Origin of the sequence: Thioalkalivibrio sp. ALE10 (assembly GCF_000381385.1) — a bacterium.
GTDB lineage: Bacteria > Pseudomonadota > Gammaproteobacteria > Ectothiorhodospirales > Ectothiorhodospiraceae > Thioalkalivibrio.
The window spans coordinates 1-224003 of record NZ_KB906452.1; the positions used below are offsets into that span (position 1 = coordinate 1).

A 224003-nucleotide genomic window follows, 5' to 3' on the forward strand; every position below is an offset into this window, starting at 1 on the left:
CGTCGTGTGCATCGTCTTCGGACGATGGGTCCGGTCTTCCACCTCGGTGCGCCGGCGGCGCCACTTGCGCACCGTCATGCGACTGATGCCGTAGCGCCGGGCCAGTTCCGGGTCGCTGACGCCGGCCGGCGCCTCCTGCAGTTCCTGCCGGATCCGGGGTGTGGTGCGGGCGTTGGAATGGATCGTACTCGCCATGCGGTCAGCCTCCCGTTCGCTCATCGGGCACAATACTCATCCACTCCCGGGCATGAAACAGGGGTGCCTTCTCTCGCGGTATGCAATCAGACGAGACCTGACATTTAGGTCAGATGTGCGATGGGTGCTGCGTTAAATTCGATTTCCCCAGTCGGATTTGCACGCGCCATGTCCATCGCCAAATACGAAATGAATCGACATCGTTTAGATCGCGCATAACGCAGCCAGCACGCGCGACTGCGGAATGGAGGCGAAGCCGCAACGTAGTAGGCGTCGCCGTGCCTGGCCTTGTTAAAAATTATCAGGAGTAAAAGCTTGCCAACTTCTTGATTGGATTAAAACGGCAGCCCTATTTGAGCGCCCCCAAATAGCACTATCTTTACCCCAATAGAAAAAGTGTGTTTTGCTTCCATTTTTATTTTCTCGAGTTTTATCACGACCACGTTTAGTGTAAAGAACAACTAGATCACCTTCAGATACATCTTTGTCAGGAAACCAATACGCGTCTTCTACCTCATTTGTGACCGACTCGTCCGCGTATCCCGTAGAAAGCAGGACGTAAGCTCCAATATCTATATTGCCTTTAACCCTAGCAACAACCCTTTCATTGGAAATCTCACCTAGCTCCTTTATTGCGATAATTTTTGCACTCATAAACGAACCACCTTAGCCCAAATTCCTGCAACGACTAAAATTCCGCCAAAAACTGCGACAATGGCTGCGGTGGTGACATCCTTTGATAAAGAAGGGACGTATCCTAATGCCGCCGCCCCGACAACAAGGCAACTATTAGAAATAATTTCTTGAGAGAGAACTCTTCTGTGGCGCTCCTCAAAGATTGATGCTTTTTTGTCAGCTTCGTGAAACTGCTCCCTGTAATAATCGAGATCTTGATTCTCGTCCTCTAATCTCTCCACTTCGTCGATGAGCAGTTTTTGAACCGCTGATGAGCCTAGCTCTTCGTCACTCAGCTCTCTCCTAGCTGCAGAAAGTGACCTTCGCAACCTCTTTTTCTTTGAAGTCGTCGGTACCGGTACGTCTTCGTTACCAACCAAATCTGAATCTACATCCTGAGTGTCATCTGTTGCCATATTAAATCCTGATTAGTGGCGGCCAGCATTGGATCCTATATTTTTAACAGTAGATTAGACAGAATCTGTCATATTGGTGATATGCAGAATCTGTATAGCACCTGATTCTCGCAGCGCCGGCCCTTGCTCTGGCAGCCGCTGTTCCTGCAGCATACCCCTGAGCGAATCATGGATAAACAAGGAGGTCGGCGGATGGCGACAGGAAGTCGTGCCGAAAGGGAGCGCCGTTTCTGGGAGCGATACCGGAATGTGGCGATTTCTCAAGGGGTTAAGCCAAAGGCGGTACGCTGGTACGTAGTCCGGGCGGAACGGTTTATCGCGGCGTATCCCGGTCGTCGCCTGGCGGAACTCGGGGCGGAGGACATCGCTCAGTATCTGACCAGCGAGGAGCAGAAAGCGTCGGTGCAGGGCTGGCAGTTCCGACAGACCGTCGATGCTATACGGATTCTGTATAGCATCGTGAAGCCAGAATGGACGACACCGCCGGACTGGGACTTCTGGCTGGATTCGGCGCGCACGCTGGAGGCGCAACATGCCACGACGGCACGGGAGTTTGCGCCGGTTTCGCCGGAAGATTACGCACAACGAGTTGGCGAGACGCGCTTTACTCCGCTCATCCGCAAGCATCTTGATCTCTTTGCACGGCTGGCCTCGGCCATTCGTACACGGGGTATGGCGTTCCGCACGGAGAAGGCCTATCTCGGCTGGGCCTGTCGCTTTCTTTGGCATTTCGAGGAGCGGTCCCCGGATGAGCTTGGCGGTGCGGAAGTGGCTGCGTTTCTGGAACATTTGGTAGTGGAACGGAATGTCGCGGCCAGCACCCAGAACCAGGCGCTCAATGCGCTGGTGTTCCTTTACGAGAAGGTGCTGGAGAAACCCCTGGGTGATCTGGGAGCGTTCAGGCGGTCTCGTCGGCCAAAACGGTTGCCGGTGGTTCTTTCGCGCGACGAGGTCAACCGTCTGCTGGCGGAGCTCGATGGCATGCACTGGCTCATCGCCTCCCTGCTCTACGGTTCGGGCATGCGGCTGATGGAGGCGCTTCGTCTGCGCGTCCAGGATGTGGAGTTCGATCAGGGGCTGATCGTGGTGCGGCGAGGCAAGGGCGACAAGGATCGTATCGTCCCGTTGCCGCAATCGCTGCTCGATCCACTTTCGAGGCATCTCGAGGAGGCCCGGGCACTGCATCAACGAGACCTGGATGCCGGTTTCGGGGAGGCCCTGCTTCCGGACGCCCTGGCCCGCAAGTACCCCGCGGCAGCGCGGGAGTGGCGCTGGCAGTTCGTGTTTCCGAGCGGACGGCTTTCCGTGGACCCGCGAAGCGGTGCAACGCGTCGGCATCACCTGCACGAGACGGCCGTGCAAAAGGCGGTGACGTCTGCGGCCCGACGGGCGGGTATCGCAAAGAAGGCGAGCTGCCACACCTTGCGCCACAGTTTTGCCACACATCTGCTTGAGGGCGGTTACGACATCCGCACGGTGCAGGAATTGCTGGGCCACAGCGATGTGTCCACGACCCAGATTTACACGCACGTGCTGAACCGGGGCGGCCTGGCGGTGCGCAGCCCGCTGGACCTGGCGTAACGTTCCACAAAAAAGGGCGCCGACTTTCGGCGCCCTCTTCTGTTGCTGCATGGCCATTTCCCTGGCTCCGCTTCTGTGGGTCTCGGCCTCGCCGGGTCAGTCCCAGCTCAGCGCGCCCCCGGTCTGGTATTCCGTTACCCGGGTCTCGAAGAAGTTCTTCTCCTTCTTCAGGTCGAGCACTTCGCTCATCCAGGGGAACGGGTTGTCGGCGCCGGGGTACAGTTCGGCCAGGCCGATCTGGGCGCAGCGGCGGTTGGCGATGAAGTGCAGGTACTCCTCGAACATGGGCGCGTTCATGCCGAGCACGCCGCGGGGCATGGTGTCGCGGGCGTACTGGGCTTCCAGTTCCACCGCGTCGGCGATCATGTTGCGCATTTCGTTCTTGAAGTCTTCGGTCCACAGGTGCGGGTTCTCGACCTTGATCTGGTTGATCACGTCGATGCCGAAGTTCATGTGCATGGATTCGTCGCGCAGGATGTACTGGAACTGCTCGGCCACGCCGGTCATCTTGTTGCGCCGGCCCATGGAGAGGATCTGCACGAAGCCCACGTAGAAGAAGATGCCCTCGAAGATCACGTAGAAGGCGATCAGTTCGCGCAGCAGCTTCTGGTCGTTCTCGGGGGTGCCGGTGCGGAAGTTCGGGTCGGCCAGGTGCTTGGTGAACGGCAGGGCCCACTCCGCCTTGGTAGCCACCGAGGGGACCTCGCGGTACATGTTGAAGATCTCGCCTTCATCCAGGCCCAGGCTTTCCACGCAGTACTGGTAGGCGTGGGTGTGCAGCGCTTCCTCGAAGGCCTGGCGCAGCAGGTACTGGCGGCACTCGGGGTTGGTGATGTGGCGGTACACGGCCAGCACCAGGTTGTTGGCCACCAGCGAGTCGGCGGTGGAGAAGAAGCCGAGGTTGCGCTTGACGATGGTGCGCTCGTCCTCAGTTAATCCATTCGGGTCCTTCCACAGGGCGATGTCCGCGTTCATGTTGATTTCCTGCGGCATCCAGTGGTTGGCGCAGCCGTCCAGGTACTTCTGCCACGCCCACTGATACTTGAACGGCACCAGCTGGTTGAGGTCGGCGTTGCAGTTGATGATCTGCTTGTCGTCCACGCGGATGCGGTCGGCACCCATCTCGATGTCTTCGAGGCCGGTGCCGGTCAGGGCTTCTTCATCGTAATCGGGCGCGGGGCCGCCGGCGTTCTCCGGTTCGGGCGAGACGCTGGGGGCGGCCCCGGCGGTGGTCATCAGGTCTTCGTTTTCCTGGAAGCCCATGCCCGGACGGACCTTGGGTTCCTGCTGGTTTTCGCCCTTGATGGCGGCGATCGGATCGTCCCAGGACAGCATGTGCGTTCTCCTTGTCGATTCGGTGTTACGTGTTCGGTGTTCGGTTGAGGTCGGAGGCCTGCCTTACTGGCAGGCCTCGCAGTCGGGGTCGAGTACGGAGCAGGCGGCCGGGGCATCGGAGCCCGCGGCGCTGTCACCGGGGCCGCCGCTCACGGCGTTGAGCTTGTTGGCGCGCGAGGAGTCGGCGACGGTGCTCTTCTCCACGTGGGTCGCACCCATGGAGCGCAGGTAGTAGGTGGTCTTGAGACCGCGCACCCAGGCCAGCTTGTACAGGGCGTCCAGCTTGGGCCCGGAGGGCTCGGCCATGTACAGGTTCAGGCTCTGCGCCTGGTCGATCCACTTCTGCCGGCGCGAGGCGGCCTCGACCAGCCAGCGGGTGTCCAGCTCGAAGGCGGTGGCGTACAGCGCCTTGAGGTCTTCGGGCACGCGGTCCAGCGGCTGCACCGAGCCGTCGTAGTACTTGAGGTCGTTGACCATCACCTCGTCCCACAGGCCGCGGTCCTTCAGGTCGTGGACCAGGTAGGGGTTGATGACGGTGAACTCGCCCGACAGGTTCGATTTGACGAACAGGTTCTGGTAGGTCGGCTCGATCGACTGGCTGACCCCGCAGATGTTGGAGATGGTCGCGGTGGGCGCGATGGCCATGGTGTTGGAGTTGCGCATGCCCATGGTCTTCACGCGCTCGCGCAGGCTCTCCCAGTCCATGCGCTGGGTGCGGTCCATCTGCAGGTAGTCACCGCGCGACTCGGCCAGCTTGTCGATCGAGTCGATCGGCAGGATGCCCTGGCTCCACAGGCTGCCGGGGAAGCTCTCGTAGCGGCCGCGTTCCTCGGCCAGGTCGGTGGAGGCCTTGATGGAGTACCAGGAGATGGCCTCCATGGACGTGTCGGCGAACTCCACGGCTTCTTCCGAGGCGTACGGGATGCGCTGCAGGTACAGGGCGTCCTGGAAGCCCATCACGCCCAGACCCACCGGGCGATGGCGCAGGTTGGAGCGCCGCGCCTGGGGCACGGAGTAGTAGTTGTAGTCGATCACGTTGTCGAGCATGCGCATGGCCGTGTTCACGGTCTTCTCGAGCTTGGCGTGATCGAACTGGCCGTTCTCGTCCACGTGCGCGGCCAGGTTGACCGAGCCCAGGTTGCACACCGCGATCTCGTCGTCCGAGGTGTTCAGGGTGATCTCGGTGCACAGGTTGGAGCTGTGGACCACGCCGGCGTGCTGCTGCGGGCTGCGCAGGTTGCACGGGTCCTTGAAGGTCATCCACGGATGGCCGGTCTCGAACAGCATGCCGAGCATCTTGCGCCACAGGTCGACCGCGTTGAGGGTCTTGTACACCTTGATCTCGCCGCGCGCGGCCTTCTCTTCGTACTCGCAGTAGCGCTTCTCGAACTCCTCGCCCACCAGGTCGTGCAGGTCGGGGGTCTCGTTGGGCGAGAACAGGGTCCACTGGCCCTCCTCGGCCACGCGCTTCATGAACAGGTCCGGGATCCAGTTGGCGCTGTTCATGTCGTGGGTGCGGCGGCGGTCGTCGCCGGTGTTCTTGCGCAGCTCGATGAACTCCTCGACATCGATGTGCCAGGTCTCGAGGTAGGCGCACACCGCGCCCTTGCGCTTGCCGCCCTGGTTCACGGCCACGGCGGTGTCGTTGGCCACCTTGAGGAACGGGACCACGCCCTGGGACTTGCCGTTGGTGCCCTTGATATGGGCGCCCATGCCGCGCACGCGGGTCCAGTCGTTGCCCAGCCCGCCGGCAAACTTGGACAGCAGCGCGTTGTCGCGGACGGCGCTGTAGATGCCGTCGAGGTCGTCCGGCACGCTGGTCAGGTAGCAGCTGGAGAGCTGCGGGCGCAGGGTGCCGGAGTTGAACAGCGTCGGCGTGGAGCTCATGAAGTCGAAGCTGGACAGCAGCTCGTAGAACTCGATGGCGCGCGCCTCGCGATCGATCTCGTTGATCGCCAGACCCATGGCCACGCGCATGAAGAACGCCTGCGGCAGTTCGAAGCGCACCTCGTCGCTGTGGATGAAGTAGCGGTCATACAGGGTCTGCAGGCCGAGATAGGTGAACTGCAGGTCGCGCTCGGGCTTGAGCGCGGCGCCCAGCTTGTCGAGGTCGTAGCGGGTCAGCTCGTCGTCCACCAGCTCGAGCTCGGCGGCGCGGCGGATATAGGCGCCGAAGTACTCCGGATAGCGCTCGGCGAGCTGCGCCTGGGTGGCCTCCTCGCGGCGGCCGGAGACAAAGCTCAGGGCCTCGCGCCGCAGGTTGTCCAGCAGCAGGCGGGCGGTAACCTCGGAGTAGTTGGGCTCCTGTTCGATCATTACGCGCGCGGCCATCACCAGCGCGGTGCCCACGTCCTTCTCGTGCACGCCGTCGAACAGGTTGCGGCGCGCTTCCTTGAGGATGCGCTCGCCTTCCACCTGGTCGATGCCGTCGCAGGCCTCGTCGACCACCGCCTTGAGGCGCTGCTCGTCCAGCGGCGAGCGGGTGCCGTCGGCGCGGGTCACGTGGACCACCGGCGCCTCGGCCTCCTCCGCCGGACCCTGCTCGGCGGCCTCGGCGGCGCGCTTCTGCGCCTGCTGCTCGCGGTACAGCACGTAGGCGCGGGCCACCTTGTGATGGCCGCCGCGCATCAGCGCCAGTTCCACCTGATCCTGGATGTCCTCGATGTGGACGGTGGTGCCCTGGGTGCCGGCGCGGCGGAACAGGTTGTCGCTCACCTGCGCGGACAGCTCCTTGACGATGTCGTGGATGCGCCGGCTGGCCGCGGCGTTGCCGCCTTCCACCGCGAGGAAGGCCTTGGTGATGGCGACCTCGATCTTGGCCGGGTCAAAGCTGGTGACCTTGCCGTTGCGGCGGATCACCTGATGCTGGCCGGGGCTGGTGGCCATCACTTCCGCCGAGGGCTCGGACTGCGGCGGATAGGTCGTGTCCTGTGCGGATTCGGCAGTCTGGGTGTCGCTGTACATGGGGGCAGGCCTCGCGCGAAACGGTCATCTGGAAAAATCTGGGGTCATCGCCCGGCGATGACGTGGAATACTATAGATCGGGGATCGAGCTCTTGCCAGCCACTACATATAGTACTCGGCGAAATAACAAGCGGGGAACAACCTGTGGACAACTTAGGGGATTCGGCGTCCTGCCGCGGCTGGCGCGAGGGCCGCGGTTGTCCACCGGCGGCCCCATGTAGTGATGGCCCGGGGTCACGATCGGGGCGGAACGGGTTCATGAAATTCGCTTATCGCAACGGGTGTTGGACAAGCCTGCCCCGCGCCCCAATAATCCCGCCCATACAACCGATTTCATGGAGCGAGCAAAATGAGTGACGAGAAGCAGCCCGCGGGCATCATGGCCGCCACCGGGGCGGTGCAGGTTTCCTCCGAGAGCGACGAAGCCGCCAGCAAGTCCGGCGGGAACGAGCGCCATTGCCCGCTGCTGATCCTGGGCTCCGGCCCGGCCGGCTGGACCGCCGCGGTGTACGCCGCCCGCGCCAACCTCAACCCGGTCGTCGTCACCGGTCTGGAACAGGGCGGCCAGCTGATGACCACCACCGACGTGGACAACTGGCCGGGCGACGACGCCGGCGTGCAGGGCCCCGAGCTGATGGAGCGCATGAAGAAGCACGCCGAACGCTTCGACACCACGGTGATCAACGATCACATCCATACCGTGGACGTGAACCAGCGCCCGTTCCGCCTGACCGGCGACCAGGCCACCTACACCGCCGATGCCCTGATCATCTCCACCGGCGCCTCGGCGCAGTACCTGGGTCTGGAGTCGGAAACGACCTTCGCCGGCAAGGGCGTGTCCGCCTGCGCGACCTGCGACGGCTTCTTCTACCGCAACCAGAAGGTGGCGGTCATCGGCGGCGGCAACACCGCCGTGGAAGAGGCGCTGTACCTGTCCAACATCGCCTCCGAGGTGACCCTGGTGCACCGGCGCGATGCCCTGCGCGCGGAGAAGATCCTGCAGGACAAGCTGTTCGAGAAGGAAAAGAACGGCAACGTGAACATCGAGTGGAACCACAACCTCGACGAGATCCTCGGCGACCAGACCGGCGTGACCGGCGCGCGCCTGAAGCACGCGCAAAGCGGCGAGACCAAGGAGCTCGACGTGATGGGCGTGTTCATCGCCATCGGCCACAAGCCCAACACCGACATCTTCCAGGGCCAGCTGGACATGGAGAACGGCTACATCAAGGTGAAGGGCGGCCAGGACGGTGGCGCCACCGCCACCATCGTGCCGGGCGTGTTCGCCGCGGGCGACGTGATGGACCACATCTACCGCCAGGCCGTGACCTCCGCGGGCACCGGCTGCATGGCCGCCCTGGACGCGGAGAAATACCTCGACGAGCAGCTGTGACGCGGACACGGCGGTGAGCGAGGAGCACTCGTCCGACGATCCCGGGACCCCGGGCGCGGAAGCCCGTGCAGCGACCGGTGAAGACGGCCCGCCCGCCGGGGTGGACGAGCGCATCGAGCTGCGCGACGGGCTGGGCGAGCTCGACCCCGCCGCGTGGGATGCCCTCACCGGCGGACGCGAGCCGTTTCTGCGCCATGCCTTCCTCGAGGGGCTGGAACGCCACGAGTGCCTGGGACGGGCCTATGGCTGGTTCCCCCAGCACGTGCTGATCTTCCACGACGACGCGCTGGTGGCCGCCGCCCCCGCCTACGCCAAGACCAACAACTACGGCGAGTTCGTCTTCGACTTCGCCTGGGAAGGGGCCTGGCAGCGCCAGGGCCTGCAGTATTACCCCAAGCTGGTGGTCGCGGTGCCCTACACCCCGGCCACCGGTCCCCGTCTGCTGGTACACCCCGAGGCCCCCGACCCGGACCGCCTGCGCCGTCAGCTGCTGCGCGCGCTGGTCTCGCGCGGGCGCGAACTGGAGGCCTCCGGGGTCCACGTGCTGTTCCCCGAGTCCGCCGACCGCGAAGCGCTGGCCCCGCTGGGGCTGCCCGAGCGCATGGGCTGCCAGTACCACTGGACCAACGCCGCGGACGGCGGCTATGCCGATTTCGATGCCTTTCTCGCCGCGCTGTCGTCGAAAAAGCGCAAGAACATCAAGCGCGAACGCCGGCGCGTCGCGGAAGCCGGCATCACCTTCCGTACCGTCACCGGAGCCACCGGCTCGCCGGAGGACTGGGCGCGCTTCCATCGCTTCTACGTGGACACCTTCGAGAAGCACATGGGCATCCCCACGCTCACCGAGGCGTTCTTCGTGGAGACGGCCGCCGCACTGGGCGATCAGGTGGTGCTGTTCGAGGCCCGCCGCCCGGAGAATGGCGATGGTGAGGATGGCGACGGCGAGACCATCGCCGCCGCGCTGTGCTACCGCAGCCACGACACCCTGTACGGGCGCTTCTGGGGCGCCACCGAGGAGCTGGACGCCCTGCATTTCGAGACCTGCTACTACCAGGGCATCGAGTTCTGCATCCGCGAAGGGCTCACGCGCTTCGAGCCCGGCGCCCAGGGCGAGCACAAGATCCCGCGCGGCTTCCTGCCCACGCCCACCTGGTCGATCCACGCGATCCTGACCCCGGGCTTCGACGGGCCGGTGCGCGATTTCTGCGAACGCGAGGCGGACCTGATGCGCAGCCACTGCGAGCGCCTGCACGAGCATTCGCCCTATCGCCAGGGAGAATCCGGCCATGCCCCCGGTTAACCCCGCGATCCATCCCGTATCCGCAGGAGGCCAGCCCCTGGCCGACCCGGCGCAGGAGATTGCCCGAACGCACAATCGGCCGGAGGGCCGGCCTCCTACCGGCGGCAGGGTTCGCCCCGCCGTAGGAGGCCAGCCCCTGGCCGATCCGGCGCAAGAGATTGCCCGAACGCACAATCGGCCGGAGGGCCGGCCTCCCACCGGGGGCAGGGTTCGCCCCGTCGTAGGAGGCCAGCCCCTGGCCGATCCGGCGCAGGAGACAGCCCGAACGCACAATCGGCCGGAGGGCCGGCCTCCCACCGGGGGCAGGGTTCGCCCCGTCGTAGGAGGCCAGCCCCTGGCCGATCCGGCGCAAGAGATTGCCCGAACGCACAATCGGCCGGAGGGCCGGCCTCCCACCGTCGTAGGAGGCCAGCCCTCTGGCCGATCCGGCGCTGGCCGATCCGGCACCGACCAACCAGGCGCCGCATGAGCCCCCGCAGCCCCATCACCCTCCCTTGGCTGGACCCGGATCACCCGGAGGCGCCGTTCCCGCCGGCGGAGACCGCGCTGGACGAGCCCAACGGCCTGCTCGCCGCCGGCGGCGATCTCTCCGTGCCGCGCCTGGTCAACGCCTACCGCAGCGGGATCTTCCCCTGGTTCGAGGCCGGCCAGCCGATCCTGTGGTGGAGCCCCGACCCGCGCGCGGTGCTGGAACCCGGCGCCTTCCGCATCCGGCGCTCGCTGCGCAAGACCCTGCGCAACGCCGGCTACACCGTCACCTTCGACCGCGCCTTCGAGCGCGTGATCGCCGGCTGTGCCGGGCCGCGCGCCCGCTCCGCCGGCACCTGGATCACCCAGAGCATGCAGGAGGCCTATACCGCGCTGCATCGCGTGGGCCATGCGCATTCGGTGGAGGTGTGGGACGGCCCGCGGCTGATCGGCGGGCTCTACGGGATGGCCGCGGGCCGGCTGTTCTGCGGCGAGTCCATGTTCAGCCTCGAGCGCGACGCCTCGAAGATTGCCCTCGCCTGGCTGTGCCGCCACATGGTGGCCCGGGACTGGCCGCTGATCGACACCCAGATGGCCACCGAACACCTGGTGAACCTGGGCGCGATCGAACTCCCGCGCGACACGTTCCTGCGCCGGATCCGCCCCCTGGTCGCCGACCGGACCGTGCCGCCGCCGGGCCCCTGGACGCTCGACCCGGACCTGCATCCGCTGGACCCGGAGTGGTAGACCCCGGGCAGACCGTCACTGGCGACAAAACGGCCCCACCTGCCAGAACCGCCGGCAGCGGAACTCGGACTCGCAGCTCTCCAGCTGGCTCGCATAGCGACTGGCGCGGTCACGCACCTGACGCGCGGCGCGCTGCACCCCGGGCTTGCCGCGATAGCTGCCGCGGTTATAGCCGCCCTGCCCCTCGTGGTAGGCGAGATACAGGTGCTCCGGGTTATGCAGGGAAACCCCGGTCATGCGCCGGGTGCGCTCGTTGTACCAGCCGATGAAGTCGGTCGCGTGCTTCATGTGCGTGCGCCGGGCGAAGCGGCTGCCGGCGTCCTCGCGGTATTCGCCCCAGACGGGGTCCTGGGCCTGGGCATAGCCATAGGCCGAGGACGGCCGGCGCCACGGGATGATCCCCAGCAGGCGCTCGCGCGGCGGGCGCACGTGGCTGCGGAACGAGGACTCCTGCTGGATGATCGCCATCTGCGTGGCAATGGGAGTGCCCCATTGCTCCTGGGAGTCCAGGGCGTAGTCGTACCAGCGCGGTTCCTCGCGGAAGATCTCGCAGATGTTGCTCTGATCCTGCGGCGGCGAGGGCGAGAGCATCGCGCAGCCGCTGGCCGTCAGCACCAGGGCCAGCAGGGCCAGGGCCCGCATTGCCAGTCGTGAGTTCACCCCGATCTCCGTATTCTTCCCTTGCGATCCGCGCAGTATAGGACAGCACGCACGGGCCGGGCAGTTGCGGGAGACGCCGGGGGCGTGTTCCATTCTCCCGACCCATCCCATTCGGCCGAACAAAGGATCCGCACATGAGCGACAACCCCACCGCAGGCTTCCGCTTCAACCACACCATGCTGCGCGTGAAGGACCCCGACGCGTCGCTGGATTTCTACCGCCGCGTGTTCGGCATGGAGCTGGTGAAGACCCTGGACTTCCCGGAATTCGAGTTCACGCTGTATTTCCTCGCGCGTCAGGACGACGACGAACCCGCGCCGCCGCAGGACGAGGGCGAACGCACCCGCTGGATGTTCAGCCAGCGCGGCATCCTCGAGCTGACCTACAACTACGGCACCGAGAAGGATCCGGACTTCCACTACCACGACGGCAACGCCGAACCGCAGGGCTTCGGCCACATCTGCTTCTCGGTGCCCGACCTGGACGCCGCCGTGCGCTGGTTCGACCAGAACGACGTGGAGTTCGTGAAGCGCCCCGACGAGGGCGGACTGAAGGACATCGCCTTCGTGAAGGACCTCGACGGCTACTGGATCGAGATCCTGGAGCCCGCGCGCCTCACCGGCCTGGGGCGCTGATCCCCCGCCCCATTTCCGAAGCCCCCTGACAGCCCTCGCCGTCCCCCGGATTCCGGGGGGCGGCTTGCTTCGCCCATGATACTGTACAAATATACAGTATATGGACGAACGCGCACCCGAAGCCGACACCGCCCCGGCCTTTGCCGAGCTGACGGCGCTGAGCAACTTCTCGTTCCTGCGCGGGGCCTCGCACCCGGAGGAGCTGGTGGAGCGCGCGGCGGCGCTGGGCTATCGCGCGCTGGCGCTGACCGACATCGCCTCGCTGGCGGGCCTGGTGCGCGCGCACGAGGCGGCGCAGCGCACCGGCGTGCACCTGATCGCCGGCGCCCGCCTGCGGCTGGCCGACGGCCCCGAACTGACCGTTCTGGTGCGCGAGCGCACGGGCTATGCCGCGCTGTGCCGGGTTATCAGCACCGCCCGCCGGGCCGCGGACAAGGGCGAGCATCACCTGACCCGGGCGGATCTGGAGGCGGTCCCGGAAGCCGAGCGCGCCGGCTGGCACGTGCTGCTGCATCTGTGGCCGGAATCCGGCACGGCCGATCCCGACGACGCAGCGGCCTGGCTGCGGGCATGGGCCCCGCCCGGGCAGGGGCATCTGGCGGTCGCGCTGCTGCGCACGCCCGGGGATCCGGCGCAGATCGCCCGGGCACGGCAGCTCGCGCAGGCACACGACCTGCCGGTGACGGCCTGCGGCGACGTGCACATGCATGCGCGCGGACGGCGCGCGCTGCAGGACGTGCTGACCGCGCTGCGCCACCGCTGTACCGTGGCACAGGCAGCCGACCGCCTGTTCCCCAACGGCGAACGCTGCCTGCGCCCGCGCGCGGATCTGGCCACGCTGTATCCGGCCGCCTGGCTGCATCATGCGGTCGCCATCGCGACCGACTGCCGCTTCTCCCTGGACGAACTCGAATACCACTACCCCACCGACCCGCTGCCACCCGGGCGCACGGCCACCGAGTACCTGCGCGAGGAGAGCCTGCGCGGGGCCCGCAAGCGCTGGCCCGACGGCATCCCGGAGCCGGTGCAGGCACAGATCGAGCGCGAGCTGGGCATCATCGCCGAACTGGGCTACGAGCCGTATTTCCTCACCGTGTACGACATCGTGCGCTTCGCGCGCAGCCGCGGGATCCTGTGCCAGGGCCGGGGTTCGGCGGCCAACTCGGCGGTGTGCTACGCGCTGGGCATCACCGCGGTGGATCCGTCGCGCTCGAGCATGCTGTTCGAGCGCTTCATCTCCGCCGAGCGCGGCGAGCCACCGGATATCGACGTCGACTTCGAGCACGAGCGCCGCGAGGAGGTGATCCAGTACATCTACCGGCGCTACGGCCGCGACCGCGCGGCACTGGCCTGCACCGTGATCCGCTACCGCCGCCGCAGCGCCCTGCGCGACGTGGGCCGGGCGCTGGGGCTCTCGCGCGCGCGACTGGACGCGCTGACGGCCAACCTCGCCTGGTGGGACGAGGGCATCCCGGCCGAACGCCTGCGCGAGGTCGGCCTGGAACCCGACGGCGCCCTGGCCCGCCAGTGGCAGGCCCTGACCGCCGAGCTGGTCGGCTTCCCGCGCCATCTGTCGCAGCACACCGGGGGCTTCGTGATCGCCGCCGGGCGGCTCGACGAGCTGGTGCCGATCGAGAACGCGGCGATGCCCGAACGCAGCGTGATCCAGTGGGACAAGGACGACCTCGACGCCGCCGGCCTGCTGAAGATCGACGTGCTGTCGCTGGGGATGCTCTCCTGCGTGCGCCGCGCGCTGGAGCTGATGCACCGGCACCGCGGCCGCGACTGGGGCCTGGCCGACATCCCGGCCGAGGACCCGGCGGTCTACGCGATGCTGCAGAAGGCCGACAGCCTGGGGGTGTTCCAGATCGAGTCGCGCGCGCAGATGAGCATGCTGCCGCGGCTGAAGCCGAAGAACTTCTACGACCTGGTGATCGAGATCGCCATCGTGCGTCCCGGCCCGATCCAGGGCGAGATGGTGCATCCCTATCTCAAGCGCCGGGCACACCCCGAGCGGGTGCGCTTCCCCAACGCGGAGATCGAACGGGTGCTGGGGCGCACCCTGGGCGTGCCCATCTTTCAGGAACAGGTGATCGAGCTGGCGATGGTGGCGGCCGGGTTCTCCGCCGGCGAGGCCGACGGGCTGCGCCGCTCCATCGGCGCCTGGCGCCGCCGCGGGGATCTCGGGCGCTGGCGCGAGCGGCTGCTGGAGGGGATGCGCGAGCGCGGCTATTCCGCCGAGTTCGCCGAGCGGCTGTATCGCCAGATCCTCGGCTTCGGCGAGTACGGCTTCCCCGAATCGCACTCCGCCAGCTTCGCGCTGATCACCTGGGTCTCGGCCTGGCTCAAGTGCTTCGAGCCGGCGATCTTCGCCTGTGCCCTGCTCAACAGCCAGCCGATGGGCTTCTACGGCCCGGCGCAGATCGTGGCCGATGCCCGCCGTCACGGCGTGGAGGTGCGCCCGGTGGACGTGAACCACAGCCAGCCGGAATGCAGCCTCGAGGCCGCCGGCGACTCACCGGATACGCCGGACGCGCCGGACGTGCCGGATGCCCCGCTGGCCCTGCGCCTGGGCTTCAACCGCGTCCAGGGCCTGCGTCGGGAGGTCGCCGAACGCATCCACGCGGCCCGCGCCGAGGGCCCGTTCAGCGACGTGCCCGAGCTGGTCGCACGCGCCCGGCTGAGCCGCGCCGAGGCCAGCCGGCTGGCACGCGCCGGGGCCCTGGCCGGGCTGGCCGGCAACCGCCACCAGGCGCGCTGGGCCGCCGATGCGGTGGAGGCCCCGCTGCCGCTGTTCGAGGGCCTGCCGCAACACGCCGAGCCCGCCGACGCCCCGCACGAGCCACGCGAGCCGCGCGAGCCGGGGCAGGCCGGGGACGACGCCCGCATGCCCCTGCTGCCGGTGCCCGACGCGGTGGACGACCTGGTCCAGGACTACGCCACCACCGGCCTCACGCTGGGGCCGCACCCGCTGGCCCTGCTGCGCCCGCAGCTCGAACGCCGGCGCCTGCCGGACTCCGCGACGCTTTCCGCGCGCCGGCGCCCCGGCCCGGCGCGCTACGCGGGTCTGGTGATCACCCGCCAGCGCCCGGGCTCGGCCAACGGCACGGTATTCCTGACCCTGGAGGACGAACACGGCACGCTGAACGTGATCGTCTGGCCCGACCGCGTGGAACGCTTCCGCCCCGAGGTCCTGCGCGGCCAGCTGCTGGAGATCGACGGCGAATGGCAATGGGCCGACGGCGTCGGCCACCTGGTCGCCCGCCGCCTCACCGACCGCAGCACCTGGCTGGGCGAGCTGGTCACCCGCTCCCGCGACTTCGGCTAACGGCCAGATCAGGAAGCGGCGGTATCCACGGAGAAACTCTCGCCACAGCCGCATTCGGCGGTGACGTTCGGGTTGTGGAAGACGATTTGCCGGGTCAGCCCCTCCGCCTGGAAGTCGATCTCCGTTCCGCGGATGAATTCGAAGCTCTTCGGGTCGACATGGACGTCGAGGCGTTCATCCACGCGGAACACCAGATCATCGGGTCGCGGCTCGCGGACCAGGTCCACCGAATACATCCACCCGGAGCACCCGGTGCGTTTCACTTCAACACGAAATCCGATGGCCTCGGGGTCACTCTCCATCTGCGCGAGGATGTGCCGGACCGCATCGTCGGTCGCGCGAATCCGGTCGCTCTCCGGAATGCGGGCGGTCTCGGCGGTCGCGTCGGCGATGTTCGAATTCATGGCTACACCTCTCTGGCGTGAAACGGGTCAATCCCAGCGGTCGTCACGGACCTCGACGCGCCCGTCGCGGACGCGCACCGGGAAACAGGTAAGTGGCTCCACCGCCGGGGCGGTGAGTGCACTGCCGTCGCGCAGACAGAACTCGGCACCGTGGTGCGGACACACCAGTCGGTCATCACGCAACTCACCCTCGGCGATCGGATATTCCTCGTGCGAGCACAGGTCCTCGATGGCGTAGAAGGACCCCTCCAGATTGAAGACCGCGATCGGGACATCGTCGACCTCCACCACCCGGCGCTCGCCCGGGGGGATGTCGTCCACGGCGGCTACATCGGCCCAGTCTTCCATCAGAACATCCCCGTTTCGAGACGCGCGGCCTCGCTCATCCGCGAGGCATCCCACGGTGGATCAAACACCATCTCGACCCCCGCCTGCTCGACGGTGGGAACCTCCATGATCCGCTGCCATACATCGTTGGCCAGCGTGTCCCCCATCCCGCAGCCGGGTGCGGTCAGCGTCATCTCGACCCACACGGAGCGCGAGCCGTCCTCCTCTTTCTCCACCGTGCAGGAGTAGATCAGCCCCAGTTCCACGATGTTGATGGGGATCTCCGGGTCGTAGCAGGTCCTCATCTGCTCCCACACCAGCTGCTCGACATCTTCGTCCGAGGCGTTTTCGGGCAGTTGCGGCGGCGGTGGCGGCGTTTTGCCCAGTGCATCCGCGTCTTCACCACTGATGCGAAACATCCGCCCCTGCGCGGTCACGGTGAAGGAGCCGCCGAGCGCCTGCATCAGGGCCACCTGGCTGCCTTCTCCGATCATCACCTTCTGGCCCGATGGCACCGCAACCGCCAGCGTGTCCCGCTCCAGTTTCACGATTTCCTGAGACGCCATCGTCATTCCTCCGAATGTTCGGGTGTCATCACGCTTGTGCAAGAGTGGCGGGCACGGCCTCCGGGAGACGCTGCGCGAGCCGGTTCTCCACCACCGCCCGGACCGGATCCAGTTTCATCGGCTCCAGCACTTCTTCGGCAAAGGCGTAGACCAGCATGCCCCGGGCGATCTCCGGCCCGATGCCACGACTGGCGAGGTAATACAGCGCATCGGCATCCAGCTGGCCGACGGTGGCGCCGTGCGCCGCCTTCACGTCGTCCGCGTAGATCTCCAGCTCCGGCTTGGCGTCGATCTCCGCCTTGGGCGACAGCAGGAGATTGGCGCTGTGCTGCTCCGCGGCGGTCTTCTGGGCCCCTTCACGGATCAGGACACGCCCCTTGAATACCCCGCGGCCCCGGCCCTGCGCGATACCCCGGTACTGCTCGCGGCTGGTGGTATGCGGGACCGAGTGGTGGACCCGCGTGTGGGTATCCACATGCTGCCGGTCACCGACCAGGAACAGGCCGTTGAGATGGGTCTCGGCGCCGGGCTCCACCAGGTCCACGTTCAGGTCGTGCCGCACCAGGCGCCCGCCCAGATTCACGTTGTGCGAGGTCACCACACTGTCGCGCCGCTGGCGGACGAAGACATTGCCGACGTGATAGGCGGTATCCGCATGCTCCTGCACCAGATAGTGGTGCAGGTGAGCCCCGGCATGGGCCTCGATCTCGGTAACCGTGTTGGTGAAACTGCGCGCCCCTTCCCCGTCCACGTAGTGCTCGATGATGGTGGCCTCACAACCGGACTCGCCCACAACGAGAACCCGGGGGTGGCACCAGACATTCTCACTGGACGGGGTTCCGTAGAACACCAGGTGGATCGGGCGCTCCAGCACCACACCGGGCTCCAGGTGGATCACGGCCCCGTCGGTCAGGAACGCGGTATTCAGCGTCGCAAACGACGAGTACTGGTCGTGGGCAAGCCCGTCCAGACACTGTTCCGGGATGGTCGCCCCCTCCCGGATCGCCGTATTCAGGCCGTCGATGCGGACCCCTCGAGCCAGTCCGTCGAGTCGCGACAGGTCGTCGCGCAGGAACCCGTTCTCGAACACCAGGCGCCAGGGCTCGAGCTCGCCGAAGACATGCTCCTCGAGCGTCGCGGCCTCAAGCAGCCCGCATTCGCTGGCAACCGAGAACGGCTTGTTGGCGATCGGGCGAACGTTGGTGTATTTCCATTCCTCGGCACGCGGGTCGGGGAAGCCGGACTCCGCAAACCGCTCGGCCGCCGCCCGCCGTCGTTGCGCGAGCCACGGCGGCAGGTCCGCACTCAACGTTCCCTGCAGCTGCTCGAGCTGCCCGATGTAATGGGTATCCAGTGCGTTCGCGCTCATGCGGCCTCCTTGATGATCCCCTGGTAGCCTTCGCGCTCGAGCTCCTGGGCCAGCGTCTTGTCACCGGACTTGATGATCCGGCCGCCGGACAGCACATGGACGTAGTCCGGCTCGATGTGGCTCAGCAGGCGCTGGTAATGGGTCACCAGCACGATCGCCCGGTCCGCCGAACGCAGGTGGTTCACCCCTTCCGCCACGATCTTCAGGGCGTCGATGTCCAGCCCGGAGTCGGTCTCGTCCAGCAGGGCCAGGTGCGGCTCCAGCACCAGCATCTGGAGGATCTCGTTGCGTTTCTTCTCGCCCCCGGAGAATCCGGAATTGATCGCGCGATGCAGGAAGCTTTCGTCCATCTGCATCATCTGCATCTTTTCCCGCACCAGGGTCAGGAACTGGAAGGTGTCCGCCTCGGGTTCGCCGCGGTGCTTGCGCTGGGCGTTGTAGGCTTCCTTGAGCAGATAGATGTTCTTGACGCCGGGGATCTCCACCGGGTACTGAAAGCCCAGCAGCATCCCTTCGCGGGCGCGGATCTCGGGTTCCATCGCCAGCAGGTCCTGATCCTGATAGGTGACCGACCCCGACGTGGCTTCATAACCGTCGCGGCCGCCCAGCACCTGGCACAGGGTGCTCTTGCCGGAGCCGTTGGGTCCCATGATGGCGTGGACCTCGCCCGGTTTTACCTCGAGGTCGATCCCCCTGAGGATCTCCTTGTCGTCAATCGATGCATGCAGGTCGTTGATCTTCAGCATGTGCGTTGTCCTCCGGGTACCTGGAAATTCAGTGTCGGTTTGGCGCGCCCTAGGGAAACACGGATCAATGTACACACTCGCGTTGTCACGCCAGGTTTTCCGAGACAAGGCGCGGTGCGCAGCCGGTAGTGGTTCTACCGGCAAGGGCCGCAACGCAGGATCGGGGAACCTGGCGTGACAACCCCCCACAAGTTATTGAATGCAGGGGCTCGGCCGCTTTTGCGCGCGCACGGCGTTGCGGCTCCCTTGTGCAGAATGACTGCACGGCGGTCACCGCGCCTTGTTCGCACGCAAAAGCGACTCGAGCGCGAGCGTGTACATGGATCAGTGTTTCCCTAGGCATTCGTCCGGGCATGCTCGAGGGCCAGCTCCTTGACCCGGAGCATGAGCGCCTCCATGCCGGCGCGCCGGGTCGGGCTGAGGGCTTCGTCCATGCCGACCTCGCCCAGCAGTTCATACGGGTCGGTGTTCAGGACTTCCTCCGGCGTCTTGTCCCGGAACGGCAGCAGCATCAGGGCCATCAGGCCCCGCACCATGGACGTCTCCGCGTCCGCCTCCAGCACCAGCCGCGGGGGCTCCTGGTCGTCCAGATGGGCGATCAGCCACGCCTGCGTGTTGCAGTCCTTGACGCGGTTCTCCTCCGTGAGCGCCTCCTCCGGCAGGGTCGGCATCTGGCGTCCCAGATCCTCGATCATGCGGAAGCGGTCATCCCAGTCCGGCATCATCTCGAATGCGCTTAACAGTTCTTGCTTGTTCATATCGGACCCCTCTTGTCGGACGCGTGTGCGAACGGGCTGCCGGGACAGCGGCTAGCCGACCGCCCCTTCCAGAGAAACACTCAGCAGGGCCTCGGCCTCGGTGGCGAATTCCATGGGCAGCTCGCCGAAGACCTCCTTGCAGAAACCGTTCACGATCATGTTGACGGCATCCTCCTCGGACAGACCGCGCTGCTTGAGGTAGAAGATCTGATCGTCACTGACCGTGGAGGTCGTCGCCTCGTGTTCGATGTTCGAGCTCGGGTTTTTGGCCTCGATGTACGGATAGGTGTGCGCGCCGCAGGTCTCCCCGAGCAGCAAGGAGTCGCACTGGGTGTAGTTGCGGGCGTTCTCGGCCCCGGGGGTCATGCGGACCAGGCCGCGGTAGGCGTTGTTGGCGCGGCCGGCGGAAATGCCCTTGGAAATGATCGTGCTGCGGGTATTGCGCCCCACGTGGATCATCTTCGTGCCGCTGTCGATCTGCTGGAAATTGTTGCCCACGGCCACCGAGTAGAACTCGCCGACCGAGTTGTCGCCCTTGAGCACGCAGCTCGGATACTTCCAGGTGATGGCGGACCCCGCCTCGACCTGCGTCCAGGCGATCTTGCTGTTGTCACCGCGGCACTCGCCGCGCTTGGTGACGAAGTTGTAGATGCCGCCCTTGCCTTCTTCGTCGCCCGGGAACCAGTTCTGCACGGTGGAGTACTTGATCTCCGCATCCGCCTCGGCGACCAGCTCGACCACTGCGGCGTGCAGCTGGTTCTCGTCCCGCTGGGGCGCCGTGCAGCCCTCGAGGTAGCTCACGTGCGAACCCTCCTCGGCGATGATGAGGGTGCGCTCGAACTGGCCCGTGTCCATCGCATTGATGCGGAAATAGGTCGACAGCTCCATCGGGCAGCGCACGCCCTTCGGCACGTATACGAACGAGCCGTCGGAGAACACCGCCGAGTTCAGGGCGGCGAAATAGTTGTCATTGCGCGGCACCACGGAGCCGAGGTAACGCTCGACCAGTTCCGGGTATTCCTGCAGCGCCTCGGAGAAGGAACAGAAGATCACGCCGGCATCCGCCAGTTTTTCCTTGAACGTGGTGGTCACCGACACGCTGTCGAACACCGCATCCACCGCGACGCCGGCCAGGCGCGCCCGTTCGTCCAGCGGGATGCCGAGCTTCTCGTAGGTTTCCAGCAGCTTGGGGTCGACCTCGTCCAGACTCTGCGGTGCATCGTCCTTCGACTTCGGCGCCGCGAAATAGGAAATCGCCTGGAAATCGATCTTCGGATAATGCACATGCGCCCAGGTCGGTTCGCGCATCTGGAGCCAGTCGCGGTAGGCCGCAAGCCGCCATTCGAGCATGAACTCGGGTTCCTGCTTCTTGCGCGAGATCGCCCGAATGACGTCTTCGTTCAATCCCGGGGGCAGGATGTCCTGCTCGATATCGGTGGAGAAGCCCCACTTGTACTCGCCCTTGACGAGTTGCTCGATGTCCTTCGGCTGGGTCGACATAAGCCTTGCCTCGGTTGTGCGGTTGAACTCACGCGAGGGCAGAGCAGGATCCGGTTGCAGCCCGCGGCTCCCGAGACGCCGACCGGGATTGGCGTTACATCCCGTCGTCGCCTGAATCAGGCGGTCGCCTCCGCCCTCTGTCTTCGGTTCCGACGATAAGAGAATTCCTGAGTAATTCAATAAGGATTACACCGAGCATTGATACAAGCCCCGCGGGAAGTCATGTGCTTGTGGGGCGGAAGGGGAAGTGCCGGGGGGAGAGAGGCTGCGTCGCCGACCTGACGGCGCACTGCGGCATGGGGCCGGACGCATGCCGGGCGAGCGCCGATGACCCGACCGGGCAGGTCACCAGCTCCCGCGACTTCGGCTAATGGCTCCGTGCTCCGCGGCGGTATTCCTGCAGATAGGGGAGGACGTCGAAATAGGCGTTGCGCGCCGCCACCTCGAACGCGGCGCGGCGGTCCGGGGCGCGGTCCAGCAGCAGATGGCCGTCGCGCAGGATCCGGTGCACGAGATCCGGCGGAGCGGAATGCAGGTCGACCAGATCGACCCGGCGGCCCAGCGTGTCCGACAGATCCATTTCCAGGCGCGCCAGTGGATCGAGCAGCGAGCGGGACATCGGCTCCGGCGTGAGAACCGCGAGGTCGATGTCGCTGTCGGGGCCGGCCTCCCCCCGCGCATGGCTGCCAAACAGATAGGCCGCAATCACTGCGTCCTGCTCCGCAAGCCGGGTGCGCAGGAGTGTCGCCAGCGGACTGTCGCTCATCTCGAGAATCATGCCTCGAGTATCCGGCTCCACGCAGGAGCGTGCAACGCCGGGCAGGCTCAGGCGCGTTCGATGATGACGAAGGCCTGGGCGTAGTCGCGTTCGTCGGAGATGCTGAGGTGGACGGGGCCGGCGCCGAGGCGTTCGGCGGTGGCGCGGGCGCGGCCTTCCAGCACGAATTCCGGGCGGCCGCGGGCATCGTGGGTGACGCCGGCGTCGACCAGGGCCATGCCGGCGCCGACGCCGCAGCCAAGCGCCTTGGACAGGGCCTCCTTGGCGGCGAAGCGCCGCGCGAGGAAGCCGGCCGGGTCCTGCGCGGGGAGATCGGCGCGTTCCACCGGATGCAGGATACGTTCGGCGAAACGTTCGCCGTGGCGCGTCCACAGCGCCTGCATGCGCGCCACCTGCACCAGGTCGGTGCCGAGCCCGAGGATCACGCCGAAGCCCTCGCCCGGGTCACACCGGGTACTGGCCGACCGGGGCGCCCTCGCGCGCGGCGTCCATCAGGCCACGCATGTGGCTGACCGCCTCCGGCAGCCCGGTGAACAGCGCGCGGGCCACGATCGAGTGGCCGATGTTGAGTTCGTTGAACACCGGGTTGGCGGCGATCGCGCGCACGTTGTCGTAGTCCAGGCCGTGGCCGGCGTTGATCACCAGCCCCATCTGCCGCCCGGCCTCGGCCGCCTCGTTGATCTGCGTCAGCAGCCGCTCGCGTTCACCGGCATCGGTGGCGTTGGCATAGGCCCCGGTGTGCAGTTCCACCACCGGGGCGCCAATGGCAACCGCGGCCTCCAGCTGCCGCACGTCGGGCTCGACGAACAGCGACACGGCGATGCCGGCCTCGCGCAGCGGGCCGACGAAGGCGGTCAGCCGTTCGCGCTGGCCGACGGCATCCAGTCCGCCCTCGGTGGTCAGTTCCTCGCGGCGCTCGGGGACGATGCAGCAGTATTCCGGCCGCAGGTCCAGGGCGATCGTCTGCATCCCGTCGGTGGCGGCCATCTCCAGGTTCATGGGCACGGTCAGGCGCGGCTTGATGCCGAACACGTCGTCGTCCTGGATGTGCCGGCGGTCCTCGCGCAGATGCAGGGTAATGGAGTCGGCCCCGCTGGCCTCGGCCAGGCGCACCGCCTGCATCAGGTCCGGGTACGGCGTGTGCCGCGCCTGGCGGATGGTCGCGATGTGGTCGAGGTTGACCCCCAGCTTGAGCGCGGGAACGGATGCGGCGTCGGTCATGGTATCGGTTTCCTGTTCAGAGCAGACCGCGGGTTTGCAGCGGCCGGCCGTCGAGATGGGCGTCGATCAGCGCGCGCATGAAGTCGCGGCTGGCCCGGGCGAGATTATCCGGGACGTCCCGGCCGCTGGCCAGTGCCTGCAGCGCGGCGCCGGGCACGGCGCCGGCGGTGCGGGCAGGCACGTCGTGCAGGCCGTGTTCCGGTTCGTAGCGATACCAGGCTTCCGGCTCGAGATCATCCGGGTCGATGAACGCGAGACCGGAATCCAGCCCCCCCAGCAGCTGCCACTCGGCGCGGCGCAGAATGCGGTCCGCGGGCCGCTCGCCGGCAAGCTCGGTGTAGGCCCCGGTCAGGGTCTGCAGGGTGTCCTCCAGCGGGGCGTCGCGCGGGAACAGGCGCAGCACCAGTTCATTCAGATACAGGCCGCAGACCAGCCGGCGACCGGTCAGCGGGTATACCCGGCGTTCCTCGGCCACGCTGAGCGAGGGCAGTTCCCCGCGCCCGCGCCAGGCGAGATCCAGCAGGACGAACGGGCGCACGCTGCCGGCGCGCCCGCGCGCCACCGCGGCAACGCGCCCCGCCCGCTCGGTGACCAGCTCCACCACGCGGCTGTTCTCGCGCAGCGGGCGCGCATGCAGGACCACGCCCGGGGTGACCTCGCTGGCGGCGCTGCTCATGTACGGAATCCGGTGGCTACCGCGGTTCCTCGATCCCGAGCTCGCGCAGCGCCCGCGGGCTGCGCGACCAGTCCGCCTCGACGCGCACGGTGAGGTTGAGCATGACCTTGCGCTCCAGCAGCGATTCGAGCTGATGGCGCGAGGCCTGACCGATCTGCTTGAGCCGGCGCCCGCCCTTACCGATGACGATGCCCTTCTGGCTGTCGCGCTCGACCAGGATCACCGCGTCGATATGCGCGGTGTGCGGGGCGTCTTCCCAGTTCTCGACGCGCACGGCGACCGAGTAGGGCACCTCCTCGCCCAGCTGTTCCAGCATCGCCTCGCGGATCATCTCCTCGGCGCGAAAACGCTCCGGGCGGTCGGACAGCTGATCGGGGTCGTACAGGAACGGGCCCTCGGGCAGGCGGTTGCGGATCTCCTCGATCAGCCCCGGCACGTTGGTTCCACGGCGCGCGCCGATGGGTACCACGCCGGCATACGGAAACGCGGCCATGCGCTCCTCGATGAACGGCAGCAGCTCTTCCTTGTTCTTCTGCCGGTCGACCTTGTTGATCACCAGCAGGGCCGGGCGCCCGGAGCTGCGTATCGCCGCCTCGATGCGCTCGTCGCCCTCGCCGAAACGGCCCGCTTCGGTCAGGAAACAGATCAGGTCGGCATCCGCCAGCGCCTGGCTGGCGGTGCGGTTGAGCACCTGGTTCACCAGTTTGGTGCGCTGCTGATCGATCCCGGGGGTATCCATCAGCACGATCTGGTCGTCACCTTCGGTGACGATGCCGAGGATGCGGTTGCGCGTGGTGTGCGGCCGGCGGGTGGTGGCCGCCAGCTTCTCGCCCACCAGGCGATTCATCAGGGTGGTCTTGCCGACGTTCGGACGGCCGATCAGGGCGACCAGCCCGCAGCGCGTGCCGTCGCCTGCCTCGTTCTCGGGTGTGTTCATTGTTCCTGGGTCTGCTGGAGCCGGTGGAGGGCCGCTTCGGCCGCGGCCTGTTCGGCCCGGCGGCGGCTGGAACCGCGTCCGTGCTGTCCCCAGCCCTGAGTGGGCAGGTGCACGGCCACGGTGAAATGGCGCTGATGGTCGGGTCCGGAGACCTCCAGCACCTCGTAGACCGGAAGCTCCGCGTTGCGACCCTGCAGTTTCTCCTGCAGCCGGGTCTTCGGGTCCTTCAGGGTCTCCGCTGCGGGGAGGTTTTCCAGACGCTCGGCATAGAGCGCGAGCGTGAAGTCGCGCGCGGCGTCGAAGCCCGCCTCGCGATAGGTGAGCCCGATCAGGGCCTCGACCGCATCGGCAAGAATGGAGTCGCGCCGCTGGCCGCCGCTCTTGCGCTCGCCCTGGCCCAGATTGAGCATGCCTTCCAGACCGGTCTCGCGCGCCAGGGCCGCCAGCGATTCGCGATTCACCAGCGCGGCCCGCAGCCGGGTCAGGTCTCCCTCGGGCGAGTCCGGCAGCCGCTCGTACAGGGCATCGGCAACCACCAGGCCGAGTACCGCGTCACCGAGGAATTCCAGGCGCTCGTTGTTGCGCCCGCCGGCACTGCGATGGGTCAGCGCCTGGCGCATGCCTTCGCCGTCCCGCACCGCCTCGGGCAGCAAGGTTCGAAAATCCCGTTCAGCCATGCACGTCTGGATCCTTCCGTTCGCGTCCCGATCTCATGTCGTCAGTCCGCCAGGGTCGCGGAATAGGAGAACTGCGCAACGATGTCGATGTTGCCCAGAAAGCCGCGCCGGATCTCGTAGTCGATGTTCATCGCCGGACCCTCGTCACCTTCGCCGACCGAGAAGTGCTCTTCCTCGATCTCGTCCGGCACCGTGTTCAGCTGAAAGCGCCGGCGGACCTCGCTCCACAGTTCGTCTTCGCTCTTGTCCGCCGCGCCCGGCTGCTCCGCCACGTCCTGCATGATCGAGCGCACCGTCAGATACTGGGTGTACTGCGTACCCATCTGGATCACGAAGGTGAGCACGATCAGGGCCAGGAAGATCATGGCCATGATGGTGGTGGCCCCGGCGCCCTTCATTCTGGTCTTCGATTGCATGGTTACCCCCGTCCCTGTCATGTATCAGCGTATGGCCTGCCCGATGCGGGAAAAGTCCATATGACTACCATTGTAATCCCAGTGCAGCCAGATGAAGAGCGCACGCCCCACCAGCAGCTCCTCGGACACGAAGCCCCACGACCGGCTGTCGTTGGAGTTGTCGCGATTGTCCCCGACCATGAAGTAATGCCCGTCCGGCACGACCACCCGCCCTTCCGCGGCCGGGCGGTCCTCGCGCATCAGGGTGTTGTACGTCCGGTCGCCCATGGTCTCCTCGAACAGCGTGGCACCGGACATCACCGCACCGGAGCCCTCGCCGTCGAAGGTACCGACCTCTTCGGCCGGCTGCGGCTCGCCGTTGACGTACAGCACGCGGTCGCGGAACTCGATCTCGTCACCGGGAAGCCCCACGACGCGCTTGATGTAGTCCTCGGCCGGATTGCGCGGATACTTGAATACCGCGACCTCGCCGCGTTCCGGGGCCCCGGTGTCGAGGATCCTGGTGCGCGTGACCGGCAGGCGTACGGCATAGGAAAACTTGTTCACCATGATGAAATCGCCCACCAGCAGGGTCGGCATCATGGAGCCCGAGGGGATGCGGAACGGTTCGGCAACGAACGAGCGCAGGACCAGCACGATCAGCAGGATCGGGAAGAACGAGCGCGAGTAGTCCACATACCAGGGCATCTTCGCCCGGCGCTCGGGGCTCAGCCGTCGGCGCAGCACCGCCCATACCAGCCAGATCAGGCCGGTTACCGCGGTCGCCACGACCAGGATCAGTTCCAGATTCGCCATGCTGTTTCCCTGCCCCCGCTACCGGCCCGACGGCCCGGTGGTTCCCGTCATTTCTCGTCCACCGAGAGTACCGCGAGAAAGGCCTCCTGCGGAACGTCCACCTTGCCGATGGACTTCATCCGCTTCTTGCCTTCCTTCTGTTTCTCCAGCAGCTTGCGTTTGCGGCTCACGTCCCCGCCGTAGCACTTGGCGAGCACGTTCTTGCGCATCGCCTTGACCGTCGAACGCGCGATGATCTTGGAGCCGATCGCCGCCTGGATGGCCACCTCGTACATCTGCCGCGGGATGATCTTCGCCATGCGCTCGGTGATCTCGCGTCCACGCGATTCGGCTTGGTCGCGATGCACGATCGCCGAAAGCGCATCCACCCGGTCGCCGTTGATCAGGATGTCGACCCGCACCAGCGGGGCTGCCTGGAAACGCAGCGGGTGGTAGTCGAACGAGGCATAGCCGCGGGTCGCGGACTTGAGCCGGTCGAAGAAGTCCAGCATGACCTCGGCCATCGGCAGTTCGTAGGACAGCTGCACCTGACGCCCGTGATAGGCCATGCGGGTCTGCACCCCGCGCTTTTCGACGCACAGGGTCATGACCGCGCCGACGTACTCCTGCGGCACGAGGATATTCGCCTCGATGACCGGCTCGCGGATCTCGGCGACCTCGTTGTTCGGCGGCAGCTCCGAAGGGTTGTGCACGGGCACCACGCTGCCGTCGTTCTTTTCCACCTCGTAGACCACGGTGGGCGCGGTATTGATCAGGTCCAGGCCGTATTCACGCTCCAGGCGTTCCTGCACGATCTCCATGTGCAGCATGCCGAGGAAGCCGCAGCGAAAGCCGAAGCCCAGGGCCGCCGAGGTCTCCGGCTCGAATGACAGCGCGGCATCGTTCAGGCGCAGCTTGTCGAGCGCGTCGCGCAGGTCGTTGAAGTCGTCCGCGGAGACCGGGAACAGACCGGCGAATACCCGCGGCTGGATTTCCTGGAACCCTGGGATCGGCTCGTCCGCCGGGTTGTTGAAGTCGGTGATCGTGTCACCGACCTTGGCCCCGGAGATGTCCTTGATGGTGGCGATCATGTAGCCCACCTCGCCGACGTCCAGATACTCGCGATCCACCGGCTTGGGCGTGAACACCCCCACACGATTGACCTCGTGCGGGCGTTCCACCGCCATCGCCTTGATCTTCTGGCCGGCATGCAGGCGCCCGGCCTTGACCCGCACCAGGGCCACCACGCCCAGGTAGTTGTCGTACCACGAGTCGATGATCAGGGCCTTCAGCGGAGCTTCCGAATCGCCCTGCGGCGGGGGGATGCGCCGCACCAGCTCCTCCAGCAGCTCGCTGATGCCCTCGCCGGTCTTGGCCGACACCCGCAGGGCATCGGTGGCCTCGATCCCGATCACGTCCTCGATCTCGTCGGCCACGCGGTCGGGTTCGGCCGCGGGCAGGTCGATCTTGTTGAGCACCGGCACGACTTCCAGCCCCTGGTCGATGGCGGTGTAGCAGTTGGCCACGCTCTGCGCCTCCACGCCCTGGGAGGCATCCACCACCAGCAGCGCACCCTCGCAGGCGTACAGCGAGCGCGAGACCTCGTAGGAGAAATCCACGTGGCCCGGGGTATCGATGAAGTTCAGCTGGTAGCGCTGGCCGTCGTTGGCGTCGTAGTACAGCGACACGCTCTGCGCCTTGATGGTGATCCCGCGCTCGCGTTCAAGATCCATGGAGTCCAGCACCTGCTCCGACATCTCGCGCTCGGTCAGCCCGCGGCAGCCCTGGATCAGGCGGTCCGCAAGGGTCGACTTGCCGTGGTCGATGTGGGCGATGATGGAAAAGTTACGGGTCAGACGGGTATCACTCATGCGGGCCCCAGCAGGTCCAGCAGTGCCTCTCGGTCAAGAAAGTGGCAGCAGAGAATGTCGCCGTCGACGGCAAGAACCGGCACCTTGGTGTTGTAGCGTTCCCGCAGGTCCGGGTCCTCGTCGATGTCGACGACGTCGAGCGTAAAAGTATAACGGCTTTGCAAAGCAAAAAGCTCTGCGAGCATATGCTCGCAGAGCCCGCAGCCTTCGCGATGGTACACCGTCAGTTGCGTCATGTGCGATGCACCGGCCCCGAAACCCGGCCCCGACACCCGGGGCCGGCCGGCGGCCCCGTCAGTCCTGCGGAATGCGCAGGGCAATGAAGGTGGGGTTGCCACCGCGCTGGATCAGCACCGGGACGGTCGTGCCGGGGCCGGCCTGCTCGATGCGTTCTTCCAGCTCTTCCAGCGAACCCACCGGCTGCCGCGCGAACTGCACGATCACGTCGCCCGGCCGCACGCCGGCGCTGCGCGCGGGATTGTCCTCGACCTCCAGCACCACCAGGCCGTTGTCGACGCCAAGCTCCTCGCGGGTTTCGGCGTCCAGCGGCTCGAGGCGCATGCCCAGCAGGCTCTGCGGCTCGGGCCGGGCCTCCTCCGGCTGCGCCGGGGCCGACCGGCGTTCGGCGACGTCCTCGGGCAGCGCCTCGATGGTGACCTCGAGGGTCTTGTCCTCGGAGCCGCGACGGATGTCCACCTCGACCTCGCTGCCCACCGGCGTGCGACCGACGATCGGCGGCAGCGCGCTGGAATTCGGCACGTCCAGGCCATTGAAGCGCAGGATCACGTCACCGGCCTCGAACCCCGCCTTCTCCGCGGGACTGTCCGCCTGCACTCGGGCGACCAGGGCACCGGAGGGCTTGTCCATGTCGAACGACTCGGCCAGATCCCGGGTAACCTCCTGGATCAGCACACCCAGCCATCCGCGGGTCACTTCGCCGTGTTCACGCAGCTGGGTCACCACGTCGCCCACCACTTCGATGGGGACCGCAAACGACAGGCCCATGAACCCGCCGGTACGGCTGTAGATCTGGGCATTGATCCCGATCACCTTGCCGTCGAGATTCATCAGCGGACCACCGGAGTTGCCCGGGTTGATGGCCACGTCGGTCTGGATGAAGGGTACGTAGTTCTCGCTCGGCAGGCTGCGCCCCTTGGCGCTGACGATCCCGGCGGTGACCGAGTGGTCAAAGCCGAACGGCGAGCCGATCGCCAGGACCCATTCCCCGACCCGGAGCTCCTCGGAGGAACCCAGCTCCAGCGTGGGCAGGTCCTCGGCGTCGATCTTCAGCAGGGCCACGTCGCTCTGCGGGTCGGTACCGACGACCTCGGCATTGAACACGCGCCGGTCGGACAGGTGGACCACGATCTCCGAGGCACCCTCGACCACGTGGTTGGCGGTCACGATGTAGCCGTCTTCGCTGTAGATGAAGCCGGAGCCGAGCGAATCACGCTCGCGCTGGCGCGGGTCGCCACCGGAACCCGGGGGCTCGCCGAAGAAACGCTCGAACAGGTCCTCGAACGGAGTCCCTTCGAACTGACGCATGCCGCCGTGTTCGGGCACCTCGCTGGTGCGGGTGGCCGAGATGTTCACCACCGCCGGGCTGTGTTCTTCCGCCAGCGGCACGAAATCGGGCAGATGCCGCGCCGAAGCGGGCAGGGACAGGGCCAGAAAGACCAGGGCGACCAGCGCCCATTGCATCGGTTTCAGCATCATTGAATCCCTCTCCGGGAAGCTTGAACGGACATGCCTCTGGACGTCGCGAAGGCGCGCAAGTTCCCCGCGGGCCGCGACAGGTTCAGCCGGCGCGGGTGGCGACCGGCCGCACGATGCCGCTGCCCGGCTGGCGCGCGAGCACCACCGGACGGAACGCGGCATCGCGCTGGCGCATCCAGCGACGTACCCCCAGCAACCCCGCCCCGAGGCCACCGAGGCCCGCCAGCAGCAGCACGCCCTCGCCGGCACCGGGGAACAGGGCCATGCCCAGCGCGGGCACGCCGATCAGGCCGGCCAGCGGCAGCAGGTACATCATCAGCGCACCCGCGACCAGCGCGGTGTCGCGTACGCCGAGGGTGACGGTATCGCCGGCCTGCAGGTCGCCGGAATGGCCAACCCGGACTTCGATGGGCTTGCGCCCGAGGACGTCCGACAGGACCCCGCTGCCGCAACCGCTGCGCGCGGAGCAGCTGCCACAGGTGGACCGGCGCTGGATGCGCACGCGGGCGGTGTGCCCGTCCACGTCGAGAACTTCACCCTGTTCCTCGATCCAGTCACTCATGCCAGTCACTCACGCCGGTCCCCGTCGGGCTGCGGCGGATGCATGGCCGCGGCGAGGCGCTCCACGGTCTCGCGGGGCACGTCGCCGACGGCGGTGATCTGATAATCGCCCTCGACCCGGGCCACCGCGTGCGTGGCACCGGCGCGGGTCGCGCCCTCGAACCGGCGCTCGCCTTCCACCGGCTCGACGTACACCGAGACCGAAGCCAGGCCATCGCTGACCACGAAATAGCGGCCGGGCTGTTCCGGATCATCGCTGCTGCGTTCGCGCGCCACCACCAGGCGGAAACCCGACGGCAGTTCACTGAAGCCCCAGTCCCGGCCGTCGGGGTCCGGGCGCAGGTGTCCGCGCTCGGCGCGCACCTCGATGCGGTCGGCGTCTTCACTGACCGGCTCGAGGGCGGCGTCCGGCACGCGGTCCAGCAGTTCGAGATCGGTAAACGCCAGCCGTTCGAGCAGCTGGCCGCTCCCGGAATAGAGCTCGCTGAGCAGCGGCAGGCCGGTGTCTTCGTGCAGGCAGTAGCGGTGGCTGTAGCGCAGCAGGTCACTGGCGCGGGCCAGCAGCATGCGGCAGGCATGTCCGGCCACGCGGCTGCGACCCTGATCCTTGAGGGAATAGCCGTCGTGTTCCGCCAGCAGGTGAACCGGGGAACTCACCGGCCAGCGCGGGGCCGATCCGGCTTCGGCGGCCTGCCCGCCGGAGGCGGCCCCGGTCCCGGACTGGGCACTGAGGCGATCCACCGAGCGCACGACCTCGCGCTCGCGGCCGCTGAGGGTATGCAGCCGTTCGCGATAACCTCCGTCCTCGATGGCGTGGATCACGCGCACCGTATCGAGGCGATCCTTGCGCTGCAGGACGAATGTCCCGCGGTAACTTTCCGAGTGCACGCTCGCGGACATGCGTTCCAGCCACTCGGCGGGGCCGGGATCACTGGCGATCACCGGCAGCGGGAGCAGGGCGACGGAAGCCGCCAGCACCCAGGGCAGACCTCCGCGCATCATGGTTTACTCTTCGCCAACCGAATAACGTACCCGCCCGAAAGCAGCGGAGCCGGGACCGGTCAGGTCGGCGTGGTTCTCGAAATAACGCACGAAGCGCGGGTCCAGCTCCTCGCCCGGCTCGTCCGCGTCGGGCATGCCGGCGCCGCTGGCCGCCTCCTCGGTGCCCGCGGGCGTGCGCGCCGTCTGCACTTCGGCCGGTGCGGGCTCGCCCGCGGCCATGCCGGGCGTCGCGTCGCCACCGGGCTGACCGGTGCCCATCATCTGCATGCCTACCAGGGTCACCACCGCCACGGCCGCCGCTACTCCGGTACCGGCCACCGGCCGGAACCAGCGCGAACGGGTGGCCCGATCGACCCCGGAGTGCTCCGGTTCGACATGCAGCGGCTCTTCTTCGGCCAGTTGTTCGCGCACACCCTCAAGCAGATCCGGTGGCGCGGTCATGCGCATCCCGCCGCGCAGCGAGTCTCCGATCAGGTGATAGCGTTCCCATTGCTTGCGATCTTCTTCCGACTGCAGCAGTTCGTCCACCAGGCGACGCGTCTCGAACGCCTCGGTCTCGTCGTCCACCAGGGCCGAAAGACGCTCCGTCTTGCTGACTTGTTCACTCATACGATCATGCTCATTCAGTCGTTCAACAATGGTCGCAAGGTCTCGTCGATGGCCTCGCGCGCCCGGAAGATGCGCGACCGGACCGTGCCGATCGGACATCCCATGGTCTGCGCGATTTCCTCGTAGCTCAGACCTTCGATCTCGCGCAGAGTGATCGCGGTCCGCAGATCGTCCGGCAGCTCGTCGATCGTGCGCTGGACGGCCGCCTCTATCTCCTGCGACAGCGCTTCCCCCTCGGGGGTTGCATTGTCCTTGAGAGCGGAATCGCCCCCCATTTGTTCGGCATCCTGCGCATCGACCTCGGATTCGGGCCGGCGCCGCCCCTGGGAGACGAGATGATTCTTGGCGGTGTTGATGGCGATCCGGTACAGCCAGGTGTAGAACGCACTTTCGCCGCGAAAGTTCGCGAGTCCGCGATAGGCCTTGATAAAGGCTTCCTGGGCGATGTCCAGGGCCGTGGCGTGGTCGTGCACATAGCGGCCGACAAGATTCACGATCTTGTGCTGATACTTCAGGACCAGGATGTCGAAGGCCTCTTTCTCGCCATTCTGGACACGCCGAACCAGGGCCTCGTCGGAAGCCTTCTCGCTCATCCGGGGACTCCCGTTCGGCGACTCGTCTCCAGTATTCTAGGGTTCATGGACCGCCTGACCTGCATGAAGTTCGAAACCCGCTCGCCGGGGATTGCTCCCGGCTTCCCGGCCATTGCGCAACAAGCGCAAAACGTTACCTGACGCATGGATACAGCACAACAAGCCCGCAAAGCCGACGTGCTGGTAATCGGCAGCGGTGCGGCCGGACTGAGCGCGGCCCTGCATCTCGCCCCGCATCGCCGAGTCGTGGTCCTCAGCAAGGGCCCGGTGGACGAGGGCTCGACCCGCTATGCCCAGGGCGGCATCTCGGCAGTGCTCGACCGCCAGGATTCCTTCGACGCCCACATCGACGACACCATCGACGCCGGTGCCGGGCTGTGCGATGCGGACGCGGTGCGCCGCACCGTCGCGGCCGGGCCCGAGGCGATCCAGTGGCTGCTCAACCTCGGGGTGCCGTTCACGCGCGAATCCTTCGAGGGCCGCAGCCGGCTGCATCTGACGCGCGAGGGCGGGCACAGCGCCCGCCGCGTGGCACATGCCGCCGATGCCACCGGCCGCGCGATCGAGGACGCGCTGGTGCGCAGCACCGGCGACACCGCCAGCATCGACGTACTCGAACGCCATGTGGCGGTGGATCTGATCACCTCGCGGGTGGACGGCGTGCGCCGCGTGGTCGGGGCCTATGTCCAGGACACCGCGACCCGCGAGGTACAGACGATCATGGCCCCCACGGTGATCATGGCCACCGGAGGCGCCAGCCGGGTCTATCTGTACAGCTCCAATCCCGACGGCGCCACCGGCGACGGGATTGCGATGGCCTGGCGGGCGGGGTGCCGGGTCGCGAACATGGAATTCATGCAGTTCCATCCGACCTGCCTGTACCACCCGCAGGCCAAGTCGTTCCTGATCTCCGAGGCGGTGCGCGGCGAAGGCGGACTGCTCAAGCTGCCCGACGGCGAACGCTTCATGCCGCGCTTCGACGAGCGTGGCGAGCTGGCCCCGCGCGACATCGTGGCGCGCGCGGTGGACCACGAGATGAAGCGTCTCGGGATCGACCATGTGTATCTCGACATCAGCCACAAGCCGGCGGATTTCATCCGCGAACACTTCCCCACCATTCACGAACGCTGCCTGGAATACGGCTTCGACATGACGCGCGAGCCGTTGCCGGTGGTGCCGGCCGCGCACTACACCTGCGGCGGGGTGGTGGTGAACCCGTTCGGGCAGACCGACCTGCCGGGGCTTTACGCCGCCGGCGAGGTCTCCTGCACCGGGCTGCACGGGGCCAACCGCATGGCCAGCAACTCGCTGCTGGAATGCCTGGTCTACGCCCGCGCCGCAGCCGAGCACATCCTGTCGCAGACCGATCTGCCCGCCCCCGAGGCCCTGCCGGTCCCGGCGGCCTGGGACGAATCCCGGGTGACCGAGTCGGAAGAGGAAGTGGTGGTGGCGCACGACTGGGACGAACTGCGCCGGCTGATGTGGGACTACGTCGGGATCGTGCGCACCCGCAGCCGGTTGCAGCGCGCGCAGCGGCGCATCCGCATCCTGCAGGAAGAAATCCACGAATATTACAGCCACTACCGGATCTCGCCCGACCTGATCGAGCTGCGCAACCTGGGCATGGTGGCGGAGATCATCGTGCAGAGCGCGCTGGCCCGACGCGAGAGCCGCGGCCTGCATTACCTGCTGGATTACCCCGAACGCGATCCGGAACTGGACGGCACCCCCACCGTGCTGGTGCCGCCCTCGCCCGCCGGTCAGCTGGCGGGGCGCGCCGCCGGCGGGAGCTGAATGAACTTTTCGCGATAGTGCCGCAATTCGTCGATCGAGTCGCGGATGTCCTGCAGGGCCTGATGCGAGGCGTTCTTCGACAGCCCCTGGAGCACGTCCGGCGCCCAGCGCCGCGCCAGTTCCTTGAGCGTGGACACGTCGAGATTGCGGTAGTGGAACCAGGCCTCCAGCTCCGGCATGTTGCGCGCCAGGAAACGGCGATCCTGACAGATGGAATTGCCGCACATCGGCGACTGCCCCTTCGGCACCCACTTCTCCAGAAACGCCAGCGTCTCGCGCTCCGCGGCGGCCTCGTCGTGGTCGCTGTGGCGCACGCGATCCAGCAGGCCGGATTCGCCGTGCGTGCGCTGGTTCCAGGCGTCCAGCCCGTCCAGCACCGCCGGCGACTGGAACACCGCGACCACCGGGCCCTCGGCCAGGATCTCGAGGTGCTTGTCGGTTACGATGGTCGCCACTTCGATGATCCGGTCGGTTTCCGGCTCCAGGCCGGTCATTTCCAGGTCGATCCAGATCAGATTTTCCGCACTCGCCGTCATTGTCTCTCCTCTGCGGCACCCGGTCGTGCCCTATGATGGCGCGATGCAGTCTATCATCATGGGGACGGGCCCCGGGGGCCCGTCGCATCGAGCAACGAACAAGACCGGCATCCACGAAAAAGGAGGGCCCCATGCGACACCTCACCACCTCTCTGGCCGCCCTGGCGCTGGCCGGCGGCATGACCGCCACCGCGCAGGCGAACGACGAAATCCGGATGGGCCAGGATCTGCACGAGAACAACTGCGTCAGCTGCCACGCCGACATGCACGGCGGCGACGGCTCCGGGATGTACACCCGTGACGACCGCATGGTCGGCGATCATGATGAACTCGTATCGATGGTCCGGCGCTGCGACGCCAACATCGGCACCGCCTTCTTCGATGACGAGATCGAAGCCATCGTGGCCTACCTCAACGACGAATACTACGGATTCGACTGAACCCCCATGAGCGATCTGAAGACGCGTCACTGCCAGGCCTGCGAAGGCTTTACCGACCCGATGCCGGCCGAGGAGGCGACCCGGGCCCTGGGCCAGCTGCACGAATCCTGGGAACTGGGCGGCGACACGAAGGACATCCGGCGCGAGTTCCGCTTCCGCAACTTCCACGAGACCATGGCCTTCGTGAACGCGGTGGCCTGGATCGCCCATGTCGAGGATCACCATCCCGACATGGAAGTCGGCTTCAACCGTTGCCGGGTCCAGTTCTCCACCCACGCGGTGGGCGGACTGACCGAAAACGATTTCATCTGCGCCGCGCGCGTGGATGCGCTGTTCGACTGACCCGTCGATGCAGCCTGCATGAGCCGGTCCGCCCGGAACCCGGGATCCGCGGTCCACACGACCGCGGATCCCCTGCCCGTCCGCGCGCGGGTTGCCGCCCGCCTCAACCAGAGGGCCGACCTCCTCGACGAGGACGGCCATCTGCATCGCGTGCAGCTGCAGCGCCGCACGGGGGATCTGGTCTGCGGGGACCGCGTGGAAACCGACGGCCACCGCATCCGGCGCCGCGAACCGCGCCGCAATGCACTGGTGCGGCGCGACGGTTACGGCCGCCGCAAGACCATCGCCGCCGAAGTGGACCGGGTCTGGATCGTGGTGGCGGCCGAGCCGGCACCGGCGCGTTTCCTGATCGACCGCTTCCTGGTGGCGATCCACAACCTGCCGGCCGAACCCCGGCTGCTGTTCAACAAATGCGAACTGGATCCCGACGGCGCGCAGCGCCTGGACCGGCAGTACGGCCATCTGGGCCTGCACGCCCTGCCGGTCAGCGTGCACGAAGGCACCGGGCTGGACGCCCTGGCGGCGGCCGCCGAGGGGGGCAGCAACATCCTCGTCGGCCAGTCCGGCACCGGCAAGTCCTCGCTGATCGATGCGCTGCTGCGCCACGCCGGCAACGCGCCGGAACAGGCCCTGCAAACCGCGACCCTGGGGCAGACCGGCGAAGGGCGCCACACCACCACCACGGCGCGCTGGTATCCGCTGGCGGGCGATGGCGCGTGGATCGATTCGCCCGGGGTGCGCGACTTCACGCCGGAGCTGGACGACGCTGACGCGCTCGAGCGCGGTTTCCCGGACATCGCCGAACGGGCCCGGGAATGCCGCTTTCGCGACTGCCGGCACGCGGCCGAACCGGGGTGTGCGGTGGGAGCGGCGGTCGCCGCCGGTGAGCTGCCGCGGGAACGGCTGGAGGCCTGGCAGGAACTGCGGGCGGAGACCCGGCGCCGGGACTGAGCCCGGCAGCGGCCCCGCGTCACGATTCAGAACGAATCAGAAGGTCAGGCCCATCTCCACGCCGAACACCGACGAGGAACCGCCGGATTCGGGACGCATGCCGTCGAATTCCAGCCGGTCTTCCATCCAGCCTTCGGAGGATTCCAGCGAATAGTCGTCGTAGAACAGGCTCATCGACAGCTCGCTGTCGTTGCGCAGGCGGAGGCTGCCGTCGAGGCTCAGATAGCTGGCGCCACGCGTGTGATCGCGCGGTTGCAGGCCACCTCCCGCAGCGACCGTTTCGCGCGAATCGCCCGCCAGCGGCTGGCGCACGCCAACCCGCAGCTGGCTGTCGAAACCGCCCGACTCGAAGGTAGGGCCGAAGCTGAAGTCGGTAAAATAGGAAGTGGTACCCGCATCCTCGCGCAGGTGTCCCGGCGCAGAGCGCGACTCCATACCGAAGCCCAGATCGATCCCGTACCCCAGGCCACTGGACCCCAGGCGCTGGCGGAAAGCGCCGGTCGCCTCGAAACGATCGCCCACACCGGTGATGTCGTCCGCCGGACGCGACACCGCGTCGGCATCCAGCATCAGGCGATAACGCGGATCGGGACGGGTCTCTCCGCCCGCACCCGCCGCACCGGAGAAGGAGGACAGGTCGCCCACCCCCGCAACCGGATCGCCGCCGTCGAGATTCAGGGTCCGGGTCACGGAGAAGCGAGTGGTGTCGTCTTCGACCACTTCGGCCGCCGCAACCATCGGCGTCGCGCACGTCGCGACCAGCATCAGCGGCACCGCCAGCCGGGCAACAACGCGCGCACGGCCCGGCGAATTCCCCGCCCCGGCCATGGCCGTTGTGCCGTCATGATTTCCGCGTCGCTTCACGCCCGTTCTTCCGTTTGTCACGGCGCCGGCCTCCCCGGCCCGTCGTGTTCGCTAGCCCGGGGGCCAGCCGAGAGGCCGACCACCGAGCAGGTGCATATGTATATGGTAGACCGTCTGACCGCCCTGCTGGTTGCAGTTCATCACGGTACGATAGCCGTCCTCGGCATAGCCCCGTTCGGCGGCGATGCCGGCCGCCACCCGGGCCATGTTGCCGACGGTTTCCGCGTCCTCGGCGGTGAGGTCGTTCAGGGTCGCGATGTGCCGCCGCGGAATCACCAGGACATGCAGCGGCGCCTGGGGATGCAGGTCCTCGAAGGCGATCACGTCATCGGTCTCGCGGACGATGGTCGCGGGGATCTCCCCGGCCACGATCTTGCAAAAGATGCAGTCTTCCATGGTGCCTCCACCGCGCCCGGCCAGCGCGATTTATATCAGTAATCGCGGCGCCCCGACAAGGCGTGCGCCAGGGTCCCCGCATCGGTGTATTCCAGCTCCCCGCCACTGGGGATCCCCTGCGCGATGCGCGTGGCGCGGATTCCCAGGCGCCCGGCCATCTCGGCCAGGTAGTGGGCGGTGACCTCGCCCTCCACGGAGGTGTTCGTGGCGAGTATCAGCTCCTCGGTGCCCTGCTGGCGCAGGCGTTCCTCGAGCCGGTCCAGCCCCAGTTCTTCGGGGCCGATGCCGTCCAGCGGCGACAGCCGCCCCAGAAGCACGTGGAAGCGACCGTTGAAGTCGGTCGCCGCCTCGATGGCCATCACGTCGCCGGGGCTCTCGACCACGCACAGGACGTGGTCGTCGCGATCGGGATCCAGACAGCGATCGCAGGTCTCCGCCGAAGTCAGCGTCCGGCACACCGAACAGTGGCCGATGTTCTCCACCGCGGCGTCCACCGCCCGTGCCAGGCGCCGTGCGCCCTCGCGGTCGCGTTCCAGCAGGTGCAGCGCCATGCGCCGGGCCGACTTGCCACCCACTCCCGGCAGGCAGCGCAGTGCCTGGACCAGGTCGTCGAGTTCGGTATCCACCGCGGTCCGGCTCAGAACGGCAGTTTCATGCCCGCCGGCAGGCCCATGCCGCTGGTCAGTTCACTCATGCGTTCCTGACTGGTGGTATCCACCTTGTGCACGGCATCGTTGATGGCCGCCGCCACCAGATCCTCGATCATATCGGGATCGTCCTGGAACAGGCTGGGGTCGATCCGCACCTTGCGTGCTTCGTGCTTGCCGGTCAGGGTCACGCTGACCAGCCCGCCGCCGGCCTGGCCCTCGACCTCCATCTCGGCCAGCTCGGCCTGCACGCGCTGCATTTCTTCCTGCATTTTCTGGGCCTGCTTCATCATGTTGCCCATGCCGCCTTTCATCATTTTCGGTTCTCCTGTCCCGCTGTTCCGGGGTCCTGATTAAGTGTCGGGTCGTCGTCGCGCAGGCGCACCGGGCCGAGTTCGGCCCCGAAGCGTTCGTGCAGCGCCTGCACCACCGGGTCCTGCCGCATGGCGGATTCAGCCTCAGCCTGACGCGCCTCGGCATCCGCCGCAAGACGCGCGGCCGGCGTGTCACCACCGGCTCCTTCCTGATCCACGATCTCCAGACGCACGCCGCGGCCGAGATGCGCCTCCAGGGACCTGGACAAGCGTTCCCGGGCCCGTTCCGTGCACAGCATGCGGTAGTCGGTCGGCAGCGCGAGCGTCAGCCGCTCCGCATCCAGCGAACGAAATTCGGCCTGCAGCGCGATTTCCCGCGCGGTACCCGCGGGAAGACCTGCGGCAAATGCATGCCAGTCGAATTCGCCCTCGGCCACCGGAGCGGCGGGCACCGGGTCCGGGGCCGGACGGGGATCGTCCGCCGCATCGGGTCCGGCGGTCTTCTCCGGGGGCGCGGAGGCCGGGGCCGCATGCGGCTCGCGTACCGCGCCGGCCTCCCCGGCATCCGGCCCGCGCGTGGAAGGCGGGCTTGCCCGCGCCGGCTCCGGGGCCTCGGCCGCGGCACGGGACGCGGGCTCGGCCTGCACCGCCGGGCCCCGGTTCGCGGGGTTCCCGGGCCGGCCAGCCGCGCCGCTCCCGCCGGTTGTGGTACCGGACGCGGGCTCCGGCGAGCCCTCCGGACGGAAGGCCAGCAGCCGCAGCAGGGTCATTTCGACCCCCATGCGCGGTTCCGGTGCATACGGCAGGTCGCGTACGCCATGGATCAGGATCTGATAGGCGAGCTGGATCGCCTCGGGGTCTTCGCGGCCGGCGGCCTCGCGCGCCCAGTCCAGGCCCGCTTCGCCGCCATCGGCCACCTCGCCCGCCACCTGCAGCACCGCCACCCGGTGCAGCAATGAGGCCAGTTCATCCAGAAGCCGCGACCAGTCCGGCCCCAGGGCATCCAGCTCGGCGAGACCGTGGACCAGCGCCGCACCGTCCCCGGCGAACACTGCATCCAGCAGCCCGGTCAGCCGGGTGCGTGGCAGCAGCCCCAGCATGTCGCAGGTCGCCCCCTCGCTCAGCTGATCGCCGGCGTAGGCGATGGCCTGGTCGGTGAGACTGAGCGCATCGCGCATCGAGCCCTCGGCCGCCTCGGCCAGACGCAGCAGCGCACCGGGTTCGGCACCCACGCCCTCGGTCTCGAGCACCCCGGTCAGATAATCGGCGATCAGCGGCGCCGGCATCGGCTTGAGGTTGAACTGGAGACAGCGCGACAGCACCGTCACCGGCAGCTTCTGCGGGTCGGTGGTCGCCAGCAGGAACTTCACGTGTTCCGGCGGTTCTTCCAGGGTCTTGAGCAGCGCGTTGAAGCTCTTCTCCGACAGCATGTGCACCTCGTCGATGAGGTACACCTTGAAGCGGCCGGTGGTGGGGGCGTAGGACACGTTGTCCAGCAGCTCGCGGGTGTCGTCCACCCGGGTGCGCGAGGCGGCGTCGACCTCGATCAGGTCAAGGTGCCGCCCCTCGGCGATCTCCACGCAGGAACGGCACTGGCCGCAGGGTTCGGCGGTCACCCCCGTCTCGCAGTTGAGACAGCGCGCCAGAATGCGCGCCACGGTGGTCTTGCCCACGCCGCGGGTGCCGGCGAACAGATAGGCATGATGCAGCCGCTCGCCGGACAGCGCATTGGAGAGCGCGCGCACCACGTGCGGCTGACCGACGAGATCCTCGAAACGTGAGGGCCGCCACTTGCGGGCCAGAACCTGGTGACTCATGCCTCTCCCATGGACGGAGCGGTCGCCGTGGCCTCCGGGCACTCGGCCCCACCGGAAAGCGAAACTGGAAGGGAGGTGGCCCGCACCCGCCACACCCCGGCGCCCGACGCAGTTGCTACCGTTGCTCCCTTCCGGGCCTGGCGGGGTTCACAACCTGTCGTCGCGAGGGGACTGATACGGACCACCATAACGCTGTTGGCCGCACGGATCACCGCCGCCCGACCGAACCCGAAAGCATCAGGGTTTCGGCCACGCACGTCAACCTCGATTCGGCGCCCGCGCTCGCAACCCCGCGTCGGCCGGGGTAAAATGCCGGCCCCAGTCGCTTCAGCCGGGATCCCCATGGCCGCTTCAGCCGCGTCGTTCTTTCACGGCCTCCCGGACGCCGTCTACATCATCGATCCGGAGACCTCGCGGATCATCGACGGCAACGAAAAGGCGCATGCCAGCCTCGGGCTCAGCCGTGACCAGCTCCTGCACGAATCGGTGATGTCGCTCCAGACCGGCGTACAGGGCATGCCGGCCTGGAGCGAGATCGCCGAGGTCATCCGCAACCAGGCGCCCTATCGCTTCCTCGGCGAGCACCGCCACGCGGACGGTTCGGCCATCCCGGTGGAGATCCTGACGTCGGTGCAGCATGTCGACGGGCGCGAGTATTTCGTGTCGGTCGCCCGCGAGATCCCCGAACGCGGGTCGTCGCCGGACGAGGACGCCGGCCGCGAACACTGGCAGGTCCTGTACGACATCGCCGAGGGGGTCTGGGACTGGTATCCGCAGCAGGAACGTCTGGTGTTCAGCCCGAACCTGAAGTCCCTGCTGGGGTACGGTCCCGACGAGATGGAAGAGGTCATCGACACCTGGAAGGACAACGTGCACCCCGAGGACCGGCCGCTGGTCCTGACCAAACTGGAGGATCATCTGGCCGGCCGCCGGCCCGCCTTTCACGCCGAATACCGGCTGCGCAACCGCAACGGGCACTATCTGTGGGTCTCCGACCGCGGACGCATCGTGCTGCGGGACGACCACGGAAAGCCACTGCGGGTCTGCGGCATGATCCACGACGTGACCGACGCCAAGACCCTCGAACTGTCCCTTCAGCAAAGGGCGGATTACTGCTCGCTCACCAGCCTTTACAACCGCCGGCGGGGACAGGAACTGTTCGAGAAGGCCTTCACCGCCTGCGAGCACGAGGATCGGCCCCTGGCGCTGCTGGCGCTGGATCTCGACGAATTCAAGACCATCAACGATCGTCACGGCCATCAGGCTGGAGACACGGTACTGGAACGTTTCGGCGAGCGCATCCGCGAATCGCTGCCGGAACACGCCATCGCCATGCGCTGGGGTGGCGAGGAATTCATGATCGCCCTGCCGGGTGCGGACCCGGTCCGGGCCGAGGACTTCGCCGAGACCCTGCGAGCCGCCGTGGCCGGGGCCCGCTGGCCCGAACCGCTGAACCGCTCACGCGTCACCGTCAGCATCGGGGCGGCGCTGTTCCCCCGCGATGCCGGTGCCCCCGGCCAGCTGATCTCCGTTGCGGACCAGGCCCTCTACCGCGCCAAGCACGACGGCCGCAACCGCGTGATCCTGGCGCGTCCGGCATGAAGGTCCATGGCGAGGCCCTTCCCCCGGCGACCTCGATCATAGCCTTGGGCTAATATCATTTTAATTATAAAAGATTAGATTTATCGAAGAGCGTCCCTTAATCTTGCACCTGTCGTCGGCCACGGGCCGGCACATGACTTTTCACCCGTTTCCGAAACCGCAATCTGCAACAGGAGAGAGAGAACATGGAACTGGAAAATCGCGAAGGTCAGCGCGTCCCGGAAGTCACCTTCCGCTGCCGCAAGGACAACGACTGGAACGACGTCCGCAGCGCGGACATCTTCAGCGGCCGCAACGTGGTGGTGTTCGCCCTGCCGGGCGCCTTCACCCCGACCTGCTCCTCGGCCCACGTGCCGCGCTACAACGAGCTGGCGCCGGTTCTGAAGAAGCACGGCATCGACGAGGTCGTGTGCATCTCGGTCAATGACGGCTTCGTGATGGAGGCCTGGCAGGCCGACCAGGAGGCCGACCGCATCACCTTCCTGGCGGACGGCAACGGCGAGTTCACCGAGAAGATGGGCATGCTGGTCGACAAGAGCGACCTCGGCTTCGGCGAGCGTTCCTGGCGCTATTCCATGCTGGTGCGCGACGGCGTGATCGAGAAGCAGTTCATCGAGCCGGACGAGCCGGGCGACCCCTTCGTGGTCTCCGACGCCGACACCATGCTGTCGTACGTGGCGCCGGATGCGGCCTGCCCCGAGGACGTGGTGGTATTCACCAAACCGGGCTGCCCGTACTGCGCCAGCGCGAAGCAGATGCTGGAGGACGCGGACCTGGACTTCGAGGAGATCGTGCTCGGCCGTGACGCCAGCCTGCGCAGCCTGCGCGCCGCCACCGGCGCGATGACCGTGCCCCAGGTGTTCGTCGGCGGCCACCGCATCGGCGGCTCCGAAGAACTGGAGCAGTGGATCCACCGCGAGCGCCAGGCGGCGTGATCCCGGATCCGGGGCGGGACCGGCCCGCCCCGGCCACCACGGGTGGCCATCCGTGTCCGCAGGCCGCCCCCCTCGGACCTGCGGACACGGATGGCGGACCCCGGCGACCGCTCCTTGAGCGCTCGCCGTGGCAGACTTCGATTCAGACCGACAATGAACAGGGAACAGAGCATGGAACACTACGACATCATCGTGATCGGCGGCGGCAGCGGCGGCCTGGCGGTGGCCGAACGCACCGCGCCCCATGGCGCCCGCGTCGCCGTGTTCGACCCGAAGCCGCTGGGCGGGACCTGCGTGAACGAGGGCTGCGTGCCCAAAAAGCTCACCTGGTACGCCGCGGAACACATGAGCCAGGCCCGCCAGGCCGGCGAATTCGCCGTGGACGTGGACATCCGCGGCATTCGCTACGGCGAGCTGGCCGAGCAACGGCAAAAGCTGCTCGGCAACCTGAACGAGTTCTGGTCCGGGCACCTGGAAAAGCTGGGCGTGACCCACATCGCCGAGCGCGCCCGGCTGAACGGAAGCGACAGCGTGATCAGCGAAAGCGGCACCGAATACCGCGCCGATCGCATTGTGCTGGCCATGGGCGGGGCGCCGGTGGTGCCGCCGCTGGAAGGGGCCGAACTGGGCGCGACCTCGGACGACTTCTTCCAGTGGACCGAACTGCCGCAGTCCATCGCCGTGATCGGGGCTGGCTACATCGGCCTGGAGATGGCCGGGATGCTGCGCTCCATGGGCGTGCAGACCGACGTAGTCGCGATGGAAGATCGCGTGCTGGAGATGTTCGATCCCGCCATCAGCGACGCCCTGGACCAGCACATGGAGCACCAGGGCATCGGCCGTCACCTCGGGGTGAAGGTGGCCGGGCTGGGCGGCGAACCGGGCGCGGTCACCGTGCAGCTGGAAGGCGGTGAAGAACTCGGCCCCTACCAGCAGGTACTGTGGGCCGTCGGCCGCAAGCCGGCGACCGCGGACATGGGGCTGGAAGAGGCCGGCGTGGAAATCGGTCCCGGCGGCACCATCCCGGTGGACGAATGGCAGGCAACCAATGTCGAGGGGATCTACGCCCTGGGGGACATCATCGGCAAGGGCCCGCTGACCCCGGTGGCGATCGCTGCCGGCCGGCGTCTGGCCGAGCACTGGTATGCCCCCGAAAACAACCCGGTGCCGGTGGACTACGAACAGATCCCCACGGTGACCTTCACCCATCCCACCGCCGGCATGGTCGGACTGACCGAGCCGCAGGCGGTGGAACGCCACGGCGATTCGGTGCGGGTCTACGAGACCCGCTTCGGTGGCCTCGACCGGGCCTTTGCGGAAGGCGAGGTCCCGCCGGTGGTGATGAAGCTGGTGTGCGCCGGGGATGACGAAAAGGTGGTCGGCATCCACATGATCGGCCCCCACGTCGACGAGATGCTGCAGGGCTTCGCGGTGGCGGTGCGCATGGGTGCGACCAAGCGCGACCTCGACCTGACCATCCCGCTGCATCCCACCAGCGCCGAGGAACTGGTGACCCTCAAGCAGGGCCGCCCCGGCCGCGCGGAGGGCCTCGCCGAAGCCGCCTGACCTGCGCTACGGCACCCCGCCGCGCAGGCGCGTGCTACGGGGTTGCGGGCCACCATCCGGGCGACGGCCCATGGGACCTGCAACCCCGAAAGCCGGTGGCTGTGGCATACTTCACGCCACAGAAACGCCGCACGGAGTGCATCTTTTGGCTACCCGCACGGATGTCGAAAACTTCCTCGAGAAACTGCGAAGCGACCTCGACCGGCAGCTGGTGGACATCCCCACCCTGCCGGACATCTCCGTGCAGGCGCTGTTCATCGTGCAGGACGACAACAGCACGATCGCCGACCTGGTCAACCTGATCTCGCGCGACACCGCCCTGGCCTCGCGTCTGGTACGCCAGGCCAACAGCCCCGCCTATCGCGGGCTGCATCGCTGCTCCACCATCCACTCGGCCGTGACCCGACTGGGCATGGAACGAGTGCGCCAGGTCGTGCTGACCCATTCGATGAAGGAAGTCTTCCAGACCGGCAACGAGGCCATCCGCGAGCGCATGGAACAGCTCTGGGCCCACAGCCTGGAGGTCGCGGTCCTCAGCTACCTGCTGGCCCGCCGGCAGCGCCATCTGGACGCGGACATCGCGCTGCTGGCCGGACTGGTCCACGACATCGGCGCCGTGCCCATTCTGCGTCGCGCCGAGAAGGTGGAAGAGATCTACGAGGATCCGCGCGCGATCCAGGCCGCGATCGACGCGGCCCACGTGGCGATGGGCCGGGCGATGCTCAAGAGCTGGAACTTCGACCCGGAGATCGTGCGCGCGGTGGGCGATCACGAAAAGATCCGCCAGGATCCGGGCGCCCACGAGCCGGTCTCCTACACCGACATCCTGCAGGCCGCCAACATCGAGTCCTACGGTGGCACCCGCCACCGCCTCGCCACCGTGGACCGGAGCGAGGTCCCGGCCTTTCGCCGCCTCACCGGCGACCCCGACCGGCTGACCCTGGACTGGGACACCGACGAGACCGGCCTGAACCACGTCAACCAGATCTTCGAGTAGGAGCGCCCCTCGAGCAGGGGGCGGGACTCACTCCCACTCGATGGTGGCGGGGGGCTTGCCGGAGATGTCGTAGGTCACGCGCGAGATGCCGGGGATCTCGTTGATGATGCGGCGCGAGACGTGGTCGAGGAAGTCGTACGGCAGATGCGCCCAGCGGGCGGTCATGAAGTCGATGGTCTCCACCGCGCGCAGCGCGACCACGTAGTCGTAGCGCCGGCCGTCGCCCATCACCCCCACCGACTTGACCGGCAGGAACACCGCGAACGCCTGCGAGGTCCGGTCGTACAGATCGGCCTTGCGCAGTTCCTCGATGAAGATCGCATCCGCCCGACGCAGCAGATCGGCGTATTCCTTCTTCACCTCACCGAGGATGCGCACGCCCAGGCCGGGCCCCGGGAACGGGTGGCGGTAGACCATTTCGGTGGGCAGGCCCAGTTCGACACCGATCTTGCGCACCTCGTCCTTGAACAGCTCGCGCAGCGGCTCGACCAGACCGAGTTTCATGTTCTCCGGCAGGCCGCCCACGTTGTGGTGCGACTTGATCACATGGGCCTTGCCGGTCTTGGAGTCGGCCGACTCGATCACGTCGGGGTAGATCGTGCCCTGGGCCAGCCACTTCACGTTTTCCAGCTTGCCGGCCTCCTCGTCGAACACGTCGATGAACAGCCCGCCGATCACCTTGCGCTTGGCCTCGGGGTCCTCGATGCCGGCCAGCGCGCTCATGAAGCGGTCTTCGGCATCCACCCGGATCACGTTCACGCCCAGATGGCGGGCGAAGGTCGCCATCACCTGGTCGCCCTCGCCCTCGCGCAGCAGGCCGGTGTCCACGAACACGCAGGTGAGCTGGTCGCCGATCGCCTTGTGCAGCAGCGCGCCCACCACCGAGGAATCCACCCCGCCGGACAGGCCCAGCACCACGCGCTGGTCGCCGACCTGCTCGCGAACCCGCGCGGCCATGTCCTCGATGATGTTGTCGGCGGTCCACAGCGCCTCGCAGCCGCAGATCTCGTAGATGAAACGTTCGAGGATCCGCTGCCCCTGGGTGGTATGCGTGACCTCGGGGTGGAACTGCACGCCGTAGAAGCCGCGGTCCGGGTCGGCCATGCCGGCGATCGGCGCGGAGTCGGTGGAGGCCATCAGACGAAAGCCCTCCGGCAGCTCGGTCACGTGGTCGCCGTGCGACATCCACACGTCGAGCATCCCGTAGCCCTCGGGCGTGGTGTGGTCCTCGATATTGCGGAGCAGCGGGGTATGGCCGCGGGCGCGCACCTGGGCATAGCCGAACTCGCGGCGTTCGGAGGGTTCGACGCGTCCGCCCAGCTGTGCGGCCATGGTCTGCATGCCGTAGCAGATGCCCAGCACCGGCGCGCCCAGCTCGAACACCACGTCCTCGGCACGCGGTGGTGCCTCGACGTTCACCGACTCCGGTCCGCCCGAAAGGATGATGCCGGTGGGCGCGAACGCACGGATGTCCTCCGCCGGCATGTCCCAGGCATGGACCTCGGAATAGACTCCGGCCTCGCGGACGCGGCGGGCGATCAGCTGGGTGTACTGGGAACCGAAGTCCAGTACCAGAATGCGGTGGGCGTGCAGATCCTGGGTCATGAGGTCATCCACTGCCCCGGCCGGGCGGCCGGGGTCTGTGTCGGGGATCCGGCCGGCGGGCCGAATCAGTCCATGCGATAGTTCGGGGCTTCCTTGGTGATCGCCACGTCGTGCACGTGGCTCTCGCGCATGCCGGCGGCCGTCACGCGCACGAACTGTGGCTTGCTGCGCATTTCGGCGATGTTCTGCGCGCCCACGTAGCCCATCGAGGAGCGCAGGCCGCCCATCAGCTGATAGATGATGGCGACGATCGAGCCCTTGTACGGCACGCGGCCCTCGATACCCTCGGGCACGAACTTGTCGGCCGGGGCGTTCGGGTCCTGGAAGTAGCGGTCGGAGGAGCCCTGCTGCATCGCACCCAGCGAGCCCATGCCGCGGTAGATCTTGTAGGAGCGCCCCTGGTAGAGCTCGACCTCGCCCGGCGCCTCCTCGGTGCCGGCGAACATCGAGCCCAGCATCACGCAATGGGCACCGGCGGCCACCGCCTTGGCAAGATCGCCGGAGAAGCGCACGCCGCCATCGGCGATCAGCGGCACGTCGGTCCCTTCCAGGGCCCCGGCCACCTCGGAGATCGCGGTGATCTGCGGCACGCCGACCCCGGCCACCACGCGGGTGGTGCAGATCGAGCCCGGGCCGATACCGACCTTCACCCCGTCGGCGCCGGCGGCCACCAGGTCCTTCGCTGCATCGGCGGTCGCGATGTTGCCGCCCACCACCTGCACGTCCGGGTAGTGCTTCTTCACCCAGGCGACGCGATCCAGCACCCCCTGCGAGTGACCGTGAGCGGTATCCACCACGATCAGGTCCACGCCGGCCTCGACCAGCGCGGCGACGCGCTCGTCGGTGCCCTCGCCCACGCCCACCGCAGCGCCCACGCGCAGGCGGCCGCGCTCGTCCTTGCTGGCATACGGGTGTTCGGTGGACTTCTGGATATCCTTCACGGTGATCATGCCGCGCAGCTCGAAGGCGTCGTTGACCACCAGCACCTTCTCGATGCGGTGCTTGTGCAGCAGACCGAGGATTTCTTCGCGCCCGGCACCCTCGCGCACGGTGACCAGCCGGTCGCGCGGGGTCATGATCTCGGAGACCGGGGCCTCCATGCGGGTCTCGAAGCGCAGATCGCGCGAGGTCACGATGCCGCGCAGATCGTTGCCGTCCACCACCGGCACGCCGGAGATGTGGCTGTCCCGGGTCAGCCGCACCACGTCGCCAATGGAAGCGTCGGGCCCCACGGTGATCGGCTCGCTGATCACCCCGCTTTCGTATTTCTTGACCTGCCAGACCTCGCGGGCCTGGGCCTCGGCCGGCATGTTCTTGTGGACAATGCCGATGCCGCCCTCCTGCGCCATGGCGATCGCCAGGCTGGCCTCGGTCACCGTATCCATGGCCGCGGAGACCAGCGGCGCGCTGAGCGTGATCCCGCGGCTGATCCGGGTGGAGATGTCGACGTCGCGCGGGATGACGTTCGAGTGCCCGGGAATCAGCAGAACGTCATCGAAGGTCAGGGCTTCACCGAGTATCCGCATGCACCACTCCAGACAGGGCCCGGGGACCGGGAGGAAAGAGCCGGACAGTATAGAATCCGGGGCTTGACGGGTAAAGGCGGATCGGGCACGTGCGTCGCATCCGCGGCGCTGCGAAGTTACCCTTGTATCTCCGCATTCCGAAGGGTCCAGACATGTCATCGACATCCCGTCTTGCCGGCCGCCGCCGGTTCTTGTTCCGCCTCCTGCCGGCAACCGCCCTGCTGGCCGCCGCACCCGCCGGCGCCGACTGGTGGGAACGCGGCCGCGAGGCCCTGGGAAGCCTGACCGGGGGCGACAATGGCAGCGCTCTCAGCCAGGACGAGCGCATCGACGCCCTGCGCGAGGCGCTGTCCATCGCCACCCGCAACGCCACCGGCCAACTGGCGCGCCACAACGGCTTCTGGGGGAACCCGGAGGTGCGCATCCCGCTGCCCGGACTGGTGCAGTCCACGCGCGACACCCTCGACCGCTTCGGTGCGGCGGGCCCGGTCGACGACCTGCACGAACGCATGAACCGGGCCGCCGAGGATGCCGCCCCGCAGGCCCGCGAGCTGTTCCTGGACGCCATCGAGGACCTGACCCTGGACGAGGCCCGCGAGATCATCCAGGGCCCCGACGATGCCGCCACCCGCCACTTCGAGACCCGCATGAGCGACCCGCTGGCCGCGCGCATGGAGCCGGTCATCGACGAGGCCCTGCGCGAATCCGGTGCCATCAGTGCCTACAACGACCTGCTGTCCGAGGTCGAGGACATCCCGTTCGTCGCCGACATCGCCTTCGATCCGGTGGACCACGTACTGGGCTACGCGATGTCCGGTCTGTTCGACACTTTGGCGAAGGAAGAGGCGGCGCTGCGCGCCGACCCGGTCGGCCGCGGCACCGAACTTCTGGAACGCGTGTTCGGAGGCGGCGAATGAATGATTCCGCCGCGGTCCTGACCGTGGCCCAGCTGAACCAGTGCGCGGACGGACTGCTGCGCGACGGGCTGGGCTCGGTGCGGGTCGAGGGCGAGGTCTCCAACCTGCGCCGCTACCCGTCGGGCCACCAGTACTTCTCGCTGAAGGACGAGAACGCCAGCGTCAACTGCGTGCTGTTTCGCGGCAACGCCCGGCGCGCGGCGCCCTTCGCGGACGGCGACGCGGTGCAGGTGGGCGGGCGCGCGGGCATCTACCCCGCCCGCGGGCAGTTCCAGATCGTGGTCGAGCGGCTGGAGCCGGCCGGCGAGGGCCGGCTGCTGGCCGCCTTCCAGCGGCTGAAGAAGCAGCTCGAAGCCGAGGGCCTGTTCGACCCCGCGCGCAAGCGGCCGCTGCCGGCGCGGACCCATCGCCTGGGCGTAATCACCTCGGCCCAGGGCGATGTCCGCCACGACATCGAACGCACCCTGGCGCGGCGCTTCCCGCTGCTGCTGCCGGTCACGCTGTATCCCGTTGCGGTCCAGGGCGCCGCGGCGGCCGAACAGATCGTCGCCGCACTGCAGCGTGCCGGCGAGGAACGCGCGGTGGACGTGCTCCTGCTGGCACGCGGCGGCGGTTCGCTGGAGGACCTGCAGGCCTTCAACGAGGAGAGCGTGGCGCGCGCGATCGCGGACTGTCCGATCCCCGTAGTGACCGGCGTGGGCCACGAAAGCGACGTCACCATCGCCGATTTCGTCGCCGACCTGCGCGCCTCCACCCCCACCGCGGCGGCCGAGGCGGTCAGCCCCGACGGCCCCGCCCTGCGCCAGCAGCTCAACCAACTGCGCGCACGCCTGGAACAGCGGCTGGCGCGTCGCATCCACGAGGATCGCGCACGCCTGGAAGGGCTCGCCGGCCGCCTGCAGCGGCGCCATCCGCGGCAGATCCTGGAACGCAACCTCCAGCGCCTGGACGAGCAGCGCGAACGCCTGCAACGCGCCGGGCGGCTGCGTCTGGAACGCGCGGAACAGCGCCTGCAGCGCGCCCGCCTGCGCCTCGCCGGGGCCTCTCCCGGGGCGCGACTGAACCACGCCCGCCTGCGTCTGGACCACCGGCGCCAGCGGCTGCAGCAGGTACGCCCCGACCGCGATCTGGCGACCCGGCGCGAACGCCTCCACCGCCTGGATCAGCGCCTGCGCAGCGCGGCGCAGCGCCAGCTGGATGCACGCCGGCGCCAGTTCGAGGCGAGCCGGCGCCAGCTGCACTCGCTGGATCCCACCGCGGTACTGCGCCGCGGCTACGCCATCCTGTCCACCGAGGACGGCGGACTGCTGCGGGATGCCGCCGACGTGACCCGCGGAGACGCGGTTTCCGCCCGCCTGGCAAGCGGCCACGTCGATCTGACAGTGGTCCGCAGCCACCCGGCAACGGAAGACCCGCAATGACCCTGCACCTTGAAAAGCCCCGCGACCCGTTCGTCCGCGGCCCCGCCGAACCCGACCCCGCCGCGCTGGAGCGCGAGGTGGCCGCCGCGCTGGAGGAGGACCTCGGGCCCGGCGGCATCGCAGCCGACGTGACCGCGGCGCTGGTCCCGGCCGGGCGGCATGCGCGCGCCTCGCTGTGGCTGCGCGAGGATGCCGTCCTCTGCGGCCAGCCCTGGGCGGAACGCGTGCTCGCCCGGCTGGACCCGAACCTGCGCATCGAATGGGCGGTCGCCGAGGGCGAGGCCTGCGCGGCCGAGACCCGGATCGCCCGCATCGAGGGCCCGGCCCGCGCGCTGCTGGCCGGCGAGCGCGCCGCCCTCAACCTGCTGCAGACCCTGTCCGGCACCGCGACCGAGACCGCCCGCTGGGTGGCGCGCCTGCAGGACCACCATGCGCGCATCCTCGACACCCGCAAGACCCTCCCCGGCCTGCGCCACGCGCAGAAGTACGCGGTGCGCATCGGCGGCGGCCACAACCACCGCCTGGGCCTGTGGGACGCGGTGCTGATCAAGGAAAACCACATCGCCGCCTGCGGCTCCATCGCCGCCGCGGTGCAGCAGGCGCGCACGCTGGGCGCCGGGCGCTGGGTCGAGGTGGAGACCGAAAATCTGGAGGAGGTCGACCAGGCGCTGGCCGCCGGGGCCGACGTGATCATGCTGGACGAGCTGGAATCCGCGGATCGCGCCGAGGCAGTGCGGCGCATCCGCGGGCGTGCGATTTCCGAGGCCTCCGGCGGGGTCTCGGCCGCGACCCTGCTGGAAGTCGCCGACTCGGGGGTGGACTACATCTCGGTGGGGGCGCTGACCAAGCACCTGCGGGCGGTGGACCTGTCGCTGCGTCTCGACAGCGACGCCTGACGCCCTACCACCACTTCTCGTATTTGAGCTGCGCCTCGGGGATGCCCCACTCGCCAAGGAGCGTGGCCATATCCTCGATGAACTCGCGCGAGCCGCAGAAATAGAACAGCGCGGCGCGCGGCAGCTCCAGCGACTCCAGCAACGAATGCGAGATCCGCCCGGTATGCCCCAGCCAGTCCTCCGCCTCGCGGGTTACGGTCAGGGTCACGTCGATGTTGTCGGCCTGCGCCAGGCGCTCCAGCTCCTCGGGGAAGAGCACCTCGTCCTGACGCGCCACGCTGTAGACCAGGTGCGCATTCACATCGGGGGCCGACTGGTGCACATAGCGCAGGATGCTGAACAGCGGGGTCACCCCGATGCCGGCCCCCAGCAGCACCACGTTGTCGGCCATGCCGCGCTCGAAGAAGAAGTCCCCCTGCCCCGGCGTGATGTAGACGGTGTCGCCCTCGCGCGCCGCGGTATGCAGGTGATGGGTGGCCGCATGGTGATCGGCATACTTGATGGCCAGCTCCAGGCGGCCGTCATCGCGCGGCGCGGAGACCACCGAATAGCCGCCGACGAAGGGTTTGGCATCGCCCTGCGGGATCACCAGGTCCAGCCACTGGCCGGCGCGCGACACGAAGCGCTGCGGATCCGCCGCCAGGGTGAAGCTGCGGATCAGCGGGGTCACCTGCTCGATGCGCTCGATGCGCGCGGGCATGAAGTGATCGGGCAATGAATCAAGGCCGTGTTCCATGCGGGTTCCTTTATCTCGGGACGGATGCCCGGCTTTTCAGGGATTATTCGGGGGGGTTGATTCGGGATCGCCGCGGAGCTGGCGACGGGCCTGCTGATACAGGGTCTCCTGCTGGGCGAAATCGAGCGCGGACAGCGACTGCCCGCGGGCTTCGGCCAGGGCCTCCATGCGCCGGTAGCGGGCCTCGAACTTGCGGGTACTGCCGCGCAGCGCGCCCTCGGGGTCCACGCCCAGGTGGCGCGCCCAGTTGGACACCGCGAACAGCACGTCGCCGACCTCCTCGGCCACCGCGTCCGGATCGGCGCCGGCGGCGACGGCCTCGTTCACCTCGGCCATCTCTTCATGGATCTTGTCGACCACCGGTCCGGCATCGTCCCAGTCGAAACCGTCACGCGCGGCCCGCCGCTGGGTCTTGACCGCGCGGGCCAGCGCCGGCAGCGCCAGCGGGATGTCGTCCATCGCGCTGGCATGGCCCCGCTGCTCGCGGGAGGCGGCCTTGTCGGCCTCCCAGGCCGCCTCGCGTTCGGCATCGTCGACGAAGGCGTGGCCGGCGAACACGTGCGGATGGCGCCGCACCAGCTTGTCGGCGATCCCGCGGGCGACATCATCCAGATCGAAGCGCCCGGCTTCCTCGGCGATGCGCGCCTGGAAAACCACCTGAAACAGCAGGTCGCCCAGTTCTTCGCGCAGCTCGGCGGTGGCGGCCGCGTCGCCGGCGTCCCGCGCCACGGCGTCGGCCAGCTCATAGGCCTCTTCGAGGGTATGCGGGACGATGCTGGCGGCGGTCTGCGCACGGTCCCAGGCGCAGCCGTACTCGGGGTCGCGCAGCTGCGCCATGATCGCACGCAGCCGGGCCATCGGATCGGATTCGCTCATGCCGAGGCAGTGTACGGGTGGCCTGCCCCCGGCGCCAACGACTCCGTACGAGCGACCGGGAGAATCGTCGCGAACATCCCTGCGCTCAGGCCGGGTTCAGGCGCGGATGGGTCTCCTCGCCCCACCACCAGACCAGGGCCCCGGACAGGAACATCGCGATCACCACGAACCAGAAGCCCCATTCCACCGAGCCGCCCAGGTGCGCGACGATGCCCAGCCCCAGCGCGCCGATGCCGTAGCCCAGGTCGCGCCAGAAGCGGTAGGTCCCGATCGCCGATCCGCGCCAGTTGGGATGTGCGATGTCCGCGACCGCCGCACTCAGGTTGGGATACAGCAGGGCCATGCCGAAGCCGGTGACCACCGCGGCGAACGACCACCAGATGATCCCGGAACCGAGCAGGGTCAGCCCGACCCCGGCGCCACAGATCCACATGCCCCAGACGATGGGTTTCATGCGACCGATATGATCGGACAGACGGCCGGTAAAGAACTGCGAGCCGCCCCAGACGAAGCCGTAGATGCCGACGATCCAGCCGATCGCCGCCAGACCGAGGCCCTGCTGGTACAGGAACACCGGATAGAAGACCCACACCAGCGCGTCCACGAACTTCTCCACCAGCCCGGCCTGACTGAACGCCGCCATGCGCCGGTCGCGCCAGGACATCAGGGTGAACACCTGCCAGGTCGTGGGGGCGTCGGGGATGTTCTGCGGATAGCGCGCCACCGGCCCGTCGTTGCGACCGGCCGCATGGCGGGCCCCCTCGGCCTTCGCCCAGTCGAGGGTCTCGCGCACCAGCAGGAAGGTCATCACGATCGCCGGCGCGATCACCACCAGGCCGAAGACCAGCAGGCCGACGCGCGGACCGAGGGCGGACGCCATGTACCCGGTGACGATGCCGGCGACGGCCACGCCGACATAGCCGGAGAACTCGTTTATGCCCATGGTGAAGCCGCGCTCGTTCGCCCGGGTGATGTCCATCTTGGCGGTCTGCGTCATCGACCAGGCCAGACCCTGGTTCACGCCCAGCAGCACCGTGGCGGCGACGATCCAGCCCCAGGTCGGGGCGTACAGGATCATGAACGGGATCGGGATGGCGGACAGCCAGCCCAGCAACAGGACATTCTTGCGGCCCATGCGCTCGGACAGCCGGCCGGCGACGAAATTGAGCGCGCCCTTCACGATCCCGAAGGCCACCACGAAAGCCGTCAGCAGCATGAACGAGCCCTCGGCAACGCCGAACTCGTCCTCCGCCAGCGCCGGGATGACCGTGCGCATCATCCCGATGGTCAGGCCGACGAAGAACACCTGGATCAGCTGCTGGCTGAACTGCCCGAGGTTCTCGCGGATCCCGTGCGTGATGTGATCGTAGGCCTCGGCGGCCTTGTGCTTGTCCATGTTCCGGTTTCCTCTGGAAATGCGTTATCTCGCAGCCGGGGCCTCGGCCGAGTCAGTCCGGCTCGTCGGCCAGCGGCAGGCCTGCGTGGCGCCATTCGGCCACGCCCTCCTCCACGCGTTGCGCGGCGATCCCGTGCTCGCGCAGCAGGGCGACGGCCTCTTTCGCCATCAGGCAGTAGGGGCCGCGGCAGTAGGCGACCACCGGGCGGTCGGCCGGCAGTTCCTGCAGGCGCTGATTCAGCTCCTGCAGCGGGATGGAACGCGCACAGGGGAGATGCCCGGCGGCGTACTCGACCCCGGGGCGCACGTCCAGCACCACCACGTCGCCGCGCCGGGCCTGTTCCAGCAGCTCCGGACCGGCGACCGGGGCCAGCTCGTCGGCACACTCGGTCAGCTCGCGGGTGGCCGCCTGCAGCTCCAGCAGGCGCTCCTCCGCGAGGGTGCGCAGCATGACCCAGAAGTCCGCGACGTGGCGGTTGGCGAGACGATAGTGGACATGACGCCCGGCGCGACGGGCCTCCACCAGGCGGGCCTCGCGCAGGGCCTTGAGGTGGGCACTGGCCAGCTTGACGCTGATATCGGTGTCCGCTGCCAGCTGCTCGACGGTCTTCTCGCCCTGCACCAGCACCTCGATCAGCTCCAGGCGCTTGGGGCTGGCCGCGGCGCGCGTGATCCGCGCCACCTGTTCGTACAGCACGTCCTTCAGTTCGCGTTCGTCCATCGCGGGACACTCTACATTCCAATATTCGTTGGAATGCACGATATCTCGGGCCGGACACCCGAGACAACCCCGACCGTCGCATGCCCTTCGGTCCGTGTGCCTTTGTTGCGTAAAGCCATTTCCTGAGTAGATTGGTCAACAATTCATTCAGCACATGCTGATCCGCTGAATGAAGCGACAATGCCCGAGGGCATCTTCCGCAAACTGAGGAGGTCGTTATGAGCAACCTGATCCAGAACTTTCCGCCGGACGGCGTGGTGACCATCAACCGGGTCATCCTGAAGCCGGAATACAGCATCGACGACCTGCAGGAACGCGTGGCCGTGCTGTGCGAGAACGTGAAGACCTATCACTCGGACACCGGCTTCGTCGGCGGCTTCGTGGCCCTGAACTCCGGTGCGGTCTCCAACGAGGGTTCCACCATCGGTCAGGCCGTGGAAAGCCCGATGAAGGACAAGGAAGCGCTGATCATCACCTTCTGGCGCACGATGGAGGAACACGAGGCCTCCCATCGCAGCGAGACCTTCCAGCCCCTGTTCCAGGAAGTGCTGGAGCTGTGCGAGAACGGCAACGAGGAAATCGCCTACGAAATGCTGTGGTCCGGGGCGGCCTACGATCCCGAAGAAGCGAAGGCCGCGCGCGAGGCGAAGGAGACCCACGCGGCCTGATCCCGGGCGTCTCTCCGGACACCCCTTCGTACGTGAAGCGTGAACTTGCCGGGGCCTGCGGGCCCCGGCTTTTTTGTGCGCGCGGCGCGGGGGTACGGGATGGGCCGGTCGTGACCGGACCCCAAGGGATCGGTCAGCCGCGGTCGCGTTCTTCGGCGGGGGCAGAGGATTTCCTGTCCTCCGGCTTGTCCTCCGAAGCGAGGGTGTGGGTCTCGGGATCGTAGCGATCCTTCAGTTCGTCCTTGAGGGTCCCCTCCCAAAGCGGGATGCCGACGAAATAGCCGGCGCGGCCGATCAGGTGCGCGGCCACCGGGGCAGTCAGGATGATGAACACCACGATCGCCAGCGCGCGGGCGGTGACGGCGCCGTCATCGAAGAACACCGCGGCCGCCACCACCATGGTGCCGCCCCCAAGGGCGCCGGCCTTGGTGGTCGCATGCATACGGGTCAGCAGGTCGGGCATGCGCAGCGCGCCCAGCGCCGCCAGCAGCATCAGCAGCGAGCCCAGCAACAAAAGGAAGGCGGTGATCCACTCAATCATCACTGCGGTAACCTCCCTTCTCCAGATACCGCGCGAAGCCCACCGCGGCGAGGAACGCGGTCAGCGCCAGCACCACGGCCACGTCGAGGAAGTTGGCCGCCCCCGTCGCCACCGCATGCGTGGCGATGAACCCCACCGTCAGCGAGGCGATCAGCTCCAGCGCCACGACCCGGTCCGGCAGGCTGGGGCCCTTGATCAGGCGTATGAAGATGATCACCAGCGCCAGGCTGAGGATCACGAAGGTCGCGTTCACGGCCCAGTCGAGAATCGGCATCAGTCGATCAACTCCATCACGCGGCTTTCCATGTCCCGCAGTTCCTGCCGCAGCTTGTCCTCGTCCTGCAGGTACATCGCATGGATATACAGCACCTTGCGATCGGTGGAGACATCCAGACTCAGCGTGCCCGGGGTCACCGAGATCAGGTTGGCCAGCACGGTGATCTGCGCATCGGTATGGGCCCGCAGCGGGAACGCGATCACACCGGGCTTCATCAAATGGGTGGGCGTCAGGACGTCCCAGGCCACCACCAGGTTGGCCTTGATCAGATCATAGATGAAGAACGCGATGAAGGAGATCACCTTCGGCACCTTCCAGAAGAAGCTGCTGTGATCCGCCTTGCGGTTGAACGCGACCCACAGGGCCATGTAGCTGAACACCAGACCGGAGAGCAGGCTGGTCGCGGTGAAGCTGCCCGTGAGCATCATCCAGGCCAGGGCCAGCAGGAGGTTGAGTGCGAGCAGGTTCATTGCGCGTCGCCCCCCAGAATCGCCTCAACATAGGCATCCACGTCCAGCATCTGCTCACCGGCGGCCATGGCCAGCTGCAGGAACGGCTCGGCCGCCACGCCCATCAGCACCGCCAGCCCGGCCAGGGCGGCCACCGGCGCATACAGCAGCCACAGCCCCCCGCGCTCGGGCCAGGCCGGCCCGTTCGCCGGGGCCTGCTCGCCGCGCGGGTCGGCCTTCCAGAACGCCTCGGCCCAGATCTTGACCATGGAGTAGAACGTCAGCAGGCCGGTGATCAGCGCGATCGCCACGATCCAGTAGGCCTCGATCTCCAGACCCGCGCGCACCAGCATCAGCTTGACCAGAAACCCGGACAGCGGCGGCAGCCCGGCCAGCGACAGCGCCGAGATCAGGAACAGCACCGACAGTCCGGGGTGCGTGCGGTACAGCCCGCCAAGATCCTTCAGCTCGTGGGTGCCACGGGCGAAATAGGAGATCCCGCTGATCAGGAACAGGTTGGTCTTGACGATGCTGTGATGGAGGATGAACAGCAGCGAACCGGCCAGCGCCAGCGGGGTATGCAGGGCCAGGCCCATGATGATGTAGCCGATCTGGCTGACGCTGTGGAAGGCCAGGATGCGGCGGAACTCGAACTGCGCCGCCGCGCCCAGCACGCCCACCAGCATGGTGAAGCCGGAGCCCCACAGCAGGATGTTCTGGGTGACCTCCGGGGCCTCGGTGAACATCAGGGTGAAGAAGCGGATCAGCGCGTACACCCCGACCTTGGTCAGCAGCGCGGCGAAGATCGCCGAGATCGCCACCGGCGGGGTGTGGTAGGAGGCCGGCAGCCAGAAGAACAGCGGGAATGCCGCGGCCTTGATCGCGAAGGCGACCATGAACAGCACGCCCACCACGGTCACCAGACCGGTGTTCTCGGCCTCGCCCATGTAGGCCGCCAGCTCCGCCATGTTCAGGGTGCCGAACAGGCCGTAGGTCAGACCCACCGCGGCCAGCAGGATCAGCGACGACACCAGGTTGAGGGTGACGTACTTGATCGCCCCCTCCATCTGCGCGCGCTCGCCGCCGAGGATCAGCAGCGCGAACGACGCGACCAGCAGGACCTCGATCCACACGTACAGGTTGAAGATGTCCCCGGTAAGGAAGGCCCCGGCCACCCCGGCGAGCAGCAGCTGCAGCAGCGGGTGGTAGCCGAAGCGCTCGTGATCCGGGGTCATCGAGACCAGCGAATACAGCGCGACGATCAGCCCCATCACGCCGGTCAGCAGGACCATGGTCGCACTCAGCAGGTCGGCCGCCAGCACGATGCCGAACGGCGCCTGCCAGCTCCCCATGTGCATGGCCAGCACGCCTTCGTTCCACACCGCCACCAGCAACCAGATCCCGGCGGCGGTCAGCGAGAGGCCACCGACCACGCCGACCACGCGCTGCACCCCGCGCCACTGCCAGAAGGCCAGCGCGAGCGCCCCGAAGAACAGGGGGATGATGACCGGAAGGGCGACCTCGATCCTCACGTGTCCGTATCCTTCATTTCGTCCAGGTCATCCGCGCCCACCACCTCGTAGGCGCGATGGATCAGCACCACCGCAAAGGCGAGCACGCCGAAGCTGATGACGATCGCGGTGAGGATCAGGGCCTGCGGCAGCGGGTCGGCCACCGCACCCTCGGGCGTAAGCATGCCTTCGGGGATCAGGGGCGGCGCGCCGCGGGTCAGGCCCGAGGTAGCGAAGATGAGCAGGTTGGCGGCATTGGACAGCAGGATCAGGCCGATCACCAGCTTGACCAGGCTGCGCCGCAGCATCAGGTAGGTGGCCGTGGCGAACAGTACGCCCACCAGGATCGCGAGCAGGGGTTCCGCAGTCATTCTTCCGCCTCCGCCAGGGCCAGGACGATGGTCAGCACGGTGCCGATCACCACGAGGTACACGCCGATGTCGAACACCAGCGGGGTGGAGAGCTTGAGCTCGCCGAACAGCGGGACCTCCACGTCCCACCACAGCGAGGTCAGATAGGCACGCCCCTGCAACAGCGCGGGCACTCCCGACACGGTCGCCAGCAGCAGACCGATCCCCAGCATGTTGCGCGGGTCGATGCGCAGGATGGCGCGCGCCTTGTAGACATCGAAGGCGAACATGTACAGCGCGAAGGCCATCGCCGCCACCAGACCGGCGATGAACCCGCCGCCCGGCTCGTCATGGCCGCGCAGCAGCAGGAACACCGAGAACAGCAGCAGCAGTGGCAGCAGCAGCCGCGTCCCCGTCTGCAGGATGAGCGAGCCGGCCATCATGACTTGCGGTCCTCCGCACGGAACTTGATCATCGCGTACACGCCCACCGCTGCCAGCGCGAGCACGAACAGCTCGCCCAGGGTATCCAGGGCGCGGAAGTCGACCAGGATCACGTTGACGATGTTGCGCCCGTAGGCCGACGGCTCGGACTCGGCGATGTGGTATTCGGAGATCGCCGGGAAGTACTGCACGCCCAGCGTGGCCATCAGCACCGCGGTCATGGTCACGCCCACCGCCAGCGAGGCGATCACGTCACGCACCCGCGTGAGCGGATTGGAAAACTTCAGGAAGCCCGGCAGGCGGAACAGCACCAGCACCAGCAGGATCACGGTCAGGGTCTCGACCAGGACCTGGGTGATCCCCAGATCCGGCGCGCTGAAAAACACGTAGATCAGCGCCACGCCGAAGCCCACGATGCCCAGCGAGGCCACCGCGGCCAGCCGCGAATTCGTGGTGGCCACGAACATCGCCGCCAGAGCCACCAGGGCGACGATCACCCACTCGTGGATCAGGATGTCGTCGAAGCGCACCGAGATCTCGAAGCCGCCCAGGGCCGCAAACGTGCCCACCACCAGCGCCACCGTGGTCAGCATGGTGACCATCACGTAGGTGCGCAGGTAGCCGTTCTGCAGGACCCGGGTCTGGAACGCCGAGAACCACACCAGTCCGTCCATGAAGCGTTCGTATCCGCGCTCCGGCGCGATGCGCCCGGCCGGCACCATGATGCGTCCGATGCCGGCACGCACCGAATCCCAGAAGCGATAGATCACCAGACCCGCGGCCAGACTCAGCAGCGACATGCCCAGCGGCAGATTGATGCCGTGCCACAGCTTGAGCTCCATCCCGGTATCGGCCCCGTGGATGGACATCGCGGTGGCCGCCACCAGCGGCTGCGCCAGCGCCGGGAACAGACCGAGGATCAGCCCCAGCACGGACAGTACCGCCGGCCCGGCCAGCATCGCGCCCGGCGATTCATGCGGGGTGCGCGAATAATCCGGCCGCTTGCCGAAGAACGGCCGCAGCCCGACGATCGCCGCCACCGCCACCACCAGGATGGCCGAGGCCAGCGCCAGCAGCGGCAGGACCACGGCCAGCGCGTCCGGCGCACCCAGGGCCGCCTCCAGCATCAGTTCCTTGCCGACGAAGCCGAACAGTGGCGGCAGCCCGGCCAGCGACAGCGCGGCGATCACCGAGAACGCCGCGGTCAGTGGCATCGCGCGGCGCAGCCCGCCCATGTTCGGGACTTCCTTCTCGCCGGTGCCGTGGTCGATGGAACCGGCGAGCATGAACAGCGCGCCCTTGTACAGCGAATGCGCCAGCAGGAAGGTCGCGCCGGCCATCGCGGCATACGGCGTCCCGATGCCGATCAGCATGGTCAGCGTGCCCAGCGCCATCACCGTGGAATAGGCCAGCAGCTTCTTGATCTCGGTGCTCTGGATGGCCATCCAGGCGCCGGTGAACATGGTCACCGCGCCGAACAGGCCCAGCGTCCAGGTCCACAGTTCGGTGCCGCCCAGCTCCGGGTTCAGGCGCGCCATCAGATAGACCCCCGCCTTCACCATGGTGGCCGAGTGCAGGTAGGCCGAGACCGGCGTGGGCGCGGCCATCGCGTTGGGCAGCCAGAAATGGAACGGGAACTGGGCCGACTTGGTGAAGGTGCCCAGCAGGATCAGGATCACCAGCGGCAGGTACAGCGCATGCTCGTGCAGCGAATCCTCGCCGGCCAGGATCTCCGAGAGCTCCCAGGACCCGGAGGCCACGCCCAGCAGCACCAGACCGGCGAGCAGCGCCAGACCGCCGCCCACCGTCACGATCAGGCCCTGCAGCGCGGCCTTGCGCGCCTTCAGCTGCTCATGGTTGAAGCCGATCAGCAGGTAGGAGGTGATGCTGGTCAGCTCCCAGAAGATGAACATCAGGATGATGTTGTCGGCCAGCACCAGCCCCAGCATGGAGCCCATGAACGACAGGATCAGCACGTAGAAGCGCCCGAGGTCGCGGTGCGCCTCGAGGTAGCGCCCGGCGTAGCTGACCACGAACACGCCGATGCCCGCGATCAGCAGCGCGAACATCAGCGACAGGCCGTCGATCAGGAAGGAGAACTGGACATCCAGCCCGGGCATCCACTGCCAGGCCAGGCGTACGCTCTCGCCCGCCGCAACCGCGGGCAGAAAACTCGCGAAGTAGACGAACAGGGCCGCCGGCAGCAGCGCCAGCACCCAGCCGCTGTGGCGCCCGGTGGCCCGATGCACCACGGGCGCCAGCGCCGCCACCACGAAGATTGAGAGTATCGCGAACAGCATCCAGATGGACGTCCTGACAGGGATCGGGGCAGACGCCCGGCGGGCGCCCGTCACAGAAGGGCGAAGGCTACCGGGTCAACCCGGGGCGCGCAACAGCACGCCCCGGCCGAGGGTCATCAGTTCAGCCAGTCACTGCGCCGACGGCGGGTCGGCAGGCGCGTGAGGATGATCCCCAGGATCGCGCTGCCCACCGCCACCGCAGCCCCGGTCATGAACCAGCGGCGGTCGCTGTCGGCGCGCATGACCTCGACCTGACGCCGGTAGTCCTCGGCGGCTTCGCGGGTCTCCAGGAGTTCCTCTTCCAGGCGCTCGTTGCGCCGCTGGATTTCCTGCGGCCGTTCGGCAATGTCGCGCAGCTCCTCGAGCTCTTCCTGCATGCCGGCCATGCGTTCGGACTGTTCTTCGACCTCGCGCTGCAGTTCATTGCGCTCGTCCAGCAGTTCGGCGATGCGGCCTTCCTGGTCGTCGGCGCCGGAACGGATCTCGGCCAGCTCCTCTTCCACCTCGGCGAGGCGTTCGCGCGCATGCGGCTCGTCCTGCAGGTAGCGGGTCAGGATCCATGCCTCGTTGCCACTGGGCAGACGGATACGGCTGTAGCCGCCGTCGTCCTCCAGCACCTGTACCTGGTCACCGGCATCCACCGAACTGACGATCCGTCCGCCCTGGGGACTGCTGTAAACGGCCGTCTCCAGACTGTCCGAGACGTATCGCGTCTGCGCCGCAGCCGGCGCAGTGCCTGCGACCATCAGGGCCCCCGCCAGCGACAGCACCACCAGCCCGTTTCGGATCTGCAACCTGCGCACCATGCCTTGCCTCGTCATTGGCCGCGCCCGAGCGGAGCGCGGCGATGTTTCGGAAGAGGGATCATTCTAGGGAAACACTGACCAATGTACACGCATCCCTCCGGCTTCCGGTGACACGGTTCACGCCCCGTTGCGGCGCGCGGCCAGCCAGCGCCGGATGGCGGCCGGCACGAAGATGATCAGTTCGAAGGTCGCCGGCAGCAGACGCCGCAGTTGACAGGCCCCTACCGCCGCCAGGTACAGGATGCCCGCGAGCACGCCGAGCCCGGCGCTCAGCACCCCCCCGGCGAGGATGCGGGTCGCCTGCAGAAAGCCCACCACCCACACCGGCACCAGCGCCAGCAGCAGCGGGATCAGCAGCCCCAGCGCCGCCCCCACCAGCTGTTCGGCATGACGGATGCCGGCTGGCAGGGCGCGTTCCTCGCCTTCCAGCAGCAGAGTGACCAGTTCATGCTGGTAGATGAGCCAGTCAAGATGGAACCCGGTGAACGCCGATACCGCCGCCACCAGGACCAGCACCGCGATGGACAGTCCGGCCAGCACCCGCGGCGCCCAGCCGCCGCCCTCCATCAGCGCATGCGGCAGGACCCGGGTCACGCCGCGGGTCTCGGCCAGGATCCATCCGGCCAGGGCGGCGGTCCCCAGCAGCAGGTACAGCATCCATTCCGACCCGGGTGCCATCGCGCCCGGTGCGTTGGCGGTCTCCGGGAACATGCCGGCCAGAGCCGGGCCGAAGACATGCTGATGGACCACTACGGCCAGCGCGGCCAGGGCCAGGCCGGCCGCGCCCATCAGCCACTGGGTCGCCGCCTGGGCATGCGCCGGGAGGGCGCGCCGGACCGGACGGTCGACCTCCTCGCAACGGCCCAGCGCCCGGTCCAGGCGCTCGCCCTGGCGCTCCAGCCGGGCCAGGCGTTCCTGTACCCGCTCCAGATTGCCGACCATCTCGCGCAAAGGGCTGTCCGCGCGTCGCCGGGCCGACAGCAGCGCGCTGGCCGAACGCCGCTGCTCCTCCAGCCCGGAGCGGGCGATGCGCAGTACGGTGTCCTCCATGTCCTGCGCCAGGCGCCGGCTTTCCGGCGTATCACTGGCAGGACCGCGCGCCAGGGCCTCCAGCCGTTCGACCCATTCGGGCTCCTGGATCAGCCGCTGCTCGTCGCGCTGATAGGCCTCGTCCAGCACGCGCAGCGTGTCGCGCGCCTGCTGCCGCAATGCCGGCAACTGGGCGAGGTCATGCCCGACCATCTCGGCATAACGACGCTCCAGCGCCTCTACCGCGGAATGGATGCGTTCGGCCTCCAGGCGTTCCAGATGGCCGCCATGCCAGTCGCGCACCGCATCCCGCAGATGCAGGACCTGACGTCGCAGGGCGCATACCCCCCGTGCGATCGCACCCGCCAGCGCCACGAGAAAACGCCGTAGCGGTTGTCGCGCAAGATCCAGCACACCAATGGCAATCACGATCGCCAGGATCCACAGCAGGACGGTAACCGCCACTCTTCCCCCTTTCGGTCCGCACCCGAAGCGACCGGAAGGCCGGCGTCCCCGGGAACGGTTTCGCGGTCTGTATGATGATCACGATTATGCACGACCCGTACCCGGCTCGCCGCCCGCACCACCGACGCAGGGCGATCGTCCCGGCCTCAAGTTCCGCGGGGCCGCGCCGATACCCCGATTAAATCTTCGGAGGATCCGCGATGCTTGATCTCGATCTCCTGTCCGGCCCGTCGGTGACCACCCGCGAGGAGCCGGAATGGCTGGATACCGGCTTCACCGCGGGCTGGATTCCGGCCTTCCGTCACCGGGGGAACGGCCAGGTCCATGCCAGTCAGCTGGAGGACGGGCGCCTGGCCAGCGCCCACATCCTGGACACCCTGCCCGCCGAGTGGGTGGCCGAACGCGACGCCCGGGGGCGCCCCGGCGCCCTGGTCCCGGAAGTCCAGGCCGGCTATCTGCGCGGGGACCGTTTCTTTACCCTTGCGGAGTTGCTGCGCTACCCGGCCGACGCCTGAACCGGCCTTTTCCCGCCGCCGTGCAGCGCGGCGGGAATTGCTTTTGCCCGCCGGTTTCGGTCCAATACCGGGCTTTTCCCCCGAGCATCTTTCAATGCAGAAGAATCAGTACGATCGCGATGAACTCCTGGCCTGCGGCTACGGCAACATGTTCGGCCCGGGCAATGCTCAGCTGCCGGTGCCCAACATGCTGATGATGGACCGGGTCACGGAGATCAACAGCGACGGCGGGCAGTTCGGCAAGGGCGAGATGGTGGCCGAGCTGGATATCCACCCCGATCAGTGGTTCTTCGCCTGCCACTTTCCGGGCGATCCGGTGATGCCCGGCTGCCTCGGGCTGGACGCGATGTGGCAGCTGGTGGGGTTCTATCTGGCATGGCTGGGCAACCCGGGGCGCGGGCGCGCGCTGGGCGTGGGCGAAGTGAAGTTCACCGGCCAGGTGCTCCCCACCGCGGAGCGGGTCACCTACCATGTGGAGATGAAGCGGGTGATCTCGCGCAAGCTGGTGCTGGGGATCGGCGACGGCACTGTGCAGGTGGACGGCCGCACGATCTACGAGGCCAGTGACCTGCGCGTCGGCCTGTTCACCTCCACCGAGAATTTCTGAGCGGCGTCACCCGGCAGCCGCGCCCGAGCCCCGGCCCGAGGCCGGGGGCAGCCCCAGAACGTCCCGATGCCCGACGCGCAGGCGGCAGCCGTCGCCGATCACTGCAGCCCGGCGCCGCGCGGCCCAGGCCCGAAAGTCCCCGGCCCGTGTCGGCTCCATGGCAGCCGCCGCTTCGGCCCAGCCGTCGATCAGGGCCCGCACCAGCGCCGGCCTGGCCGCATCCAGCTCCCACGGTGAGGCGGCCGCCTCCACGCGATAACCATGACGCTCCAGCGCCCGCTCCAGGTGCATCGCCGCCCCCGGACCCAGCGCCGGCCCGAAACCTTTGTCGGTGCCCTGGTGGCGATTGACCGCCGCCAGCAGGGCCGCATCCTCCGGATCCGGCTGCGACCATTCGATCCGGCCGTCGTAACTCAGCGCGAACAGCACCGCGGCCCCGCGCGCAGCACAGGCAGCGACCAGTGCATCCAGCCATCGGGCCGAAACCAGATCCAGCAGCGCCGCGCCGGTCACCAGCAGCGGGGCGGGCGCCGCGCCCGGCAAGGCCGGAGGCGCGGCAGCGAAGTCCTCGACCCGCAGGTGTTCCACGCGTTCGCCGCCGGCGTCGCGGCGGGCCGCGTCCAGCAGGGAGGCATCATGATCCACCAGGGTCCAGAGCTGCGGGTCCGGCAGCCGCGGAGCGAGCCAGCGCAGATTCGAACCGGTGCCGCCACCCAGATCCAGCACCCGCAGCGGTGCCTCGTTCGCTCCCCGAACCCGCACCACCCACTCCGCGAGCGCGTCGGCCAGGGACGCCGGGCGCGCCGCATGATCCACGGGCTCGCGCAGGCCCAGCCAGTCGCGATCGAAGTGCTCGCTCATGGTGTCAGCTCGCGCAGCGCCCGATCCATCGCGACGACCGCCTGTGGCCAGTCGGGCATCTGCCGCGCGGCCCGTCGGCCGGCGGCCCCGGCGGCAAGCCAGGCCTCCGGGCGCTCCAGATAATCCGTCAGCGCGGCGCGCAACGCCGGGACGTCGCCCGGCGGCAGGCGGGCACCCGCGGCGGCCGGAACGGTGTACGGGATCGCGCCACCGGTGGTCGCGATCACCGGCAGGCCGCGCGCCATGGCCTCGGTATACACCATGCCGAACCCCTCGTATTCGCTGGGCAGGACGAACAGCGACGCGCCATCGAACCAGGCATCGAGATCGGCCTCGTCGCAGGTTCCGGTGACGGTGACCCGGTCCCGCAGACCGCTGTCCTCGATCTGCTGGCGCAGGCGACACACGAATCCCGGGTCGCGATCCGCCGGCCCGGCCAGTACCAGATGCCAGGCGCGATCCGTGAGTCCGGCCAGCGCGGCGATCAGGTGGTGCTGCCCCTTGCGCGGGATCAGGGCCCCCACCGCCAGCAGGCGCGGCGGCTCCCCGGGACCGGGTCCCGATGCCTCCGCCTGACGTTCCACACCGGGCGGGACCACCCGCAGACGCGGACGCTCGATTCCCCATCCGGCCAGCACGTCGGCGGTATACGCGCTGGTGGTGACGATCCCGCGGCTGCTTCTCAACCCGGCCCGCTCCAGCGCGAGGAGCTCGCGGCTGCGCGCGGGTTCCAGGCCGGTCTCCAGCCCGAGCGGGTGATGCACCAGCGCGAGCAGACGCAGCCGCTGGGCATGGCGCTCGAGCACCTCGGGGAAGGCGCCGCCCGCGAGGCCGTCGACCAGCACCCGCTGGCCGTCGGGGGCCGCCGCCAGGGCCGCATCCAGCGCCGCCGCAGCGTCCGCGGAAGGCCCGGGGAAGTCGCCCTGAAGTTCGTCGACCGCCGTCTTCCAGCCGTGCTCGCGCAGGCCCGCCAGCATGCGCGCATCGAACCGGTAGCCACCGGTGGGCTGATCCAGCGCCCCGGGAACCAGCAGGCGCAGATCGGCGGCCTCGCTCAAGGAGCCGCCTCGTAGGCGGCCCAGGCCACGTGGGATTCGTGCAGGGTCACGCAGACCGCGTCCAGGCCCCGTGCGGAAGCGCCCAGACGCTCCTCGTGGATGGCGGTGGCGATGCGTCCGTGAATCGCCCGGGCGAGGAATTCGGTTGTGGTGTTCTGCCCCTCGAACTCGGGTCGGTCGTCCAGGTTCTGGTAGTTCAGTTCCGCGAGGATGCTGCGCAGCACCTCGCCGGCCCGGCCGATGTCGACCACCAGACCGTCGTCATCCAGCTCGGCCCGGCGGAAGGTCACGTCCACCACGTAGGTGGCGCCGTGCAGGTTCTGCGCGGGACCGAACACCTCACCGGCGAAGCTGTGGGCAATCATGAAGTGATCGCGGACGTTCAGGCTGTACATGCGGGAGTCTCTCCTTGGCAATTCGGTCGGACTCGTTCAGACCCACACGGGGTCGGGATCGGGATAACGGATGCGATGGCACAGTGTCGTGGCGGCCTCGGGCCCGGCTACCCGCGGCATCACCCGCGGCAGGTCCTCGAAACGATCCTCGCCGCTGATCAGGACCTCCAGCACCGGATCGGCGAGCAGCTCCAGCGCCAGCGCCAGACGCCGGTGGTAGTCCCAGCGCGCGGCGCGTGCCGGCGGGATACGGCCCACCTGGCTGCTGCGCAGCTCCAGACGCCGCGAATGGAACCCGGCGCCCAGCGGCAGACTCACCGGCGCATCGCCATACCAGCTGGCCTCCACCACCCGGGCCTCGGTGCCCGCCAGCTCCAGCGACTGCACCAGCCCGTCGCCCTGACCGCTGCAATGGATCACCGCATCGCGCGACGCGGGAGGCAGCGCCTCGCGGGCATCCGCCGGCGTATGCAGCGTCAGCCCCAGCGCCCGCGCCGGTTCCGCCCGCGCGGGCTCGGGGTCGATCAGATCCACCTGCGTGCCCGGGATTGCACGGATCAGCCAGGCGCACAGGAACCCGACCACCCCCGCACCGATCACCGCCACCCGGTCGCCGGGACCCGCTCCGGCGTCCCACACGATGTTCACGGCCGTTTCCATGTTCGCCGCCAGTACCGCGCGCGCGTCCGGGACCGCGTCCGGGATCGGCACCAGCATGGAATCCGGCGCGTTGTAACGGTCCTGGTGCGGGTGCAGACAGAACACCCGTTCGCCGGCACGCTTGCCGGACTCGACCACGCCTGCGCTGATGTAGCCGTATTTCACCGGCGCAGGGAAGTCCCCTTCCTGCAGCGGTGCCCGCATCGCGGTGTACTGATCCGGCGGCACCCGCCCGCGGAACACCAGCGACTCGGTGCCGCGCGATATCGCGCCATAGCGGGCCCGCACCCGGCACTCCCCGGAGGCCGGCGGCGGCAATTGCGCATCGCGGATCTCGCCCTCGCCGGGCGCGGTGATCCAGAAGGCTCGTGCGCGGTTCATGCGGGCTTTCGCGACCAGAGGGACACTGCGCCATCCTCCCGGTGAATGAAGCCTGCAGTGTAGCCGAGGAAAGCCCGTCCATGCCCGCCCCCACCGCCCTGCACAGGCCGCTCCGCTCCACCGATCTGGTTCTCGGCGGACTGCTGGCGCTGGGCGTTGCGACGCTGGTTACGACCCTGACCCCGGTCGGCCCCGCTCTGCTGCCCGCAACCGCCCTGCTCTGGGCGCTGCTGTGGGGGCTGCTGGTGACCGGTGCCGGGCACGCCGGCGGCCTGCCCGCGGTCCCCGGGCCCGGCAACCGCGTAACCCTGATGCGCGCGGCCCTCGCGGCCCCGGTCGGGGGCCTGGCGCTCCTCGCACCGATGCCCGCGTTCCCCCTGCCCGATGCCGGACTGGCCTGGGTCGTCGTCCTCGCCCTGCTGGTGCTGTTGCTGGATGGGCTCGACGGCGCCGTGGCACGGCGCAGCGGCACCGCGTCGGCGTTCGGCGCGCGTTTCGACATGGAACTGGACGCGGCACTCATCCTCGCGCTGTCCGTGCTTGCGTGGCAGCCCGGACCCGCTGGCCCCTGGGTGCTGGCAATCGGGGCCATGCGCTATCTGTTCGTGCTGGCCGGGCGCGGACTGCCCTGGCTGCGCGCGGATCTGCCGCCCAGCCGGCGCCGCCAGGCGGTGTGCGTGCTACAGACCCCGGCCCTGCTGATCGCGCTCACCCCTGCCGTTCCAGCGGCGGCGGCCGTCGCCGCAGCGGTCCTGGCGCTGGCCATGCTCACGGTTTCATTCGCCGCGGATATCGTCTATCTGTATCGGAACAGACCCGGTTCACATCCCCAGACCCCGGAGGAAACCCCATGAGCCACCGATTCCGCACCCTGGCCGCGACGGCCCTGCTGAGCCTGGCATCGGTGCTGCCCGGAACCAGCCTGGCAATGGACGAGTGGGAGATCGACACCGAACATTTCGCGGTGGGCTTCCTCGTCGATCATGCCGAGTTCGCCCGGGTCCTGGGCATGTTCCTCGAGGCCGAGGGGTCCTTCATGTTCGATCCCGACACGGGCGAGCTGGGCGAGGGGTATTTCGTCGTACAGACCGACAGCGTGTTCACCAACCACGAGGAACGCGACGACCATCTGCGCAACGAAGACTTCCTCGACGTGGAGAACTACCCCGAGATGCGGTTTACCGCCACCGACTACGAACCCACCGGGGAGGACAGCGGGCAGCTGACGGGGGATCTGGAACTGCTGGGCGAAACCCGGCCGATCACCCTGGACGTCACCATCAACAGGGTCGGACGCTACCCGTTTCCGCTGGGCGGCATCTTCTCCCGCCCCTACGTGCTGGGCGCCTCGATGCGGGGCGAATTCCAGCGCAGCGACTTCGGCATGGATTACGGACTGATCCGCAACATCGTGGGCGACACGGTGGAACTGATCATCGAATTCGAGGCACAGCGGCAGTAACCGCCCGAGCCCCGCAAAAAAAGGCCGGAGACCGTCGATCTCCGGCCCTGCCTCAGGCCGTGGTATTGACCAGCGTCCCGACATTGTCGGGCAGCGCTGCGGCCGCACCGGCCGCTGCTTCCACCCCGGCACTGCCCGAAACGTCGGGCATGCCGTCGATCAGCTGCGCCACCGCGGCTTCTTCGGCCTCCATGGCACGATTCATTACCGCGACATCCTTCTGCTGCATCAGGCTCGCCTGCTGCATCTGCACGGCCTGGGATACCGCTGCGTTGACATCCATGGGTACCTCCCTGGCGTTGACAGGCGTTTGCGAATGGACAGGACGCCTGCACCGACGATAGCGGCGGCTACCGCTCAGACTTGAGGGTTCTCCGCAGCCTTTTTTCCGGATCCGGCGGGACGCGCGGTGAAGCGCCGCATCACGCCCCGGGCCACCCGGTCCTGCGGATCGATCGCAAAACCGGCGGCGGACACAGCGGCTTCGGTATCCCGGTTGGGATGACAGCCACCGGCCACACAGGTCCAGGCCGGCTGCACATGGTCCTGCATCCGCGCCAGCAACGGACGCGTGTGGCGCACATGCTCCAGCATCCGCAGCTCGCCCTCCGCGCCAAGGACCCGCCGCACCTCGTTCAGGGCGGCGGGCGGATCCTGCACCGAACAGAACACCAGCCCGGATACCACCGCGTCGAACTGCCCCTCGACGAACGGCAGGGCCTCGGCGCGGGCCACCACCAGCGGCACCCCGGGAGCGCGACGCCGCGCACTCCGTAGCGCGAGGAAGTCCGGCTCCACGCCAATGACTTCCGCCGTCTGCGGATACAGCGGCAAATTGCGCCCGGTTCCGCAACCGACCTCCAGGATCCGTCCCCGGGCCCCGGATACCAGGCGCATCCGCCAGCGACGCAGGCCCAGCGCATCGGCCAGCACCATGAAGCCATCGTAAAGCCAGGGGATCTGTTCCAGTCCGCGCATGTCCTCGTTCCGTATTGATTCACTGTCGGAGAAACCGTGAACTGTATCGCATGTCGCACCCGCAACCGGAACCTCTCTCCGGTTATCCCGTCACAGCTGATGAGTGGTGACGAAAAACCCTCCACGGGTGTTTCCGTAACCCCGGTCACGATGTGGCCACTGCATGGTGTTGACCCGGTCCCCGACCGGTACACCGAGACAACCGACTCCCTCCGTCACACGGTTGTTTCAGTACCTTGAGCCCGGCTCCCGGCCGGGCTTCTTTTTTATGCCCTTCCCCTCCGTCGCCCTTGTCGCCCTTCCAGTTGACACGGATCAACAAAGAAAGGGATCTTCGGCGGCTGATTCCGGACCAGAACGAAAAAGGCCCGGATCCAGTGCGTCTGGATCCGGGCCCTTGGAATATGGCGTCCCCACGGGGATTCGAACCCCGGTCGCTGCCGTGAAAGGGCAGTGTCCTAGGCCTCTAGACGATGGGGACGCAGAGGCAACGTCATGCTGCAAACTAGTCAGGAGGTCCTTGCGGCCTTTCACTTCCGCGGCTGCCTTTCGGACGATGCAGGATGGTTGTCACCACACCGTTGAAAACCAGCAGGAACCCCAGCGGGACCATTGCGACCAGTGGCTTGGACCATGTCTGCTCACCGGCAAACATCAACCCGAAACCGCCGAACAATCCCACAATCGACAAAACCAGCCCAACGTAGATGGAGATCATTCCAAAACGATGCATCGCTGATCCTGCCATTCGCCGTAATGGTGGAGCCAGGCGGGATCGAACCGCCGACCTCCTGCATGCCATGCAGGCGCTCTCCCAGCTGAGCTATGGCCCCGTAACCGGCGAGGTGCGTAATGTAGCCACACCCCTTATTCGTGTCAACCCGCTTGTGCGGAAATCTTTGCGATGGCCCGCTCGATCCGTTCCAGCGAGCGCTCGCGTCCGATCAGCACCAGCGTGTCGTCGATCGGTGGCGATACAGTACCGCCCGTCAGCGCCACACGCAATGGCTGGGCGACCTTGCCGAGCTTGAGTTCCAGCCGCTCGGCGGTGTGCTGCACCACCTCGTGCAGCGCCTCCTTGTCCCAGGCGCCCAGGGCACTGAAGCCGTCATGCAGAGTCTGCAACACCTCGCGGGCCTCCGGCGTCAGCTGCTTGCGCTCGGCCTTCGGATCGTATTCGTCGAAGTCGCGATAGAAATACACGCTGTTCTCGGCCATCTCGCGCAGCGTCCGCGCCCGTTCCCGCTGCGCCAGCACCACCTGCCGCAGTTCCGGCCCCTCGGCGGGATCCACGCCCAGCTGCCCGAGATGCCAGCCCAGCTCCAGCGCCACATGGTCGGGGTCCAGGGTCTTGATGTAGTGCTGATTCAGCCACAGCAGCTTGTCGGGGTTTATGGCCGAGGCGGACTGATTGACGTCCTCGATATCGAACAGGCGCACCAGCTCGTCCAGCGAGAAGATCTCCTGGTCCCCGTAGGCCCAGCCCAGCCGCACCAGATAGTTCAGCAGCGCCTCGGGCAGGTAGCCCTCCTCGCGGAACTGCATCACCGACACCGCCCCGTGGCGCTTGGACAGCTTCGCGCCGTCCGGCCCCATGATCATCGGCAGGTGCCCGTAACGCGGCGGTTCCACACCCAGGGCCCTGAGGATGTTGATCTGGCGCGGGGTATTGTTCAAATGGTCGTCGCCACGCACCACATGGCTGATGCCCATGTCCATGTCGTCCACCACCACCGTGAGGTTGTAGGTCGGCGAACCGTCGGAGCGGGCGATGATCAGGTCGTCCAGCTCGCTGTTCTGGAACGCCACCTTGCCGCGCACCATGTCATCAACGATGGTGGCGCCCTCGTCCGGGGTGCGGAAACGGATCACCGGATCCACGCCCTCGCGCGGCTCGGTTCGGGCGCGACAGCGGCCGTCGTAGCGCGGCTTCTCCTTGCGCGCCTTCTGCTCCTCGCGCATCACATCCAGCTCTTCCTTCGTGCAATAGCAGCGATAGGCGTGGCCGGAGGCCAGCAGCTGATCGATGACTTCGCGATACCGGTCGAAATGGTCGGTCTGGTAGAACGGACCCTTGTCGTAGGTCAGGCCCAGCCAGTTCATGCCCTCGAGGATCGCATTCACCGACTCGGCGGTACTGCGTTCGAGATCGGTGTCCTCGATACGCAGTACGAACTCGCCACCATGGTGGCGGGCATACAGCCAGGAAAACAACGCGGTGCGGGCACCGCCTATGTGCAGATAGCCGGTCGGACTGGGGGCAAAACGGGTACGAAAGGCCATGCGCGAACACTCGCTTCCGGTAGTCAACAGGGCCACACAGGGTAGCAGACGACCGCGCCCTTGACCCCGCCCCGGACCGTCTACACTTCCTTCAGGGACCCCGAGACCCGGTCCCTGCGCCCTTCACCCGGAAAAGGAGGTTCTCCGATGATCAGAAACCGGATCTTCATGGCCTCGTCCGTGGCCCTTGCCGCCGCGCTTGTCCTGCCCGTATCGGCGCTCGCCGATCGCCCGGCACCCGCCGAGGGGACCGAGGTCTACTTCATCAGCCCGCAGGATGGTGACACCGTCGAGGGCCCGGTACATATACGCATGGGACTGCGCGGCATGGGGGTAGCCCCGGCCGGCGTCGACGCCGACAACACCGGGCACCACCACCTGCTCGTAAACAAGCCTCTGGACGAAGTGGACCTGGATGCCTCCCTGCCCTTCACGGACCACAAACACCACTTCGGAGGTGGCCAGACCGAAGGTGAGGTAGAACTGGAGCCCGGCACCCATACCCTGCAGCTGCTTTTCATGGACTATCGCCACATCAGCTTCGACCCGCCGGTGGTTTCCGAAAAAATCACCATCACGGTGGAATAGCGGCACCCATCAAAAAGGCCCCCTCCAGGACATGGAGGGGGCCTCGAAAGCCTCGACGAAGGGGGCATCAGCGTTCAGCCGCCGAGCCCCCGATGGATCACGGCAGGGCCGGGATGGTGACGTCCGGCATCTCGCCGGTCAGGGCGTGCATGAACGCCTCGATGTCTTCCAGCTCGTCTTCCGTGAAGTCGGTGTCCAGCATCTCCTGACCCATGATTTCAATGGCTTCCTTCAGGGTCTCGGTCTCGCCATTGTTCATGTAGGGGTAGGTCAGGGCCACGTTGCGCAGCGTCGGGGTCTTGAAGGCGTACTTGTCGCGTTCCTCCCCGGTCACCAGATAGCGCCCCTTGTCCTCGGAACCCGGCACCTGGATCTGGTGGAAATTCGAGTCCGTCAGCGCCGGGCCGCGATGGCAGGCCACGCAGCCGTTATCCGCGAACAGGGCCATGCCGCGCTTCTGCTGCTCGCTCATCGCGTCCTCGTCACCCACCAGCCAGCGGTCCAGATCGGAGTTCGGCGTATTCAGGGTACGCTGGAACGAAGCCAGGGCCTTGGCCACGTGATCGGTGTTCACGACGTTGTCGCCGTCATAATCCGGGTACGCCGCGTCGAACATCTCGATGTACTCGGGGAACTCCTCCAGGCGCGCGATCGCCTCCTCCAGCGGCATGGCCATCTCCACTGCATCCTGGATCGGCCCCAGGGCCTGGCCTTCCAGGTCATCCTCGCGGCCGTCCCAGAACTGGGCCTCGAAGAACCCGGAGTTCAGCACCGTCGGACTGTTGCGTTCGCCCACCTGGCCGGCATGCCCGGTCGCGCGCGGGATGCGGTCAGCCCAGCCCAGCGCGGGGTTGTGGCAGGTCGCGCAGGAAATGACGCCCGAGCTGGAGATGCGCGGCTCGAAGAACAGGAACTTGCCCAGCTCCACCTTCTCGTCGGTCAGGGAATTGTCGGCCGGGATCGGCGGCAGGGCCGGCAGCGGCTCGAACATGTCGCGGTATTGATCGTAATCGCCGGCGAACGTCGGGGCGGAGAGGCCCAGGGCCACGGCCGTACAGGCCGAGACGAGCAGCCCCCGGAAAATGCGCTTCTTCTGCATGGTTCGCTCCTTTTTATTGGTCTGGATGCGGCCCGGCTGCAAACCGTCACCACATGGACTCAGTCTAAAAGAAATACCCCCATCACGGGCCGGCCGGGTGGTGCAATCCTGCGTAACCTTGATACAGATCAACCCGGCTCCGCCCTTGCCCGCGTGACGGGACGCGGTTACAGTCCGCCCGCCTTCAGGTGCCCCGGCCCACGACGCCGGGGATAATCGGGAAGCCGGTGCGTGAATCGACGTTCACAATGCCGGCACTGCCCCCGCAACGGTAGGTGAAGACAGGCGGATCCAGTGCCACTGCGGCGCATCCACGGGATGCCCGCGGGAAGGCGATCCGCCCGGGATGTCCTGCATCCCCTTCGCGAGTCCGGAGACCGGCCTGGAGGAAACCCGACGCCGCGGCGGGCGGCCGAGCGGGCCGGGGCCGGCGTGTCCGCCCCTTCCCCCCTGCTCCCTTGCCCGACTGCCGGCGTCGTTTCATCCACGGCGTGCGGGGTCGCACGTCCAGGGGAGCAACACAACAATGAAAAGGACCCAACCTCAGCCGGGGCGGCCTGCCGTGCCGGCCCTGGTTACCCTGTGCCTGGTGACGGCCACGGGCATCGCGCCGGCGCAGGCCGGTTTCGAATTCGGCGACGCGGAAGACGGCCTGCAGGTCACCCTGGATCCGCTGATCCAGGGCCGTTACAGCTACGAGCATGACCCGGACGGCTCCAGCAGCGAATTCGATTTCCGGCGCGCCTGGCTGGACACCTCGGGCACCCTGTTCCACCCCGAACTGAGCTTTCGCCTGCAGCCGGATTTCAGCAGCGGCGAGCTGTCCATGCGCGACATCTGGCTGCAGTACGGCCCGGGCGAACACCTGGGCCTGCGGGCCGGCCAGTTCACCGTCCCCTTCGGTCTGGCGCGGGACATCGGCGGCCCCAACCGCCTGTTCACCGAACTGAGCATCGCCGGCAACCAGTTCGAGATCCCGGCAGGACGCGACACCGGCCTCGCCCTGCTGGGTGGCGCGGGCGACGACCGCGCCTGGGCGGTCGGGATATTCGATGGCCGCGGGCGCCTGGATCAGCGCGACGACCGGCCCTCCACCTCCGGGCACCTGTTCAGCGCCCGTGGCGCCTGGGCCCCGGTGGGCTCGGTCCCGCGCGACAACACCACGGTGGGCCGGGCCGTGGAGCGCACCGTTGCCCTGGGCGCCGGCCTGCAGGCCGCCAGCCGCAACCACCTGCGCGACTGGAGCCGCGGGCAGGAGGACACGGTCGACCGGCAGCGCGCCGACTGGGTCACCGCCACCGCCGATGCGGTGGTCAAGTTCGGCCATACCTCGCTGTCGCTGGCGGCCTACCGCCGCAATGTCTCCCCCGACCGCACCGCGAGCTACCACGACCTGGGCGCCGAGCTGGAACTGGCGCAGTCGCTGCCGCTGGAGGGCCTCGAGCTCGCCGCTCGCCACGCGGTACTGCGCCACGACGCCGGCGACGACCTGGACGGCGACGAGCGCTGGCAGCGCGAATGGGGCGCCGGCCTTAACTGGTACCACCGGGGGCAGCGGCAGAAGACCCAGCTCATGTGGCTGGACCGCGACACCGACACCTCGAACTGGCAGCTGCACCTGCAGCACCAGTTCCGCTTCTGAACGAACAGGGAGAATCGCCATGAAACGGATGCCATCCACGCGCCGGTCGCTGACGGCCGGCCTGTCGCTGGCCCTGCTGCTCGCAGCGGCCGGCACCGCAGGCGCGGAAGACGAGATCAGCGTGCCGATGCCGGGCCCCTGGGGGAACGACTTTGCGGAGACCCTGGACGATCCGGCCGGGGTGGACGCCACCGAGGCCTTCAAGCGCTTTCGCCAGCAGAGCATGCAGGCTACCTCGGCGACCTACCGCAGCATCGAGCAGATCCTGCGCTACGACGCACCGTTCGCCGAACGTCTGCCCGAGCTGGCCGACGAACTCGCGCGCGGGGCCGCCGACATCGACACCTGGTTCGCCCGCGAGACACCGGCGCCCGACGGCGAACCCGGGGCCCTGCCCGCGGTCTGGGAGGCTCCGGAGTTCGCCGACTACAAGGCGGCCTACCGCGAGGCGACCACGGAACTGCAACGCAAGGTCGAGGCGGCCGACGACCTGGAGGACGAGGGCTTTCAGCTACGCGCCACCGAGGCCCTGAACGGCGTGCGCCACCAGTGCCTCGCCTGCCACGACAACTTCCGCCGCCGCTGAACCACGCGGGAAAACGCGGGCCGCCGCCCGGCGGTCCCCTTTCCGTTATCCTGACCAGGGGCGCCCCACCTTCGCCTGCAAGCAGGCTCCTACAAGTTCGCGACGATGTAGGAGCCTGCTTGCAGGCGAAAAGCCCCGTGTCCCACGACACTCACCGGCGTGATCCCTGCCTGCGGAAGATCGGGGGCACCGCCGCTTAGTCCCCGTCCATGCCGCGGTAACGGCGCACGTGCGCCGGGTCATACAGCGCACTGTCGCGGAAATCGCCCGGGTCCAGCGCCGGGCCCACCAGGATCAGCGCCGAGCGCCGCGTGGTCAGGGCCTGCGCCCGTTCCGCGATATTCCCCAGCGTACCGCGCACCACGGTCTCGTCCGGCCAGCTGGCGCGGAAGACGATCGCCACCGGGCAGTCGCAGCCATAGTGCGGCCGCAGGTCCTCGACCACGGTCTCGATATTGTGCAGCGACAGGTGGATCGCGAGGGTCGCCCCGGTGGCGGCAAAGCTCGCCAGCCGTTCGCGCTCCGGCATGGAGGACGCCCGTCCCGGCGTGCGCGTCAGGACTACCGACTGCGCCACCTCCGGCACCGTCAGTTCCCGCCCCAGGGTCGCGGCGGCGGCGGAGAATGCCGGCACGCCGGGCGTGATGCTGTACTCGATCCCGGCCGCCTCCAGCCGGCGGATCTGCTCGCCCAGCGCGCTGTAGACCGACAGGTCGCCGGAGTGCAGGCGCGCCACGTCCTGGCCCGCCGCGTGGGCGCATTCGATCTCCTCCATGATCGCGTCCAGCGTCAGCGGCGCGGTGTTGACCACGCGCGCCCCCTCCGGGGCATGCTCCAGCACCGCCTCCGGCACCAGCGAACCGGCATACAGGCACACCGGGCAGGCCGCGATGCGATCGCGCCCGCGCAAGGTCAGCAGATCGGCCGCACCCGGCCCCGCTCCGACAAAATGAACCGTCATCACCCCTCCTCGAAAAGCTCGTCCGTCCCGTTCACCATGCGCACCGCGACCGCGCAGCTCGCCCGCGCGGAGAGCCGCCGCGGCAGCAGCAGGCGCGCCCCGTCGCCGGCCACCGCCAGCGCCGCCGCCTCCGCCACCGAACCGACCCCGGCGACGGCACGCGAGCGCGCCGAGTCCGTGGACAGGGCCGCGTTGCGCGCGGCCAGCGCGGCCGCCGACGCGAACACCGGCTCCAGCTCCAGGTCGCGCGCGGCCCTCCACAGCACCGGGCTGTCACCCTTGTGCGCCGGGGCCGCCAGCAGCCGGATCTCGATCGCCTCGCCGCCCCCCACCCGCAACCCGGTATGCGCCTCGGCCAGCATCTCGCGGACCAGTGCCTCCAGCTCGCCGGCCGTGCAGGCCGAGGCGAAGCCGACGCCGGGGGTCACCCGGACACGCGCCCCGCTCGGCGTTTCCCTCAGCTCCGGCGCAGCGACCACAGGGTCACCGGCCGCAACGGCTGCCAGCCGGCCATGCCGCCCAGCGGCTCCGCGCGGCTGACGTTGATCCGCGTGAGCTCGCCGCCGTGGCGCTCGTGCGCCGCCGCCAGCACCGCGTCCCCTTCCACGGTCACGCTGCTGGCGACCAGCCGCCCGCCCGGGCGCAGCTGGTCGATGCAGTGCTCCACCAGCCCCGGCGTGGTCAGCCCGCCGCCGATGAAGATCGCATCGGGTGGCGGCAGGTCTCCCAGTGCCTCCGGCGCCCGCCCGTGGATGCACCGCAGCGCCGCCACCCCCAGCGTGCTCGCGTTGCGCGCGATGCGTTCCAGGCGCTCCGCGCGCGGCTCGATGGCCACGGCGGTGTTGGCCGGATCCGCCAGCATCCACTCGATGCCGATGGCACCGGAGCCGGCGCCCACGTCCCACAGCTGCTCGCCGCGTCCGGGCGCCAGCAGGGCCAGCGCCACCGCCCGCACCTCGCGCTTGGTAATCTGCCCGTCCTGCTCGAACTGCGCCTCCGGCCGGCCGGCACTGGCCGCCAGCACCTGCGCCGCCGGATCGGCCCGGCACTCCAGCGCCACGGTGTTCAGCGCCTCGATCGCGACCTCCGGCCAGGCCCCGGCGCGCGCGCGGACGACCGCCTCGCGGTCCGCGCCCAGGGACTGCAGTACGGTCAGGGTGGAATCGCCGAAGCCGAGCCCGGTCAGCCAGTGCGCCAGTTCCGCCGGGGTATCCCCGTCGCGGCTCAGGATCAGCAGTCGCGCGCCGTCATGCAGCCAGGGCCGCAGCACCTCCATCGGCCGGCCGTGCACCGACAGGCAGCGGGTCTGCTGCAGCGGCCAGCCCATGCGCGCGGCGGCCAGACTGAACGCCGAGGGCGCCGGCCAGACGCAGGTCTGCGCGACCGGAAAACGCCGCATCAGGGTCGCACCCACCCCGAACCAGAAGGGGTCGCCGCTGGCGAGCACGCACAGCGGCTGACCGGCGCGCGCCTCGATCCAGTCCAGCGCGGTCTCCAGCGGCGACGGCCACACCAGGCGCTCCTGCCCCGGCCGCTCCGGCAACATCTCCAGATGCCGTGCGCCGCCGATCACCGTCGCCGCCGTGTCCAGCACCATGCGGGCATCCGGGGCCAGCCCGGCGAGCCCCTCCGCGCCCACGCCGACGATGTTCAGCCATGGCGCTCGCTCCTCGTTGGTGGCTAGACTGGTCATCCTCATGAGCTCCCGTTCATCCACCGATACCGGCCCCGGGGCGGCGCGCCCGCGGCAGATCCTGCTGCTGGGCGGCACCACCGAGGCCGCGGCGCTGGAACCGCTGCTGGACGGCCACCCGCGGCTGCACGCCACCGTGTCGCTGGCCGGACGCACGCGCAGGCCCGCACCCTCGCGACTGCCGCGGCGCACGGGCGGGTTCGGCGGCGCCGACGGCCTCGCCGCCTGGCTGCGCGACCACGCGATCGACGCCGTGGTCGACGCCACCCACCCGTTCGCGCGGCAGATCTCGGCCAATGCCGTCACGGCCGCACGCAACACCGGCATCCCGCTGGCCCGGCTGACCCGGCCGCCGTGGGAGGCCGGACCCGAGGACCGCTGGATCCGCGCTCCCGATCTCGCGGCCGCCGCCCGCGCGCTCCCCGGCCTCGGCCGGCGCGTGCTCATCACCACCGGGCGCCAGCACCTGGAGGCCTTCGCGGCCGCGCCCGAGCTGGACTACGTGATCCGCACCATCGACCCGCCGGAACCGCCGCCGGCGCTGCCCCGGGTCACCTGGCTGCGGGCCCGCGGCCCGTTCAGCCTGGCCGACGAGCACCGGCTGCTGGAGACCCACGCCATCGACGTGCTGGTCACCAAGGACAGCGGCGGCGCGGCCACCGCTCCCAAGCTGCAGGCCGCGCGCGAACGCGGCATCCCGGTGGTGATGGTGGACCGGCCGCCGGACGCCCCCGGGGTGCCCCGCTTCCACGCCCCGCAGGCGGCCCTGGAGTGGCTGGAAGGCCTCGCGCGCGTTCACCGCGACTCCGCCGACTCGACATAGCGCGGGGTGTACACGTGGCGCCGGCCGGAGGGGCGCTCCAGCACCCGGGTGGAGGCGGCGCCGACGATCACCAGCGTGCTCATGTTGGCCGCCGCCGGATCCACTTCGCCGAGGGTGGAGACCCGCAGCTCCTCCCGCTCGCCGCGGCCCACCGCGGTGGCCAGCACCACCAGGGTGTCCGGGCCCTGGACCTCGCGCACGATGTCCAGCGCCGCGCCCAGCTGCCACGGTCGCGCGCGCGAGATCGGGTTGTAGAAGGCCATGGCGAAGTCGGCCTCGGCCGCCAGCCGCACCCGGCGCCGGATCAGCGACCACGGCTTGAGATTGTCCGACAGCGAGATCGCGCAGAAATCGTTGCCCAGCGGCGCCCCCAGCCGCGCCGCGGCCGCCTGCATCGCCGACACCCCGGGCAGCACCTCCACCGCCACCGCATCCCAGCGGCCCAGCTCCGCGCCTTCCAGGGCCTCGAACACCGCCGCGGCCATCGCGAACACCCCGGGATCCCCGCCGGAGACCACCGCCACATCGCGCCCCTCGGCGGCCATGTCCAGCGCATGCGCCGCGCGCGCCAGTTCCTCGCGGTTGTCGGAGGCATGCACGCGGTGATGCGCCCCGGCCACGCGCTCCAGATACGGCCCGTAGCCCACCAGATCGGTGGCATCCGCGAGCAGCGCGGTCACCTCCGGCGTGATCCATTCGGGGCCGGCCGGCCCGACCCCGACCACGGTCAGACGCCCGCTCATCGCCGCACCCCCTCGCCGTGGATCACGATCAGGGAGAAATACGGCGCTTCCCCGGACGTCTCCTCGAGCGCCTCGGCCAGCGGCCGCACGCGTTCCTCATCGAAGCTCGCGCGTTCGATGTACCAGGCGCGCGCGGTCAGCCCCAGGCGCTCCAGCACGCGGCGGATCTTCGGCAGCTGCTTGCCGAGCTTCATGATCACCGCAGCCTGCGCGGGCGCGAGCGCCGCCTCCAGTTCCGTCTCCGGCAGCGTCCCCGGTACGACGCTCAGGGTGTCGTCGCGCATCACCAGCGGCGCCGGCAGTTGCGCCGCCGCGGCGATCGGCGAGATCACCCCGGGCACCACCTCGCTGCGAAAGCGCTCGCGCAGGCGCAGGTGCACGTGCATGAACGAACCGTAGAAATACGGATCGCCCTCGTTGAGCACGCAGACCGAACGGCCGGCCTCCAGATGCGCCGCCAGGCGTTCGGCGCACTGGTCGAAGAACGCCTCGATGCGGCTGCGGTAGCTCTCCTCTTCGTGGGCGATCTCGTTGGTCACCGGATACTCCAGCGCCTCCTCGATCTGCCCGGGACCGATGTGCGCATCCGCGATGCGCCGCGCCTGCCCGGTGGTCCCGCGCTTGCAGAAATACGCCACCACCGGCGCCTCGGCGATGCGCCGTGCGGCGCGGAAGGTCATCAGTTCGGGGTCCCCGGGGCCGGTGCCGACCCCGCAGAGCACCCCGGGTTCGATCGTTCCGGGTTCGACCGTTCCGGGCCCGCTCGTGTCCGCCGCACTCATGCCGGCTCCCTCCCCAGACCGTTGACCGCCCCGGCAGTGATCGCGCTGCCGCCGCGGCGCCCGGCCACGGTCAGGTATTCCAGCCCGAACGGGTTGTCCGCCAGCGCCTGCTTGCTCTCCACCGCGCCGACGAAGCCCACCGGGATGCCGATCACCGCCGCCGGATGCGGCGCGCCGTCGCGCAGCATCTCCAGCAGACGGAACAGTGCGGTGGGCGCATTGCCGATGGCCACCACGGCGCCGGCCAGCTCGGGACGCCACAGCTCCATCGCCGCCGCGCTGCGGGTGTTGTCCAGTTCGCGCGCCAGTTCCGGCACACGCGCATCGCGCAGGGTGCAGCGCACCGGGTTGTCTGCCGGCAGGCGCGCGCGGGTGATGCCGTGGGCCACCATCTCGCTGTCGCACAGCACCGGGGCCCCGGCCTCCAGCGCCTGACGGAGCGCGCTGCCGGCACCCGGCGAGAAACGGATGTCCTGCGCCAGGTCGGGCATGCCGCAGCTGTGGATCATGCGTTCCACCGCCGCCACCAGATCCGCCGGGAAGCGCTCCAGGTCCGCCTCGGCGCGGATGATCGCGAACGACTCCGCATAGATCGCCTTCCCGTCGCGCTCGTAGCGCCAGGCCTCAGTCTCCGTCACGTTCGTCCTCCTCGCACAGCGCCGCGTCCACCGCGGCATTCCAGGCCTCGGGCCCGATCCGTTCCAGCATGGTCTGCAACTCCTCTCCAGCATTGCGTTGACGGGCGAACGCCCGATCCAGCGCCGCGATCCGGGCGCGCGCCTGCGCCGGGGCCAGCCCGCTCCATTCAAGGGCGGCACCGGGCCGCGAGCGCAGCACCACGGCATGGCCGTCCGGCCGTGCGATCCACTCGACCACCCCGGCTTCCGTCCGCGGCGGCGCCGCGCAGCGCTTGTCGCAGGCGGATACCTGCAGCCGCACCCCGCTCGCGGCCAGGGCCGGCATGCGCTGCACCAGCGCGGCGGCCTCGCTGCGCGCGGCGATGTGCGCCGAGGCGCAGCCCGGCTGCCCGACACAGGCATCCGCCGCCAGGCGCCGGTCGCCCGGCTCGGTCACCGCGCCCAGTTCCCGCAGCAGGCGCTGCAGCTCCGGGGCGGCCTCCGCGGCCACGCCGGTCACCAGCAGCGCCCGCCACGGCGTCAGGCGCAGGCCGCCGCCGTGCGGCTCCAGCCACGCGGCCAGACTCTCCAGCCGGTCGGCGTCAATCACGCCGAACGGGAAGACTGCCCCCACCCAGGCCCCGCCGGCCGCCACCCCGAGCCAGTCCCCGGCGCGCACCGGCGTGTCGGCGTTGGCAACCGCCCCCGGCGTCTCCCCCTCCGCGCCCGGCAGGCGCAGCGCCTCGCTCCCGGGCATGCCCAGTGCGTCGCGCAACCGCCCCGGCGGCGGATCCAGCGCGGCGCGCTGCTCGAGGAACGCGCGCAGGGCGCGCACCACCGCCGCCGGGGCGTGCTGCGCCGAGACCTCGCCGAGCGGGGTCGCCGTGGCCGCGGTGCCGCCGGCCGCCAGGCGGAAACGAGGCCCCGCGCCGGCGAGCGGGTCCAGACGCAGATCCGCCGGCACCCCGCGCAGCGAGGCACGCCCGCCACCGTCGACCACCACGCCCACCTTGGCCGGCAGACCCCGCAGCGCGGGCTCGTCGACGATCGCGGCGCTCACCGCGCGCGCCAGGGCCAGCACGTCCACCGCCTCCGGGTCGAGGTCCGGCACCGGCGCCGCCAGCACGTTGCGCCGCGCCTCGCGCTCCGCCTGCGCATCCACCAGTCCGGTGGGGGCCAGGGCCGCGCGCGCCGCGTCCAGGTCGCCGGCCGCCACGCCGCGCAGCTGCAGGTTGCCGCGCAGGGTCAGTTCCAGTTCGCCGTTGCCCAAACGCCGCGCGGTGTCCGCCAGCACCCGCGCCGCAGCCGCCCCCAGCCCCCCGATCGGGTGGCGCAGGCGCAGCAGATAGCCGTCCCCGGTGGCCATCGGCGCCGCCACCCCGGGGCAGGCCCCGCGCACTCGCGGCGGCTGCGGCGCCGCCGGACGGTTCATGAGCGCAGCCTCCGGCTGTGGGCCAGCAGATACCAGGCCCCGCCGGCCACGATCACGCAGGCGGCGGCCAGCACCGCGAAGGTCGTGGTCCAGGCGACCGCGCTGACCCCCAGCAGGCCGTGGCGGAAGCCCTCGATCACGTAATAGAGCGGGTTCAGCTGCGCGATCCCCTGCCAGGGATCGGCCAGGCGCTCCACCGGATAGAACAGCCCGCCGAGATAGATCAGCGGGGTCAGCACGAAGGTGCTGATCACCGAGGTATGGTCGAAGCTGCGCGCGTACAGGCCGTTGATCAGGCCCGCCAGCGAGAACAGCACCGCGGTGAGAAGCGCGATCCCCAGCACCGCCCCGGCGTGGTGCAGCTGCAGATCGCTGAACGGCAGCGCCACCGCCAGCACCAGCGCCCCGGCCAGCAGCCCGCGCAGTACCCCGGCGGTGGCAAACCCGGCCACCACCAGCCACGCCGGCATCGGCGCCACCAGGATCTCCTCGATGTGGCGCTGCAGGCGCGCGCCGAACAGCGCGAGGCTGCTGTTGCCGTAGGCGTTGGTGACCACCGCCAGCATCACCAGGCCCGGCAGGATGAAGTCGGCGTAGGACACGCCGCCCAGGGTGCCGATCTCGCGCCCCACCAGATGCCCCAGCACCGCGAGAAACAGCACCGCGGTCACCAGCGACGGCAGCAGGTTCTGCACCCAGCCGCGCAGGAAGCGGCGCACCTGCTTCACCACCAGCCCGCGCCAGGCGTACCAGTACAGCGCGGCGTTGTGCAGCGGGCTCATGCCGCGCCCTCCCCGCCGCGCTCGCGCAGCAGTTCGAGAAAGCGGGTCTCCAGCCGATTGCCCTTCTCGCGCAGCCCGGCGATGCGTACCCCGGCGGCGGTCAGTTCGGCGAACACCGGGTTCAGCTCGGTGCCCCGCGGCACGTCCACCTCCAGGGTGTGCGCATCCACCGGACGCAGGGTGCCGGCGGACAGCGCGAGCTCCCCGGGCCGCACCAGCGGCTCGGCCAGCTCCACCACCAGGGTCTGGAAGCGCAGCCCGCGCAGCAGCTCGCCGGTGCCGCCGCGGGCGATGATGCGTCCGCCATCGATGATCGCCAGCTCGCGGCACAGGCGCTCGGCCTCCTCCAGATAATGCGTGGTCAGCAAGATGGTCACGCCGTCCGCGTTCAGTTCCTGCAGCAGGGTCCAGAGGTCGTGGCGGGCCTCCAGGTCGACGCCGGCGGTGGGTTCGTCCAGCACCAGCAGGCGCGGCTGGTGCACCAGCGCGCGCGCCAGCAGCAGGCGCCGCTTGAAGCCCCCGGACAGCCCCCAGGCGGTCTGCCGGCGGCGGTCGGTCAGCCCCAGGCGCTCGCACAGTTCGTCGGTGCGGCGGCGCGCCCGGCGCGGCGACAGCCCGTAGTAGGCGCCCTGGGTCTCGATGATCTCGCCCACCGGCTCGAAGCTGTTGAAATTGACCTCCTGCGGCACCAGACCGACCAGACGCCGCGCCGCCACCGGCTCGCGCGCGACATCGTGGCCGAAGATCCGCACCGTGCCGCGCTCCAGGCGCAGCAGCGAGGTCAGCAGCCCGATCAGGGTGGTCTTGCCGGCGCCATTCGGCCCCAGCAGGCCGAAGAACGCCCCCGGCTCGACGTGCAGGCTGACCCCGTCCAGGCCGACCCGGCCACCGCGATAGCGCTTGGCGAGGTCGTCGATGGCGATGGCCGGGGCGCTCATGGCGTCACCCCCGGGGCATGGTCGTGGTCGCCGGCCGTCCCCACCACCCGGCCCTGGCGATCCACCGCGACCACCTCCAGCGTGGTGTCGGGCAGCTGATAGCTCCGTGCCTGCTCCAGGGCCAGCGCCGCGATGCGGTCCCCCAGTGCCACGCCGGCCTCCTGACAGGCGGCGAGGGCCTCGATGCTGGTGTTGCAGCCGCGGATCCGCCGCGCCAGCGCGGCATCCGCCCCGGCGGCCGCGGCGGTGGTGGCGATGAAATCCAGGTCGATGGTACTGCTGCGGCTGTGGGTATCCGGATGCCCGGCGGCGAACTTGCCCAGCTTGGCGAAGCCCGCCACCAGCGCGACGCGCGGCAGCGGTCGGCGCCGCAGGTACTTGAGCGCCGCGCCGAAGAAATCGCCCATCTCCACCAGCCCCATCTCGTCCAGCCCGTAGCGCTCGCTCGCGGTGCGTTCGCTGGTGCCGCCGGTGCAGCAGGCGACCTGCGGCAGGCCGTTGGCCCGCGCCACGTCGATGGCCTGGTGGATGGAGGCGATGTAGGCGGAACAGGAGAAGGGCCGCACGATGCCGGTGGTGCCGAGGATGGAGATGCCACCGAGGATGCCGAGGCGCGGATTCATGGTGCGCCGGGCGATGCGTTCGCCGCCATCCACGCCGAGCGTGACCCGGAAGCCGCCCGCATGGTCCAGCTCGCGGGCCAGGCGTTCGAGGTGGTCGGTGATCATCCGCCGCGGCACCGGGTTGATCGCCGGTTCCCCCGGCGGCAGCACCAGACCGCTGCGGGTCACCGTGCCCACCCCGGGTCCGGCGACGAAGGTCACCCCCGCATCCGGCCGCGGCTCCACCCGCGCGCGGATCCAGGCGCCGTGGGTGGCATCGGGATCGTCGCCGGCGTCCTTGATGACCGCCGCCTCGGCACCGCCCGGAACACGCTCCAGCGACGCCAGCGCCAGACTGACCACCCGGCCGCGCGGCAGCACCACCTCCTGGCTCGTGGTCGCGCCGCCGCCCAGCGCCAGCCGCGCCGCCCCCAGGGCCGCCGCGGTCGCGCTGGTGCCGGTGGTCAGGCCGGTGCGCAGCGGCGCCGTGCCGTCGCGGCTCTCCGCGCGCATCGCTCCGGGTTGCGCGCCCGGCTCGGGTACGGGCTCAACCATGGATCCCGTCAACCGCGCCGAGGTCCATCGCGGGCGCCCCGGCAGCATCACCCGTCAGCCGGGCGCGTTCGCCCACCACGTCGCCCACGATCAGCAGGCTGGGCGACTCCAGCGCGAGCGCCGCGGTGCGCCCGGGCAGGTCCCCCAGGGTGCCGGCGACCACGCGCTGCCCCGGCCGGGTCCCGTGCTCGACGATGGCGGCGGGCCGCGTGGCCGGGGCGCCGGCGGCGACCAGCCCGGCACAGATCTCCGCCAGCGGGTTCAGCCCCATGTAGATCACCACCGTCTGCCGCGGGGCGGCCAGCGCCCCCCAGTCCAGCTCGGTACTGCCGTTGCGCCGGTGCGCGGTCACGAACTGGCAGCGATGGGCATGATCGCGGTGGGTCAGCGGGATGCCGGCGAACGCCGCGCAGCCGCCGGCCGCGCTGATGCCGGGGATGACCCGCACCGGGATGCCGGCCGCCGCCAGCGCCGCCGCCTCCTCGCCACCACGGCCGAAGACATACGGGTCCCCACCCTTCAGCCGCACCACGTAACGCCCCTCGCGGGCGCGCTCGATCATCAGCGCGTTCAGCTCCTCCTGGCGCAGGCTGTGGTTGGAGCGCGCCTTGCCCACGTAGCAGCGTTCGGCCTGCGGACTGGCCATCGCGAGGATCGCCTCGGGGATCAGGCGGTCGTGCAGCAACACCTCGGCGTCGCGCAACGCCGCGGCCGCGTCCAGCGTCAGCAGCCCGGGATCACCCGGCCCGGCGCCGACCAGATCCACGCGGCCGGCGGCCGGCGTGCTGTCCGTGAACACCCGGCTCATGACGCGAACAGGGCCGCGGCCGCCTCCGGATTGGAGGGGAACCAGGCGTGCAGATAGGTTGCGGTCAGCCGGCCATCGCGGTAGACCGCCTCGCCGGTGGAACCGGCGCCGCGGGCACGGGTGCAGTGCGCGACAGGTTCCAGCCCGACCTCGGCCCGGGTGTGGTGGAAGGTATGGCCGCGCAGCTCGCCCTCGGGCAGCGGCGCGGCCTGCAGCCCGAGGCCCTGCAGCTTGTCCTCCAGACGCGCATGCCCCGGCAGCAGACCGGCCATCGGCGCGCCGTGGCCGTCGCGGTCCGCCAGCTCTTCCAGCAGGTAGAGGAAGCCGCCGCACTCGGCCAGGATCGGCCGGCCGGCCCCGTGGTGCGCGGCCAGGTCCGCCTTCAGGCCGGTGTTGGCCGCCAGTGCATCGAGGTGCAGCTCGGGATAGCCGCCGGGCAGCCACACCGCATCCACCTCGGGCAGGCGGTCGCCGGCCACCGGGGAGAAGAACTCCAGCCGCGCGCCCTGTGTGCGCAGGAACTCGAGGTTGCCCGGATAGGTGAAGGCGAACGCCGCGTCGCGGGCGATGCCGATGCGCAGCCCGTCCAGCCGCGGGGCCCGCTCGCTCCCGGGGTGCGAGTCGGGCTCCGCACCGGCGTCCGCTTCGGGGGCGAACGCCACCGGGGCCGGCAGCTCGGTCACCCCGGCCTCGGCGATCGCCTGCGCGGCGGCCTCCAGACGGGCGTCCAGGTCCGCGACCTCGCCGGCCTGCACCAGCCCGAGGTGGCGGTCGGGCACACTCAGGGCCTCGTTGCGCTGGATCGCGCCAAAGAAATGCACGCCATCCGGGGTCGCATCGCGCAGCATGCGCCCGTGCCCCGGGCTGCCGGTGCGGTTGGCGATCACCCCGGCCAGCGGCATCTCCGGGCGGTAGGTCGCCAGCCCGTGCACGATGGCGCCGAAGGTCTGGGCCATGCCGCCGGCATCCACCAGCGCCAGCACCGGCAAGCCGAAGGCCACCGCCAGATCGGCACCCGAAGGGTCGCCGTCGAACAGGCCCATGGAGCCCTCGACCAGGATCAGGTCCGCATCCTGCGCGGCGGCATGCAGCTTCGCCCGGCAGGCCGCCTCGCCCACCATCCACAGATGCAGCGGGTCCACCGGATGCCCGGAGGCCTGCTCCAGGATCATCGGATCGAGGAAATCCGGGCCGGTCTTGAACACCCGCACCCGGCGCCCCTGGTTGCGATGGTAACGCGCGATCGCGGCGGTGACCGTGGTCTTGCCCTGCCCCGAGGCCGGCGCCGCCACGAACGCGGCCGGACAGCTCACCGGGGCACTCATGCCGACACCTCCGCCTGCAGGCCGGCCGCCTGCCGGGCCCCGTGCCCGTCCGGCCAAAGACCGCGCGCGGTCAGGCCTCGCCCGCGGGGGACTCCGGCGGTGCGTCCTCGAAGATGCGCCCGCCTTCCAGTGTCAGGCCGACGCTGCGCAACTCCACAGTATCCTCCATGGAATCGCGTGGATCGTGCGTGTACAGCACCCAGTGATCCTCCGGGTCGCGCCGGTAGAGCTCCACCGCGCCACTGGCCGGGTCGATCATCAGGTATTCCTGCAGCGAGGCCAGGGAGCGGTAGGCGGCAAACTTCGCCCCGCGGTCGAAGGCCTCGGTCGACGGCGACAGGACCTCCACCACCAGCAGCGGGGCCTGCTTGTACTGCTCGCGTCCCCGGTCCTGCGGATCGCAGGTGACCATCACGTCCGGATAGAAGCAGGCATCGGCCGCTTCCACCCGCAGCTTCATGTCCGCGATGAAGGTCCGGCAGGGTCCGCCACGCAGGTGTTCGCGCAGGGCTGAAGCCACATTGAGCGAGATCGTCACGTGCCGATCCGAGGCCCCGCCCATCGCCAAGACCTCGCCGGCCACGAACTCGTGCTTCTCCGGCTGTTCGGTCTCCCACGCCAGAAAGGCGTCGGCATCCATCTGCGCGGGTTGCGGGTTGCCCATGCTGGAGTCTCCGGTTCGGGCCGTCGTCCCCCTGATAGTAGCGCAGCGCCATGGCTGCCCGCAGCGTCCGCCGTGTCACAGCTCGATGCCCTTCTGCGCCTTGATGCCGGCCTGGAAGGCGTGCTTGACCACGCCGATCTCGCTGACCGTGTCGGCGGCGTCGATCAGGCCCTGCGGGGCCGCGCGGCCGGTGGTGATCACGTGCTGCATCTCAGGGCGCGCGGTAAGGTCCCGCACCACCTCGTCGACATCCAGATAGCCGTACTTCAGCGCGATGTGCAGCTCGTCCAGCAGCACCAGGTCGATGGCCGGATCGGTCAGCATGTCGCGGGCGTGGGCCCAAGCCTCGCGCGCGGCCTCGCCGTCCTTCTCGCGATCCTGGGTCTCCCAGGTGTAGCCCTCGCCCATCACGTGGTACTGCACGTTGTCCTGGCGCTTGAAGAAGGCCTCCTCGCCGGTGGCGAAACGGCCCTTGATGAACTGCACGATGCCCACCTGCATGTCGTGGCCCAGCGCGCGCGCCGCCATCCCGAAACCGGAGGAGCTCTTGCCCTTGCCGTTGCCGGTCAGCACCAGGAACACGCCGCGTTCCTCCTGCGCCTCGGCGATCTTGCGGTCCACCACTTCCTTCTTGCGCGCCATGCGCTCGGCGTGGCGGCGCGCGCGTTCGTCCTGATCACTCATGGTCCTGTTCCTCGATTGGGTTTGCGGCCATTGGGCGGCCGGCTCGGGTGTACTCAGTCGCCACCCTCGATCAACAGCATGCGGCCGGTCTCCGGGTCGCGGTAGACCTGGCCCATGGATTCGAAACCGGAGCCGGCCTCGCCGGCGCCGTCGGGCAGTTCGGGAACCTCCTCGCCGGCCTTGACGTCCACGCCGCCGGCTTCCTGCTGTTCCAGTCCGTCGTCGGCGGCCACCAGGGCCACGATCAGGCCGACCGCGAACACCAGCATGATGTCCGCGAGGTTAGCCAGCGGCCCCATGGGTTCCTCGTCCGGCGCGTCGAACCGGCTGGCGCGGTAGTGCGGGACCCTCATGCGGCCTCCATGCGTTCCATCGCGCCGTCATACCAGCGCCGGCGCAGGCGGCCGAGCAGGAAGCCGAGGATACCGATCAGCAGCCCCAGGACCGTGGTGTTGAAGGCCACGGTCACCGCCTGCGCCAGTACGTCGAGTTCGCCCCGGCCCATGGCCGCCAGCCCCGGTCCCAGCGGGATCAGCGTCCCCATCAGCCCCAGCATCGGGCCGATACGCGCCAGGAGGTCGGCACGGTCGATGCGCCGCCGCGCCAGAAACGCCAGCCGCTCGGCATTGCCGCTGGCCTCCAGGCGCCGCACTCCGCCGGTACGCTCGCCGATGGCCTGTCCCAGCTCCCAGACGGCCACCGCGACCAGCACCAGCAGGCCGATGATCACCGGCTCCAGCAGCCAGCTCACCACCGTGTCCATCAGTTCCATCGTGATCGAGAACGACATTCGCGTTACCTCATCAATTTTTGTTCAGCGCTTCCTTAACGGCGCCGACCGGCGACGATGCCTCCGAGCAGCAGTACGAACAGGGCCCCGGAGACCAGCCAGGAGAGCCACGGCATGGCGCGCGCCTCGCCCGATTCGCGGCCGTCCTCGGCCTCCGCGGGCTCGACCTCGGCCGGCTCCGGGGCCTCCTGCATCTCGCGGGCATCCGGCTGTTCCAGCGGCTGGATCTCGGCCATGCGCGCCGGGTCGGTCTCGGCGGGCTCGCGTTCGATCTGCGCGGCCTCGCGCACGGCGTCGAAGGCCTCGGCCAGTTCCGCGTCATCCAGGCGTTCGGCGACTTCGTCGAGCACGGGGTGATCCGGCCGCGTATGACCGCTGCCGGGCAGGCCGTGCTCGGCCACCAGTTCGGCGAAGTCCTCGGACAGCGCCTGCAGGACCTCGGGATCGGCGTCCCAGAACTCGCGGCTCGCGGCCACCAGCAGCGTGGCCTGCATGTGCGTCTTCACGTGCACCTTGTGGCCGTCTTCCAGGAACTCGTCGAGCCCCAGGTCGTGCCGGTCCTGCAGGTAGACGTCGTGCACGTGGTCCCAGGCTTCGGAGCCGATCACGTGGGGACTGGTCACCTGCCAGCCCCACAGGTTGTTGACGAAATCGGCGGTGAAGGTCCGCGCCCCGGCATAGCCGTGGTCCATCAGCGGCTCGATCCACTGCGGGTTCAGATTCTGCCCGTGCAGCTCGGTCATCAGCGCACGCTGCAGGCTCTCCACGCGCGGGTTGTCGGGGTCGGCATGCTGCAGGATGCGATTGTCCGGCGGGGTTCCGCGGGCGTGTTCCACCGCGGCCGACAGACCGCCCTGGAAGTCGAAGCCGTCGTCGTTGTCGAGCAGGCCGTAGAGATGGCTGGCGCGGCCCAGATAGGTGCGGCCCACGCCTTCCAGGCGCGCATCGAAGGCCTCGTGGGCGGGCTCGCCGCGGGTCCCGGCGCCATAGGCATGCCCCATGCGCCGGGCATAGGCGTCGGCCAGCTCGGCGCGATCCTCCCAGGCCCCGGAGCGGTCGGCCAGACGGTTCACCCCGGCGCCATAGGCCCCCGGCGCGGTGCCGAACACCCGCAGCGCGGCCTGACGGCCGGCCTCGACCGCCTCCACGCCATCGGATTTCAGCGCCCGGGTATCGGCCACCCACTGGCTCGCCACGTCGTTGCGCTCCAGCGGCTCCCGGCCCGGATCCCTCAGGTCCTCGCCCAGGGGGTTCAGGGCCTCGTCCAGTGCTTCGTCCAGGTGGGGATATTCGGCGCGGATGGCCTTCGACGAGCCGTCCAGGGCCAGGCGCGCGGCCTGGTCCAGCCAGACCAGCTGATCCTCGTAGAGGTCGCGGAACAGGCCCGAGGTGGTGAACAGGGCGTCCCGGCGACGCTCACGATCGGCCTCGTCGAGATCCATCAGCTTCAGGCCCTCGACGATCCCGCGGCTATTCCACTCGGGCTTCACCCCCAGCATGTCGAGTCCGAAGGCCACCATCACGCCTTCGTCGCGCACGGTGTCGGAGGCCCACAGCACCACGGCCTCGCTGCCTTCGGCTTCGGGGTCGCCCTGCTCGCGGGCATCCGCGGCCAGGTCCTGGCCCAGGCTCCAGGCGATGCGAGTGGGCACCAGATCGGAGGAGAGGGCGTGGAAATTGCGCCCGGTGGGCAGCACATCCGGGGTGCGCACCGGATCGTTGCCGCGGCTCGGCGGCACGAAGCGGCCCTCGAGCCCCGCCAGCAGGTTCGCTCCCTCATTGGCGGGCGAACCCTCCAGGGCCTCGCGCATCGCCGCGTCCGGCTCCGCGTCACCGGCCATCGAGTCGAGCATGGTGTCCACGGCCTCGCCATCCCAGTCGCGGGCCAGCACATGCAGTCCGAGGGGCATGTGCTCCTCCTGCATGTCGGTCACCCAGTGACCGATGTCGTGGACCATCAGCTCCTCGTCGAGGTCCGCCAGACCACCCTCGTGAGCCGGATCATGGTCATGTCCGTGGTCATGATCGTGCCCGTGGTCATGATCGTGCCCGTGGTCATGATCGTGCCCGTGGTCATGATCGTGCCCGTGGTCGTGGTCATGCCCGTGATCGTGATCATGGTCATGCCCGTGGTCATGGTCATGCCCGTGGTCATGGTCATGCCCGTGGTCATGGTCATGGCCGTGATCATGGTCATGGCCGTGGTCATGGTCATGGCCGTGGTCGTCACCACCATCATGCGCATGATCGTGATCATGGCTGTGGTCGTGGGCATCCATCGCCTCCTCGATGGTCTCGCTCAGACCAAGCTCCTCGATACGGGCCAGCAGCGTCTCCGCGGCACGGGCCTGAGTCGGCGAATTCGGATCGGTGCTCGCCTCGTAGCTTTCGACCAGCTGGCGCAGTTCCAGCAGGTCGTCGTAGAGCTCGGTGGTCGCCAGCGCCGGCGTCAGATGGCTGATGATCACGCCCTGGGCGCGACGCTTGGCCTGGATGCCCTCGCCCACGCCATCGACGATGTAGGGATACAGCACCGGCAACGGGCCGCCGAGGAGTTCCGGATAGTCGTCCGGGGCCAGCCCGGCGCGGCGCCGCGGCAGGAATTCGCGGGTGGAGTGGCGCCCCATGTAGACCAGCGCATCCGCCTCGAAATGGTCGCGCAGCCAGTGGTAGAAGCCCACGTACTGATGGGTGGGCGGGAACGTGGTGTTGGCGTGCAGCAGGCGCTCGCTGACTTCCCAGCCCCGCGGCGGCTGCGGGCCGATGAACACGTTGCCGTATTCGATCCCGGGGAAATGCATCGCCCCGTCGTGGGTCATGGCCTCGCCCGGGGGTTCGCCCCAGCCGCTCAGGCCCGGGATGCCGGTGCGCGTGAGAGCGTCGCGCAGGGATTCCGCCTGCGCCAGGTCGCCGCCGCCGTCCAGCAGCGCCTCCCACTCGCGCTCCAGCTGGTCGATCAGTGACTGCGCACGCTGCTGCGCGTCATGCGAGTAGTTCTGCACCATGTGGCGCAGATCGCCGATGCCGTTCTCCAGCGCGCGCTCGGCGGCGTCGGTCGCGCCCAGTTCGCGGGCCTTGAGCAGCCGCTCGTGCAGATAGCCCACCGGACCGTGCACCAGTTCGGCCTGTACGGTCTCCGGCAGGGTCTCGAACCAGGAACGATAAGTCTCCGCATCCAGGCTGGCCACGCGGCCGGCGATGTCGGCGGCCGCGTCGGCATGTTCGGGCAGGTTGACGCCGCGATCCTGGATATCGTCCAGCAGGGCCTCGGCATCTTCCGGGTGATCCCCGGTGTCGTAGCCCGCGTCGCGCAGCAGATCCAGGGTCTCCAGCAGCGACTCGGGGACATCCAGCTTGTCGGCGCCGATGTTGTGGCGCCCCGGCGGATGGTTGTAGTAGACGATGGCCACGCGCTTGTCGGCATTGGAGCGCTCGCGCAGGCGCTGCCAGCGGGCCATGCGTTCGGCTACCGCGTCGACCCGTTCCCGGATCGGCTCGGAGAGCATCAGGCGCACGCCGGTGCGGTCGTCGATCTCGGGCTCGCCGGCGGCGGCCAGCACCGTGGGCTGGCTCACGCCCTGCAGTTCGGGCATGGCGACCTGGTAGTGGATGCTGTCCCAGGGGATGCCGTCATGCGCGACCCGCCATTCATCCTCGCTCCGCGAGGCCAGGCGCAGGCCCTTGACCACCGGCACGTCCAGCTCGCCCAGCGCCCCGGCAACCGCCTCGCGATTACCGCCGCCCCCGATCACGAAGTCCTGCAGGGAGACGATGCCGGCGAGATCGGCGGGTGCCGCCGACTGCGCCAGGTCCTCCACCGCCTGCCGGCTGGCGCCGCCCCAGCGCGCCAGCACGCCGAAGCACTGCAGATCGCGCGATTCCAGCGCGTCGCAGGCGGCATCCAGCAGTGCACGGTCCCCCGGCCGGTCGCCGGTGTCCAGGTCCAGCAGGGCGACCGCCGGGCGTTCATCCAGATCCATTGCGGCGGCGTCATCCACCGCGCGGCCGTCGTGGTAGAAACGGATGGTCTCGCGCGGATCCGGCTGCGGCACGTCGATGTCGTGGCCGGCCTCGGCGGCCAGCCAGCGCATCAGGCCCTCCATGCTCTCCGGCGTACGCCCCTGGTAATACGCCCGGCCGGTGAGCCAGCCGGCCTGTTCGGGAAACGCCTGCCGCTGCTCCCGCAGGTGTTCGCGCGGATCCTCGTCGGCATCCGGATTGGTCGCCAGCTCGGTCCGCTCGTCGGCTTCCAGGCCGGCCAGCACGCGCTCGCCCCGCAACCGGGTCAGCGCCGTCAGCTGCCGGTCGCTGTTGATCGCCAGCAGCGGCACTTCGGCATCCGGACCGCGCTCGCGCAGCAGCCGCGTCAGCCGGCCGACCTCGTCGCCCAGCACCGCCGCCACCAGCACGGCGTCCGCGTCCTCCCACAACGCGGTGACCTCGGAGTCATCCTTGTCGGCCAGCTGCTCCGGCGTACGCAGGCGCACGTCGGATTCGGGGAAGGCCTCGAGGAAACGATGCGCCCCGGCCGTGACCTCGGCGGCGGAGCGATCCGAGACGATGCCGAGGATATGCGGGGACGCGTCCGTGTCCGCCGCCGGAACCCCCGGCAGCAGTAGCGCCAGCAACAGGGGGTAGCGTTTTTTCCATGTACTCATCATTCAACACCCGGATACGTGCACACACTGCCGCCGGGACACTCGAGGCGTCCCGACGGAGCGTGAAGAAAAGGAGATCGACCGCGGGTCGCGTCAGCGTCGCGGCACTGTTGTCGATCGGGGCCTTCGCGGATCCGCCGTCACGGCGTCGCGGGCAGAATCAGCCGCCGGAGGCCTCGCGCCGAGCGGCGGGCTGCCACAGGACCTCGGAACCGTTCTCGTGGCGCGCCAGCACCCGGCACAGTACGAACAGCAGATCCGACAGGCGGTTGAGGTAGGCCAGCGAGCTGGGCCGCAGGGCCTCGTGGTGATTGACCGCGACCAGCCGCCGCTCGGCGCGGCGGCAGACGGTGCGGGCAATATGGCAATCCGCGGTGGCCGGGCCGCCCCCCGGGAGGATGAACTCCTCCAGCGGCGGCAGCTCGTCATTGAAGCCCTCGAGCTCGACATCGAGGCGCTCCACCGACGCCTCCGGCAGGGCCTGATGCCCCGGCACCGCCAGCTCCGCGCCCAGGTCGAACAGCTCATGCTGGATCAGCGACAGCGAACGCCGTACGTCCTCGGGCAGCTCGTGCACCAGCACCCGCCCGATGACGCTGTTCAGCTCGTCCACGTCACCAAAGGCTTCGACGCGATGCGAGTCCTTGTCCACGCGCGAGCCGTCACCCAGGCCGGTACGCCCCTCGTCACCCGTGCGGGTCGCGATCTTCGACAGTCGATTGCCCATGACCTTACCTCTGCTGCTGATAACGCAGTTTCACGAACGCGGCGCGGCCGGGGTTGTTGTAATCGGCATCGTTAACCGAGTCACGCGCGACCACGTAGTCGCGATCGAAAAGATTCGACAGCGAAGCCTCGATACTCCATTCCGGATCAAATCGATAGGCCGCACGCAGATTCATGGTGCCGTAGCCCGAGAGCCGCTCGTCATTGTCAGCATCGTTGTAGCTGCGGCTGCGGGCGAGGATCGTACCGCCCACGGAGAAATCACCGATCCGGCGGTCCAGGTCGAAACGGGCTGACGCCGGCGGACGGCGACGCAGTTCATTGCCGGTGTCACGATTTTCCGTATCCAGCAGGGTCAGCGAGACCCGCGAATTCCACGGACCGAGGTCGTGGCCTCCCTCGACTTCCAGTCCGCGAATCCGTGCCTCGTCGACATTTTCGCGCACCGGGAACCCGGTAATGAGGTCGTCCACGCGCGTCTCGAACACCGCGACGTCGACATACGCGAGACTCGCCGAGTACCTCGCCCCGAGCTCAAACGTCTCCGACTCCTCCGGTTCGAGGTCCGGGTTTCCGCGGAATCTCGCCGGGTCGGAAAAGGGCCAGTAAAGGTCATTGAAGGTGGGTGCCTTGAACGCGGTGCCGTAGCTGGCGCGCAGCCGCAGGGCGTCGGTTGCCTGCATGCCCCAGGCGACCTGCCCGGTGGTCTTCTCGCCGAACGCTTCATTGTCGTCGTAGCGCAGCGAGCCTTCCAGATCGTGGTTGCCGAGCTGGGTACGTACGACCGAATAGACCCCTACGTTGTAGCGCGAGTCCTCGTCGTAATCCGTGGTACTCGAGATCCGGTCCTCGTAGGCGTCTACCCCGGCGATCAGGTCGGTGAGTTCACCCAGGCGGACATCGTTGCGCCAGGTCAGCTGATCCCGCTTCGTATCGAATCTCGAAGAGAAAAACCCCCCCGCGAAATTGTCGTTTTCGTCCCGACTATGGGCCACTGCAAGCTCGGTATCCCAGCGACCAAGAACGGGCAATCGGAGACCGGCCTGCATCGCCGCGTGGACGAAATCGGTTTCATCCTCGAAACCATCGAACTCGGTATTGCCTTCGGAATAGAGGACATTGCCGAAAAGTTCGATCCCGTTGTCGAGGCGGTGGGCAACCTTGCCGGCCAGCGAGGTGTTGTCATAGCCATCCGGATCGTCGTCACCCACGTCGTCCTGCACGTCGATGCCCTCGGTATCGAACATACTGACGGACAGGCTGTAATCGGTGCGCCCGGTGCCGCCGGCCACACCGATTCCGGCCTCCCAGGTGCTGAAGCTGCCGGCGCCAAGGAAGGCATTGACCCGCGGCGGACCTTCGCGGCCCGCGCGGCTGAAGACCTGGGTCACCCCGCCGATGGCATCGGAGCCGTAGATGGAGGTGCGCGGCCCGCGCACGATCTCCACGCGGTCGATCTCCTCGGGCGGCAGGAACTGCCAGCTGGCACCGCCGGTGGTGGCCGACCCCATGCGCACGCCGTCGATCAGCATCAGGTGGTGATCGGAGTTCGTTCCCCGAAGGAAGACACTGGACGTCTTGCCGAACGGGCCATTACCCGCCACCGAGACCCCGGCGCGCCCCTCCACCAGATCGGTGAACTGGCGCGGCTGCAGGCGTTCGATCTCTTCGCGGTCGATGACCGTCACCGAGGCCAGGGCCTCGTCCACGGTCTGGCTGAGACGGGTCGCAGTGACCTGAACGGGTTCCAGGGTCGCGGAGTCGGAGTCGGTGCCCGGCGCCTCGTCGGCCACGGCCGGGGACACGGCTGCAACGATGGCTGCGGAAAGGATACTGCGTTTCATGTCTTCGGATCTCCCGGCGAGCCGCCCGCACGCCGCTGGTTCACGGGGATCGCGCCGGCGCGAGGGAGGAAGACGAGGAACGCATTCCCGGCGGGAAACGGGTACGGGGACCCGTGGCGGGAACGGTCATCCGTCTCGCACGCCCTCCGCGTGCCGCACGACCATTCCCCGGCCGGTCTCCGGGCTGACGAGCGGGAGATTCCCGGCGGGCGGCGCCTTCCCGTGTCCATGACACAGTGGCATTCGGCCGCCAGCCTCGAGGATCCACTGCCGAAGGACTCCGGAATGGATCCGCGCTCGATCACCGTTGCGGGGGCAGCGCCGGACTCGCGCCGAAGCGGCGCTCACCGGACTTCCCGTTTAACCCGGCGGCGAAACCGCCAGGGCACCGAGGAACGGGGAGCAGGGTACATGAGCCCCCCCCTGATTTTCCACCCGTGCTCTCCGGCCGACCGCGCGGCGTTCAGGTCTGCCGCGTCTCCTCGGCCTGGCGATAGCGGGCGCCACGACGCAGCAGGCGGCCCCATTCCTTGTCCTGGACCATCGCGTCGAATTCCGGCGAGCGCTCGGCACGCAGGGCCACCGGGTGGGACTCGTCCCCGGTGTTCTGGGCCAGCATCGCCAGGCGCTCGGGGTTGGCCCCGTAGTGGGTCTCGAGAAAGCTGCGCATGCCGTCGGTCAGCGGCAGGTGGTAGACCCGGGTCAGGCGCAGCGCGAGCCACTCCGCCGCACGCCCGAGATCCTGGCGCACCATGCGCACCATGGCGGAGCCCAGCCCGGCCTTGGCGTCGGCGCTCATGCCCACGTACAGCCCGCCGAGATAGGCCGCGGGGCTGGAATAGATCGCCCGCTGGATACTGGGGTTGCTCAGCTCCACCAGCGGGTCGAGCAGCAGCGCCAGCTGGATGCCGATGCGCTTGGCGGTATCGCCGTCCAGCGGCTTCTTGCCGAAGAAGATGAAATCGCCCTCGCGCCGGATCTGCAGCTCCTCGAGATATTCGCACAGACCGTCGGCCAGCCGGATCTTCTGATCATCGTCCAGTTCGATCAGCTCCTCCGACACCCGGATCCGCCGGGCCGAACGCTTCTGCCAGCGCTGATCACCCTTGCGGTCCCGTTCGCGCCGGCGCAGGTTTTCCCAGCGTTCCACCGCATTGGCGTAACGGCTCTGCGCCTGCATCAGGCGGTCCCGGGCTTCACGCAGTTCTTCCACCTGCGACATCGCGGCACCCAGGATACGGCCGTCGGGGCTCTTTACGTCCGGCTCCGCCTCCAGCATGGTCCGCAGGCCGGCCAGCACCTGCTGTCCCATGACCGGCAGGGGTTCGCGCAGATGCTGCTGGGTGATGCCACTGGTCTCGCTCTGCGCCAGCAGCATCCCCAGCGAGCGGAGACGGCTGATCACCCCGGCCTGGGCCACGCGGAAGCGGTTGCTCTGGTATTCCAGCCGGTCCAGCGCCCGGCCCAGCTGCCAGGGCCCCGACCATTCGAAACTCAGGCGCTTGATCTGGCGCCCGTTGACCAGCTCGAAGGCGAGCACGAAGATCGCCTGGACATCATCCAGGGTGCAGCGCGTAAGGTCATCCGCATCCGCCGCGGAGAACAGGCGTTCGAGAAACTGGTCGATGCGGCGCACGCCGTCCTCGCGCGTCGGCGCGACCCCGCGCAGGCGGTCACGCAGCAGCTCGGCGAGATCCGAATCCTCGGCGTGCAGCCGCTCCAGCGCGGCCATGCGCGCGTCGGCGGTGGCCTCCACCAGGTCCGCGACCCGCGCATGCAGCCCCAGACGCCGATAGATCTCGATCTGCTCGGCGGTGGAGGCCAGCGTCGGGTCGCCGGTCATTTCGCGCACCGCGACCGCCACCGCCTCCGGGGAGACCTCCACCTCGTGCAGCAGCACCGCCGCCGACTGGCGCCGCCGCATGTCCGGCGTCATCTCGCCCATGGCCAGGTCACGGGTCGCGAACAGCAGATCCGGCAGCAGATCGATGGTATTGCGCAGCTGGACCTGCGAGCGCTCCTGACGCCGCCCGCGGGTCGCATCGGCGACAAAGCGCGCGATCAGGCCGATCACCCCGAACAGCAGGGTGTAGACCGCGAAGAAGACGAAGTTCTGGGTGGGAGCCGCATGGCCGAACCCGAGGAAATAGCCGCCCTGCATCGCGAGGAAGGTCACGGGGCCGGCCGCCCACAAAAGCTGCAGCAGGTTCAGCGACCACGGGACCTTGCGGGCACTGGTCGCCACCTCGGTGATGCGGCTGCGTCCCGCAGCCTCGATCAGGACCTGGTCCTGATTCGACTCCTGCGTTTCGGGGGCCCCCGATGCCTCGGACTTGCGTTGACGAAAAAGGCGGAACACCCCTACTCCCCGAACACCGGAATCCCCGGTCAGTGTAAAGCTCGAATGCCCCGCACGTCGCCGTCAGAACGGCGGGGACCCACACTGGACCCGTGCCGGAGGCCGGGGTTCACCGCGCGGAAGAAATCAGCTCGTCCGCCGGCGGCACCGAACGCACCCCGGGGTCTTCGCGCCCGCAGAGATAGTCACGGGTGAGCGGAACGGCATCCTGCCGACGCGCCATCTGGATATGGAACACCACCTGCTTCCACCAGCGGAAAGTGCCCTCGCAGCTGGCCAGATAGAACTCCCACATGCGGCAGAAGCGCTCGTCGAAACTGGCCGCCGCCTCTTCACGGACTGCCTGAAAGCGCCGGTACCATTCGGCCAGGGTTTCGGCATAGTGCAGCCGCCAGAATTCGATGTCGGTGGTGTACAGCGGCGTGGGCTCCAGCGCTTCCATCACCTCGGACAGGGCGGGGGTGTAACCGCCGGGGAAGATGTATTTCTTCAGCCAGGGGTTGGCCGTGCCCGGTGGCTCCTGGCGACCGATGGTGTGCAGCACCGCGATCCCGTCGGGCTTGAGCAGGTCGTTGACCCGCTGGAAAAAGGTGCCGTAGTTCGGCTGCCCCACGTGTTCGAACATGCCGACACTGACGATCCGGTCGTACTGATCGTCGTGCTCGCGATAGTCCTGGTACAGGAAGCGCACCTTGTCCTCCAGACCCCGGCGCTTCGCTTCGTCCTGCGCTACCCGCAGCTGCTCGCGCGACAGGGTGATGCCATCGACCCGGACATCCGCGTGCTCGGCCAGATACATCGCCAGCCCGCCCCAGCCGCAGCCGATGTCCAGCACGCGCATGCCCGGCTCCAGGCACAGTTTCTGGCGCAGGACCTCGCACTTGGCCTGCTGCGCCTCCTCCAGGCTCATCCCCGGCTCGGCGAAATAGGCGCAGCTGTAGAACATCCCCTCGTCCAGGAACCGCCGGAACAGCCATTCGTCCACGTCGTAGTGGTGAGAGATGTTCTTGTAGCTGCGCGCCACCCGGTTGCCCTGCTCCACGAGGGCGCGCAGCGAACGCGTCAGGAAACCGACCCGCTTCTGGAACATCGGCGCAAAATTGCGCATGGTCATATCAAGAAAGGCCCGCAGCCCTTCCGGACCGGGCGACCACAGCCCGTCCATGTAGGTCTCGCCCAGCTCGAAACCGGGATCCCGCGCAATGCGCTTCAGGGCGCCGGCATCATGCAGCTGCATGACCACTTCCGGCTCGCCGCTGCCAAAACGCTGCTCGGTGCCATCCGGGTGACGCAGGGTCAGCGTCCCGGAGCGAACATACTGTTCCAGCATCCGTTCAATCATTACTGAGTGCCCCCGATTCCCTGAAATCCGGCACGATTCCGTGTCCGGCTATTTTTATACTGAGTCTAACTCTCACCTCCGGGCCCGTCCAGTGGAGCCGGTCCGCACACCATCCGTTGTACCAACGCATCAAGCGTAGTGCATCCGGGAAACACCGCCACCGCGAGCGCCGGCGTAAAAATCCGCGGCGTCTTTCCACATTGCCGCAAACGGGCTACCCTCCGGACATGACCTTGCGCCCGACTCAAGCCTGCGATCAGTGCACCCTGCGTCAGCTCTGCCTGCCCATGGGTCTGCCGGATACCGAGCTGTGGCAGCTCGACGAGATCGTGCAGCAGCGCCGTCCGATCGAGAAGGGCAGCACGCTGTTCGCCATGGGGTCGCCGTTCGAATACCTGTATGCGGTGCGCACCGGCGCGATGAAAACGGTGCTGATGGGTGACGACGGGACCGAGCAGATCACCGGCTTCGCGCTGGCCGGCGAACTGCTGGGACTGGATGCCATTCACCAGGGGTCCCACCCGGTCACCGCCATCGCGCTGGAGTCCACCAGCGTCTGTGCGGTCCCGTGGTCGCTGGTGGATGACCTGTCCGGCCGCCTGCCCACGTTCCGGCAGCACCTGATGGGGGTGATGAGCCGCGGCCTGGCGAGCGAGGAGAACCTGCACGCCCTGCTCGGCCAGCGCAGCGCGGAGCAGCGTCTGGCCACCTTCCTGCTCTCGCTGTCGCAGCGTCATCAGGCACGCGGGCTGGCAGCCAACCGTTTCATCCTGCCGATGTCGCGCGCGGAGATCGCCAACCACCTGGGCCTGACGCAGGAAACCATCAGCCGGCTGTTCACGCAGATGCGGCGCCAGGGCCTGATCGAGCTGCACACCCGCGATCTGCACATCCCCGACCTGGATGCCCTGCGGACCACGGCCGGCGTCAGTACATCCGCCGCCAGCAGTGCCTGACACCCGGGCCACCGGGGATTTCTGGTCGTTCGCCGAGACCGCCTGGAACGATCCGGCGCTGCACGAGCGGCTGATGGCCTGGCAGGATCACCATGGGGCTGACGTGATTCGGGTGCTGTTCGCCGCCTGGCACCCCGGTCCACTGGCCGCCGACGATCTCGATCGGCTGCACGCCCGGGCACGCGACTGGAGTACCCGCGCCACCCTCCGGATCCGGGCCCTGCGCCGACGCCTGCACACCCCCGAACGACATGCCCTGTACCGCGCCCTGCTGGAACTGGAATTGCGCGCGGAGCACCTGGGGGCGCTGCACCTGCTGCAGGAATGCCCGCCTCCGGCCGCCGCCGCAGCCCCGAACCGGCGCCCGCGCGCGGCCACCATCGAGGAGCGCCTCGCCCGCCTCGAGCCCGGGCTCCCGCCGGCCGAACGCTCCGCAGGCGCCGCTGAACTCGCCTCGTCCTCGGTCCCGGGCCTCCCCTGAGCGGCCGCGTCGGCAAAACATCGACCACGCCCCGACCTCCCCTGCACGCAGCCCCCGGTTCCGGCTATCCTGACGGGTTCCACTCAGCCAGACGGCAACCGAACATGTCCGACGCAATGCGCGACCAGCTCCTCAAGACCGGCCTGGTCGACGAAAAGCAGGTCAAGAAGGCCCGCAGCGAACAGCACAAGGGCAAGAAAAAGGCCAAAAAGCCGAAGAAGGCGGCGCCACCCGCGGCCGAGCCCACGGCCGCCGAGCAGCGTCAGGCGGAACAGGCCGAACGTTCGCGGCGCAAGAACGAGGAACGCCAGGCGCGCGCCGCGCGCAAGGCCCTGACGGCCCAGCTGCGCGAGCTGGTCAGTTCCAACCTGTATCCAGTGCCCGCCGGCGAGGACGCCGAGGACTATCACTTCCAGCAGGGCGGGCGGATCCGCAGCCTGCCGGTCACGCCGGCCCTGCGGCGCCAGCTGGCCGACGGACGCGCCGCAATCGCCGGCCTCGACCACCGACCGGAGGCCGGTTTTCGCCTGGTGCCCCGCGAGATCGCGGATCGCATCCGCGAGCGCGACCCGCAGTGGCCGCTGGTCATCCCCGCCGAAGAGGCCGCGGACAGCGAACCGGCCGCCGACGACCCGTATGCGGATTACGTGGTGCCCGACGACCTGATGTGGTGAGACTCCGTCGCGTCAGTCGTCGTCGGTGCGCTTGACGTCGGCGGCCGGCATGCCCCGCTGCTGCGGGCGCCGCACGCCCTCGTTATCCGTCGGCTGCGGCTCCATCTGGCGCTCGCCGAGGGCCTGAGGCGGACCGTCCTCCGCCTGCGGTTCGCCGTCGCAACCGGCCAGCCACAGGCCGGCGGCCAGCAGCAGGGCCGGACTGATCTTCCGCATGTTCATGTCTTTCTCATCTCCTCCGAAGGCTTCGCCATCAGCGTGCCGGCGCAAGGGCGCGACGCCAAGAACTCGGGTCGCAACCGGGGGCACGTCCGTTACGGGGTCACCCGGGTCCCGGCGGTCCCGGCGAGGAGGGCCGCGGCCGACTCCAGCGCCCCGATACCCGCGATGCGGCCACCCGCGGCCACCCGCCGCGCCGCATCCAGCTTGGGCCCCATGGACCCCGGCGGCCATTCGGCCGGATCAATGTCGCTGCCCTTCAGGCGGTCCAGCCGCCGGGCCCGGTCCGTGCCCCAGTCGGCATAGACCGCATCGACATCGGTGAGCATCAGCAGGGCATCGGCCTCCACCTCGGCGGTCAGCAGGGCCGCAGCAAGATCCTTGTCCACCACCGCCTCCACGCCCGAGAGCCGGCCGTCGGCATCGCGCGCCACCGGCACCCCGCCGCCGCCGGCACACACCACCAGGGTCCCGGCAGCCGCCAGGGTCCGGATCGCCGGCACCCCCAGCAATGCGCGCGGCTCGGGCGAGCCCACCACCCGCCGCCAGGCCCTGCCGTCGCGGGCGATGCGCCAGCCACGCTCCTGTGCCAGGCGCCGCGCGGCCTCCTCGGCGTAGGTCGGTCCGATGAACTTGCTCGGCTCGTCGAAGGCCGGGTCCCGCGGGTCGACCTCGGTCTGCGTCAGCAGGCTGGCCACGCGATCATGCCCCAGCGCGTTGTGCAGCTCCTGCGCGAGGATATAGCCGATCATCCCGTGGCTCTCCGCACCCACCACGTCCAGCGGCCAGGCGATGCGGTCGCATTCCGCCTGGTTCGCCAGCAACCCCACCTGCGGGCCGTTGCCGTGGGTCACGATCACCTCGTGCTCCGCCGCCAGGCCGGCGATGGTCGCGGCCGCGCGCCGCGCGTTGTGCCTCTGATTCGCGGCCGAGGGCGTCTCCCCCCGCTGCAGCAGTGCGTTGCCCCCCAGGGCGACCACGATGCGCATGCCCGTACCTCCCGTCAGCCGTCAATGAGCCTGAATGCCTGCTGCCAGGCCTGCTCGATCCGTTCGAGTTCATGATCCTCGATCTCGCCGAACTGTCCGCGCTTGTTCCGTGACAGCCGCCCTTCGTTCTGGTGGAGAAGACGCAGCAGCAGATCCAGACGCCGATCCGGCAGATCCACGATCTCGCGCACCGCGCGGCGTGCAGCGTCATGACCGCGAAGGAAACGCAGTTCTTCCACCAGATCTTCCCGGACGGTGCGGGCCACCGTTTCCGCGAGGTATTCGGTCTGCGCCGTCAGATCGGGGTAGCGATAGTAACTGGCCACCTCTTCCGGATTCAGCAGCTCCAGCCGCCCTTCGGGGTCCAGATGGTAGTCGACCCGCTCCTCCATCAGCGGCCGCGAGTAACGCTCCAGCACCGCGTCGTATTCGGTAATCCGACGCAGCATGGTGGCCGATACCGGAAGCATGAGATTGCCTTCCACGAATCCGTCGCGATGCAGCAGATCGTGGATCAGGAAACGATGGAGCCGCCCGTTACCGTCTTCGAACGGGTGAATGAAGACAAAGCCGAACCCCACGGCCGCGGCACGAACCAGCGGCGAAAGTCCGCGACTCCGCGTAGCCACCGTCGCCAGGCCTTCCATCATCGAGACCAGCCATCCGGGCGGAGGGCATACGTAGTGCACACGCTGCGTGAAATCCGGCCGCTGCTCGCCCACGTAATTCTGGACAGAGCGAAAACCGCTTTCCGCATAGCGCGGGTCCACCACCAGATTCTGGCGCCGTGTCAGGCCGGCCTCGTCCAGCAGCTCCGCGAGCGGCACCCGCCCTGCTTCACGCAGCAATGCCACGAAGCGCTCGAGACGCCCGGAGACCGGTTCCGGCTCCTGTTCGATCCCGTAGGTCGAGCGCGTTTCCTTGAGGTAGAGATAGTCGTTGGCCCGGGCAAACAGTTCCGGTGGAAATGCCCCGAGCAATCCGGACAGCTCCTCGGTCAGCGGCTGGGCAAGGGCGTCTTCCAGTCGCTGCGTCCGACGAATGACCGGGCAGAAATCACCATTGCCAAGAAGGTTGTCCCGGACCCGCCAGCGCCGATCGAATTCCGGCTCCGCTGCGGTCAGGTAATGGTCAGGGTTCAGTGCATCCACATAGTTACCGCCCGCTGTCCGCGAGACCGCGAGGCGCTCCCCGGTCAGGCGTTCGTAGAAGAACCCCATCAGCCGCCGATAACGCCCGGTGGGCTTTTCGCTCACCGCCTCCTCGATCGGTGCGGGACCACAGGCGCGAAACAGGTCCGCGAGAACCGCCAGATTCACGCCCTCGTGCTTCAGGGCGAATTCGAGCTGGTTCGCGAGCGCATCCCCGGGGTCGTACTGCGGCGGATATTCGCGCCGGACCGCGCCGTCCTCCTGCCATGTTTCACGCAGGCGCGTGCCCGGACTCGACGACACGGGCAAAGGGGCGGACGGCAATCCGAATGTCCGAATCAGCCACCGATAACCCAATGAGCTCATACGCCGTATCCATGGTGTTCAATGGCCCAAGACTGCAACAAAATCGATTCAGGCGAAACATTTGTGTTACAAAAATCCAAAATCGCAACAAAACGATTACGCAGCCGTCGATTGATCAGAAAGCGTCGCCGTAATCTTCGTGCAGCCAGTCGCGCAGGTCCTCGAACCCGGGGATGTCCTCGTCCCCGGTGGCCGGCGGCAGCTCGAAACCGTCGTGGAAGCCGCGAGCCCGGAACGGCTCCAGCAGCTCCGGGTCCCCGGAGATCACGTGCACCGGCACCGCCCACGAGGGGTCCGGGCCGGTGACCAGGGCCGCCGGCTGGTGGTCGCCCGGCATCAGGAACAGGGTATCCTCGTCCACATGGTCGCGCGCCCAGTGGCCGCTGACCTCCAGCGAGTAGCGCACCGCCTCGGCGTAATAATCGCGGACGCGGTCGAAGTCCCGCCACAGGACCTCGGGGGCGGGCCCGGCCCCGGCCTGTTCGTGGAACACCCGCCCGTCGTCCATCGCATCCGGGTCGTCCAGCACGTCCAGCACCGGGGTCCACGGGGCGTGGCTGCTGACCAGCGCGAGCATCGCGAACACCGGTGCTTCCCCGCCCTGCGGGTCCGGCCGCACATCCTGTTCGAAGCGCCACCAGGTGAATTCGTCGGGCATCGTGACCCAGAAGAACGGGGGCCCGCGGTAGTCCATGCCGTCGCGGTCCAGGATCCGGTCCCAGCCGAACCAGCGCCCCTCCGGCCAGTCGAGGGTGATGGCCGGGGCCAGCATGGCCGTGTGGTGGCCGGTGGCCGCGAAGTCCTGCACCAGGGTCGCCCGCTCGCGCTCCTGCAGCCGGCGATACTGCCCGGCATGCCGCACGGCCACGCCCGACAGCAGGGAGGCATGCGCCAGCCACGACTGCCCGCCGGCGATCGGGGCCTCCATCACCCCGGTGACCGCGTGCAGATCCCGCGCGGCGAGATCCTCCTGCAGCGCCTCCAGGGTCGGCTCGATCACCTCGGCATAGCGCGGGATCTCCAGCGCCGAGACCCCGTAGGACTCGATCAGACCCACCACCACGTCGACGCCGGCCAGGCCCTCCAGCGGCCGGGGTTCGGCCAGCCGCGGATCCGCCTCCAGCCGGTGCGCCAGCACCCGGTCTTCGCGCCGCGCCTCGCGCATGCCGTCGACCTGCTCCGTCACCAGCGCCACCGCCGGGGCCGCCGTGCGCGGCGGCTCCACACCCGTCGCGTGGCCCGCGAGCCCGGCGAGGCCCGCGCCCAGCAGCACGAAACCCGCGCTACGGGACATGACCGGGCGCGCCAGCAGACGCGCCAGCGACCACACCGCCAGCCCGATCACGGCCAGCAACGCCGCGACGGCCAGGATCACACCGACAGTGGGCAGGTTGCCGGTCAGCAACCGGAACACGGCATCCAGCAGGCCGATGTCCACGTAGACATTCAGCGGACGGGCGAGGCTGACGCGGGCCAGCGCATCGAACAGCGCCAGTACGATCAGTGCGAGGAGGAAGGCGGCCACGACCCGGGCCAGTACGCGCGCGGTGGCCAGAGGAAGGACGGCAAACAGTCCGGCCAGGACCACGGCCTCCCAGGCCAGCCACCCCGGCCCCGGGCCCGCGTGGCGCGGGATGTCCAGGGCCAGGACCAGCCCGTTCAGAAGCAGCAGGGTCAGCAGGACGCGGACCCCGCCGGGGACGGCGCGCAGGCGCGGCCCGGACTGTTCGGGCGGGAAGTTCAACCCGCCGGCATCAGAAGCTCATCGAGCGATCAAACTCGGCCACCGCCTGCACGTAGTGGCCCATGCCGGCGTATTCGGCGGTGGCCAGGAAGTTGTCCGGGGTCACGTCACGACCACGGCCGCAGGCCTCGCAGACCCACAGCGGCACGCCGGCGTCGACCAGATCCTCGACGATGTCCTTCATCGCCGGCATGTTGTGGCCGACGATCTTGTCGTAGACGTTGCGGTTGGCGATATTCGCCGCCTCGCCCTGCAGCCATACGGTCACGTCGTGGCCCTGATCCTTCGCCACCTTGGCGGCGATCATGCCCAGCGTGGCGCGGGTGGGGTCATCGGTTCCGGCGGTAACGGCAACGATAAAGCGCATGGTCGATTCTCCTGTGTCGTCGCGTGTCGGCCTTGCGGCCGGTTGGCGGACCCGGCGGGTCCGTTGTTGTTACAGCAATCCGCAGCGTACCCGATCAGGCGCCGGTCCGGCTCTGGCGGGCCAGACGCAGCGCCATCAGCAGCCACGGCAGTCCGTGCAGCAGCAGACCGCCCCAGCCCGCCGCACCGGCGAGTTCACCGGCCAGCAGGTCGCGCACCAGTCCGGCGATCGCCGGCTCCGGCTGCCAGGGCCACAGGCCCACGGTCGCCACGATCAGGGCGAACAGCCACAGCGGCAGGCGGTCGAACAGGCGCAGAACGGTCGGCATGGCGCGCATCCTATCGCATACGAACGGCGGCGCCGCATGCCCCGACACGGCGGCGCGAATTCAGTGGCGAAAATGCACGAACAGCCGACCGTGATTCTTCGAATCCTTCTCCACCCGGTGGTAACGCGCCTTGACCTCCGGCTGCTGCAAAAAACGCAGCACCCGCTTTTTCAGCTGCCCGCTGCCCTTGCCGTGGATGATCTCCACGGTCTTGATGCGTTTCTCGCAGGCCTCGTCGATCGCGCCGTTGAGCGCCTGATCGATGCGCCGGCCATCACGAAAGCATTCGTGCAGGTCGATGGAAAGCCGCGACATACGGGCCTCCGTTCACACGTCCACGTCGGCCAGGTGCCCCTTGCCCTCCAGCCAGGCGCGGCGTTCCCCGGCGCGCTTCTTGCCCAGCAGCATGTCCATCAGGCTGCCGGTCTCCTCGGCCGAATCCAGGGTCAGTTGCACCAGACGGCGGGTGTCGGGATTCATGGTGGTCTCGCGCAGCTGCATCGGGTTCATCTCGCCCAGCCCCTTGAAACGGGTCACCGCGACCTTGCCCTTCAGCTTTTCCGCCTCGATACGCTCCAGCACTCCGGCCTTTTCGTCCTCGTCCAGGGCATAGAAGGTCTGCTTGCCGACATCGATTCGGTACAGCGGCGGCATGGCCATGAACACGTGGCCCTGCTCCACCAGCGGGCGGAAATGCTTCAGGAACAGCGCGCACAACAGCGTGGCGATGTGGGCGCCGTCGGAATCGGCGTCCGCGAGGATGCAGATCTTGCCGTAGCGCAGCCCCTCCAGGCTCTGCGTCCCCGGATCCACGCCCAGCGCCACAGCGATGTCGTGGATCTCCTGCGAGGCCAGCACCTGGTCGGGCTCCACTTCCCAGGCGTTCAGGATCTTGCCGCGCAGCGGCATGATCGCCTGAAAATCGCGGTCGCGCGCCTGCTTGGCGGAGCCACCGGCGGAGTCGCCCTCGACCAGGAACAGTTCGGTGCGCGCCAGCTCCTGGCTGGCGCAGTCGGCCAGCTTGCCCGGCAGGGTCGGGCCCTGGGTCACCTTCTTGCGCACCACCTTGCGCCCCGCGCGGCTGCGCTTCTGCGCATTCTGGATCGCCAGCTCGGCGATGCGCTCGCCCTGCTGCGGGTGCTGGTTGAGCCACAGACTGAAGGCGTCCTTGATGACCCCGGAGATGAACGGCGCGGCCTGGCGCGAGGACAGCCGTTCCTTGGTCTGCCCGGCGAACTGCGGATCCTGCATCTTGAACGACAGCACGCTGGAGACCCGTTCCCACACGTCCTCCGGCGCCAGCTTGATCCCGCGCGGGATCAGATTGCGGAATTCGCAGAACTCGCGCACCGCATCGGTCAGCCCGGTGCGCAGGCCGTTCACGTGGGTGCCGCCCTGGGTCGTGGGGATCAGGTTCACGTAGCTCTCGGACACCACCTCACCGCCTTCCGGCAGCCAGGTCACAGCCCAGTCCACCGCCTCGCTGTGGCCGGAGACCGACCCCATGAACGGTTCTTCCGGCAGGCGTTCCAGCCCCTCCAGGGCCTCCACCAGGTAGTCGCGCAGACCGGCCTGATAGCACCACTCGCAGGCCTCGCCGGTGGTCTCGTCGCGAAACGTCACGGTCAGGCCCGGGCACAGCACCGCCTTGGCGCGCAGGATGTGCTTGAGCCGCGGCACCGAGAATTTCGCCGAGTCGAAGTACTGCGCATCGGGCCAGAAATGCAGCGTGGTGCCGGTATTGCGCTTGCCGACCTCGCCGACCGCTTCGAGGTCCTGCAGCTTGTGGCCACCGGCGAAGGCCATCTGCCAGCGCCGGCCGTCGCGCCGGATGTCCACGTCCAGGCGCTCGGACAGCGCGTTGACCACCGATACCCCGACCCCGTGCAGCCCGCCGGAGAACTGATAGCTCTTGTCGGAAAACTTCCCGCCGGCATGCAGCGTGGACAGGATCACCTCGACCCCCGGGCGGTTCTCGCGCGGGTGCAGGTCCACCGGCATGCCGCGCCCGTCATCGGTGACGGACACCGAGTCGTCCTTGTGCAGGACCACGTCGATACGGCTGGCGTAGCCGCTGACCGCCTCGTCCACCGAGTTGTCGATGACCTCCTGGGCGAGATGATTGGGACGCGCGGTGTCGGTGTACATCCCCGGGCGCTTGCGCACCGGGTCCAGCCCCTCGAGGACTTCGATGTCGGATGCGGAATAGCTCACTCAGGAACCCCTTTGTTGATCATGCCCTTTGCCGGGGCCGCCCGCACAGATCGCCACGGCGCTGCGCGCCTCGCGATGACGGTACCTGAGCGCCGGTCATTGCGAGGCCCGAAGCGGCCTCCGGGCCCGGCCTGCCGAACAGCGCCGTCATTGCGAGGAGCGAAGCGACGAAGCAACCTCCGGACGCAACCCGCGGCCCCGCGCGCCGCACAGTGCGCAGCGTACCAGAGCTCGCGGGGGCGGGGCTGCTTGCAATCGCCGGGACGATCCCAACAATGCACCGCATATCCCGTATTCCGATCTTTCAGGAGGTTTCCGATGACCGAAGCCGAAAACGCCACCGGCGATGCCATTCTCGACGTCAACCGCGACAGCTTCCAGCAGGCGGTGCTGGACGAATCGCACCGGCGTCCGGTGCTGGTCGACTTCTGGGCCGCCTGGTGCGGACCCTGCAAACAGCTGATGCCCCTGCTGCAGAAGATCGCCGAGGATTACGGCGGCGCGTTCCGGCTGGCCAAGGTCAACAGCGACGAGAATCAGGAACTGGCGGGGCAGTACGGCGTGCGCAGCCTGCCCACCATCATGTGCTTCCGTCACGGCGAGGTGGTGGATCAGCAGATGGGGGTGCAGCCGGAATCCACCATCCGCGAGATGATCGATCGCCACGTCGAGCGTCCCTCCGACGCCCACCGCCAGCAGGCCCTGGCCGCCCTGCAGGCCGGGGACGCGGCAGGCGCCGTGCGTGCGCTGGAAGAAGCCGTGGCGGTCGATCCGGGCAACAAGGACCTGCGCGCCGAGCTGGCCCGCGCGCAGATCCGCGCCGGCGACACCACGGCCGCCCGCGCCACCCTGGAGTCCGCGCTGGAGGCCTTCCCCGAAGACCCGGATCTGCGCATCGAACTGGCGCGCGCGCTGTCTCAGGCGGGTGACCCCGACGCCGCCGAGGCGCAGCTCAATCAGCTGCCGCTGAACCGCGCCGAGGATGATGCGGTGAAGACCCTGCGTGCCCACCTGCGGTTCTCCCGCCGGGCCGCCGGCGCCGACCCGCAGGCGCTGACACAGGAGATGCAGCAGGGCGATCCGGCGCCGGAGACCCTGGAAACCCTGGCCGCGTATTCCATGCTGCACAGTCGCTACGAGGAGGCCCTGGGCCTGTACCTGGAGCTGATGAAGCAGCACCCGGATTACAAGGACAACGAGGGCGACAACGCCGGCAAGAAAGGGCTGCTGGCGGCCTTCGACGCCCTGGGCAACGACAACCCGCTGGTCAGCCAGTACCGCCGCAAGATGATGGCCGCGATGTACTGAACGCCCCCTCGCGGGCAGGCACCCTGCCCCGCGGGAGCAGGGGGGGAGCGGCCCGGGTCAGTCGGCGGTGGCGACCCGATCGCGGCCGGCGTTCTTGGCGGCGTAGAGGGCATCATCGGCCCGGCGCACCAGGCGCTGGTAGTCCGGGTGGCCGTCGTGACTGGCCAGTCCGATGCTCACGGTCAGCCCGAGCTGCTGGCCATGGGCACCCTGGAACGGCTCGGCACGGACCGCGGTGCGCAGTTTCTCGGCGATGCGTTCGGCATCGCGCGGAACCACGTCCACCAGCATCATCAGGAATTCCTCGCCGCCCAGGCGAAAGAGGTAATCGCCGGCCCGCGAGTTGCTGACCAGCAGCGTGGCGAACTGCTGCAGGATGCGGTCGCCGGTCTCGTGGCCATGTTCGTCATTGACCCGCTTGAAATAGTCGATATCCAGGGCCAGTACCGCGAAAGGGGCATGGGTCTGCTGTACGCTGGCAATGTGCCGTCCCAGCACCACGGGCAGGAACTTGCGGTTCAGGGTCCGGGTCAGGACGTCGCGCCCGGACTCCAGTTCGTTGCTGCGCTCGAACAGCTGACCCAGATGGTAGTCGATGCTGCGGACCTGCTCGCGCACGTCACGCAGGTAATCCTGCCGCTGCCGGGCCTCGACGCAGACCAGCGAAGGCAGCAGGAACTCGTCGATGCGGGCGATGGCCTCCAGCACCCGCTCGGTTTCCGCGGCCCCGCCAAAGGCGTCCACTCCCTTGTGCCGGAACCACAGGCCGAACTCGGAGGCCGCCAGCCGCGGCAGCTGCTCGCCCGAGGCCCCCATGGCCAGATCGAACATCAGCCCGTTCTCCCAGTCCAGCAGGCAGGCCCGCTGGCGGTCTTTCTCGCTGGCGAGGTTCTCCGACACCGCGAACAGACGGTAGGCCTCCTCGGCGCGGGCGTTGCGCTCATGCGAGCGTGAATAGGCGTGGCTCATCAGCTCCATCGCCATGTCGATGCTGTCGGAGACGTGACGCGCCGCCTGCAGCCGCATTTCGTACCCCATCGCGGAATCCAGCTCCAGCAGGGTCAGGAACTGCTCCTTCACGCAGCGCGCGCCGCGCATGACCAGATGGATGGGGATGGAGATGCGCGCGTGGATGCCGCCCACATGGGCCTGGCGCGCGGCCTGTTCTTCCACGCCGCTGCCGCTCTCCACCGAGAAGATGCCTCGGATCCATTCCTGCAGCGACGCGTTCAGCCGCGAATTGACGTCCTCGTGGTCGAGGAACACGCAGGCATCCGGGTCCGCCAGCATCTCGACGTAGAACCGTTCCGCAAGCGAGGCACGGTGCTGCTCCGCCAGCTCGCGCACGCGGCCGCGCACCGGCCCGGGGCAGCGTTCGAGGCGCCGCTGCCACTCGTCGACCAGCTGCTGCGCCACCGCCCCTGCCGGCTCTCCTTCAGACATCCTTCACTCCTGGTCGCATGGCGCGCACCGGCCTCACGCCGGTCGCGGGGTGCTCATTGAACGCCCCGCCGTGACAGGCGTCAACGCGAGCGTGCACATTGATCAGCGTTTCCCTAGACTCCCGTCGATCAGGCGTCACGAGGAAACGCGAATGAACCGGTACGGCGGATGCAACGGTCCGGCCCTGCTGCTCGGCCTGCTGGGGGTGCTGCTGGCCCTGCCGGCCGCGGCCGGACAGGCCTTCGTGAACATCGGCACCGGCGGGGTCACCGGAGTGTACTACCCCGCCGGCCAGCACCTGTGCCGACTGTTCAATGCGGCGCGCGACGAACACGGCATGCGCTGCACCGCCGAAAGCACCGGCGGCTCGGTGTTCAACCTGAACATGATCCGTTCGGGCGACATGGACTTCGGCGTGGCCCAGTCGGATCTGCAGCACCACGCCTACCACGGCAGCGGACGCTTCGAGGCCTTCGGCCCGGCGCATCACCTGCGGGCGATGTTCAGCCTGCACCCGGAACCGCTGACCCTGGTGGTGCACCCGGACTCCGGCATCGAGGGGCTGGATGACCTGCGCGGCCAGCGGGTGAACATCGGCAACCCCGGTTCGGGTCAGCGCGCGATGATGGAAGAACTGCTGGACGAACTCGGCTGGGACCATGACACCTTCGCCCGGGTCGCCGAACTGCCTTCGCGCGAACAGGCCCAGGCCCTGTGCGACAACCGGGTGGATGCCTTCGTGTTTTCCGTCGGGCACCCGTCGGCTGCGATCCAGGAACCCATCGCCACCTGCGACGCGCGCCTGTTCTCGCTTCAGGGCGAGGCCATCGACCGCCTGGTGGACGAGACCCCGTACTACATGGCCGCCGAGATCCCCGCCGGGACCTATCCCGGGCAGGACGAAACCATCCGCACCTACGGGGTCGGCGCGACCCTGGTCACCTCGGAGCGCACCAGCAACGAGGCCGCCTACGCCCTGACCCGCGCGGTGTTCGAGAACTTCGATACCTTCCGCGGCCTGCACCCGGCGTTCGCGGGACTGGAGCGCGAGGCAATGGTCGACGAAGGCCTGTCCGCGCCGCTGCATCCGGGGGCGCGGCGCTATTTCCGCGAGGCAGGATGGATCCATGACTGAGCCCGAACGCACACCCCCGCAATCCGCCGCCCCGCAGGAGATCGAGACCGGCGCCCGCCATCCCGGCACCGCGACGCGCAGCCTGATCTTCGTGGTCGCGGTCGCGTGGTCGCTGTTCCAGCTGTGGATCGCCTCGCCGCTGCCGGATGCGCTGGACTGGTTCACGGTGTCGGACACCGACGCCCGGGCGGTGCACCTCGCGTTCGCGGTGTTCCTCGCCTTCCTGCTGTTCCCGGCGCTGCGCCCGGGCGGCGGGCGCGCGGTGCTGCCCCGCAGCTTCGGTGTGGCCTACGCCCTCGGCGGGCTCGCCCTGCTGGGTCTGGGGGCCTGGCAGTTCATCGGCCTGGAACGTCTGGGCGAGGTCTACGCCGCGCTGGGCGCGGCCCTGCTGCTGGTGGCCTGGCCGCTGCTGCGCGGGCGCGATCCGCTGGACCGGGTCCCGGCGTTCGACTGGCTCTATGCCGCGGTCGCCGCATTCAGCGCGCTGTATCTGTACCTGTTCCACGAGACTCTCGCGGACCGCGCCGGCGCACCCACCGAAGTCGATCTGATCGTCGCGGGGATCGGCCTGATCCTGCTGCTGGAGGCCGCCCGGCGGGTGCTGGGGCCGGCGCTGACCATCATCGCGGCGATCTTCCTGTTCTACACCTTCGCCGGGCCGCTGATGCCCGACCTGATCGCCCACCGCGGCGCCAGCTACCCGCGCGCGATGGCTCAGCAGTGGCTGTCCAACGAGGGCGTGTTCGGGATCGCCCTGGGGGTCTCCACCAGCTTCGTGTTCCTGTTCGTGCTGTTCGGCGCGCTGCTGGAACGCGCCGGGGCCGGCGACTACTTCATCCGCGTGGCCTTCGCCCTGCTGGGGCATATGCGCGGTGGCCCGGCCAAGGCCGCGGTGATCGCCTCGGGCATGACCGGACTGGTCTCCGGTTCCTCGATCGCCAATACCGTGACCACCGGCACCTTCACCATACCGCTGATGAAACGCGTCGGCTTCCCCGCGCACAAGGCGGGGGCCATCGAAGTCGCCAGCTCGGTCAACGGCCAGCTGATGCCGCCGGTGATGGGCGCAGCCGCGTTCCTGATGGTGGAGTACGTGGGCATCACCTACGTGGAGGTCCTCAAGCACGCCATCCTGCCGGCCCTGATCGCCTACATCGCGCTGCTCTACATCGTGCACCTGGAGGCCTGCAAGGGTGGCATGGAAGGCCTGCAGCGCGCGGTCGGCGGGACCCTGCGCGGGCGTCTGATCGCCTTCGGCCTGACCCTGAGCAGCCTGATCATCCTCGCCGCCGCGGTGTACTGGGGTCTGGGCTGGATCAAGGACGTGGCGGACGAGCGCGCCGCCTGGATCATCGCCGGACTGCTGTTCGCGGCCTATCTGGTGCTGCTGTGGATCGCCGCGCGCGAGCCGGACCCCGAGCCGCTGGACACCGACCGCCCGCTGCCACGCATCGGCCCCACGGTGCTGGCGGGCATGCATTTCATCCTGCCGCTGGTGGTGCTGGTCTGGGCTCTGGTGGTGGAGCGCCTGTCCCCCGGCCTGGCCGCGTTCTGGGCGGTGGCCTTCATGATCTTCATCGTACTGACCCAGCGGCCGCTGGTGGCCCTGTTCCGCCGCAGCGGCGGCCTGCTGCAGGCCACCTGGGCCGGAATCTGGGAACTGTTCAACGGGTTCGCCACCGGCGCGCGCAACATGATCGGGATCGGGGTGGCCACGGCGGCGGCCGGAATCATCGTCGGCACGGTGGCGATGACCGGGCTCGGGCTGGTGCTGACCGACGTGGTCGACACCCTGTCCGGCGGCAACCTGCTGCTGGTCCTGCTGCTGACCGCGCTGATCAGCCTGATCCTCGGCCTGGGCCTGCCGACCACGGCCAACTACATCGTGGTGGCCACGCTGATGGCCCCGATCGTGGTCGAACTGGGCGCCCAGAACGACGTCCTGATCCCGCTGATCGCGGCCCATCTGTTCGTCTTTTACTTCGGCATCATGGCCGATGTCACCCCGCCGGTCGGCCTCGCCTCGTTCGCCGGCGCGGCCGTCGCGAAGGCGGACCCGGTTCGCACCGGCCTCCAGGCCTTCGCCTACAGCCTGCGTACCGTGGCCCTGCCGTTCTTCTTCATCTTCAACAGCCAGCTGCTGCTGATCGGGGTGGACAACGTGTTCCAGCTGGCGCTGGTGTTCTTCGGCTCGCTGGCGGGGATCCTGGCGTTCACCGCGGCCACCCAAGGCTGGTTCCTGACCCGCAGCCGCTACTGGGAGTCCGCGCTGCTGCTGGTGGTGGCCTTCACCCTGCTCGCACCCACCGTGCTGATGGACCGCATCGCGCCGGCCCATGTCAGCGAGGACCCGGCGACCCTGACCGAGGTGGTGGACGCGGCTCCGGACGGGGCCAGCCTGCGCCTGCGGGCCACCGGCCTGGATCTGGAGGGACGCGAGGTCACCCGCACGGTGATGTTCCCGCTGGGCGAGCGGCGTGACGACCCGCTGGAGCGCCTGTCCGAGGCCGGACTGGACGTGGATCCGGAGGAAAGAACGCGCATCCGCACGGTTGCTTTCGGCAGTCCCGCCGCCCGCGTAGGCTTGGAAGGTGGCTGGGAGATCACCGCGGTGCTGGTGCCCGCGGAGCGTCCCAGTCCCTACTGGTTCTACCTGCCGGCGCTGGCCCTCGGGCTGATGGTCGCGTGGAACCAGCGCCGGCGCGATCCGCCTGCGGGGCCCGGCCCGGCAACGGCGGCGCCAACGCTCCCGGCCTGAACCGCGCGGGTCCGGTCCTGACCGGCCGGACGCCGACCGCACCCGCGCGCCGCCACCCGAACCCGCGGGAGACCGATGTCCGAGACCGCCGACCACAGCCAGGAACTCGCCCGCGCGGTACGCGAGGCCGCTGATGGCGGCCGCCGGCTGTGGATCGCCGGGGGCGGGACCCGGGCGGCGATCGCCCGCCCCGACCCCCTGCCCGCGGACGTCGAGACCCTCGACGTGACCGCACACCGCGGCATCACCCATCTCGCCCCCAGCGAACTGGTGGTCAGTGTGCGGGCCGGCACCCCGCTGGCCGAACTGCAGGCCGAGCTGGCGGCGGTGGGCATGATGCTGCCGTTCGAGCCGGGGGATCCCGGGCCGGGCGCCACCGTGGGGGGCATGGTGGCCACCGGACTCTCGGGTCCGCGCCGGCCGTGGACCGCCAGCCTGCGCGACGCCGTACTGGGCACCCGCGTGATCAACGGCTCCGGCGAGATCCTGCGCTTCGGCGGCGAAGTCATGAAGAACGTCGCCGGCTTCGACGTCTCGCGCCTGATGGCCGGCAGCCTGGGCGGCCTCGGGGTCCTGCTGGAGGTCAGCTTCAAGCTCCTGCCGCGCCCCGCTCACGAGCTCACCCTGCAGCGGAACCTGGACGCCGCCGGCTTCATCGACGCCTGTCGCGAGCTCGGTCGTACGGCCCTGCCCCTTTCCGGGCTGGCGTGGAACGACGGCCGCATGTACCTGCGTCTGAGCGGCGGGGAACAGGCGGTCACGGAAGCCGCCGAGCGCCTGGGGGATGCCCCGGCCGCGGATGGCGAAGGCTTCTGGAGCGGTCTGCGCGACCATCGCGCGGAACCCTTCACGCGCGAACCCGCGCCCGGCGAACGCCTGTGGCGCATCGTCGTGCCCCCGGCCACGCCCCCGCCGGAACTGCCCGGCGAGTGGCTGCTGAACTGGGGCGGCGGGGAGCGCTGGCTGCGCAGCGAGGCCGACCCGGCGCGGGTGCGCACGGCGGTGGAGGCCGCCGGCGGACATGCCCGCATCTGGCACGGGGACCCGGCCGGTGCACCGCGCCTGCATCCGCGCGGCACCGCCCTGGAGGGGCTGGAGGCCCGGGTGCGACAGTCCATGGACCCCGAAGGCATGTTCCACAGTCCGCTGCTGCCCGGCTCCCCGGCCCGCGCCACCGGTACCTGAAGCGAGCACCCCCATGGACACCCGTATCCACGAACGCTACGCCGACGACCCGGCCGCCCGCATCGCCGCACAGGCCCTGCGCAACTGCGTCCACTGCGGTTTCTGCAACGCGACCTGCCCCACCTACCAGGAACTGGGCGACGAGCTGGACGGGCCGCGCGGGCGCATCTACCTGATCAAGCAGGTACTGGAACAGGGCGAGGCCGATGCGGCCACCGGGCGCCACCTGGACCGTTGCCTGACCTGCCTCAACTGCATGACCACCTGTCCCTCCGGGGTCAACTACGCGCATCTGGTGGAATTCGGCCGCGAGGCGGTGGAACGCGACGTCCCGCGCGGCTGGCGCGAACGTCTGCTCCGCGCCATGCTCAAGCGCACGCTCCCCGCCGGGTGGCCGTTCCGCCTCGCCCTGGGTGCCGGGCGCCTGGCCCGACCGCTGCTGCGCGGCGAGCTGCGGGCCAAGGTGCCAGCCGCCCATCCGGCCCCGCCGAGCCCCGCCGCACCTGCCGGCGACCCGGTGCTGCAGGGCGGGGCCGTACCCTTCGAACACGGCCGCGTGCTGCTGCTGGCCGGCTGCGTGCACGATGCCATCGACGCGCGCATCAACGCGGCGTTCGAGCGCCTGATGGCCGCACGCGGCATCGCGGTGGAACGGGTCTCCGCCGCGCGCTGCTGCGGCGCGGTGGAACACCACCTGAGTGATGCGGACCGCACCCGCGCCCGCCTGCACGCCAATCTCGACGCCTGGGCACCGGCACTGGATCGCGGGGTGGACGCGGTGGTCTCCACCGCCAGCGGCTGCGGCGCGATGCTGCGCGACTACGCACACCTGCTGGACGGTGACAACGAATACCGCGAGCGGGCGCGCGAATTCATCGCCCTGGTGCGCGACCCGGCCGAACTGTTCGACGCCGACACCGTCCGTGCGCTGGGGATCGAGGTCACCGGCGAGGACCGCCGGATCGCGTGGCACGCCCCCTGCACCCTGCAGCACGGCCAGGGCCTGGCCGGACGCGTGGAGCCGCTGCTGCAGGCCGCGGGCTGCGAGGTCCTGCCGGTCGCCGAGGGCCACCTGTGCTGCGGCTCGGCCGGCACCTATTCCATCACGCAGCCGGCCATGGCGCGGCAGCTGCGCGACCGCAAGCTGGGAAACCTGGAGGCCGCGGCCCCGGCGCGCATCGTGTCGGCCAACATCGGCTGCCTGAGTCACCTGCAGTCGGGCACCGAACGCGGGGTGGAACACTGGCTGAGCCTGCTGGACCGCCACCGCCGGGAAGGGTGACCATGAATCGGCGCGGGGAACTCCCGCCGCGCGGTGGGGGCGCTTGCCCGTACCCCGGGCGGGGCCTACATTCGCGCCATCCGATTTCCCGAGTACAGCAGAAGGTTAAACGATGACCGCTTCTTCCTTTCTTCCGCCGCAACGCACCCTGATGGGGCCCGGCCCCTCCGACGTGAACCCGCGCGTGCTGAGCGCGATGAGTCGCCCGATCATCGGCCACCTGGACCCGGTGTTCGTCGGCATGATGGAAGAGATGAAGGGCCTGCTGCAGTACGCCTTCCAGACCAAAAACGCGCTGACCCTGCCGGTCTCCGCCCCCGGCTCGGCCGGCATGGAGACCTGCTTCGTGAACCTCGTCGAACCGGGGGACAAGGTCATCGTCTGCATCAACGGCGTGTTCGGGACCCGCATGAAGGAGAACGTCGAACGCTGCGGCGGCACCGCCGTGGTGGTGGAAGACGACTGGGGCAACCCGGTCTCCCCGGACAAGGTCGCGGACGCCCTGAAGGGCAATCCGGATGCAAAGGTCCTGGCGTTCGTCCACGCCGAAACCTCCACCGGCGCGCGCTCGGACGTCGAGACCCTGTGCCGGCTGGCCCGTGAGCACGACTGCCTGACCATCGTCGACTCGGTGACCGGCCTCGCCGGGAGCCCGCTGTACGTCGATGACTGGGGCGTGGACGCGATCTATTCCGGCACCCAGAAATGCCTGTCCTGCACCCCCGGCCTGTCGCCGGTCAGCTTCAGCCAGCGCGCGGTGGACCGCATCCAGGCGCGCAGCCACAAGGTGCAGAGCTGGTTCCTCGACCTGAACCTGGTCATGGGCTACTGGGGCGGCGGCAGCAAGCGCGCGTATCACCACACCGCCCCGATCAACGCCCTGTACGCCCTGCACGAGTCACTGGTGATCCTGCAGGAAGAAGGGCTGGAGAACAGCTGGGCGCGGCACTGCCGTCACCACGACGCCCTGCGCGCCGGCCTCGAGGCCATGGGTCTCGAATTCCTGGTGGCCGAGGAACACCGTCTGCCGCAGCTCAATTCCGTATATGTCCCCGAGGGCGTGGACGAGGCGGCGGTGCGCGGCGAGCTGCTGGAACGCTACGGCCTGGAGATCGGTGCCGGCCTGGGGCCGTACGCCGGCAAGGTGTGGCGCATCGGCCTGATGGGCTATGGCGCGAACGAACGCAACGTGCTGACCTGCCTGTCCGCTCTGGAGGCGGTACTGGCGGATCGTGGTGTGGTGGAACCCGGCCGGGCGATGGCGGCGGCGCGTGCGGCCTATGCCCGCATGGATGCCACCGGCAGCACCGGCTGAACAAACGACCCGAGGAGGCTTTGATGACCCTGAGCGAACTGCTGAACTACCTGGATCGGCACATGGACACGGAATTCCTGGACGGCGATGCCGCCGGCACCCTGGCAAAGGCCCGCAACGGCGAACACAAGGACCCGATCGTGGCCGAAATCCTCACCGCGCTGATGGACGGGGCCGGTGCCGACGGCCCCGACACCACGCTGGAGCGTGCCGAGGCGGTCAAGTCGATCGGCCCGGTGCGCCTGAAGTACATGGCCGACGATGCCCCGGTGGAGGGTTTCCGCCTGGTGGAGAAGACCATCACCACCATCGACGCCGCCTACAACGAGGAGGCCCTCGCCGCCCGCGGCTGACCCGGACCCGCGTCCGTGGTCAGGTGATCCGCCGGAGCATGCCGCGCCGGCGGGACACCCGGGCGAATACCCGCCCGGTGTGGTACCAGTGCAGCAGCCAGGCCTCGCGCCACAGTACCGCCCCCCGGGCAGCATGACGGTCGGGCTCGGCGGGGCACGGCTGCAGGTGCAGCCCCAGCCCGCGCGCAATCGCCAGCGCCCGGGCCAGGTGATAGCGGCTGGTCACCAGCACCGCCGGCGGATCGTCCGAGCCGGCGCTCTCCTCGCGCATCAAATCGCGCGCATGGCGCAGGTTCTCCAGGGTATGCGTGGAGCGGTCCTCGATGCGGATGCGCGCGTTCGCGACGCCCCGTTCACGCAGGAACGCCGCCCCGGCCGCGGCCTCGCTGGGCCCCTGCGCCGAAGTCTGCCCGCCCAGCACCAGCACCCGCGCCTGCGGATGCCGGCGCAGCAGCCGCAGCGCCCGCAGCAGCCGCATGCGGTACCCGGGGGCCGGATGCCCCTCTTCCAGCTGCATCCCCGCCACCAGCACGGTCTCCACCGCCCGCGGCCGGCAGGGTGCATGCGCGGTGCGGCGCACGCCGTGCCACGCCAGCAGCAGGCTGACCCCCAGGGTCGCCAGGATCACGACCTGCGACAGCGCGAACATCGCCAGCCCGTCCGCACCCACGCGCCCCAGGGTTACCCGGCGATGCTGCGCCAATGTGACCTCCATGATCAGGATGAGAATGATCGGCATCCAGGCCTTGCCGAAGGCTGACACAACCCGACGCCGGAGTAACACCTTCGTTTGAAGGGTACCAAGCCCGGGGTCTTACCGGTATCATCGCCCCCGACCAGGGACATCAGGGGGAAGTTATGGGGGCGCAGACGGCATTCGAGCAGGAAGTCGCCCGATTGATCGTGGACAGCCTGAACCTCGAGGAAACGGCGCCGGAAGACATCGAGCCGGAGGCCCCGCTGTTCCGCGAGGGTCTGGGGCTGGATTCCATCGATGCCCTCGAGCTGGCTCTGGCGATCGGTCGCGCGTATGGCGTGCAGATCCGTTCCGATGACGAGGACAACCTGCGGATCTTCGCGTCCCTGCGTGCGCTGAGTGAACATATCGAGGCGAACCGGACGTCCTCGTGACGGCAAGGCTGGCTGCGGCGGTTGCGCTGGCCTACCCGGTTTCGGTGATCGCCGGGCAATGGATCGAGCTGCAGCCGTTGCCGCTGGCCCTGCTGACGCTGCTGGTGTTTCTCGCCGTCGCCTCGTCCCTGCGCCCGCGGGCACGAGTACTGCTGGGCACGGGGCTGCTGGCGGCGCTGGCGCTGTTCGGCCTGACCCCGGCCGGCGAGTGGCTGATCCACGCGGTGCCGGTGCTGGTCCCGGGCCTGATCGCGGCGCTGTTCGCGCGCTCGCTGCGGTCCGGTTCCACGCCACTGATCACGCGGTATGCCCTGGAAATGGGGGCCTCGGACAGTCCCGCGGTCCATCGCTATACCCGGGTGATGACCGCCATCTGGGCCAGCACCTGCGCCCTGCTGGCGGTGGTCTCGGCCGGTCTGTCGGTGTTCGCGCCGGCGACCGTATGGGCGGTCGTGGCCAACGGCCTGAACTATCTTCTGCTGGGAGTCCTGTTCATGCTGGAATATCCGCTGCGTGCCCGTTTCCTGCCGGATGAACCCCGCGAAGGCTTTGTTGCCTATCTGATGCAGCTGGCGCGGGCCGACCATCGACGGATCCTGAGGCAGCCATGAGCGAAGCCGCTCCCCTCGCCTGCCCGCTGCTCGCGGACGCCGACACGCCACTGGCCCGGATCGGCGGACACCCGGTGTCGCGCGCCGCCTGGCTGGCCGACGTCCGCGAGCTGGCCGCCCGCCTGCCCGAGGCGCCGGCGGCCTTCAACCTGTGCGAGGACCGTTACCGGTTCTCGGTCGCCTTCGGCGCCATCCTGCTGCGCGGACAGATGAACCTGCTGCCGCCGGCGCGCGGGCGCACGGTGCTGGGCGAGATCGCCCGTGGCTATCCCGAAGCGGTCGCCCTGGTGGACTCCTGCGAGGAGGACTTCCCCCTGCACACCCTGGCGGTCAGCGCGCGTGGCGACGCCGGGGGCGGGAACGAAGACCGTCCCGCGGACATCCCGATGATCCCCCGGGATCGCACCGCGATCCTCGGTTTTTCATCCGGCTCCACCGGGACACCCACCGCCCATCCGCGACGCTGGGGGGATCTGGTCGCGGTCACCGAGCAGGCGCTGCAGCGCCTGGAGCTGGACCGCGGCCCCGGACATGCCCTGGTCGCCACCGTGCCGCCGCAGCACATGTACGGCCTGGAGTCCACGGTACTCCCGGCCCTGCTGGGCCCCAACACCCTGCTCGCCGAACGTCCGTTCTACCCTGCCGACGTGCACGCGGCGCTGGAGCGCGAGACCCGTCCGGTGCTGATCTCCACGCCTTTCCACCTGGGGACCTGCCTGCGTTCCGGCCAGTCGGCCCCGGCCGCGCCGCGACGCATCCTGTCCGCCACCGCACCGCTGGAAGCCAGCACCGCGAAGGAGCTCGAGGCGCACTTCGGCGCCCCGGTCAACGAGATCTACGGCTGCACCGAGGCCGGTGCCATCGCTTCCCGCCGCACGGTTCACGAAGAGCACTGGACGCCGTACCCGGGGGTACGGGTGCGCGCCGACGGGGATGCCTCCGGTCTGGCCCTCGCGCATGGTCCGCAGCATCGCGAGCCGGTTCCGCTGCCGGACTGCATCGAGGTCGCGGATGACGGCCGCTTCCGCATGACCGGACGCCTGGCCGACATGCTCAATATCGCCGGCAAGCGGGCCTCGCTGGTGGAGCTGAACCGTCATCTGCAAACCCTCCCCGGGGTGCGGGACGGGGTCTTCATCCCGCCCGCGGACAGTTCGGATGCCGACGGGATCACCCGGCTGGCGGCGCTGGTGGTGGCCCCGGAGCTGAGCGAATCCGCGATCCAGGAGCAGCTCGCCGAACGGCTCGACCCGGCGTTTCTTCCGCGCCCGCTGGTACGGGTGGACCGCCTGCCGCGCTCGGCGACCGGCAAGCTGCCGCGCCAGGCCCTGCTGGACCTGCTCGCCTGCCACGGGGAGCCCGTCTGAAATGACCGGCCTGACCAGCCGGCCGCGCCGCATCCCGGAGGACCATCCGGCCCTTCCGGGGCATTTCCCCGGCAACCCGGTGGTACCGGGCGTGATGATCCTGGAACAGGTCGCGGCGGCCGCGGAGGAGCTGGGCCTGACCGCTCCCGCGCGTTTTCCGCAGATCAAATTCGTCGCGCCGCTGCCTCCCGAGACCGCGTTCCGGGTGGAGATCGACGAACCCGGGCGCCGCGGGACCCGTGCCTTCCGCTGCATCCGTGACGACGGCTCCGATACGCTGCTGTGCGCGGGGCAGCTGGACCCCGAACCGCCGGCCGACCCGTCATGAGCGGGGACTGGCGCGCTCAGGAAGAACGCGGCAGTCCCCTCGCCCTGCGCATCATCCTGTGGGTCGCGCTGCGCCTGGGCCGGCCGGCCGGGCGCCTGCTGCTGTACCCCATCACCGCCTATTTCCTGTTGCTGGCACCGCGCGCACGGCGGCACAGCCGGCAGTATCTGCGGCGGGTGCTGGGGCATCCGCCGCGCGTGCGCGATGTCGCCCGCCACCTGCACAGCTTCGCCGCAGTGATCCTCGACCGGGTGTTCCTGCTCGCCGGGCGCGAGCAGGCCCTGGACATCCGCGTGCATGGCGCCGACATCTTCCACCAGGCACTGGACTCCGGGGACGGCGCGATCCTGCTGGGGGCCCATCTGGGCAGTTTCGAGGCCCTGCGGGCCCTGGCCGTGGGCCATCACGACTTCCCCGTCCGGGTCCTGATGGACGCCGACCACAACCAGGTCATCACCCGGCTGCTGGATTCGCTCAACCCCGAGGTCGCGCGCAGCGTGATCCCGCTGGGGCGTACCGACACCCTGATCCGCGCCCGCGAGGCGGTGGAACGCGGCGAAATGGTGGGCATGCTGGGCGATCGGGTGGTGGAAAACGATCGCACGGTGGAGTGCGAATTTCTCGGCGACCGCGCGGTCTTCCCCATGGGGCCGATGCTGCTGGCCACGGTGCTGAAGGTGCCGGTGATCCTGTGTTTCGGCCTGTATCGCGGCGGCAACCGCTACGATATCGTCTTCGAACACTTTGCCGACGCGATCGAGGCGCCGCGGGCACACCGCGACGCGGTGCTGCAGGACTGGACCTGCCACTATGCCCGGCGCCTGGAGGCCCATGTGCGGGACGCCCCGTGGAACTGGTTCAACTTCTATGATTTCTGGCATGACGACTGACCACCACCGCACCCGCGGGCCCGCCCGGCTCGCATGGCTGGCCCTGCTGCCCCTGCTGTGGCTGCCGCTGCCGGCCGCCGCTGACACCCTGGATGCGATCCTCGCGGCCCTCAGCCTCGACGCCCCCGCGGAGATGGCCTTTCGCGAGGTCCGCCAGGACCCCATGCTGCAGTCGGAGGACCGCCAGAGCGGCCGCATCGCCTTCGAGCCTCCGGACACCCTGATCCGCGAGACCGACGGCCGCCGCGGCGAGCACGTGCGCATCGAGGGCCGCGAGCTGACCCTGACCCGCGGCGATGCGGTGCGCGAGATCCGTCTGGACGAACAACCCGGACTGGAGGCCTTCGCAGGGCTGTTCCGCAGCCTGCTGCAGGGCGACCGCGAGGCCCTGGAAGCGGGCTTCGAGGTCGAACTGGACGGCGATCTCGACGCCTGGGAACTGGAGCTGCGCCCGCGCGACCGCGCGCTGCGCCGGGCGATCATCGAGATCACCATCCGCGGCCGCGAAGGCGAGATCCGGCGCATGGACACCTGGGAATCCGGCAACCGCACCAGCCGCATGCATTTCGAAGCACCGGCATCCGGCGACCCGTCCAGCGAACGCGACTGACCACGCATGTCGTCCCTCCCCTCGCGTGCCGCGGTCACGCTGTGGCTGGCCGGTCTGCTGATCGCGGCCCTGGTCCTGGCCCTGCGCGGCGAGATGGCCACCGATCTCGGACGCTTCATGCCCGACCCCGGCGCCGAGGCCGGACTGCCGCTGGACGTCGACGGCGGACCGGGAGCCCGCCAGCTGTTGCTGGCCATCGAGGGCGGCGATGCCGCACGGCGCGCCGCGGCCTCCGACGGACTCGCCGACGCCCTGCGCGGGGACCCGGCGGTCGCCGGCGTCCACAACGGACGCGGCGATTTCGACCCCGAGGCGCTGGAGGCGATCCTCGACCTGCGCTACCTGCTGAGCCCGGCGGTCACCCCCGAGCGCTTCTCCCGGGAGCACCTGGACAGCGCGTTCGCCGAGCGCCGCGACGACCTCTCCAGCGCGGTGCCGGCGATGCCGCGCGAGCTGATCCCGCGCGACCCCACCGGCGAACTGCTGGAACTGGGCGAGCGCCTGCGCGACCCGTTCGGCGACGCGACCCGCGGCGAACACGGCGTATGGACCGACCCGGCCGGCGAGCGGGCCCTGCTGGTCGTGCGCATCGCGCCGGCGGCCGAAGGCCTGGAGGAGCAGACCGGGCTGCTGCAGCGCGTCGAACAGGAATTCGCGGCCCTGGAGGACGCCGACCTGCGCCTGCTGCAGGCCGGGCCACCCGCGATCGCGGTGGAATCGCGCGAGCGCATCCGAGCCGAGGTCACCGCCTTCAGCCTCGCCGCCTCGCTGGCGCTGGCGGTGCTCTTGCTGGTGGTTTTCCGCCACCCCCATCCGGTGTGGCTGGCGGCGATCCCGCTGGGCAGCGGGATCCTCGCCGGGGCGGCCATGGTCACGCTGGTCTTCGGCCATCTGCACGGGATCGCGCTGGCCTTCGGCATCACCGTGCTGGGGGTCGCGCTGGACTACCCCCTGCATCTGTTCGCGCACACCGGCCGCCGGGGGGCCGCAAGGGTCGCCGGCGAACTGTGGCCCGCACTGGTGCTGGGTGCCGGCTCCACCGCACTGGTCTACGCGCTGATGGCCGCGACCTCGTTCCCCGGCATGGCCCAGCTGGGCCTGTTCGTACTGACCGGTATCCTGGTCGCCGCCGCGGTCACCCGCTGGGTCCTGCCGGCGCTGCTGCCACGCGGCGCACGCGAACGGGGCCTGCCGGAACCGCGACTGCCCCTGCCCTCGCTGCGGCCACGCGGACAGCGAGCGGGTCTCGGTCTGCTGCTGGTGGCGGTGCTCGCGGCGCTGGCCGTGCTTTTGAGCCGCGACCCCTTCCCGTGGAACGACCAGCTGACCGCGCTGAACCCGGTCCCCGAGGAGGCCATCGCCCTGGATCGCGAACTGCGCGACGCCCTCGGCCTGCCGGACGTGCGCCATCTGGTGCTGATCCGGGGAAAATCCGCCGACGCCGTGCTGCAGGCCGCGCACGCGCTGGACGAACCGCTGGAGGCGCTGCGCGACGCGGGGGCGATCACCGGTTTCGACCATCCCGCGCAGATACTCCCGGATACCGCGACCCAGCGCGAACGCCAGGCGGCCCTGCCCGAGCGCGACACCCTGGCCGAACACGTGGAACGGGCGGTGCGGGACCACGGCTTTCAGGCCGAGGCCTTCACGCCGTTTCTCGATGACGTGGAACGCAGTCGCGAGATGGACCCGGTGACCCCCGCCAGCCTGCCCGACGGGCCGCTGCGCCAGGCGCTGGAACCGCTGCTGCTGGCCCCGGGCGAACATTCGGCGGCGGGCCATGAACGGGCCTGGATCGGACAGGTGCTGCTGCGCGGTCTGAGCGACGCCGACGCCGTCAGCGGGCATATCGACCGCCACAATGCGGCCACCGGTATCCAGGTCGAACTGGTCGACCTGCGCGCCACCACCGAGGCCATGGTCGCGGATTTTCGCACGGCGGCCCTGACCCGCCTGGCCCTGGCCGCGCTGGCGGTCACCGCCCTGCTGTGGCTGCTGACGCGCGATCCCGGGCGCAGCCTGCGCATCGTGACCGCGGTCGCCGCCGGTCTGCTGCTGACCACCGCCAGTCTGCTGCTGCTCGGGATCGAGCTGACCCTGTTCCACCTGATCGCATTGATGCTGGTGATCGGGCTGGGGCTGGACTACGCGGTATTCCTGGGCCGCCCGGGCGCCATGGAGCCGGACGAGGCCCGGCGCACCCGCCGTTCGGTGACCCTGTGCGCCCTGTCCACCGGTCTGGTGTTCGCCCTGCTGGCCCTGTCCAGCCTGCCGGTGCTGCGCGCCCTGGGTCTCACCGTGGCCCTGGGCGTGGTATTTTCCTACGTGGCGGCCCTGTTGCTGGCCCGTCCCGTGAACCCGCCCCCGACGCTCGAGGCCCCCGGCCCCGGGCCGGGGTTGTTGCGCTCGAGGATCAAACCGTCTCCATGAATGCCCTGGCCATTACCGCCCACACCCAGACCAGCGCCGCCGGCACCGGCAACGCCGCGGGCGCGGCCGCGCTGCGCGCGGGCCGCAGTGGCCTGCGGCGCTGCGACCTGCCCGACGTGGATCTGGAGACCTTCATCGGCCGCGTCCAGGGCCTGGAAGATCACCCGCTGGAGGGCGAGCTGGCGCCGTTCGACTGCCGCAACAACCGCCTGGCCGAACTCGCCCTGCAGCAGGACGGCTTCCTCGACGCGGTCGCCAGCGCGGTGCGGCGCCACGGCGCCGACCGGGTCGCGGTGCTGCTGGGCACCAGCACCTCGGGGATCGCGGCCACCGAGGAGGCCTATCGCCGGCGCGATCCTGAGACCGGCGCCCTGCCCCCCGACTACGACTACCGCCACACCCAGAACATGTATTCGCTGGCGGACTACGTGGCCACGCGCCTCGGTCTGAGCGGGCCCGCCATGGTGGTCTCCACCGCCTGCTCCTCCAGCGCCAAGGTGTTCGCCGATGCCTGGCGTCATCTGCGGGCGGGGGTCTGCGACGCGGCCATCGTCGGCGGGGTTGACTCGCTGTGCGGGATGACCCTGTACGGCTTCAACGCCCTGCAGCTGGTGGCGCCCGAGCCCTGCACCCCGCTGGACCGGCAAAGGCGCGGGATCTCCATCGGCGAGGCGGCGGGCTTCTTCCTGCTGGAACGCGCGGAGGATGCCCCGGCGGATGCCCCGCGCCTGACCGGCCACGGCGAATCCAGCGACGCCCACCACATGTCCGCGCCCCACCCGGAAGGCGCGGGCGCAGCGCGGGCCATGCGCGAGGCCCTGCAGTGCGCCGGATGTGCGGGCACCGACGTGGACTACGTGCTGATGCACGCCACCGCGACCCCCGCCAACGACCGCTCGGAGGCCCGCGCGCTGGCCGACGTCCTCGGCCCGCAGGCGCGCTGTGCCGGCACCAAGGGCCTGACGGGACATACCCTGGGCGCGGCCGGCGCGGTGGGCGCCGCCCAGGCCCTGGCCAGTCTGGGCGGCGGCTTCGTGCCCGGCACCGCCGGACTGACCGACCCGGACCCCGAACTGGGTCTGGATGCGCGCGCGGCCAGCGAAGAACGCCCGGTGCGCCGGGTGCTGCTCAACGCCTTCGGTTTCGGGGGCAACAACTGCTCACTGCTGCTGGAGGCCCCGTGCTGAATCCCGTCGGCATCCACGCGGTCGGGCTGATCGGGCCCGGGCTGGCGGATTTCCCGTCGGCACGCGAGATCCTGTCCGGACGCCGGGAACACGTGCATGCGCCGGTGCAGATCCCGCCCACCAGCCTGCTTCCGGCCAACGAACGCCGCCGCACCACACAGACCATCCGCCTGGCCCTGCATGCGGCCGAGGAGGCCAGCGAGGGTGGCGACCGCACGTCCATGCGCAGCGTGTTCGCCTCCTCCAGTGGCGACATGGACATCATCGACCGCATCTGCGAGACCCTGACCCAGCCGGACCCGGCGGTCTCGCCCATGCAGTTCCACAACTCGGTGCACAACGCCCCGGCCGGCAACTGGTCCATCGCCACCCGAAACCCGGCCCCGGCCACCGCCCTGTCCGGCTTTACCGGCACGGTGGCCGCCGGGCTGCTGGAGGCGGTCACCCTGCAGCTGGCCGAGGGCGGCGAGGTCCTGGTGGTCTCCTACGACGTCCCGTCCATGGAGCTGTTCCGCACGGTCCGACCGGTTACCGAGAATTTTGCCTTCGGCCTGCGCCTGGGGCCGGTCGCGGGCGCGCAGTGGCAGCTGCGCCTGGACCCCGGGGGGAACGGTCCCGAGACCCCGTGCCGGGCGCCGGCGCTGGAAGCCCTGCGTGCCACCAACCCCGCGGCCCGGGCCCTGCCCCTGCTGGAACGTCTGGCCGGCGCCCACCACGACGCAGTGGTCCTGGAAGCCCCCGCCGGGCGGGTACTCGGGCTGCACGTGGAGGAAACCACGCCATGATCCTGGACGCCGCCGCCATCCGCGAGCGCCTGCCGCATGCCGGCGCGATGAGCCTGCTGGACGAGGTCGTCGCCCACGATGCCGACCGCATCCACTGTCGCGCCCGTTCGCACCGTGATCCGGACAACCCGCTGCGCAGCGAACCCGGCCTGCACGCCCTCGCCGCGCTGGAATACGGCGCCCAGGCGATGGCCGTGCACGGCAGTCTGGGCGCGGCGGACGCCGCGGCGCCGCGGGCCGGCTATCTGGCCGCGGTGCGCGACCTGCGCATCCACGCGCGGCGCCTGGACACCATCGAAACCGCACTGGACATCCACGCCGAGCGGGTGATGGCCGACGCCCGCAGCTCGATCTACGATCTCGCCGTGGAAGCCGCCGGCGAACCGCTGCTGGCGGCCCGCGCCACGGTCATCCTGGAACCCGGAGAAACCCCATGACGCGACGCGCACTCGTCACCGGCGGCAGCGGCGCCATCGGCGCGGCCATCGCCCGGGATCTCGCCGCCGCCGGCTGCGAGGTCTTCGTCCATGCCAACCGCAACACCGCGGCCGCCTCGAACGTCGTCGAAGAAATCCGCGCCGACGGCGGCCGGGCCGAGGTGCTGGGCTTCGACATCACCGACGCCGAGGCCACCCGCGCGGCACTGGAGGCCGAAATCGAACGCGGCCCGTTCCAGATCCTGGTGCACAACGCCGGGGTCCACGACGATGCCCCGCTGGCGGGCATGACGCCGGAACAGTGGCGCCGGCCACTGGAGGTCTCGCTGCACGGCTTCTACAACGTGGTGCAGCCGGCGCTGCTGCCGATGATCACCACCCGCTGGGGCCGGGTCATCGCCGTCACCTCGGTGGCCGGGGTCACCGGGAACCGCGGCCAGGCCAACTACGCCGCGGCCAAGGCCGGCCTGCACGGGGCGATCAAGTCGCTGGCTCAGGAGGTCGCGAGTCGCGGCATCACCGCCAACGCGGTCGCGCCCGGGATCGTCGAGAGCCCGATGAGCGAATCCGCATTCGATGCCGACACCATCCGCCGCATGGTGCCCATGCGCCGCGCCGGCGAGCCCGCCGAGGTCGCCGGGCTGGTGGGCTACCTCGCCTCCGAGGCTGCCGACTACGTGTCCGGGCAGGTCATCGGCATCAACGGCGCCCTGGCCTGATGCCCCGGCCCCCGCAGCCATGACCGCCCCCGTCGTGTTCGCCGTGATCCCGGCCCACAACGAGGCCGCAACCATCGAGGCGGTGACCGCCGCCACGCGGGCGCAGGTCGACCGGGTACTGGTGGTGGACGACGGCTCCGCCGACGACACCGCCACCCTGGCGGCCACCCATGCCGAGGTCCTGCGCCTGGAACCCAACCGCGGCAAGGCCGGTGCCCTGTGGGCCGGGATGCAGCAGGCGGTGGCCGAGGGCGCCGACGCGGTCGTCACCCTGGACGGCGACGGCCAGCACGACGCCACGGAAATCCCGGCACTGATCGCCGCCTGGCGGGAACACCCCCGACACCTGATCCTCGGTGCCCGGCTGAAGGAACGCGAACGCACCCCGCCGCTGCGCCTGTTCGGCAACCGGGTCGCGGATTTCTGGATCGGCTGGGCCTCGGCGCAGCCGCTGCGCGATTCGCAGTCGGGCTTTCGCCTGTACCCCGCCGATCTGCTGCGGCAGATGCGCATCCCCCACGGGCACGGCCGCTCGTTCGTGTTCGAGAGCGAGGCGCTGATCGCGGCCGAACGGCATGGCTTTCCGGCGCGTCTGGTGCCGGTGCGCTGCATCTATCCCGAGGATCGCCGCCCCAGCCATTTCCGCCCGGCGGCCGATACCCTGCGCATCATCTTCATGGTCGCCGGTCACCTGCTGCGCCGCGGAATGCGCCCGCTCGGACTGTGGCGCTCGCTGCGCCGGCCGGAAACGGCGCCGACCGTGGAAAACAGCTGACCGGAACTCTACACTCGGGTGTCGTTGCGTCGCACACCGGAGAACTGGAGGGAACCGCACCATGCACTACAAGACCCTGCTCATCGTCGTCGTCACCAGCCTGTTCCTGGTGGCCGGCTGCCGCGGCACCGCCCCGGTGCATAACGTCAGCGACACCACCATCACCAATGCGCAGGGCGAGCGTCCCGATGCCGAAGTGATGTCGCAGGCCATTCGCGATGCGGGTGCCCGGCTCGGCTGGCGCATGGAGGAGGTCGAACCGGGCGTGATGGAAGGGGCGATCCGCGTGCGCGATCACACCGCCGTGGTGGAGATCCCGTATTCCGCCGGGCAATACCGCATCGACTACAAGGACAGCACGAACCTCAACCACACCAACGGCGAGATCCACCCGAACTACAACCGCTGGATCGAGAACCTGGACAACCAGATCCGGGCCGAGCTGTCGCGCCGGTAGCCCGGGATCCGCACGGGTCGATTCCGGGGCTGGACCGCGAGCGGCTCAATCGGGGCTCAATCGGGGCGCGGGCGTTCCGGATCGGAGCGGCGCTCGCGCTGCCCGGCCTCTTCGGGATCGGAGGCATCGGACAGGCGTCCGGACTCCTGCGGGTCCCGGTCGCCCGACTCCGAAGATTCGCCGCCGCCCTGACCGGGATCGAAATCGCGCTGGTGGGTATTCGCCAGCATCTTGCCCGCCCGATCCTCCAGGCGTTCGCGGGTGGGCTTGTCGGCCAGCTCCTCGGCGCTCTGCGCCAGATGATGGTAGAGGTCCCGGTAGGTGCCCGCCATGCTGGCGAACAGCGTGGCCGTGCGATCGAAATGATCGTTCACCTGGGAACGGTAGCGCGTGAGCTCCTGCATGCGCTGGTCCAGCTCTTCTTCCAGCTGACGGATCAGCTTGCGTTCGTCGCTGGTCACCCGGCCGACCCAGAAGCCGACCAGCGCCGCCACCACGATCGCCAAGATGCCGAGGGCCACCCACAGCCCGACTGCCGTCTGTTCTTCCACCGCTGTCACCTTTTTTCGCTCCGGCGTGCCGCCGGCGTTGCTTCCGGAGCCCCGGGCCTTTCCCCGGAGCGTCCCGGGGCCATTGTGCCCCACGCTCCATGGGAACGCACATGCTACCCTCGCACAAACCCCCGGAAAGCAAGGATTCCCACGATGCAGGATTCGCCGCGCGCGCAGCAGATCCGGCAGGCCCATGCCACGCTGATCCATCTGGTGGTGCAGGCCTGCCAGAACCCGCAGAGCCGGCAGGAGCTGGAGCCCGTCCTGGAACAGGCGATCCAGGGCGGCTGGACGGACCTGGTCGCCCGCATCCGTCAGGTGCTGGACGGCCAGCGCGACCCGTCTCTTTTGAACGGTCTGGACGAGGAAGACAGCGCCATTCTTTCGTCCATTCTCACCGGCCTGCAGGACCCGGCCACACTGCCGGATCCGAACCAGACCGCCGATGCCGCGCAGGCCGCGCCGGGGCTGGCGCAGATGATCCACGGAGCATCCCGCGGCGATCCGCAGTCGCTGCACTGGCTGTCGCAGATGGCCGAACAGATGACCCGCGCGGGCGGCGACATGGCGCGTCTGGGCGGCATCACCAAGCGCCTGGTGGATGGCGAACGCGATCCGGAGGTGCTGTGTCAGGGCATGGGTCCGCAGGGCGAGAGCCTGGTGCAGTCCATCCTGAACGAGCTGGGCAAGCTGGAACGTCACTGACGGAAACCGCGAGCCATCGATGCCCCGGCCCGCTGTCCCGTACCTCCGCGTCCCCCGGACCGTTTTCCTGGTCCTGCTGGTCGTGGCGTTCGCCGGCTGCGCACCGGTACAGGTGCAGCCGCCTCCCGATCCGGAACCCGCGACGCAGGTGCTGATCATCGACCATGGACGACACAGCAGTCTGCTGCTGCCGGACGCCGACGGCCGGCACTGGCTGCGTTATTCCTACGGGGACTGGCGGTTCTATGCGGAACGCCGTACCGGGCCCTTCAGCGCGCTGGCCGCACTGGCCTGGCCGACCCGGGCCGCGCTGGGACGCCAGGTCCTGACCGGCGAGGCCCCGCAGGCCGCCCTCCGACGCGACCTGCGAGTCCCGGTACGCGAGGTGCACACCCTCACGGTGGATGCCGACGAGACCGCCGCCCTGCGGGAGGATCTGGAAGCGCTGTGGCGACGCGGCCAGGACGACCGCCGCGAAATGGCGGTTTGGGACATGGCCTTCGTCGAGCACCCGACCCGGTACAGCCTGCGCCACAACTCCAACCGCATGATCGCGTTGTGGCTGGCCGAACTGGAGGTTCGGGTATCACGGCCACCGATCCTGTCGCGCTGGCAGGTGTGTCCGGTGCCCCCGGGGAACGCCACGGAAGACGACGGCGCACCGGACTGCTGACCGGGCGCCCCGGGCGTACCGGTTACAGCGCGCGTACCCAGCCGAGTACGGCCTCCTGCAGGCTGCGTCCCGGCCCGATATGGGCGCGCGGATCGTTCACCAGCAGAACCACGCGAACGTCATCCCCGCTCTTTGTACGCACGTAGCCGGCCACCGCGGAGACCTCGCGCAGGTGTCCGGTCTTCAGATGCATGTGGCCGCGTTCGGCGCCGTTGTTGAAGCGGTTGCGCAGGGTGCCGTCGATCCCGGCCAGAGCCAGCGAGGACTGGAACTCGGGCCGCAGCGGATGCTCCCATCCGGCCCGGAGAATCTGCCCCAGCTGGTACGGCGACATGCGCGCGTCGCGCGACAGGCCGGAGCCATTGTCCACCCGCATGCCGCCGGGGTTCACGCCCAGCTCGCGCAGGGCTTCCATCAGCGCCTGGCGCGAATAATCCATGGTCGCCGGAGCCCCGTGACGCTCGGCACCCAGGGTCAGCATCAGATGCCGGGTCATCACGTTGGAGCTCCACTTGTTGGAGACCCGGATCAGGTCCGCCAGCGGCCGCGAGCGATGCGTCACCAGGGGCTCCTGCTGCAGGGGCGTCATGCGCCCCGGACGGATCTCGCCGTCCAGCTCCCCGCCCCATTGCGACCAGTGCAGACGGAACAGCCCGGCGTGATTGCGTTCGGGCTCGGTCACCGAACGCAGCAACTCGTATTCCCCGCAATGCACGGGATACTCGCCGGTCAGCGTCAGGCGACCGTTGGCGCGGTCGGCATCGATCTCGATCCCGCGCTGAAAATCGCCGCACCGCCCGCGCCCGGGGCGCAGCCGGTTGTCGATCTCCACGTCCGGCAGCGGGGGATCCAGGCTGACCCGGACGGTCTCGCCGTTGCGCCCGGGCCGCACGCGGATGCGCTGGGCGTTGGAGTTCACGTGCAGGGCGTACACGCCCTGGTTATAGGCCCGCAGCGGCTGCCCGTTGAACACGGAAGGATCCTGCGGCCCCACGTCGAAATGCGAGGCGTCCAGGATCACGTCGCCGGCGATGCGTTCCACGCCGGCCTGACGCAGCTGCCCGAGCATGCGCCAGTGCTCCTCGTTGACCATGCCGGGGTCGCCGGTGCCGCGTACCACCAGGTCGCCCTCCAGCACCCCGTCGCGCAGCTCGCCGACGGCCCACAGCTCGGTCTTCCAGGTGTAGTCCGGCCCCAGCTGATCCAGCGCCGCCAGTGAGGTCGCCAGCTTGAGCGTGGAGGCCGGGTTGAAGAGACGATCGGCATTCAACTGGGCGAGCACCTGGTCGTCTCCGGCGCGCTCCACCCACAGGCCCACCGAGCGGGGCGACAGCCCCTGCTCCTCGATCGCGGCCTTGAGCGCCCCGGGCAGGCGTTCGAATTCGGCTGCGGCCGGGACGGAGGACATCAGCAGCAGGCACAACGCGCCCCACAGCACACGGACTGGATGGTTCATCGACGCGGCCATCACTCTCAGGGAAATCGGGATCCCCAGTATTCGCCGCCACGCGCGCGCTGGCAAGCCTCCCGACGGCGGGCATGCCCGATGCCCGGCCCGCCGGGACGCGGGATTCAGACGAGCGCCGGCGCGCGAGCGCCGGCGCTCCGCGTACGGCTGCGCAGGGCCAGCAACCCGGCCAGATTGATGTCGCCCACCAGCGCCCCGGCGGCATCGGGCAGCGGGATCGCCAGGGTCACACAGAAATCCTCGGAGGCCGAGGACAGATAGATGTCGGAGACAAACGGCTGGCCGCGGCCCACGGTTTCGTGGAAGTACGTCCGGGTGGAGCGGTCGACCCCCATGCCGCCGGTCTGGATGCGCCCGCGCATCTCCGGATTGACCCAGTTGGCGTAGCGCTGGTGCCCCTGACCATCCAGCTCGTAGACCAGTTCGAAATAGGGATGCTCGCGAAACCACGCGTCGAGATCATGCCCGCCCTGCCCGCGCGGACCGCGGGCAACCCGTTCCAGGGCCGCCACCGCCTGTTCCTGCCAGGAATCATCGTCGCCGTCGCGCACCGGCTCCACCGGCAGGCAGCGCGGCGGGTCACCGTCCAGCACGATCACGGAGCCCGAGTGGCACTTGGCCTCCTTTTTCAGCGCAGCGGCCCGTTCCGACAGCGCCACGCTGTCCATGCCCGCATCGGGGGCGGGCAGGACGACCACCGCGGACAGATTCGCCACCGGGAAGCACGAACCGTCGTCGCCGGTGAAGAACCCGCGTTCGAGGTCCTGGCGGTCGTAGAGATGGCCGCACAGCTGATCGAAGCTGAGCGCCAGTTCGTGCAGCCGGTTGAGCCATACCTCCGCGGCGGCCGGTCCCGCCACCATGAAGTCGTCGCCCCCGATATGGCCGAGGTCGCATTCGCCGTGATCGCCGAACGCCGCGCGCAAGCACTCTGCCAGAAGTTTGATCATCGCGTCGCCGCGCACGAAGCCGTAGCGATCGTTAAAGGCCTTGAAGTTGTCGAGGTCGATGTACAGCAGCGCCTGAGGCTGCCCGGCCAGGCGCCGCTTTTCCAGCAGGCCCCGCAGTGCCGGCCCGGTGGACAACCCGGTCAGCGGATGGCTGCCCTCGTCGGTCCCCTGCTTCAGGGCTTGCTCCAGCAGCTGCCACGGCTGGATCACCCCGGTCAGCTGGCCGTGATCGTCCACCACTACCCACGGGTCGTGCACCTCGCGGCAATGGAACAGCCGCCACAGGATCTGGCGCACCGGCACGTGCCCGCGCAGCACGTTGCACAGCGGACGCACCAGGCGACCGATGCCGGCATGGTCGCGCGACGGCGGTTCGCGCAGGAAGCGGTCGCGGGCGATGAAGCCCAGCGGCCGCCCCTCGCCCACCACCAGCAGATGGCCCATGTCGCCGTGGCAGCGGAACATCTCGCGCACCCGCGCGCGATCCGCCTCGATCGGCAGGGTCGGCACCCGGGTCACGTAGTCCATCAGCCGCATCTCGCCCGCCTCTCCGGCGGGGTTGCCGGCCTCCGGACGCGGTGGCAGCGGGGCCGGCTCCACCGGCACCGACGCCGGGTGCCCGATCAGGAAGCCCTGCGCGAAATGCACCCCCAGATCACGGCACAGCTCGAGATCGCGTTCGCTCTCCAGACCCTCGGCCACGGTGGCGCAACCGAGCCGACGGGCCATCGCGATCAGGGTCTCCAGCATCACCGAGCGCACCCGGGACCCGTGCGCCTCGTGCACCAGCCCGCGGTCCAGCTTGATGAAATCCGGGCGCAGGCTGGCCAGCAGGGCGAGGCCGTTATAGCCGGTACCGAGATCGTCCAGGGCGATGCGGAACCCCAGCCCGCGCAGGGTATCGCAGGCCGCCGACATCGCGTCGATGTCCTCGACGTGATCGCTCTCCACGATCTCGATCACCACGTCTTCCGGCGCCACGCCCAGCCGCCGCAGGCAGGACAGCGACGGATGCCGGTGCAGATCGGTCCCCAGCAGGGACTGCGGCAGGGCATTGATGAATATCGGCGTGCCCGCCGGCAGCATCTCGGCCTTGCGCGCCAGGGCACGGATCTGACAGGCCTGTTCCAGGTCATCCAGGCAACGGGCCCGGCGCGCCAGGGCGAAGGTTTCGGCCCCGCCCAGCAGACCGCGTTCCGGATGGCGCGCCCGGCACAGCATCTCGTAACCGTACACCTCGCCCTGGCGGGCGAGATCCACGATGGGCTGGAAATGGGACTCGACCACGCCGGCCAGCGGGCCGAGGATCCACGGCTCGTGCAGACGCGCATGCATCACCGCCAGCGGTTCGAGCTGGTCCAGCGAGGCCAGCGACAGACCGGCGGCCGGATCCCCGGTGGACCACAGCCCCAGACAGTCCTCCAGCCGCTCCTCCGGGGTCTCCAGCACGATCGCCTCGACCAGGTCGGCCAGGTCCATCCGATCCGGCAGCGGGAAACACCAGATCTGCGGGCTCTCGGGGGACAGGGGATGCCCCCAGCGGGTCCAGTCACGCGGCGCACGACCGCCCTGAATACGTACCACCAGCATGTATTGTTCCGGGTCTTGAGGGTTGCGACCCGGGGTCCCAGCAATTCCCGGACCAGTGCCCTGCCCGGACCCGATTCCCGATACGCCGCGGCCACGGCGGGGCGGTCGACAACCATTGCCCCTTCACGGGGCAGGCCCCGCCCCGCCACGGGGCATGCAGGGGGCCGGCGGGGCGGGATGTCAGTGACCGGCCAGGTTCTCCATCACCCCGGCGAGGTATTCGGCGGTCACCAGCTTGACCCCCATGCGATTGCCCAGCTTGCGCATGCCCTGGTCGGCGGTCGCCAGTTCGGCATCCAGTTCCATCGCCAGAAGCACCGCGTCCACGTCCTCGCGCGAGTCCACCAGGCCCTTGCGCATCGCCTCGCGAAAGCGCTCGCGCAGCTGGGTGATCAGTTCCGGGCGCAGGGTGTCCGCCGCGCCGGCCTCGCGGGTGTGCTCCTCGGCGATGCGCAGGCCGCGGTCGATGCGGGTGCGCACCTCGTCGATGAACTCGTAGAGGATGTCGCTGGGCAGGGTCAGCGCGAAGCGGCGCGGCGAGCGCACCCAGACCACGGTCTCGAAATCCGCGGCCAGCGGCTCGAGGTCGCGCATGGTGCGGAATTCCTCGTAGACCGACAGCGGCATGTAGAACTCCGCGCTGCAGTCGCGCGCGAGCCGGAGAAACTGCTGCAGGACCGCCTCGGGGGTCTCGCCGAACTGCGCCGAGACGTGCGGGTTGGTGAAGACGCTGGTGTCCAGCACGAAGCGGCGCATGGGGACCTTCCGGTGGCTGTGGGACGGGCTCCCATCATCGATACCCCCCGCGAGGGGGTCAACCGGGGTGTTACGCCGCGGCGTTACGGGCCGTTACGCGGCGTAACGAAGGGTGTTACGCCGCGTAACACCCGCCACCCCTTCTGCGTCACAAACCCCTGTTTTTAAAGGCCTGGAATCACTGGCCCGCGACTTGCAACGGGCGCGGGACGCCGATTCCCGCAGCCGACACGATGTCCGACGCCCTCGACAGCACCCGCGAGTTCCTGCACGCCCACGCGCCCTTCGACCAGCTCGAGGCCGAGGCGCTGGAATTCGTGTTGCCGCGCCTGCAGACGCGCTTCTACGAACAGGGGGCGCGCATCACCGACCCGGAAGCGGGCCCGGCGCAGCGCTTCCACATCATCCGTCAGGGACGCATCCGCGGGGAGAGCCCGAGCGAGGACGAACAGCTCTCCGGCAACGCCTGGGAGCTGATCCCCGGCGAATGCTTCCCGATCGGGGCCCTGCTCGGCCGGCGCGCGGTGCATACCGTGCATCGCGCGGCGGAGGACACCCTGTGCCTGGAACTGAGCCTGGAGGATTTCGACCGCCTGCGGGCCCGCTCGCGGGTATTCAACGACTTCTGCACGCGGCGTCTGGCCAACCTGCTGGACCGCCTGCATCAGGGCCTCGACAGCCTCGCCAGTCATGACGCGGCCGGCGGAGGCCAGCTGAACACCCCGCTGGCACTGCGCCTGGCGCGCGAACCGGTCACCTGCCGCCCGGACACCCCGCTGCGCGAGGCCCTGAGCACCATGCGCGACCAGCGCGTGGGCTCGATCGTCGCGGTAAATGCCGAACATGCACCGGTGGGCATCTTCACCCTGCACGACCTGCTCAACCGCGTGGCGCTGGAAGGGGTCGGGCTGGATACGCCGGTGCGCGCGGTGATGACCGCGGACCCGGTCGCGCTGGAGGAGAACGCCCCGGGCTTCGAGGGCATCGAGGCGATGACCGAGCACGGGATGACCCACCTGTGCGTGGTCCGCGACGGCCGCCTGACCGGGGTGCTGGGCGAACGCGACCTGCTCACCCGCCAGCCGCTGACCCTCGACGGGCTGGTGCGCGAGATCCGCCAGGCGACCGCGGTCGACGAGATCGCCGGGCGCCTGCGCCAGGTCCCGCGGCTGGTGGAGGCGGTGATCACCCAGGGCGCCGAGGCGGACCAGGTCCTGCGCCTGATCACTCGCCTGAACGAACACGCGACCCGCCGGGTGCTGGCCCTGCTGCGCCCGCAGTACGACATCGAGGGCATCGATTTCACCTGGCTGGCGTTCGGCTCGCAGGCGCGCGAGGAACAGGCGCTGATCACCGACCAGGACAACGGCATCCTGTTCGATGCCGAGCCGGGCGACGAGGACGCGATCCGCGCGCGCCTGCTGCCCTGGGCGCAGGCCGTCAACCGGGCGCTGGCCGAATGCGGTTTCACCCTGTGTCCCGGCAACATCATGGCCGGCAATCCGGAGTGCTGCCTCAGCGGTCCGGAATGGGAAGCCCGATTCACCCGCTGGATCGAACAGGGCACCCCGGAACACCTGCTCAAGAGCACCATCTTCTTCGACCTGCGCGCGGTGGACGGCGACGCCTCGCCGGTGGAGGCACTGCGCACCTTCCTGCTGCAGAAGACCGCCTACAACTCGCGCTTTCGCCGGCAGATGGCGGCCAACCAGCAGGGCTTCCGGCCGCCGCTGGGCCTGTTCGGCGAGATCCGCGCCGGTGCCGAGGGGATCGACGTGAAGAAACAGGGCCTGACCCCGTTCGTGGACGGCGCGCGGGTGATCGCGCTGGCCGCCGAGCTGCCGGCCACCGGCAGCCACGAGCGCATGGATCAGGCGGTCAGTGCCGAGGCCATGCGCCCCGGCGACGCCGCCGACTATCACGCGGCCCTGCGCTATCTGCAGATGCTGCGCCTGCGGGCGCAGCAGAAGGCCCTGCGCGAGGGCCGCGAGGACGACAGCCGCATCCGGCCGGAAGAACTGGGCGCCCTGGAGGGACGGGTGCTCAAGGAATCCTTCCGCCAGGCCCGCAAGCTGCAGGGGCAGCTTGCGGTGCAGTACCAGCTGTGAGGCCACCACAACCAATACCTACGAAAAGAGGAGCAACACCATGTCGCAAGACCTCAGTCGCGAGGCGTACTGGAAGGCGAATCTTCGCCTTCTGGCGATCTGCCTCGGCATCTGGTTCTTCGTGTCGTTCGTGCTCGGCATCCTGCTCGCGGCGCCGCTGAACAACTTTCACCTGGGCGGGTATCCGCTGGGCTTCTGGTTCGCCCAGCAGGGCTCGATCTACACCTTCATCGTCCTGATCTTCGTTTATGCCTGGCGCATGAACGTGCTGGACCGCAAGTTCAACGTCGACGAGGAGTAATCCGGCCATGGATCAACAGACTCTCAGCCTGATCGTGGTCGGCATCACCTTCGCGATCTACATCGGCATCGCGATCTGGGCCCGCGCCGGCTCGACCAGCGAATTCTACGTGGCGGGCAAGGGTGTCCACCCGGTCGCCAACGGCATGGCCACCGCGGCCGACTGGATGTCCGCGGCCAGCTTCATCTCCATGGCCGGCCTGATCGCCTTCCTCGGCTTCACCGGGGGTGCCTATCTGATGGGCTGGACCGGCGGCTACGTGCTGATGGCCCTGCTGCTGGCCCCCTATCTGCGCAAGTTCGGCAAGTTCACGGTGCCGGAATTCATCGGCGACCGGTTCTACTCCAAGCCGGCCCGCGTGGTGGCCGTGATCTCGCTGCTGGCCATGTCCATCACCTACGTGATCGGGCAGATGCGCGGCGTGGGGATCGCCTTCTCCAACATCCTCGAGGTGCAACTGGAAGTGGGCCTGGTCGCCGGGATGGCGGTGGTGTTCATCTACGCCGTGCTCGGCGGGATGAAGGGCATCACCTACACCCAGATCGCGCAGTACGTGATCATGATCTTCGCCTACACGGTGCCGGCGATCTTCATTGCGATCACCCTGACCGGCAACCCGCTTCCGCAGCTGGGCCTGGGGTCGACCCTGCAGGGCTCCGACACCTACCTGCTGGAAGCCCTGGACAACACCATGGTGGAACTGGGCTTCACCCAGTACACCGCCACCGAAGGCGGCATGAGCATGCTCAACATGTTCCTGCTGACCCTGGCGCTGATGATCGGGACCGCGGGCCTGCCGCACGTGATCATCCGCTTCTTCACCGTCCCGCGCGTGCGGGATGCGCGCAAGTCGGCCGGCTGGGCGCTGGTCTTCATCGGCATCCTGTACACCACCGCCCCGGCAGTGGGTGCGATGGCCATCTGGAACCTGGTCAACACCGTGCATCCGGGCGAGATCGGCACCGAGGAAGGCCACCTGGCCTTTGATGACAAGCCGGCCTGGATGGAGCGCTGGGAACAGACCGGCCTGCTGGAGTTCGAGGACAAGAACGACGACGGCGTGATCCAGTACTACAACGACGAGAACGAAGAATTCGCCGCCATGGCCGAGGAGGAATACGGCTGGGAAGGCAGCGAGATCGTCGAGCTGGACCGCGACATCATGGTGCTGGCCAACCCCGAGATCGCCGGTCTGCCGGGCTGGGTCATCGCCCTGGTGGCGGCCGGGGGGATCGCGGCAGCGCTGTCCACCGCGGCCGGGTTGCTGCTGGCGATCTCGTCGGCCATCTCGCATGACCTGCTCAAGGGGGTCTTCACGCCGAAGATCAGCGAGAAGCGCGAGCTGCTGGCCGGACGCATCGCGATGGCCGTCGCCATCCTGTTCGCCGGCTATCTCGGGCTCAATCCACCGGGCTTCGCCGCCGAGGTGGTGGCACTGGCCTTCGGACTCGCGGCCGCCTCGCTGTTCCCGACCCTGATGATGGGCATCTTCATGAAGAAGATGAACCGCGAAGGCGCGATCACCGGCATGCTGGTGGGTCTGGTGACCACCCTGCTGTACATCTTCATGTACAAGGGCTGGTTCTTCTTCCCCGAGACCGCCATGCTGCCGGACACGCCGGAGGGCTGGATCCTGGGGATCAACCCGTCCAGCTTCGGCCCCATCGGCGCGGCCCTGAACTTCATCACCGCCTTCATCGTGATGAAGATGACCGCTCCGCCGCCGAAGGACATCCAGGACCTGGTGGAAAGCGTGCGCGTGCCGCGCGCCGACTGATCCACTCCCGGGTGCGCCCGGAACTGCCCCCGGGATCATCGCTGGATGGTCCCGGGGCAGTCGCGGGTCCGGCCACCCCGGCCGGGCCCGCGGCGATCCCCGCAAGGGGATCGTCCGCAAGTCCATCCACGTGGGCTTGCGGACGATCCTCGCAACCCGCCCCCGTCCACCACGGAGCAGCGCGATGACCGCCGAACTCGACGAGATCCGCGACTTCCTCGATCAGGCACCGGATCTCGCGGAACTGCCCGCCCCGGCCCGCGCCGCCATGGTGCGGCGCCTGACCCTGCGTTACCTGCGCCACGGCGCGGCGTTTCCGCCCGCCGAAAACGGCGACGGCCTGTGGATCGTGCACACCGGGGCGATCGAGCTGTTCGACGCCGGCGACACCCTGTGCGACCGTCTCGGCGAGGGCGACGTGGCACGCGTGACTGGCGGCGAGTGTGCGGCCACCGGACCCGGCGGTCACGCCCGGGTGACCGAGGACGCACTGGTGTATCACCTGCCGCAGGCCCGGGCCGAGGACCTCGCCCTCCACCACCCCGCCCTGGGCGACTTCCTGCGCGCCCCCGGCGGACTGTCCACGCCGGACAACGACGACCCTGGCGACATGGGCGACCGGGATAACCTCGGCACCGCCGACGGCCGCACCACCCTGCTGACCACCCCGGTGGCCTCGCTGATGAGCCCCCAGGTCCTGCAGGCGGATGCCGGCATCTCGCTGCGCGAGGCCGCCCGCCGCATGACCGGAGCGGATGTCTCCGCGCTGCTCCTGCAGGACGGGGAAGCCCCCGGCCGTCCGGCCGGCATGCTCACGGACACCGACCTGCGTCACGTCCTCGCGGAGGACGTCCCGCCCGACACCCCGGTACGCGAGCGGATGACGCGCGAACTGGTCACCGTCACCGGCGACACCCCGGCGTTCGAGGCCCTGCTGGAGATGGCGCGCCGCGACATCCATCACCTGCCTGTGGTGGAACCCGACGGCGAGCGCCTGGCCGGGATCCTCTCCGGCACCGACCTGATCCGCCACCAGGGGACCAGCGCGATCCACCTGATCCGCGACCTGCGCCGCGCGGGCTCGCCCGCCGAGCTGAGCCTGCGGATGCAGGCCCTGCCCCGGCTGCAGCAGCAGTTGAGCGAGGCCGGGGTGGATGCCCTGCGCTGCGCCCAGGTGCTGACCCTGGTGATCGACACCCTGACCCGTCGCCTGCTGGAACTGGCCGAGGAGCGCCTGGGCCCCGCGCCGGCCACCTGGGCGTGGCTGGCCAGCGGCAGCCAGGGCCGCCACGAACAGCTGGCGCATACCGACCAGGACACCGCGCTGGTGTGGGCGGACGATGCCCCGGAGGACGCGGATGAATGGTTCGCTGCCCTTGCCCGCGAGGTGACCTACGGACTGGACGCCTGCGGCATCCGCCGCTGCCCCGGCGGGGTCGACCCCTCCCACGCCGCCTGGCGCGGCCCGGCGCGTGACTGGCACGCGGCCTTCGAGCGCGTGTTCACCCGGCCGGACGCGCAGGACGCCCGACTGGCCACGCATTATCTCGACCTGCGGGTCATCCACGGCAGCCACAGCCTGTTCATGCCCCTGCGCCAGCAGGCGCTGGAGCTCGGCTACCGGCACGAGAGCGTCCACACCGCGATGGCCCTGCAGGCGCGCGAGCTGCGGCCGCCGCTGGGGTTCTTCCGCCGCTTCGTGCTCGAACACGACGGCGAACACAGCCCGGCTCTAGACCTCAAGCGCCGCGGCCTGCTGCCGATCGTGGCACTGGCCCGGGTATGTGCCCTGCGCGCCCGGGCCGACGCCCGCAGCACTCCCGAGCGGCTGCGCGCCAGTGCCCACGCCGGGATCCTGACGGACGACACGGCGCGCGAAGTGGAGGAGGCCTTCCGCTTCATCGCCGGCGTTCGCGCGCGCCACCAGGCGCGCCAGATCGCCGCCGGCCAGTCCGCGGACAACCATGTGGACCCGACCACGCTCACGGGCCTGGAGCGCAGCCGACTGAAGGCCGCCTTCGTGCGCGTGGCGCAGGCCGCCCGGGCGGCGCTGGGGGGCGAGGGGCAGGCATGAGCAACGCCATGGCCTCGCCCGGCCAGGCCTGCCCGTTCGCCCGGGCCGCCGCCTGGTTTTCCCCCGGGTACTGGCGCTTCTGTCGCGCCCGCAACCGCGCCCGGCTGCAGACCCCGGCCGGCCCGCTGCGCAACTGCCTGGAGACCCCGCCGCCGGCGCCCGCGCAGGCGGTGGCCCGCACCCGCTTCCTCGCGGTGGACATCGAGACCACCGGCCTCGACCCGGAGCAGGACGCGATCCTCAGCATCGGCTGGGTGGCGCTGGAGGGTACGGCCATCGATCTGGCCACCGCCGACTATGTGCTGGTGCGCCCGGACCGCGAGGTCCCGGAACAAAGCGCGGTGATCCACCACATCACCGATGAACACGCCGCCCGCGGGGTCGACGCCGGGGAGGCCCTGGACGCCCTGTTCCGCGCGCTCGAGGGCCGCGTGCTGATCGCCCACCACGCGGCCCTCGAACTGGGCTTTCTGGCCCGCGCCTGCGAACGGCGCTACGGCACCCGCCCGCCCCTGCCGGTGGTCGACACCCTGCGCCTGGCCGAGAGCGCCCGGCGCCGCGCCGGCCGTCCGGTGAGTGCCGGTGGCCTGCGCCTGCACGCCCTGCGCGGCGACTACAACCTGCCACCCCGGCGCAGCCACGACGCCCTGCTGGACGCCCTTGGCGCGGCCGAGCTATTTGCCGCGCTGGTGGCCGAACGCGACCCGACCGGGGCACTCGCACTGGGACGCGTACTGTTCCGTCCCGCCCGGCTCTGGTAGGGCGGACACGGCCGACAGGCATGCTATCCTCGCGCCGACAAGACCCATACCCCCAACGAATCCGCTGGAACCACGCAGAACATGGAGGCCCGCATGAGCGACACCATCGAGTCCACCCTCACCGAGACCCGCCATTTCGATCCGCCGGCGGCATTCACCGCGAACGCCCGGCTCAAGCCGGAGGACGTGGAGGCCCTGCACAACAAGGCCCGGGCCGACTACGAAGGCTTCTGGTGCGACCTGGCGCGCGAGAAGATCGACTGGCAGACGGACTTCACCGAAGGGCTGGACAGCTCGAACGCGCCGCATTTCCGCTGGTTCGCCGACGGGCGCATGAACGTCTCCTACAACTGCATCGACCGCCACCTCGAAGCCCGCGGCAACAAGACCGCGATCCGCTTCGAGGCCGAGAACGGCGACACCCGCAACCTCACCTACCGCGAGCTCTACAACGAGGTCGGCAAGCTGGCCAACGCGCTCAAGGGCATGGGTGTCGAGAAGGGCGATCGCGTGGTCATCTATATGCCGATGAACGCCGAGGCGGTGATCGCGATGCAGGCCTGCGCCCGCATCGGCGCGATCCACTCGGTGGTGTTCGGCGGTTTCTCCGCCGATGCCCTGCGCGACCGCGTGGTGGACTCCGGCGCCACCGTCGTCATCACCGCCGACGGCGGCGAGCGCGGCGGCAAGGTGGTGGGCCTGAAGGCCGGCGTGGACAAGGCGCTGGCCAGCAACTCCGCCGAGGTCGAGAAGGTGATCGTCTGCCGGCGCGCCGGCAATGACGTGACCATGCAGGAAGGCCGCGACGTCTGGTGGGAAGACGCGGTGGACGGCGAATCGGTCGACTGCGAACCCGAGTGGGTGGAATCCGAGCACCCGCTGTTCCTGCTCTACACCTCCGGTTCCACCGGCAAGCCCAAGGGCATCCAGCACTCCAGTGCCGGCTACCTGCTGGGCGCGATCATCACCAACGAGTGGGTGTTCGACCTGCAGGGCGACGACATCTTCTGGTGCACCGCCGACGTCGGCTGGATCACCGGCCACACCTACGTCGCCTATGGCCCGCTGGCGGTGGGCGCCACTCAGGTGGTCTACGAGGGCGTGCCCACCGTGCCGGACGCCGGGCGCTGGTGGAAGATGTGCCAGGACCACGGCGTGACCGTGTTCTATACCGCCCCTACCGCCATCCGTGCGCTGATGAAGGCCGGCCCCGACCTGCCCGAGCAGTACGACCTCTCGAAACTGCGCCTGCTGGGCACCGTGGGCGAGCCCATCAACCCCGAGGCGTGGATGTGGTACTACCGCGAGGTCGGCGGCGAGCGCTGCCCCATCGTGGACACCTGGTGGCAGACCGAGACCGGCGCCAACATGATCGCCCCGATCCCCGGCGCCACCACCCTGGTCCCGGGCTCCTGCACCCGCGCCCTGCCCGGAATCGACGCCGACGTGGTGGACGAGGACGGCAACAGCCTGGGTGCCGACGAGGGCGGCTACCTGGTCATCAGGAAGCCGTGGCCGTCGATGCTGCGTACAGTGTGGGGCGACGACCAGCGCTACAAGGACACCTACTGGCCCAAGTTCGGCGGCAAGTACTACCTCGCCGGCGACTCCGCGCGCCGCGACGCGGAAGGCAACTTCTGGATCATGGGCCGCATCGACGACGTCCTCAACGTCTCCGGGCACCGCATGGGGACCATGGAAGTCGAATCCGCGCTGGTGGCCCACAAGGACGTCGCCGAGGCCGCGGTGGTCGGGCGCCCGCACGACGTGAAGGGCGAAGCCATCGTCGCCTTCGTGATCCTGCACGGCGACCGCCCCACCGGCGACGAGGCGGACCGGCTGCTCAAGGAGCTGCGCGAATGGGTGGGCGAGCAGATCGGCCCGATCGCCAAGCCCGACGACATCCGTTTCGCCGACGGCCTGCCCAAGACCCGTTCCGGCAAGATCATGCGGCGCCTGCTGCGCTCCATCGCCAAGGGCGAGGAGATCACCTCGGACACCTCCACCCTGGAGAACGAGGCGGTCATCCCGCAGCTGCAGGGCAAGGCCTGACGCCGGACACGGGGGCCGTGATCCGAACCTGGTACGCCTGCCGAGGCACCAGGTTCACGGCCCCGCGCCCGGGCGCTCAAGCAAACAGATCGTCCAGGCCCACGCCGAGCGCATCGGCCAGGGCACGGGCGGTCACGATGGAGGGCACCTTTTTCTTCCGCTCGATTTCGTTCAGCATCGCGGGCGAGATACCGGCTGCGGAGGCCAGGGCGCGCTGGGATAGCCCCCGTTCTTCCCGCCAGAGGGTCACAAGGCTTTCTCCGGCCAGGTGACGTTCGACCGCGGCGAGGGGCAGGGTGGGAGCATTCCGCCGCTCGGCGATGACGGCCCGGTCTTCGGCATCCTCCAGACGCGCCAGCAGGGCCTCATACTCGCCCCGATCAAGAGTAATTTGCTCGGCCGTTTCAGTCATAGGCTTTGCTCCGATGGCGAATGGCGGTGACTTCCATGATGGTCATGGTGCCGTCTTGAAGGATCACGAACAGCACCCGGTAATCCCCGACGCGAAGTCGATATTCCTCTCGGCCTTTCAGCCCTTCACATTGTTCGCCAGGCTGTCCGGCTCGGCCGCATATTGCCGGATTTTTGCCAGGACAAGGTCGCTGGCCGCTCCGGCCTTCTTCAGTTCCTTGATCGCTTTAGTCGTAAACCTGACGTCCATGTCATCCATCCCTTACTCACGGCAGTATTCGCTCCAAGCGAACACCATGTCTAGACTGGAGTACCTCGAGAGATCCTGCCCCACCGTCGGGGAAATAAACCTCGCACCTCAGTCGGCGATGACACGGGTCCCGGCCTGCACTTGGTCGCCCGGTCGAGTCACCACCCGTTCCCCGGCCTCCAGACCCTCGCGGATCTGCGTGGTGAAATCGCTGCGGCGGCCGACCTCGACCCGGCGCGGCCGCGACCGAGCCCTCGCAGCAGCGGTGCCGGTGCAGCACCACGCCGCCAGCCGGCGCACGCACGGCCAGCGATTCGGTTTCGTCCTCGCTGCGTTCGCCGGTGGCGATGTCGAGGATCACCCGCGCCGCCTCGACCTCGCTGCGTGCGACCTCCACCGCCGACTCGCCTGCCTCCACTGCCGAGCGGGCGCGGTCACGCCGGGTCTCCACCCGCTCCAGGTCGCTGGCGGACACCGCCCCGTCCTCGAACAATTCGCGGTGACGCCGGTACTCCGACTCCGCCAGCCGCGCCTCGGCCCGCAGGTCCTCGAGGCTGGCCCGCGCCCCCTGCAGACGCGAACGTGCCGCGGCCAGGTGCTCGCGGGCCTGCTCGCATGGAAGATGACTTCGCGCCGGCCGGAACCGGCGGCCGGGGCCGGGATGGCGTTCACCCCGGAATCGACGTTACCCGCACCGCCGGGGCCGGAGGTTCAGCCGCCGGGGCCGCCCCGCTGTCCGGCGCACCGGGCAGCAAACCGCCGCCGTTGCCGTCGAGGCCCGCCGACCACAGGCTCAGCAGCAACAGCAGTAAGATCAGGATCGGGATCAGGATGCGTGGTTTCATCGGACAGGCCCTCGCTCGCGGCAATAGCTCCATGCTGCCACAAAGCCCCCGGCACGGCGCTGCCCCGCTCCCGTCATCGCGAGTCGCGAAGCGACGTGGCGATCTCCATCCGAAGCCGCCTGTTCCAGCGTGCAGACAACTTTGGCCGATTGCCACGTCGCCTTCAGCTCCTCGCAATGACGGATCGCAATGACCGGGGCACGAACGGCGTCGCTCGGGCCGCCGGCGCCACCCGTGGCGGTCGCGACCGGCGCTTCATCCCGATGCTGCACTGATATACTTGGTCATATGCGCCTGTCCCCGGAACAGCAAACCGTCATCCGTCAGGAAGTGGCCCGTGCATTCGGCCCGGACGCCCGGGTCTGCCTTTTCGGGTCCCGCACGGACGACTCGGCGCGAGGAGGTGACATCGACCTGTACGTCGAGGCCGAGGGCACGCCGGACGAACTCCTTGAAAGGGAACTAAAACTGCATGCCGCCCTGCAGCGGCGGCTTGGCGAGCGCCGCGTGGACCTCGTCGTCCATCGGCGCGGTGCCCCCGCGCGGCCCATCGACACTCACGCCCGACGCACCGGACTCCCGCTGTGACCACCGATTCGCCTGCACGCCTGGCCCGGCTGCTGAACCTGGTCGATCGCGAAGACGAACATCTTCTGGGGGTACGGGAACGGCTCCTCGCGGGTGATTGTTCGGTTTCCCCCGACCGTGTGCGAGGCATCCTTGCTGCCGACAGCGGCATCGACCGGCTCGAATCCTTCGGTGCCAAGTTCGGGCGGATGCAGGACACGATCATGGACAAGCTGGTCCCGGCCTTTCTCACCAGTGCGGGCGAGAAACCGGGACCGGCCATCGACAATCTGGCACGCCTTGAAAAGCTGGGGCTCATCGAACAGGCCGATGACTGGCTGCAGATGCGCCATCTGCGCAACCGGCTGGTCCACGAGTACATCGAGAACCCCGATGACCTGGCCCCGGGCCTGCAACGCGTCTGTCATTTCACCGACCGAATGCACACCGATTACCAGCGCCTTCGGGGCTATGCCCGGGACCGCCTGGCGATCGAGGTCCCCGGCAACAAGGGATGCTGAAGCCCCCCGCGGGCACCTGTCAGGTACCGGACCGAGGATCACGCGGCGTCGATTTGTTGTTTTGCGCCCAAATATTTACCCTGTGCGCACCATCCGGCCCGCCGCAGACGCGCCGCGCACCCCGCAATCGCGCGCCGCAGGGCCGTTTTGACGCCACATCGGCGTCATCCGAACCGCTTCAACAACGCAAGGAGTCAACATGTCCGCTCTGATCTGTGGGTCCATGGCCTACGACACCATCATGGTGTTCCCCGACCGCTTCAAGAACCACATCCTCCCGGACAAGGTGCACATGCTGAATGTGTCCTTCCTGGTCCCGGACATGCGTCGCGAGTTCGGCGGCTGCGCCGGCAACATCGCCTACAACATGAAGCTGCTGGGCGCCGACCCGACCGTAATGGCCACCGTGGGCGGCGATTTCACCCCGTATGCCGACTGGATGGACCGCCACGGCATCTCGCGCAAGTTCGTCAAGGAGCTGAAGGACACCTACACCGGTCAGGCCTTCATCACCACCGACCAGGACGACAACCAGATCACCGCCTTCCATCCGGGCGCGATGGGCTTCTCGCACCAGCAGAAGGTCACCGACGCCGACGGCATCAAGGTCGGCATCGTCTCCCCGGACGGCCGCGACGGCATGATCGAGCACGCCCAGCAGTTCGCCGACGCCGGGATCCCGTTCATGTTCGACCCGGGCCAGGGTCTGCCGATGTTCGACGGCGACGACCTCAAGCGCTTCATGGAGAACGCCACCTATGCCGCGTTCAATGACTACGAGGCGCAGCTGACCGCCGATCGCACCGGCATGAGCATGGAGCAGCTGGCGGAGATGGTGGACGCGATGATCGTTACCCGTGGCGGCGACGGCTCCGACATCTACACCGGCGGCAAGAAGATCACCATCCCGTCGGTGGAACCGGCCGCGATCAAGGATCCGACCGGCTGCGGCGACGCCTACCGTGCCGGCCTGCTGTTCGGTCTGGAGAAGGGCTACGACTGGGAGACCACCGGCCGCATCGCCTCGCTGATCGGCTCGATCAAGATCGCCCATTCCGGCACTCAGAACCACCACTTCTCGGCCGAAGAGTTCGCCGACAAGTTCGAGAAGGCCTTCGGCTACCGCTACTGAGGCAGCCCCTCACCGGATCCGGCCGCGAGAGCCGGGTCCCGGCGAGCTTCCGGCCCGGGCTCCCCTTGGGGGGCCCGGGCTTTTTTTGTGATTCCTTCAAGGATTAAATGGATTTTTTTATTGTGGGAAATCGTTCCGGTTCCCGTATGGAACACCGACTCATTGACGAGGACAACGACATGGAAAAGCAGGAAGTCCTGGACCGTCTGCACCAGGCCAAACGAGCCCACCTCGCCTGGGTCGGCCGCGCCGAGCTCCTCACCCAGGGCGTGCCGGTGGAAAAGGACCAGATCCCCGTGCTGCACACCGACTGCCCGTTCGGGCAGTGGTATTTCAGTGAGGGTCAGGCGCTCAACGATTTTCCCGAGTTCCAATCGATCGACGAGGCCCACCGCCACCTGCATCAGGCGTACGCCGAGATCTTCAAGCTGGTCACCGAGGAAGAGAACGCCTCGATGTTTTCGAAAATGCTGGGTTTCGCCCGGCGCCAGCACGAGCGCAACGAACCGCTGATCCGGATGCACATGGAGGCACTGGAGGAGGCCTCGCGCAGCGTGGTGCACCACCTCGACGCGCTGGAGAGGAAGATCCGGGAGATGGACGAGGAACGGTTCGAGGAGGCGGTGCGCACCTGACCCCCGCCGGGTCAGGCGGTTGCCGACCCCGCCTGCGCCCAGGCCGCCTTCCAGCTCTCGTAATCCGCGACCAGCTGCTCGACATCGGCTTCGTCGAACGGCCGCAGGCCGCTCAGGACCAGGTGCTTGCTGCCCCGGGCGACCACCGCGCCGTCGGTCACCAGTTCGTAGTCGAGCCGGATCTCGCCGCGCTTGCCGTTGACCGTCATGACCGCGTCCTTCAGCCGCGGCTCGGGTACGGCTGCCGCGGCCGCCAGCGGCTCGGGCAGTTCGAACCCCATGCGCTCGTACATCACCAGCGGACGTTTGGGGTTCACCATCACCTGATGCTCGCGCATCAGCGGCACCAGCACGTGCGGGAAGTTCTGTCCGGAGAACGACACGTAGCTGCGAATCAGCGACTCGATCGCGGCCGGGTCATCAACCACCGCCCCCGAACGTTCGATCTCGATCACGCTCTTGCCATTCTCGTCGGTGATCGCCACCTGTTCGCCGGGGTTCTCCGGGAAATGCACCGGGGCGTTACCGCCCACCATGCCGGTAAAGCGAAAGTTCATCGAAGCGCTGGCCCCCCAGGCATCCAGGGCCAGGGCGAACAGCAGGTCGCCGGGCACGCAGAACCGCCGCGAATCGGCGTCATGGATGGGGTTGAAGTCCCCCGCCACGGTCTTGGCAAAGCGGCTCCCCTGCTCCGGGGTGACCACGAGCTGCCCGTCCCGATAGCGATAGAAATCTTCCAGAAATGATATGCGGGTCACTCGACTCTCCCCGAACTTCGTTCTCGTTATTCCCGGACTTCCAGTCCCAGGTGTTCGCGGATCGCTGCCAGGAAGGCCTCGCCGTAGCGATCCAGCTTGTGCTGCCCGACCCCGGAGATGCCCAGCAGCTCGTCCGGAGTGCGCGGTGTGCCGGCCACCATCTCCAGCAGGGTGGCGTCGTTGAAGATCACGTAGGGCGGCACGCCCTGATCCGTCGACAGTTTCTGCCGCAGCCTGCGCAGAGTGTCCCACAAGGCCCGGTCTTCCGCATCCAGACCGGCAACCGAACGTGCGGTTTCACCCCGCGAGGGCTGTGCGGGCCGCGCCCCGGCGGCCTCGTGACGCAGGTGCAGGGATTCCTCGCCACGCAGCACGGCGCGACACCCGGGGTCCAGGCGCAGCCCGCCATAGCCCTCGGGATCCAGCCGCAGCAGGCCGCGCGCCAGCAGCTGACGCACCAGGCCGCGCCACTGGCGTTCGTCCAGCTCGGTGCCGATGCCGAAGGTGCTCAGGCGTTCGTGCCCGAGGCGGGTCAGGCGTTCGCTGCGGCTGCCGCGCAACACCGCGATCACGTGCCCGGCACCGAAACGCTCGCCGGTGCGATAGACGCAGGAAAGCAGTTTCTGCGCGGCCACCGTGGCATCCCAGGTGGCCGGCGGGTCCTGGCAGTTGTCGCAGTATCCGCAGGGCTCGGGCAGGGTCTCGCCGAACCACGCGAGCAGGGCCTGACGGCGGCAGGTAGTCAGTTCGCTGAAGCCCAGCATGGCCTCGAGCTTCTGCTGCTCGATGCGCTGGCGCTCCTCGCCGGCCTCCGAGTCCTGCAGCATCTGCCGCAGCGTGACCACGTCCTGCAGCCCGTAGAGCATCCAGGCGTCGGCCGGCAGGCCGTCGCGTCCGGCGCGGCCGGTCTCCTGATAGTAGCCCTCGAGGCTCTTCGGCAGGCTCAGGTGGGCGACGAAGCGCACATCGGGCTTGTCGATGCCCATGCCGAAGGCGATGGTCGCGACCATCACCACGCCATCCTCGCGCAGGAAACGGCGCTGGTGCTCGGCGCGGGTCGCCGCCGACAGCCCCGCGTGATACGGCAGCGCGGTAACCCCGCGCGCCGCCAGCCATTCGGCGGTTTCGTCCACCTTGCGCCGCGACAGGCAGTAAACGATGCCCGCCTCGCCCGGGTGTTCCTCGCGGATGAAGCGCAGCAGGCGCTCGCGCGGCGGGCCGGACGCGCCATCGGCCGCCGCGACGCGAAAGCGGATGTTGGGCCGGTCGAAAGAACTGACGAACATCCGCGCCGACTCCAGGCGCAGGCGCTCGCGGATCTCCTCGCGGGTGGGTTCGTCGGCGGTGGCGGTCAGGGCGATGCGCGGCACCGACGGGAAACGCTCCGCCAGCACCGCCAGGCGCCCGTATTCCGGGCGGAAGTCGTGCCCCCACTGCGACACGCAATGCGCCTCGTCGATCGCGAACAGCGCCAGCTCCAGCCCTTCCAGACGATCCAGCATGCCGGGTGCGAACAGCCGCTCCGGCGACAGATACAGAAGATCCAGCTCCCCGGCATGCAGCGCGGCCAGCACCCCGCGCGCGGTGGCCTCGTCCTGGCCCGAATCCAGCCCGGCCGCGGCCACGCCGTTCTGCCGCAGGGCCTGCACCTGGTCCTGCATCAGCGCGATCAGCGGCGAGATGACGATGGCGCAGCCACGCCGCGCCAGCGCCGGGATCTGGTAGCACAGCGACTTGCCGCCGCCGGTGGGCATCAGCACCAGGGCGTCGCCACCGCCGATGACGTGTTCCACCACCGCCTGTTGCTGCCCGCGAAAGGCCTGGTAGCCAAAGGTCTCGCGCAGGATGGTTTCCGGGGCGCTTCCCTGCGCCGCTGTTGCTGCGGTCTGATTCCCTTCCACCGGCGTGTCCACCTGCCTTGCCATGAAGTTGTTCAGACTGCCCCAGGCCCCGCGCCGGGCGCAAGAACGGGCAGCTTCCCGGTGTGCATAGTAGGCTACGCGCTCCCTTCATCCGGGTGACTTTCCATGCGCGGTTTCGGCTCTTCGGTCCACGACGCTCCCGACAACGCGATCAACTGGCGCATCGTACGCAGCCTGCTGCCGTACCTGTCCGAGTTCCGCGGGCGGATGTTCCTCGCGCTGGGGCTGATGGCGCTGGCCAAGCTGGCCACCGTGACGGTGCCGATCGCGCTGAAATACATCGTCGAGCATTTCGAGGAGGCCGGCGCGGAGGCCCTGGTGACCGTGCCGGTGGCGCTGGTGCTGGGCTACGGCCTGCTGCGCTTCGGCGGGACCTTCTTCGGCGAGCTGCGCGACGCGGTCTTTGTGCGCGTGGCCGAACGCGCGATGCGGCGCGCCTCGCTGCGAGTCTTCCAGCACCTGCACCGGCTGGAGCTGGGGTTCCATCTGGCACGCGAGACCGGGGGCCTGGCCCGCGACATCGAGCGCGGCACCAGCGGCATGAGCTTCCTGCTGCGCTTCATGGTGTTCAACATCCTGCCGACCCTGATCGAGATCCTGCTGGTGGCCGGCATCCTGCTGTTCGCCGTCGGCCCGGTGTTCATGTTCACCGTGCTGGTCGCGGTGGCGGTCTACGCGGCCTTCTCCATCTGGATCACCGAATGGCGCACGCGCTTCGTGCGCGAGGCCAACCAGCGCGACAACGAATCCAATACCCGGGCGATCGACAGCCTGCTCAACTACGAGACGGTCAAGTACTTCGGCAACGAGGATTTCGAGGCCGACCGCTACGACCGCGGTCTCGCGGCCTGGGAACAGGCGCGTACCAAGAACGTGCTGTCGCTGGTGCTGCTCAACTCCGGGCAGGCCCTGATCATCGCCGCGGCGATCACCGTGATGATGCTGCTGGCCGCCGCGCGGGTGGCCGACGGCTCGATGTCGCTGGGCGATCTGGTGATGGTCAACGCCTACATGATCCAGCTGTTCATCCCGCTGAACTTCCTCGGCTTCGTCTATCGCGAGATCCGCCAGTCGCTGGCCAACATCGAGCGCCTGTTCGGCCTGCTGGAGAAGCCCGTGCAGGTCGAGGACCGCCCCGATGCCCCGGACCTGGAGGTCGGCGCCGGGCACGTGCGCTTCGAGCACGTGGATTTCCACTACCAGCCGGACCGACCGATCCTCGAGGACGTGACCATCGACCTGCCGGCCGGGAAACGGGTCGCGGTGGTGGGCCCCAGCGGCGCCGGCAAGTCCACCCTGTCACGGCTGCTGTTCCGCTTCTACGACGTGACCGGCGGGCGCATCACCATCGACGGTCAGGACCTGCGCGACGTGACCCAGGCGAGCGTGCGCCGGGCGATCGGCATGGTTCCGCAGGACACCGTGCTGTTCAACGACACCATCCGCTACAACATCGCCTACGGCGACCCCTCCGCCAGTGACGCGGCGATCGAGCGGGTGGTGCGCCTGGCCCATCTGGAGGGCTTCGTCGCGCGCCTCCCCGATGGTCTCGACACGGTGGTGGGCGAGCGCGGCCTGAAGGTGTCCGGCGGCGAGAAGCAGCGCATCGCGATCGCCCGCATGCTGCTGAAGGACCCGCCCATCCTGGTGTTCGACGAGGCCACCTCGTCACTGGATTCCGACACCGAGAAGGGCATCCTGCAGGCGCTGGACGAGGTCTCCGCGCGCCGCACGACACTGGTGATCGCCCACCGCCTGTCCACGGTGAAACACGCCGACCGCATCGTGGTCCTGGATCAGGGGCGGGTCGTCGAAACCGGCACCCATCGGGAACTCCTCGCCCGCAACGGCACCTATGCACGCCTGTGGCAGCACCAGCAGTCCGAGGCGGGTGACGCCTCGGAGTTCACGGACAACTCGTGATACATTGACCCAAAACTCGTGAACCGCGGTGGCGATGAACCCACTGATCCTCCTGCTCTGGTGTCTGCTGGCCGTCACGGCCATTGCACCCGCAGCGGCCGATGAGCCGTATCGGGCGCCGGAGGCCATCGCGGACACCACGCGCGTCGACGCCGACGGCGCCTGGAGGCTGTTTCGCGAGGGGGTTCCGTTCGTCGACGTGCGCCTGTCAGCCGACTATCGCGCCGGCCGCATCCCGGGCGCAACCAACCTGACCATCATGCGCGACGCGGACGACCCGCGGAACCGCTTCACCCGCGAGCAACTGCTCGAAGTCGCCGGAGGCCGGGACCGGCCGGTGGTCGTCTACTGCAACGAGTTCGACTGCTGGCGTACCGAAGCCGCCATCCGCCGCGCACTGGAATGGGGCTTCGACGACCTCCACTACTTTCCCGGCGGCTACCCCGAGTGGAGCCGCCGCAACTACCCCTTCGAATGAGATGGGAACCGGAGCGGAGGCGCGGGTGATGCCACTGCGAACGGCCATTGCACTGGCTGCTTTCGCCGGTCTGGCCCTGCTGGCCGCCGCCCTGGCTACCGGTGCCCATCTGGCCCTGCAGCAGGCGGACCAGCGGCTCGACCGCTTTGCCATGGAAACCCAGGAAGCCGCCTGGCAACAGGTGCTGGAGGCCGAACTGCAGGCGCTGCGCAGCGAGGCCACCACGATCACCCGCAACCGCGCGCTGCGCGAGGCGCTTGCCGGCGACGAGCCGGTGGCGGGCTATGCCGACCCGCTGCACAACCGACTGACCGCCGCGGGCGTCGCCAGCGGCCTGGTCATTTATGACGCCGACGGCGAACGCCGGTTTGACTCCGTTCTCGAGGACGCCACCGAGTTTCCGCTGGCGCGGGCCACGCTGGACGACGGCCGCATCCACCAGGGCCTGCACCGCACTCCGGAGGGGCGCTATTTCGCCGGACTGACCATCCCGCTGTACGACCAGGGACAGCTGGTCGGCGTGGTCGTGCCACTGCAATCGCTGGCCGGGTCCGCCCTCGACACCCTCGCGGGCAAGGCGGATACCCGCGCGGTGCTGCTGGACGCCGGGGGGCGGGTGGAACACACCGCGCCCGCGGCGGCCCTGCCCAACCCCGGCCCCATGCTGAACCGGGCCGCGGCACGACGCACGACCGCCGCCGGACGCCATGAACTCGCGGTGCACCTGCCGCTGACCCCGTTCGACGGCGAGGACGTCACCGGCAACATCGTGGTCATCCGCGACATCACCGACTCGGTTACGACCCAGCGTTTCATCAACAACGCCACGCGCGCCGGGGCGATCATCGCCCTCCTCCTGATCGGCTGGGCGCTGTACTTCTGGCTGGGGCGCGCCCTGCGACCGCTGCGCGAGGCGGTGGCCACTCTGGAGGACGTGGGCCAGGGACGGTTCACCACCCGCATCCGCCGCGATTCGCGGCTGCAGGAAGTCGCCACCCTCCAGGGCGCCACCCTGGACATGGTGGAGCGGCTGCGGCGCATGCTGGAAGTCGAAGAAGACGCCCGCCTCGCCTTTCTCGATCCGCTGACCGGCCTGGCCAACCGCCGCCTGCTGCACGAGCGCCTGGACCACGCCATCCGCGCCGCCGAACAGTCCGGGCGGCGCTCGGCCCTGCTGCTGATCGACCTCGACAACTTCAAGACCCTCAACGACACCCGCGGCCATTCGGTCGGCGACCGGCTGCTGACGCTGGTCGCACAGCGCCTGCAGGGGCAGGTTCGCCCGCAGGACACGGTGGCGCGCATCGGTGGCGACGAATTCGTGGTCCTGCTGGAAGAGCTCAAGCCCGATTCCGACCAGGCGGTCGCGGATGCCGGCAAGCTCGCCGCCAAATTGCTGGACCATATTCGGGAGCCGCTGATACTGGACCGGATCCAGCATGTCATCCAGGCCAGCGTCGGCGTCAGCGTGTTCCCGCAGGGCGAGGACACCAGCGAGGAACTGCTCAAGCAGGTGGATTTCGCGATGTATCAGGCCAAGCATCACGGTCGCGACACGATGCGCTTCTACGACCCGGAGATGCAGCGCCAGCTGCAGCGGCGGGCGGAACTGGAACGGGCCCTGCGGGATGCGCTGGATGCCGATGATCTGCTCCTTCACCTGCAGCCGCAGGTGGACACGGACGGCAACGTGATCAGTGCCGAAGGCCTGATGCGCTGGAACCCGGGCGAGCCCGGGGAGGTTTCACCCTCCGAATTCATCCCCGTGGCGGAGCAGAGCGGCCAGATCCTCGCGATCGGCCGGGTGGCCCTGCGCCAGGCCTGCGAGCACCTGGCCCGCTGGCGCAACATCCCCGGCGCCGAGGCCCTGCAGCTCGCGGTCAATCTCTCCGCTCCGCACCTGCGCGATGCCCGGCTGCTCGACGAGGTGCGCCAGCTGCTGCACGAGACCGGCGCCCCGCCGCAGCGACTGACACTCGAGATCACCGAGAGCGTGATGGCCGAGGAATCCGAACAGTTGATGACCAACCTGCAGGAGCTGCGGGCGCTGGGCATCGGCCTCGCGCTGGACGATTTCGGCACCGGATACTCGTCGCTCGGGTATCTCAAGCGGTTGCCGGTGACCGAACTGAAGATCGACCGCTCCTTCGTGCGCGACCTCGAACACGATCCGGGCGACGCCGAGATCGTAACCACCATCCTGGCCATTGCCCGCACCATGGGGCTGGAGGTCGTGGCCGAAGGGGTCGAGACACCCGCCCAGCAGGAGTTCCTCGGACAGCGCGGCTGCAGACGTTTCCAGGGCTTCCTGTTCCACCGCGCCATGCCGGCACAGAGCCTGGAAGCGCTGCTGCCCTGACGAGCTCAGTCGCCGCGCCGCTGCCAGCCGGGGCTGCGCCGCCGACGCACCAGGTAGAGGGCCACCAGTGCCATCAGCACGTAGGCCGCCACCGCCAGCAGCATCACGCCCGCGCCGCCGAGCATGGCCGTGCGGTGACGCGGTCGCTGCAGCATGCCCCAGGCCAGGATCAGCGCCCCCACCACCATGCCGCCGACCACGGCAAAGTCGGGGAAGGGCGTCAGCATCGTCCAGTCGAATTCCACCCGGGTGAAGGTGTCCAGGAGCTCCGCCTCCGGATCGAACGCCTGCTCGTTGTCCGCATCGCCATTCATGCCCCGTCTCCCGCATAAATCCTGGATACACACGGAAAAGCATGCCCGAAAGCACGGAGCCATGCCCCCTCCGGATGCAGGGCATGCCGCGGAGGTAAGGGGGCATCAGTCGGGGTCGACGCGGCCGCGCAGGGCCTTCCTGCGCCCGCGCCGGGTCTTGGCGTCCAGCCGGCGCAGTTTGGCGGCACGGGGCGGTCGCGTCGGGCGCCGCTTCTTCACCGGCTGTCCGGCCTCGCGCAGCAGCTCGGCCAGGCGCTCGAGGGCATCCTCGCGATTGGCCTCCTGCGTGCGGTACTGCTGTGCCTTGATCACGATCACGCCGTCGCGGGTGATGCGCCGATCGCGCCGGCGCAGCAGGCGTTCGCGATAGACCTCGGGCAGACTCGCGGAGGCATGGATGTCGAAGCGGAGATGGATGGCGGTGGCCACCTTGTTGACGTTCTGCCCGCCGGCGCCCTGCGCGCGGATCGGCGTCAGCTCGATCTCCGCGTCGGGGATGGTCACGTTACCGGAGATCTTCAGCATCGGGAGGCTCAGCGGAACTCGCCGTCGACGATACGGCCGTCGTCGTCGAGTTCGGCGAAGAAGCGGCTGTTGTCGGTACGGTATTCGTGCGTCGCGATGTCGCCCGGGAGCACCAGCGTCACATCGGGATAGACCCGCCGGAATTCCTCCGGGGTGGGCCGGGTGTCCAGGAAGGCATGAAACGGCTCCATTGCCTCGACGGTGCCCGGACGCGGCTCGAACCCGTCGTCCCGGCCCTCGCTCTTCTGCAGCGTGCAGCCGCCCATCGCCAGCCCCAGCATCACAACCACCAGCACCGGCATCCGTTGCAATTTCACCGCCATGCCCACCCCCTCGGGATGATGAACCGTCATTGCGAGCCCCCGGGACCCGTCATTGCGAGCGCAGCGAAGCAATCTCGGGACACGCCCGACGAAGCCGACCCGACCGGGAACCCGGTGGTTCCGGATCCCCATGACTTCGTCGCTTCGCTCCTCGCAATGCCCCGCACGTAGACCGCGCAGCGGGACGAATCCGTGCGCAGCCCGGGCGCTACTCCCCCGGCTGTCCGTGCTCGCGAGTGGCCAGGAAGCGGATCTCCGGCCATTTCTCCTCGGCCATCTGCAGGTTCACCCGCGTGGGGGCGATATAGACCAGATCCCCGGCATGGTCGAGGGCGAGGTTGTTCGCCGCCTTTTCCTTGAACTCCGCCAGCTTCTTCGGATCGTCGCTTTCCACCCAGCGCGCGGTCTGCACGTTCACGTTCTCGAACTGCGCCTCCACCTTGTACTCGGTGCGCAGGCGTTCGGCGACCACGTCGAACTGCAGCACCCCCACCGCCCCCAGGATCAGGTCGTTGTTCGTCAGCGGGCGGTAGAGCTGGGTCGCGCCTTCCTCGCACAGCTCCTGCAGCCCCTTGGTCAGCTGCTTCATCTTCAGCGGATCCTTCAGCTGCGCGCGGCGGAACAGCTCGGGCGCGAAGTTGGGGATGCCCTTGAACGTCAGATCCTCGCCCTGGGTAAAGGTGTCCCCGATGCGGATGGTCCCGTGGTTGTGGATGCCGATGATGTCGCCGGGATAGGCGGTCTCCACGTGTTCCCGATCGGAGGCGAGGAAGGTCAGTGCGTCCGGGATCTTCACGTCGCGGCCGATGCGCACGTGGCGCAGCTTCGCGCCCTTGTCGAAGGTGCCGGAGCAGATGCGCATGAAGGCGATGCGATCCCTGTGATTGGGATCCATGTTCGCCTGGATCTTGAACACGAACCCGGTGAACTTCTCCTCGGTAGGCTCGACCCCCCGTGAATACGCCGGACGCGGCAGCGGACCGGGGGCAAACTCGACGAAGTCGTCCAGCAGTTCCTCGATACCGAAGTTGTTGATCGCCGAACCAAAGAACACCGGGGTCTGCTCACCGCGCAGATAGGCGTCCGGATCGAACTCGTGCGAGGCGCCCTGCACCAGCTCCAGTTCCTCGCGCAGCTCTTCGGCCTGGGTCCCCAGGACCTTGTCGAGGCGCGGGTTGTCGAGGCCCTCGATGATCTCGCCGGTGGACTTCTTGCCGCCCTGCTCCGGGTCGTACAAGTGCACCGCATCGCGGCGGATATGGTAGACGCCGCGAAAACGCTTGCCGGAACCGATCGGCCAGGTGACCGGGGCGCACTGGATCTTCAGCACGTCCTCGACCTCGTCCAGCAGTTCGATCGGCTCGCGCCCCTCGCGGTCCATCTTGTTGACGAAGGTCATGATCGGGGTATCGCGCAGGCGGCAGACCTCCATCAGCTTGATGGTGCGGTCCTCCACGCCCTTGGCCGCGTCGATGACCATCAGCGCGGAGTCGACGGCGGTCAGCGTGCGGTAGGTATCCTCGGAAAAGTCCGCATGCCCCGGGGTATCCAGCAGGTTCACCATGCGCCCCTTGTAGGGGTACTGCATCACCGAGGAGGTGACCGAGATCCCGCGCGACTGCTCCATCGCCATCCAGTCGGAGGTGGCGTGGCGCGCGGACTTGCGCCCCTTGACCGTACCGGCGAGCTGGATCGCGCCGCCGTACAGCAGGAGCTTTTCGGTCATGGTGGTCTTGCCCGCGTCCGGATGCGAGATGATCGCAAAGGTCCGGCGGCGGGCGGTCTCGTCGACAAAGGACATCAGTCGGGTCCCGTACGGGGAGAAAGCCCGACATTCTAACGTATTCCGCCCGCCGCATTGGGCGGCGGGCGGAAACGGTTCAGCGTACGGCGGCTTCGGTGCGCATGGCCGTGCGCTGCTCGGCGAGGCTCTCGCGCGCGGCCGCCAGCTCGGCCTCGCTCATGCGGGACTCCAGGCGTTCCACGTGCTCGCCATCGTCGCCGAGGCTGTACCAGACCCAGGCCTGGACCCGGTCGCGATTCACGCCGCGGCCGGCCATGTGCAGGCGCCCGAGCCCGCGCTGGGCCTGGGCGTTGCCCTGCTCCGCCGCGAGCACATACCACTCGACGGCGTCGTCCACCGAACGCTCGACCCCGCGCCCGGTCTCCAGCAGGTAGCCCCAGTGATACTGGGCGGAGGCCAGCCCCTGACCGGCGGCGCGTTCGATCCATTCCGCGGCTTCGGCCGGATCGGCCGATTCGTCCGCCAGCAGGTCCCGTCCGAGGTGATACTGGGCATCCATGTCGCCCAGTTCCGCCGCGCGACGGTAGTGTTCGTCGCTTTTCTCCGCGTCCACGGGGACCCCGCGTCCGGTGGCATGGAGGTAGCCGAGGAAGTAGTGCGCGCGCGCATGCCCCTGCTCGGCGGCCCGCGCGAACCATTCGGCTGCCGCCGCGTCGTCCTGTTCGGTGCCACGCGCGGTGTAATGGGCCATGCCCACGTCGAACTGCGCGTCACGGTCGCCGCGCTGCGCATTGCGTTCACGGATTCCGAACCAGACGCCCAGCAGTTCCTGCTGGCGTTCGGCTTCGTCGTAACCGAATTCGGTGGCCGCTGTTTGGCCGGCAGTCAACAGGAGCGGCAGGGCCGCGGTCAGGGCAAGAAGGGACTTTTTCATCACAGCCTCGATACGGAACCGGTCGTAAGACCCTGAGAATAGACACAAGCCCGTGGAACCGCAAAACCGGCAGTGTATTTTTGCGCACCCTGACCGCAGAATGCGCCAGGGAAACGCTGATCAGCGTTTCCCTAGGCCCCCGCCGGTTCCTCGCAGCTGCGGCGCAGCACCCAGGCATCCTCGCGGCCGCTGGGAAGCGGGTAGTAACGCGGCCGGGTGCCAATGTGCTCGAAGCCCTCCGAACGGTAGAGCTGCACGGCCGCGGCGTTGGAAGGGCGCACCTCGAGGAACAGGGCCTCGGCGCGTTCAGCGCAGGCACAGGCCAGCAGCCGGCGCAGCATGAAGCGCCCCAGCCCGTAGCCCTGCCAGCGCGGATCCACCGTCAGATTCAGCAGATGCGCCTCGCCGGCGGCCACGGTCAGGATCGCATGCCCCACCTGACGGCCATCGACGGACAGGATCCAGCCGTCGTAACCGACCTTCAGGCAGTCCTGGAAGATCCGCGCGGTCCAGGGATAGTCATACGCCTGGCGCTCGATCACCATCACGCGATCGATGTCGGCCAGCTGCATGCGCCGCAGTTCGGGTCGGGTTCGGGCTTCGGCACTCATCGGTCATCTTCCCTCGTGCAGGAGTCGACCCCCGGATGGAGCCGGTGGTTCAGTCGGTGGCCGCGGACGGCAGGCACGCACGCGCCCGCTGCAGGTCCTCCCAGGCACGCGCCTTTTCCCGCGGCGAACGCAACAGATAGGCCGGATGCCAGGTCACGACCAGCGGAATGCCGCGATACTCGTGGACGCGCCCGCGCAGGCGCCCCACCGCGGTCTCGGTCTCCAGCAGCTGGTGCGCCGGGACCCGCCCCAGCGCCACGATGACCTCCGGGGCGATCGCCTCGATCTGGCGATCCAGGAAACCGCGGCAGGCCCGTGCCTCCTCCGGCTTCGGATCCCGATTGTTGGGCGGCCGGCACTTCAGGATATTGGCGATGAACACGTCGTGCTCTCGATCCAGTCCCAGCGCCGCCAGCATGTTGTCCAGCAGCTGCCCGGCCCGCCCGACGAAGGGCTCGCCGCGACGATCCTCCTCGGCACCCGGGGCCTCGCCGACGAATAGCCAGCGGGCGCCGGTATCGCCCACCCCGAAGACCGTCTGCCGCCGGCTGGCCACGAGCTCGCTGCAGGCAGTGCAGCCCGCGACTTCATCATGCAGGGCCTGCCAGTCGATGCCCGTGGCCGCCACGGACGACTCCCGCGGCTCCTGCTCCACGGTCAGGCCGGCCCGGGATTCAGGTGGTGGCTCCGGGGACGCTTCCGGCGCGGCGCCGGTATCCGCCGACGCGCGCGCCCGCCACAACGGGATGCCCATGTCGGCGAGGATGCGCCGCTTGTGCCGCGAGAGTTCCACGCCCGCCTCCCCGCTCAGGCTTGCGGGGCACGGCCGCGGCGCCGATGGCGCTGCCAGCGCACCAGCGTCAGCAGCGGCCCGGACAGCGCATACACCACGAACCCGGCCAGCAGCATCTTGGGCGGATCCAGGGCCGCCAGCATCAGCGCCCCGACCACGCCCAGCATGGCCAGGAACGGGACCCGGTGGCGGAAGTCCATGTCCTTGAAACTGAAGTAGGTCAGGTTACTGACCATTGCCGCCCCGGCGAGCACGGTGATGATCAGCACCGCCACCGCCCCGGTGTCCCCCAGCTCCGCGGCCATGCCGAGGTCCTCGACCACCCAGACGGTCCCCACCAGCAGTGCCGCACTGGCGGGACTGGGCAAGCCCTGGAAGAAGCGCTTGTCGGTCACCGCCAGGCGGCTGTTGAAACGCGCGAGTCGCAGCGCCGCCGCGGTGGCAAAGAAGAACGCGGCCACCCAGCCGAAGTTGCCCAGGTCCTGCAGCTGCCACAGGTACACCACCAGTGCCGGGGCCAGACCGAAGGAGACCAGATCGGAGAGCGAATCGAACTGCGCGCCGAACTCGCTCTGGGTATCGGTCATGCGCGCGACCCGGCCGTCCAGGGTATCCAGCACCATGGCCACGAAGACCGCGATGGCCGCGGTAATGAACTCCCCGTCGATGGCGGACACGATCGCCAGGAATCCGGAGAACAGGACCCCGGTGGTGAACAGGTTGGGCAGCAGGAACACACCTCGCCGCCGCCGCGAACGCGGAGGCTCGTCGTCCAGCTCGTCCTCGCCACGGATGATGTCGGGGTCTTCGTCGGGATTCATTCGGCCAGCTCCACGGCGCCGCCCTGATCACCCGGCTCGCGCGGCGGGAGCCCGCCCAGCAGGGTCGTCCCCGCCAGCACGACCTGCCCCGGCCGCACCATCACGTGCGAGCCCCGGGGCAGCCACAGCTCCGCACGACCGCCGAAACCGGCAAACCCGATGCGCTTGCCACGGCCCAGCCGGTTGCCGGGCAGCACCTCCGCCATGCGGATGAACCGCGGCCAGTGCGTCACGCCGAGAGCCAGGGTCATGCGGTCATCCTCGTCGGTGGCCAGCGCGAACGCAAGCCGGCCGGCGAGCTGCGGATCGGGCTCGCGATCCGTCTCCTGCCCCGGCCAGACGCGCTCGCGCACCTCGACCTCCTGCGGGGCATGGATGTTGTATTCGCCGAGATAGCGCTGGCGCATGCGGATGCGCTCGGCCTCGCGCCCGGTGAACGGGTCGGTGGTGGTCTCCACCGATTCCACTACGCCGTCGACCGGGGCCACCAGGCCCAGGGCCTGGGCCGGCGCCCGGCGCCGCAGGTCGCGGAACAGGGCCATCAGGGCCAGCATCAGGATGACCAGGAACAGACCCAGATCCGCCAGCCCGGACAGCAGCGTGATCACCGCCATCCAGGCGGTGACGATGACGAACAGGCGGCCTTCCTTCGCTACCGGAAACAGCATGCCTCCTCCGCGGCCCGCGCCCGGGGCCGGTGGTGCCGCGGATCAGTTGCGCGACTTGTCGACCAGCTGGTTGGCCTGGATCCAGGGCATCATCGCCCGCAGCCGCTCACCCACCTGCTCGATCTCGTGGGCGGCGTTGCGGCGGCGATTCGCGGTCATGGAGGGATAGTTGGTATCCCCTTCCTGGATGAAGCGCTTGGCGTACTCGCCGGTCTGGATGTTGTGCAGGGCCTCGCGCATGGCCTCGCGGGACTGCTGGTTGATGACCTTCGGGCCGGTCACGTACTCGCCGTACTCCGCGTTGTTGGAGATGGAGTAGTTCATGTTGGCGATGCCGCCCTCGTACATCAGGTCGACGATCAGCTTGAGCTCGTGCAGGCACTCGAAGTAGGCCATCTCCGGGGCATAGCCCGCCTCGGTCAGGGTCTCGAAGCCGGCCTTGACCAGCTCCACCGCGCCGCCGCACAGCACGGCCTGCTCGCCGAACAGGTCGGTCTCGGTCTCGTCCTGGAAGCTGGTCTCGATGATGCCGGTGCGGCCGCCGCCGATCGCCGAGGCATAGGACAGCGCGATGTCACGCGCCTTGCCGGAGGCGTCCTGCTCGATGGCGATCAGGTCGGGAATGCCACCGCCGCGGGCGAATTCCGAGCGCACGGTGTGACCCGGCGCCTTGGGCGCGATCATGATCACGTCGAGGTCGCCGCGCGGCTCGATCTGGTTGTAATGGATGGTGAAGCCATGGGCGAACGCCAGGGTGCCGCCCTGCTTGAGGTTGGGCTTGATCTCCTCGCTGTAGAGCTTCGCCTGGTATTCGTCGGGGGCCAGCACCATGACCAGATCGGCGGCGGCCACCGCGTCGGACACGTCGGCCACCTTCAGGCCGGCTTCCTCGGCCTTGGCGCGCGAACCGGAACCGGCACGCAGGCCGACGGTGACGTCCACGCCGGAATCCTTCAGGTTGTTCGCATGGGCGTGTCCCTGCGAGCCGTAGCCAATGATGGCCACCTTCATGCCCTGAATGATGGAGAGGTCGGCGTCTTTGTCGTAATAGAGCTTCATTGCGGTTTCCTTGGCAATCGGTGAAAGGTGTTCAGATCTGGAGCGTGACGTCCCCGCGCGCGATGCCCATGACCCCGGAGCGCACCACCTCCTGCACGGGGAAGGGCTCCAGGGCCTGAAGGAAAGCATCCAGCTTGGAGCCCTCCCCGGTGATTTCGATGACGTAGGTCTTTTGCGTGACGTCGATGATGCGGCCGCGGAAGATATCGGCGAGGCGCTTCACTTCTTCGCGGTCGCCGGGTTCGTCCACGCGGACCTTGACCATCGCCATCTCGCGCTCGATATGCGGATAGGAGGTCAGGTCGAGCAGCTTGATCACGTCGATCAGCTTGTTCAGCTGCTTGGTGATCTGCTCGACGATCTCGTCCGAGCCGCTGGTGACGATCGTCATGCGTGAGAGCGTGGGGTCGTCGGTGGGCGCGACGGTCAGCGATTCGATGTTGTAGCCGCGGGCCGAGAACAGGCCGGCCACCCGTGACAGGGCACCGGATTCGTTCTCCAGCAGGACACTGATGATGTGACGCATACGGAATCCTTCCCTGTCAGACCAGGATCATTTCGTTCTGACCGGCACCGGCCGGGATCATCGGATAGACGTTCTCGGACTGATCGGTGATGAAGTCCAGGAACACCAGGCGGTCCTTCTGCGCCAGGGCCTCCTTCAGCGCGCCCTCCACGTCGCCCGGCTTGTCGACCTGGATGCCCACGTGGCCGTAGGCCTCCGCCAGCTTGACGAAATCGGGCAGCGCATCCATGTACGACATCGCATAGCGGCCCTGGTAGAAGAACTCCTGCCACTGCCGCACCATCCCCATGTAGCGGTTGTTCAGGTTCAGGATCTTCAGCGGCAGCTGGTACTGATAGCAGGTCGACAGCTCCTGCATGCACATCTGGATGCTGGCCTCGCCGGTGATGCAGCCCACCGTCGCATCCGGATGTGCCAACTGCACGCCCATCGCGAACGGCAGTCCCACGCCCATGGTTCCCAGACCGCCGGAGTTGATCCAGCGGTTGGGCTTGTCGAAGCCGTAGAACTGCGCCGCCCACATCTGATGCTGGCCCACGTCGGAGGTCACGAAGGCGTCGCCGCCGGTCAGCTCCCAGAACTTCTGCACCACAAACTGCGGCTTGATCAGCTCGGAATCGCGATCGTACTTGAGACAGTCCTGGCCGCGCCATTCGCGGATCTGGTCCCACCAGGCCTTCAGCGCGTCGGCGTCGGGCTGGCCGCCGTTCTCGTCCAGCGCGCGGATCAGCTCGCGCAGCACCGGCTCCACCTCGCCGACGATGGGCACGTCCACCTTCACGTTCTTGGAGATGGAGGCCGGGTCGACGTCCACATGCACGATCTTCGCGTGGGGGCAGAACTTCTCGATGTTGCCCGTCACGCGGTCATCAAAGCGCGCGCCGATGGCAATCAGCACGTCCGCGTGGTGCATCCCCATGTTGGCCTCGTAGGTCCCGTGCATCCCCAGCATGCCGACGAACTGCTCGTCCGAGGCCGGATAGGCGCCCAGCCCCATCAGGGTGTTGGTGATGGGGTAGCCCAGCTTGCGAGTGAATTCGGTCAGCGCCTCGGAGCCGCGACCCAGCACCACCCCGCCGCCGGTATAGATCATCGGCTGTTTCGCCGACAGGATCAGCTCGATCGCGCGCCGGATCTGTCCGGTGTGGCCGCGGGTCTTCGGGTTGTAGGAGCGCATGTGGATGCTCTCGGGGTACTCGAACTCGCAGCTGTCGGCGGTGACATCCTTGGGGATATCCACCACCACCGGACCCGGGCGACCGGTGGTGGCGATGTAGAAGGCCTTCTTGATGGTGGTCGCGAGATCCTTCACGTCCTTGACCAGGAAGTTGTGCTTCACGCAGGGCCGCGTGATCCCCACGGTGTCCACTTCCTGGAAGGCATCGTTGCCGATCATGCTGGTCGGCACCTGGCCGGTGAACACCACCAGCGGCACCGAATCCATGTACGCATCGGCAATGCCGGTCACTGCGTTGGTCGCCCCCGGACCGGAGGTGACCAGGGCCACGCCGGGCTTGTCCGAGGATTTAGCGTAGCCCTCGGCGGCATGGATCCCGCCCTGCTCGTGGCGGACCAGCACATGCGAGACCTGGCTCTGCTTGTACAGCGCATCGTAGATGTGCAGGACCGCGCCGCCGGGGTAGCCGAAAACCAGGTCAACGCCTTCGGCCTGCAGACTGCGGACGAAGATTTCGGCACCGGTGAGGACGGTGGACGATGCAGAGGTCTCGGACATGGCGGTTGTTCCTTACCAGGGGCTGTTGGGCGATCGTGATCCGAGCGGACACGCCGAATCAAAATAGCCCACCATACTAATATGAAATCGCCCGCGCTTCACGCCATACGGCGCGCCAGCGAGCACGGTCCACGTGAGGGGCGCAACGCCACGGCACCCCCGCCCTTCCCGGGGCGAGCGGAACCCAACGCCGGAGGCCCCGTCCGGAGATTGCCACGGCCCCTGGCGGGGCCTCGCAATAACAGGAAACAACCCGCGGGGCCCCGCAAGGGCGAAAGACAACTGGCGTGGCCTCGCGATGACGGGACGCAACCAGCACCGTCATCGCGAGGCGCGCAGCGCCGTGGCGATCTCCGGGGGCGGCCCCGGCGGAGCCGATCGTCAGTCGGGTTCGGCGCCGGCCTGAGCGGTGGGCAGCTCGGCGAAGTGCTGGCGCGCGCGCGCCACCAGGTCCCCCGGCAACCCTTCCTTCTCCGCGATGGTCAGGCCGAAGGACACCCCCGGCTCGCCGATCAGCAGGCGATAGGTGGGCGACAGGGTATCCGGGTCGAACTGCATGGAGGCGTTGAGGATGCCCGCCTGCTGAGCGGCATAGTCCTTCAGCGGTGCCAGGTGGGTGTTGACGATCCCGCGGGTGCCGCGCGCGCGCAGCTCGTCCAGCATCGCCATCGCCAGCGCCGCGCCCTCGTCCGGGTCGGTCCCGGTCCCCAGTTCGTCCAGCAGGATCAGGCTCTCCGGACCCGCGTTGTCCAGGATGCGCTTGAGCACCGCCACGTGCCCGGCGAACGTCGACAGGTGGTGCAGCAGGCTCTGGTTGTCGCCCACGTCCACCATCACCTGGTCGAAACGGCCGATGCGGCAGTCCTGCTCGGCGGGGATGTGCAGCCCGCACCAGGCCATGGTCACCAGCAGGCCGAGAGTCTTCAGCGCGACCGTCTTGCCACCGGTGTTGGGGCCTGTGATCAGCAGCAGCGGCTGCTCGTCGTCCAGACGGATGGACAGCGGCACCGGCTGCGGCCCGTTGCCCTCGGCGAACTGCAGCAGCAACAGCGGATGATAGGCCTCGGCCAGTTCCACCCCGGGACGGTCTTCCAGGGCCGGGGCGTGGGCGTTCATCTGCGCGGAGAGCTGCGCGGCGGCCGAGGCCAGGTCGATCCAGGTCAGCGCCGTCAGCATCAGATCCAGCGGCTCGCCGTATTCGCGCACAGTGTCGGTCAGTTCGCGCAGCAGCCGCTGCTGCTCATTGTTGATCTGGCCGTTCACGGTATCCAGCTGGTTGTTCAGCGGCACCGCCTCGATCGGCTCGATGATGTGATCGCGCCCGCCCATCGCGGTACCCCGGCGCACGCCCTTGACCGCGCCGGCGGCATCGCCGCGCAGCACCATCACCGCACGCTCCTGGTGCCACTGGACCTTCAGCGCGTCTTCGCCGGTCTGCGCCACGTCCGACTGGTTCAGGCGCTTGTGCACCACCGTCTCGACCTCGCCGCGCAGCCGGTTGCGCTCGCCGAAGGCCTGCACCAGCGATTCGCTGGCATCCTCGCGCAAGGACCCGCCGGGGTTCAGGCAGGCGGACAGGCGCTGCTCCAGCGCCTCCGGCGGGTACAGCTTGTTCAGGTCCGCGGGGTAGATCTCCGGGGTATCCTCCAGCTGATCCGCCAGCTCGCGCGCATGGCGCATGATGGTCTGCAGGTTGTGCAGCGCCTGCACCGGCAGCGCGGAACCCGGATTGCCGGCCTGGCGCAGCGCCGCGCGCACGTCCGGCAGCTGCCCCAGACGCGGCAGCGTGCCCGCATCCAGACGCTGGCGGGCCACGGTCACCGCCTTCTGCAGCGCGCGCGCCGCCTCCAGGTTGGGGGCGGGTTCCAGCCCGCGCGCGGCATCGGCGCCGTAGGGCGTGGCGGTCAGGCGCTCCAGCAGGCGCTGGATCGCGGGAAATTCGAGGGCCTTCAGATCAACCTGCATGGGCTTGGACCTTGTGGATGTCGTTTCTTCACGGCGTTTGTTCGACCCCCCGTCATTGCGTGGTTCTTCAACCCTCCGTCATTGCGAGGTTCTTCACCCCCCCGTCATTGCGAGGTTCTTCACCCCCCCCGTCATTGCGAGGAGCGCAGCGACGAAGCAATCTCCTCGAGCTTGCAGAGCGCGTGCAATCGAGACTCCGGTGGTTCCGGATGGAGATTGCTTCGTCGCCTGCGGCTCCTCGCAATGACGGGGGGCGCCATGACGGGGGCCGGATGGTTCGCAATGACGCCGGGTGGATGGTTCGCCATCACGGGAGATGGCGGTCCGGTGCTAATCCTCCTCGGCCTTCTTGAACATGCCGAGGTAGGCCTTCTTGTCCAGCATCGGCTCGCGCATCACCGCCAGCATGTCGTCCAGATGCTCCGGCGTGCTCATGCCCACCAGCGAGGTTCCCAGACCCGGCGTCGAGCGATTGAACTGCATCGCACGCTGCGCCGGATTGGCCAGCCCCGCCAGCTCCTTCTCCACCACTTCCACCGACTGCTGCGCGAGGTGGCCCTTGAGCATGGTGTGCGAGGCCATCATGTAGATCTCCAGCTGATGCGCCGCCTGCAGCGGGCTGGCCACGTTGCCCTGCCCGGTGGCCGTATTGAAGCGCGTGAAGCCCTCCAGCATCACCTGATTGAACGGCAGCATCGCCAGCTTGAAATGATCGCGCGCGAACTCGTCGCCGGTCACGGTCTGCGCCGCACGCTGGGCCAGCCCCTGAATCGAGGTCAGTGACTGGAACACCGCGGCGTCGGTCTCCTCGCGAAAGCCCTCGAAGGTCGAGATCCCGTAGGCGCGGATCTTCTTGTCGCGCACCGCACGCTCCAGCATCTCGAACACCGGCTCCAGCTTCCAGTTGGTGCGTTCCTTGCCGATCTCGTGGATGTGCACCTCCGGCTGGTCGATGATGAACGCATCCAGGGTCTCCACACCCATCAGCGAGCGCGACAGCTCCATCTGGTAGTGGATGTATTCCGGCGTCAGCAGATGCGCGCCCTTGGCCAGGTCCTCCTTCGTGCCCATGCCCGGGGCCTCGATCTCGCGCTGGAACCAGGCGTCCATGTCGTCCGGCTGACCGCCGCGCAGGGTCAGGAAGCCCCCCTTGGAGATCAGGAACATCGCCTCGCGCGGGACCCCGGCCTCCAGCGCCGTGCGCACGCCCGCGCCCACGGCCGCCAGCGAGCGGCCATAGCGGTAATGCGCGGAGGTGTCCACCACGTTGATGCCCTCGGCCAGCCCGCGGGCCACGATCGCGGAGATGGCCGCGTCCACCTCGGCGGTGGCCGCCCCGCCAAAGGTGCCGATGCCCAGACTGGACAGGCGCATCCGCGCGCGCGAGAACTCGCTGTAATGGCCCTCGGCCGCACGCCCGTCGGCGAGGAACGACTCGGCGTACTTGCGCGTCGCCTTGGCGTTGGCGTAGCCGGGAATCAGTTTCTGCGAAGCTTCCATATTCCTCTCTCGAACCGCCGCAACTGGGGCAACCGCCGGATCCTGGTCCTCCGGCGCATCGCATCGGGAATGCGAATCCTAGGGAAACACCGCTCGATGTGCACGTTTCCCTCGACAGACGGAGGGTGCCCGACCTGCGTCCCCCCCGATCGTTTGCGGCCAGCCCCGGAATGCTGCGAAGCTGGCGGCCCCATCGTGCCGCCCGGAATACCGCCCGAGATGACCGCCCCCGAAGACCCCGAACACGCCCCGCAGACGGGCGTCGAACCGCAAGACGAAGCCGGCTTCGAGGCCCTGGAACGCGGCGACTTTGCCGCAGCCCACCGAATCTGGAGTGAACGCGCCGACGGACCGCATGCCGGCGCCCATCTTGGCCTGGGCGTGCTGTACGCCAGCGGCCTGGGCGTCGAATCGGACGTGCAGCGGGCCCGCGAGCACTGGAAACGCGCAGCCGAGCTGGGCCTGCCGGATGCCTGCTTCAACCTCGGCCTGCTGGCCGAACAGGGGGTCGCCGAGGGTGATCCCGCGGAGGAGGCCGAGACCTGGTATCGCCGCGCGGCGCAGGCCGGTCACGCGAACGCCCAGTACAACCTGGGCGTTCTGCGCTTCGCCAGCGAGGTCACCCCGGAAGCCGCCGCGGAGGCCGTCGCCTGGTGGGAGAAAGCGGCCGAACAGGGCGATCCCGATGCCCTGAACAGTCTGGGGGTGGCGTACGAAACCGGCCGCGGCTGCGATGCCGACCCCGCCGAAGCCGGCCGGCTGTACGCACGGGCCGCCGGCGCCGGTCATGCCGGAGCGGCCTGCAACCTCGCCCGGCTGCTGGAACAGGGCCACGGCGTGATCGCCGATCTGGCCGAGGCCGTACGCTGGTACCGCCAGGCCGCGGAGGACGGCGACGGCGAGGCCGCCGCCCGCCTCGGCAACCTGTACCGCGACGGCAAGGGAGTGGAATGCGATCCGGCGCAGGCGGCGCACTGGTATCGCGTCGCCGCCGATGACGGCCATCCCGCGGCGCGTACCAACCTGGGCGTGCTGCTGGACCGCGGTCACGGGATCGCCCGGGACCAGCGCGAGGCCGCCCACTGGTACCGGCTGGCGGCCCGCCAGGGGCAGATGCAGGCGCAGTACAACCTGGGCATCTTCCTGGCCGAAGGCCATGGCGTGGAACAGGATCCGGTCGAGGCCTGGGTATGGTTCTCGCGCGCGGCCGACCAGGGACACCCCTCGGCCGCCGACGCCCGCGACTATGTCCACCAGCACCTGTCACTGGAGCAGCAGCAGGACGCCCTGGCCCGCAAGTCGCGTGAGTGACCGCCATCGGACGCCGGAGCGGCGTTTCCCCGGACCCGGCCTCAGCCGACCCAGGCCCCGCCCACCGTCAGACTGAGCGCCAGGCCCGCCACCGCACGCCTGGCGGGCTTGATCGGCCCGTCGCTGTGTGGACACTTCGCCCGCATGAGCGAAGAAATGCCCATCGACGCCCTGCACGGGGACTTTGCCGCGGCGCTGGCCGACGGCCCGGTGGTGGTATCGGCGGCGACCGGTTCGGGCAAGTCGACGCGCCTGCCGGTGTGGGCGCGGGAACAGGGGCGCGTGCTGGTGGTGGAACCGCGCCGGGTGGCGGCCACCAGCCTGGCGCACTGGGTGGCCGGCCTGCTCGGCGGCAAACCCGGGCGCGAGGCGGGCTTCGCCGTGCGCGGCGAGGTGCGCTGCGATCGCGACACGCAGATCGTATTCGCCACCCCCGGGATGGCCCTGCAATGGCTGGCGCACCACGGCCTCGCGGATTTCGCGGTGGTGGTCCTCGACGAGTTCCACGAACGCCGCTGGGACACCGACCTGCTCTACGCCCTGCTGACCGAGACCGGACGCCACCGCCTGGTGATCACCTCGGCCACCATCGACGGCGCGCGCCTCGCCCGCGATCTCGGCGGCACCTGTCTCGAGAGCCCCGGCCGCTCCCACCCGGTCGCGCTGGAGCACCTCGCCGCGGACCCGCAGGCGATGCCCCATGCGAAGGACCTGGCCACGCGCGTGGCCGAAGGCGTACGCACCGCACTCACGCGCACCGACGGCGACGTCCTCGCCTTCCTGCCCGGGCGCGGCGAGATCGCCGCCGCGGCGCGGGCCCTGACGAACGACCCGGTGGCCTGCATCGAGCTGCACGCCGGCGCCAGCGCCGAGGCGCAGCGCCGTGCCCTGCAGCCGGGGCAGGAACGCCGGGTGATCCTCGCCACCAATGTCGCCGAAAGCTCGGTGACCGTGCCCGGGGTGACCGCCGTGGTCGACAGCGGCCTGGAGCGCCGCACGGGTCGGCGCAACGGCCGCACCGTGCTGGCGCTGCAGGCGATCGCCGCCGACAGCGCGGAGCAGCGGCGCGGGCGCGCGGGCCGCACTGCGCCAGGGCTGTGCCTGCGCCTGTGGGGCCACAATGCCCCGCTGGCTGCGAACACCCCGCCGGAGCTGCAGCGCGAGGAGCTCACCGAACCCGTGCTGGCGGCCGCCTGCTGCGACCGCCCGGCACGCGAACTCGCATTCCCCGATGCCCCGCGCGAGGAGGCCCTGGAGCGCGCCGAAGACCGGCTGCGGGCGATGCACGCGATCGCCGCGGACGGTCGCGCCACCGCGCACGGCCGACGCCTGTTCGCCCTGCCGGTGGACACCGCGCTGGCCCATCTGGTGCTGGCCATGCCGGATGCGGCGACGGCCACGTTCATGGCCGACCTGGCCGGCGCCCTCGGCAGCCGCCGCGCGGTCGCGGTGCCGCCCGACGACGAACGCGAACGGCAGGATGCACTCGCCGCCCTCGGACGGGCCTGTGATGCGACGCTGCGGGTCGCCGCGGTGCGCGGCCACGCACCCGAGGGGGTTCGCATTCGCCGGGAGGAACGCCGCGAGGCACGCCATCTGGCCCGTCAGGTGCGCGAGCTGGCCGGCCTGCCCGCCCGGGAATCGCAACAGGAACCGCAGCAGGAACCGGAGTCGGAGCCGCTCGCGGCCACCGCGCCCCGGGCCCTGACCGCCGCGGTGGCTGCCGCCCCCGAGCTGGCGTTCGTGCGCCGCGAGCGCCGCCGCTTTGCGCTGGGCAACGGCGGCGAGGAGGCGGAGATCGGTCGGGATTCGCTGCTGGCCGAGGATGTCGAGGCGGCCGTGGTGTTCGACAGCCACAGCCTGCCCGGCAAGGGCACCCGCGACACCCGCACCATCGCCACGGTGCTCGCGCCGCTGGAGCCCGATGCCCTGATCGACGCGGGGGTGGCCACGCCGGCCATCGCCGATCCCGAATGGTCCGCGGACGGACTCGTGGTCCGCCGCGACTGGTGGCATGCCGGGCGCGTACTGCGCAGCGACCGCACCCGCCCCGCAGGCGCCGCGGCGCGCGAGGCACTGGCCGCGCTGATCCTGGAGGACCAACTGCTCGCCCCCGCCGGCTCGCGCCTGCGCGACGACCTCGACGCCTGGGCGCTGTATCTCGCGCTGGGCTTCGAGCAGGGCGAGGTCCCGGACGCCCGCGACTGGCTGGCCCGCCGCCTGCAGACCCTGGGCGTGGAGTCGGACGAGGACGTGGTCCTGCTGGAACCGGAGGACCTGGCGTTCGAGGGCGTACCCGAGTGGGAACGCGAACGGTTCGATCGCCGCTATCCGCGCGAGGTGCGGCTCTCGGGCCTGCACATGCGCATCCATTACAACGTCGCCCGCCGTACCGTCACCGCAGAGAAAATCGACGGCAACCGGCGCGACGACCCGAAGCGCTGGGAACTGCCCGCCTGGCAGGGCTGGCACGTTCGCTTCCAGCGCGCCAGCCGCGTGGTCGACGTGCGCTAGGAAAGCACCAGCAGGGGATGGGTCGCGAACAGCCGCTCCAGGCGCTGTTCCAGTTCGGCGCGCACCGGGCCGCTGCGGTCCGCGTCGAGGCGGGATACGAACAGGTTGTCGTACCACTCCTCTTCCTCGTCCATGTCCCAGTCGACCTCGCGCAGCAGGGCCTGCCCGGCCTCGGGCAGCAGGGCGGGCAGCTCGCGGCCGGTGAGCTGTGCCCACACGCCGGTCCAGCAGCGGGCCAGCGCCAGCGGATGGTAGCCGCCGCCCCCGAGCACCAGCAGCTTCGGCGTGCCGTCGCCGTGGCGCGGGCTGGTCTCGATCACGTCGTCGATGCAGGCGAGGAAGCACTGGGTGGAGATGCCGAACTTGCCCAGCGGGTCCGGCAGCAGCGCATCGGTGCCGGCCTGCACCACCACGTAATCCGGCTGCCACCGGGTACGCGCCGCCTCCCAGATGCGGCTGAAGGCGCTGTGGAATTCCGTGTCGTTGGTCTCTTTCGGCAGCGGCAGGTTGACCGCGTTGCCCAGCCGGCCGGTGTCCTCGATGCGCCCGCCCTGGAACGGATAGCCGTATTCGGTATCCATGTGCAGGGACACGGTAAGCACGTCCGGGTCGTCGGCGAATGCCGCCTCCACACCGTCGCCATGATGGGCGTCGATATCCAGGTACAGCACCCGTGCCCCCCTCTGGCGCAGGCGCATGATGCCCAGGGCGCAGTCGTTGAAGTAGCAGAAGCCGCGCGCCTGGTCGGGGGCGGCATGGTGCATGCCGCCGGCCGGATTGAAGGCCATGCCACCCTCCAGCACGACCTCGGCACCCTGGATGGAACCATAGGTGGCGGTGGCCGGGGTGGAGAAGAAGCCGGCGAAGAACGGGTTCTCGAAGTTGCCGATGTTGTGGCGGTCGCGGTAGCGCTGGAACACCTTGCCCAGCGCCTCGGCGCGCTGCATGGCGGTCACGTAGTCGCGGGTATGCAGCCACTCGAGCTCGGCGGGCATGGCCTTGCGGGTCACCGCCATCTCGCCGGGGGTGACGGCATCGTAGGCCTCAATCAGGTCGATGGTCAGCGACACCCGCGGGATGCCGAGCGGATGGTTGTCGCCGTAGCTGTGCCCGCGATAGCGCGGGGCGTGCAGCAGCGTCGCGTGGCGGCGCGCCGGACCGGATGCGGCGTCCGGGGCAGCGACGGGGGCGGCTTCGGGGGCGGCTTCGGGGGTGGCATTCACTGGTGGCGCAGCCTCAGGTAGATCTCGGGCAGACGGCGCGGCAGCTCGTCCACGTGGTCGATGATGGTGTAGTGGCCGGGGCCGAAGATCGCCGGCAGGTATTCCGAGCCGGATGGGTCCAGGGTGACGCAGAACGGGTGCACGCCGGCGTCCACCGCCTCTTTCATGGCCATGCGCGTGTCCTCGTGCAGGTAGCGCTGATCGCCGCCGTCGTCGTAGTCGGCCGGGCGGCCGTCGGACAGGATCAGCAGCAGGCGGCGCTGGGCCGAGCTGCGCCGGAAGGCCTCCAGCGAGTGGCGAATGCCCGCGCCCATGCGCGAGGCCAGGCGCCCGGAGACCCCGGCGATGCGGTTGCGCACGGTGGCGCTCAGGTCTTCGTTGAAGTCCTTCAGCCAGTAGTAGTTGACCTGATCGCGCTGCTTGGAGGCGAACCCGGCGAGCGCACAGGGATCGCCGACCCGGTCGATGGCCTCGGCGAACAGCATCATGCCCTCGCGCACGCGGTCGACGATCTTGCCCTGCCCGCCCGGATGCCGCGCCATGATGGAGGTCGACATGTCCGCCAGCATCAGCACCGAGGTGTCGCGGTGCAGCACCGCGCGACGGCGGTAGATGAAGGCCTTGGGCGACAGCCCCGCCTTCTTGTCGGCGACATAATCGATCACCGCCTCGGTATCCAGCTCGTCGCCGTCCATCTGTTTGCGCAGCGGCGCCGGGCGCATCGGGCGCTGCATCTCCAGACCCCGGGTCAGGCGCTTCAGGGTGTCGGCATGCCGGGTGAGGATCTCCGCCGCGCGGTCGGGCTCTTCGTCGTCCAGCACGCGCTCGTAGAGGTTGACCCAGTCGGAGATGTAGCGCTGCTCGCGGTAGTCCCACTCGGGGTACAGGATGCCGTCCTTCTTCGGCGTGTACGGCGCCGCGCGCTTGGCCACCTGGGCCGGCTGCGGGATCCCGGTGCCGATCCGCCCGCCGGTGCCGGAGGTCTCCTGCTGCGGGGTCTGGATGTCCGCGTCCGGGTCCTTCTGCGCGTCCTCCGGGGCCTGCTGCGGCTGCTCTTCCTGCTTCTCGTGCTCGAACTTGTGCTCGTCGTGCGCCTCGTGGTCGCGGAAGTCCGCCAGCTCGCCGTTACGCTCGCGCTGGGGATAGACCGGCAGCGCCGCGTTCAGCGACAGCCCGGGCAGGTAGGCCTCGGCGCGTTCTTCGATGGTGATCTCGGGGAAGGCCCCGTCGGCGAACAGCTCCTCGGCCACCTCCCAGGCGGTCACCACGTCGGCCTCGGGCGCCAGCATGCGCGCGAGCCGTGGATCCTCCGGCTCACGCCCCTCCAGCAACGCCCGGTGCGCCCGCAGGGCGAAATCGAAATAGGTGCCGGCCGGTTCGGCCGGGCGCTCGTACGCCTCGGCCAGCCGCACCAGCCGTTCGAGAAAGCGCGGGATGCGCGGCGCGACCCGGGCGTTCACCCGCAGGTCCTCGGCCAGGTCGAACAGGATCTGGAAACGGAACATGCGCTCGCCGAAGGCGGCGAACAGCGGCCGCCAGGTGATGCGCGAGCGGTCGTCCAGCGGCGGGTGCTCGCTGCCCGCGCGCTCGAACAGGCGCTCCACGCGGGACAGGGCGTAGGTGTCGTAGGCCAGATGGGCGGCGGCGTGCTGGGTGGCCACCAGGGCCTCCTCGCGCGAGTCCATCACCGCCGGCATGAACAGCCGCCGGCCGTCGGTCTCCAGCATCGGCCGGCCCTCGCCGGGCTTCCAGCTGGAATCCGCCAGCGGGATGTCGGCGTCCAGCCAGGCCAGCATCACCAGCCGCAGGAAGCGTCCGTGCATGCGCGGACGGAACCCCGGCAGCGCGTCCAGCAGCAGCTTCAGGCTCTCGTCGCTCTCCAGGCGGAAATACGCCTCGCCGCGCGAGCGCCCGGCCTTCAGCAGGTCGGCCCCGCGCCGCGCCCAGGACAGCAGACCACCATCGCCGACCAGGTTGCGCGCGATCGGCGCCCCTTCGAGGTAGCAGTCCAGGGTCAGGCCGCGCTCGTCGAACAGGGTCTCGGCCGGGTCGATCAGGGCCCGCAGCCCCTCGATGCCGCGACCGGCCGCGAGCTTGTCGAAATCGGTCTCGAAATAGGCCCGCGCGTCCGGCAGGCTGCGCTCGCACCAGCGCAGACCGGTCGCGTACCACTCGCGCTCGCCGTCCTCGCCCCAGGCGGCGAACACCCGGTCGGCCTGGCTCATGAACCCCTCGAGCGCATCGGCCGAATTCACCCAGCGGGCGAATTCGGCGGCCTGTGCACGCCACGGCTCCACGCCGCCGACGTGTTCGGCCATCCGCGCGGAATGCCGCATGAAGCTCTTGCCGGCCTCGCGGTCATGGAAGAACAGGTCGCGCGCGGTCTCGATCCACCGCCGGGCGGGACCGGCACCGAACTCGCGGATCGCCGGCAGGGCCTCCTTCGCGTCGCGGTGGGCGACGAAGCTCATGTCCTCGAGGTGCTGCAGGATCTCCTCGATCTCGACGAGATCCTCGGCCTCGGTGTTCGCGCCCCCGTCGTTGCGGGCCTGCTCGCTCACGCGGCTTCCGACTCTGGGAAGTGGGCGTCGAAGATCTCTTCCAGCGCCTGGATCAGCTCGGGGTCATCGGTGATCGGCGCGATCATCGCGGCGCGGCAGGCCACGCGCGGGCTCAGGCCCGCCTGCATCAGCTCCCCGGCATAGGCCAGCGCGCGGGTGGAGGTCGCCTCATCCAGGCCGTGGTCCTTCAGCGCCCGCGCCTTGCGCCCGGCGGCGACCAGCTTCTCCACCCGATCGGCGTCCAGACCGCCGGACTCCTTGGCGACGATCTCGCGCTCGACCTCTTCCGAGGGGTAATCGAAATGGATGCCGACGAAGCGCTGCTTGGTGGACGGCTTCAGGTCCTTCAGCACGGTCTGGTAACCGGGGTTGTAGGAGATCACCAGCATGAAGTCCTCGTGCGCATCGATGATCTGCGACTTCTTGTCCAGCGGCAGCTGGCGCCGGTGGTCGGTCAGCGGGTGGATGACCACGGTGGTGTCGGTGCGTGCCTCGACGATCTCGTCGAGGTAGCAGATCGCCCCCTCCTTGACCGAGCGGGTCAGCGGCCCGTCCTGCCACACGGTCTCCTCGCCCTCCAGCAGGAAGCGGCCCACCAGGTCGGAGCTGGTGAGGTCCTCGTGGCAGGACACCGTGACCAGCGGCTGGCCGATGGTATGCGCGACATGCTCCAGAAACCGGGTCTTGCCGCAGCCGGTCGGCCCCTTGAGCATCACCGGAAGGCGCTTGGCATAGGCCGCCCGGAAGATCTCGACCTCGTCGGCCTGGGGCTTGTAGAAGGGCGCGCCGCCCTGGCTGCCATCCTGGCCGGGCTTGTCGATGACGTCGCGTTCCACTCCGCGCATGCGGTTGATCAGGTTCTTCATGCTGGCTCCTGTAGGCCGCCTCGTATGTCACGTCGCATGACGATTCCGGGCACATTCCCGGGAGGGCGCACCCCGGAATCGTCATCGCGCGGGGATTGTTGTATGATTTCGGGTTTGATTATACCCAACCAGTTCACTCGGATTCAGCGCGTAAATAGAGGACCCGCAATGAAACTTGTCAAACTCGTCAAGCTGAACAACCTCCAGTACAACCCGAACCGCGACCCGGAAGTGTACCGTCGCCCGGTGAACGAGGAATTCCGCCTGCAGGCCATGCTGAACGGCTCGGGCACCGCGCAGTGCCGCTTCACCGTGGAGGGCGAGACCCTCTGCGAAAGCAGCGTGTCCCTGCCCGGCAGCTTCGACTGCAAGTTCAGCTACGACACCGCGGGGACCCGCATGGGTGACCTGGAGATCGAGGGCAACGGCGAGACCTACCACCAGAAGATCCGGATCGACGTCCTCGAGCACGCCTGGATCGGCTGAAGGCCGCGCCATTCGCCGCTCCGCGGCACACGCGGACCGACGAAGCGAAAAGGCCCCGCGGCTTGAGCCCGGGGCCTTTTCTGTTGGGGCCTTTCTTTCTGACGGGGCACTCAGCCCCAGTCGTACATGCGGATGAACTCGGGGAGCTTTTCGACCATCTCGTCCCGGTCGAAGAAGCGATCCGCGCGCGCCAGGCGCATCTCGTCACGAATGTCCGCATCCCCGCCGAAACAGAACACCGGCAGGTTGATCTGGTATTCCATGCGCAGGGTGCGGATCACGTCCAGCGGATCGAAGGCCTCGATCTCGTCCAGATCCAGCAGCAGGAAGCGATACAGCAGGACCTCGTTCCAGTCTCCCAGACCCTCCAGATCGGTGGTCGCCTCCATGTGCCAGTCGTCGGGCAACGGCGCCCGCAGGCGCTCGGTCATCTCGCCGTCCCGGCTCATCAGGATCATGCGCTTTTCCAGCCGGCGCTGGATCGTCGGTTCGGCCATCTCGGTGTCTCCTTGGAAATTCAGGCGATGCCGCGGTACAGCGCATCGATGCGGGCGCTGACCGCATCGGCCACCGCAGGGTCGAGGCAGCCGGCCAGGCGCGAGCGCAGATGCAGACGTTCCGGCAGCTCGCCCGCCACGCGCTCGCCGAGGACGCGGTCCACCGCAGGGTCCTCGCACCAGACGCGGGCGATGTGCTGTCCTTCCACGTGCAGGCGCAGGCGCCCGCAGGCCACCCGTGTCTCGAACACGTGATTGTCACGATTGACCCGGATCCCCTCCGGCACGGACGGACGCGCATCCCCGTCCGCGAGATCGTCCAGTTCCTCGTAACCGGCCGCCAGCCAGGCCTCCAGGGTCGGCGCGTCCGGCGTCACCTCCACCGGCGGCGCCTCGAAGCGGCGTTCCGTGACCCGGCGCAGCGAGTCGCGCAGGGCCGCGGAATCCGGCGCCCGCCCCAGCTCCCCGGCGCAGTCGGTCATGCCGGCCTCCAGTACCGGGCGCAGCCATTCGCGATACCCCTCGCTGGGGGCCCGCACACAGGCGAGGAAATCCTCCACCGGGAAACGACCGAGAAAGCTCGCGCCGAATACCGAGCCCTCGTTCAGGGTGGCCGCACCGGTACCCATGATCTTGCGGCCCTGCACCCAGACATCCTGTCCGCGGGGTTCCACCCCCTGCAGGCCCAGCTCGCGCAAGACGTCCACGGCCATGGCCAGGCCCTGCGCGAACAGATGCCGGGGGCCGCGCTTGAGGACACGGCTCGGCCGGATCACGAAGAAGCAGTCCTGGTCGGCATCCACCCATACCGAACCACCGCCCAGGGGGCGCCGCACCACCGGGATGCCACGCGCGGCACAGTGGTCCAGATCGAGGTCGGCTTCGGGGTCCTGACTGCCGCCCACCGAGACATGCGCCTCGCGCGAGCGCGCCCACAGTACCCGGGGCGGAGCGTCCGGCGGAGTGGACGCCGCCAGCCCGGTATACAGGGCATGCAGCTCCGTCGCCGACCGCTCCCCGGCATCGATCCATTCCGGAGCGGCCGGGGTCGTCATCGCGCCTTATTCCTCCGACGGCTGACCGGCGGCCGCGTCGCCCTGCTGCTCCTGATCCTTGTCATCGTTCCCCGGCTTGTAGAAATAACGGAAATAGAAGTCGGAGCGCGACAGATCCTCGTACAGCTTGGCCCGTTCCTCGACCCCGGTGCGCATGATATCCACCAGCGCCTCGGCCTGCTGGCCGTCGATGATGTGCATGCCGCCCAGCAGCTCCTGGTCGGTGTCGAGGAAATGCTGCGCCAGCTCCTCGGGCTCCTGCACGAACACCAGGAACGCCTTGCATTCGGGATCTTCGAGGTCCAGCGGCTGCATCACCAGTTTGCCGAGCCACGCCTGACGCGCGACCTGGTTGAACTGATGGATGTCCAGCTTGCGACCCTTCTTGTACTTGTTGAGTTCGTTGCGGATCTCGCCCATGTTGGCGATTTTCATTGATTTCATGGCCTGCTTCCTGCCGCGAGTGAACGGGGAGGATAAACAACCCCGGCCCCCCTACGTAAGAAACCCCGGCGGACCGGGGTTCTTGAGTGCAACCAGGGGTTTTTCCCGGGCCGGGATTCAGTCATCCCACTGGAAGCCGGAGGACGCGAATCCGGTGGCCTCCTGCAGCGCCTCTTCCACCGCTCCCGGGGCATTGCGCAGCTGGATAAAGCTGTTCGACCCCAGCATGCTCAGGTCGGGGAAATGCAGCGCCATGCGAAAGCGCATGTGCAGCGCCTCCACGTCGCCGCCATTGACCAGGACCTCGTAAGGCACGTAGGCAGTGTGGCGACGTGCGTTGACGTCCACGGTCTCCAGGGCGTTGCGATCGGAAGCATCCTCCTCGGCCCCGTCCGCGACGCGGATCGCCACGCCGACCAGGGTTGCGTCGCGCCCCGGGATATCCACGCGATAGACCTCGCTGACACCCCCGGCCCGCTCCTCCAGACCTGCACTCAGCGCCTCGAGCGCTTCCGCACGCGAGCCCCGGCTGCCCAGCTCGTAGGGCGCGTCGAAACGTTCCATGCCGAAGGCATAGCGATACCGGTTGAGGTCGCGCTGGCTCTTGCCGTCCTCGTGGCCGAAGGTCTCCTCGGCCCCGAGGGCCTCTTCCAGCGACGCCGCGACACCGTCCAGCGGCTGCTCGACACGGTAGGCGTGCTGGAAATAAACCGGATGCGTGTAGCTGACCTGCACTTCGCCGTCGACCTCGGTGATGCCGACGCGCATCGGTGCGATATAAGCGGCACGGTCATGCGAGGCGGCCGCCTCCAACAGGTCGTCGCTGGTTGCCACCAGCACGCGGGCCGAATCGGTGACGTCGTACTCACCGAGGATCTCGAAATCCGCGCCTTCCAGACGCTCGCGCGCCTCGTCGGCCACGTCGGAGACGCCGGCCCCGCCGTCGGTCCAGGCCAGCACAAACGGGCGATACTCGTCCGCGGTGGCGGACGCAGCCGCGGCCATCAGGGTCACGGCCGCCAGCCCGGCCGTCAGAGACCGGACGATCCCGGTCGAGCCGCCGGCTTGCAGCGGCTTGCGATGAAACAATGACATGGATACTGCTCCTTCGATCAATGGGAAGCGGGACATCGCCGTCGACCCCGGCCGGGGCCGCAACCCCGGGGCCGGGGGATCGACGGGCCGACCTCAGAAGCGGTAGCTGTAGCCCAGCTCCAGTTCGTACTGCTTCATCTCGATCTCGATGTCCTGACCGGGGTCGAAGGCGTTCGCGCCGGAGACCGAATTGCTGGGCGCGTACATGGCCGCGAAGCTCAGCTCATGCTGGTCGCCGAAGGACTTGGTGAAGCCCGCGGTGTAGTGATGCTTCATCACGCCCGGGGCGAGGATGTTCATGGTCACCTCGTCCGAATCGATCGGATTGTCACCGCGGTTGTAACCCACGCGCACCTGCCAGTCGTTCGGCAGCTCGAACTGGGCACCGATCTTGTAGACGTTGATGTCGTCCCAGCCGAAGCCGCGACCATCGGAGGTGCCGAAAAACGGCTGGCCTTGAGCAGCCGCGCCCAGGTCCTGCAGGCTGGGCCCGGAATTGGAGATCGCATCCACGTCCGAGTAGTTGATCCGCTGATAGTCCGCTACCAGGGTCACCGTGGGGGTCACCTCCCAGGCCACGCCCATGCCCCAGGTCGACGGGATGTCGAACGACCCGCCCTCGGCGAACAGCCCGGCATAGTCGTCGAAATCCGAGTTGCGGATCTTCGACCGGTAGTTGGCCCCCAGGTGCACACCCTCCGCGACCTCGGCCTGGATGCCGATTTGCGCGCCATAGCCCCAGGAGTCGTCCGTGCCGTTCCCGCTGAAGTTCTCCGGATCATCGGACGCCCCGAAATCGGCAAAGGTCTGGATCCCCTTCGCCTCGAAGCGCTGGTAGGAGATGATCGGGCTGAAGCCGACGCTCACCCGACCGTCGGCGAACTTCTGCGCATAGGTCGGGATGATCGCCAGCTGCTCCAGGTTCACTCCGGCCGAGCCATCACAGAACGGACCGGTGGTGCCTGTAGGCGGCGTCTGCCCCCCGGCACCGGTGGGCCCCGGACAAAACGCGTTTTCGAAAGCCGGATAGTCCGTGTTCATGCCCCCATTACCGAGGAAGGCGATGCCCCAGGAACGGTCGCGATCGATCTGCTGGACGAAACCCAGCGACGGGATGAAGAAGTTCTTGCTGTCGCTCTCGACTTCGCCGGGAGCCAGCCCGAAGCCTTGACCAGGCTGTACCGTTGGATTACCCGACACCTCATACGAGCGTTCCGGCCGGAAGTAGGTCAGGGCCCCGTCGAAGCGGGACTCCATCCCGGCGATGCCGGCCGGGTTGATGCCCGGGGCGTAGGCGTCCTGCGAGATGGCCATGCCGACGCCGCCCATGCCTTTGGCCTTGATGCCGTAGCCATGGGCGAAGTAGCCGTTGGTGGCCTGTGCGGTACCGGCGGCCCCCAGGGCCAGGCCGACCGCCATCGTCATCGCGCTGCGGCGAATGAAGCGTGCTTCCATTGTTGTCTCCTTTGGTGGTCTTCTTGTTGTAGCCGGGGGCGGATTGGCTCCCCCATCGGCTCGGGATACCCGCACCGCTGACCATACGGACGGGCATCTTTTTCGGCGGCCCCCTGCCGCTCGAAATTTCGGCGGCCCCCCTGCCGCTCGAAACCTGAATATTCAAAACCGCTTATCGGCGCCCTGACGTGCGAAAGCCCCGCAGGGCGGGGCTTTCGTCGGGGACTTGATTGTTATGCTTACCGGGCCGATGTTTCGTCCTCGGCCTCATCGTCGGCGTCGAAATCGAAGGTGCCGACGTCTTCGCCATCCATCTGCCGCTTCACGAATCCGACGTCACTGCTGTTCAGCGCGAACGGGAACGACAGGATGTCCGTCGGGCTGGAATCGCCATAGGGGCGATTGCAGGCCGAGACCTCCTCGTCCGACTTGCCGGGGCAGCCGGAGGTCTGGAACGGCTTGCCGGAGGCGATCAGTTCCTCGACCTCGGATTGCGGCAGACCGAAGTCCACCACCTGGCCGTCGTCGTTGAATTTCATGTCGTCGATGCGGCCACCGGCGTAATCGATGATGAAGCGGCCCAGCTGCACGCGGCGCCACTGATCGCGCGGAACCGGCTTCCAGTCTTCCATCAGCGAGCCTTCCTCGGGGAAGAAGGCGAACATGTGGTTGTGGCCACCCAGGTCACGGATGCGCTGGCAGACCTGCAGGATCTCTTCCTCGGTCTCGCCCATGCCGCAGATCAGATGCGCGCCGAACTTCTCCGGGCCGAAGATCTCGGCGGCCCACTCGATGGACTGCCAGTACTTGTCCCAGGTATGCGGGCTCTCGACCGACTTGCCGCGGGTGCGCTCGAAGATCTCCGGGGTCACCGCGTCCAGCGCGACGGTGAAGATGTCCGCGCCCTTGTCCCGCAGGAGCTGGAGGTCTTCATAGCTCATGGTGGTCGGGTTGGACAGGATCGACACCGGGATGTGATTGACCTCGGCGACCCACTTCTCCAGCAGCTCTACGGTGTCGGCATCGGAGTCGGGATGGGTGATCATGGAGATGCACATGCGCTCGAACTGGCCGGCGTCGGCGTTGTTCTTCACGCGCTCGATCACCTCGTCGTATCTGGCAGTGGGCCAGTCGACGCGGATGAAGTTGCGGTCGGCGTAGTCACGCGATTCCTCGCGGTGGCGCGCCAGCCCGCAGTAGGAACAGTTGGCGCGGCAGCCTTCCGGATAGGTGACCAGCAGGTTCAGACAGTGGGTGCAGGACGTGCGATGCATGGTCCCCGGCACCAGGCCCAGCGTAATCGCGGCCGCCGTGGACATCTGCACGTACTCCGGCGAACGCATGTCCGGGGTCTTGATGTGATAGTCCGGCCGATAGAAGTTTACCGGCGCGACCATCTCCTCTGCACTTGCACTCATTGTTTTCCTCCAGCGTTGTCTCGGGGATGCGGGGCATCCATCGACCGAGCCCGATTACGCGGCCCGATCACCATCGTCGAAATACTCGGAAAATGCAATCCATCCACGACGCTGCGTTGCGTCTTCGTTCGCCCGCGGCGTGCGCCAGTGCTGATTGAGAAACGCACGCCGGCGGCAGGCGCGCTCCAGCGCCGGGCCATACTGGCTGCGCATCTCGTCGTCGTAGTCCTCCAGGGCCTCGTCATCGCCGCCCAGGTCATCCACGATCGCCTGCGCGGCGGCCTCGCCGGAGACCACCGCCGCGGCGATCCCGGCCCCGGTGATCGGGTGGGTCAGCCCGGCGGCGTCGCCCACGAACAGCACCGGCCCGTGGACCAGCTGCTCGCGCAGACCGCCCACCGGGATGGCACCGCCGGTGCGGTGCACGATCTCGGTGCCCAGCAGCCCCTGCTCCACCAGCTGCGCATGCAGCGTCTCCAGCGGGGTCTTCATGTCGCGCTCCAGGCGCTTGTCGGCACCCAGCCCGAGGTTGGCCCATTCCCCTTTGGGGAACAGCCAGGCGTACCCGCCGGGGAAATCATCCGACAGCCAGACGTCGGTCGCGGTGTACGGCCGCAGCAGCGGCACGGTGTACTGGCGGGTCTGCACCACCGGCAGCGGATCCAGCCCCAGAGCCGCGGCCACGGGGGAATGCGGGCCGTCGCCGGCCACCAGGAAGCGAAAGCCGACCTCGACCGCCTCACCCGTGTGCTTCACCCGGGCCACGCGCCGGTCCACATCCACGTCGGTCAGCGGAGAGGACATCGCCACCTGCGCCCCGGCGGCCTCCGCGGCGCGGATGATCGCACGGTCGAACTCGCCGCGATCGACCATCAGGCCGGGGAAGTCGGACTGCTCTACCGCGCCGGAGGGCAGGAAGCTCTGCATGGAATCGATGCGCTGATGCAGCACGCCGTCCGGCTTCGCATAGGCGCCCATGGGGTTGGGGATGAACTCGGCGCATTGCACCGGCTCGCCGCGTGCACGATTGCGTTCCACCGCCAGCACCGACAGCCCCGCTTCGGCCGCCACGCGGGCGGCGGAGGCCCCGCCGGGCCCCAGCCCGACCACCAGTACGTCGACCGAAGCGGGCAGCATCAGGCGCACCCCGCCGGGTTGGGGACACCGTTCATTATTCGGCGGCCTCGTCGGTTTCCGCCTGCGCCAGGGCCTCGCGCAGGGCGGCGATGAAGTCTTCCGGCGTCAACTGCAGCATCTCCACCTCGCGTTCGGCGAAGAAGGCGCGCACGCGGTCCTCCATCTCGGTGACGGGAGTATCCTTCAGGCTGGCCTCCAGATCCGCGATGGTGCGGGTCGGCTTGACGAAGACATCGCCGGTGATCCAGACCTGCTTGAGATGGCTGCGCTCGGGGTCCACCGCCGCGCCCACGCGCATCAGGCCCCCGTCGCAGCGATACACCGCCTCGTGCAGCGGGGCATCGGTCGCGGGGCGGTTGCGCTGGTACACCCATTCGTCGCTGTCGATCTCGGCCAGCGCCTCGCGGAACGCGGCGTCTTCTTCTGCCAGCAGGCCGGCCGGGGCCGCCTCCACCGCGAACTCGCGCGCGATCGCCTCGGCGATGGTGCTCTTCACGTGGTCCAGATCCGGGGTCTCGCCGAGCAGGGTCGCCATGTTGGCGACGCGATCGCGCGCCGACTCGATCGCCTTGTCGGAAAGCTTCTCCGCCGGGATGCGCAGGATGCGCAGCATGTCCTCGACGTCGAACTCGATCAGCAGGGTGCCCTGATAGAGGATGGACTCGCCGTCGAAGGCGCCGCCGGTCCCGGAGATCTTGCGGCCGTCCACCTCGATGTCGTTGCGCGGACGGAAGCGCGCATCCACCCCGAGCTTCTGCATGCCCTCGGCCGCCGCGGTGCAGATCCGTTCGGCGATGCGCCCCATGTCGGCGGTGCCGAGGAACTGCTTGTCGAGGTAAAGCTCCCAGCCCAGCTGGGTGCTGTCGAAGTAGATCGCGCCACCACCGGTGATCCGGCGCTGGATCGCGATGCCATTCTCCCGGCAGTAATCGGCGTGGATCTCCTGATCCACGTTCTGGTGGAAGCCCACCAGCGCGCAGGGCTCGAACTGGAGGAAACGCAGGGTATGCGGCGAATGGCCCTCCTGGTGGCACTCCAGCAGGGCGCGGTTGAACGCCATGTTCTCCGCGGCCGGGCGCAGGCCGGTATCCAGGATGCGCAGCGTCTTCTGATCACGTTCAGGCATGACAGCCACCCCCCGAGGCCACGGCCCCGCCTTCGGTCACGATGCGAATACCGCCCAGGCCCTCGCGCGCCTTGCGCTCCTGTTCGCGCCGGCGGGCCTCTTCGGCAACGATGGTGTCCAGATCCAGTTCAACCCCGCTGGCGTTGTCCGCGGCCTCGGCCATCACCTCGTCGCCCACCGCGATGGAACAGCAGGCGGGCGTGACGCGGACGTTCTTGCCCAGCCGCGCAGCCAGCTCGACCACGCCCTCCGCCGGATGCGCGATCCCCGACAGCCCGGCCATCACCGCATAGCTGTCGATCTGACTCTTGGCCTCGCCCGGCGGCCGGGCGCACCCGAGCAGCAGCGGGGTATCGCCCAGGCGTTCGCGGGCGTCATGGAAGAACCGGCCCACCGCGTGCACGTCCGGGGTTTCGAACGGCCGACTGGCCGGGGCATAGAACGGCATGACCACCACCAGCACCACCGCATCGGGCAGATGCCGGGCCAGCATCTCGAGCGCGTTCCACTCGCCGAGCAGCTTGCCGTAGTGGAGACCGACCACGATGTGCGGCACCACCTTCATGTTGGTCTTGACCAGGCTCTCCAGGGTCCGCTCGAAGTCGTCGACGCTGCGGCGCAGGTGATAGACCTGCGTAATGGTGTCCTGTGCACCGATCACGTCCATCATCGCCGCGTCGATCCCGGCCTGCTCCATGGACAGCGCGATGTCGTCGTCCACCAGGGCGGTGTGCATCGCGATACGGAAATCCGGGAATTCGTCCTTGATCCGGCGAATGGTCGAGTAGTAGGGCCCGTACTCCACCTCGTTGCGGTGGTTCGAGCCGCCAGTGAGCAGCATCCCCTGGGCGCCGGATTCGATCACCTGATTGACCTCCCGCCACAGGTCTTCGGGGCTGCGCACCGGGATCATCGGTTCCAGGATCTTGGCCTTGCAGTGGTCGCAGGCCAGCTTGCAGTCCCCGCCGGTGATCGACATCGCGGGCCAGGCGCTTTTCCCGCAGTCGGCCAGTTCGCTGGTCTGGTAGGACTTGAAGGTCGGGGTGTAGAAATGGACCGAGTCACTGCCCGCAATCGCGCCGCCTCCCCGGGCCTGAAGATCCTCCACCAGCAACGGATCCACGGGGACGTCTTCCAGGGGTTCAACCCGCCGGATCACATCGTTCCAGCTCGTCATCGGCTCTCTCCGGGTGCGCGCAATTTGTTGAACGTTTTACTGCGGTATTAGTGACAAAAAAGAGGCCGCCGATCCCTGGGGAACGACGGCCCCTTCGCGAAAGACCTTCAGCAGCCGCCGAAGCCGTCCGCTTCCATCTTGGCTTCGAACGCCGCCAGGGCATCGGAGCCGGTCTTCAGCTCGGCGCTTTCGCCGTCCCAGTCTTCCGGCTTCAGCTTGATCAGCCAGCCTTCGCCGTAGGGATCTTCGTTGATCAGGCCCGGGTTCGCGGCGACCTTGTCGTTGGTCTCGGTGACTTCGCCGGTGACCGGGGTCTTGGCCGGGCCAACCCACTTGCCGGATTCAACCGTGGTGCAGGACTTGTCCTTCTTGACCGACTTTCCCACTTTCTTGGGGGTGTACGACACGATCGTGCCGGCCAGCGAGCAGGCATAGGAGGTCAGGCCGACGGTGGCGGTACCATCGCTCTCCTTGCGCACCCAGACGTTGTTTTCAACGTTGTACATCAGATCTTCCGGAATATCACAACCCCGAACAGCGCCCATAATTACCTCCTGGATGAGTAAAGCGGGAAAGACTAGAAAGTTATCGTTTTGTCACTACGCAGGATCAGGTCAGCGAGCTCGCTGGCCCGATTGACTTCATCGACCTCGTCCACGAGATCGGAAGACGCGTCGATTCTATACCCCGGCAAAGCGGGCTGGCAAACGTGCAAACGAACCCCGGCACGCTTTGCGTCCCGGATGAACTCGCTGATCGGCTTGCCCCCTTCCATGGCCCTCAGATTCTCCGCCACGCCCTGCTCCATCAGCTTCACCCCTTCCATGGTGAAAAAGATGTACACGTCCACGTCCATCGACGCCATCACCGCGCCCAGATAGAACGGCGTGGCGCAGCGCGCGGGCGTCGACGGGCCCGAAGTCATCACGAACACGACGGTCTGTTCGTCGTTGTCGAGATAGTAGTCGTCGTCGAGATCGGCCATGGTCACCCCTCAGCGCAGCTTGCGCTGGCACTCGATATCGTCTTCACGCGCCCGCCGGCAATAGCCTTCGTGCGCCTTGTCCCCCGTGACGAACTCCGCCAGCGCCGCATCCGCCCCGTTGGTCGCCTCGACCCGCGCGATCCACGCATTGTAGGGATCCGAATTCAGCAGGACCGGGTTCTCCAGCACCTCCTCGTTCCCCTCGACGATCTTGCAGTCGATGAAATTCGGGATCGGGCCGGCCCACTTGCCGCTCTCGATCGTCGCCACCGGCTTGCCCGGCGGCCGCCGGGTCCCCGGCCGCCGCACGCGCACGTGGATGATCTTGCCCGCAATGGTCTGGGACAGATCGGTCATGCCGACGGTCAGCGTGTCGTCGTCCTCCCGCCGCAGCCAGATCTGGTATTCGTCGTCGTAGAACAGTTCAGGATGGAACTCGCAGCCGTTGCAATCCATGATTCGCCTCGTTCCCGGACGCACGCGCGCCCGTGCTCCACAAAAAAACGGGCGCAGCGCGCCCGTTTTGTCGTATCAAGCCTGGATGCCGAAAGAAGGGGATCAGAGGACCCCCTTCTCCTTCAGCAGGCCGATCGAGTCACTCACGTTCTCGTGAATGCCCAGCTTGCGCGGCGACAGGCCCATGGCCAGCCCCAGCAGCTGCGTGAAGTAAAGCACCTTCACGTCGGTCTTGATGCCGAACTCGGTCTCGGCACGGACCTGGTGCATCTCCAGACCGGAGTGGCAGGTCGGGCATTCGGTCGCGATCACCTCGGCGCCGGAATCCTCGGCCGACTGCAACAGGTTCAGCACCAGCTGGGTCGAGGTATCCGAGTCGGACAGCGTATGAGCGCCGCCGCAGCAGGAGGTCTTCAGCGGGAAGTCCACGTTGACGCCGCCGGCGGCCCCCAGCAGGTCATCCATGAAATGCGGCTGATAGCTGGAATCCGACCCGGGACCATTGTCCTTTTCCGGGAAGATCTGCCGCGGCCGCGTGTACATGCAGCCGTAGTAATTCGCGATCTTCAGGCCGTTCAGGCTCTTGGTCATCTGCTGCTTGATGCCCTCGGGACCCAGCTCCTCCATCAGCCATTCCAGCAGATGCAGGGTGCGCACGTCCCCGGAATACACCGGATCGTCCGACTTCCGGGCCAGGTCCTGGACCGTGTTCATCGTCTCGTCGGACGTGGCGGTCTCGTACTCGGCCTTCTTCAGGTTGTGATAGCAACCATTGCACGGCGCCATCACCGTGTCCATGCCCATCTGTTCGGAGGCGATGGCCATGTTCCGGGCCGACAGATAGGTCTGCAGCATCGGATGGACGTTCTTCACCTCCATCGCCCCGCAGCAGTTCCAGTCGCGCAGGTTCTCCATCTCGAGGCCCAGCGCCTTGACCAGCACGCGGGTCGAACGGTCGTAGGGACCGCCGGAGCCCTCGAGGGCACACCCGGGATAGTAAGCAACCTTAGCCATGAGCGGCCTCCTTCTGTTCGCGCACGTAGTTCTTCAGCACGTCCCCGGTCTTGCCCCAGGACTTGGTGCGCGGCGTATGTACGGTATTGAAGCCCATCGCCATCAGGTGCTTCACCGGCAGGTGCTTCATCATGCGGAAGATGAACACCTTCAGCCATTCCTGGACCAGCGGCTGGCCGGACTTCTTGAAGAAGTTCTGCATGACCTTGCCGTCTTCAATCCGACCGGTCTTGTAGATCTGGTCGGCAAACTCTTCGTCGAACATCGTGGAGGGGGCCTTTTCGGTAATGCCCTCTTCCTCCATCCAGTGCGCCAGCGCCTTCATCACGCCCTCGGGCTTCACGTCCTTGGGGCAGATGTTGGTGCACTTGTTGCACGACACGCACTGCCAGATGATGTCCTTGTCCTTGACCAGCTCTTCCTTCATGCCCAGGCGGGTCAGGTAGATCCAGTAGCGCGGATTGAACTGCACGTTCTGCGCATACATGGTGCAGGAGTTGGTGCAGGACCCGCACTGCCAGCAGCGGTGCACGTACTCGCCGCCGGTGTAGCTCTGGATCTTCTTCTCGAAATCGTCGTCGTAGTCGCGGACCGTGCGCGGGGCAATCATGGTGTTCCAGTGCCCGGACACGTCCACGCCGTCGACCACCAGCTCGTCGTGCTGCTGGAGCCGCTCGTCCTCGATCAGTGCCTTCTCGTGTATTGCCATGACGTCTCTCCGAAAACCTGTCCAACCAGGCTCAAACTCGATTCAGTTATTATTCAGTGCAACGAAGCCTGCTCGCCCTTCAGGCGCCCCTCGGGAGAATCGATCCCGAGCAGTTTCACCACAAGCTCCAGCGGATCCTCGCGGGCGCCGAACTGGGCATCGATCAGCCCCAGGCTCATCGACAGCGACCTGGCGTAGTCGGAATACGCCTGCACCCAGAGCAGATCCGTAACGAAATGGAGATCCCGATAGAACCCCATGTCGTGCAGGGCCTCGTAGAACCATTGCCGCATGCCCAGCAGCGCTGCATAGCCGTCGTCGATCGGGATCTCCCGCAGGGTGTCGTTCCCGCGGATGAATTCCCGCATCGCGCCGGCCGTGGTACCGGAGTCCCACACCCAGCGATTAGCCAGCGGCAGTGCCTCCGGATCCGCGAAGTGCAGGATCTCCGAACCGAAGTCCCACAGTCCGCGCCGCAGCTTGCGATCGTCGCCGGCGAGATCGGCGAAGGCCTGCACCCGTTCATCCGGATGGAGATCCGGCCGTACCAGGCTGCGTACGCCTTCGACCACCGCGCCCTGACGCTCCGCCAGCAGCGGCCCCAGCTTGCGCCGCACCGAGAACACCAGGCCGCCCAGGGTCCGGACGTCGGCATCGTCGATCTCGTCACCTTTGGCGACGACCTCGGCGAACACCTCGTGTTTGGACTGCAGCGCCTCAATGAAGGTCTGCAATCCCTGAACCCCGCCGGCGTCGGCGATGTTCTCCTGCAGCGTGTTCAGCTTCGTTGCAAGGATGTCCCTGTCAAAGGTGACACGAGGCGGTACCGGCGTCAGATCCGGCACCGCCTCGTCCTTGACCACCTCAGCCGGCTTTCTGAACCAGCGCATGCAGGTCCGCCACGGCCCGGCCACCCGCGGCCGCACCCTGGGCGATCGAGTCGTCGATCGTCTCGGGGCCGTACGCCGCGCCGCAGGCATAGATGCCCTTGCGCGTGGTACCGCAGGTGTTGGTGTACTGCTCGGCCTTCTCGAGGAAGCCGTGCTTCTCGAGGCCAACGCCGAACACCTGGGAGATCTCCGGGTTGTCGGCGTTGGGGTCCATGCCGATCGCATGCACGACCATGTCGAACGGGATCACGATCGGGCGCTTGACCAGCGTATCCTCGCCCTTGACCAGCAGGCGGCCGTCACCGGAGGACGTCACTTCGGCGATACGCGCCTTGACGAACTTGGTCTTGAACTCTTCCTGGGACTTCCAGTAGTACTTGTCCTCGTACAGACCGAAGGTACGGATGTCCATGTAGTAGATGAACACGTCGGTCTCGGGGGACAGTTCCTTGATCTCCATGGCCATGTTCGCGGACACGGTGCAGCAGATCTTGGAGCACCACTCGCGACCGATCTGGCGGTCACGCGAGCCCACGCACAGCAGGATGCAGACCCGCTCCGGCACGCGGCCGTCGGAGGGGCAGGCGATGTTGCCCGAGGCGACCATCTGTTCCACCTGGGTGGTGGTCAGCACGTCCTCGTAGGTGCCGAAGCCCCACTCCGGCTTGTTGATGGAGTCGAAGTGGGTAAAGCCGGTGGCCAGCACGACCGAGCCGGCCTGCACGGTTTCGCCATTGGTCAGCGTGGCGCTGAAGTTGCCCGCCTCGCCGTCCAGCTTCTCGACCTTGGCACTCTTGTGCACGGCCACGCTGGAGTCGTCCTCGACGCGCTTGACCATTCGGCCAATCGCCTCGGAAGCCCACTCGCCGGAGGGGACCAGCTTGGCATACCCCGACAGGATCGGGGCACCGCCCAGGACGTCTTCCTTTTCGACCATGACGGCCTTGTAGCCGGCCGAGGTCACGTTCGCGGCGGCGGACAGGCCCGCCGGACCTCCGCCAACAACCAGTACAGTATCTTGCATCACACCTTGCCCCCGTATGCGAGTTCAGGATTGTAGAGGTATTCGATGTTCCCGGCCTCGACCTCCTTGAGGTACTCCTGGAAGGTCTTCTTGGCTTCGGACCAGGACATGCCCATCTTCTCGACCAGATCTTCGCAGGGCGACGCGTGCCACTGCAGCTGGACGATCTTGAACGGATCCGCGCCGCAGGCCAGGGCCGCGAACTGGACTTCCGCCATGATCGGGATCTGGAAGTTCTGGTTATGCGCCTTGCCGATCCACTGGTTCTTGTCCATGGTCGTGACGCAGCCGGTGTCGTTGGCCAGCATCACGTCGGCATTGGCCTCTTCGCGCGCCACCCGGATCTTGCGGTCCATCGTGAACGAGCGGGTGAACTCGCGCTCGGAGATGATGTGCCGGAAACCGAAACCGCAGCAGTCGTACCAGGTGGAGTAGTCGATCACCTGAGCACCCAGTGCCTGGGCGGTGGAGGTAATGATGGCGGTACGGTTGCCGCCCAGCACGGACTGATCGTAGACCGCGTCCTCGTGCACCATCTTGTAGTAATGGCAGGCCACGTGGGCGGTGGTGCGGATGTTGGACACGTCGATGGTCTGCAGCTCGGACGCGATGCGGTTGCGCATCACGTGGACCCACTCGGAGTAGTGGATGATCTCTTCAGGGATCACGAGCTTGCCGTCGACCAGACGGCCCAGCTTGCCGAGGATCTTGGTGACCTTCTCGCGCAGTTCCGCGGACTCCACCAGGAACTTGCGGATCTCCTTGTAGTTGCCGAAGGAGGTGCCGCAGTGGACCAGCGGATAGAAGTGGCCCAGGTCGTGGCCGTGCTGCTTGCCGGAGACGTAGGCCTGGTGGAAGTTACGCAGGAATACCGCGGCCAGCGACTCGACGTTGCCGATGCCGGAACCGTGGTAGTTCCACGCGGTGCAGGACGTCTGGTCGGTCTCGTCGAGGTAGTCCTTGCCGGGTTCGAAGCCGAACTGGTTCATGAACCACAGCAGCGATGTCGGATAGCCCGGGATGTTGCCGCACTGGCCACAGGACTTGTGGTGCCACAGCTGCTTGGTCGGGACCTGCTTGTCCCAGCCGAACAGGGTCTGCACGGTCGCCGGCTCGTGACCGTCGGTGATGCGGTGGATGATGATCTGACCGTCCTTCTCGAGCTCGTACATGTGCTCGCGGACGTCATCCATGCGGTCGCCGAGGTCGATGGTGCGGCGGTCGACGTGCTTGCGCACCCAGTCGGTGGCCTTGACGGCTTCTTCCTGCGACAGATCGGTCGCCTGGAAGAAAGAACCGTGACCGGCAACGCCCTGGCCGTCGGTGTTGTGATAGCCCGGCTTCATGGCGCCGGCGCCGGCACCTTCACCGTTCTGGTTGTGATTGCCTGGGGTCTGTTCACTCATAACGCTTCTCCTGATGTCGCGGAACCGGAGGGACAGAGACGATTACTCGTCGTCTTCCTCTTCCTGCTCCTCGAGCCAGTCTTCGTAATCCTCGCGCTTCTCGTCGATGAAGTCCTCGATCACGTCGAAGAGGTTTTCATCCATCAGTTCGAGGGACTTCAGAACGCCGGTCATTTCCCAGATGGTGTACATCTCGACCGAGGTCTTGAGCGAGACCTCCCAGGCGGTTTCCACGGTCTGCAGAGTCTTCACCGGGATGGCCTTGCGCAGGACCTGGAGATCGCCTTCCACCTTCTGGATGTTGGGACCCCAGTCCGGGAAGTGATCGGGCTGGATCATGTCGGGCGAAAGCTGGTTACCCGTCGTGATCAGCTTGAGCATCACGCGCCCGAACGGACGAAGCACGTCCTTGGCCGACTGCATCTCGTGCTTGATGGCCACCTCGCGCATGATCGCGACGAGACCGCCGGGGGAGTTCTTGAACGGGCAGCGGGCGGCGCAGGTCATGCACTGGGCGCAGGCCCAGATCTTTTCCTGCATCGCGTCGTAGATCTGCTCGACGTTCTCGGTCCAGAGCAGCTGGACGATCTCGCGCGGGGAATAGTCGTAGAACTGGGCGGAAGGGCACGTCGCCGTGCAGATCCCGCAGTTCAGGCAGCCGTTGAGATCATGGTCGTAGCGAAAATCTCCGCGGATGTCGTCGAAGATTTGCTGCATCTCAGCATATGTCGCCATATGTCACCTCTTCGCTGTGGGCGAGCAGGCCTCTTTTGTACGGACCTTGCAGCCAGCCTAGATCGGGTCCAGGCATCAATCCAGTTACCTCACGGTAACCGCGTCTACCGGCAGCCCGGGGCCGTTCGCGGGACCGGACCCGGGCTTCGATGCGTCAGGAGACCTCAGGCCTTCTTGACCAGGAAGTAGAACTTGCCGCCCTCTTCCTTGTGCTCCATCAGTTCGTTGCCGGTCTGCTTGGCGAACGCCTCGAAGTCCTTCACCGCGCCCGGATCGGTGGCGATGATGTGCAGCACCTGACCGGCGTCCATGGAGGCCAGCGCCTTCTTGGCACGCAGGATGGGCAGCGGGCAGTTCAGGCCGGAGGCGTCGAGCTCTTGATCGAAGTTGGCCATGGCTTTCTCTCCTTTGTGAGTCTTCGTAATGGTTGACCGTTACCGGTCGTGGATCCGCCGAACTCCCCCTTATAGGGGAAACGGAATCGGAATACAACCAGATGCTAATCGGGCGTGACAATCGAGCGGCCGGACTGCGCCCAGCCCATGATGCCGCCCCGCAGGTTGTAAACGCCCTCCACGCCCTGCTGGGACATGAAGGCGCAGGCCTGCGCCGAACGCGCCCCGCTCTGGCAGTAGAACACCACGGGGACTTCGTCCTCGGTGAACTCGTCCTTGCGCGGCGGCACCGCCGCCAGCGGCACAAGTTCGGCGCCGGGGATCACCCCGCGTCCGGTCTCGCCCGGCTGGCGCACGTCCACCAGACGGAAGGCTCGACCTTCCGCGCGCCACTGTTCCAGTTCATCCGGGGTGATTTCCGAGAATCCGTACACGGCCAGCTCCAGTTTCCGGTTAACGTCCGGGCGGTGTAGCAGGTGCGAGGCTTCCTTGCAGAATGGCCACGCACACGGTGGGCGCGGAGCATAGCGAAACGGGCGACAAATGCAAATGGCATGACGGCATCCGCGAGGCCCGGGGAGGAGGGTGCGGACCGCACTGCTCCGGAACCGCTATCGCCCCCCGCGGTCAGACATGATAAGGTCACGCCCGCCTAAACAGTCCTGCGGAGGATTTTCCGGTGGAAAAGAGTGATTTCCAGGTAGACGGCCACTACGCCGTGACGATGAAGGACGCCCAGGGCAAGCTGCGCCCGGCGAACATCTACGTCCATCGCATGGAGGACGATCACATGATCGTTCGTTACACCTCCGGCGGCGACGTGGGCCTGCTGTTCAAGCTCAAGTACGACGACGTGGTGAAGATTGCACGCACCCACAAGGTTCTGGACCGCAAGAAGTTCATGGTCCCCGATTCCGTGCTGGATCCGAAACTGTGGAAGGACCGCGACAGCATGCGGGCCTACTCCTCGGCCCCCGGCTTGGGCAAGTAACCCGCAAGCGGCAGCACCACGCTGCGGGGGCCGGCACACCGCCGGCCCCCGTATCATGAAAAAGACCCTCCTCACGTTCCTGATCCCGCTTCTTCTGGTGCTCTTTCTGGCACCGGCGAGCACCTCTGCGGATACCTCCCTCCCGCGCCTTGGCGAAGCCTCGGGCGGCGTCCTGACCCCCGCCGAAGAAAGCGAGCTCGGCCGCTCCCTGCTGCGCGAAGTACGACGCTCCCTGCCGGTCGTGGACGACGCGGAAATCCGCTTTTACGTAGAATCGCTGGGTCAGCAGCTCGCCAGCCACAGCGATGGCGAGGGCATCACCTTCCACTTCATCCCGATCGACAACGATCAGGTCAACGCCTTTGCGATGCCGGGCGGCATCATCGGTGTCCACACCGGGCTGATGCTGGAAACGCGGGACGAGGCGGAGCTCGCCGCGGTCATGGCGCACGAGATCGCCCACGTGACCCAGCGCCACCTCGCACGCATGTTCGCGCGCGGGCGCGAGGTCAATTTTCGCACCGGCCTGGCGATCCTCGCCGGGGTCCTGGCAGCGGGGATCGACCCGCAGCTCGGTCAGGCGGTGATCACCGGCGGCGTCGCCAGCGGCATGCAGTCCCAGATCAACTTCACGCGCGCCAACGAGGCGGAAGCCGACCGCGTCGGCATGCGCATCCTGGCCGCCAGCGATTTCGACGCTGATGCGATGGCCGATTTCTTCGAGCGCATGCAGGAGCTTTCCCGGGGGGCGGGCGACGCGGTACCCGAATATCTGCGCACCCACCCGGTCACGCTCGACCGCATCACCGATGCGCGCAACCGTGCGCGCGACAAGCCCGAAGGCGTGCGCAACCAGGGCCCGGAATTCACCTGGATGCAGGCCCGCGCCCGGGCGCTGAGCGATCCGCGGCGCGCGCTGGACCGGATCGGCGAGGATGCCTCCGCCGCCGAGCTGTACGGGGGCGCCATCGCACAACTGGAACGCGGCAACCCGCGCGAGGCCCGCCAGCTGCTGGAACGGATCGACGCGCCCGACGCCCCCACACTCACCCTGGAACTGGCGCGGATCGCCGTGGAACGCGCAACGGGGGAACACGCCGCGGCCCTCACCAGTCTCGAGGACCTGGACGCCGTCTACCCCGGCCACCCGGTGGTGCGCGAGCGCATGGCCCGCGTCCAGCGCGACCTCGGAAACTACGACCGGGCCCTGCGGATCACCTCGCGCATGATCCGCGAAACCGAAGCACCGGAACCGGCCCTGCTGCGCCTGCAGGCGGACATCGCCAGCGAGGCCGGCCGCGAGGCCCTGCGCCACGAAACCATGGCCGAGTATTTCTTTCATCGGGGCCAGTACGAAGAAGCCGTACGGCAGTTCGAGGTGGCCCTGGAGGCCGGGGACGCCAGCGAGCGCGACCGCCAGCGCATCGAGGACAAGCGCGAGACGGCCAGCCGCACGGCACGCGAATTCCGCGAGGAGCGGTAACGCCCCTGCGCGCGCACGCGGACGGCACCCGCGAGGTCAAATGTCAGCGAGGAACTCGTCCTCGTCGTACCGTGCAATCCGCTCCAGGACGGCGAGGTTTTCCGAGATGGCCTCGATGCGTCTGCGGATGACTTCAGGCCTGACCATCGAGCAGCCTTTCCTTCAGGGCCTCGCGCTGGACACGGAGGTAGGGTTCGAAATCGAAGTATTCCCGCAGCGCAAGCGAGTAGTAACTGCCCCGATCGAAGTCGGGCCCGGCATGCAACAGGCAGTTCGGCCGTACGGCCTCGAAACGCAATGCCGGATCCGCGCCATCGAGCAGCACCAGATCCACCGCATCCAGCCCTTCCCGCGCCAGATCCGTCAGGATGTCCAGGCGGCGCGGCTCGATCGCCCCGGCGGGGCCGACCAGCGCAAGATCGATGTCACTGTCCTCCCGCGCCCGACCCTCCGCGCGAGAGCCGAACAGAAAGACCGCATCCACTTCACGGTAGCGCGCGAATACCCTTTTCACCCGCTCGGCGATCGTCTCGATTGTCAGGGCAGCCGTCATTGATCGTGTTCCACACCGGAGTATCCATCAATGTAGCACGGCGCGATCCGGCTCCGGGGCCATACCGCCGGTGGGGTACGCATGCGGGGGGGGGGGGCACTCATGGCGCGGCCTCGAGGCCAGTGGCCGCCGGGGCGTTCACGATCTCCCCGTCCGGGAGCTGCCAGACAGCTCGGGCCAGGATGCAGAAATAAAGACAAGGATGGTGGGCCGTGAAGGAATCGAACCTTCAACCAATGGATTAAGAGTCCACTGCTCTACCAATTGAGCTAACGGCCCCCGGTACGGACGAGTACAAACGAGGGATGGGGTGACCGATGGGACTCGAACCCACGACAACCGGAGTCACAATCCGGGACTCTACCAACTGAGCTACGGTCACCACCGTATTGTTTCACTGCTTCGGCCATTGCCGATCCGGGCTCTGGCGCGCCCGGCAGGACTCGAACCTGCAACCGCCGGCTTAGAAGGCCGGTGCTCTATCCGGTTGAGCTACGAGCGCGTTTGCCGCCGGGCATCCGGGTTGTTCCAGCCGGTTGCGTCCGCCATGGTCGGGGTAGAGGGATTTGAACCCCCGACATCCTGCTCCCAAAGCAGGCGCGCTACCAGACTGCGCTATACCCCGTCGAGCCGTTCCCGCAATGGGTCCTGCACAGCGAGTGCAAAATCGTAGCGCCGGGAGGCCCCCGGGTCAAGCCATGGCCCGCGTCGCAGCCCCCGGGGATCGTGTCCGACCTTCCTTGAGGACCCGGCTGTGCCATGGGATCATCGCGTTCAGCCCTCCTGCCGGACGAGACCGAATGACAGCCCAGACCATCGACGGACGCGCCATCGCGCAGACCCACCGCGCCCGCATCGCCACCGAGATCGAATCCATGACCTCGCGCGATCTGCGCCCGCCGGGTCTCGCTGTGGTCCTGGTGGGGGCCGATCCGGCTTCGCAGGTGTACGTGCGCAACAAGCGCAAGGCCTGTGAACAGGTCGGCGTGGTCTCGCACTCCTACGACCTGCCGTCGGGCACGCCGCAGACCGATCTGCTGGCGCTGATCGACCAGCTCAACGCCGACCGCACCATCGACGGGATCCTGGTCCAGCTGCCGCTGCCGGAGCACATCGACCCGGAGACCATCATCGAGCGCATCTCCCCGGCCAAGGACGTGGACGGCTTCCACCCCTACAACGTCGGGCGGCTGGTGGCGCGCATCCCGCGCCTGCGGCCCTGCACGCCCTGGGGCGTCATCCAGCTGCTGCGGCATATCGAGGAGCCGTTCAAGGGGCGCACGGCCTGCATCATCGGCGCCTCCAACATCGTTGGCCGGCCAATGGCGCTGGAACTGCTGCTGGCCGGCGCCACGCCGACCATCTGTCACCGGTTCACCCCGGATACCGCGGCCATCGCCCGCCAGTCCGACATCCTGGTGGCGGCGGTTGGCAAGCCCGGGCTGGTCAAGGCCGACTGGGTCAAACCGGGGGCCACGGTCATCGACATCGGCATCAACCGGCGCGATGACGGCACCCTGTGCGGCGACGTGGAATTCGACGGCGCGGCGGAGCGCGCGGACTGGATCACCCCGGTCCCCGGCGGCGTGGGCCCGATGACGGTCGCCATGCTGCTGGACAACACCCTGCGGGCGCGCGCGTTCGGCACCCACGAGGCGGCCTGAACGGCCACCCCGCCGACCCGGCGGATCAGTCGGCGGCCGCGGCCGCCACGTCGCGCGCGGCCTGCAGCCGGACCCGGGTGCGCTCCGGGCCCAGATATTCGCGGATGCGCGGCAGCTCCGGCCCGAAGGTCTGCCCGGACAGCGCCGCGCGCAGCGGCATGAACAGGCCGCGCCCCTTGCGACCCGTGGCCGCCCCTGCCGCCTTCGCCACCTCGGGGAAGTCCGTACTGGTATCCAGCGCCTCCAGGGCGGCCTCGAACAGGGCCGGCCCGGCGCCCGCGATCTCGTCGCGGGCCGCGTCGCTCAGCGGCGCCGGATCCTCCGCAAAGGCCGCTACCCAGCACCGCGCATCTTCCACCGATGCGATGTTGTCGCGCGCCAGCGCGATCCAGGCCGCACGCGTCGCTTCCGGCAGCGGGTCCAGCACGCCCAGCCCCGCGAGATGCGCCTGCAGATCCGTGTCCGACAGCGCGCGCAGGGCCTCGGCCTGCCAGTGTTCCAGCTGGCGCGGGTCGTGGCGCGCGGCGGAATGGCCGATGCGCCCCGGGTCAAACCCCTGCGCCAGCCCCTCCAGCGACAGCAGGCCCTCCTCCTCGTAACGATGACCCAGCCGCGCGAGGTGGTTGAGGATCGCCAGCGGCAGCACCCCGGCCTCGCGCAGTTCGCGGATGCTGGCCGAACCGTTGCGCTTGGACAGCGGAGCCCCGTCGTCGCCGTTGACCAGCGGCAGGTGGTGATAGCCGGGCGCCGGCAGTTCCAGCGCCTCCAGCAACAGCAGCTGGCGCGGGGTGTTGGCGATGTGATCCTCGCCGCGCACCACGTCGGTTACCCCCATCAGGGCATCGTCCACCGCGTTGGAGAAGAAGAACGCCGGCGTACCGTCCGAGCGCCGGATCACGAAGTCGCCGATCTCGTCGGTGCGGAACTTCACCGCGCCGCGCACTCCGTCCTCGAAGCGCACCGTGCGCCCCAGCGGCACGCGGAAACGCAGGGTCGGACGCTGCCCTTCGGCCTCGCGGCGTCGCGCCTCCTCCGGGTCCAGTCCGGCACAGGTGCCGGGATAACGCGGCGGCTTGCCCTGGGCACGCATGCGCTTGCGCCCGCGCTCCAGTTCTTCCGGCGTGCAGAAACAGGGATACGCCAGGCCGGCCTCGATCAGCCGGTCGTAGTAGGCCTGGTAGAGTCCCGTACGCTGTGACTGGGCATAGGGGCCGGCGTCGCCGGCGGCCGCGCCGTATCCTTCGTCCCAGTTCAGCCCCAGCCACTGCAGATCCTGCTGCAGCGCCTCGACGAACTCCGCACGCGAGCGTTCCGCATCGGTGTCCTCGATACGCAGCAGGAAATGCCCGCCGCGCGCCCGCGCCAGCAGGGCGCTGAACAGCGCGGTGCGCAGATTGCCAAGGTGCAGCAGCCCGGTGGGACTGGGCGCAAAACGGGTGCGGGTCACGGTTGTCGTCATGGCGCGCATGGTAGCCGAGCCACCCCGGTGCGACCAGCACCACCCGTCTCGAGGGGCGCTCGCGCCAGGCCATTCGTGCCCCGGTCATCGCGAGTCGCAAAGCCCTCGCCCTCGTCATCAGCGAGGAACCGCAGCTCTCCCCCCGTCATTGCGAGGAGCCGAAGGCGACGCGGCAATCGGCCGGGGCTGGCTTGCGCGCAGGATCAGGTGGCTGCGGATGGAGATCGCCACGTCGCTGCGCGACTCGCGATGACGAGGGCGAGGGCTTTGCGACTCGCGATGACGAGGGGGAGAGAGCTTCGGGACTCGCGATGACGGGAGGCGGGCAGCGGGACGCGGGACGCGGGACGCGGGACGCGGGCCGACTGGAACCGGCGGGGGTCCCCGGTTACCATGCCGGCTCCTGATTCCGGAGTGTCGTCATGCCCCGTCCTGTTCCGCCGGCCGGCATCGCCGCGGCCCTCCTGATCCTCGTCCTCAGCTTTCCGGGAGCCCTCATGGCCGAATCCAGCCCCAAGGTCGCGCTTGAAACCACGCACGGCCGCATCGTCCTGCAACTCGACGCCGAAGCGGCGCCGGAGACCGTCGCCAACTTCCTGCAGTACGTCGACGACGGCTTCTACGACGGCACGCTGTTCCACCGCGTGATCCCCGGCTTCATGGTCCAGGGCGGCGGCATGGACAAGGACATGCGCCAGAAGCCCACGCGCGACCCGATCCGCAACGAGGCGGACAACGGCCTGAAGAACAAGGTCGGCGCGGTCTCCATGGCCCGCACCCAGGACCCGCATTCGGCCACCGCGCAGTTCTTCGTCAACGTCAACGACAACGACTTCCTCAACCACACCGCACCCAACCCGCAGGGCTGGGGGTACACGGTGTTCGGCGAAGTGGTCGAGGGCATGGATGTCGTGCGCACCATCGAGGGCGTGCCCACCGGCCGTTCCGGCATGCATCAGGACGTGCCGCAGGAACCCGTGGTCCTGGAAAGCGCCCGCCGCGCCGACTGATCCCGTGAGCGAGACCGCGCCCGCCCTGGTCATCTCCGACCTGCACCTGGAGCGCGAACCCGGGCCGACGCTGAACGCCGCGCTGGCGTTCCTCGACGGCCCGGCGCGGGCCGCCTCGGCCCTGTACATCCTGGGCGATCTGTTCGAGTACTGGGTCGGCGACGACGCCCCGCATCCGGCGGCAGAGCAACTGGCGGCGGCGCTCTCCGCGCTGGAGGCGCCGGTCCTGTTCATCCATGGCAACCGCGACTTCCTCGTGGGCCCGGACTACGCGGCCCGCGCCGGCATGACCCTCGCCCCCGAGCCGCTGCACGCCACGCTGCCCTGCGGCCCGGCCCTGCTGATGCACGGCGACTCCCTGTGCACCGACGACAGCGAACACATGGCCTTTCGCCAGATGGTGCGCAGCGAGGCCTGGCAACGGGATTTCCTCGCCCAGCCACTGGAACAGCGCATTACACGCGCCGAGACCATGCGCGAGGCCAGCCGACACAACGGGCAGATGAAGGCCGCCGCAATCACCGACGTGAATGGCGAGGCCGTGGCCGCGACCTTTCGCGACGGCGACGTGCCGCTGCTGATCCACGGACACACCCACCGCCCCGCGATCCACGATCTGGAGGTCGCCGGCCAGCCGCGTCAGCGCTGCGTGCTGCCGGCCTGGGACGAGCACCCCGGCTTCCTGGAGCTCGGCCCGGAAGGCCCGGTCCTGCGCCAGCTGGACGAAACGCCCTACCCCGCACACCTGCTCCACGCCTGAGACTGTCGCGGGGTTACCCCGGGGCTGCTTCAGCGCCGACCCTGCTCCTCCAGCGCCCCCATCTCCGACTCGGTGAACCCCGCCGCCAGGCGGGCCTCGTGCGCGAACGGCGGGCGGACCCGCCCCGGCATGTGTTCGGCCAGCAGCTCGAGGAACAGCGGCTCGGGATCGAGCCCGCGTGCGTGGGCCAGCTCGCGGAACCAGCGCGTGCCGATCGCCACGTGGGCAACCTCCTCTCGCTGTATGATCTCCAGCAGCGCCACGGTGGCGTGATCGCCCGCCGCCGTCAGACGCTCGATCATGCCCGGGGTCACGTCCAGCCCGCGCGCCTCCAGCACCCGCGGCACCAGGGCCATGCGGATCATCACGTCGTGGTCGGTCGCCAGCGCCGCTTCCCACAGCCCGTTGTGGGCCGGCAGATCACCGTAGTCCGCCCCCAGCTCGTTGAGCCGCGCACGCAGCAACCGGAAATGGCGCGCCTCCTCGGCCGCGACCTGCAGCCAGTCGCTGACGAACGGCGCCGGCATGTCGCGAAAGCGATAGACGGCATCCAGGGCCAGGTTGATCGCGTTGAACTCGATATGCGCGACCGCATGCACCAGCGCCACCCGCCCGGCCGTCGTGTGCAATCCGCGCCGCGGCAGATCCTTCGGGTGCACCAGCACCGGCCGTTCCGGACGCCCGGGCACCTCCAACCGTTCCGGCCCGGGACTGGCGAGCGCCTTCAGCTCATCGGCCCACCAGGCGTCCATCAGCGCCAGCACGCGCTCGCACTTGGCCTCGGGATCGCTCTCGCGCAGCGCCGTTTCGGCCACACGGTAGAGATCGGGACCCCCGGGATTGTTGATCGGCTGACTCATGGCGGCCAAGGATACTCGTTCAGCGCTCGTCGGTCGGCATGCTGCGACGCAGCAGGATGGAGTTGCCGATGACCGAGAGCGAGCTGGCGGTCATCGCGATCACCCCGATCATCGGGTGCAGCAGACCGATGGCGGCGATCGGGATCGCGGCGGTGTTGTAGCCCCAGGCCCAGAAAAGGTTCTGCACGATCTTGCGGAAGGTCAGGCGCGAAAGCCGGACGGCCTCGACCACCTTGGTCAGCTCGCCGCGCACCAGGGTCACGTCGGCGGCCTCGATGGCCACGTCCGCCCCGGCCCCGATCGCGATGCCGACATTGGCCTGCTGCAGGGCCGGGGCATCGTTGATGCCGTCGCCCACCATCGCCACGTGGTCGCCGTACTCCGCCTGCAGTTCGCGGATCGCCTCGACCTTGCCCTCCGGCAGCACGCCGGCGCGGACCTCGTCGATCCCGACCTGCGCGGCCACCGCGTTGGCGGTGCGCTGGTTGTCGCCGGTGACCATCACGCAGCGGATGCCGAGGGCATGCAGCTGTTCGATGGCAGCCCGCGACTCCGCCTTGAGGGTGTCGGCGACCGCGACGATGCCGGCCGGCTGATCACCAATGGCCACCAGCATCGCCGTCTTGCCGGCATCCTCGAGCCGCCGCAGCGATTCCAGCAGGCCGGACGGATCCACACCCTGCTCCTCCAGCAGCCGCTGGCTCCCGACCAGGATGCGTTCGCCGTCGAGATGGGCCTCCACCCCGCGCGCGGTGTGCGACTGGAACCGGTCGACCTCGGCAACCGCCAGGCCCCGATCGCGGGCGCCCCGCACGATGGCCTCGGCCAGCGGGTGCGCGGAGCCGGCCTCCACGGCCGCGGCCGCTTGCAGCACACGAGCGTCATCGAAGCCCTCGGCCGCGATCACGTCGGTCAGTGCCGCCTGCCCGCGGGTGAGGGTCCCGGTCTTGTCGAGCACGATCACGCGGATGTCTTTCAGCGTCTGGATCGCGGAGCCCGAACGGATCAGCACCCCGCGCTCGGCCCCCATGCCGGAGCCGACCATCAGCGCCGTGGGCGTGGCCAGCCCCAGCGCGCAGGGGCAGGCGATCACCAGCACGGCAATCGCCGCCAACAGCGCCAGCACGATGGGCGAGCGCTCCGAGTCCACCCAGGGCAGGAAGCCCTCGCCCCAGATCAGGATCGGCTGCAGCGCCCCGGAGAACGCCAGCCAGGCCGCAAACGCGGCCAGCGCGATCACCAGCACCGCCGGCACGAAACGCGCGGTGATGCGGTCCGCCAGCTCCTGCACCGGCACCCGCGAGCCCTGGGCCTCGTTCACCAGACGGATCACCTGCGACAGGAAGGTGTCGGCCCCCACGCGGGTCGCGCGCACCTTCAGCCGCCCCTGCTGGTTCAGGGTCGCGCCGAGCACGGTATCGCCCTCGGCCTTGTCCACCGGCACCGACTCGCCGGTGGCGATGGATTCGTCCACCGTGCTCTCGCCGGCGACCACTTCGCCATCGGTGGGGATCTTCTCGCCCGGGCGCACGATCATCACCTCGCCCACCTGCAGCGATTTCACCGGCACCTCGACCTCCTCGCCGTCGCGTTCGACCCGGGCCGTCTTCGCGCCCAGATCCAGCAGCTTGCGGATCGCGGAGGAGGCCTCGCCGCGGGCGCGGTGCTCGAGGTAACGCCCAAGCATATGGAAGGACATGATGGTCGCCGCCATCTCGATGAACGAGGTCATCGGATAGACGAAGCCGATCAGTCCCAGCAGATAGGGCGGCAGCGAGCCCATGGAGATCAGCACGTCCATGTTCAGGCTCCCGCTTTTCAGCGCGCGCCAGGACGATCGGTGGGTGGCCGCACCCCCAGCCATGAACACCACCGGGAAGGCCAGCACGGCGACGATCAGCAGGTAGCCGGGGATCTCCTGCCAGAACATGTGCGGCATCATCAGCGCCATGATCGCGATGGTCGGGATCATGGCGATCCACAGCCGGCGCCAGGCCTGCTTCAGATAGGCCGCATCAATCTCGGCGTCGTCCGCCTCGCTGCCGGCTTCCTCGGTCTCCACCGCCGCCACGTCATAGCCGGCCCCCTCGACCGCGGCGCGCAGGGCCTCGGCGTCGGGGCCGCCGGGACCGGTTTCCACGGTCACACGGTGATCGCCGATGTTGGTGCGCACCGCCTGGATACCCTCCAGCTTCTCGATCGCACCGCGCACGATCCCCGCGCAGTGATCCGACCCCATGCCGGGTACCACAAGACGCACTGCACCGGCACCGCCCGCCGCGCCCTCGACCTGAGCAACATCGTAGCCAGCCCCCTCCACGGCGGCCCGCAGCCCCTGCGGGTCCACCGTCTCGGGGTCGTACCCCACCGTCACCCGGTGGCGGGCGATATTGGTCCCCACCGAGGCCACGCCCGGGGTCTTCTCCAGCGCCGTGCGCACAATCCCCGCGCAGTGGTCCGACCCCATACCGGGGACGATGACCACTGCCTCACGCCACTGCGGGGACTCCTGCACCATCGGGTCGCTCCTGAGCGGTCACTGCACCACGTTTATCGAACCGGATGCCCCGGCCGCGCTCCTCCCCGTGTTGTAGTCCCCCGGCGGGCGAGTTGCCAACCGGCTGACCACCCGCCATACCGGCTACCCCACGGCGACAACCAGCAGCCAGAGCCAGAATCGGGCTCGCCGCCATACCCCGGGGCGAGATGAATGGGGTCAGAGGGCGTCGAGCCCGCGGGCCAGGTCGCGCTGGATGTCGGCGACCGACTCCAGCCCCACCGCGACCCGCACCAGGGCCTCGGTGATGCCCTGGGCCTCGCGCTTGTCCGGGTCCACGCGACCGTGAGTAGTGGTGGCCGGATGGGTGATGGTGGTCTTGGCATCGCCCAGGTTCGCGGTGATCGACAGGAACCTCGTGGCGTCGATCACCGACCAGGCGGCCTCGCGCCCGCCGGCGACCTCGAAGCTCAGCACGCCGCCGAAGCCGCTTTGCTGGCGCTTCGCGATCGCATGCTGCGGGTGGGATTCGAGCCCCGGGTAATGCACCGCCGTGACCTTCGGGTGGGCCTGCAGCCACTGCGCCAGGGCCAGGGCATTGTCGCTGTGGGCACGCATGCGCAGGGCCAGGGTCTCCAGCCCCTTCAGGAACACCCAGGCGTTGAACGGCGACAGGGTCGGGCCGGCAGTGCGCAGGAAGCCGTAGACGTACTTGCCGACGCGCTCGGCGTCGCCCACCACCGCGCCGCCCAGGCAGCGGCCCTGGCCGTCGAGGAACTTGGTCGCCGAGTGAATGATGAGGTCGGCCCCCAGATCCAGTGGACGCTGCAGGATCGGCGTACAGAAGCAGTTGTCCACCGCGAGAAGCGCGTCGTGCCGGTGCGCGATTTCCGCCAGCGCGGCAATGTCCACCACCTCGCCCAGCGGGTTGGAGGGCGTCTCGCAGAAATACAGCCGGGTATTCGGCTGGGTGGCGGCCTCCCAGGCCTCGAGGATCGACAGCTCGACGTAGGTCACCTCGACGCCGAAGCGGGCGAGGTAGTTGTTGAACAGCACCGTGGTGGTGCCGAACACCGAGCGCGAGCAGACCACGTGATCGCCGGCCTTCAGCAGCCCCATCATGGTCGCCAGGATCGCCGACATCCCGGAGGCGGTGGCCACACAGGCCTCTCCGCCTTCCAGCGCCGCGAGCCGCTCCTGGAAGGTCCTCACCGTGGGGTTGGTGAAACGCGAATAGATGTTGCCGGGGACCTCGCCCGAGAACCGGGCGGCGGCCTCCGCCGCGCTGCCGAATACAAAGCTGGAGGTCGGGAAGATCGCCTCGGAGTGTTCCTGCTCCGGGGTCCGACGGTAGCCATGGCGGATGGCGACGGTATCGGGGTCGTAGTCGGCGGGATCGAATTCTTCGTGCATCGGGGCTTCCTGGCTCGCGTGAACGGGCCAGTTTACGGATGCCCGCCGGCACTCGCTACGCCGGGCGCAGACGCCCGGCCACCCGCGTGAGCAGCTCGTAGCCAATGGTGCCGGCGGCACGCGCCACGCGCTCCACCGGCAGGCCCTCGCCCCACAGTGTCGCGAGATCGCCCACCCCGGCCTCGGGCACGCCGGAGAGATCCACCGCGAGCATGTCCATCGAAACCCGCCCGACCAGCGGACAGAGCTGACCGCGTACCCGCACCGGCGTGCCGGTGGGGGCGTGGCGCGGGTAACCGTCCGCATAGCCCATGGCCACGATGCCGATGCGCTCCCCGCCATGCGCGATCCAGGTGGCGCCGTAGCCCACCCCGTCACCGGGCGCCGGATGCTGGATCCCGATAATCGGGGCCTGCACGGTCATCACCGGGCGCAGGTCGGCATCCGGACCCTCAGGCGGCGCTTCCGTCGGAACCGAGGCCGGGTGACAGCCGTAGAGCATGATGCCCGGGCGGGCGCGGAAGACCTCGTCCGCCTCATGACCGGCCCCGCGCGCCCAGCCGGCGAACAGCGACGCCGAGTTGGCCACCGAACGCGCCCCGTCGCGCCCCGCCACGGCCGTGGCGAAGGCCGACAGTTGCGCGGCGTTGTGGTCATCCGCCGGGTCGTCGGCACAGGCCATGTGGGTCATCCAGTGCAGGCCGCGCCCGCCGTGACCGGCCGCCCGCAGGGCACGTTCCACGGCATCGGCTTGGGCCGGGGCGAATCCCAGTCGATTCATCCCGGTGTTGAGCTTGATCCAGACCTCGGGCAGGACCACGCTGGCGGCGTCCAGCGCTTCCAGCTGCGCCGGAGCATGCACCGCCGGCTGCAGCGCGAGCTCCGCACAACGGCGAAAGCCGGCGGCGTCCCGCCCGCCCTGCAGCACCAGCAGCGGGCCATCGAATCCGCTCCGCCGCAGGACCTCGGCCTCCTCCACCGCGGACACGGCCAGCCCGTCGGCCACTTCGCCCAGTGACTGCGCCGCCCACTCGAGACCATGGCCATAGCCCTCCGCCTTGATCACCGGCCACATCGCGACCCCCGGGGCGAGCCCGCGGGCCACGGCGAGATTGTGGCGCAAGGCGTCGGGATCGAGCCGAATGCTGGCCGCTCGCTGCATGCCGCGCTCAGGCCTCGGGGCCGACGTCCCCGTACACGTCCGGGGCGTAGTTCTCGAAGCGGGTGAACTGGCCACGGAAGGTCAGCCGCACGGTGCCGATCGGCCCGTTACGCTGCTTGCCGATGATGATCTCGGCGGTCCCCTTGTCCGGCGATTCTTCGTTATAGACCTCGTCGCGATAAACAAACGCGATGATGTCTGCATCCTGCTCGATCGCCCCCGAGTTGTGGCTAACGATGCCGTCCGCCAGCCAGCAGGCATTGCCCGGAACGGTCAGGTCGAAGACCTCTTCCTCGCCCTCCTCCTCGACGGACACCACCCGGTCCCAGAACAGATCATCGGAGGCCAGTTCGACCAGCCAGGCATCGTCGAGGATCTCGGCATAGCTCGACAGGGTCTGGCGCGACGGAGCAAAGCCGAAATGGGCGTTGCCACCGTACGCAGTACCCCGGGAGGCCGCCATGTGGCGATGGCTGACCCCCTGTTGCCGCATCCGGTCGCGAACATGGTCGAAGACTTCCTGCGGCAGCGTGTCCGTGTTGGTCCCGCCGCCGGAACGCTCCAGGGAGTTGAGCATCCGGCGGGCAATCCCTTCCTGCTCGCCCACGGCGCCGATCTCGCGCAGGAACGTCTGCTGTTGCTCGCCCCCCGAGATGTCTACCGTAAACCATCCCTCACTGTTCGCGGCCACCACATGGCGTATCCGGGCCACGATACCGAATCGCAGCAGCAGCGCCGCAACATCCTGTGCCAGACGTTCGCTGGCGGTGGAGAAATAGATGCGATGGCGTCCGCTGCTGGCGGTCGTGATGCTCCCGTCGGTCGCCCACAGATGGCGCAGGAACAGCGCCAGCGGTTCCCGGGGTTGCCGGTAGATCCCTTCGGGGATGTGTTTCTCGCGGGAACGCTGGCCGAAGACGCCGAGCCCCTTCAGCCATGCGCCCACCCCTGCCGGGTGCCAGCGATTGCCGTTGCCGCGAATCACCAGTTGGTGCCACTTTCCGCGACCCGGGTATCGCGTGACATCCGAGCCCATTGCGCGCGCCGCGGCAGCCACGGTTTCACTGTTGTATTCGCTCGCCGTGGTGTAACGCAGGGGCTGTCCCTTGACGTAACTTCCATCCCCCAGAAGATGGGCCAGTAGAATCAGCTCGTGTCCCGGCCAGGACCGGGCGTCCACCGGCTCGGGGATCCGCCGTGCCACCGCCAGACGGTCGCCCGGGGCAAGTTCCCGAACCTGCTTCCAGTCATACAGTGCCCGCAGACGATGGTCCGGGGTGCAGCGAATACTGCGACCACTGGCCAGACGCACCCGCACGACGGGTCGGGTCCCGACTGACCAGACCAGGTCGGTATCGGCCGGTTCCATCCGGCCGCCGGAACCCATCGACACCACGCCCGGCGTCGCACCCACCAGGTCCCGAACCGGAACATGGCGGCCATCCGCCAGTGCGACCCGGGTATCTCCGGTCACGCATTCACGCAAATCGGACATCACCGGGCGCTTGTTCGGGCGCTGTTCCAGCGAACGGTTGAGCTGTGACAGGGCGATCACCGGGACCTCCAGCTCCTTGGCCAGGGCCTTGAGCGAGCGCGAGATCTCGGAGATCTCGTGGGCGCGGTTATCCCCGGAGCCCGGGTACTGCATCAGCTGGAGGTAGTCGACCACGATGAGCTTGAGGCCCTTGTGCTCGCGCATCAGGCGCCGCGCACGGGCGCGCAGCTCGGTGGGCGTCAGGGCCGGGGTGTCGTCGACGAACAGCGGCGCCCCGGAGAGCATCTGCACGGCGCTGGTCAGGCGCGGCCAGTCGCCGTCGTCCAGGCGCCCGGAGCGCAGCTTCTGCTGGTTGATCCGGCCCATGGAGGACAGCAGGCGCATCGCGATCTGCTCGCCCGGCATCTCCATGGAGAAGATCGCCACCGGTTCCTGATTCTTCATCGCCACATATTCGGCGATGTTCATCGCGAAACTGGTCTTGCCCATCGACGGACGTCCCGCAACGATCACCAGATCGGAAGGATTGAGCCCCGAGGTGAGCTCGTCCAGGTCCTGATAACCGGTCGCGATGCCGGTGATCGGGCTGGTGCTCTCGTAGAGGAACTCGATCTGCTCGACCGCGGACGCCAGCAGGGGCTTCATCCCGCGAAAGCCCTGGGCCCCGCGCGCGCCCAGCTCGGCAATGCGGAACACCTTCTGTTCCGCCTCGTCCAGCAGCTGCTTGGAATCGCGCCCCTCGGGCACGAATGCCGAATCGGCGATCTCGGTGCCGACCGTGATCAGCGAGCGCAGAATGGAGCGTTCGCGGACGATGTCCGCATAGGCCACGATGTTCGCGGCCGAAGGGGTGTCACTGGCGAGCTGGCCAAGATAGGCCATGCCGCCGGCGGCTTCCAGTTCGGCAGTGCGTTCCAGCTGTTCGGAAACCGTAACCACGTCGAACGGAGCATTGCGCTCCGCCAGCTGTCCGATCGCCCGGAACAGCACGCGGTGGTCGTGGCGATAAAAGTCGTCCGCCGTTATGCGGTCGGCGACCCGGTCCCATGCCCCGTTGTCGAGCATCAGACCGCCGAGTACGGACTGCTCCGCCTCCTCGGAATGCGGCGGGACGCGCGGCATGTCGGTCATCGCCATGCCGTGCCCCCGCCGCCGTCATGCGGGCCCGCGGCGGCAGCGGCCCGCCCGGCGGTCCGCCCGTCCGCCATCGGGAGCCTCACTCCTCGGGGGTGACGATGACGCGGATTTCCGCGTCGACACCCGAGTACAGGTGTACGCCCACCTCGAACTCGCCGGTCGCCCGCAGCGGCCCCTCGGGCATGCGCACTTCCTTTTTCTCCACTTCCACACCCTTCGCGGTCAGCGCGTCGGCGATGTCGGCCGGGCTCACCGAGCCAAACAGCTTGCCTTCGGCGCCGACCTTGGCCCGGATCTCCAGATCCATGCCGTCGAGCTTTTCGCGACGGGCTTCGGCGGCCGCCACGGCCTCGGCCGCGGCCTTTTCCAGCTCGGCACGGCGCGCCTCGAATTCGGCGATGTTCTCCGGGGTGGCGAAGGCCGCCTTGCCCTGCGGCAGGAGGTAGTTGCGCGCGAAACCGGGGCGCACGCGGACGCGATCGCCCAGCCCGCCCAGGTTGTCGATCTTTTCCAGCAGAATGACTTCCATCTTGGTCTTCCCGTCAACGATTGAACCAGCGACCCGAGGTCGGGCCGTATTCTACACCGTGTGCCGCACCGGCCGAACCGCGTGCGTCACACGCTCAGGATTCCGGGGGATCGTCGCCGGCATCGCGCTCGCGACCGATCCCCATGCGTCGGCGGATATCCGCCCACGCATCGATGACCCCGATGGTGGCCAGCAGCAGGAACATCTGCGGCAGCGCCAGGGCCATCAAAACGTACATGCCCACCAGCCAGAACACGCTCATGCCCTGGCCATGCGTCAGCGCATGCATCAGGGCGATCCCCTGGAGGAAGAACAGCACCCCCAGGATGAACGCCAGCTCCATCGCCAGCGGCGACGGCACCAGCTGCCCCACCGCGAGCAGCACGACCGCGGCGGCGCTGATGCCCGGCCCCAGCTGCAGGGCGCGGAATTCCGCGCCGAAGGCCCCGGGGTTGTACAGCGCCGCCTGCCAGTAGCGGGCGATCAGCATCGCCAGGGTCACGCTCAACAGCACGATGCCCGCCAGCAGCCCGGCCAGGTAGGGCGCGAGGTCGGCCAGCACCGCCTCGAGCTCTTCGCGCGCTGCCGCCTCGCCGGTCTCCACCAGCGGCGCCAGCAACTCCATGCCTGCCCGCACCCAGAAGGCCTCGGCATCCGGCACCAGGGCGTGCATCAGCAACACTCCGGCACCGGCGACCAGCGCCCCGGCCTTGAGGGTGATGCGCCAGGACACCGTGCGCCGCAACAGTTCCGCCAGCAGCGCCACCGGCAGCCACTGGATGGCACCGGCCAGCAGCACCGTCGGTCCCGGTGTTCCGGGGCTCGCACCCCACAGGGCCGCGCCCAGCAAGGCGGAGGCGATCGCGAGGACGATCAGGGCCTGAGTCAGCCCCAGGCGCAATCCGACCAGGGCCACCAGGGCACTGCTGACGATGGACACCGGCGGCAGGAACAGCCCGGCAATACCAAAGCCGGCGACCGCACCCACGGCGCGGCCCCGGCTCTTCATCGCGAATTCGGCGAGGATCTGCATGACCGTTGCACTCCGCCCGGCGGGCGGCGATCAGGCAGCGTTCAGGCGCCGATCAATGCGTATCGCTGTACGGAAGCAGCGCGAGAAAACGCGCGCGCTTGACCGCCGTGGACAGCTGACGCTGGTACTTGGCGCTGGTGCCGGTGACGCGGCTGGGCACGATCTTGCCGGTCTCGGTGATGTAATTCTTCAGCAGGTTCAGGTCCTTGTAATCGATGTACTCGATACCTTCGGCGGTGAACCGGCAGAACTTGCGACGACGCGGGAAACGGGCCATGTCCGATCTCCTTCAGTAAACGGGGGTGGGGTTCGGGATCACTCGTCGGCGGGGGCTTCGGCCGACTCGTCCGCGGAGGCGTCCTCGCGGCGGCGGCTGCCCTTGCCTTCTTCTTCCTCGCGGCCCTTGGCCAGCGGGGACGCTTCGGTGATCGCACGATCCATGCGGATGGACAGGTGACGCAGCACCGCATCGTTGAAGCGGAAGGCGCTGTCGAGCTCTTCCATCGCGGCCTCGTCGGCCTCGATGTTCATCAGCACGTAGTGGGCCTTGACCAGCTTCTGGATGGGGTAGGCGAGCTGCCGGCGGCCCCAGTCCTCGAGACGGTGGACCGTGCCGCTGTGGCCTTCCACCAGACCCTTGTAGCGCTCGATCATCGCCGGGACCTGCTCGCTCTGGTCGGGATGGACCAGAAACACGATTTCATAGTGACGCATATCCAACTCCTTGCGGGTAACAGCCTCCCGGGTACGCCGGTGAGGCAAGGAACCGCCCGAACCACGGGCGGAAAGGCGCAATACGTTAACCGATGTTGCCCGCGGTCACAACACGGCGCTGGCGCCGGACCTCGAACAGCGACACGCCGGAGGCAACCGACACGTTCAGGCTCTCCACGGTGCCGGCCATGGGAATGTGCGCCAGATGATCGCAGGCCTCGCGGGTCAGGCGTCGCAGGCCCTCGCCCTCGGCGCCCATGACGATCGCGGCGGGCGGGCGCAGATCGACGTCATACAGGACCTCCTGCGCCTCGCCGTCCAGCCCCGTGGCCCACATGCCGGCCTCTTTCAGCGCGGCAAGGGTGCGGGCGAGGTTGCCCACGCTTACCACCGGCACGGTCTCCGCCGCGCCGGAGGCGACCTTGATCGCCGCCGGGGTCAATGGAGCACTGTGGTGGCGCGGGACGACCAGGGCCCCGGCGCCTGCGGCGTCGGCCGTGCGCAGACAGGCACCGAGGTTGTGCGGATCGGTGACGCCATCCAGCACCAGCACCAGGTCCAGGCCCCGCTCCACGCGTTCGCGCAGCTCGCGTTCGTCCACCACCGGGCGCGGCGCACAGTGCACGATCACGCCCTGGTGCTGAAATCCGGGGTGCTGCTGGTCCAGGCGCTCGCGGGCCACCCGCTCCACCGCCACCCCCAGGGCACCGGCGCGCTCCAGGATGCGCTGCAGGGACGCATCCACCTCGCCGCGCGCGAGCTGCAGGCTCTTGATCCGCTCCGGAGCACGCTCGAGCAGCGACGCCACCGCATGGATCCCGCCGAAGGCCTCGCCCCGGGAGCGCCCCTTTCCGCCGCTACGGCTCATCCCGCATGTCTCCGCACTTTCGGTCGCGGTACGGATAGGGCGCCCGCAACGGCGCCGCTAACGCCAGGCATCCGTGGATCACTCAGGAGGACGCCGGGCGACGGCGACGGCTCCGGCGTCGCCCCGGCCTGCCCCCCGTTTCGCCGTCTGCGGAGCCGCCCTGGCCGGTGGCATCCTCGTCAGGGATGGTGTTGCCATCCTTGTCCGGAACGGCCTCGGCCTCCGGAAGCCGCTCGTTGCCGGGCTCAGGGGCATCTGCGGAGTCCTCGTGGGAAGCACCCCCGCCGGCACCCTGCGCGGCGACATCACCCTCCTCTGCGGAAGGCTTGCTGCGCCGACGCCCGCGCCGCCGGCCCTTCTTCTTCGGTGCGTCGTCACCGGCGGGCTCCGGCGCCGGTTCGGGGGCCGGCTCCGCCGCTGTACGTTCGCCGTCGCTGGCGGCCGAGGCCGAATCGTCGGGCGTCGGGCCCGCATCCGGGCCGGCAGCCGGCCCCCCGTGCGCCTGGGCATCGCCTCCTCTGCTGCGGCGCTTGCGTCGGGCGTTGTCGCGGGCGCTGCCACGCTTCTTCCCGCCGGCACCGGGACCGCCGCCCGGGCCCTTGCGACCGGCGGGGCGACCGGCCGGTGCAGCCTTCTCCGCGGGCTTCGACTCACCGGCCAGGGCCAGATCGATCTTGCGGTCATCCAGACTCACCCGCACCAGCTGGACCTGGAGCTCGTCACCGATGCGGAACACGCGGCCGGCGCGCTCGCCCGTGAGGGTGTGGCGCTTGGGATCGAAGTGGTAGAAGTCGTTGTCGAGGCTGGAGACATGCACCAGGCCCTCGATGTACACCCCCTGGATTTCCACGAACAGGCCGAACCCGGTCACGCCCGAGACGATGCCGGTAAACACATCCCCGACCTTGTCCTGCATGTACTCGGCCTTCAGCCAGGCCTCGACGTCGCGGGTGGCGTCCTCGGCGCGGCGTTCGGCCATCGAGCAGTGCTCGCCGAGGCCCTCCATGCGCTGATGGGTATAGGGGAAACCCTTGTTGCTGCCATGGCGCAGCACGTGGCGAATGCCCCGATGGACCAGCAGGTCCGGATAACGCCGGATCGGCGAGGTGAAATGCGCATAGTCATCCAGCGCCAGGCCGAAATGCCCGCCCAGATCGGGCGAGTACACCGCCTGGGACAGCGAACGCAGCAGGACCGTCTGGATCAGTTTCTGGTCCGTACGCTGCTTCGCCGCCTTGAGGACCTCGGTGTAATCCCGCGGCGTCGGCTCGTCGCCTCCGCCCAGGGACAGCCCCGCGCCATTGAGGAATTCACGCAGCTCTTCGACCTTCTCCGCAGGCGGCTGATCGTGGTTGCGGTAAAGCGTCGGAACCTTGTGCTTCTTGAGGAAGCGCGCCGCGGCCACGTTGGCCATGATCATGCATTCCTCGACCAGGCGGTGGGCATCGGTACGCTCCACCGGCACGATGCGCTCGATCTTGCGGTCCTCGCCGAACACGATCTGTGTCTCGGTGGAATCGAAGTCGATCGCACCGCGGCGGTTGCGCGCCGCGTGCAGCGCCCTGAACACCCGGTGCAGCTCTTCCACGTGCGGCAGCACCTGCGCATTCTGCTCGCGCAGGCCCTCATCGCCCGCGAGCATTGCGGCCACATCGTCGTAGATCAGGCGGGCGTGCGAGCGGATCACGCCCTCGTGAAAACGGTAGCTCTTCAGCGCCCCGCGCGCACCGATCTCCATCTC

The 224003-nt window shown here is 68.6% G+C and carries 221 protein-coding genes, 6 tRNA genes, 1 other RNA gene, 1 pseudogene and 2 riboswitches (1 of these 231 running past the window's edge); of the genes and pseudogenes, 72 read left to right on the forward strand and 157 right to left on the reverse strand.

The features are described 5' to 3' along the window. From F788_RS0106430 to F788_RS13925, 3 genes are all read right to left on the reverse strand, one after another. Positions 1–195 (reverse strand): helix-turn-helix domain-containing protein (locus F788_RS0106430; RefSeq protein ID WP_198004415.1); only part of this gene is annotated, 195 nt, incomplete at its 3' end. Positions 196–486: 291 nt separating this feature from the next. Beyond that, the gene (locus tag F788_RS13920) at positions 487–849 is read right to left on the reverse strand and encodes a hypothetical protein (RefSeq protein ID WP_155984432.1); all 363 of its coding nucleotides are present in this window, start codon (positions 847–849) and stop codon (positions 487–489) included. After that, positions 846–1286: a hypothetical protein gene (locus F788_RS13925; protein ID WP_155984433.1), complete on the reverse strand. Its 441-nt coding sequence runs from the start codon at positions 1284–1286 to the stop codon at positions 846–848. The genes F788_RS13920 and F788_RS13925 overlap by 4 nt, the downstream gene beginning before the upstream one ends. A 192-nt stretch (positions 1287–1478) precedes the next feature. Here F788_RS13925 and F788_RS0106435 point away from each other — a divergent pair, with 192 nt between their 5' ends. Continuing rightward, positions 1479–2867 carry an integron integrase gene (locus F788_RS0106435; protein WP_304412333.1) on the forward strand — a complete coding sequence of 463 codons (1389 nt, stop codon included), beginning with the start codon at positions 1479–1481 and terminating at the stop codon, positions 2865–2867. A gap of 96 nt (positions 2868–2963) precedes the next feature. On the opposite strand, the gene F788_RS0106440 is transcribed toward F788_RS0106435, so the two are convergent. Both F788_RS0106440 and F788_RS0106445 read right to left on the reverse strand, forming a co-directional pair. Continuing rightward, positions 2964–4202, reverse strand: a complete 1239-nt coding sequence (locus tag F788_RS0106440; RefSeq protein ID WP_019589655.1) for a ribonucleotide-diphosphate reductase subunit beta — start codon at positions 4200–4202, stop codon at positions 2964–2966. Between the two features lie 63 nt (positions 4203–4265). Beyond that, positions 4266–7166: a ribonucleoside-diphosphate reductase subunit alpha gene (locus tag F788_RS0106445; protein ID WP_019589656.1), complete on the reverse strand. Its 2901-nt coding sequence runs from the start codon at positions 7164–7166 to the stop codon at positions 4266–4268. 349 nt (positions 7167–7515) lie between these two features. Between F788_RS0106445 and trxB the strand changes: the two genes are divergently transcribed. The 3 genes from trxB (at position 7516) to aat (ending at position 11074) form a co-directional block, all read left to right on the forward strand. Then, on the forward strand, positions 7516–8559 hold the full coding sequence (gene trxB, locus F788_RS0106450) for a thioredoxin-disulfide reductase (protein WP_019589657.1): 1044 nt from the start codon (positions 7516–7518) through the stop codon (positions 8557–8559). A 13-nt stretch (positions 8560–8572) separates the two neighbouring features. After that, positions 8573–9859: a GNAT family N-acetyltransferase gene (locus F788_RS0106455; protein WP_019589658.1), complete on the forward strand. Its 1287-nt coding sequence runs from the start codon at positions 8573–8575 to the stop codon at positions 9857–9859. A gap of 465 nt (positions 9860–10324) precedes the next feature. After that, a complete protein-coding gene (gene aat / locus F788_RS0106460) occupies positions 10325–11074 on the forward strand; it encodes a leucyl/phenylalanyl-tRNA--protein transferase (RefSeq protein WP_019589659.1) in 750 nt (249 codons plus the stop codon). Positions 11075–11089: 15 nt separating this feature from the next. Here the strand turns inward: aat and F788_RS0106465 are convergent, their stop codons facing one another. After that, on the reverse strand, positions 11090–11716 hold the full coding sequence (locus F788_RS0106465) for a hypothetical protein (protein ID WP_019021931.1): 627 nt from the start codon (positions 11714–11716) through the stop codon (positions 11090–11092). A gap of 152 nt (positions 11717–11868) precedes the next feature. Between F788_RS0106465 and gloA the strand changes: the two genes are divergently transcribed. Both gloA and F788_RS0106475 read left to right on the forward strand, forming a co-directional pair. Further along, complete coding sequence (gene gloA, locus F788_RS0106470; protein ID WP_019589660.1) at positions 11869–12369, forward strand: lactoylglutathione lyase; 501 nt, start codon at positions 11869–11871, stop codon at positions 12367–12369. Positions 12370–12469: 100 nt separating this feature from the next. Further along, entirely contained in the window at positions 12470–15697 is a 3228-nt protein-coding gene (locus F788_RS0106475) for an error-prone DNA polymerase (RefSeq protein ID WP_019589661.1), read from the forward strand. A gap of 8 nt (positions 15698–15705) precedes the next feature. Here the strand turns inward: F788_RS0106475 and F788_RS0106480 are convergent, their stop codons facing one another. The 22 genes from F788_RS0106480 to rpoE all read right to left on the reverse strand — a co-directional run bounded on the left by F788_RS0106480 (position 15706) and on the right by rpoE (position 33198). Beyond that, positions 15706–16101, reverse strand: a complete 396-nt coding sequence (locus F788_RS0106480) for an iron-sulfur cluster assembly accessory protein (protein ID WP_019589662.1) — start codon at positions 16099–16101, stop codon at positions 15706–15708. 27 nt (positions 16102–16128) lie between these two features. Then, entirely contained in the window at positions 16129–16449 is a 321-nt protein-coding gene (locus tag F788_RS0106485; RefSeq protein ID WP_019589663.1) for a non-heme iron oxygenase ferredoxin subunit, read from the reverse strand. After that, the gene (gene sufT / locus F788_RS0106490) at positions 16449–16994 is read right to left on the reverse strand and encodes a putative Fe-S cluster assembly protein SufT (RefSeq protein WP_018870138.1); all 546 of its coding nucleotides are present in this window, start codon (positions 16992–16994) and stop codon (positions 16449–16451) included. The genes F788_RS0106485 and sufT overlap by 1 nt, the downstream gene beginning before the upstream one ends. Positions 16995–17022: 28 nt before the next feature. Then, entirely contained in the window at positions 17023–18363 is a 1341-nt protein-coding gene (gene sufD / locus F788_RS0106495) for a Fe-S cluster assembly protein SufD (RefSeq protein WP_019589664.1), read from the reverse strand. Then, entirely contained in the window at positions 18360–19109 is a 750-nt protein-coding gene (gene sufC, locus F788_RS0106500; RefSeq protein ID WP_018870140.1) for a Fe-S cluster assembly ATPase SufC, read from the reverse strand. Before sufC ends, sufD begins: the two co-directional genes overlap by 4 nt. Before the next feature lie 335 nt (positions 19110–19444). Next, positions 19445–19867, reverse strand: a complete 423-nt coding sequence (locus F788_RS0106505) for a SufE family protein (RefSeq protein ID WP_019589665.1) — start codon at positions 19865–19867, stop codon at positions 19445–19447. A 51-nt stretch (positions 19868–19918) separates the two neighbouring features. Further along, a complete protein-coding gene (sufB, locus tag F788_RS0106510; RefSeq protein WP_018870142.1) occupies positions 19919–21367 on the reverse strand; it encodes a Fe-S cluster assembly protein SufB in 1449 nt (482 codons plus the stop codon). Between the two features lie 367 nt (positions 21368–21734). After that, the gene (locus F788_RS0106520) at positions 21735–22145 is read right to left on the reverse strand and encodes a nucleotidyltransferase domain-containing protein (RefSeq protein ID WP_019589667.1); all 411 of its coding nucleotides are present in this window, start codon (positions 22143–22145) and stop codon (positions 21735–21737) included. Between the two features lie 47 nt (positions 22146–22192). Next, entirely contained in the window at positions 22193–22570 is a 378-nt protein-coding gene (acpS, locus tag F788_RS0106525) for a holo-ACP synthase (RefSeq protein ID WP_019589668.1), read from the reverse strand. 19 nt (positions 22571–22589) lie between these two features. Beyond that, a complete protein-coding gene (locus F788_RS0106530; RefSeq protein WP_019589669.1) occupies positions 22590–23366 on the reverse strand; it encodes a pyridoxine 5'-phosphate synthase in 777 nt (258 codons plus the stop codon). Between the two features lie 16 nt (positions 23367–23382). Further along, entirely contained in the window at positions 23383–24042 is a 660-nt protein-coding gene (locus tag F788_RS0106535; protein WP_019569769.1) for a DNA repair protein RecO, read from the reverse strand. A gap of 16 nt (positions 24043–24058) precedes the next feature. Continuing rightward, on the reverse strand, positions 24059–24979 hold the full coding sequence (gene era, locus F788_RS0106540) for a GTPase Era (protein WP_019589670.1): 921 nt from the start codon (positions 24977–24979) through the stop codon (positions 24059–24061). After that, positions 24976–25656, reverse strand: a complete 681-nt coding sequence (gene rnc, locus F788_RS0106545) for a ribonuclease III (RefSeq protein WP_018870149.1) — start codon at positions 25654–25656, stop codon at positions 24976–24978. The genes era and rnc overlap by 4 nt, the downstream gene beginning before the upstream one ends. 41 nt (positions 25657–25697) lie before the next feature. Then, the gene (locus tag F788_RS0106550) at positions 25698–26054 is read right to left on the reverse strand and encodes a DUF4845 domain-containing protein (protein ID WP_018870150.1); all 357 of its coding nucleotides are present in this window, start codon (positions 26052–26054) and stop codon (positions 25698–25700) included. A gap of 42 nt (positions 26055–26096) precedes the next feature. Next, a complete protein-coding gene (gene lepB, locus F788_RS0106555; protein ID WP_018870151.1) occupies positions 26097–26867 on the reverse strand; it encodes a signal peptidase I in 771 nt (256 codons plus the stop codon). A 47-nt stretch (positions 26868–26914) separates the two neighbouring features. Continuing rightward, positions 26915–28717 (reverse strand): translation elongation factor 4, encoded by a 1803-nt coding sequence (lepA, locus tag F788_RS0106560; protein ID WP_018870152.1) that lies wholly within the window; start codon positions 28715–28717, stop codon positions 26915–26917. After that, positions 28714–28953, reverse strand: coding sequence for a glutaredoxin family protein (locus F788_RS0106565; protein ID WP_018870153.1), 240 nt, complete (start codon positions 28951–28953; stop codon positions 28714–28716). The genes lepA and F788_RS0106565 overlap by 4 nt, the downstream gene beginning before the upstream one ends. Before the next feature lie 58 nt (positions 28954–29011). After that, the gene (locus F788_RS0106570; RefSeq protein ID WP_018870154.1) at positions 29012–30433 is read right to left on the reverse strand and encodes a DegQ family serine endoprotease; all 1422 of its coding nucleotides are present in this window, start codon (positions 30431–30433) and stop codon (positions 29012–29014) included. Between the two features lie 82 nt (positions 30434–30515). Beyond that, entirely contained in the window at positions 30516–30995 is a 480-nt protein-coding gene (locus F788_RS0106575; protein WP_018870155.1) for a SoxR reducing system RseC family protein, read from the reverse strand. A 5-nt stretch (positions 30996–31000) separates the two neighbouring features. Beyond that, the gene (locus tag F788_RS0106580) at positions 31001–31996 is read right to left on the reverse strand and encodes a MucB/RseB C-terminal domain-containing protein (RefSeq protein ID WP_018870156.1); all 996 of its coding nucleotides are present in this window, start codon (positions 31994–31996) and stop codon (positions 31001–31003) included. A gap of 3 nt (positions 31997–31999) precedes the next feature. After that, positions 32000–32605: a sigma-E factor negative regulatory protein gene (locus F788_RS0106585; RefSeq protein WP_019021918.1), complete on the reverse strand. Its 606-nt coding sequence runs from the start codon at positions 32603–32605 to the stop codon at positions 32000–32002. Between the two features lie 14 nt (positions 32606–32619). Next, on the reverse strand, positions 32620–33198 hold the full coding sequence (gene rpoE, locus F788_RS0106590) for an RNA polymerase sigma factor RpoE (protein ID WP_018870158.1): 579 nt from the start codon (positions 33196–33198) through the stop codon (positions 32620–32622). 144 nt (positions 33199–33342) lie between these two features. Here rpoE and nadB point away from each other — a divergent pair, with 144 nt between their 5' ends. Continuing rightward, positions 33343–34992, forward strand: a complete 1650-nt coding sequence (gene nadB, locus F788_RS0106595) for an L-aspartate oxidase (protein ID WP_026300831.1) — start codon at positions 33343–33345, stop codon at positions 34990–34992. On the opposite strand, the gene orn is transcribed toward nadB, so the two are convergent. Continuing rightward, complete coding sequence (orn, locus tag F788_RS0106600) at positions 34959–35528, reverse strand: oligoribonuclease (RefSeq protein WP_018870160.1); 570 nt, start codon at positions 35526–35528, stop codon at positions 34959–34961. The genes nadB and orn overlap by 34 nt on opposite strands. Before the next feature lie 131 nt (positions 35529–35659). On the opposite strand from orn, the gene F788_RS0106605 reads away from it, so the two are divergent. Genes F788_RS0106605 through rsgA form a run of 3 tightly spaced genes read left to right on the forward strand, consistent with a single transcriptional unit; the run spans position 35660 to position 37261 of the window. After that, positions 35660–35968: a cytochrome c gene (locus F788_RS0106605; protein ID WP_018870161.1), complete on the forward strand. Its 309-nt coding sequence runs from the start codon at positions 35660–35662 to the stop codon at positions 35966–35968. A 6-nt stretch (positions 35969–35974) separates the two neighbouring features. Beyond that, positions 35975–36310, forward strand: coding sequence for a 4a-hydroxytetrahydrobiopterin dehydratase (locus tag F788_RS0106610; protein ID WP_018947019.1), 336 nt, complete (start codon positions 35975–35977; stop codon positions 36308–36310). A gap of 18 nt (positions 36311–36328) precedes the next feature. Next, the gene (gene rsgA / locus F788_RS0106615) at positions 36329–37261 is read left to right on the forward strand and encodes a ribosome small subunit-dependent GTPase A (RefSeq protein WP_019589671.1); all 933 of its coding nucleotides are present in this window, start codon (positions 36329–36331) and stop codon (positions 37259–37261) included. Between the two features lie 36 nt (positions 37262–37297). Here the strand turns inward: rsgA and F788_RS0106620 are convergent, their stop codons facing one another. The 6 genes from F788_RS0106620 to ffs form a co-directional block, all read right to left on the reverse strand. Continuing rightward, positions 37298–38089: a hypothetical protein gene (locus F788_RS0106620; RefSeq protein ID WP_019021914.1), complete on the reverse strand. Its 792-nt coding sequence runs from the start codon at positions 38087–38089 to the stop codon at positions 37298–37300. 87 nt (positions 38090–38176) lie between these two features. Then, complete coding sequence (locus F788_RS0106625) at positions 38177–38521, reverse strand: histidine triad nucleotide-binding protein (RefSeq protein WP_018870165.1); 345 nt, start codon at positions 38519–38521, stop codon at positions 38177–38179. A gap of 35 nt (positions 38522–38556) precedes the next feature. Further along, the gene (gene recR, locus F788_RS0106630; RefSeq protein WP_019589672.1) at positions 38557–39147 is read right to left on the reverse strand and encodes a recombination mediator RecR; all 591 of its coding nucleotides are present in this window, start codon (positions 39145–39147) and stop codon (positions 38557–38559) included. A gap of 11 nt (positions 39148–39158) precedes the next feature. Beyond that, on the reverse strand, positions 39159–39485 hold the full coding sequence (locus F788_RS0106635; RefSeq protein ID WP_018870167.1) for a YbaB/EbfC family nucleoid-associated protein: 327 nt from the start codon (positions 39483–39485) through the stop codon (positions 39159–39161). Continuing rightward, entirely contained in the window at positions 39482–41299 is a 1818-nt protein-coding gene (gene dnaX, locus F788_RS0106640; protein WP_019589673.1) for a DNA polymerase III subunit gamma/tau, read from the reverse strand. Before dnaX ends, F788_RS0106635 begins: the two co-directional genes overlap by 4 nt. Before the next feature lie 80 nt (positions 41300–41379). Further along, an RNA gene (gene ffs / locus F788_RS13680) (signal recognition particle sRNA small type) lies at positions 41380–41476 on the reverse strand. A 165-nt stretch (positions 41477–41641) separates the two neighbouring features. Here ffs and F788_RS0106645 point away from each other — a divergent pair. From F788_RS0106645 to F788_RS0106660, 4 genes are all read left to right on the forward strand, one after another. Next, complete coding sequence (locus F788_RS0106645) at positions 41642–42901, forward strand: diguanylate cyclase (protein WP_019589674.1); 1260 nt, start codon at positions 41642–41644, stop codon at positions 42899–42901. A gap of 185 nt (positions 42902–43086) precedes the next feature. Continuing rightward, complete coding sequence (locus tag F788_RS0106650; protein ID WP_019589675.1) at positions 43087–43836, forward strand: glutathione peroxidase; 750 nt, start codon at positions 43087–43089, stop codon at positions 43834–43836. Between the two features lie 171 nt (positions 43837–44007). Continuing rightward, complete coding sequence (gene gorA / locus F788_RS0106655; protein WP_019589676.1) at positions 44008–45402, forward strand: glutathione-disulfide reductase; 1395 nt, start codon at positions 44008–44010, stop codon at positions 45400–45402. Positions 45403–45547: 145 nt separating this feature from the next. Beyond that, complete coding sequence (locus F788_RS0106660; RefSeq protein WP_019589677.1) at positions 45548–46399, forward strand: HDOD domain-containing protein; 852 nt, start codon at positions 45548–45550, stop codon at positions 46397–46399. Between the two features lie 27 nt (positions 46400–46426). On the opposite strand, the gene guaA is transcribed toward F788_RS0106660, so the two are convergent. Beyond that, positions 46427–48004, reverse strand: a complete 1578-nt coding sequence (gene guaA / locus F788_RS0106665; RefSeq protein ID WP_019589678.1) for a glutamine-hydrolyzing GMP synthase — start codon at positions 48002–48004, stop codon at positions 46427–46429. A gap of 65 nt (positions 48005–48069) precedes the next feature. Beyond that, positions 48070–49530 carry an IMP dehydrogenase gene (gene guaB, locus F788_RS0106670; protein WP_019569751.1) on the reverse strand — a complete coding sequence of 487 codons (1461 nt, stop codon included), beginning with the start codon at positions 49528–49530 and terminating at the stop codon, positions 48070–48072. A gap of 152 nt (positions 49531–49682) precedes the next feature. Here guaB and F788_RS0106675 point away from each other — a divergent pair, with 152 nt between their 5' ends. The 3 genes from F788_RS0106675 to nadC are packed head-to-tail and all read left to right on the forward strand — an operon-like array spanning position 49683 to position 52764. Further along, entirely contained in the window at positions 49683–50447 is a 765-nt protein-coding gene (locus tag F788_RS0106675; protein ID WP_019589679.1) for a DUF4197 domain-containing protein, read from the forward strand. After that, positions 50444–51868 carry an exodeoxyribonuclease VII large subunit gene (xseA, locus tag F788_RS0106680; RefSeq protein WP_019589680.1) on the forward strand — a complete coding sequence of 475 codons (1425 nt, stop codon included), beginning with the start codon at positions 50444–50446 and terminating at the stop codon, positions 51866–51868. Before F788_RS0106675 ends, xseA begins: the two co-directional genes overlap by 4 nt. Next, entirely contained in the window at positions 51865–52764 is a 900-nt protein-coding gene (nadC, locus tag F788_RS0106685) for a carboxylating nicotinate-nucleotide diphosphorylase (RefSeq protein ID WP_019589681.1), read from the forward strand. Before xseA ends, nadC begins: the two co-directional genes overlap by 4 nt. A gap of 4 nt (positions 52765–52768) precedes the next feature. Here nadC and F788_RS0106690 read toward each other — a convergent pair whose 3' ends face one another. The 4 genes from F788_RS0106690 to F788_RS0106705 all read right to left on the reverse strand — a co-directional run bounded on the left by F788_RS0106690 (position 52769) and on the right by F788_RS0106705 (position 56493). After that, on the reverse strand, positions 52769–53500 hold the full coding sequence (locus tag F788_RS0106690) for a ferredoxin--NADP reductase (RefSeq protein WP_019589682.1): 732 nt from the start codon (positions 53498–53500) through the stop codon (positions 52769–52771). Positions 53501–53536: 36 nt separating this feature from the next. Further along, a complete protein-coding gene (mazG, locus tag F788_RS0106695; protein ID WP_019589683.1) occupies positions 53537–54376 on the reverse strand; it encodes a nucleoside triphosphate pyrophosphohydrolase in 840 nt (279 codons plus the stop codon). Positions 54377–54461: 85 nt separating this feature from the next. Further along, positions 54462–55772, reverse strand: coding sequence for an MFS transporter (locus F788_RS0106700; RefSeq protein WP_019589684.1), 1311 nt, complete (start codon positions 55770–55772; stop codon positions 54462–54464). A 52-nt stretch (positions 55773–55824) separates the two neighbouring features. Beyond that, the gene (locus F788_RS0106705; protein ID WP_019589685.1) at positions 55825–56493 is read right to left on the reverse strand and encodes a metalloregulator ArsR/SmtB family transcription factor; all 669 of its coding nucleotides are present in this window, start codon (positions 56491–56493) and stop codon (positions 55825–55827) included. Between the two features lie 218 nt (positions 56494–56711). Between F788_RS0106705 and F788_RS0106710 the strand changes: the two genes are divergently transcribed. Beyond that, entirely contained in the window at positions 56712–57161 is a 450-nt protein-coding gene (locus tag F788_RS0106710; protein ID WP_018870182.1) for a hypothetical protein, read from the forward strand. A 133-nt stretch (positions 57162–57294) separates the two neighbouring features. Here F788_RS0106710 and mnhG read toward each other — a convergent pair whose 3' ends face one another. The 9 genes from mnhG to F788_RS0106755 all read right to left on the reverse strand — a co-directional run bounded on the left by mnhG (position 57295) and on the right by F788_RS0106755 (position 65332). Continuing rightward, the gene (mnhG, locus tag F788_RS0106715; RefSeq protein ID WP_019589686.1) at positions 57295–57702 is read right to left on the reverse strand and encodes a monovalent cation/H(+) antiporter subunit G; all 408 of its coding nucleotides are present in this window, start codon (positions 57700–57702) and stop codon (positions 57295–57297) included. After that, positions 57695–57976 (reverse strand): monovalent cation/H+ antiporter complex subunit F, encoded by a 282-nt coding sequence (locus tag F788_RS0106720; RefSeq protein WP_019589687.1) that lies wholly within the window; start codon positions 57974–57976, stop codon positions 57695–57697. Before F788_RS0106720 ends, mnhG begins: the two co-directional genes overlap by 8 nt. Next, complete coding sequence (locus F788_RS0106725) at positions 57976–58449, reverse strand: Na+/H+ antiporter subunit E (RefSeq protein WP_018870185.1); 474 nt, start codon at positions 58447–58449, stop codon at positions 57976–57978. The genes F788_RS0106720 and F788_RS0106725 overlap by 1 nt, the downstream gene beginning before the upstream one ends. After that, positions 58446–59960, reverse strand: a complete 1515-nt coding sequence (locus tag F788_RS0106730) for a Na+/H+ antiporter subunit D (protein ID WP_019021897.1) — start codon at positions 59958–59960, stop codon at positions 58446–58448. The genes F788_RS0106725 and F788_RS0106730 overlap by 4 nt, the downstream gene beginning before the upstream one ends. Continuing rightward, a complete protein-coding gene (locus tag F788_RS0106735) occupies positions 59957–60310 on the reverse strand; it encodes a Na+/H+ antiporter subunit C (protein ID WP_018936755.1) in 354 nt (117 codons plus the stop codon). The genes F788_RS0106730 and F788_RS0106735 overlap by 4 nt, the downstream gene beginning before the upstream one ends. Next, the gene (locus tag F788_RS0106740; RefSeq protein ID WP_018946994.1) at positions 60307–60732 is read right to left on the reverse strand and encodes a Na+/H+ antiporter subunit B; all 426 of its coding nucleotides are present in this window, start codon (positions 60730–60732) and stop codon (positions 60307–60309) included. The genes F788_RS0106735 and F788_RS0106740 overlap by 4 nt, the downstream gene beginning before the upstream one ends. After that, on the reverse strand, positions 60729–63032 hold the full coding sequence (locus F788_RS0106745) for a putative monovalent cation/H+ antiporter subunit A (protein ID WP_019589688.1): 2304 nt from the start codon (positions 63030–63032) through the stop codon (positions 60729–60731). Before F788_RS0106745 ends, F788_RS0106740 begins: the two co-directional genes overlap by 4 nt. Before the next feature lie 116 nt (positions 63033–63148). After that, positions 63149–63838 carry a TIGR04211 family SH3 domain-containing protein gene (locus tag F788_RS0106750; RefSeq protein WP_019569740.1) on the reverse strand — a complete coding sequence of 230 codons (690 nt, stop codon included), beginning with the start codon at positions 63836–63838 and terminating at the stop codon, positions 63149–63151. A 117-nt stretch (positions 63839–63955) separates the two neighbouring features. Continuing rightward, a complete protein-coding gene (locus tag F788_RS0106755) occupies positions 63956–65332 on the reverse strand; it encodes a hypothetical protein (RefSeq protein WP_019021895.1) in 1377 nt (458 codons plus the stop codon). 200 nt (positions 65333–65532) lie between these two features. Here F788_RS0106755 and F788_RS0106760 point away from each other — a divergent pair, with 200 nt between their 5' ends. Then, positions 65533–65847 (forward strand): hypothetical protein, encoded by a 315-nt coding sequence (locus F788_RS0106760; protein WP_018870192.1) that lies wholly within the window; start codon positions 65533–65535, stop codon positions 65845–65847. Positions 65848–65941: 94 nt separating this feature from the next. Further along, positions 65942–66454, forward strand: coding sequence for a 3-hydroxyacyl-[acyl-carrier-protein] dehydratase FabA (gene fabA / locus F788_RS0106765; protein ID WP_018870193.1), 513 nt, complete (start codon positions 65942–65944; stop codon positions 66452–66454). A gap of 6 nt (positions 66455–66460) precedes the next feature. On the opposite strand, the gene F788_RS0106770 is transcribed toward fabA, so the two are convergent. The 4 genes from F788_RS0106770 to F788_RS0106785 are packed head-to-tail and all read right to left on the reverse strand — an operon-like array spanning position 66461 to position 69809. Further along, complete coding sequence (locus tag F788_RS0106770; protein ID WP_018870194.1) at positions 66461–67315, reverse strand: class I SAM-dependent methyltransferase; 855 nt, start codon at positions 67313–67315, stop codon at positions 66461–66463. Beyond that, the gene (locus F788_RS0106775) at positions 67312–68373 is read right to left on the reverse strand and encodes a glycosyltransferase family 4 protein (RefSeq protein ID WP_019589689.1); all 1062 of its coding nucleotides are present in this window, start codon (positions 68371–68373) and stop codon (positions 67312–67314) included. The genes F788_RS0106770 and F788_RS0106775 overlap by 4 nt, the downstream gene beginning before the upstream one ends. After that, positions 68370–68768: a 6-carboxytetrahydropterin synthase gene (locus tag F788_RS0106780; RefSeq protein WP_018870196.1), complete on the reverse strand. Its 399-nt coding sequence runs from the start codon at positions 68766–68768 to the stop codon at positions 68370–68372. The genes F788_RS0106775 and F788_RS0106780 overlap by 4 nt, the downstream gene beginning before the upstream one ends. A 36-nt stretch (positions 68769–68804) precedes the next feature. Further along, complete coding sequence (locus F788_RS0106785; protein WP_019589690.1) at positions 68805–69809, reverse strand: zinc-binding alcohol dehydrogenase; 1005 nt, start codon at positions 69807–69809, stop codon at positions 68805–68807. A gap of 80 nt (positions 69810–69889) precedes the next feature. Between F788_RS0106785 and F788_RS0106790 the strand changes: the two genes are divergently transcribed. After that, the gene (locus F788_RS0106790) at positions 69890–70663 is read left to right on the forward strand and encodes a CDP-alcohol phosphatidyltransferase family protein (RefSeq protein ID WP_019589691.1); all 774 of its coding nucleotides are present in this window, start codon (positions 69890–69892) and stop codon (positions 70661–70663) included. After that, positions 70660–71271, forward strand: a complete 612-nt coding sequence (locus F788_RS0106795) for a YceI family protein (protein WP_018870199.1) — start codon at positions 70660–70662, stop codon at positions 71269–71271. The genes F788_RS0106790 and F788_RS0106795 overlap by 4 nt, the downstream gene beginning before the upstream one ends. A gap of 52 nt (positions 71272–71323) precedes the next feature. Here the strand turns inward: F788_RS0106795 and F788_RS0106800 are convergent, their stop codons facing one another. The 6 genes from F788_RS0106800 to gltX (F788_RS0106825) all read right to left on the reverse strand — a co-directional run bounded on the left by F788_RS0106800 (position 71324) and on the right by gltX (F788_RS0106825) (position 74532). Then, the gene (locus F788_RS0106800; RefSeq protein ID WP_018870200.1) at positions 71324–71554 is read right to left on the reverse strand and encodes a putative motility protein; all 231 of its coding nucleotides are present in this window, start codon (positions 71552–71554) and stop codon (positions 71324–71326) included. 74 nt (positions 71555–71628) lie between these two features. Continuing rightward, the gene (locus tag F788_RS0106805) at positions 71629–72249 is read right to left on the reverse strand and encodes a class I SAM-dependent methyltransferase (RefSeq protein ID WP_019589692.1); all 621 of its coding nucleotides are present in this window, start codon (positions 72247–72249) and stop codon (positions 71629–71631) included. A 405-nt stretch (positions 72250–72654) separates the two neighbouring features. Then, a tRNA-Glu gene (locus F788_RS0106810) sits at positions 72655–72730 on the reverse strand. A gap of 24 nt (positions 72731–72754) precedes the next feature. Beyond that, positions 72755–72982 carry a hypothetical protein gene (locus F788_RS0106815; RefSeq protein WP_024329038.1) on the reverse strand — a complete coding sequence of 76 codons (228 nt, stop codon included), beginning with the start codon at positions 72980–72982 and terminating at the stop codon, positions 72755–72757. Between the two features lie 24 nt (positions 72983–73006). Then, positions 73007–73082: transfer RNA gene (locus F788_RS0106820), tRNA-Ala, on the reverse strand. Between the two features lie 43 nt (positions 73083–73125). Continuing rightward, positions 73126–74532 (reverse strand): glutamate--tRNA ligase, encoded by a 1407-nt coding sequence (gene gltX, locus F788_RS0106825; protein ID WP_019589693.1) that lies wholly within the window; start codon positions 74530–74532, stop codon positions 73126–73128. A gap of 168 nt (positions 74533–74700) precedes the next feature. Between gltX (F788_RS0106825) and F788_RS0106830 the strand changes: the two genes are divergently transcribed. Further along, positions 74701–75120: a DUF4399 domain-containing protein gene (locus F788_RS0106830; RefSeq protein ID WP_051080616.1), complete on the forward strand. Its 420-nt coding sequence runs from the start codon at positions 74701–74703 to the stop codon at positions 75118–75120. A gap of 97 nt (positions 75121–75217) precedes the next feature. Here the strand turns inward: F788_RS0106830 and F788_RS0106835 are convergent, their stop codons facing one another. After that, positions 75218–76219, reverse strand: coding sequence for a cytochrome-c peroxidase (locus F788_RS0106835; RefSeq protein ID WP_019589695.1), 1002 nt, complete (start codon positions 76217–76219; stop codon positions 75218–75220). Between the two features lie 169 nt (positions 76220–76388). After that, positions 76389–76620, forward strand: a riboswitch (cobalamin riboswitch). Between the two features lie 125 nt (positions 76621–76745). Between F788_RS0106835 and F788_RS0106840 the strand changes: the two genes are divergently transcribed. Beyond that, complete coding sequence (locus F788_RS0106840) at positions 76746–77861, forward strand: porin (protein ID WP_026332731.1); 1116 nt, start codon at positions 76746–76748, stop codon at positions 77859–77861. 19 nt (positions 77862–77880) lie between these two features. Then, complete coding sequence (locus F788_RS0106845) at positions 77881–78447, forward strand: cytochrome c (RefSeq protein WP_019589697.1); 567 nt, start codon at positions 77881–77883, stop codon at positions 78445–78447. A 196-nt stretch (positions 78448–78643) separates the two neighbouring features. Here the strand turns inward: F788_RS0106845 and cobM are convergent, their stop codons facing one another. From cobM to F788_RS0106860, 3 genes are read right to left on the reverse strand one after another with little or no spacing between them, the layout of a single operon-like run. Further along, positions 78644–79408 carry a precorrin-4 C(11)-methyltransferase gene (cobM, locus tag F788_RS0106850; protein WP_019589698.1) on the reverse strand — a complete coding sequence of 255 codons (765 nt, stop codon included), beginning with the start codon at positions 79406–79408 and terminating at the stop codon, positions 78644–78646. Further along, the gene (locus tag F788_RS0106855; RefSeq protein WP_019589699.1) at positions 79408–79836 is read right to left on the reverse strand and encodes a cobalamin biosynthesis protein; all 429 of its coding nucleotides are present in this window, start codon (positions 79834–79836) and stop codon (positions 79408–79410) included. The genes cobM and F788_RS0106855 overlap by 1 nt, the downstream gene beginning before the upstream one ends. A gap of 29 nt (positions 79837–79865) precedes the next feature. Further along, positions 79866–81101: a bifunctional cobalt-precorrin-7 (C(5))-methyltransferase/cobalt-precorrin-6B (C(15))-methyltransferase gene (locus tag F788_RS0106860; RefSeq protein WP_019589700.1), complete on the reverse strand. Its 1236-nt coding sequence runs from the start codon at positions 81099–81101 to the stop codon at positions 79866–79868. A gap of 4 nt (positions 81102–81105) precedes the next feature. Here F788_RS0106860 and F788_RS0106865 point away from each other — a divergent pair, with 4 nt between their 5' ends. Further along, positions 81106–81924, forward strand: coding sequence for a cobalt-precorrin-6A reductase (locus F788_RS0106865; RefSeq protein WP_019589701.1), 819 nt, complete (start codon positions 81106–81108; stop codon positions 81922–81924). Here F788_RS0106865 and cobJ read toward each other — a convergent pair. The 18 genes from cobJ to F788_RS0106955 form a co-directional block, all read right to left on the reverse strand. After that, positions 81897–82667 carry a precorrin-3B C(17)-methyltransferase gene (gene cobJ, locus F788_RS0106870; RefSeq protein WP_019589702.1) on the reverse strand — a complete coding sequence of 257 codons (771 nt, stop codon included), beginning with the start codon at positions 82665–82667 and terminating at the stop codon, positions 81897–81899. The two genes, F788_RS0106865 and cobJ, sit on opposite strands and share 28 nt — an antisense overlap. Further along, the gene (locus tag F788_RS0106875; RefSeq protein WP_019589703.1) at positions 82664–83449 is read right to left on the reverse strand and encodes a precorrin-2 C(20)-methyltransferase; all 786 of its coding nucleotides are present in this window, start codon (positions 83447–83449) and stop codon (positions 82664–82666) included. The genes cobJ and F788_RS0106875 overlap by 4 nt, the downstream gene beginning before the upstream one ends. Beyond that, complete coding sequence (locus tag F788_RS0106880; RefSeq protein WP_019589704.1) at positions 83446–84087, reverse strand: precorrin-8X methylmutase; 642 nt, start codon at positions 84085–84087, stop codon at positions 83446–83448. The genes F788_RS0106875 and F788_RS0106880 overlap by 4 nt, the downstream gene beginning before the upstream one ends. Next, positions 84074–85498, reverse strand: coding sequence for a precorrin-3B synthase (cobG, locus tag F788_RS0106885; RefSeq protein WP_019589705.1), 1425 nt, complete (start codon positions 85496–85498; stop codon positions 84074–84076). Before cobG ends, F788_RS0106880 begins: the two co-directional genes overlap by 14 nt. After that, positions 85495–86280 (reverse strand): ABC transporter permease, encoded by a 786-nt coding sequence (locus F788_RS0106890; RefSeq protein ID WP_018870217.1) that lies wholly within the window; start codon positions 86278–86280, stop codon positions 85495–85497. The genes cobG and F788_RS0106890 overlap by 4 nt, the downstream gene beginning before the upstream one ends. Then, entirely contained in the window at positions 86277–87218 is a 942-nt protein-coding gene (locus F788_RS0106895) for an ABC transporter ATP-binding protein (RefSeq protein WP_019021875.1), read from the reverse strand. The genes F788_RS0106890 and F788_RS0106895 overlap by 4 nt, the downstream gene beginning before the upstream one ends. Beyond that, a complete protein-coding gene (locus tag F788_RS0106900; RefSeq protein WP_019021874.1) occupies positions 87215–88333 on the reverse strand; it encodes a cobalt-precorrin-5B (C(1))-methyltransferase in 1119 nt (372 codons plus the stop codon). Before F788_RS0106900 ends, F788_RS0106895 begins: the two co-directional genes overlap by 4 nt. A gap of 34 nt (positions 88334–88367) precedes the next feature. Then, a complete protein-coding gene (gene cobA, locus F788_RS0106905; protein WP_019021873.1) occupies positions 88368–89183 on the reverse strand; it encodes a uroporphyrinogen-III C-methyltransferase in 816 nt (271 codons plus the stop codon). Next, on the reverse strand, positions 89180–90508 hold the full coding sequence (locus F788_RS0106910) for a cobyrinate a,c-diamide synthase (protein WP_019021872.1): 1329 nt from the start codon (positions 90506–90508) through the stop codon (positions 89180–89182). The genes cobA and F788_RS0106910 overlap by 4 nt, the downstream gene beginning before the upstream one ends. 70 nt (positions 90509–90578) lie before the next feature. Further along, positions 90579–91172, reverse strand: a complete 594-nt coding sequence (locus tag F788_RS0106915; protein ID WP_019589706.1) for a Uma2 family endonuclease — start codon at positions 91170–91172, stop codon at positions 90579–90581. A 75-nt stretch (positions 91173–91247) separates the two neighbouring features. Beyond that, positions 91248–91856, reverse strand: coding sequence for a cob(I)yrinic acid a,c-diamide adenosyltransferase (gene cobO, locus F788_RS0106920; protein WP_019589707.1), 609 nt, complete (start codon positions 91854–91856; stop codon positions 91248–91250). A gap of 53 nt (positions 91857–91909) precedes the next feature. After that, complete coding sequence (locus F788_RS0106925) at positions 91910–92209, reverse strand: DUF2149 domain-containing protein (RefSeq protein ID WP_019589708.1); 300 nt, start codon at positions 92207–92209, stop codon at positions 91910–91912. Further along, complete coding sequence (locus tag F788_RS0106930) at positions 92206–92646, reverse strand: MotA/TolQ/ExbB proton channel family protein (protein ID WP_019569714.1); 441 nt, start codon at positions 92644–92646, stop codon at positions 92206–92208. Before F788_RS0106930 ends, F788_RS0106925 begins: the two co-directional genes overlap by 4 nt. Positions 92647–92681: 35 nt before the next feature. Continuing rightward, complete coding sequence (locus tag F788_RS0106935) at positions 92682–97304, reverse strand: cobaltochelatase subunit CobN (RefSeq protein ID WP_231372035.1); 4623 nt, start codon at positions 97302–97304, stop codon at positions 92682–92684. Between the two features lie 160 nt (positions 97305–97464). Next, positions 97465–98031, reverse strand: a complete 567-nt coding sequence (locus F788_RS0106940; protein ID WP_018870226.1) for a cob(I)yrinic acid a,c-diamide adenosyltransferase — start codon at positions 98029–98031, stop codon at positions 97465–97467. A gap of 4 nt (positions 98032–98035) precedes the next feature. Then, positions 98036–99874, reverse strand: coding sequence for a TonB-dependent receptor domain-containing protein (locus tag F788_RS0106945; protein ID WP_019589710.1), 1839 nt, complete (start codon positions 99872–99874; stop codon positions 98036–98038). A gap of 152 nt (positions 99875–100026) precedes the next feature. Further along, a riboswitch (cobalamin riboswitch) is annotated at positions 100027–100282 on the reverse strand. 55 nt (positions 100283–100337) lie between these two features. Continuing rightward, on the reverse strand, positions 100338–102233 hold the full coding sequence (locus F788_RS0106950) for a hypothetical protein (RefSeq protein WP_019021866.1): 1896 nt from the start codon (positions 102231–102233) through the stop codon (positions 100338–100340). Positions 102234–102342: 109 nt separating this feature from the next. Further along, the gene (locus F788_RS0106955) at positions 102343–103575 is read right to left on the reverse strand and encodes a class I SAM-dependent methyltransferase (RefSeq protein WP_019589711.1); all 1233 of its coding nucleotides are present in this window, start codon (positions 103573–103575) and stop codon (positions 102343–102345) included. Between the two features lie 227 nt (positions 103576–103802). Here F788_RS0106955 and fnr point away from each other — a divergent pair, with 227 nt between their 5' ends. The 3 genes from fnr to F788_RS0106970 all read left to right on the forward strand — a co-directional run bounded on the left by fnr (position 103803) and on the right by F788_RS0106970 (position 105686). After that, positions 103803–104531: a fumarate/nitrate reduction transcriptional regulator Fnr gene (gene fnr, locus F788_RS0106960; RefSeq protein ID WP_019592870.1), complete on the forward strand. Its 729-nt coding sequence runs from the start codon at positions 103803–103805 to the stop codon at positions 104529–104531. Then, positions 104524–105012, forward strand: a complete 489-nt coding sequence (locus F788_RS0106965) for a DUF2390 domain-containing protein (RefSeq protein ID WP_019021863.1) — start codon at positions 104524–104526, stop codon at positions 105010–105012. Before fnr ends, F788_RS0106965 begins: the two co-directional genes overlap by 8 nt. Positions 105013–105116: 104 nt before the next feature. After that, a complete protein-coding gene (locus F788_RS0106970; RefSeq protein ID WP_026332732.1) occupies positions 105117–105686 on the forward strand; it encodes a DUF2058 domain-containing protein in 570 nt (189 codons plus the stop codon). 12 nt (positions 105687–105698) lie between these two features. Here F788_RS0106970 and F788_RS0106975 read toward each other — a convergent pair whose 3' ends face one another. The 8 genes from F788_RS0106975 to parE all read right to left on the reverse strand — a co-directional run bounded on the left by F788_RS0106975 (position 105699) and on the right by parE (position 113064). Beyond that, a complete protein-coding gene (locus F788_RS0106975; protein WP_018870233.1) occupies positions 105699–105908 on the reverse strand; it encodes a hypothetical protein in 210 nt (69 codons plus the stop codon). A 92-nt stretch (positions 105909–106000) separates the two neighbouring features. Continuing rightward, on the reverse strand, positions 106001–106894 hold the full coding sequence (locus F788_RS0106980) for a carbamate kinase (RefSeq protein WP_019021861.1): 894 nt from the start codon (positions 106892–106894) through the stop codon (positions 106001–106003). Positions 106895–106908: 14 nt separating this feature from the next. Beyond that, complete coding sequence (locus F788_RS0106985) at positions 106909–108348, reverse strand: Fic family protein (protein ID WP_019021860.1); 1440 nt, start codon at positions 108346–108348, stop codon at positions 106909–106911. 178 nt (positions 108349–108526) lie between these two features. After that, a complete protein-coding gene (locus tag F788_RS0106990) occupies positions 108527–110155 on the reverse strand; it encodes a hypothetical protein (protein ID WP_019589713.1) in 1629 nt (542 codons plus the stop codon). A 10-nt stretch (positions 110156–110165) separates the two neighbouring features. After that, complete coding sequence (locus F788_RS0106995; protein ID WP_018870237.1) at positions 110166–110522, reverse strand: DsrE family protein; 357 nt, start codon at positions 110520–110522, stop codon at positions 110166–110168. A 94-nt stretch (positions 110523–110616) separates the two neighbouring features. After that, positions 110617–110850 (reverse strand): hypothetical protein, encoded by a 234-nt coding sequence (locus tag F788_RS0107000; protein ID WP_019021858.1) that lies wholly within the window; start codon positions 110848–110850, stop codon positions 110617–110619. A gap of 60 nt (positions 110851–110910) precedes the next feature. Then, positions 110911–111165 carry a Smr/MutS family protein gene (locus F788_RS0107005; RefSeq protein ID WP_018870239.1) on the reverse strand — a complete coding sequence of 85 codons (255 nt, stop codon included), beginning with the start codon at positions 111163–111165 and terminating at the stop codon, positions 110911–110913. A 12-nt stretch (positions 111166–111177) separates the two neighbouring features. Next, positions 111178–113064 carry a DNA topoisomerase IV subunit B gene (gene parE / locus F788_RS0107010; protein WP_019021857.1) on the reverse strand — a complete coding sequence of 629 codons (1887 nt, stop codon included), beginning with the start codon at positions 113062–113064 and terminating at the stop codon, positions 111178–111180. 318 nt (positions 113065–113382) lie between these two features. On the opposite strand from parE, the gene trxA reads away from it, so the two are divergent. Then, positions 113383–114372: a thioredoxin gene (gene trxA, locus F788_RS0107015; protein ID WP_019589714.1), complete on the forward strand. Its 990-nt coding sequence runs from the start codon at positions 113383–113385 to the stop codon at positions 114370–114372. Positions 114373–114429: 57 nt separating this feature from the next. Here the strand turns inward: trxA and F788_RS0107020 are convergent, their stop codons facing one another. Next, positions 114430–115788, reverse strand: a complete 1359-nt coding sequence (locus tag F788_RS0107020) for a diguanylate cyclase (protein WP_019021855.1) — start codon at positions 115786–115788, stop codon at positions 114430–114432. Between the two features lie 178 nt (positions 115789–115966). Between F788_RS0107020 and F788_RS0107025 the strand changes: the two genes are divergently transcribed. From F788_RS0107025 to F788_RS0107050, 6 genes are all read left to right on the forward strand, one after another. Then, complete coding sequence (locus F788_RS0107025; protein ID WP_019021854.1) at positions 115967–116950, forward strand: TAXI family TRAP transporter solute-binding subunit; 984 nt, start codon at positions 115967–115969, stop codon at positions 116948–116950. Continuing rightward, positions 116943–119708, forward strand: coding sequence for a TRAP transporter permease (locus tag F788_RS0107030; RefSeq protein WP_019021853.1), 2766 nt, complete (start codon positions 116943–116945; stop codon positions 119706–119708). The genes F788_RS0107025 and F788_RS0107030 overlap by 8 nt, the downstream gene beginning before the upstream one ends. Positions 119709–119783: 75 nt before the next feature. Then, positions 119784–120893 carry a glycolate oxidase subunit GlcE gene (gene glcE, locus F788_RS0107035; RefSeq protein ID WP_019021852.1) on the forward strand — a complete coding sequence of 370 codons (1110 nt, stop codon included), beginning with the start codon at positions 119784–119786 and terminating at the stop codon, positions 120891–120893. A gap of 13 nt (positions 120894–120906) precedes the next feature. Further along, positions 120907–122175 carry a glycolate oxidase subunit GlcF gene (glcF, locus tag F788_RS0107040; protein ID WP_019021851.1) on the forward strand — a complete coding sequence of 423 codons (1269 nt, stop codon included), beginning with the start codon at positions 120907–120909 and terminating at the stop codon, positions 122173–122175. A 112-nt stretch (positions 122176–122287) separates the two neighbouring features. Further along, positions 122288–123490 (forward strand): alanine--glyoxylate aminotransferase family protein, encoded by a 1203-nt coding sequence (locus tag F788_RS0107045; RefSeq protein WP_019021850.1) that lies wholly within the window; start codon positions 122288–122290, stop codon positions 123488–123490. A 23-nt stretch (positions 123491–123513) separates the two neighbouring features. Further along, the gene (locus F788_RS0107050; RefSeq protein WP_018946938.1) at positions 123514–123843 is read left to right on the forward strand and encodes a hypothetical protein; all 330 of its coding nucleotides are present in this window, start codon (positions 123514–123516) and stop codon (positions 123841–123843) included. A gap of 19 nt (positions 123844–123862) precedes the next feature. Here the strand turns inward: F788_RS0107050 and F788_RS0107055 are convergent, their stop codons facing one another. Next, the gene (locus F788_RS0107055; RefSeq protein WP_019589716.1) at positions 123863–124582 is read right to left on the reverse strand and encodes a YdcF family protein; all 720 of its coding nucleotides are present in this window, start codon (positions 124580–124582) and stop codon (positions 123863–123865) included. A 119-nt stretch (positions 124583–124701) separates the two neighbouring features. Between F788_RS0107055 and F788_RS0107060 the strand changes: the two genes are divergently transcribed. The 13 genes from F788_RS0107060 (at position 124702) to F788_RS0107120 (ending at position 135570) form a co-directional block, all read left to right on the forward strand. Further along, on the forward strand, positions 124702–124974 hold the full coding sequence (locus F788_RS0107060) for a phosphopantetheine-binding protein (RefSeq protein WP_018870250.1): 273 nt from the start codon (positions 124702–124704) through the stop codon (positions 124972–124974). After that, positions 124971–125585 carry a hypothetical protein gene (locus F788_RS0107065; protein ID WP_019021848.1) on the forward strand — a complete coding sequence of 205 codons (615 nt, stop codon included), beginning with the start codon at positions 124971–124973 and terminating at the stop codon, positions 125583–125585. The genes F788_RS0107060 and F788_RS0107065 overlap by 4 nt, the downstream gene beginning before the upstream one ends. After that, complete coding sequence (locus tag F788_RS0107070) at positions 125582–126952, forward strand: AMP-binding protein (protein WP_019021847.1); 1371 nt, start codon at positions 125582–125584, stop codon at positions 126950–126952. Before F788_RS0107065 ends, F788_RS0107070 begins: the two co-directional genes overlap by 4 nt. A 1-nt stretch (position 126953) precedes the next feature. After that, positions 126954–127280: a hypothetical protein gene (locus F788_RS0107075; RefSeq protein WP_019021846.1), complete on the forward strand. Its 327-nt coding sequence runs from the start codon at positions 126954–126956 to the stop codon at positions 127278–127280. Beyond that, positions 127277–128170 carry a hypothetical protein gene (locus F788_RS0107080; RefSeq protein ID WP_019021845.1) on the forward strand — a complete coding sequence of 298 codons (894 nt, stop codon included), beginning with the start codon at positions 127277–127279 and terminating at the stop codon, positions 128168–128170. The genes F788_RS0107075 and F788_RS0107080 overlap by 4 nt, the downstream gene beginning before the upstream one ends. Next, positions 128160–128780: a LolA-related protein gene (locus F788_RS0107085; protein ID WP_019021844.1), complete on the forward strand. Its 621-nt coding sequence runs from the start codon at positions 128160–128162 to the stop codon at positions 128778–128780. Before F788_RS0107080 ends, F788_RS0107085 begins: the two co-directional genes overlap by 11 nt. 6 nt (positions 128781–128786) lie before the next feature. Next, a complete protein-coding gene (locus tag F788_RS0107090; protein WP_019589717.1) occupies positions 128787–131210 on the forward strand; it encodes an MMPL family transporter in 2424 nt (807 codons plus the stop codon). After that, positions 131207–132397 carry a beta-ketoacyl-ACP synthase gene (locus F788_RS0107095; protein ID WP_019589718.1) on the forward strand — a complete coding sequence of 397 codons (1191 nt, stop codon included), beginning with the start codon at positions 131207–131209 and terminating at the stop codon, positions 132395–132397. The genes F788_RS0107090 and F788_RS0107095 overlap by 4 nt, the downstream gene beginning before the upstream one ends. Then, on the forward strand, positions 132394–133182 hold the full coding sequence (locus F788_RS0107100) for a beta-ketoacyl synthase chain length factor (RefSeq protein WP_038030589.1): 789 nt from the start codon (positions 132394–132396) through the stop codon (positions 133180–133182). Before F788_RS0107095 ends, F788_RS0107100 begins: the two co-directional genes overlap by 4 nt. Then, positions 133179–133619 (forward strand): hypothetical protein, encoded by a 441-nt coding sequence (locus F788_RS0107105; protein ID WP_019569687.1) that lies wholly within the window; start codon positions 133179–133181, stop codon positions 133617–133619. Before F788_RS0107100 ends, F788_RS0107105 begins: the two co-directional genes overlap by 4 nt. Next, entirely contained in the window at positions 133616–134338 is a 723-nt protein-coding gene (fabG, locus tag F788_RS0107110; RefSeq protein ID WP_019589719.1) for a 3-oxoacyl-ACP reductase FabG, read from the forward strand. The genes F788_RS0107105 and fabG overlap by 4 nt, the downstream gene beginning before the upstream one ends. Positions 134339–134357: 19 nt before the next feature. Further along, entirely contained in the window at positions 134358–135113 is a 756-nt protein-coding gene (locus F788_RS0107115; RefSeq protein WP_019589720.1) for a glycosyltransferase family 2 protein, read from the forward strand. A 61-nt stretch (positions 135114–135174) separates the two neighbouring features. After that, positions 135175–135570 carry a hypothetical protein gene (locus tag F788_RS0107120; RefSeq protein ID WP_019021837.1) on the forward strand — a complete coding sequence of 132 codons (396 nt, stop codon included), beginning with the start codon at positions 135175–135177 and terminating at the stop codon, positions 135568–135570. Between the two features lie 56 nt (positions 135571–135626). On the opposite strand, the gene F788_RS0107125 is transcribed toward F788_RS0107120, so the two are convergent. Beyond that, positions 135627–136121 carry a YhcB family protein gene (locus F788_RS0107125; RefSeq protein ID WP_019569684.1) on the reverse strand — a complete coding sequence of 165 codons (495 nt, stop codon included), beginning with the start codon at positions 136119–136121 and terminating at the stop codon, positions 135627–135629. Positions 136122–136274: 153 nt separating this feature from the next. On the opposite strand from F788_RS0107125, the gene F788_RS0107130 reads away from it, so the two are divergent. Together F788_RS0107130 and F788_RS0107135 are read left to right on the forward strand one after the other, a co-directional pair. Continuing rightward, positions 136275–136826: a hypothetical protein gene (locus F788_RS0107130; RefSeq protein ID WP_019589721.1), complete on the forward strand. Its 552-nt coding sequence runs from the start codon at positions 136275–136277 to the stop codon at positions 136824–136826. A gap of 19 nt (positions 136827–136845) precedes the next feature. Further along, on the forward strand, positions 136846–137499 hold the full coding sequence (locus F788_RS0107135) for a DUF2459 domain-containing protein (RefSeq protein ID WP_018870265.1): 654 nt from the start codon (positions 136846–136848) through the stop codon (positions 137497–137499). 22 nt (positions 137500–137521) lie between these two features. Here the strand turns inward: F788_RS0107135 and dacB are convergent, their stop codons facing one another. The 3 genes from dacB to F788_RS0107150 form a co-directional block, all read right to left on the reverse strand. Then, positions 137522–138967 (reverse strand): D-alanyl-D-alanine carboxypeptidase/D-alanyl-D-alanine-endopeptidase, encoded by a 1446-nt coding sequence (gene dacB, locus F788_RS0107140; RefSeq protein ID WP_019589722.1) that lies wholly within the window; start codon positions 138965–138967, stop codon positions 137522–137524. Positions 138968–139071: 104 nt separating this feature from the next. Next, on the reverse strand, positions 139072–141507 hold the full coding sequence (locus tag F788_RS0107145) for an EAL domain-containing protein (protein ID WP_019589723.1): 2436 nt from the start codon (positions 141505–141507) through the stop codon (positions 139072–139074). A gap of 180 nt (positions 141508–141687) precedes the next feature. Further along, complete coding sequence (locus F788_RS0107150; RefSeq protein ID WP_019589724.1) at positions 141688–142263, reverse strand: RNA ligase partner protein; 576 nt, start codon at positions 142261–142263, stop codon at positions 141688–141690. 233 nt (positions 142264–142496) lie between these two features. Between F788_RS0107150 and F788_RS0107155 the strand changes: the two genes are divergently transcribed. From F788_RS0107155 to acs, 6 genes are all read left to right on the forward strand, one after another. Next, the gene (locus F788_RS0107155; protein WP_019589725.1) at positions 142497–144371 is read left to right on the forward strand and encodes a DUF294 nucleotidyltransferase-like domain-containing protein; all 1875 of its coding nucleotides are present in this window, start codon (positions 142497–142499) and stop codon (positions 144369–144371) included. A 40-nt stretch (positions 144372–144411) separates the two neighbouring features. Beyond that, positions 144412–144672: a DUF4212 domain-containing protein gene (locus F788_RS0107160; protein ID WP_019589726.1), complete on the forward strand. Its 261-nt coding sequence runs from the start codon at positions 144412–144414 to the stop codon at positions 144670–144672. 7 nt (positions 144673–144679) lie between these two features. Beyond that, positions 144680–146449: a sodium:solute symporter family protein gene (locus F788_RS0107165; protein WP_019589727.1), complete on the forward strand. Its 1770-nt coding sequence runs from the start codon at positions 144680–144682 to the stop codon at positions 146447–146449. A gap of 184 nt (positions 146450–146633) precedes the next feature. Then, positions 146634–148523 (forward strand): putative nucleotidyltransferase substrate binding domain-containing protein, encoded by a 1890-nt coding sequence (locus F788_RS0107170; protein WP_019589728.1) that lies wholly within the window; start codon positions 146634–146636, stop codon positions 148521–148523. Positions 148524–148531: 8 nt separating this feature from the next. Further along, positions 148532–149284: a 3'-5' exonuclease gene (locus tag F788_RS0107175; RefSeq protein WP_019592873.1), complete on the forward strand. Its 753-nt coding sequence runs from the start codon at positions 148532–148534 to the stop codon at positions 149282–149284. A 93-nt stretch (positions 149285–149377) separates the two neighbouring features. Then, positions 149378–151336 carry an acetate--CoA ligase gene (gene acs / locus F788_RS0107180; protein WP_026332734.1) on the forward strand — a complete coding sequence of 653 codons (1959 nt, stop codon included), beginning with the start codon at positions 149378–149380 and terminating at the stop codon, positions 151334–151336. Between the two features lie 76 nt (positions 151337–151412). Here the strand turns inward: acs and F788_RS0107185 are convergent, their stop codons facing one another. From F788_RS0107185 to F788_RS14050, 5 genes and pseudogenes are all read right to left on the reverse strand, one after another. Next, entirely contained in the window at positions 151413–151748 is a 336-nt protein-coding gene (locus F788_RS0107185; protein WP_018870275.1) for a helix-turn-helix transcriptional regulator, read from the reverse strand. Beyond that, positions 151741–151911, reverse strand: a complete 171-nt coding sequence (locus F788_RS14145) for a type II toxin-antitoxin system RelE/ParE family toxin (protein ID WP_369772468.1) — start codon at positions 151909–151911, stop codon at positions 151741–151743. Before F788_RS14145 ends, F788_RS0107185 begins: the two co-directional genes overlap by 8 nt. Beyond that, the gene (locus F788_RS14150) at positions 151866–152006 is read right to left on the reverse strand and encodes a hypothetical protein (protein WP_019589731.1); all 141 of its coding nucleotides are present in this window, start codon (positions 152004–152006) and stop codon (positions 151866–151868) included. Before F788_RS14150 ends, F788_RS14145 begins: the two co-directional genes overlap by 46 nt. Before the next feature lie 99 nt (positions 152007–152105). Further along, a pseudogene (locus tag F788_RS13690) lies at positions 152106–152634 on the reverse strand (TolC family protein); the annotation flags it as partial. 31 nt (positions 152635–152665) lie between these two features. Then, positions 152666–152842, reverse strand: a complete 177-nt coding sequence (locus F788_RS14050) for a hypothetical protein (RefSeq protein WP_019569673.1) — start codon at positions 152840–152842, stop codon at positions 152666–152668. Positions 152843–153130: 288 nt separating this feature from the next. On the opposite strand from F788_RS14050, the gene F788_RS0107205 reads away from it, so the two are divergent. The 4 genes from F788_RS0107205 (at position 153131) to F788_RS0107220 (ending at position 155697) form a co-directional block, all read left to right on the forward strand. Then, positions 153131–153430, forward strand: coding sequence for a nucleotidyltransferase domain-containing protein (locus F788_RS0107205; protein ID WP_018870278.1), 300 nt, complete (start codon positions 153131–153133; stop codon positions 153428–153430). Beyond that, entirely contained in the window at positions 153427–153930 is a 504-nt protein-coding gene (locus tag F788_RS0107210; RefSeq protein WP_019589732.1) for a hypothetical protein, read from the forward strand. Before F788_RS0107205 ends, F788_RS0107210 begins: the two co-directional genes overlap by 4 nt. Before the next feature lie 199 nt (positions 153931–154129). Beyond that, the gene (locus F788_RS0107215; protein ID WP_019021826.1) at positions 154130–155062 is read left to right on the forward strand and encodes a carbohydrate kinase family protein; all 933 of its coding nucleotides are present in this window, start codon (positions 154130–154132) and stop codon (positions 155060–155062) included. Positions 155063–155208: 146 nt separating this feature from the next. Next, complete coding sequence (locus F788_RS0107220; protein WP_019589733.1) at positions 155209–155697, forward strand: CZB domain-containing protein; 489 nt, start codon at positions 155209–155211, stop codon at positions 155695–155697. 11 nt (positions 155698–155708) lie between these two features. Here the strand turns inward: F788_RS0107220 and F788_RS0107225 are convergent, their stop codons facing one another. Beyond that, positions 155709–156455 carry a DUF3581 family protein gene (locus F788_RS0107225; protein ID WP_019589734.1) on the reverse strand — a complete coding sequence of 249 codons (747 nt, stop codon included), beginning with the start codon at positions 156453–156455 and terminating at the stop codon, positions 155709–155711. 26 nt (positions 156456–156481) lie between these two features. Further along, positions 156482–158380, reverse strand: a complete 1899-nt coding sequence (recQ, locus tag F788_RS0107230; protein ID WP_019589735.1) for a DNA helicase RecQ — start codon at positions 158378–158380, stop codon at positions 156482–156484. A 102-nt stretch (positions 158381–158482) separates the two neighbouring features. Between recQ and F788_RS0107235 the strand changes: the two genes are divergently transcribed. From F788_RS0107235 to F788_RS0107245, 3 genes are read left to right on the forward strand one after another with little or no spacing between them, the layout of a single operon-like run. Then, positions 158483–160300, forward strand: coding sequence for an ABC transporter ATP-binding protein/permease (locus tag F788_RS0107235; RefSeq protein ID WP_019021822.1), 1818 nt, complete (start codon positions 158483–158485; stop codon positions 160298–160300). A 34-nt stretch (positions 160301–160334) separates the two neighbouring features. Then, a complete protein-coding gene (locus F788_RS0107240; protein WP_019021821.1) occupies positions 160335–160778 on the forward strand; it encodes a rhodanese-like domain-containing protein in 444 nt (147 codons plus the stop codon). A 28-nt stretch (positions 160779–160806) separates the two neighbouring features. Next, entirely contained in the window at positions 160807–163137 is a 2331-nt protein-coding gene (locus tag F788_RS0107245; protein WP_019589736.1) for a bifunctional diguanylate cyclase/phosphodiesterase, read from the forward strand. A gap of 5 nt (positions 163138–163142) precedes the next feature. Here the strand turns inward: F788_RS0107245 and F788_RS0107250 are convergent, their stop codons facing one another. The 14 genes from F788_RS0107250 to F788_RS0107315 form a co-directional block, all read right to left on the reverse strand. Further along, entirely contained in the window at positions 163143–163451 is a 309-nt protein-coding gene (locus tag F788_RS0107250) for a hypothetical protein (RefSeq protein WP_019021819.1), read from the reverse strand. 105 nt (positions 163452–163556) lie between these two features. Continuing rightward, complete coding sequence (gene arfB / locus F788_RS0107255) at positions 163557–163976, reverse strand: alternative ribosome rescue aminoacyl-tRNA hydrolase ArfB (RefSeq protein ID WP_019021818.1); 420 nt, start codon at positions 163974–163976, stop codon at positions 163557–163559. An 8-nt stretch (positions 163977–163984) separates the two neighbouring features. Further along, a complete protein-coding gene (locus F788_RS0107260) occupies positions 163985–164278 on the reverse strand; it encodes a hypothetical protein (RefSeq protein WP_019589737.1) in 294 nt (97 codons plus the stop codon). A 229-nt stretch (positions 164279–164507) separates the two neighbouring features. Beyond that, positions 164508–166100: a peptide chain release factor 3 gene (locus F788_RS0107265; RefSeq protein ID WP_019589738.1), complete on the reverse strand. Its 1593-nt coding sequence runs from the start codon at positions 166098–166100 to the stop codon at positions 164508–164510. A gap of 79 nt (positions 166101–166179) precedes the next feature. Continuing rightward, positions 166180–166977 carry a tetratricopeptide repeat protein gene (locus tag F788_RS0107270; RefSeq protein ID WP_019589739.1) on the reverse strand — a complete coding sequence of 266 codons (798 nt, stop codon included), beginning with the start codon at positions 166975–166977 and terminating at the stop codon, positions 166180–166182. Between the two features lie 131 nt (positions 166978–167108). After that, positions 167109–167588 (reverse strand): ribosomal protein S18-alanine N-acetyltransferase, encoded by a 480-nt coding sequence (rimI, locus tag F788_RS0107275; RefSeq protein ID WP_019021814.1) that lies wholly within the window; start codon positions 167586–167588, stop codon positions 167109–167111. A gap of 49 nt (positions 167589–167637) precedes the next feature. After that, the gene (locus F788_RS0107280; RefSeq protein ID WP_019589740.1) at positions 167638–168381 is read right to left on the reverse strand and encodes a uracil-DNA glycosylase family protein; all 744 of its coding nucleotides are present in this window, start codon (positions 168379–168381) and stop codon (positions 167638–167640) included. A 14-nt stretch (positions 168382–168395) separates the two neighbouring features. Next, positions 168396–169202: a CDP-diacylglycerol--serine O-phosphatidyltransferase gene (pssA, locus tag F788_RS0107285; RefSeq protein ID WP_018870293.1), complete on the reverse strand. Its 807-nt coding sequence runs from the start codon at positions 169200–169202 to the stop codon at positions 168396–168398. Further along, a complete protein-coding gene (locus F788_RS0107290) occupies positions 169199–169870 on the reverse strand; it encodes a hypothetical protein (RefSeq protein WP_019569660.1) in 672 nt (223 codons plus the stop codon). Before F788_RS0107290 ends, pssA begins: the two co-directional genes overlap by 4 nt. Before the next feature lie 42 nt (positions 169871–169912). After that, a complete protein-coding gene (gene ilvC / locus F788_RS0107295) occupies positions 169913–170929 on the reverse strand; it encodes a ketol-acid reductoisomerase (RefSeq protein WP_019569659.1) in 1017 nt (338 codons plus the stop codon). A gap of 31 nt (positions 170930–170960) precedes the next feature. After that, a complete protein-coding gene (gene ilvN / locus F788_RS0107300) occupies positions 170961–171455 on the reverse strand; it encodes an acetolactate synthase small subunit (RefSeq protein ID WP_018870296.1) in 495 nt (164 codons plus the stop codon). Between the two features lie 16 nt (positions 171456–171471). Then, positions 171472–173190 carry a biosynthetic-type acetolactate synthase large subunit gene (gene ilvB, locus F788_RS0107305; protein ID WP_019589741.1) on the reverse strand — a complete coding sequence of 573 codons (1719 nt, stop codon included), beginning with the start codon at positions 173188–173190 and terminating at the stop codon, positions 171472–171474. Between the two features lie 381 nt (positions 173191–173571). Beyond that, the gene (locus F788_RS0107310) at positions 173572–175155 is read right to left on the reverse strand and encodes a DNA mismatch repair protein MutS (RefSeq protein ID WP_019589742.1); all 1584 of its coding nucleotides are present in this window, start codon (positions 175153–175155) and stop codon (positions 173572–173574) included. A 330-nt stretch (positions 175156–175485) separates the two neighbouring features. Continuing rightward, positions 175486–176655 (reverse strand): aldo/keto reductase, encoded by a 1170-nt coding sequence (locus F788_RS0107315; protein WP_019589743.1) that lies wholly within the window; start codon positions 176653–176655, stop codon positions 175486–175488. Positions 176656–176874: 219 nt separating this feature from the next. On the opposite strand from F788_RS0107315, the gene F788_RS0107320 reads away from it, so the two are divergent. Both F788_RS0107320 and F788_RS0107325 read left to right on the forward strand, forming a co-directional pair. Continuing rightward, positions 176875–177966: an SEL1-like repeat protein gene (locus F788_RS0107320; protein ID WP_019589744.1), complete on the forward strand. Its 1092-nt coding sequence runs from the start codon at positions 176875–176877 to the stop codon at positions 177964–177966. 156 nt (positions 177967–178122) lie between these two features. Further along, a complete protein-coding gene (locus tag F788_RS0107325; protein WP_019589745.1) occupies positions 178123–180480 on the forward strand; it encodes a helicase-related protein in 2358 nt (785 codons plus the stop codon). Here F788_RS0107325 and F788_RS0107330 read toward each other — a convergent pair. The 3 genes from F788_RS0107330 to F788_RS0107340 are packed head-to-tail and all read right to left on the reverse strand — an operon-like array spanning position 180477 to position 185130. Continuing rightward, complete coding sequence (locus F788_RS0107330; RefSeq protein ID WP_019589746.1) at positions 180477–181703, reverse strand: acetoin utilization protein AcuC; 1227 nt, start codon at positions 181701–181703, stop codon at positions 180477–180479. The genes F788_RS0107325 and F788_RS0107330 overlap by 4 nt on opposite strands. Beyond that, a complete protein-coding gene (locus tag F788_RS0107335; protein WP_019589747.1) occupies positions 181700–184264 on the reverse strand; it encodes a VWA domain-containing protein in 2565 nt (854 codons plus the stop codon). Before F788_RS0107335 ends, F788_RS0107330 begins: the two co-directional genes overlap by 4 nt. Continuing rightward, entirely contained in the window at positions 184261–185130 is an 870-nt protein-coding gene (locus F788_RS0107340; RefSeq protein ID WP_019589748.1) for a CbbQ/NirQ/NorQ/GpvN family protein, read from the reverse strand. The genes F788_RS0107335 and F788_RS0107340 overlap by 4 nt, the downstream gene beginning before the upstream one ends. Before the next feature lie 168 nt (positions 185131–185298). Here F788_RS0107340 and F788_RS0107345 point away from each other — a divergent pair, with 168 nt between their 5' ends. Further along, a complete protein-coding gene (locus tag F788_RS0107345; protein WP_018870306.1) occupies positions 185299–185616 on the forward strand; it encodes a hypothetical protein in 318 nt (105 codons plus the stop codon). A 110-nt stretch (positions 185617–185726) separates the two neighbouring features. On the opposite strand, the gene F788_RS0107350 is transcribed toward F788_RS0107345, so the two are convergent. The 20 genes from F788_RS0107350 to F788_RS0107445 form a co-directional block, all read right to left on the reverse strand. Continuing rightward, a complete protein-coding gene (locus F788_RS0107350) occupies positions 185727–186113 on the reverse strand; it encodes a hypothetical protein (protein ID WP_019021801.1) in 387 nt (128 codons plus the stop codon). A gap of 20 nt (positions 186114–186133) precedes the next feature. Next, complete coding sequence (locus F788_RS0107355) at positions 186134–187168, reverse strand: lipoate--protein ligase family protein (RefSeq protein WP_019589749.1); 1035 nt, start codon at positions 187166–187168, stop codon at positions 186134–186136. Positions 187169–187174: 6 nt separating this feature from the next. After that, positions 187175–187612: a hypothetical protein gene (locus F788_RS0107360; RefSeq protein ID WP_026279531.1), complete on the reverse strand. Its 438-nt coding sequence runs from the start codon at positions 187610–187612 to the stop codon at positions 187175–187177. 117 nt (positions 187613–187729) lie between these two features. Then, entirely contained in the window at positions 187730–188707 is a 978-nt protein-coding gene (locus F788_RS0107365; protein ID WP_019589750.1) for a hypothetical protein, read from the reverse strand. A 93-nt stretch (positions 188708–188800) separates the two neighbouring features. Next, on the reverse strand, positions 188801–190162 hold the full coding sequence (locus F788_RS0107370; protein ID WP_019589751.1) for an OmpP1/FadL family transporter: 1362 nt from the start codon (positions 190160–190162) through the stop codon (positions 188801–188803). Positions 190163–190401: 239 nt separating this feature from the next. Beyond that, positions 190402–191580 (reverse strand): radical SAM protein, encoded by a 1179-nt coding sequence (locus tag F788_RS0107375; RefSeq protein WP_019592874.1) that lies wholly within the window; start codon positions 191578–191580, stop codon positions 190402–190404. A gap of 54 nt (positions 191581–191634) precedes the next feature. Then, positions 191635–192717, reverse strand: a complete 1083-nt coding sequence (locus F788_RS0107380) for an NAD(P)/FAD-dependent oxidoreductase (RefSeq protein WP_026332738.1) — start codon at positions 192715–192717, stop codon at positions 191635–191637. Between the two features lie 34 nt (positions 192718–192751). After that, positions 192752–193843, reverse strand: a complete 1092-nt coding sequence (locus F788_RS0107385; protein WP_019589754.1) for a biotin/lipoate A/B protein ligase family protein — start codon at positions 193841–193843, stop codon at positions 192752–192754. Beyond that, positions 193836–195020: a radical SAM protein gene (locus tag F788_RS0107390; protein ID WP_018870315.1), complete on the reverse strand. Its 1185-nt coding sequence runs from the start codon at positions 195018–195020 to the stop codon at positions 193836–193838. Before F788_RS0107390 ends, F788_RS0107385 begins: the two co-directional genes overlap by 8 nt. Positions 195021–195127: 107 nt before the next feature. Next, positions 195128–195565, reverse strand: a complete 438-nt coding sequence (locus F788_RS0107395; RefSeq protein ID WP_077244523.1) for a glycine cleavage system protein H — start codon at positions 195563–195565, stop codon at positions 195128–195130. 32 nt (positions 195566–195597) lie between these two features. Beyond that, entirely contained in the window at positions 195598–196005 is a 408-nt protein-coding gene (locus F788_RS0107400; RefSeq protein WP_018870317.1) for a DsrE family protein, read from the reverse strand. Between the two features lie 9 nt (positions 196006–196014). After that, complete coding sequence (locus F788_RS0107405; protein WP_018935767.1) at positions 196015–196461, reverse strand: glycine cleavage system protein H; 447 nt, start codon at positions 196459–196461, stop codon at positions 196015–196017. Positions 196462–196563: 102 nt separating this feature from the next. Beyond that, the gene (locus F788_RS0107410; RefSeq protein WP_019589755.1) at positions 196564–197475 is read right to left on the reverse strand and encodes a CoB--CoM heterodisulfide reductase iron-sulfur subunit B family protein; all 912 of its coding nucleotides are present in this window, start codon (positions 197473–197475) and stop codon (positions 196564–196566) included. Beyond that, entirely contained in the window at positions 197468–198184 is a 717-nt protein-coding gene (locus F788_RS0107415; protein ID WP_018870320.1) for a 4Fe-4S dicluster domain-containing protein, read from the reverse strand. The genes F788_RS0107410 and F788_RS0107415 overlap by 8 nt, the downstream gene beginning before the upstream one ends. A 53-nt stretch (positions 198185–198237) precedes the next feature. Beyond that, positions 198238–199110 (reverse strand): hypothetical protein, encoded by an 873-nt coding sequence (locus tag F788_RS0107420; RefSeq protein ID WP_019589756.1) that lies wholly within the window; start codon positions 199108–199110, stop codon positions 198238–198240. Continuing rightward, positions 199049–200098, reverse strand: coding sequence for a CoB--CoM heterodisulfide reductase iron-sulfur subunit A family protein (locus tag F788_RS0107425; RefSeq protein WP_038037597.1), 1050 nt, complete (start codon positions 200096–200098; stop codon positions 199049–199051). Before F788_RS0107425 ends, F788_RS0107420 begins: the two co-directional genes overlap by 62 nt. Continuing rightward, positions 200098–201504, reverse strand: a complete 1407-nt coding sequence (locus F788_RS0107430) for a heterodisulfide reductase-related iron-sulfur binding cluster (RefSeq protein WP_019569632.1) — start codon at positions 201502–201504, stop codon at positions 200098–200100. The genes F788_RS0107425 and F788_RS0107430 overlap by 1 nt, the downstream gene beginning before the upstream one ends. Positions 201505–201546: 42 nt before the next feature. Further along, positions 201547–202221 (reverse strand): 4Fe-4S dicluster domain-containing protein, encoded by a 675-nt coding sequence (locus F788_RS0107435; RefSeq protein WP_018870324.1) that lies wholly within the window; start codon positions 202219–202221, stop codon positions 201547–201549. Between the two features lie 182 nt (positions 202222–202403). Next, the gene (locus F788_RS0107440) at positions 202404–202634 is read right to left on the reverse strand and encodes a sulfurtransferase TusA family protein (protein WP_019021791.1); all 231 of its coding nucleotides are present in this window, start codon (positions 202632–202634) and stop codon (positions 202404–202406) included. A gap of 104 nt (positions 202635–202738) precedes the next feature. Next, the gene (locus F788_RS0107445) at positions 202739–203068 is read right to left on the reverse strand and encodes a rhodanese-like domain-containing protein (protein WP_019569630.1); all 330 of its coding nucleotides are present in this window, start codon (positions 203066–203068) and stop codon (positions 202739–202741) included. 245 nt (positions 203069–203313) lie between these two features. On the opposite strand from F788_RS0107445, the gene F788_RS0107450 reads away from it, so the two are divergent. Further along, entirely contained in the window at positions 203314–203625 is a 312-nt protein-coding gene (locus F788_RS0107450; RefSeq protein ID WP_018870327.1) for a hypothetical protein, read from the forward strand. Between the two features lie 55 nt (positions 203626–203680). Next, complete coding sequence (locus tag F788_RS0107455) at positions 203681–205108, forward strand: M48 family metalloprotease (protein ID WP_019589758.1); 1428 nt, start codon at positions 203681–203683, stop codon at positions 205106–205108. A gap of 133 nt (positions 205109–205241) precedes the next feature. On the opposite strand, the gene F788_RS0107465 is transcribed toward F788_RS0107455, so the two are convergent. The 5 genes from F788_RS0107465 to F788_RS0107485 form a co-directional block, all read right to left on the reverse strand. After that, complete coding sequence (locus tag F788_RS0107465; RefSeq protein ID WP_019021787.1) at positions 205242–205661, reverse strand: nucleotidyltransferase domain-containing protein; 420 nt, start codon at positions 205659–205661, stop codon at positions 205242–205244. A gap of 203 nt (positions 205662–205864) precedes the next feature. Beyond that, positions 205865–205940: transfer RNA gene (locus F788_RS0107470), tRNA-Lys, on the reverse strand. Positions 205941–205967: 27 nt separating this feature from the next. Next, positions 205968–206043 (reverse strand) — tRNA-His (locus F788_RS0107475). 43 nt (positions 206044–206086) lie between these two features. Then, a tRNA-Arg gene (locus F788_RS0107480) sits at positions 206087–206163 on the reverse strand. A 46-nt stretch (positions 206164–206209) separates the two neighbouring features. Next, positions 206210–206286 (reverse strand) — tRNA-Pro (locus F788_RS0107485). 175 nt (positions 206287–206461) lie between these two features. Here F788_RS0107485 and folD point away from each other — a divergent pair. Beyond that, complete coding sequence (gene folD, locus F788_RS0107490; RefSeq protein ID WP_018946862.1) at positions 206462–207325, forward strand: bifunctional methylenetetrahydrofolate dehydrogenase/methenyltetrahydrofolate cyclohydrolase FolD; 864 nt, start codon at positions 206462–206464, stop codon at positions 207323–207325. Between the two features lie 25 nt (positions 207326–207350). On the opposite strand, the gene gltX (F788_RS0107495) is transcribed toward folD, so the two are convergent. Beyond that, positions 207351–208793 carry a glutamate--tRNA ligase gene (gltX, locus tag F788_RS0107495; protein ID WP_019589759.1) on the reverse strand — a complete coding sequence of 481 codons (1443 nt, stop codon included), beginning with the start codon at positions 208791–208793 and terminating at the stop codon, positions 207351–207353. A 488-nt stretch (positions 208794–209281) separates the two neighbouring features. Here gltX (F788_RS0107495) and F788_RS0107500 point away from each other — a divergent pair, with 488 nt between their 5' ends. Together F788_RS0107500 and F788_RS0107505 are read left to right on the forward strand one after the other, a co-directional pair. Next, positions 209282–209794: a peptidylprolyl isomerase gene (locus F788_RS0107500; RefSeq protein ID WP_026288965.1), complete on the forward strand. Its 513-nt coding sequence runs from the start codon at positions 209282–209284 to the stop codon at positions 209792–209794. A gap of 4 nt (positions 209795–209798) precedes the next feature. Continuing rightward, positions 209799–210554, forward strand: coding sequence for a UDP-2,3-diacylglucosamine diphosphatase (locus tag F788_RS0107505; protein WP_019589760.1), 756 nt, complete (start codon positions 209799–209801; stop codon positions 210552–210554). 29 nt (positions 210555–210583) lie between these two features. Here F788_RS0107505 and F788_RS0107510 read toward each other — a convergent pair whose 3' ends face one another. From F788_RS0107510 to rnr, 11 genes are all read right to left on the reverse strand, one after another. Next, positions 210584–211414 carry a ferritin-like domain-containing protein gene (locus F788_RS0107510; protein WP_019589761.1) on the reverse strand — a complete coding sequence of 277 codons (831 nt, stop codon included), beginning with the start codon at positions 211412–211414 and terminating at the stop codon, positions 210584–210586. A 19-nt stretch (positions 211415–211433) separates the two neighbouring features. Next, a complete protein-coding gene (locus tag F788_RS0107515; protein WP_019589762.1) occupies positions 211434–213932 on the reverse strand; it encodes a heavy metal translocating P-type ATPase in 2499 nt (832 codons plus the stop codon). Between the two features lie 198 nt (positions 213933–214130). Beyond that, a complete protein-coding gene (locus tag F788_RS0107520; protein ID WP_019589763.1) occupies positions 214131–215324 on the reverse strand; it encodes an O-succinylhomoserine sulfhydrylase in 1194 nt (397 codons plus the stop codon). A 55-nt stretch (positions 215325–215379) separates the two neighbouring features. Continuing rightward, positions 215380–216486: an alanine racemase gene (gene alr / locus F788_RS0107525; protein WP_019589764.1), complete on the reverse strand. Its 1107-nt coding sequence runs from the start codon at positions 216484–216486 to the stop codon at positions 215380–215382. Between the two features lie 7 nt (positions 216487–216493). Beyond that, complete coding sequence (locus tag F788_RS0107530) at positions 216494–219118, reverse strand: replicative DNA helicase (RefSeq protein WP_019589765.1); 2625 nt, start codon at positions 219116–219118, stop codon at positions 216494–216496. A gap of 79 nt (positions 219119–219197) precedes the next feature. Further along, positions 219198–219647 carry a 50S ribosomal protein L9 gene (rplI, locus tag F788_RS0107535; protein ID WP_019589766.1) on the reverse strand — a complete coding sequence of 150 codons (450 nt, stop codon included), beginning with the start codon at positions 219645–219647 and terminating at the stop codon, positions 219198–219200. Positions 219648–219741: 94 nt separating this feature from the next. Next, positions 219742–220680: a hypothetical protein gene (locus F788_RS0107540; RefSeq protein WP_019589767.1), complete on the reverse strand. Its 939-nt coding sequence runs from the start codon at positions 220678–220680 to the stop codon at positions 219742–219744. 52 nt (positions 220681–220732) lie between these two features. Then, positions 220733–220957 (reverse strand): 30S ribosomal protein S18, encoded by a 225-nt coding sequence (rpsR, locus tag F788_RS0107545; protein ID WP_018870342.1) that lies wholly within the window; start codon positions 220955–220957, stop codon positions 220733–220735. A gap of 38 nt (positions 220958–220995) precedes the next feature. Next, positions 220996–221394: a 30S ribosomal protein S6 gene (gene rpsF, locus F788_RS0107550; protein WP_019589768.1), complete on the reverse strand. Its 399-nt coding sequence runs from the start codon at positions 221392–221394 to the stop codon at positions 220996–220998. 85 nt (positions 221395–221479) lie between these two features. Then, positions 221480–222262 (reverse strand): 23S rRNA (guanosine(2251)-2'-O)-methyltransferase RlmB, encoded by a 783-nt coding sequence (gene rlmB, locus F788_RS0107555; protein ID WP_019589769.1) that lies wholly within the window; start codon positions 222260–222262, stop codon positions 221480–221482. A gap of 82 nt (positions 222263–222344) precedes the next feature. Further along, positions 222345–224003 carry the 3' portion of a ribonuclease R gene (rnr, locus tag F788_RS0107560; RefSeq protein WP_019589770.1) on the reverse strand. 1083 nt of this gene lie beyond the right edge of the window, so the window shows 1659 of its 2742 coding nt (coding positions 1084–2742); its start codon lies off the right edge, out of view — the gene reads right to left on this strand; the stop codon is at positions 222345–222347.

Bases quoted from the DNA above. Each gene is read 5' to 3' on its own strand.
- F788_RS0107080 (WP_019021845.1), top strand. From the start codon at position 127,277: ATGAGCGGGGACTGGCGCGCTCAGGAAGAACGCGGCAGTCCCCTCGCC.
- F788_RS0106505 (WP_019589665.1), bottom strand. From the start codon at position 19,867: ATGAACAAGCAAGAACTGTTAAGCGCATTCGAGATGATGCCGGACTGG.
- F788_RS0107500 (WP_026288965.1), top strand. From the start codon at position 209,282: ATGGCCGAATCCAGCCCCAAGGTCGCGCTTGAAACCACGCACGGCCGC.
- F788_RS0107115 (WP_019589720.1), top strand. From the start codon at position 134,358: ATGACCGCCCCCGTCGTGTTCGCCGTGATCCCGGCCCACAACGAGGCC.
- F788_RS0106605 (WP_018870161.1), top strand. From the start codon at position 35,660: ATGCGACACCTCACCACCTCTCTGGCCGCCCTGGCGCTGGCCGGCGGC.
- trxB (WP_019589657.1), top strand. From the start codon at position 7,516: ATGAGTGACGAGAAGCAGCCCGCGGGCATCATGGCCGCCACCGGGGCG.
- F788_RS0107120 (WP_019021837.1), top strand. From the start codon at position 135,175: ATGCACTACAAGACCCTGCTCATCGTCGTCGTCACCAGCCTGTTCCTG.
- F788_RS0106710 (WP_018870182.1), top strand. From the start codon at position 56,712: ATGAGCAACCTGATCCAGAACTTTCCGCCGGACGGCGTGGTGACCATC.
- F788_RS0106535 (WP_019569769.1), bottom strand. From the start codon at position 24,042: ATGAGCAGCGCCGCCAGCGAGGTCACCCCGGGCGTGGTCCTGCATGCG.
- F788_RS0107540 (WP_019589767.1), bottom strand. From the start codon at position 220,680: ATGCAGATCCTCGCCGAATTCGCGATGAAGAGCCGGGGCCGCGCCGTG.
- cobO (WP_019589707.1), bottom strand. From the start codon at position 91,856: ATGAGTGATCAGGACGAACGCGCGCGCCGCCACGCCGAGCGCATGGCG.
- F788_RS0106625 (WP_018870165.1), bottom strand. From the start codon at position 38,521: ATGGAAGACTGCATCTTTTGCAAGATCGTGGCCGGGGAGATCCCCGCG.
- F788_RS0106790 (WP_019589691.1), top strand. From the start codon at position 69,890: ATGCCCGCCCCCACCGCCCTGCACAGGCCGCTCCGCTCCACCGATCTG.
- gloA (WP_019589660.1), top strand. From the start codon at position 11,869: ATGAGCGACAACCCCACCGCAGGCTTCCGCTTCAACCACACCATGCTG.
- rlmB (WP_019589769.1), bottom strand. From the start codon at position 222,262: ATGAGCCGTAGCGGCGGAAAGGGGCGCTCCCGGGGCGAGGCCTTCGGC.
- F788_RS0107520 (WP_019589763.1), bottom strand. From the start codon at position 215,324: ATGCACGAAGAATTCGATCCCGCCGACTACGACCCCGATACCGTCGCC.
- F788_RS0107320 (WP_019589744.1), top strand. From the start codon at position 176,875: ATGACCGCCCCCGAAGACCCCGAACACGCCCCGCAGACGGGCGTCGAA.
- F788_RS0107095 (WP_019589718.1), top strand. From the start codon at position 131,207: ATGAATGCCCTGGCCATTACCGCCCACACCCAGACCAGCGCCGCCGGC.
- arfB (WP_019021818.1), bottom strand. From the start codon at position 163,976: ATGCTGAAGATCTCCGGTAACGTGACCATCCCCGACGCGGAGATCGAG.
- F788_RS0106925 (WP_019589708.1), bottom strand. From the start codon at position 92,209: ATGAGGGTCCCGCACTACCGCGCCAGCCGGTTCGACGCGCCGGACGAG.
- F788_RS0106845 (WP_019589697.1), top strand. From the start codon at position 77,881: ATGAAACGGATGCCATCCACGCGCCGGTCGCTGACGGCCGGCCTGTCG.
- rpsF (WP_019589768.1), bottom strand. From the start codon at position 221,394: ATGCGTCACTATGAAATCGTGTTTCTGGTCCATCCCGACCAGAGCGAG.
- glcE (WP_019021852.1), top strand. From the start codon at position 119,784: ATGTCCGAGACCGCCGACCACAGCCAGGAACTCGCCCGCGCGGTACGC.
- F788_RS0107250 (WP_019021819.1), bottom strand. From the start codon at position 163,451: ATGAATGGCGATGCGGACAACGAGCAGGCGTTCGATCCGGAGGCGGAG.
- F788_RS0106485 (WP_019589663.1), bottom strand. From the start codon at position 16,449: ATGGAAGACTGGGCCGATGTAGCCGCCGTGGACGACATCCCCCCGGGC.
- F788_RS0106700 (WP_019589684.1), bottom strand. From the start codon at position 55,772: ATGGACAAGCACAAGGCCGCCGAGGCCTACGATCACATCACGCACGGG.
- sufT (WP_018870138.1), bottom strand. From the start codon at position 16,994: ATGGCGTCTCAGGAAATCGTGAAACTGGAGCGGGACACGCTGGCGGTT.
- F788_RS0106975 (WP_018870233.1), bottom strand. From the start codon at position 105,908: ATGAACATGCGGAAGATCAGTCCGGCCCTGCTGCTGGCCGCCGGCCTG.
- F788_RS0107245 (WP_019589736.1), top strand. From the start codon at position 160,807: ATGCCACTGCGAACGGCCATTGCACTGGCTGCTTTCGCCGGTCTGGCC.
- F788_RS0106860 (WP_019589700.1), bottom strand. From the start codon at position 81,101: ATGACCAGTCTAGCCACCAACGAGGAGCGAGCGCCATGGCTGAACATC.
- F788_RS13925 (WP_155984433.1), bottom strand. From the start codon at position 1,286: ATGGCAACAGATGACACTCAGGATGTAGATTCAGATTTGGTTGGTAAC.
- F788_RS0107435 (WP_018870324.1), bottom strand. From the start codon at position 202,221: ATGCAGCAAATCTTCGACGACATCCGCGGAGATTTTCGCTACGACCAT.
- F788_RS14150 (WP_019589731.1), bottom strand. From the start codon at position 152,006: ATGGATGACATGGACGTCAGGTTTACGACTAAAGCGATCAAGGAACTG.
- F788_RS0107220 (WP_019589733.1), top strand. From the start codon at position 155,209: ATGGAACACCGACTCATTGACGAGGACAACGACATGGAAAAGCAGGAA.
- sufB (WP_018870142.1), bottom strand. From the start codon at position 21,367: ATGTCGACCCAGCCGAAGGACATCGAGCAACTCGTCAAGGGCGAGTAC.
- F788_RS0107005 (WP_018870239.1), bottom strand. From the start codon at position 111,165: ATGTCGCGGCTTTCCATCGACCTGCACGAATGCTTTCGTGATGGCCGG.
- F788_RS0107205 (WP_018870278.1), top strand. From the start codon at position 153,131: ATGCGCCTGTCCCCGGAACAGCAAACCGTCATCCGTCAGGAAGTGGCC.
- F788_RS0107430 (WP_019569632.1), bottom strand. From the start codon at position 201,504: ATGAGTGAACAGACCCCAGGCAATCACAACCAGAACGGTGAAGGTGCC.
- F788_RS0106805 (WP_019589692.1), bottom strand. From the start codon at position 72,249: ATGCGCGGACTGGAACAGATCCCCTGGCTTTACGATGGCTTCATGGTG.
- F788_RS0106445 (WP_019589656.1), bottom strand. From the start codon at position 7,166: ATGTACAGCGACACCCAGACTGCCGAATCCGCACAGGACACGACCTAT.
- rpsR (WP_018870342.1), bottom strand. From the start codon at position 220,957: ATGGCCCGTTTCCCGCGTCGTCGCAAGTTCTGCCGGTTCACCGCCGAA.
- F788_RS0106955 (WP_019589711.1), bottom strand. From the start codon at position 103,575: ATGATTGAACGGATGCTGGAACAGTATGTTCGCTCCGGGACGCTGACC.
- F788_RS0107455 (WP_019589758.1), top strand. From the start codon at position 203,681: ATGAAAAAGACCCTCCTCACGTTCCTGATCCCGCTTCTTCTGGTGCTC.
- F788_RS0106440 (WP_019589655.1), bottom strand. From the start codon at position 4,202: ATGCTGTCCTGGGACGATCCGATCGCCGCCATCAAGGGCGAAAACCAG.
- F788_RS0107530 (WP_019589765.1), bottom strand. From the start codon at position 219,118: ATGGCGATGACCGACATGCCGCGCGTCCCGCCGCATTCCGAGGAGGCG.
- mnhG (WP_019589686.1), bottom strand. From the start codon at position 57,702: ATGATTGAGTGGATCACCGCCTTCCTTTTGTTGCTGGGCTCGCTGCTG.
- F788_RS0107395 (WP_077244523.1), bottom strand. From the start codon at position 195,565: ATGGGCGCTGTTCGGGGTTGTGATATTCCGGAAGATCTGATGTACAAC.
- guaA (WP_019589678.1), bottom strand. From the start codon at position 48,004: ATGACCCAGGATCTGCACGCCCACCGCATTCTGGTACTGGACTTCGGT.
- F788_RS0107000 (WP_019021858.1), bottom strand. From the start codon at position 110,850: ATGCCGACCGTTCTGCGCCTGTTCGACCGCCTGCCGCTGTGGCTGTTC.
- F788_RS0107025 (WP_019021854.1), top strand. From the start codon at position 115,967: ATGAACCGGTACGGCGGATGCAACGGTCCGGCCCTGCTGCTCGGCCTG.
- rnc (WP_018870149.1), bottom strand. From the start codon at position 25,656: ATGGCTGAACGGGATTTTCGAACCTTGCTGCCCGAGGCGGTGCGGGAC.
- F788_RS0107160 (WP_019589726.1), top strand. From the start codon at position 144,412: ATGTCGCAAGACCTCAGTCGCGAGGCGTACTGGAAGGCGAATCTTCGC.
- aat (WP_019589659.1), top strand. From the start codon at position 10,325: ATGAGCCCCCGCAGCCCCATCACCCTCCCTTGGCTGGACCCGGATCAC.
- F788_RS0107325 (WP_019589745.1), top strand. From the start codon at position 178,123: ATGCCCATCGACGCCCTGCACGGGGACTTTGCCGCGGCGCTGGCCGAC.
- F788_RS0106895 (WP_019021875.1), bottom strand. From the start codon at position 87,218: ATGAGCGCCCCGGCCATCGCCATCGACGACCTCGCCAAGCGCTATCGC.
- F788_RS0106530 (WP_019589669.1), bottom strand. From the start codon at position 23,366: ATGACCGACGCCGCATCCGTTCCCGCGCTCAAGCTGGGGGTCAACCTC.
- F788_RS0106970 (WP_026332732.1), top strand. From the start codon at position 105,117: ATGTCCGACGCAATGCGCGACCAGCTCCTCAAGACCGGCCTGGTCGAC.
- F788_RS0106980 (WP_019021861.1), bottom strand. From the start codon at position 106,894: ATGCGCATCGTGGTCGCCCTGGGGGGCAACGCACTGCTGCAGCGGGGG.
- F788_RS0107215 (WP_019021826.1), top strand. From the start codon at position 154,130: ATGTCCGCTCTGATCTGTGGGTCCATGGCCTACGACACCATCATGGTG.
- F788_RS0107410 (WP_019589755.1), bottom strand. From the start codon at position 197,475: ATGGCTAAGGTTGCTTACTATCCCGGGTGTGCCCTCGAGGGCTCCGGC.
- F788_RS0107370 (WP_019589751.1), bottom strand. From the start codon at position 190,162: ATGGAAGCACGCTTCATTCGCCGCAGCGCGATGACGATGGCGGTCGGC.
- F788_RS0107510 (WP_019589761.1), bottom strand. From the start codon at position 211,414: ATGAGTCAGCCGATCAACAATCCCGGGGGTCCCGATCTCTACCGTGTG.
- F788_RS0106650 (WP_019589675.1), top strand. From the start codon at position 43,087: ATGGAACTGGAAAATCGCGAAGGTCAGCGCGTCCCGGAAGTCACCTTC.
- F788_RS0106865 (WP_019589701.1), top strand. From the start codon at position 81,106: ATGAGCTCCCGTTCATCCACCGATACCGGCCCCGGGGCGGCGCGCCCG.
- fnr (WP_019592870.1), top strand. From the start codon at position 103,803: ATGACCTTGCGCCCGACTCAAGCCTGCGATCAGTGCACCCTGCGTCAG.
- F788_RS0107060 (WP_018870250.1), top strand. From the start codon at position 124,702: ATGGGGGCGCAGACGGCATTCGAGCAGGAAGTCGCCCGATTGATCGTG.
- F788_RS0106770 (WP_018870194.1), bottom strand. From the start codon at position 67,315: ATGAGCGAGCACTTCGATCGCGACTGGCTGGGCCTGCGCGAGCCCGTG.
- F788_RS0107405 (WP_018935767.1), bottom strand. From the start codon at position 196,461: ATGGATTGCAACGGCTGCGAGTTCCATCCTGAACTGTTCTACGACGAC.
- F788_RS0106785 (WP_019589690.1), bottom strand. From the start codon at position 69,809: ATGAACCGCGCACGAGCCTTCTGGATCACCGCGCCCGGCGAGGGCGAG.
- rimI (WP_019021814.1), bottom strand. From the start codon at position 167,588: ATGAGTGCCGAAGCCCGAACCCGACCCGAACTGCGGCGCATGCAGCTG.
- nadC (WP_019589681.1), top strand. From the start codon at position 51,865: ATGACCCTGCACCTTGAAAAGCCCCGCGACCCGTTCGTCCGCGGCCCC.
- gltX (WP_019589759.1), bottom strand. From the start codon at position 208,793: ATGCGCGCCATGACGACAACCGTGACCCGCACCCGTTTTGCGCCCAGT.
- F788_RS0106815 (WP_024329038.1), bottom strand. From the start codon at position 72,982: ATGCATCGTTTTGGAATGATCTCCATCTACGTTGGGCTGGTTTTGTCG.
- F788_RS0106735 (WP_018936755.1), bottom strand. From the start codon at position 60,310: ATGACTGCGGAACCCCTGCTCGCGATCCTGGTGGGCGTACTGTTCGCC.
- F788_RS0107185 (WP_018870275.1), bottom strand. From the start codon at position 151,748: ATGACTGAAACGGCCGAGCAAATTACTCTTGATCGGGGCGAGTATGAG.
- ilvC (WP_019569659.1), bottom strand. From the start codon at position 170,929: ATGAAGCTCTATTACGACAAAGACGCCGACCTCTCCATCATTCAGGGC.
- F788_RS0107265 (WP_019589738.1), bottom strand. From the start codon at position 166,100: ATGTCCTTTGTCGACGAGACCGCCCGCCGCCGGACCTTTGCGATCATC.
- F788_RS0106725 (WP_018870185.1), bottom strand. From the start codon at position 58,449: ATGAACCTGCTCGCACTCAACCTCCTGCTGGCCCTGGCCTGGATGATG.
- F788_RS0106705 (WP_019589685.1), bottom strand. From the start codon at position 56,493: ATGGACGAACGCGAACTGAAGGACGTGCTGTACGAACAGGTGGCGCGG.
- F788_RS0107175 (WP_019592873.1), top strand. From the start codon at position 148,532: ATGGCCTCGCCCGGCCAGGCCTGCCCGTTCGCCCGGGCCGCCGCCTGG.
- F788_RS0107375 (WP_019592874.1), bottom strand. From the start codon at position 191,580: ATGAGTGCAAGTGCAGAGGAGATGGTCGCGCCGGTAAACTTCTATCGG.
- F788_RS0106890 (WP_018870217.1), bottom strand. From the start codon at position 86,280: ATGAGCCCGCTGCACAACGCCGCGCTGTACTGGTACGCCTGGCGCGGG.
- F788_RS0107400 (WP_018870317.1), bottom strand. From the start codon at position 196,005: ATGGCCGATCTCGACGACGACTACTATCTCGACAACGACGAACAGACC.
- F788_RS0107385 (WP_019589754.1), bottom strand. From the start codon at position 193,843: ATGCCTGAACGTGATCAGAAGACGCTGCGCATCCTGGATACCGGCCTG.
- F788_RS13920 (WP_155984432.1), bottom strand. From the start codon at position 849: ATGAGTGCAAAAATTATCGCAATAAAGGAGCTAGGTGAGATTTCCAAT.
- dnaX (WP_019589673.1), bottom strand. From the start codon at position 41,299: ATGAGTCACCAGGTTCTGGCCCGCAAGTGGCGGCCCTCACGTTTCGAG.
- dacB (WP_019589722.1), bottom strand. From the start codon at position 138,967: ATGGCCGCGTCGATGAACCATCCAGTCCGTGTGCTGTGGGGCGCGTTG.
- F788_RS0106550 (WP_018870150.1), bottom strand. From the start codon at position 26,054: ATGAAGGGCGCCGGGGCCACCACCATCATGGCCATGATCTTCCTGGCC.
- F788_RS0107235 (WP_019021822.1), top strand. From the start codon at position 158,483: ATGCGCGGTTTCGGCTCTTCGGTCCACGACGCTCCCGACAACGCGATC.
- sufD (WP_019589664.1), bottom strand. From the start codon at position 18,363: ATGAGCGCGAACGCACTGGATACCCATTACATCGGGCAGCTCGAGCAG.
- rplI (WP_019589766.1), bottom strand. From the start codon at position 219,647: ATGGAAGTCATTCTGCTGGAAAAGATCGACAACCTGGGCGGGCTGGGC.
- recQ (WP_019589735.1), bottom strand. From the start codon at position 158,380: ATGGCAAGGCAGGTGGACACGCCGGTGGAAGGGAATCAGACCGCAGCA.
- F788_RS0106645 (WP_019589674.1), top strand. From the start codon at position 41,642: ATGGCCGCTTCAGCCGCGTCGTTCTTTCACGGCCTCCCGGACGCCGTC.
- F788_RS0107155 (WP_019589725.1), top strand. From the start codon at position 142,497: ATGTCCGACGCCCTCGACAGCACCCGCGAGTTCCTGCACGCCCACGCG.
- F788_RS0106840 (WP_026332731.1), top strand. From the start codon at position 76,746: ATGAAAAGGACCCAACCTCAGCCGGGGCGGCCTGCCGTGCCGGCCCTG.
- F788_RS0106690 (WP_019589682.1), bottom strand. From the start codon at position 53,500: ATGGAACACGGCCTTGATTCATTGCCCGATCACTTCATGCCCGCGCGC.
- F788_RS0107390 (WP_018870315.1), bottom strand. From the start codon at position 195,020: ATGACGAGCTGGAACGATGTGATCCGGCGGGTTGAACCCCTGGAAGAC.
- F788_RS0106745 (WP_019589688.1), bottom strand. From the start codon at position 63,032: ATGCTGTTCGCGATACTCTCAATCTTCGTGGTGGCGGCGCTGGCGCCC.
- rpoE (WP_018870158.1), bottom strand. From the start codon at position 33,198: ATGAGCGAGAAGGCTTCCGACGAGGCCCTGGTTCGGCGTGTCCAGAAT.
- fabA (WP_018870193.1), top strand. From the start codon at position 65,942: ATGCAGAAGAATCAGTACGATCGCGATGAACTCCTGGCCTGCGGCTAC.
- F788_RS0106760 (WP_018870192.1), top strand. From the start codon at position 65,533: ATGCTTGATCTCGATCTCCTGTCCGGCCCGTCGGTGACCACCCGCGAG.
- F788_RS0107090 (WP_019589717.1), top strand. From the start codon at position 128,787: ATGTCGTCCCTCCCCTCGCGTGCCGCGGTCACGCTGTGGCTGGCCGGT.
- F788_RS0107105 (WP_019569687.1), top strand. From the start codon at position 133,179: ATGATCCTGGACGCCGCCGCCATCCGCGAGCGCCTGCCGCATGCCGGC.
- F788_RS0106435 (WP_304412333.1), top strand. From the start codon at position 1,479: ATGGCGACAGGAAGTCGTGCCGAAAGGGAGCGCCGTTTCTGGGAGCGA.
- F788_RS0106635 (WP_018870167.1), bottom strand. From the start codon at position 39,485: ATGATGAAAGGCGGCATGGGCAACATGATGAAGCAGGCCCAGAAAATG.
- F788_RS0106830 (WP_051080616.1), top strand. From the start codon at position 74,701: ATGGCCTCGTCCGTGGCCCTTGCCGCCGCGCTTGTCCTGCCCGTATCG.
- F788_RS14050 (WP_019569673.1), bottom strand. From the start codon at position 152,842: ATGAAACCACGCATCCTGATCCCGATCCTGATCTTACTGCTGTTGCTG.
- F788_RS0107030 (WP_019021853.1), top strand. From the start codon at position 116,943: ATGACTGAGCCCGAACGCACACCCCCGCAATCCGCCGCCCCGCAGGAG.
- F788_RS0106945 (WP_019589710.1), bottom strand. From the start codon at position 99,874: ATGAAACGCAGTATCCTTTCCGCAGCCATCGTTGCAGCCGTGTCCCCG.
- acs (WP_026332734.1), top strand. From the start codon at position 149,378: ATGAGCGACACCATCGAGTCCACCCTCACCGAGACCCGCCATTTCGAT.
- F788_RS0107150 (WP_019589724.1), bottom strand. From the start codon at position 142,263: ATGCGCCGCTTCGTGCTGGACACCAGCGTCTTCACCAACCCGCACGTC.
- gorA (WP_019589676.1), top strand. From the start codon at position 44,008: ATGGAACACTACGACATCATCGTGATCGGCGGCGGCAGCGGCGGCCTG.
- F788_RS0107360 (WP_026279531.1), bottom strand. From the start codon at position 187,612: ATGAAATCAATGAAAATCGCCAACATGGGCGAGATCCGCAACGAACTC.
- F788_RS0106750 (WP_019569740.1), bottom strand. From the start codon at position 63,838: ATGGTGCGCAGGTTGCAGATCCGAAACGGGCTGGTGGTGCTGTCGCTG.
- ilvN (WP_018870296.1), bottom strand. From the start codon at position 171,455: ATGCGTCACATCATCAGTGTCCTGCTGGAGAACGAATCCGGTGCCCTG.
- F788_RS0106580 (WP_018870156.1), bottom strand. From the start codon at position 31,996: ATGATGCGCGGAGGTCTGCCCTGGGTGCTGGCGGCTTCCGTCGCCCTG.
- ilvB (WP_019589741.1), bottom strand. From the start codon at position 173,190: ATGTCCGAGACCTCTGCATCGTCCACCGTCCTCACCGGTGCCGAAATC.
- F788_RS0107345 (WP_018870306.1), top strand. From the start codon at position 185,299: ATGAAACTTGTCAAACTCGTCAAGCTGAACAACCTCCAGTACAACCCG.
- guaB (WP_019569751.1), bottom strand. From the start codon at position 49,530: ATGCGGATACTCGGTGAAGCCCTGACCTTCGATGACGTTCTGCTGATT.
- F788_RS0106610 (WP_018947019.1), top strand. From the start codon at position 35,975: ATGAGCGATCTGAAGACGCGTCACTGCCAGGCCTGCGAAGGCTTTACC.
- F788_RS0106575 (WP_018870155.1), bottom strand. From the start codon at position 30,995: ATGAGTGACTGGATCGAGGAACAGGGTGAAGTTCTCGACGTGGACGGG.
- F788_RS0107380 (WP_026332738.1), bottom strand. From the start codon at position 192,717: ATGCTGCCCGCTTCGGTCGACGTACTGGTGGTCGGGCTGGGGCCCGGC.
- F788_RS0107260 (WP_019589737.1), bottom strand. From the start codon at position 164,278: ATGCCGGTGCTGGTGGTTGTGATGCTGGGGCTGGCGATGGGCGGCTGC.
- F788_RS0107440 (WP_019021791.1), bottom strand. From the start codon at position 202,634: ATGGCCAACTTCGATCAAGAGCTCGACGCCTCCGGCCTGAACTGCCCG.
- F788_RS0107270 (WP_019589739.1), bottom strand. From the start codon at position 166,977: ATGAAAAAGTCCCTTCTTGCCCTGACCGCGGCCCTGCCGCTCCTGTTG.
- F788_RS0106720 (WP_019589687.1), bottom strand. From the start codon at position 57,976: ATGCCGATTCTCGACTGGGCCGTGAACGCGACCTTCGTGATCCTCAGC.
- F788_RS0106795 (WP_018870199.1), top strand. From the start codon at position 70,660: ATGAGCCACCGATTCCGCACCCTGGCCGCGACGGCCCTGCTGAGCCTG.
- F788_RS0107165 (WP_019589727.1), top strand. From the start codon at position 144,680: ATGGATCAACAGACTCTCAGCCTGATCGTGGTCGGCATCACCTTCGCG.
- cobA (WP_019021873.1), bottom strand. From the start codon at position 89,183: ATGAGCCGGGTGTTCACGGACAGCACGCCGGCCGCCGGCCGCGTGGAT.
- F788_RS0107415 (WP_018870320.1), bottom strand. From the start codon at position 198,184: ATGGCAATACACGAGAAGGCACTGATCGAGGACGAGCGGCTCCAGCAG.
- F788_RS0107135 (WP_018870265.1), top strand. From the start codon at position 136,846: ATGCCCCGGCCCGCTGTCCCGTACCTCCGCGTCCCCCGGACCGTTTTC.
- F788_RS0107355 (WP_019589749.1), bottom strand. From the start codon at position 187,168: ATGACGACCCCGGCCGCTCCGGAATGGATCGATGCCGGGGAGCGGTCG.
- alr (WP_019589764.1), bottom strand. From the start codon at position 216,486: ATGCAGCGAGCGGCCAGCATTCGGCTCGATCCCGACGCCTTGCGCCAC.
- F788_RS0106910 (WP_019021872.1), bottom strand. From the start codon at position 90,508: ATGAGTGCCCCGGTGAGCTGTCCGGCCGCGTTCGTGGCGGCGCCGGCC.
- nadB (WP_026300831.1), top strand. From the start codon at position 33,343: ATGGATACAGCACAACAAGCCCGCAAAGCCGACGTGCTGGTAATCGGC.
- F788_RS0106995 (WP_018870237.1), bottom strand. From the start codon at position 110,522: ATGCGCTTTATCGTTGCCGTTACCGCCGGAACCGATGACCCCACCCGC.
- F788_RS0107055 (WP_019589716.1), bottom strand. From the start codon at position 124,582: ATGCCGATCATTCTCATCCTGATCATGGAGGTCACATTGGCGCAGCAT.
- F788_RS0107070 (WP_019021847.1), top strand. From the start codon at position 125,582: ATGAGCGAAGCCGCTCCCCTCGCCTGCCCGCTGCTCGCGGACGCCGAC.
- F788_RS0106565 (WP_018870153.1), bottom strand. From the start codon at position 28,953: ATGACGCAACTGACGGTGTACCATCGCGAAGGCTGCGGGCTCTGCGAG.
- F788_RS0106570 (WP_018870154.1), bottom strand. From the start codon at position 30,433: ATGATGCTGAAACCGATGCAATGGGCGCTGGTCGCCCTGGTCTTTCTG.
- F788_RS0106480 (WP_019589662.1), bottom strand. From the start codon at position 16,101: ATGAATTCGAACATCGCCGACGCGACCGCCGAGACCGCCCGCATTCCG.
- fabG (WP_019589719.1), top strand. From the start codon at position 133,616: ATGACGCGACGCGCACTCGTCACCGGCGGCAGCGGCGCCATCGGCGCG.
- F788_RS0107465 (WP_019021787.1), bottom strand. From the start codon at position 205,661: ATGACGGCTGCCCTGACAATCGAGACGATCGCCGAGCGGGTGAAAAGG.
- F788_RS0107240 (WP_019021821.1), top strand. From the start codon at position 160,335: ATGAACCCACTGATCCTCCTGCTCTGGTGTCTGCTGGCCGTCACGGCC.
- F788_RS0107350 (WP_019021801.1), bottom strand. From the start codon at position 186,113: ATGGCCGAACCGACGATCCAGCGCCGGCTGGAAAAGCGCATGATCCTG.
- sufC (WP_018870140.1), bottom strand. From the start codon at position 19,109: ATGCTGAAGATCAACGACCTGCATGCATCGATTGACGACAAGGAGATC.
- folD (WP_018946862.1), top strand. From the start codon at position 206,462: ATGACAGCCCAGACCATCGACGGACGCGCCATCGCGCAGACCCACCGC.
- orn (WP_018870160.1), bottom strand. From the start codon at position 35,528: ATGACGGCGAGTGCGGAAAATCTGATCTGGATCGACCTGGAAATGACC.
- F788_RS0106930 (WP_019569714.1), bottom strand. From the start codon at position 92,646: ATGTCGTTCTCGATCACGATGGAACTGATGGACACGGTGGTGAGCTGG.
- F788_RS0106675 (WP_019589679.1), top strand. From the start codon at position 49,683: ATGTCATCGACATCCCGTCTTGCCGGCCGCCGCCGGTTCTTGTTCCGC.
- F788_RS0107515 (WP_019589762.1), bottom strand. From the start codon at position 213,932: ATGGTGCAGGAGTCCCCGCAGTGGCGTGAGGCAGTGGTCATCGTCCCC.
- era (WP_019589670.1), bottom strand. From the start codon at position 24,979: ATGAACACACCCGAGAACGAGGCAGGCGACGGCACGCGCTGCGGGCTG.
- F788_RS0107085 (WP_019021844.1), top strand. From the start codon at position 128,160: ATGACGACTGACCACCACCGCACCCGCGGGCCCGCCCGGCTCGCATGG.
- F788_RS0106935 (WP_231372035.1), bottom strand. From the start codon at position 97,304: ATGAGTACATGGAAAAAACGCTACCCCCTGTTGCTGGCGCTACTGCTG.
- F788_RS0107145 (WP_019589723.1), bottom strand. From the start codon at position 141,507: ATGCTGGTGGTACGTATTCAGGGCGGTCGTGCGCCGCGTGACTGGACC.
- F788_RS0106475 (WP_019589661.1), top strand. From the start codon at position 12,470: ATGGACGAACGCGCACCCGAAGCCGACACCGCCCCGGCCTTTGCCGAG.
- lepB (WP_018870151.1), bottom strand. From the start codon at position 26,867: ATGGCGAATCTGGAACTGATCCTGGTCGTGGCGACCGCGGTAACCGGC.
- F788_RS0107425 (WP_038037597.1), bottom strand. From the start codon at position 200,098: ATGCAAGATACTGTACTGGTTGTTGGCGGAGGTCCGGCGGGCCTGTCC.
- F788_RS0106740 (WP_018946994.1), bottom strand. From the start codon at position 60,732: ATGATGGCCGGCTCGCTCATCCTGCAGACGGGGACGCGGCTGCTGCTG.
- F788_RS0106940 (WP_018870226.1), bottom strand. From the start codon at position 98,031: ATGGGCAATCGACTGTCGAAGATCGCGACCCGCACGGGTGACGAGGGG.
- F788_RS0107340 (WP_019589748.1), bottom strand. From the start codon at position 185,130: ATGAAGAACCTGATCAACCGCATGCGCGGAGTGGAACGCGACGTCATC.
- F788_RS0107170 (WP_019589728.1), top strand. From the start codon at position 146,634: ATGACCGCCGAACTCGACGAGATCCGCGACTTCCTCGATCAGGCACCG.
- mazG (WP_019589683.1), bottom strand. From the start codon at position 54,376: ATGAGCGAATCCGATCCGATGGCCCGGCTGCGTGCGATCATGGCGCAG.
- xseA (WP_019589680.1), top strand. From the start codon at position 50,444: ATGAATGATTCCGCCGCGGTCCTGACCGTGGCCCAGCTGAACCAGTGC.
- F788_RS0107310 (WP_019589742.1), bottom strand. From the start codon at position 175,155: ATGCAGGTTGATCTGAAGGCCCTCGAATTTCCCGCGATCCAGCGCCTG.
- F788_RS0107045 (WP_019021850.1), top strand. From the start codon at position 122,288: ATGACCGCTTCTTCCTTTCTTCCGCCGCAACGCACCCTGATGGGGCCC.
- trxA (WP_019589714.1), top strand. From the start codon at position 113,383: ATGACCGAAGCCGAAAACGCCACCGGCGATGCCATTCTCGACGTCAAC.
- gltX (WP_019589693.1), bottom strand. From the start codon at position 74,532: ATGGCCTTTCGTACCCGTTTTGCCCCCAGTCCGACCGGCTATCTGCAC.
- rsgA (WP_019589671.1), top strand. From the start codon at position 36,329: ATGAGCCGGTCCGCCCGGAACCCGGGATCCGCGGTCCACACGACCGCG.
- cobM (WP_019589698.1), bottom strand. From the start codon at position 79,408: ATGACGGTTCATTTTGTCGGAGCGGGGCCGGGTGCGGCCGATCTGCTG.
- F788_RS0107315 (WP_019589743.1), bottom strand. From the start codon at position 176,655: ATGGAAGCTTCGCAGAAACTGATTCCCGGCTACGCCAACGCCAAGGCG.
- glcF (WP_019021851.1), top strand. From the start codon at position 120,907: ATGGACACCCGTATCCACGAACGCTACGCCGACGACCCGGCCGCCCGC.
- F788_RS0106875 (WP_019589703.1), bottom strand. From the start codon at position 83,449: ATGAGTGCGGCGGACACGAGCGGGCCCGGAACGGTCGAACCCGGAACG.
- F788_RS0106915 (WP_019589706.1), bottom strand. From the start codon at position 91,172: ATGGGCAACCCGCAACCCGCGCAGATGGATGCCGACGCCTTTCTGGCG.
- F788_RS0107290 (WP_019569660.1), bottom strand. From the start codon at position 169,870: ATGCTGTTTCCGGTAGCGAAGGAAGGCCGCCTGTTCGTCATCGTCACC.
- F788_RS0106800 (WP_018870200.1), bottom strand. From the start codon at position 71,554: ATGGATGTCAACGCAGCGGTATCCCAGGCCGTGCAGATGCAGCAGGCG.
- cobG (WP_019589705.1), bottom strand. From the start codon at position 85,498: ATGAACCGTCCGGCGGCGCCGCAGCCGCCGCGAGTGCGCGGGGCCTGC.
- F788_RS0107130 (WP_019589721.1), top strand. From the start codon at position 136,275: ATGCAGGATTCGCCGCGCGCGCAGCAGATCCGGCAGGCCCATGCCACG.
- F788_RS0106520 (WP_019589667.1), bottom strand. From the start codon at position 22,145: ATGATTCTCGAGATGAGCGACAGTCCGCTGGCGACACTCCTGCGCACC.
- F788_RS0107050 (WP_018946938.1), top strand. From the start codon at position 123,514: ATGACCCTGAGCGAACTGCTGAACTACCTGGATCGGCACATGGACACG.
- F788_RS0106465 (WP_019021931.1), bottom strand. From the start codon at position 11,716: ATGCGGGCCCTGGCCCTGCTGGCCCTGGTGCTGACGGCCAGCGGCTGC.
- F788_RS0107075 (WP_019021846.1), top strand. From the start codon at position 126,954: ATGACCGGCCTGACCAGCCGGCCGCGCCGCATCCCGGAGGACCATCCG.
- F788_RS0106835 (WP_019589695.1), bottom strand. From the start codon at position 76,219: ATGCAGAAGAAGCGCATTTTCCGGGGGCTGCTCGTCTCGGCCTGTACG.
- F788_RS0107365 (WP_019589750.1), bottom strand. From the start codon at position 188,707: ATGTCATTGTTTCATCGCAAGCCGCTGCAAGCCGGCGGCTCGACCGGG.
- pssA (WP_018870293.1), bottom strand. From the start codon at position 169,202: ATGAATCCCGACGAAGACCCCGACATCATCCGTGGCGAGGACGAGCTG.
- F788_RS0106780 (WP_018870196.1), bottom strand. From the start codon at position 68,768: ATGTACAGCCTGAACGTCCGCGATCACTTCATGATTGCCCACAGCTTC.
- lepA (WP_018870152.1), bottom strand. From the start codon at position 28,717: ATGAGTGATACCCGTCTGACCCGTAACTTTTCCATCATCGCCCACATC.
- F788_RS0106620 (WP_019021914.1), bottom strand. From the start codon at position 38,089: ATGGCCGGGGCGGGGAATTCGCCGGGCCGTGCGCGCGTTGTTGCCCGG.
- F788_RS0106900 (WP_019021874.1), bottom strand. From the start codon at position 88,333: ATGCGCGCGGAGAGCCGCGACGGCACGGCGCCGCTGCGCACCGGCCTG.
- F788_RS0106585 (WP_019021918.1), bottom strand. From the start codon at position 32,605: ATGAGTGAACAAGTCAGCAAGACGGAGCGTCTTTCGGCCCTGGTGGAC.
- cobJ (WP_019589702.1), bottom strand. From the start codon at position 82,667: ATGAGCGGGCGTCTGACCGTGGTCGGGGTCGGGCCGGCCGGCCCCGAA.